Source organism: Butyrivibrio sp. AE3004, from assembly GCF_000703165.1.
GTDB lineage: Bacteria > Bacillota > Clostridia > Lachnospirales > Lachnospiraceae > Butyrivibrio.
Genome location: NZ_JNLQ01000002.1, coordinates 3,388,734 through 3,619,419, shown reverse-complemented (window position 1 = coordinate 3,619,419; position 230,686 = coordinate 3,388,734). Strand labels below are relative to the sequence as shown.

The window sequence follows — 230,686 nt, the reverse complement described above, 5'->3', positions numbered from 1 at the left end:
CTGGCTTTTTCAGTCGATGTGCTTTAGTGTCGGGAAGAGCAACACATCCCTAATTCCCGCACTATTAGTAAGCAGCATACACAATCTGTCGATACCATAACCGATACCGCCCGTCGGAGGCATACCGATTTCAAGCGCATTGAGGAAGTCCTCATCTGTATGCTCAGCCTCTTCATCACCGGCTTCTGCATTGGCATCCTGAGCTGCGAAACGCTCTCTCTGATCGATAGGATCGTTAAGCTCTGAGTATGCGTTGCACATCTCCCATGTGTTGATGAAGAGCTCAAAACGCTCAACCTTCTCAGGATCTGAAGGCTTCTTCTTGGTAAGAGGTGAGATTGCAAGCGGATGATCCATGATGAATGTAGGCTGGATCAGCTTCTCCTCACAGAACTCTTCGAAGAAGAGGTTAATGATGTCGCCCTTAGTGTGACGATCCTCGAATTCAACATGATGTTCCTTAGCGATAGCCTTTGCTTCTTCATCTGTCTTAACAGCGTCGAAGTCAACACCTACATACTTCTTGATAGCATCGTTCATTGTAAGGCGCTCGAATGGCTTACCAAGGTCGATGATGTTGTCACCGTAAGGAATCTGAGTTGTGCCGCAAACCTTCTCAGCGAGGTAACGGAACATGCTCTCTGTGAGCTCCATCATTCCTTCATAATCTGTATATGCCTGGTACAGCTCCATAAGTGTGAACTCAGGATTGTGTCTGGTATCTGTACCTTCGTTTCTGAATACACGACCAATCTCAAATACTCTCTCAAGACCGCCTACGATAAGTCTCTTAAGGTAAAGCTCAAGTGAGATACGAAGCTTTCTCTCCTCATCAAGTGCATTGTAATGTGTAAGGAAAGGTCTTGCTGCAGCACCGCCTGCGTTCTCAACAAGCATAGGTGTCTCGACCTCCATGAAGTCTCTGCCTGCAAGGAAATTACGGATTTCCTGGATGATCTGAGACCTCTTGATGAAAGTCTCCTTAACCTCTTCATTCATGATGAGGTCAACGTAACGCTGTCTGTAACGTATCTCTGTATCTGTAAGTCCGTGGAACTTCTCCGGAAGAGGCTGAAGTGACTTGGATAAAAGTGTCAGGTCCTTAACATGTACAGAAATCTCTCCGGTCTTTGTTCTGAAAGCAAAGCCCTTAACGCCGATGATATCACCGATATCCATCTTCTTGAATGCAGCGTAGCTCTCCTCTCCAAGATCATTTCTTGAAACATAGAGCTGCATGCGTCCGGACTTATCCTGAAGGTTAGCAAAAGATGCCTTACCCATTACACGCTTACTCATCATACGTCCTGCAAGAGATACAACCTTCTCTGCCGGAATATCTGAAAGCTCGGGAGTGATCTGCTTACCCTCTGCATCTGTCTCGGGTACAACCTCCAATGTATCAAAGTTGTCTCTGATCTCCTGTGCATGATGTGTCTGATCATACTTTACGATCTGAAAAGGATCCTTACCCTCAGCCTGAAGGTTAGCGAGCTTCTCACGACGAACCTTCTTAAGCTGGTTAATATCTTCTGTCTTCTGCTGATTCTTCTGCTGATTCTGATTTTCTGCCACTTTTCTCCTCTTTCCAGCCAATCCACTCATCTGACGCTTTTGGCCATTTGTCCTCGCTTCATTTCTCTCATCGATAATGATCACGAACTGATTTTAATTGGTTTGACTTAATAACTATTTCAAAATGTAAAAAAGGGGCAAATTTTCATTACCCCTGCTTTTTTAACTATTGTTATATCAAGAAATGTTCTTAATATCTGAACAGCACTTCTAAGTCTCTGTTCAGGAATTCTTATTTACGAACGATCTCAAGAACCTTATACTTGAAGTCACCCATCTGTGTCTCAACGATGACTTCTTCTCCAACCTTTGCACCGATAAGTGCCTTACCTACAGGTGACTCGTTACTGATTTTACCCTTAAGGCTGTTAGCTTCTGAAGAACCAACAATGCTGTACTGAACTTCCTCATTGGCATCAACGTCAAGAAGCTTTACCTTTGCACCAACGCTTACCTTATCAAGATCAACGTCCTCGTCAACTACGACTTCAGCATTCTTAAGGATTTTCTCAAGCTCCTCGATACGAGCCTCAATGTCACGCTGCTCATCTTTAGCTGCATCGTACTCGGCGTTCTCTGAAAGGTCACCCTGCTCACGTGCTTCCTTGATTCTCTCAGCAACTTCTGCTCTCTTTACAACCTTAAGATCGTGAAGCTCATCCTCGTAAGCTTTAAGTCCTTCATAGGTTAAAATGTTCTTTTTCTCTTCCATTTCTGTACCCTTTCTTATATGAATTTCGCTTGCGAAATTCCAGCGCCGAGCCGGCTGCAGTAAGCAGCACCTTTATTATGCACAAGTGCGCATCCTCGCAGAGCGATTTACCATATAGATACTACTATATGATAAATAATACGGACACTATGTCCGTGTTATACTCACTTACAATCCATAGCATTATATATGAATAATTATATAAAGTCAAAATAACTTTTTATTAATATAATGATGTAGGTGCCAAAAGTCACATTTATACGTGACCTTGACATGTATTTTGAACATTGATAACTGAATAAAACTATGTTTGATGACAGATTTCCTTATTGAGGAGCATATTCATCCCCTTTATTACCGTCATTCCATAACCAATGCCCGGCATTTCGATTTACCTTTAATAAACCGCATCAGTTTGGCGAAATTTTGGGCACCAACTTTAAAGCCAAAGCGGTATTTTGTCTTTAGCTTTCCACGGACAGGCATTTTATCAACGCCATATTTATTTCTGAGGATTGACGGTGAAGTCTCTACACCGTTCCTGATTCTGCCGATTTTATTTCTGGTATCATCATCCAGAATCTCCAAAGATCCTAACAAACGTTTTCTGGAGTTTAAGGATATAACCATTGTGGCAGTCCGCTTCTTCAGCTTCGGATTGCATTCACATCGGTGCGGACAGTTTTCACATGTTTCTCTTGTGAAAGATACTCGTGCGCTGTTTGTCTGTTTTATGTAAGAAGTGCTCTTTGGAACATTTCCAGCAGGACATTTTGATACCGTACCTTCAGTTGTGATCTCAAATTCAGCAAGTATAGGATTTGGTTGTTTACCAATAAGGCCTGTTGAGAAAACTGCAATGCCTTTTTTAGCAGCCTGCATTTTTATCTCATGGCTGTCATAAGCTCCATCGGTTATAAGCGCTATAGCTTCAGGAGATTCTTCCTGGTTGTCGATGTATTCCTTGATGAATGATGCATCACTTCTGGTATTCACATCATACTGGTAGTCTGTGATAATGGATCCATTTTCACCAACAGTTTCTGTGAGATTGGCTACATATCCGCGGTGCTCTTTACCAGCCTTACTTCTGAAGGTTGCCTCCGGATCAGCTGGATTCTGAAGAATAGTGGCATTCATTTCACCTTTATCTTTCGGAATGATATGGCCATTGCCATCATCCTTGGTCTGTTCTGAGATTGCTCTTTCAAGCAGTTGATAGTCAGTGGTTTCTCCATGGGTATCCTTACATGTTGGAAGAAGTTTGACCGCATCATCGATTACTTTTTGAATCCGTTCTGACTGAGGGATATCCTTTTCGTAATATACGACACGATTCCTGTTGTTAGGATCCGCATAAGCTTCCAACCCTTTGATCTTGTCATTGTAACCGCCTCGTTTAAGGCTTGCTACAAGATTTGACAAGCAGGTATACAACAGTTCCAGACGTCCCATCTTCTTGATGTTAGACTCAATCATCATACTGTCCATACGTCTAATGTTAGGGTTTAAGTCCATGAACTTGCAGATATGATCAGAAAGCGAAACCATACAACACTCATGAACAAGGTCGATACCAGTCACAAGTTCATAAGCTGAGACTCTTTCACGGAAACGGCTGAAAGTCCTGTCACTGATTGGCTGCTTCTCAAAGCTGGTAGTATGAAGAGCATACTGATAACGGAAATCAAACTCCATGGTTTCGATCATCTCATCCTCAGAAATGCCATTGAACTCAGCAAGCATCATTGCGCCAACGATAACATTTATTGGAGCGTTTGGTCTTGAGTTGGTACTACTGCTGTATAATGGAGCAAACAGCATCTCATTGATGTTTACAAAGATCTCTTGCGAAAACTGATGAGCCCATGAACTTTCAAGCATCTTCTGTTTTCTTTCTGAGAGAAATGTAAGAGAATCAAAAAGAGACACTTGCTGATGATCATTTAAGATGAATGACATGGCTGAAACCTCGTTAAATACTGGATTTGATACTAATATTTTACCGCAGATCAGCACTAAAACATAGCTTTATTCAGTTATCAATGTGCATTTTTAGGGTGTTTCTATACTTTTGACACCCACATCATATAATAATTATCTATATATAGTCATTAACACCAAATACCACAGCACATGCTTCCTTAAGTGAATCCATATCATTCATCTGGTTTATCATCGCTCTGAATTTAGCTGAACCCGGAAGTCCTGTTGTATACCAGGACATATGCTTTCTCATTTCTCTTATTCCGATATACTCGCCCTTATATTTAAGCTGTAAATCCGCATGACGTATGACCATATCATACATTTCCCGCATAGTGGGTCTTTGAGGAACACTTCCATTTTCAAGATAAGCTATAACCTCACGGAAAATCCAGGGATTCCCTTCAGCTGCTCTTGCAATCATAACTCCGTCGCAGCCTGTCTCTTCAATTAATGCCTTTGCGCTCTCTCCGTCAGTAACATCACCGTTTCCTATTACGGGAACTCTTACCGCTTCCTTTACCTTTTTTATAATCGACCAGTCAGCATTTCCACTGTAGTACTGTTCTCTTGTTCTTCCGTGCACAGCAATTGCTGCTGCTCCGTTCTCCTCTGCGGCAATTGCACATTCCACTGCATTTACACTTGATTCTGTAAAGCCTTTCCTGATTTTTACAGTCACGGGTCTGTCTGTCACTTCCACCATAGCCTTAACTATTTTTCCGATCAGCTCCGGGTTCTTCATAAGTGCTGACCCCTCACCGTTTCCAACCACCTTTGGAACAGGACATCCCATATTTATATCAAGGATGTCGTAATTTTTTTCGGAAATCATTCTTGTAGCCTCTGCCATAACCTCAGGCTCGCTGCCGAAAAGCTGTAAGGAAACCGGTCTCTCAGCAGGATGTATCTCCATCATATTATCCGTGTTTTTGTTTCTGTAAGTAATGGCCTTAGCACTGACCATCTCCATACATACAAGACCTGCTCCCATCTCACTGCAGAGCAGACGAAATGGCAGGTCTGATACCCCTGCCATTGGTCCTAGTATTATATTATTTTTTAATTCCACATCTCCTATCATTAGCGGATGCAGGTAATCATTGTATCTCACTCGTCGTCCTCGCTAAGAATCTCGCTCATATCCTCATGAAGGATCATTGCCTTATAATACATCTGAAGTGCCTCGAACAGATCCTGTCTTTGTCTTCTGACTTCACCTATCAAAAGTCCGGCACTTACTTCATCATATGTGATGTCCTCTTCACTCCTGGTCGTCTCCATTGTGATCATTCCATCATCTTCAAACTCGATAGTGAAAATGCCACCTGCCTCCTGTGTAAAAAGAACACTTATGATATGCAGCTCCTTCTGAATACTCTCCGGAATTTTCTTGAAAAGAGGATTAAAGTAATACTTCATCTCATATGCATTGGCACCGCAAAGAATTATTCTCCCTCCTGCAGATACACTTCCAAGTGAACCATCCTCGGTTACAACCTGAATATCTGATACTTCTTCACCGGTCTCTGCATTGGTAATCTTACCTGTCTCCTTATTAATTATAAGTCGTCTTCCCGTACCCTTGTCCGCATTTAAAGTATCTGAATGGATCCTCTCCTCATCACCCGGACGGGATTCTTCCTTATAAACTTCTCTTGTTTCTTTTTCTTCCTTATTACTCATTATACCCCCGGTTCAAATTCATCATTCTTCGGTTTAGTTTTTTTGTTTTTTTCATAGATAATGCGCAGTCCATGTATAAGCAGATTCGGATCATAAACATCGATTTCATCGCATTCTTCTGAAATAAGTCTTCCAAGTCCGCCTGTGGCAATAACCTTTATATCCTTTAGACCGGATTCACGCTTCATCTCATTGATGATGTACTTGGTCTGTCCGATCTGTCCGTAAACAAGTCCTGCCTGCATTGAACTTATGGTTTCCTGTCCAAGAATACTGTCCGGCTTTTTGATCTCAATTTCAGGAAGTTTTGCTGTATCCTGCCAAAGGGCTTTTGCGGAAATCCTTATTCCGGGGCTTACAACTCCCGCAAGGAAATCACCCTGCTCATTTATAAGTACATATGTCGTTGCTGTTCCAAAATCAATAATTATTGCCGGGCCTCCATAAAGCTCCTGTCCGGCTACAGCTCCTGTCACAAGGTCAGGTCCCACTTCATTGGGATTTTTTATAAGCAGCTTTATTCCCGTTTTGATTCCGGGGCCCACTATGTATGGTTGTTTTCCAAGATATTTCACCATGGAATTTACAAGTGCGTGCATTACCTTTGGAACTACACTTGAAATTATAATTCCATCAATTTCATCCCTGCTTATTCCGTTATTTCTGAGCATTGCGATCAGATTATTGCCATATTCGTCAGAAGTATGCTCTGTCTGCGACATCATACGAAAAGAAGCAACAATCTTCTTTCCTTTTAAAACACCAAATGCGATATTTGTATTTCCAACATCTACTGCTAAAAGCATATTCACCTCCGGCATCCCAGCCCTTTTATACATACCCGTAAAGGCCTCTGACGCTTACTTCTCCGGCATTTATCTCCGTGCGCCTTCCGTCTTTACAGGTTACAACGAGTGCACCTTCATCTGTTATTCCGTCTGCTACTGCTTCATACTCTCCCTTTGGGTCAAGAATTCTTACTTCTTTTCCTATATTGATAAGCCTGCTTTCATAGGTATTCTTCAGCATTCTTAAGTCCTGCGCCTTCACATAATTCTCGTAGTTGCTCTCAAAATGCTTCATACAAGCCCCAATAAGAGCTGCTCTGTCTGTATTGTTGCCTGTCTCTGAAAAAACAGAACCTGCGGTATTTCTTATCTCCTCAGGAAAAAGTTCTATTGGCTGATTTACATTTATTCCGGCTCCTATTACCACGAAATAATCCTTCTGATCAGGTTCCATGTGAAGTTCTGTAAGAATACCACAGATTTTTCGCTTATTCAAAACAATGTCATTTGGCCATTTAATGTTTGTCTTTACTCCGGCAACTTCGTCGATAGCTTCAGCAATCGAAAGTGCCATGATAAGTGTCAGTCCTGCTGCCTTATCCATCGGAATCTTAGGTCTTATCATAAGACTCATGAAAATATTGTACCCAGAAGGACTTATCCATTTCCTGCCCCGGCTTCCTCTTCCGGCATCCTGCCGATCAGCCACTGCAAGAAATCCACTTTGTCTGCCCTCATCGCCTGCTGCCTTCGCTACGTTATTAGTTGAGTCTATTATATCAAAGAATGAAACTTCCTTCGCTACCCATCTGGTATCGATCATTGTCCGGATTTTATCTATATTCATCTTACTGTCATATCTGCCTTAGTGAACCATTTTATAGTCAGGCCATATCTTTCTTTTTTAAATTGTTGCATACATTACAGCCTTGATCGTATGCATACGATTCTCTGCTTCCTGGAACACTATGGACTGAGATGATTCAAATACTTCATCCGTTACTTCCATCTCATTAAGTCCAAACTTTTCCTTTATCGTCTTGCCAATGCCTGTTCCGAGATCATGAAAAGCAGGAAGGCAATGCATAAATACTGCCTGTTCTCCGGCATTGTCCATAATACTCTTAGTTACTACATAGGGCTTAAGGTCGTTTATTCTCTCTTCCCAGATTTCATCGGGCTCACCCATGGAAACCCACACATCTGTAGAAATAACATCTGCTCCTTTGGTTGCCTCCATAGGATCTTCGATAAGATCGATTACTGCTCCTGTCTTTGATGCAACCTCTCTGCAGGTATTAACAAGCTCTTCGCTTTGCCAGTACTTCTTCGGAGCACATGTTGTAAAGTGCATTCCCATTTTCGCACAGGCTACCATAAGTGAATTACCTGTGTTATATCTTGCATCTCCCATGTATACCATATGTATGCCTTTTAATTTTCCGAAATGCTCACGGATTGTTAAAAGATCTGCCAGCATCTGGGTCGGATGGAATTCATTTGTAAGTCCGTTCCATACCGGTACCTTTGAATACTTTGCAAGCTCTTCAACAATTGACTGTCCGAAGCCTCTGTACTCGATTCCGTCGTACATACTTGCAAGTACACGGGCAGTATCTGCTATGCTTTCCTTTTTCCCTATCTGAGAGCCTGTAGGATCAAGGTAGGTAGTTCCCATTCCAAGGTCATGTGCAGCCACTTCAAAAGAACATCTTGTTCGTGTGCTTGTTTTTTCAAAAATAAGCGCTACGTTCTTTCCCCGATATTCGTCATGAAGAACACCGTTCTTTTTCTTTTCTTTTAGTTCTGCCGAAAGGTCAAGTAAATACTCTATTTCCTCAGGTTCAAAATCAAGTAATTTAAGAAAATCTCTTCCGTGCAAATTCACTGCCATGATAACTCCTCCTTCTATATATGCATATTTATATCTGACTTAGTCCGTTCTAATGCCTGTCTATATCTGCCGACTGTTAATCAGATATCCTTTTTTACTATAGTGTAAAAAGTATAAAGCAAAAAGCCTGACCGCAGATATATCCGCAATCAGGCTTTTATTTTACCACAAAACGAAATTTAAAAATACTATTACCAGAATACGTGAGCACCGATAACCTGACCGTCATGGCCTCCGGCACGTCTGAAGTGTGTAGCTGTTCCGCAGGTCGTCTCGCCTGCAAGTGCTGCCTGTGCAGCCTGTATACAACTATCAGGAATATTTCCCGCATATACTCTGTCAACAGATCCGTTAAGAGCCGGTGTAAACTGACCGGATGCATAAATAACTCCGGGAATAGTTCCGGCATAAGCTCCGCTCTTAACACGGTTCATAACAACCGCACCAACAGCAACCTTACCTTCATAGGACTGGTTACCTGCTTCACAATAAATAAGTGCTGCAAGGAGTCTTGCTTCATCTGTAGATGCCGAAACAGCACCTGTATTCTGAGTGAGCTTTGCCTTCTCGGCTTTTTCCTGCTCTTCAGCCTTTTTCCTTGCTTCTTCAGCTTCTCTTGCAGCTATGGCTTCGATAGTCTCGCCTTCGTCAATCCTGAAATCTGTAGCTACAAAATCAGTCTGCACATATCCGGTCTGGTCATTGTAATCAACTGCTATCCAGCCATTACCAAGATCCTCAACCATATCGACGAAGCTGTTATCAGTTATCACACCAAGAACCTCAGCTTCATCATTATCCTCTGCTCTGATACGAAGAGCATCACATTTACTTGTTACAAGCTGTACGCCAACTTCCTGTGCAAGAGCCTCTGCCTCTTCTCCGAAAAGCAGATAATCATCCTTGGCCCAGCCTACCAGATCACCGGACTGGATCTTAGTCCAACCATCCTGCTGTTCTATGATCTTACCGCCGCAATCCTTGTAAAGTACTCCGACCTTTTCAGATTCATCATCAGGTGAAACCCGGATATTCATGGCCAGTGAAACATTTGCCATTACTAATTTGGAAGATTCCTCTTCTTCCTCATACTCTTCTTCGTCCATAGCTTCGTCATTGATGCTCTGGGCAAACTCATGAGCCTTTTCAACTTCTTCATCAGAAATCTCTGCAACCTCTGTAGGATTTAAAAGGTTTCCGACACCTACATCATTACTCGTTAAAATACTTGTTGTTCTAGCCTTTACAATTTGGCTGTTGGAAGTTCCGAACAATATAATCGCCATTGCGAATGCCAGACCTACATGCATTAACGTTCCTGCTTTTTTCATGTTTTTTTGCTTCCTTTTTAAAAATGTTACAAATTGTTAAAATAAAACACTTCGCCATTGTAACAAATATATGTTTTTTTGTCAAATTATAGCCAAAATTATCATAAAAAAGACTCCCTGAATATCAGGGAGCCCTTGAAAATACAAGCATTATTAATTGTTGCAACTTTTATACGCTATAAAAATATACTAAATTTCGTCTGCCATTTTTAGTGTAAATTATAGTTTTTTACAGTTCTTTACTTCTCTCAACAGCGGCCTGAACCGCATCCATTACGATGCCTCTGAATCCGGCTTCTTCCATTACCTTAACAGCTTCAATCGTTGTTCCTGCAGGTGAGCATACCATATCCTTAAGCTCTCCCGGGTGCTTACCTGTCTCAAGCACCATCTTGGCACTTCCAAGTACTGCCTGCGCTGCGAATTCATAAGCCTGCTTTCTGGGCATTCCTCCAAGTACTGCAGCATCTGCCATAGCTTCGATAAAAAGAAAAACATACGCAGGTGATGATCCGCTTACTCCCGTAACCACATCCATCAGATTCTCGGTCACAACATTTGCGGTACCGCAGCTTCTCAAAATCTCAAGCGCAACATTAAGATCCGAATCATTACACAGATTGTTGGGACAAACCGCAGCGCATCCCTCTCCTACAAGTGCGGGAGTATTAGGCATAACTCTTACGATTTTTACAGGCTTTTCAAATTCCTTCGCGATCCACTCAAGACTTTTTCCGGCAGCAATACTTATCACCAGCTTACTGTCATCCACATCATCCATTATGTCTGCAATTGCAACCTTTAAAAACTGAGGTTTTACAGCAAGAAGGATTACATCCGCATCCTTTGCCACGTCTGAATTATTGTCTCTTATCTGAATTCCGAATTTTTTTGCAGTGCTTTCTCTTGCCGCTTCCATCGGGTCTGAACCGATAATATCCTGAGGATCGAAAATCCCCTTGGAAATGATGCCTCCCATAAGTGCCTTCGCCATGTTACCAAGTCCGATAAATCCAATTGTCATACCAAGTCCTCCTCTCTATTTCTGTAAATGCATGTTTTTATCTGGCTAAATGTTGTAGGATATTCTTTACTGTCTTCTCTGTCTTGCCGCTTCAAATGTCAAAATTGCTGCAGATGTAGCTGCATTCATTGACTCTACTTTTCCCAGCATTGGAATTAAAACATAATCAGTTGCTGCATCTGCCGTTACCTTTGTAAGTCCGTTGCCTTCGTTACCTATAATAAAGGCCGTTGCATTCTTGTAATCTATCTGATCGTAATTCTTTTTACCTCGAAGATGAGCAGCATAGCTGGTCACTCCATAACTGTCTTTCAGATTTTTCACCGTGTCCGGTATAGAATCTGCATAAATAAAAGGAACCCTGAAAATCGCTCCCATTGTTGAACGCACAACCTTCGGGTTGTATACGTCAGCCATGTCACTACTCATGATTATTCCGGTGATTCCTGCACCTTCCCCGGTCCTGAACATATTTCCGAGATTACCGGGATCCTGAATATTTTCCAGGATCAAAAGCAGCGGAGCATTACTAACTGCTCCACCATTTATTACGTCCTGCAGAGTCCACTTCTTTTGCTTTACCACAGCAATTACACCTTGAGGAGTCTGGGTATCAGCCATCTTTCGCATAACGTCGTCTGACACTTCTTCAAAGCTTATACCCTCATCCGATTGTATTTCTTCTATTATATTGCTGTCCTCTGCAGATAGATTAGAGAGAAAATGAGATGTTGCATAGACCTCTCTGATATCCTCTAACGGAGCCTCTCTGAGCATACGTATTCCTTCAACCAGGAATACTCCGTCCTCGCGTCTTGCTTTTGCTTTTTTACTATATTCTGCGATTCTTTTTATTCTGGAATTGTTTGTGCTGGTGATCATAAAACCTCATTCCAACTTCCCCTTAGGGAGAAGGTTCGTAATTATTGAAAAAACCTTCCCGCAATGGGGAAGGCTTTCATAACAATTAAAGCCTTTAAGGCTTTTGTTTCTATTATAATATCTTACTGATCTCGTACTGATATTCATTGATAGACTTCTTCATAGCAAGTGCCTCATCAATGTCATAATCAACGAACTGACCGTTTCTGTATGCTACTACACGGTTTGTCTTACCTGCTGTAAGAATATCCGCAGCATAGCATCCCATCATGGAAGCATAAACACGGTCTTTACAGGTCGGGCTACCACCACGCTGCATGTATCCAAGGATAGAAGCTCTGGTCTCAAGACCTGTAGCTGCCTCAATACGGCGAGCCATAGAAGCTGAATGTCCGATGCCCTCAGCATTAAGAATAATATGGTGTGTCTTACCCCTCTTACGGTTATCAATAATGTTATCAATAATACGCTGTTCGTTGTAGTCATATTTCTCAGGAAGGAGAATATCATCAGCTCCGTTAGCGATTGCGCACCAAAGAGCGATATATCCTGCATGACGTCCCATAACCTCAACGATACTTACACGCTCATGTGATGAAGATGTATCTCTGATCTTATCGATAGCATCCATCGCTGTATTTATAGCAGTATCAAATCCGATTGTATAATCAGTACATGCAATATCAAGGTCGATTGTTCCGGGAAGACCTATTGTGTTGATACCCTGAGCTGAAAGCTTCTGAGCACCTCTGTATGAACCGTCACCACCGATAACAACCATTCCGTCGATACCGTGCTTTCTGCAGATCTCAGCGCCCTTCTTCTGGCCTTCCTCAGTTGTGAACTCCATACATCTTGCAGTTCCGAGGATTGTACCGCCTCGCTGAATGATATCAGCAACGCTTCTGCGATCCATGTCATAAATCTCTTCATTAAGAAGTCCCTGGTAGCCCTTCTTAATACCTTTTACCTTAAGTCCGTTTGCAAGAGCCTTACGAACAACAGCACGAATTGCTGCATTCATTCCGGGCGCGTCACCACCGCTGGTAAGAACTCCGATTGTTTTGATTTCTTTTGCCATATCAGGTAATACCTCGTAATTGATAATTCTTTGTCACTTTTTACGCTAATATATTAGCGCAAAATTCTGCAATCTGCAATTGCGTAGTAGAGAAATTTAGCTTTTTTTATTAATTAAACAACTCTTAAATTTTCGGCCCCAAATTTTTCCGCAAGGATTGCAAGGGTCTCGTCATCGGCTTTTACTTTAAGTGAAGATGAGAGTTTCTTGATCTGCTTTGTTTCCTTAAGGTAAATATTTACCTGATCTCTTGCCCCCGGTCCCTTCACTGTTGAAAGCAGTGTCTCTTCAAGAAGCTTTGCATTTTTCTCATATGACTCTTTATTATCGAACTGAACCCACAGGTTTCTCGGCACTTCGTCAAAAAGCTGTATTTTCGATGCTATAAGCTTTGCATCCTTGTCTTCCTCAGCATTTACGCGCCCCTGAATAAACACCTTGGCATCATCATTTAATCTGCCCACATTTGATTCATAGGTCTTGGGGAAAACTATTACCTCGATAGTGCCCACAAGATCCTCAAGTGTAATGAATGCCATAACCTGGTCTGTCTTAGTGTACTTTGTCTTTTTATCTGAGATTATTCCGCCTACAGTCACCGTTGAATTATCCCTGACTACCGTGCTGTTTGTTTCATCGTCAAGATAAAAGTCCGTGGTTTTTGCGGTAATATGCTTTTTCCAGAGTCCTTCATATTCCTCGAGAGGATGTCCCGAAAGATATACATCCAGTACTTCCTTCTCAAATTCGAGGCGCATGTCCTTGGGATATTCCCCGACATCGGGCAGCTTTATCTCAAACTGCTCCTTAACTTCCTTTGGCGCAAAATCAAACAGTGACATCTGTCCCGCTACGCTGTTCTTATTCTTATCGTGAAGCTGATCCATCATCTTGGCATAGACGCACATCATCTGTTTTCTGGTGCCTCCGAGGCTATCGAGCGCACCTGCTTTAATGAAGTTCTCCACTGCCCTCTTATTTATGTCACCGTAAGGCTCCATTCTTGACAGGAATTCATTTATATTTCTGAATTTTCCGCCTGCTTCCCTTTCTCTGACAATAGAGTCAATTATGGGTCTTCCCACTCCTTTGATGGAAGTAAGAGCATATCTTATGGCTTTACCGGAAGTCTTAGGATTAGTATTCTTCCTTCCCTCTCCGGAACCTGAAGCGCTATTTTCCTTTTCATCATATCTTGCAACTGAAAAACCTGCATAGCCTTCATTTATATCAGGAGGAAGAAGTTCTATTCCTGCATTTCTGCAGGTCATTATGTAATAGGACACTTTTCCCTGATTATCTATAACAGATGTCATAAGTGCCGCCATGAACTCTACCGGAAAATAGTATTTAAGCCATGCGGTCTGCATTGATACAACCGCATAACATGCTGCGTGAGATTTGTTAAAGGCATACTTTGCAAAGTCCATCATGGAATCATATATTCCATTTGCAACATCAGCAGACACACCGATTGCCTTACATCCGGGAACGCCCTCTTCCTCGTTTCCGTTAACGAAGTTCTCGCGCTCAACCTCCATGACATGAAGCTTTTTCTTACTCATGGCACGTCTTACTTCATCGGCTCTTCCAAGGGTGTATCCGCCCATCTTCTGAACTATCTGCATAACCTGTTCCTGATAGACAATACATCCATAGGTAGGAGCAAGGATCGACTCAAGCTGCGGAGCAGCATAGGATATGTTCTGCTTATCCTTTTTACCTGCTATATACTTAGGAATGAAGTCCATGGGACCCGGACGATAAAGTGAGATACCTGCTATGATATCCTCCAGTGACTGGGGCTTTAGCTCTTTCATGAAAGACTGCATGCCGGCACTTTCAAGCTGGAATACGCCCTCACAATGTCCGCTTCCTATCGCTGCAAGGACCTCAGGGTCATCATAATCAATTTTATCTATGTCTATGTAGTTGGGATCCCCGGGCTTTGCCCCTATTGATTCGTTGGCAAACCTCGTCGCATCCTTTATTACCGTAAGGGTACGAAGTCCGAGGAAGTCCATCTTCAAAAGTCCGAGCTCTTCTATGGTAGTCATGGTAAACTGGGTGGTCAGGTTTCCTTCAGCAGAACGAGACAAAGGAACCAGGTCTTCCGCAGGCTTCTGGCATATAACAACGCCCGCTGCATGAATTGATGTATGCCTGGGGAGTCCCTCAAGCTTTTTACACATATCTATCAGATGCTTAACCTGCGGATCCGATTCGTACATGGTCCTTAGCTCTGCATTCATCTCAAGTGCTTTTCCCAAAGTCATCCCCAGCTCGCCCGGAATCATCTTGGCAAGGTTATCACCGTAGCTGTAGGGAAGGTCAAGAACTCTTGCCACATCACGGATAACTCCCTTTGCCTGAAGGGTTCCGAAGGTGATGATCTGTACAACCTTATCCGCACCGTATTTTCTTGTGACGTAGTCTATTACTTCCTGTCTGCGTTCATACTCGAAATCCACGTCTATATCAGGCATGGATACACGCTCGGGATTTAAGAATCGCTCGAACAGAAGGTCATACTTAACAGGATCGATATTTGTAATATGTATACAATATGAAACAACGGAACCTGCTGCCGAACCACGCCCCGGTCCTACCGCAATTCCATTCTCACGGCAAAAATTAATGTAGTCCCACACGATAAGGAAATAGTCTACATAGCCCATCCTCTGAATTACGGAAAGCTCGTAGTCAAGCTGCTTCTTGATCGTTCCGTCGTCCTCGGGATAGCGCTCCTTTAATCCATCATTACAAAGCTTATTAAGATATGTCCAGGAGTCATAGCCTTCCGGTACCTCAAAGTGAGGCAGTTTTGTCACGCCGAACTCAATTTCAACGTTACACCTGTCAGCAATCCTCTGTGTATTTTCAATCGCCTCCTGGGCATAAGGGAAAAGAAGCCGCATTTCCTCTTCGCTCTTTACATAATACTGCCCGCCGACATATCTCATTCGATCCTCATCACCAACCTTTTTACCTGTCTGTATGCACAAAAGAAGATCGTGAGGTTCAGCATCCTCAGCATAGGTATAGTGACAGTCATTCGTAACCACAAGAGGAATATCCAGCTCCTTAGACAATGTAAGAAGCGCTGAATTCACAGCATGCTGTTCTGAGATGCCGTGGTCCTGCATTTCAAGGAAAAAGTTGCCATGCCCGAAAATATCATCATATCTTTTGGCGGCAGCCCTTGCCTCATCCAGATCCCCTCTGGTTATTGCCTTGGGCACTTCACCTGCAAGACAAGCGGAAAGACAGATAATACCTTCGTGGAACTCTTTTAAAAGTTCAAGGTCAACTCTGGGTTTATAGTAATAGCCTTCCGTAAAACCACGGCTTACTATATGTGAAAGATTCTCATAGCCCTTATTGTTTTCCGCAAGAAGCACCAGATGGTAGTATCTGTTTTCGTTTACTCCCATCTCCTTCTCAAAGCGAGAACCAGGTGCAACATATACCTCACAGCCGATAATAGGCTTGATACCTTCCTTTTTCGCCAGTTTATAAAATTCTATAACTCCGTACATGACTCCGTGGTCCGTTATGGCACCTGCTGTCATCCCGAGTTCTTTTATTCTTTTTACATAATCGGCAACCTTGTTGGATCCGTCCAACAGGGAATATCCGGTATGTACGTGTAAGTGTGCAAATGACATGTATATTACCTCATCAACAATGAAGTTCCGCTCTCGCGTCGCTCGCCGGAACTAAGTAGTACACTAAGCTCGTAAGGACCTCGCTAAGTGATTACTTATTATGCAATTCCTACCTGCATATAAAAATACTTTGCGTAGATTCCGTCTTTTTCAAGGAGTTGTCTGTGGTTGCCCCTCTCCTGAATTCCGTCGGAGTCCAGAACGATAATCTCGTCTGCATTTCTAATAGTAGAAAGTCTGTGGGCAATTGTGATCGTGGTTCTACCGGCTGCAAGTCTGTCCAGACTTTCCTGTATATATCGCTCGGATTCATTGTCCAGAGCACTGGTTGCCTCATCCAGGATCAATATTGGCGGATTCTTAAGAAATACTCTTGCTATAGCAATGCGCTGCTTCTGTCCACCTGAGAGTCTTGCTCCACGCTCGCCAACCATAGTGTCATATCCGTCAGGAAGAGAAGATATGAACTCATCAAGGTCAGCCTTTTTCGCTGCATCCATTATATCTTCAAGACTGGCTCCCTCCCTGCCGTAGGCGATATTCTCACGAATGGTTCCATTAAAAAGATACACCTCTTGCTGTACGATACCAATGACACTTCTCAAAGATTTCTGTGTAAGGCATCTTACATCCTTGCCATCAATTTTCACAGTGCCCTTGGTAACATCGTAGAATCTCGGAAGCAGGCTGCATATGGTAGATTTTCCTCCGCCTGAGGGACCGACTATCGCAACCTTTTTTCCTGCATCAATATGAAGATCTATGTGGTCCAGAACTCTCTCCTCATCGTCATTGTAAGAAAAGGATACGTCCTCGTAATCCACATCTCCCTTGCAGTCTGTCAGAACTTCCGCATCAGGAGCATCCTCAATCTCAGGCACCACATCCATCACATCGCGAAATCTCTGGAATCCCGCAGCGCCCTTCTGAAGCTGCTCTGTGAACTCGATAAGTATCATGACCGGTCCTATGAACACGTTTATGTACAACGCATAAACCGCAAGATCCTCTACAGACAAGGTTCCCTTCGCAATGAAGAGTCCGCCGAAAACAATTACCGCGATATACATAAGTCCTTCAAAGAAATTGTTTCCCGCAAAGAACATCGCCATTGTCTTATAATTTGCCTTTTTGGATTCAAGAAAGGCCTCATTGCTCTTTTCAAACTTCGCTTTCTCTATGTCTTCACCGGTGAAGGATTTAACCACGCGAATCCCGCCAAGTGTGTCCTGAAGAGAAGAATTGATACCGGCAATCTTTTTCCTGTTATCAAAGAAAGTCCTTCGCATGATTCCGTTTTGTACATATGAGAAAAAGGCCATACACACTACAATCGCTACAAGGATCAGCGTCATCGGTACGTTCATTGTCATAAGAATAATAAAAGAACCCAAGAGCTTAACTGTGGATATGAAGATATTCTCCGGACCATGGTGCGCAAGCTCTGATATATCAAAAAGGTCTGACACAAGCTTACTCATCATCTCGCCGGTGTTGTTCTTATCATAGTAAGAAAAAGAGAATCTCTCGAACTGTTCGAAGAGATCGCTTCTCATCCCCGATTCCATGCGGGCTCCCATCATGTGTCCCTGATAAGTTACATAGTGCTTACACAAAAATCTCACTATGTACATAATAAGCATCACTACTGCCAGCTTCATCACTCCTGCAATAACCTTTTCAGGAGCCTCAAGAAAAAGCGTCTGCCGAAGAACCCTCAGCAGCTGCGGAAAAACCAGATCGATCAGCGACAGAATCGATGCCGCTACTAAGTCCAGCAAAAACACTCCGATATATGGTTTGTAATACGGGATAAATTTTTTCAGTAAGTCCATATATGTCTCTCTCCTATCCAAAAACATCACCTATTCAATATACCATATAAAACACCCTCTATGCTGATTATCTCAGAATAGAGGGTGTCAGAAAAAACACTTTTAGATTAGTGCATTTTTCAGTATAAATGCATTATGCGTTAACTGCCTTCTTAAGCTCCTCAGCCTTGTCTGTCTTCTCCCAAGGAAGGTTAAGATCGTTGCGGCCGAAGTGTCCGTAAGCTGCTGTCTGCTTGTAAATAGGACGACGAAGGTCAAGCATCTTGATGATTCCTGCAGGACGAAGGTCGAATACCTTACGAACAGCCTCTGTAAGCTTCTCATCAGAAACCTTACCTGTGCCAAATGTATCAACAAGAATTGATGTAGGCTGTGCAACACCGATAGCGTATGAAAGCTGAATCTCAGCCTTGTCAGCAAGGCCTGCTGCTACGATGTTCTTTGCAACGTAACGAGCTGCGTAAGCACCTGAACGGTCAACCTTTGTGCAATCCTTACCTGAGAAAGCACCGCCGCCGTGACGAGCAGCTCCGCCGTAAGTATCAACAATGATCTTACGACCTGTAAGACCTGCATCACCCTGAGGTCCGCCGATTACGAAACGGCCTGTGGGATTGATATAAATCTTTGTATTGTCGTCAACCATAGCGCTATCTACTACTGCATCGATAACATACTTTCTGATGTCAGCGTGGATCTGCTCCTGAGTAACCTTATCATCGTGCTGGGTTGAAACAACGATAGCCTCAAGTCTTACGGGCTTACCATTCTCATCATACTCAACAGAAACCTGACTCTTACCGTCTGCTCTAAGATAAGGAAGAGTTCCGTCCTTACGAACATCTGTAAGCTTCTTTGTAAGCTTGTGAGCAAGTGAGATAGCATAAGGCATAAGCTCTTCTGTCTCGTTTGTAGCATAGCCGAACATCATACCCTGATCGCCGGCACCAATTGCTTCGATCTCCTCGTCAGTCATCTTGTTCTCTCTTGCTTCGATAGCCTTATCAACACCCATAGCGATATCAGCTGACTGCTGGTCAAGAGCTACCATAACAGCACATGTGTTACCGTCAAAGCCCTTCTCTGAGCTGTCATAACCGATCTCAACGATTGTATCTCTTGCGATCTTAGCATAATCTACAACAGCCTTGGTTGTGATCTCACCTGTAATAAGAGCAAAACCTGTGCAAGTAGTTGTCTCGCATGCAACACGGCTCATGGGATCCTGTGCGAGGCATGCATCAAGGATAGCATCAGAGATGTTATCACAAATTTTGTCGGGATGGCCCTCTGTAACTGACTCAGAAGTAAAAATAAACTTTTCTGCCATTTTAAGATTCCTTTCTGCGCTCACAGCGCTCAAACAAAAATTAAAGTCCATCTGGTTGCGTAGCCAAATGGACCTGATATCAGATAATCAAATCCTCTTATTGCTCGCAGATCCTATCGGCAAATATGTTGCAAGCCGATACTCGATCACTTACTCACTACGCTCAGGTTGGCACCTTCCGGCTGTCCGGGGTTGCCGTGGCTTCACAGATCCTATGTATCTCCACCACTCTGAATAAGAGAAATGTCACAATATTGAATTGTCATATCTTTTAGATACACTACTATATTAATTTAATTCTTGCAAGATGTTTTTAAAAAAATAATTCCAAACAATATATAGAAAAAGTATTTCTGATATTATAAAATGATAATACATTACATTTTTAACAATTAATTACAAAAACTGTTTTCTTGAACAAAAAATGAAAATGCGTTCAAGAATCCTGCGTTCCGCAGGACCAAATCTATATATGGAGGTAATCATGAAAAGTAAAGATTTGAATCCACGCGAAAAAGAACTAATGGAACTATTATGGAAAAGCTCTGAAGCCATGACAAGCACAGACATGCTCTCAAAACTGGATCCTGAGAAATGGAATAAACTAACAGTTTTCAGAATAATCAATAGTCTTATCAGCAAAGAATTTATCGTCGTAAATGGTTTCGAGCAGTACAACACACAGTACGCAAGGAAATTCACTTCAGCTTTTACCAAGGAAGAATATCTTGCCGGAAAAATGAAAGAGGATGGAATGAGCATTAAATCATTAAGCGCAATAGCGCTTGCTTTCATGGGAAATGAGCTTCCAAAAGGTAAAAAAGAGCGTAAAGAATTAATAGATGACCTTCAAAATGTCATAAATGAATTGAAAGAACAATAATGCGGGATATGTGAGAGGATATAACAGGTATGACAACAATAAATATATTTGTTGATTTTTTTACGGGAATACTGGCTAGCAGTTTATGTATTTTTATCATTTACTTCCTCCGAAAAAACTTTTTTAAAATTGGAGTATTAAGTCTTTCTGGTCTTGTTTTTATATATGGTTTATGCACATTCCGCGCTTTGGTTCCATTAGAGTTTCCTTTTGCAGTTCCTGTAAAATTCCAATTACTAATGCCAATTACTGATATTCTGTTCTCTAAGTCCATACAAATATATGGAGCAGTTTTTTGGGGCTGGCAAATAGCGAGTTTCATTTATTTTATCATTGTTCTATTATTTATAACTCGCCTTATCATCTACTATGGTAAAGCCAACAAAGCCATACAACGCACCCAACGCATAACAAACAAAAATACAACAGCTCTTCTTAGCAAAATAATAAGCGAAGGAAATCATCCAATCCACCCAAGGCTCTTAGCATCGCACTGTATAGATAGTCCCATCAGTATAGGAATATTCAAACCTGCAATTATTTTGCCGTTAAATTACCAAAATATTTATGAGGACATAGAGTTATATTACATACTCAAACACGAGTATATCCACATCCTGAATCGAGATTCGCTAAAAAAACTTTTGATAAATATCGCCTCATGCCTTCTTTTCTGGAATCCATGCATATATTTATTAAAAAAGGACTTCATTCATTCTATAGAGCTCAGATGTGACAAAGCTGTTCTTTCAAATATGTCTTCAAAGGCAAGGGAAGATTATCTAACAACTTTACTGACCGTATTAAAGAATAAAAATTCAGAACATATATGTATTACTTCATGTGAACCAGCTTTAAACTTTGTATCAAATGAATCCATATATATAAAGGAGAGATTCGAAACAATAAAAGATTATTCCGATACACATTTTCAAAAAGCAATCATTTTTATTCCAATCCTGGTAACATCCATTGTTTTTTGTTCTTATATATTTATTCTTCAACCCAATTATAATCCTCCAATAGAAGATATTATTGAAGATTCTGATTGCTATGAAATCGACATGACTACTGACTATATTGCTGTTTCAGAAAGTGGAAATGCCACAATATTCTTAAAAGACGGGACAACGATATCCGCAACAGATGACGATATTGAGTGGTTTATTAAATATGGTGGAAAGGTGATATATAAATGAAAAAAGCAAAAAAATATTTAATTCTTATGGGAATATGCTTCATATTTTGTGGAAATAATCAGGGCATGGTTGCCAAATCGATGTGTCCAAATACAGTAATTGCAGATTCTATTACAAGAGCCAAAGCCATAGTAACTAAAACTAGAGTGTATCATGGAAAAAAGCAACATAGAAGGTGGGATAGCCTAAATCATAAATGGGTGGATCCTCATTGGATTGATGACTAACGAAACGAATATCAATACTGTTATCTTTTATTGATAACAGTATTGATATTTAGATTTTAGATATCTATAATAAATACATGAATCATTCTTCTGATTCAAGAAAAAATAAAGAGAGGTATTTATTATGAAAAAAGTAGTAGCATTATTGATGGCGAGTATTATTACTGTTTCAACTCCGATGGCAACAGTACATGCCGCATCTAGCGGGGAACGGAATCTGGAGGATGAACTAATCTCCTCAGGCAATGAGAATGAACTCAACGGTGAATCATCTGAACAAGCTGGTGAGGATGATTTAATCGGAGCATCTCTGTGGGCAAACAAAGACGCCACTGGAAGGGGACATAGCACTTTCGCACCATATGTCATGGAGTATTTTAGCAATCATTCCAGCAAAAACCAGGCGCTAATCCAGAAATGCTTACTCTTTGGATCTGAAAATGCTGATAATGCATTACTCCATAACAAAGAAGTGGACAAAGTTCAACTGCATGGTTTCAAAAATTATATTCTTAGCCTTAATGCTTTATGGCTATATGCAAGAAAAATATCTATCTCCAACCAGACAGATGCAAATTGCAGAGCACAAATTGTAAATGAGCTACCCATGAAAAACCAGAATGAAAGACGTGATATAGATATCCTGCTTCAAACAATTCCTGAAATATACAAACTTTACAAACAAAAAAACGGAAATAATCCAACAAATTTCGAAAAACAATATTTGGTATTAGGACTTGCCCTTCACCTAATTGGTGATATTTATGCGCACAGAACAGTACTAACTCTCCAACTGTATAAGCAGGCCATAAAAGACGGTACAATGAAAAAAAGCGACTTCAGCAAACGATATGACGAATTTATAACTAAGGTTCGCAATGGCGAAATCCACTGTTCCAACATCGACGTATACATGAATAATCCTGGCAATAATATGTTATATGAAGATAATACAGCGTTTTTACCCAATAGGTATAAGTACAGTAGAGCTAGTGCCAAGAAATTCATTAGTAATTATGTAAGAAATGGGTCTATTTTTCAGGCAGATTATCTGAAAAGAAACGCAGCTGATGGAATCACATTAGACAAATTTGATTCATACAGGTGAATAATATAGGAGCAAACGCATGAAGAATATTAAGAAAAGTCTACCAAAATTACTATTTTTATTATCAGTCGTTATTCTACTTATATTATCCTGTAATACAACTTCCTTAGCAGCTTCAAATTTCAAGTTACGTAAACCTCAGATTACAGATATCACTAAAACAAAGAACTCTATAACAGTTGAATGGTCACAGGTTGAGGATGCAACCGGCTATAAAATCTATATTTCTGATAACAAATCAAAAGATAAATGTATTGCTACTGTTAATGATCCTAATGTAACCAGTTATAAAATCAAAGGCCTTAAAAGTGGTACAAAATACAAACTTAAGGTAAAAGCTTATAAGAAGGGAAAAGAAAAAAATACGTTTAGTGCTTCGAGTCCATCAAAAAATGCTAAAACAGAATTTGGTTTAGTCAAAGGTCATTTTAGTTGTAAAAAATTTAGTATCAGTTGGAATTCATCCCAATGGAAACCCGAAGAAGTATATTCCAATTTAAATCAAATCTCTCTTCACACAAAAGATAGCCGTTATCTCGATAGAGGTTACTTATATATTGATACTGTCGAGCCAGCTTATAATGTAAAAGGAAAAGGCTTAGATAAATATGTTGCATGGTACATTAAATATGATAATTCCAACATACATTCGCACAAATATAAGAGATTAGCAAATAGAAAAATTGATGGAAAAACATTCGCTGTTTTATATGCCACAAACACTAGTTATGGAAAAAACAATACAACACTACTCTATAATGATAATGATGAAATATTAGAGATATGCTATTCTGTACCAGATAACGCAACGCATCCAGAGAGAAAAATGGAGCAAATTAGAGATTTGTTATCAACTATCAAAATTAACAAAAAATAGATTTTTAGTTAAGGGTTGCCGATAGGCAGCCCTTATCTTATATAAAAAGGAACCTAAAGAAACAAATTTTGGTACAACAATATGCCATCCCTTTATGCTACACTTTATATGTATTATGCAATAAACATTATTCTCAGATTTTCAATAATTTAAAGCAGCATTAAGGATATTAAAGATGGCACAGAAAACTACAACAAGAGATATGACAAGCGGTTCCATACTAATGCAGATCATCGCATTTTCCATGCCGCTTATGTTCGGTAATATTTTTCAAATGTTATATAACACCGTGGATTCAATCGTGGTGGGGAATTTTGTAGGGAAAGAGGCCCTTGCGGCAGTCGGCTCCACCACCATGATCGTAAATATGCTGGTGTTCTTTTTTAACGGCTTCTCAATCGGAGCGGGAGTTTTGATCTCCAGATATTTTGGAGGCAAAGACTTAAAAGGCCTACATCTTGCAATCGAAACCACAATAACTACCACCCTTGTATTCTGTGTCCTATTTACAATAATAGGAAGCGCAGGTGTCGTTCCGATGCTGAAATTCATGGCAACTCCCGATGATGTAATGCCCGAAGCCACCACCTACCTTAGAATATACTTCCTTGGTTTTTCAGGGCTTCTCATCTACAACATGGGAAGCGGAATACTTAGAGCTGTAGGAGACACCACAAGGCCTCTTATGTTCCTCATTCTGACAAGCCTTATGAACATCGTGCTTGACCTTGTTTTCGTAATAGGTCTCCACACAGGGATTGCAGGTGTCGCCTATGCGACCATCATTTCTCAGTTTATTTCTGCCATTTTGACACTCATGCTCCTCACAAGGACAAACGATATCTACAAGCTTGTTTGGAAAGATCTGACGCTTGATAAGGCTATCCTGAAAAGTATATTTATGGTAGGCTTACCCGCCGGTATTCAGTCTGTTATCACAGCCTTTTCAAATGTATTCGTTCAATCCTATATAAATCACTTCGGTTCAAGCTGTATGGCTGGCTGGAGTAGCTACAACAAACTCGACACCTTCATCATGCTGCCTATGTCCAGCTTAGCTATGGCTGCCACCACCTTTGTCAGTCAGAACATCGGTGCAGGAAAAGAAAAGAGAGCAGAAAGCGGTACCAGAACCGCCATTCTACTCTCAACCTTTGTTACTTTTGTTATTGCACTTATGCTTTACATTTTTGCAAGACCCGCCATCAGACTCTTTTCATCAGATGAGTCGGTTATTGAATTCGGAGCACTTTTCATTCAGACCAATGTGTTCTTCCTCATCGCAAACTGCGTAAACCACACTCTCGCTGCTGCCCTCCGAGGCCGCGGTGATTCAAGAGGCCCCATGGTCATCATGATCGCGACCTTTGTTGTAATAAGGCAGATATACCTTTTCGTGCTGACACATTACATTGTTAATGACCCCAAATGGGTTGGTTTCGGATATCCGGTGGGCTGGATGTGCTGCTGCGTTGTAGAGCTTCTCTACTACAAGTTGAAGTGGAAAAAGAAGAATGCAGACCATCTACTATCTGAATGATATAGTTCATAAACCACACAATTATACGAATACATGTCACAAAATGACATTGCTGCGCAGGAAACTCTCTGTTAAATTCTTCTCCGGAGGATTTTATCTATGTTAAAAAAGATTGACGCTGAAATGAAAAGACGTCTCGCCATGACCCTTGGCGGTGTTGTGATTGCAGGCTTTTCTGTTGGAATGTTCCAGTTCTCAGTGCTTGGAATGGATCCCTTTCAGGTATTTGCGCATGGAATATGGTCACAGGTACAGCATATTATGACAAGTGGTTCGATCAAGTTGTTTACGGAATTTGATCCCAAGCACCCTGCTATAGGCTACGGCCTTATCTACATGATAATCAACATGGTTCTTCTTATTGCAGACTTTTTTCTTGATAAAAAGAAAATAGGCATCGCCACTTTTATAAACCTGTTCCTTGTAGGATATGTTGTGGACTTCTCCTATGGAATTTGGATAAAGCTCATTCCTGAGCCTACTTTTATTATCAGGATTATTTTCCTCATTGTAGCGATCATCATAATGTGTTTTGCATCAGCGCTGTATTTTACCAGTGATCTTGGTGTATCAACCTATGATGCGATTGCACTTACGCTCTCTGAGAAAAAAGGATGGGATTTTAGATTTGTAAGAATCACAACCGACCTCATCTGCACAGGACTTGGCTTTGTAATGGGAGTTCTTCCGGGAATCGGAACGATTATCACTGCATTTTTCATGGGACCTCTTATTGAGTTCTTCAATGTTCATGTTGCAAGGCCGATAAGATACGGAAAAAAGTAATAAACTCAAAAAAAGAACCGCAAGTGCGGTTCTTTTTTTCCCTCATCCGTCAGCTTCGCTGACACCTTCCCCCAATGGGGGAAGGCTTTCTTATTTCTTAATCTTCATCGTAAGTCCGAGGGGGAAGGCTTTCTTACTTCTTAATCTTCATCGTAAGTCCGAGGGGAAGGCTTTCTTACTTCTTAATCTTCATCGTAAGTCCGAGGGGAAGGCTTTCTTACTTCTTAATCTTCATCGTAAGTCCGATTCTCTGTTTCTTCACATCTACTTCAATAACCTGAACATCAACGATATCACCGACACTTACTGCGTCAAGCGGATGCTTGATATAGCGGTCTGTTATCTGTGAGATATGAACAAGTCCGTCCTGATGAACACCTATATCTACAAAAGCACCGAAGTCTACGATGTTTCTGACAGTTCCTTTAAGAATCATTCCCGGTTTTAAGTCCTTCATATCCATGACATCGCTTCGAAGAATAGGCGCAGGCATGCTCTCTCTGGGGTCACGTGAAGGCTTCTCAAGCTCTGACAGAATGTCTGTAAGAGTTATCTCACCTACGCCAAGCTCCTCAGCAAGTTTCTTTTTATCGCCAACTCTCTTAAGAAGGCTTCCTCCAACTGCTGCCTTTGCGTTATCTGTAGCATCTTTTCCGTTGCCCTTGCTGTCAGCTCCTGATGCGTTTCCTTCATCAGAGCCCCCAAGGCTTGTTCCGTTAAGCGCAGCCGCAAGCGCCGCACCCATAGCTGTATTTGTATTTTTTATGAAAACCTTCTGCTCCTTTTTCTTCTTAGCAGGCTTCTGTTTTCCTTCATTCTCAGACTTCTTTGCAGAATTAATATCCTTAGCTGTCTTCTTCTGCGCTTCTCTTACATCCTCCATTGTGAGGCCAAGCTTGTCCATAAGCTTCTCTGCTGCCTCATATGACTCAGGATGCACACTTGTATCATCAAGAGGATTTTTTCCGTCATGGATTCTTAAAAATCCCGCACACTGCTCAAATGCTTTGGGCCCGAGCTTTGGAACCTTAAGGAGCTGGTCTCTGCTCTCAAACTTACCGTTCTCTTCACGATAATCAACAATATTCTTGGCAATCACCTTGCTGATACCTGATATATAAGTAAGAAGCGGTGCTGAAGCGGTATTAAGGTCAACACCGACCTTGTTAACACAGTCCTCTACAACGCCTGAAAGGGCTTCTCCAAGCTTTTTCTGGTTCATGTCATGCTGATACTGACCTACACCGATACTCTGAGGGTCGATTTTTACAAGCTCTGCAAGAGGATCCTGGAGACGTCTTGCAATGGAAGCAGCACTTCTCTGACCTACATCAAACTGAGGGAATTCCTCTGTTGCAAGCTTACTTGCTGAATAAACAGATGCACCGGCCTCATTAACGATTACATACTGAACCGGCTTATCAAGCTCCTTAATAAGCTCAACAATTACCTGCTCTGATTCACGTGATGCAGTACCGTTACCAACTGAAATAAGGTCAACGTCATATTTCTTTATAAGCTTTTTAAGTTCTGCCTTAGCTTCCTCAACCTTGTTCTGAGGAGCTGTGGGATAGATAACCTTTGTATCAAGAACTTTTCCTGTGGCATCAACTATTGCAAGCTTACAGCCTGTTCTGAAAGCAGGATCCCAGCCAAGAACTGTTTTTCCTGCGATAGGAGGCTGCATAAGGAGCTGCTCAAGGTTCTTACCGAATACTCCGATTGCGCTGTCCTCAGCCTTCTCGGTGAGCTCGTTTCTGATGTCACGCTCAATGGCAGGCGCGATAAGTCTGTCATAGGCATCCTTGCACACAGCCTGAAGCACCGGTGTTGTCTCCGGATTATCCTTAGTAATAGTCTTCTTTTCAAGGAAGCGAAGAATCTGTTCCTCAGGTGCTGTTATCTTAACTGTGAGGAATTTCTCTGCCTCTCCTCTGTTAAGTGCAAGCACTCTGTGTCCGAGAATCTTGTTTACGGGCTCTTCAAAGTTATAGTACATCTCATAAACGCTCTCAGCCTTTTCATCCTTTGCTGTTGAAGCTACAAAGCCCTGATTCCAGGTTTCTTCTCTTATATATGTACGGTAATCGGCATTGTCTGAGATTTCCTCAGCAATGATATCCATCGCGCCCTGAATTGCTTCCTGAATATTCTTTACTTCTTTCTCTTCGTTTACATAAGGAGTAGCTTCCTCAACAAGAGTTTTGGTAGTCTCCTGAGCACGAATTATATCTGCAAGGCCCTCAAGTCCTTTCTCTTTAGCAACCGATGCTCTTGTTTTTCTCTTTGGTCTGTATGGTCTGTAAAGATCCTCAACCGCAACCATTGTCTCAGCTGCGATGATCTTTTCCTTAAGTTCGTCCGTAAGTTTTCCCTGTTCTTCTATGCTGGAAAGAACCTGCTCCTTTTTCTCCTCAAGGCCTCTCAAATATGTAAGGCGCTCCCCGAGAGTTCTGAGCTGCTCATCATTAAGAGAGCCCGTAACCTCTTTACGGTATCTGGAAATAAAAGGAATGGTATTGCCCTCGTCAATCAGCTTGACTGCTGCCTCTACCTGCCATTTCTGTACGCTAAGTTCTTCTGTAATTTTCTGTAAAATATCCATAGTGACTGTAAAACTCCTTGAAAAATGTTAGCTCTGCATTATCATTCTACTTCGCAATAGCATGAAGCGTAAAACTACATGCACATTGTCTATTCTACTATGAATAAATATCTTTTTTCAATCTCATAAAAAAAGGTATTACTACACGCTGTATTTTCACTAAAATTTAATACACTTTCCGCTCGTTTTGCGGTAAACTTAAATTGAAATATTGTCATCTTTTTCTACATAATTCACTATAATGACAGGGGAGGAATTCACAGAGCTGTTTTTACAGTTTCTGCTAAAACTAAATATGAATGAAAGTTTTGAGTATAATCAGACCCACAACCCGCTTAATCCCCGGGTTTCGATGGCAACCATCGCTTCGATAATGGGTTTGATTTCAATAGCGCTGATACTTAGCGTTTATTTCTCCATCATACTTGGAGGAATAGCAATAACACTGGCTTTGCTGTCAAGAGATTCTGCAGGAAAGCTCTATCCGCAGGCAAAACGTGCCATATTCTTTGGTCTCATCGGATTCGTCGGCGGATATGCACTGATGATTACATCCTTCGTGACGGTTTTCACCGATCCCGAAGCGCACAAGATGGTCAATCAGTATTCACAGGCCATAAGCGGTGAAAGCTTTGATGATATGTTAGAAGAATTAACCGGTGGGCTTGGAATAAGCATTGATCTTCCTGAAATGAAATAAGAGGATGTGCTTATGAGTGGAATCAGTGGAATAGGATTTAACAATTCATATGCATCCGGATTTTTTGGTCCCGCCTATAATAACGGCGGCTCCGGGAATGTATCCGAGGCTGCAGCAGGTTCCGTAACAGGTGACACCAAGGTCACACTAAATCCAGGCGAATCTGTTGAAAAGAAGCCCGGCATGCGTTCATCACCAGCCGAATGCGAGACATGTAAGAACCGCAAATATATCGACGGCTCCAATGAAAATGTCTCCTTTAAGAGCGCTGCTCACATTTCACCCGAAGCCGCTCCGTCTAGAGTGCGCGGGCATGAGCAGGAGCATGTTGCCAATGCCTTCAAAAAAGCAGAAGAAGGAAACGGCAAAGTTCTTCAGGCATCTGTCAAAATTCAGACAGCCGTGTGCCCCGAGTGCGGAAGGACTTATGTTTCGGGCGGTCTTACAACCACAAAAATAATGTACAAAAATGAAAACAATCCTTATACGAAAAACCGCAAATCAGCCGATGCTGCAAGCGGACTTATCGGTTCAAGCTTTGACGCTGCTGTCTGATTTGTTTTTCACTTTTTATAAACATTTGATTCTGCATCATGTCTAAGCATAACCGGGATTTCCAATAAAAACCGATTTATTATAAGGTGAGGCCAAGTGCTTCGCCTTATTTTTGGGAAACTATATATTCTTACACGTACAAATACCAGTATATGTAGTTTCAAATAAAATAAACTCAAGGGGAAACCATGAAACAAAATAAGAGAACTTCAAAGATAAAAGCTGTCGCAAGAGAGCGGCTTCTCGGAAACTATGGCACATCAACAATAGCCATTATTCTTTACAGATTCATCACTTTTATAATTATAAATATAGTAGTCGGTGCAATTATACCAAATAACCTTATATCATATTTCGTATATTTTGCTGCCACAATTCTTGTCAATCTTTTCTTTGGCGTATTTGATTCGGGACTTGCTTACCTTTTTATGAATGTTGTCTACGGTCAGTCAGTTTCAATCGCAGATCTCTTTCAAGGATTTAAAAATCATCCGGACAAGGCAATTATACTTCAGATTCCGCTTGCCCTTATTGACACTCTGACTATAATACCATTACAGCTGTTCTCTGTAATCCTTGCTCAGAACAAACAGATTGAAGGAATCATAGATCCAAGAATTACAATTGCTGTTCTTGCCGTATCAGCTGTGATTACCATAGTTAACGTTTACGTCAGATTAATGTTTTCACAGTCCTATTACATACTCCAGGATTTTCCTGATAAAGATGCCTTTTCAATACTAAAGACCAGCATTAAGCTAATGAAGGGCCACAAGCACAGACTGCTTTTGCTTTATCTTAGCTATATTCCGCTGTTCATACTTGGGACACTTGCATGCTTCATCCCGCTTATCTGGGTTGTAACTTATTTATCAGCTGCAGACGCTGCATTTTATCAGGATCTTGTTCAAAATTCGCAAAACAACTAAGGAAGGACTTACAAAATGGATCTACTTGATGCAATAAAAGCTATTGATAAGACACATGAAGATGATGTTCTCCACAGGCTTACCACAGTATGGGGTGATTCTCTTAAAAGCGACAGTGTTCTTCAGGAATACCCTCGTCCCCAGTTCGTCCGCGAAAGCTACATAAACTTAAACGGTATTTGGGAATATGCTTTCACAAAAACCAACACGCATCCTAAAAAGATGGACGGAAACATTCTCGTTCCTTTTTCTCCCGAAGCCATCCTCTCCGGTGTTGAGAGGCAGCTGCAGCCGGACGAATATCTATGGTACAAAAAGAAATTAGAAAACATCACTCTTCCCACCCCTGATTCCAGGGTCCTGCTTCATTTCGGTGCTTGCGATCAGCGTGCCATTGTTTTTATAAACGGCACTCCTGTCGGTGCACATACAGGCGGATATCTTCCCTTTACAATTGATATAACAGATGAATTAAAGGAGTCTTCAGATGCCTCCAATTCCAATTTCTACGATTCATCAGAAGGTAGCTGCAAAAAGCTCTGCGGTACTCTTACAGTTTGTGTTCAGGACGACTCTGATACCTCTTATCACAGCAGAGGCAAACAGACATTAAAGCGCGGAGGCATGTACTACACTGCTCAGAGCGGAATCTGGCAGACCGTATGGATGGAAATCGTTCCAAAAACCCACATAACCGCCTATCGCATTATTCCGGACAGAGACCTGGATGTGATCTATGTAACTGTCCTTACAAATGGTGAATGCCCCGTTTCAATTCAAATTTTTGATTCAAAGAAGGAAGTTCTTATCGCCGAAAACGAAGGCGATACCACTCACAGAGATGACAAGAAGCGTGACAGATTTGAATCGGAAGATTTCCATGATTCTTTCAGTCACTCTTCAGATGAGCTTAGCACCTTCTCTCCCGATATTGAGAGTAAACACTCATCCACATATGTTTATTCCTGCAAGATAACTATTCCCAAAGCGCACCTCTGGTCACCCGAAGACCCTTATCTTTATCAGGTTCTAATTACAGCGGGTGATGATAAGGCTGAAACATATTTTGGCATGCGCTCATTTACCAGACAGCTTGATGCGGACGGTCACCCTCTGTTTTTCTTAAACGGAGAACCATATTTCCTTAACGGTGTCCTCGATCAGGGCTACTGGCCTGATGGACTCTATACTGCACCGAGTGACGAAGCTCTGATTTTCGACATCACCGAGATGAAAAAACTCGGCTTTAACATGCTCAGAAAGCATATAAAAATCGAAGCAGCCAGATGGTATTATCACTGCGACAGGCTCGGAATGATAGTATGGCAGGATATGGTAAGCGGAGGTTCCTCCTACGCAAAGCCTGTTGTCAGTTATCTTCCCACACTTTTCCCCGGTGTATTCGGGCACATGCCGGACGGCCCCATAAATTATCACATGTTCTCACGTGACTCAGCCGACGGACGGAAAGAGTGGATAAATGAAATGGAAGAAACTATCCAACATCTTATAAACGTTCCGAGTATCTCCGTATGGGTACTTTTCAACGAAGGGTGGGGACAGTTCAACGCATCTGCTGCTACAATTCTTGCCAGACAGTTTGCGGATAACAGACTGATCGACCAGGCAAGCGGATGGTTTGATGAAAACGGTGGTGACTTCAGGAGCGTTCACAATTACTTCAGACCGCTCGATGTCATAGCCGATAAAAAAAGACGAGCTTTTGTGATTTCCGAATACGGTGGGTATACCTGCTATATCAAGGGACACAGTAGCGTTGACAGGATCTATGGCTACAAAAAATTTGACACTGTAGGTGACTTCAAGAAGGCATATAATACACTGCTTTCCGAAACCATTGAGAATCTAAAGGCCAAGGGACTTGCCGGTGCTGTCTACACTCAGCTCTCGGATGTCGAAGAAGAAGTTAACGGCATAATGACCTATGACCGCAGACATAATAAACTAGAAATGATATAATTAAGCATCAAAAAAACGGAGGACTACGTTATGGAAAACAAGAAGGCAGTGGTGTCTCTCGGACATGAGGCACTTGGATATACCACAATGGAACAAATGGAAGCCGTAAGAGTTACAGCCAAGGCTCTTGCAGATCTTGTACAAGCCGGCTACCAGCTAAACATCACTCACAGTAACGGTCCTCAGGTCAGCATGATCCACAAAGCCATGACTGAGCTGAGACGAATCTATATTGACTACACTCCCGCTCCCATGAGTGTTTGTAGTGCAATGAGTCAGGGCTACGTTGGCTATGACCTTCAGAACTCCCTTAAGAGCGAACTGACCAGTCGTGGCATTTCAACTCCCGTAAGCACCATTCTCACACAGGTTACGGTTGATCCATATGACGAAGCCTTCTATTCACCGACCAAAGTAATCGGAAGATACATGTCAAAGGAAGATGCCGACAACGAAGTAAAAAAAGGTAACTTTGTTCAGGAGGTTCCCGGAAAAGGCTATCTTCGTATCGTTGCAGCTCCTAAGCCGATTGATATCGTTGAAATAGATGCGATACGTGCTCTTTCCGATGCAGGTCAGATAGTAATCGCATGCGGAGGCGGTGGAATCCCGGTAATCCAGCAGAATCACGTATTAAAGGGTGCATCAGCAGTTATTGAAAAAGACGCAATTGCAGGAAAGCTTGCAGCCGACCTCGGTGTTGACAGACTTATCATCCTTACCTCTGTTCCTTACGTATATACAGATTTCGGAAAAGATACTCAGGCACCCATCGAGCGCATGAACGTTGCTACTGCAGAACAGTACATCAGAGATGGACAGTTTGGCGCAACAGACATGCTTCCCAAGATTGAAGCAGCTATAGAATATTTAAAGAAAAAGCCTTCAGGAAGCGTTCTTATTACTTCACTCGCTGAAGTTTCAGATGCTCTGAAAGGAAAAGCCGGCACATTCATCACAGCCTGAGACTGTGATTTTCACTACGTGCTCTACTCAAACAAGCTCAACTAGGCTCGATAATACCTCGCCAAGTTGACTTGCATGGCTCGCACTAAGCTCGAAAACACCTCGCTAAGTGCTCTGCTCAAATAATAAAGCTGACAGATGAGTTCAACATTCTGTCAGCTTTTTAATGCTTTTATTTATTCTCGGAATCCTTAAGCGGAATCGCCTTTGGAACCTCGGTAGTCCTAAGCTCTATTCTCGGGCCACCCTTTCCTCTGATATAATCTCCTGTTATCGTAACACTTCCGATATTATCATCCTTTGGAATCTCATACATGATATCAAGCATAAATTCCTCTATGATCGCACGAAGAGCTCTGGCGCCTGTCTCTTTCTCCATGGCCTTTTCAGCTATAGCATCAAGAGCGTCATCGTCAAATTCCAGATTAACCTCATCGAAGGCAAGAAGCTTTTGATACTGCTTCAAAATAGCATTCTTAGGCTCCCTAAGGATCTGCACGAGCATTTCCTTTGAAAGGCCTTTAAGCGTGCATACAATCGGAAGTCTTCCTAAAAACTCAGGAATCATTCCGAACTTCTTAAGGTCATCTACAGTAACCTTGGTAATAAGGTCAGGGTCTTTATCCCACTTATCCTTGAGGTCTGCATCAAAACCAATTGATGTCTGCTTATTCAGTCTCTGCTTTATAATCTCTTCAAGATCCGGGAAGGCTCCGCCACAGATAAACAGGATATTTCTGGTATTTACTGTAGCCATCGGAACCATAGCATTTTTACTGCTTGCACCTACAGGAACTTCTACATCTGCACCTTCAAGAAGCTTAAGCATACCCTGCTGTACAGATTCTCCGCTTACATCTCTCGATGTGGTATTCTTCTTCTTTGCAATTTTATCTATCTCATCAATAAAAATGATTCCCTGCTGGGCTCTGTCAATATCATTTCCGGCTGCTGCAAGAAGCTTACTTACAACGCTTTCTATATCATCACCGATGTAACCGGCTTCTGTAAGTGAAGTTGCATCAGCAATCGCAAGCGGAACATCAAGAAGCTTTGCCAGCGTTTTTACAAGATAAGTCTTACCGCTTCCGGTAGGTCCGATCATAAGAATATTTGACTTCTCTATTTCTATGTCATCCATAGTACCTGTTTTTACACGTTTATAGTGGTTGTAAACAGCTACCGAAATTATCTTCTTAGCCTTCTCCTGGCCTATTACAAATTCGTCAAGCTTGCCCTTTATTTTATGGGGTGCAGGCATATTCTCGATATTAAACTCGGGCTTTACCTTAATATCCTCTTCCTTTTTCTTCTTGATCTTCTGAGAATTGGGAATTCCACCTGTATTCATAAAATCACCGAAATCCATAAAACTAAGTCCCGGCATACCGCTATGTTTGTTAAGCTCATTCATCAGATTCGGATTATTCAAAAGATTCTGATAATCGAACTGGCTGACAGTATCCATTGTCTTATGCATACAATCATCACAAACACAAATGCCGTTTGGAAGATGGAACATCTTCCCCGCCTTGCTCTCAGGACGTCTGCACATAAAGCAAACATCCTCATACTCACTTTCTTTTTTATCTGAAGTGTCCTTCTTATCATCATTAGTTGCATCTGATGATACTACGTCACTACTATCTTCGGAATCTTTAACTTCTCTGAAATCAAATTCATCATTTCCGTTATTATCAAATCTATCGCTCATTCTTTATCTCCATCTCGGCTAAAATCTCTTATTTCGCATATAATCTAATTATATTCACACCTGACACCTCTATCAAGTTAAGAAAGAATAAAAAAGACAAAACTGCCATCGGGTGATCCCCGATGGCAGCTAAGCATATCTGACATATTATTGTTGATTATATAAATCAGTTTCCAAAACTAAATCCAAATCCGAAAGGATTTCCAAAAGGATTAATTCCATTCTGCTGTCCTTCATCCTGACCATTTCCACCATTGGCATCAGGTGTTTTCTCTCCCTGATAAGTCTTGCCATCAGTAGCATCTGACTGAACAGTCTGCTTTGATCCAAGTGTTACGGAAATCTCCTGATCCTGATATCCGCCGGAAGCCTGTCTCTTAACAGTTACAGTAACTGTTTCACCTGCTTCATAATATGCAAGCTTGTTCTGAAGATCATCCATTGATGAAATCTCTTTTCCATCAAATGTGGTAATGATATCGCCTTCCTGGATTCCTGCGCTCTTTGCTCCGCCATCAGCAGATACGGCTGCTACATAAACACCAAGAGGAAGACCATACATCTGTGATACATCGGAAGTTACGCTTACACCTGAGATTCCAAGATAGCCTCTCTGCTCCTCTGAAACCTTTGAACGTGTCTTTTCTGTCATAAGCTGCTGGATAATAGGCTTTGCTGTTGAAATCGGGATAGCATAACCCATACCTTCAATTGCTTCTCCACCAATCTTGTTGGAATTGATACCAATGACCTCACCACTGATGTTAAGAAGTGCGCCGCCTGAATTTCCGGGGTTGATTGCAGCACTTGTCTGAATGAATGTACCCTTCCTACTGTCGTCCAGGTCAATAGCACGGTTTACTGCACTGATAACACCTGTAGTTACAGACTGTCCATAACCAAGCGCATTACCTATTGCGATTGCAGGCTCACCAAGTGTAAGCGCATCTGAATCACCAAGTGTTGCAATAGCTATGGCATCTCTTGTTGAAGCGCTAAGGTCAGAAAGCTGTACTGCTATAACTGCAAGATCCATATTTGAATCTGTACCTTTAACCTCTGCCTTTGCAGTATTCTCATCTACAAAAAGTACTTCAAGAGAATCAGCACCTTCAATTACGTGATAGTTGGTAGCAATCAAAAGCTCGCTGTCATTTGTTCCAACAATGATACCTGAACCTGAAGCTGTAAGCTCCTGGCTGTAAGTCTGTCCAAAATATGACGCAGACTGTGTGTAATTATTGTTGATTGAAACCATTGCAGGCATTGCTTCTTCAACAACCTGTGTAACATCAGTAACTACTGTCTTGGAATTCTCTACGGTCTGAGTCTTGGAAATACCTGCCTCAGCGTTTTCTCCGATTACAGCGTCCGAAGTTGTGCTCTTATCTACTTCTGCAGCGCTTGATGAATCAGCCTTTGCAGTGGATTCCTCAATGTTCTTGTCAGCTGCCTTTGCCTTATCTGCCGCATCAGCCTGATCCTTGGATTGTTCAATAGCAGGCATCTGTGTTATCTTTGTCATACTGTAATAGCCTGCACCAAGTCCCAGGCTCAAAACAAGAGCAGCCGCAATAACTGCTGCAACTTTCTTGCCGTTATTCTTTTTCACAGGACCGTTTCCACCATTCATGCCCGGCTGATTATATGTGTATTGATAATTGCCGTAGGTACCCTGGTTATTGTAGTTGTAATTACCATAGGTTCCTCCGTTCTGTGAATAGCCATTATTTGTGTTATTCATCCCGTTATAATTTCCATAGGATCCTGTATTGCTATTCTGGTTATAAGAACCTGTTCCGTAGGTATTGCTGCTGCCATATGTATTATTCTGACTGCCTGTACCATAAGTACTGTTCTGATTACCTGTGCCATATGTGCTGTTCTGACTGCCTGTGCCATATGTAATTCCCTGGTTGCTACCATATGCATTGTTCGGGCTGCCTACAACGTAAGGACTGCTATTTGTTGTCGGAGTTTCATTTTCTCTCTTGATATCCTGACCATTGCCGCTTGTGGAGCTAACTTCAGTTTCTCTTTTTTCTTCAATTTCCATCTTGTTCTGTTCATTATTTTCATTATCAAACATTATCCATTACCTCTTTCCTTGACTTGATTAATATTGATAAATTATTTTTTTATTTCTTTATTTCTTTACTACGTATTCAGTATAGAAAGAGATTGTGACGAAATTGTGATAAAAGTATCAAAAAAATGTTTCCCCTTGCTTAAGCGAAACTAAATATCAGTATCGATCTGCTTGGGGAAATATTTTCAGATTGTATAAAAAACCATACTATGTCTAGTAATAAAAGTCATCCTCTTCTATGACTTGTATTTCCATATAATCAAACGGAATCTCTTCAATAAACGCATCCTTCGTAAATCTGCATTTATTATGAAGCTGAAAATCATGTACTGTAGCCTTTAACCATATCGGTTTGCTAAGATCCAGATCATAGCATGCCTTCTCAATAGCATTCATTACCTTATGTGTTCTGGTATCCATAGAATTATCTTCTATTACAGTATCTTTTAAAAGATGATTATCATTAATAAGTCGTACCCAAAGTTTAAACATAAAACCTCATAAATAAGGGAAGGCCAGAGACCTTCCCTTTATAAAAATCAAATTAATCCTCGTAACCGTTAGGATTCTGGCTCTGCCATCTCCATGAGTCCTCGCACATCTCGCGAATTCCGTTCTGAGCCTTCCATCCAAGCTCCTTCTCAGCTTTATCAGCATTTGAATAGCATGTTGCTATATCACCTGCACGTCTGGGCTGAATCTCATAAGGAATCTTAACACCGTTGGCTTCTTCAAAATTCTTAACAATGTCAAGAACACTGTAACCAACACCTGTTCCAAGGTTGTAGATTGAAAGACCGCAGCCGGGCTCAAGCTTCTTAAGAGCCTTAACATGTCCAACAGCAAGGTCAACGACATGGATATAATCACGTACGCCGGTGCCATCGGGAGTATCATAATCGTTACCGAATACATTAAGCTTAGGAAGTCTTCCTACTGCTACCTGTGTAATATAAGGCATAAGGTTGTTCGGAATACCATTGGGATTCTCGCCAATAGTTCCGCTCTTGTGAGCACCGATAGGATTGAAGTATCTAAGGAGAACTACATTCCATTCAGGATCGGCATACTGTATATCGGAAAGAACCTGCTCAAGCATTGATTTTGTCCAGCCATAAGGATTTGTGCACTGTCCCTTGGGGCATTCCTCTGTGATCGGAATAAAAGCAGGATTGCCATATACTGTAGCGGATGATGAGAAGATGATGTTCTTGCATCCGTGTTTTCTCATAACATCTACAAGAGTAAGTGTTCCGCCTATGTTGTTTTCATAGTATTCCCAAGGCTTCTGAACAGACTCACCAACTGCCTTAAGACCTGCAAAGTGGATAACCGAATCAATCTTCTCTTTATTGAAGATTTCCTCAAGGCCTTCTCTGTCACGAATATCTGCCTTATAAAAAGGAACCTTTTTACCTGTTATTGCTTCAACACGTCCAATAACTTTCTCACTTGCATTAGCAAGGTTGTCCATTACTACTACATCATAGCCGGCATTCTGAAGTTCTACTACTGTGTGGCTCCCAATATATCCTGCACCACCTGTTACCAATATTGCCATATTTTTTCCTCCACTATACTCCTCATTTATAAAAGCAGTTCCAAACATAGGAGCATTTTTTAGTTTACAGTTCTATGCCATTCTTCTTGCAGAGCTCTCTTGCTGACTCTACTGAATCTTTACCTGTCTTATTCTTGATAGGAGCAAACTCATGCTCACGAACAACTTCGTAAGGTACGCAGCTGTCAAGCTCATGGATCATATCAAGAACAAGCTGCTCAAATTTGCATCCGTTAGGTGTCTCAGGTTTTATATACTCACCGTTTTCATTGATATAAGGAATCTTCTTCTCAACAACGTGAAGAGGAAGCTCGTTCTTCGCAATACGCTCAAGAGCCGGTACATTGAAGAGATAGTTCAGAATAACACCATAGTTGTAAGCGGGATCACCTGCTTCATCCTTGGCATCCATCATATCCTGTGTAAGCTCATAGTACTCAACAATAGAAGGCTTGCCATCTTCAAGGCACATAACTCCAACACCTTCATCGGGAGCATTCTTCTTAACAACCTTAGCTCCTACCTCAGCCTTCTGATCTATTGTCGCACCAACAAAGCAGGGATCGCAGATTCTCTGAAGAACATTGTCAACAGCGAAGATATTAACCCACTCAATACCCTCAGCATGAAGAGTCTTATCAAGACCGGCCTTGATCATTGAAGAAAACCATCCTGCATTTCCGTTAGGTGATGTGGAAATACGTCCTTTTCCTTCCATATAAACTTTGCCTTCATAGTCTGAAGCGGGTGCCATATCCTGCTTAAAGAAAGTAACCTTATCAGCTTTATAGCCAAAGAAATTCTTTTCAGTAAGGAAGTTCACTGTCTTCTCATGATTCTTCTCACTTGTCATGATGAAGAGATGAATCCATGATCCTGTAGCGTTAACCACATCAAGAAGGTTCTCGATGATACGCTGGAAAATGAATACTTCCTTTGTAAGACCTATATTGTACATTCCCTTAGGATCATCTGATCCAAGTCTTGTACCCATACCGCCGGCAAGAAGACATGCAGCTACCTTACCTGCCTTAATAGCATCTGTACCGATTTTGTTGAACTCATCTTTTCTCTTTTCAATCTCTGAAAGCTGCATGCATGCAAGAGGTTCAAACTTGCCTCTCTCAGAACCGTGTCCAAGATTCTTTGCATTTTTCAAAACTTCGAAGTCCGTCTCATCTATCTGCTGTATGAGTGCAGCCTTCTCTTCCTCTGAAAGCTCGTCATAATATTTGAGAACGTGCATCTGTCCGTTGGCTTCAAGTTTCTTCTTTGCTTCTTCTAATGTCATAGTAATTCTCCTTCACTATTTCACCTTTAGTTCTTTTTTCAAACCTATTATATGATACTTCACAAAAACCATAAAAACAATCTGAGTTGTAATTTTCTTTATTCCTGTCGATTGTCAAAGTCCTATTCATATAAAGTTTATCCCCGCAGGCCTTCAGATTAGATTCATTTTCGTCAATAATAAAATCAATTTCGCCCAAATCGGAAAATCAATTCAGACAAAGCACCTCATGCTCTCGGTCAGTCCTTCATAAGCTCGTATTCTTCAATAATATCATTTATTTCATTAAGGTTAATGCTAAGCTTTTCTTTAAATGTTCCTATCAGTATCTCTCCCTCAAGGTTATACACTTTTTTCAAATACTTATCGCCGCTGTATATGTAGGATTCCAGCTTCCTGCCTTGAACATCAACTATCCATAACTCCTTAACCTTCGCATCACAATACCTCTCAAATTTGGCATTCATTGCACGCCTTGATGCCTTATCGGTAATTATCTCTATTATGAATTCCGGAGCTCCGCAAATTCCGGCCCTGCCTATAATAACCTTATTAAAAACCGCAAAAAGATCAGGTTTAAATATGTTGTAGTTATCCTGCAGTATCCTGATACCGACCGGTCCCTCATAAACCTTACAATCTATACCCTGCTCCCTGACATAGCCCCCTATCAATATATGAAAATATGATGCTATATCCTGATGAAGCGTCCCCTTCACAGGGACTTCATAAAAAACTCCATCTATCAGTTCAACATTATATTCTCCCGGTAATGCATAATACTCTGATATTGTTCTGGGATTTACTTTTGACATGATGCTGCTCCTTTAAATTTATTTGTATATATACTTATATGCATTTTTATATACTATCACATAATATAATATATATTATTATATCATTTAATATCACTTTGTAAATAACATTTTTACATCAGAAAGAGCGGGCAATATGCCCGCTCCTTCCTTAAGTGATTAGAAAAAGTGATATAACATGAGATAATCCCATGAAATACTCTTACAACATGACAATATCTTAAATTATCATCTAACATATCGCATCTACGTTATAGTTTAGCGCATTTGTGTCATATTGTCTATCGTATTTACGTTTTATAATAATATATATGCAACCATTTCTTATTAGATTATAATGATTGCACAATTAAATTTTACAAAACGGAGGCACCAATAATGTTTGATGCATTAGGTCGAATTGATGACCTCATAATATCGCATAACATGTCAAGGAACCAAGTTGCCAAAAAGGCAAATATTCCCTCATCTACTTTGAATTCTTATTTTAAATTCAATAGATATCCCCCTATTGATAATATTGAAAGAATCTGCGATGTCTTTGGTTTAACACTTATTGAATTTTTCTCTGATTCAGAGCAATTGGAAACAGGTAAGACTACTACCGAGTTAGCCGAATTGAATTCAAAATATGTACTTTTAGCAGATCATCAGAAGAACGCTGTCAATAGTGTTATCGATGCATTTTTAACAGAATAATGGCTTCTTGAACTCAATCTCTAAAATAGGTTCAAGAAGCTATAGTTTATAACATATTAATCACATTCCTGTTTTCGCCCCTTTTAAAAGCGAGAATATTTTCCAATACCTCATGAACGCAGCGGGTCCTGGCTTCGACGCTTGCCCATGCCATATGAGGTGTTATAAACAGCTTTTTGCTGTCCTGTATTTTAAGAAGCGGACTGTCTTTTTTCATAGGCTCAACCACAAGAACATCAAGACCTGCCCCTTGTATTTCATCATTTAACAGGGCCTCTGTCAGGTCCTCTTCATTAACTATCGGTCCTCTGGCTACATTTATGAGGATGGCAGTCTTTTTCATTTTCTTAAGCGCTTCCTTATCAATAAGGTTTCTTGTCTTGTCACTGAGCGGGCAATGAATAGACAAAACATCACTTTTTTCAAGAAGCTCATCAAAGCTTACCATCTCATATGCCTCATCCTCTTTGTTGTGTGCAGTCCTGCCTGATGCGGAATAAAAAATCACTTTTGCGCCAAATGATGTAGCTATCTGAGCAACCTTCCTTCCGATATTACCCATTCCAATAATTCCCCAGGTCATTTTGTCAAGTTCATGAAAAGGTATATCAAGCTTACAAAAATGCTCCTGTGCCGCATAATCACCGCTTTTTACAAATTCGTCATAATCCTTTAAGGATTCCATGATATAAAACAAAAGAGCAAATGTGTGCTGTGCAACCGACATTGTGGAATACCCTGCAACATTAGCAACCTTAATTCCTCTTTTTGCGCATTCATGAATATCAACATTGTCAAAACCTGTCGCAAACTCGCAGATAAGCTTTAAGTCAGGAGTTCTGTCAAGAATCTCAGTTGTGATCTTTGACTTGTTGATGCAAAGAATTTCCACATCCTTGAGTCTCTCCTTTGCGTTTTCAACAGTTATCTTATCCTTATAAAAAGAAACCTCCCCTGCCTTGGAAAGCACACTGTAATCTATATCATTTCCAACACTGTCAATTTCTGCCGCTACTATTTTCATTTGATAAGCCCTCTTTCTTCCCGGTACATTTTTGCAAGCATATAATCGAGTGATCATAAAACAACTGCAATAATTTTTATTAAAAATAATACAACAATTATTAAACATTTCATAGGAATGCGGAGCAATTTCCTCGTATGAAATAAAAAAGCGCCTTCGGGCAAAAACCCGAAAGCGCTAATTTAACCATATCACTCAATTAAGCGAAAGGATTCTCTGTAGGATAAGGAAGTGATGCAGGCTGGTTGTAGCCGATTGTCTCAGCGCCTACATACTTGAATACTTCGTAAAGAGCCTTTCCGAAGTGACCAAATGCAACTGCACCGTGATGAGGGAAGTTGCCCTGGATAAGAACGTGTCTGTAGAAACGTCCCATCTCCGGAATAGCGAATACACCGATACCACCGAATGATCTTGTAGGAACATTGAGAACCTCACCCTGTGCTACATATGCGCGAAGGTGGTTATCAGATGTGCTCTGCAGTCTGTAGAATGTGATTTCGCCGGGAGCGATGTCACCTTCAAGTGTTCCCTGTGTAACTTCTTCAGGAAGGTTTCTGGCCATAATTCTCTGGAACTTCATCTCGCAGCTTGAAAGCTTGCTTGTGCATGTATTACCGCAGTGGAAGCCCATGAATGTATCTGTGTGCTTGTAGTCGAACTTGCCCTTGATGGACTCTTCGTACATATCAGCAGGTACAGAGTTGTTGATATCAAGAAGCGTAACAGCGTCGTTAGAGATGCATGTTCCAAGGAACTCACTGATTGCACCGTAGATATCTACTTCACAGGATACCGGAATTCCACGGCCTGTAAGACGGCTGTTTACATAGCAGGGAACGAAACCAAACTGTGTCTGGAATGCAGGCCAGCACTTACCGGCGATACAAACGAACTTCTTGCCGCCTCTGTGCTCTTCGATCCAGTCAAGAAGTGTAAGCTCGTACTGAGCAAGCTTCTCAAGGATTTCAGGCTTCTTGTTGCCTGCGCCAAGTTCCTTCTCCATGTCTGCAACAACTTCAGCGATTCTTGAATCACCGGCATGCTTGTTGAAGCTCTCGAAAAGATCAAGCTCTGAGTTCTCTTCAATCTCAGCACCCATGTTGTAGATCTGCTGAATAGGAGCGTTACAAGCAAGGAAGTTCATCGGACGAGGGCCGAAGCTGATAACCTTGAGTTCTGAAAGACCATAAAGTGCTCTTGCGATCGGAACGAACTCGTTGATCATCTTAGCGCACTCATCTGCTGTTCCAACAGGATACTCAGGAATATAAGCCTTAACACCTCTAAGGTGAAGGTTGTAGCTTGCGTTAAGCATACCGCAGTAAGCATCACCACGGCCATCGATAAGGTCGTTCTGTGTCTCCTCTGCAGCTGCGCAGAACATTACAGGACCATCAAACTTCTCAGCAAGAAGTGTCTCAGAAATTTCAGGACCAAAGTTACCAAGATATACGCAAAGTGCATTACATCCTGCCTTCTTAACATCCTCAAGAGCCTCAAGTGTCTGAGTCTCTGACTCGATGATGCAGACAGGGCACTCATAAACATCTACGTCGTTGTAAAGCTTCTTGTAGCTATCAACTAATGCCTTTCTACGATTGATTGCAAGTGATGCCGGGAAACAGTCACGGCTGACTGCTACCAGACCAATTTTAACCTGGGGAATGTTGTTCATTCTTTTTTTCCTCCTACCCTTAAATAAATATTATTCTAATTGCTGTTTTTATGCGGTTTTCAGCTTTTCGATACCGCTATAAGCCATCTGATAATGTGAACTTTTTAAAATGTGTGTACGTTCACGCATCTACTAAATCATAAGTTTTGCAGTGTTCTTTGTCAACACGACATATTTCACAGAAATGAATGCGAAAATTTGTTAATTACTCCTCCTGCCTTCCCCCTCTTTGGCGCTCGGCGTCCGGGGAACGTTGGCTTAGCGCGGACCGTAACGAAGTGAAGACAGGTGGCGCGCAGCGCCGGATGAGGGCCTACAAATTCTGTTCAATATGTATGCTAAGCTCCGTATAATTCACCTTCTTGGGAACTGTCCCATAAGCAAGATAGTTAAATAAAATTTCCAAAGAAAGCTTTCCCTGCTTTTCAGGTTCCTGACATATTGTTGCAGTTATCATTCCCTTGTGAAACATCTCATACTGGACAGCCACAAGGTCGTTGGTAATAATCCTCACCTTATGCGATGTATCCTCGGCTGCAATAAGCCTGCAGATGTCATAATCCCTGGGATTTATAACATACACCACATTAGTTTCGGGATACTTTGTCAGCATCTCTCTGACAGCCCGCCTGTTTTCTTCACGATCAAGGGCAATACTCCATTTTCCCAGAAGCTCCATGTCCGGATAACGTGAATTCATCTCATTGGAAAAGCCACGAATTCTCTCCGTCGCACTCTCTTTAATACTGTCATATTCAGTAAAAAAGCATATCCTGGCATTTTCACCGCCTGCCATTGCAGACAGTCCTGCTGCAAGCCTTCCCGAAGCAATATAATCGCATCCGACATAAGCAAGATGTTCAACCCCATCCAGTCTGCTGTTATAAAAAACAAGAGGTAATTCCCTCTTTTTCTGCTCTTCAATTATCAGATCGTTGACCCTGGAATCCGTTCCGGTTATGCAAACACCATCATATTCTCCGAGAGTCTTTTTTAGCGACTGCAAAAGTGCTTTCTCTTCGTCTTCACTATCAGGATATTCAATAATGTCCGTGGTCGCAGCATATGCTTCAAGTGATTTTGCCTTTTTTTCTGCACTTTCCCTTACAGGAATAAAGAACGGACTATACTGCGTCTTGGGTATCATGAAAAGAAATCTCAGCTTCTTTTTCCTTACCGCAAGCCCCTGAGCCACACGATTTGGCTCATAATGAAGCTCTTCACACGCTTTCTCGACACGCTCTCTTGTTTCCGCCTTAACATAACCTCTGTTGTGCAAAACGCGATCTACCGTGCCTATTGAGACTCCGGCTTTCTTCGCTATTTCTGTTATCGTTGCCATTTTCCCCTCATCCGTCAGCTTAGCTGACACCTCCCCTAAGGAAAGGCCAGTAGTTTTATCCGCTTTCCTTCTATCGAAAATGAGTGTCTTAGACTCATTTCTTCTTCCATGAAAGCTATAGCCCATAAGTACTATCTGCCATCAGATGAGTGAAGCAATATCAATGTTCTCTCCTGTGATGCCTTCGTATGCACCGTCAGCAATCTCAGAAGCATCCTTGTGCGCAAGAAGCCACTTGTTTGTTGCAAAAAGTGTTCTGTCATCAAGGTTCTTACCTGCTGTCTTTGTTGTGCCTACATTTGTTCCCTTAGGAAGAGCGATGAGAACCTTAAAGCCCTTTGAAGCATCTGCATGGCAGGGTGCATAATGAAGTGTTGAAGCATATACTTCTACAAGCACTCCCTTAGGGCACTTGAAAGCTACAACCTTTGATGAATCAAGCTTGCCGTCCTCTATGTCGCTAAGCTTAGCAAGAAGTAAAATGAAATCCTCTGTACCAAGATTGAACTCACTGTCTCTGTGGTATTCAAGGCAGTTCATCTTTGTGTTGTGTCCGTTGCAATATCCAAACTGAAAAGGCATTCCGCCGAACAGGCTTGTCCCAAGATCCTTAGTATCGCTTGTTGCCATCAGCTTCTCATCTTCAGCCACATAAACAACGCCCTCCGGACAGGGTGTGTCGTTCTCAAGTGTCTTAAGAATCTCTGATACACTGTATCCCTCAACAATTCTTCCGTATTCTTTAAATTCCTTGTCTGTTACGCTTAATATCTTCATAGCCTTATCTCCTTCTCTTTCTGTGGCTCCGATATCCTCCGGAATAATACTTTTATCCAAAAACATATCAGAAATCCGTGTACGTACACACATTATATGTTAAACCCCTATTTTCCTCAATGGTTAATACTATACAATTTTCATCCGTATATTTTGGGCCTTTTTACATTGTAGCTCATCCCATGCACGTAAGCTTTAGAGAACCTTTAGAGAATGTTTCGAATTATAAATGAGAATATGATGTAACATATAATTACGGATACTTTTCGCATCAGCTTGTTTCTTAGATCGAATGAGGAGGTAATTACATGAGCAAAAAAGCTTTTATCAGATTTAAAACCGCAGCATCCGCTTTCATGGCTGCTGCCCTGGCAATCGGTACACTTGCCGGAGCATCACCTATAGGTGCTATAACTGGGCAGACATCGGTAATAGTCGTACAAGCTGCTAAAAAATACATAACCGAAAAAAAGGCCGAGAGCATCGCCCTCAAAGATGCAAAATTGAAGAAGTCCGCTGTCGAAGAATTTGACGAGGCAGAACTTGAAAAAGGCAAAAAGCCGAAATACAAACTCGCCTTTTCTACTGAAACAAAAGAGTATGAATACGTAATCCACGCAACCTCAGGCCAGATACTTGAGGCAAAATGGGACCTTTCCGATAAAGACTTATATGAGGAACCTGATGATGATGAAGAAGAAGTCGCAAAAAAAGCCGTAACTGTTGATGTGGTAAAGAAGGCTGTTCAGAAAGATGCCCGCTTAAAGAAATCCTTCCTTAAAAACCTCAAGGTTTCCAAGGCCACTGAAGATGATGACGAAGACGTAACCTTCTTCAAGGTGACTTTTAAAAACGGAAAATATAAATATACCTATGAAGTTGAAGCATATACCGGAATTGTTATATCCATGGAGAAAAAATATTCCGGCAAATAAATAGTGCTGTATAAATCAGCCCCCCTTTTGTTATGATGGTCGCATCAAACAACAAGGGGGTTCATTTTGCTACAAACTTCAGAAAAAGCCTTTTATCTTAAGACTACATGTGCTCCCGCAAGGAGTAGCATTAGCACTCCAACCACGGTAAAGCATGCAGATATTCCAAGCCCTGAAACATATGCTGATGCAAAAAGAAATAATACTTCCACAAGACTTACTCCCATATTGTAAGCCGATAGAACTTCCGCCCGCCTATCTCCAAGATGATTTTTATCAACGATTTCATTTTCAATTCCATCAAATATATATGAAGGAACTGAAACTACAAGCGGAAGAAATAGCATGATTGGGATAATAATCAGCTTGGAATTCACACCCCCGAAAACAAGCATACAGATCCCCGAAACGATGAAGCCGATTATGAAAGCCTTGAAATAGTTTTCCTCTCCAATAATGGCAATAATCTTTTCCGATGCCATCTGGAACACAGAATATCCAAGAATAATTGCTGTCATCCATTCTTCGGATATTCCAAGTATTTTGAGCTTATCTACATAAAAGAAGTTGATCAGGATAAAGGATATGCTAACAAGCGCCAGGGTTACCATGATTGCGATATTCTCAGCATTGAATTTTAGAATGAATAACTTATTCTTCTCAGCAACCTGCGTGTCAGTAGTATGGTCTTTTCCGTGATGCTCCCTTTCTACACCAAAGCTTACATAAACTGCTATAACATTCATCGTAACAGTGAGAACCAGTAATCCTTCAATTCCAAAGAAATGATAAATGCCTGCGTACATAATGGTACTGACAATAAAACCGGCAGTACTGAAATTGTTTACCCTGGCGTTTTTCACAACATACTTACCTTCATCATATTTATGATAAAGATATGCGCTGATAGTTCCCGAGGTAAAACTGATTGCAATTCCTTCTATGATGGCTTCTGAAAGGAACAAGTAGTAGTTCTTTGTTATAAAAGCAGCTAACATCAAGCTTCTTGCGATCAAAAACATGAATTGCGACAGAACAATAGTGTTCTTATATCCCACAAAATCAGTAATTTTCCCTGTAGGAATTTCTCCTAAGAAAATCACAAGTGACAAAGTGGCTTGCAAAATAAAGAATTGATCAAGGTCAATTCCTGCCCGCGTCCTAACCAAAAGTGCTACCGGTGCAAAGAAAACAAGGCCACTTAAGAATGACATAATTTCCAGATTGTCTATATTATATTTATTCATCAAACGGATCCTCCAACAAAAAAGTAAAAATTTGTAACGAAAAAACTGCTTTGCATACATTCCTGTACGCAAAGCAGTCATATCCATCACAATAAAACCTTATATAAAATAAACTAAGGCCATCAACGTATATGATAATCTGACTGTAAGCGTACAAAAACAAGCCTGCCAAGCAGGCAAAAATAATTTTTGTTTTACTTTTTTGTCAGACAATCAACGTCTCATCTTTTGCAACCTCTGTTTTATATTTTTAATAAGAAAAATCATATCATGTATCCATACATGGTTCAACACCATTTATTTGTCGCTTACGATATTAAATATATAATTCACATAAAATGAGGCAGGGTTCACTCAAAAAACCTGCCTAAAAAAATGAAAAGCGCCACAGCAAGCCCCCCTCGGCAAGCCACGGCGCCTTTATATTTATTTTTTTACTGTGCGGAACCAATTCTCACAAGTGCACGATAAAGCTTGGCTTCTGCGCGCACTCTTGCTTCCTTGGTAAGCTGTGCATCCCTCAGCCTTTCCTCTGCCCTGGCTTTGGCTGAGCGTGCGCGTTCCACATCTATCTCGTCGCTCCACTCCCAGGTTGTCGGAAGTACTCGGACCTCACCCTCCATGACAGAAAGCATTCCGCCTATACAGGCAGCTTTGCGCTCAGTGCCATTGGCAAGTGTTACGTGAGCTGTTCCCATGCCGATTCCCGTGCAGTAGTTAGTATGTCTCGCCAAAATCTCGACATCACCGTCTATCGTTCGGAGCATGATCTTCTCGACCTCGCCCTCATATTCCAATCCATCCAGGGATACGACCTGTAAATGATATGTAGCCATATATTTTCAACCCTCATCCGTCAGCTTCGCTGACACCTTCCCCCTTTCAAGGGGAAGGCTTTATTTTGCTGACTTCTTCCAACTATTTGAGAATACTCCCTTAGTATTATCAGTTCTTCTTAGCTTTTTCGAACACTTCATCAATTGTTCCGACCAGCAGGAATGCTGATTCCGGAAGGTCGTCACACTCGCCGTTAAGGATCATCTTAAATCCGCGGATGGTTTCCTTCAAAGGAACGTATTTGCCCGGAAGTCCTGTGAACTGCTCAGCAACTGAGAAGCTCTGTGACAGGAAGTTCTGAACCTTACGTGCTCTGAATACTGTCTGTTTATCTTCATCGGAAAGCTCATCCATACCCATGATAGCGATGATATCCTGCAATTCACGATATCTCTGAAGAACCTGCTGCACTCCTTTGGCAACCTCGTAGTGTTCCTTACCAACTACGTCGGGCGAAAGGATACGGCTGGTGGAATCCAGAGGATCAACTGCCGGATAAATACCCTTTGATGCAATATCACGGGAAAGAACGGTGGTTGCATCCAAGTGTGTGAATGTTGTTGCAGGTGCAGGGTCCGTCAAGTCATCGGCAGGCACGTATACGGCCTGAACTGATGTGATTGATCCCTTCTTTGTTGATGTGATACGCTCCTGCAGCGCACCCATCTCTGTTGCCAGTGTAGGCTGATAACCAACGGCTGAAGGCATACGACCAAGCAGCGCTGAAACCTCAGAACCGGCCTGTGTGAAACGGAAGATATTATCAATGAAAAGAAGCACGTCCTGATTCTTAACATCACGATAATACTCAGCCATTGTAAGTCCGGAAAGAGCAACTCTCATACGTGCTCCCGGAGGCTCATTCATCTGTCCGTAAACCAGTGCAGTCTTGTTAATAACTCCACTTTCCTTCATTTCTCCGTAAAGGTCGTTACCCTCACGGGTACGTTCTCCAACACCGGTAAATACTGAAATACCACCGTGTGCCTTAGCAACGTTATTGATAAGCTCCATGATGAGGACGGTTTTACCAACTCCCGCACCACCGAACAAACCGATCTTACCACCCTTTGCATAAGGGCAGATAAGGTCTACTACCTTAATACCTGTTTCAAAAATCTCAGTCGCAGGAACCTGATCCTCGAACGAAGGAGCCGGTCTGTGAATAGGCCATCTCTCCTGTGTTGTCGGTGCAGGCTGATTATCAACCGGCTCACCAAGCAGATTGAAAATTCTTCCAAGACACTCGTCACCTACCGGAACTGAAATCGGTGCTGCCGTGTCAACCGCATCAATTCCACGAACAAGTCCGTCCGTGGAGCTCATTGCAATACAACGAACGACATCATCACCTATCTGTTGTGCAACCTCAGCTATAAGAGTGGCATCACCATTCTTTATTTCAATAGCACTATGCAGATCCGGCAGCTCACCCTCGCCAAAACGAATGTCAAGGACAGGTCCTGTTACCTGAATTACCTTTCCAACATGTTTTTCACTCATTGTGAGTACTCCTTTTTCTCTTTGTCTTCCCCTCATCCGGCACTTCGTGCCACCTTCCCCCTAAAAGGGGGAAGGCAAGAGTTACTTTTGTCTTCCACTTGGAAGTGAAGAACTACTTTTGTCTTCCACTTGGAAGTGAAGAACTACTTTTGTCTTCCACTTGGAAGTGAAGAACTACTTTTGTCTTCCACTTGGTAAGGAAGAACTACTTTTGTCTTCCACTTGGTAAGGAAGAACTACTTTTGTCTTCCACTTGGTAAGAAGCCAAGAGTTACTTTTATCTATTATGAAGACAACTTTTTATGGTTCTTCGGCACCGGCAACAATCTCCGTAATCTCCTGCGTGATGCTTGCCTGTCGTGCTCTGTTATAGTACAGACTTAACGTTTCAATCATTTCTTCTGCGTTGTCGGTAGCTGCTTCCATCGCAGTTCTTCTAGCTGCAAGTTCGCTCGCAACTGAGATATTGATACTGGAATACAGCACTCCCGCCAAATACTCCGGAACGACTGCGTTGAAAACAGTCTCACTGTCCGGCTCGTACAGAATAAGCGATTTCGCCTTTTTATGTGATTCCTCCTCTGATGCCAGATCTGACAACGGAAGGATCGGGCTTGCCTTCGGAACCTGTGACATCATGGATACAAAATCCGTATAACACAGGAAAATATGTCCGAATCTGCCTTCCTTATATGCATCACATAAAATCTTGGCAACCGAGAAGCACTCTGAGATAGTAACCTTTGCAACCTCTGCAAACTCCTCGGTGAAAATCGGAACATTTCTGTGTTTGAAGTACTCCACTGATTTTTTACCAATAGGAAGAACCTCTATATCACGTCCCTTAGTCTCGCTCTCCATGAACTTAAACAGGTTTGAGTTATATCCACCTGCAAGTCCTCTGTCACCTGCGATTACAACGTACAACCACTTATCATTTTTCCCGACCTTAGTATAGGGAGATTGAAAATCATGGTTTTCACTGGCGATGCTCTGCAATGTATCGAGCAAAGTGTTCAGATACGGCTTGGAATTGTCTGCCCTTTCCTTAGCCTTTCGCAGTTTGCTGGCAGCAACCAGCTGCATCGCCTTTGTAATCTGCATTGTGCTCTGCACGCTTTTTATCCGGAGCTTCACAGCCTTCATATTAGCAGCCATGTATCATCCTCCGTTATCATTTCTTTCCTGCAAGGAATTTGTCCGTGTATGCCTTAAGTACGCTCTTCATCTTTTCTTCTGTATCAGACTCAAGCTTTCCTGTCTCGCGAATAGTCTTCATAACGTCGCTGCCATCAGGATTTGTGTCAAGATACTCAAAAAGACCTGCCTCATACTCAGCAATATCGGTAACAGCTACCTCTGTAAGAACGTTATTGATAACTGCGTACAAAATGGCAACCTGCTTTTCAACAGCAACCGGTGAGCTCTTGTCCTGTTTAAGAACTTCCACGATTCTTTCACCCTGTGCAAGACGTGACTTTGTGTCTTCATCTAGGTCTGAACCGAACTGAGCAAAGCTCTGCAGCTCACGATACTGTGAATAAATCAGCTTAAGTGTACCTGCAACCTTCTTCATGGCTTTGATCTGAGCATTACCACCTACTCGCGATACCGAGATACCGGGGTTAACCGCAGGCATGATACCTGAGTGGAAAAGCTCGGTCTCAAGGAATATCTGTCCATCAGTAATGGAGATAACGTTTGTAGGAATGTAAGCAGATACGTCACCCGCCTGTGTCTCGATGATAGGAAGGGCTGTAAGTGATCCTCCTCCGTTTTCATCAGAAAGCTTAGCAGCTCTCTCAAGAAGTCTTGAATGCAGGTAGAATACGTCACCGGGATATGCCTCACGTCCCGGAGGTCTGCGGATAAGTAGTGATAGTGCTCTGTATGCAACTGCGTGCTTTGAAAGGTCATCATAGATAACAAGCACATGCTTACCCTTATTCATGAAGTACTCACCCATGGTGCAGCCTGTGTAAGGCGCAATGTACTGCAGAGGACTGGGCTCTGAAGCCGTTGCAGCTACGACTATGGAATATTCCATAGCGCCTGCATTCTGCAGTTCAGCCACAAGTGATGTAACTGTAGATCTCTTCTGTCCTATTGCAACGTAGATACAAATAACATCCTTACCCTTCTGGTTGATGATGGTATCTATTGCAATTGTGGTTTTACCTGTCTGACGGTCACCGATAATAAGCTCACGCTGTCCACGTCCGATCGGGATCATGGAGTCGATAGCCTTGATACCGGTCTGTAAAGGCTCTTTAACGGGCTGTCTTTCAATGATACCCGGTGCCTTTATCTCAACAGGTCTGTAATCATCTGATTCGATAGGGCCTGCGCCATCAATCGGCTGTCCGATAGCGTTAACTACACGGCCTATCATCGCGTCACCTACCGGAACGGAAACAACGCGTCCGGTACGCTTAACGGTCTGTCCTTCGCTGATACCTACATCTTCTCCGAACAGAACCGCGGATACTACTGTTTCTTCGAGGTTCTGAGCCATTCCGAATGTGCCGTTCTCGAACTCCAACAGCTCACCCGACATACAATTCAAAAGTCCGCTAACTCTGGAAATACCGTCACCAACGGTGAGAACTGTACCGGTCTCATTCTGAATGATCGCATTTTGATAGTTTTTGATCTGGCTTCGAATCACCTCGGATATTTTTTCTGGTTTTAATTCCATTCTAAAAGCCTCCGTGGGTTTTATTCTTTCTTATAGGACTGTCTCGTCAACCTTTTTGCGGAGCTCATCAAGGCGCCCCTGAACTGTTCCGTCATAGAGCTTACCTTCAATCTCCACACGGATTCCACCGAGAACAGCTTCATCGGTTTTCTGAGTCAGAAGAATCTTCTTGCCGCTGATGGATTCAAGCTTTGACTTAAGAGCGCTAACCTGCGACTCGTTAAGTGTTATAGCACTTGTCACAATTGCTTCCGCAATACCGTGATCCTTGTTATAGCTGCTCCTGAACCTCTTTTCACATGCTGAAAACTGTCTTAAAAGACCTCTTTCAATGAGGATTTTTATGAAGTTCAAAAGATATGGCTGCAGCTGCCCGTCAAAGGCTTCATCTACCAGCTTAAGTCTCTCTTTTCTTGGAATCGAGGGCTCTGACAAGAGCGTTATGTAATCGGGATTTTCTTTAAAAATCTCTTTTACCGACTCCATCTGACTTAAGATATCATCCGTAAGGTTTTCCGAAAGCGCCAGATCATACAGACTTTGTCCGTATAAATCTCCAGCCTTGGTCATGACGCCTCCCCTACATTGTTAATGAATTCATCGATAAGTTTCTTATGATCGTTCTCGTTGATTTCCTTCTCCACGACTTTTCCTGCAATATCCATTGCAAGACCGCCGATGGTGTCCTTAGCCTCGTTGATGGCTTTTTTCTTTTCCTGTTCGATATCAGCTTCTGCTCTCTCCATGAGACCCTTGGCCTGCTTCTCAGCTTCCTTAACAATAGTGTCAGCCTTGCCCTGAGCTTCCTTGGTTGCAGATGCAACAATGTCTGCTGCCTGTGCCTGTGCGGAAGAAAGGCTTGTCTCATATTCCTTCTTCATTGCTTCAGCTTTTTCCTTGGCCTCGCGAGCTCCCTTGATCTCATTTTCAGTGAGCTGTCTTCTCTTCTCAATAACCTCGTTTATAGGTTTGAAAAGGAATTTCTTAATGAGCCAGAGCTGAATGAAGAGGTTGCAAATCTGTGCTATGAACGTCCACGGAACGATAGTAACTAGATCCTGTGTGCCCATTCGTGTACCTCCGTATTTTCTAAAAGGCCTGTAACTTAGTTCAGATAGTTCATGAATGTGCCGGGTGCTACGAAGATCAGAAGAAGACCTGTAACGAAACCATAGATACCGGTTGTCTCTGCAATAGCACAACCAAGAAGCATGGTACTTGTTACATCACCCTTACACTCGGGCTGACGTCCGATTGCCTCAAGAGCCTTAGAAACGGCATTTCCTTCACCAATACCGGGTCCGATACCGGCGATCAGCGCACATCCTGCTCCGATACCGCATCCTGCAAGTGCAATACCTTTTGCTAAAATCTGAAAATCACTCATGTTTTAATCCTCCTAGATTATTATTATGATTTTTCTTTATTAAGTTTTCCCCTCATCCGACACTTTGTGCCATCTCCCTCAAAAAGGAAGATCAAGATGGATTAACCCTCTGCTGCATTTGCTATATACATGATTGTCAGCATTGAGAAAATAAACGCCTGCATACATCCTGTGAACCAGTCAAAGTACACACCCAGAATAGCCGGGAGTCCGACGCTCAGGATCGGAATATTTGAAAGTACATCGCCCACAGCGCCCGGGATAAGTCCAAACAATGCGGAAGAAGCAATCGCAAGTGCTGCATAGATAAGTCCGTCAATAACTATACCCGAAAGGATATTACCGAAATGACGGCAAGCCATACTTACAGGCGTTGCCAATTCGGACAGGATATTGAACGGTGTCATTACAGCGATCGGCGTTGTAAAGCTCTTCAGATAACCGAGGAAGCCTCCCGCTTTGATCTTACATGCAGTGATGATAACAAACACTACGATGGCCCATGCTGCTTCTGTTGAAAGATCAGCTGTCGGGCTTCGAAGTCCTACAAGGCAGATCAGGTTTGACACAATACTTGTGGCGAAAATCGCTGAAACCAATGGAATCAGCCAGTCAAATTTTGTTCCGCCCGTATTACTGCGAACCAGATTGTGTGCTGCTTCAACTATCATCTCTGCAACCGCCTGGCGCTTTGAAATATTCTCGACCTGAAGGTTTCTCGTCAGGAAGATACACAGCAGCGTTATGATTGCCATTACAATCCAGCTGACTACCAATGTCTCCGTGATATTGAAATCACCAAGTACAGGTATTCCGGTGTGGATAGTGTAATAGATCTTACTGCCGGCTACTTCAAAGTTCATACTTTAGAATCACCTTCCTTTCCTCGCAGTTAGTATCCCGCGAATTTTTATTAAAATGCTCGGAATAAAAAGAGGAATCACGCCGGTTACAAGATTAATAACCGGAACGAAGATTGACAGGATGACCCATAACAGCTGCATCATTGTACGATATCTCAGACTCACAGCCATGGTGCTTCTCGCCCTGTCCGTCTCCTCTTCACTCATCCCTGTGATCTTCTGCACTGTAAGTCCCATCCAGAAGAAGTTACCCACAGCAACGATAGTTCCGCCTATCGCCCCTATGAAGATCGTATAATCAAAAGGTACCTTATAGCCAAAAGGCGCATCACTCGGTACCACTTGATGCAAAACAAAAAACAGAATTATAACGATAAGGCTTGCCACCGCTGTCCCCACAGCAATATACGTGGTTTCCTTCTTAACTGCGTCCTGTACTACCATTAACTTTTTTCTCCCTTTAACCTCATCCGTCAGCCAAGCTGATGACTTCCTCTTCTCGGAGGAAATTCAGGATATTTATTTGAAATTCAGATGTGCTTATTAAATGACACCTCGTTCTTGTCACGCTTTTTTCCTTCGTTCTTCTTAGTCACTTCAAGGTAAACCTTGTAGGCTGTCATCATGGATCCGCCAAGTCCGAAGAAGAATCCGATTATATATATCCAACCGGGCGCTCCAACCTTAGTTGTCAGCATATAGCACGCAAAAATGCAGATGAGAAGAGGGGTTACCAGAGATAACCCAAGCTGTCCCACCATTGCAAATTGTGTCATTAATTTTGAAAAATCAGTCGTCTTTTTTATCATTTGAGCTTTTCCGATTGATAACTCTTATATTTTTCATTTATATGCTCGCATTTACGTGATTTTTATATATCATTTCAGAGAATTCAAAAAAATCCGAAATACCGCAACATATATCTCAATAATACAAGTATTAGTCAGAAAAAACAATTGTTTATATGTAATTTTACAAACATTTTACTTTTTAAAACCATATACTGTATCTAATTCTCAGCGATATTTCCATGCACAAAAATCCCGGCCTGATTACAAATATCAAACCGGGATTTACTATGGTTTTCTTTATTTTTTTATGAATCTATTTAGTCTTAGTCACCTTTCCGTAACTTACTGACTTTGGTGCGCCTGCTTTCTTTATCTTTTTCTTGTAAGTTTTTAGTTTCTTTCCAGGAACCTTGAAGTCTGCTTTCTTGTATATTCCTTTAAATGCTTTCGAGCCGATCTTTTTAAGCTTCTTGGATAAGATAGTAACCTTCTCCAACTTCTTACAATTAAAGAATGCTTTCTTTCCTATCGTAGTTACTCCCTTTTCCAAAGTAACTTCTTTTAGTAATTTGCATCCGTAAAAGGCTTCATCTCCTATAGTGGTCACCTTATCACCGGTAGTTACTGACTCCAACGCACGACATCCTTTAAATGCGCCTTTTCCTATGGTCTTTACTTCTTCACCGATAGTTACGGTCTTAAGGAGTTTGCAATCCTTGAAAGCATTGTCTCCTATTGCTGTCACGGTGTAGGTTTTCTTTCCGTTTTTAATCGTCTTAGGAACAGTATATGATGTAGCAGATGTTTGATCGATATGTGATAAAGTAACTTCTCCTTTTGTTTCTGTAGTAACATACTGGGCATCATTGGATTCGATAATTGCTCCAACATTTGCACTTCCTATAAATTCAAAATTATTCTTTTGCGCATACTCTTCAGCTTCTGTATCATAATATCCTTGAATCTTAAACTTAGGAATAGAACGTGTTCCCGCCTTACTCTCATAATATCCAAATGCATTTGTTCCAATATTTTCAACCGAATACGGAATCAGTACTATCCTCATAATTGGAATATCATAAAAAGCATTACTATCTATTCTCTTTAACCCCTCATTAAGTATTACAGGTTTTACTTTAATAAATTCATTTGGAACATTAAAATCAAATTCATATTCCAGACCATACACTCTATATGCGAATGCATATGAACCTATACTTGTAACATTTGTGGGAACAACGACATTCTCCAACACGTTACAATGTGCAAATGTTCTACTGCTTATCGTTGTAATCCCAGTCGGAATATGTATAGCTCTAATTGCCGTGCAATATTCAAAAGCACTGGAACCAATACTTGTTATTTTATCCGGCATATTAATGTTAACTAACGATTCGCACTCATAAAAGGCCCTTCCTCCAATTTTGATAACCCCTGACATAAGTTTCACATTTGTTAAACTTATGCAACTCTCAAAGCAACTATCCGGGACTTCCTCTATTCTAGCGGGAATAATCATCGTTCCTGTCCCTGTTGATCCCTCAATTGTCCCACGCAGATTTGTACAACCTTTAAAGCAAGATGATCCCAACACTTTAACACATTCCGGAATTGTAAATTCAACAATTCCTGTACATCCGCAAAATGCAGATGAACCAAAATATAGTAAATCTGAAGTATCAAATCTAACATAGTTGATTTCTGTATTATTCAGAAAAGCGCTATCTCCGATTGTATCTATTTTGGAATTAATCTTTATTTCTTTTATTTTCCAAACATGGTTCATACTTCCCACTATGGTATTTGCCATTCTTTTCTTAGCTTTCGAAAAATTAGCATTACTATTTTGTGAGAACGCACCTGTACCAATTGCTTTTACTTCAAAATAGCGTTCTTCATTAGCCATCTTTACTTTTAGTGGTGTCTCTATTTTATCTTTATCACCTAAATAGGCAATTATTACAGCTTCATTTGCCTTTATTTGAAAAAGCCAATCCCCTGTATACACAAGCGGGAATCCATCCATATCGTATCCCCTGACTTTATCATCTTCTTCCACTACACCATACTCCGCAGAAGCATCCATCCTGAAAGCGCACAAAGAAATAACACACATTGCTGCAATTATAAGAGTTCTAATAATTCCGTTTTGTTTTTTCATCATCCAAACACCCCTCAAATCATCACTTAATTACAGGTCAAAATATCCATATTTTCATGATATCCAATTACTATTAATTGCACATGAAAACAGCATAAAAAGAATATAAATAATACCTTTTTATGCACTTCCACAGCTCTCATAAAAATATAAATCCCCATTCCACTGTCACGTGTATGTTATACTAAAAAGAGGCACTGCAAATTCATTAAGGTGAAATTTATGGAAAAAGAAATATTTGATATAGAACAAAATCATTTAACGGAAACCTATAACAAGCTCCTTGCGATGAAGGAGGATCTGGAGAATCAGATAGCTGCCCTCGATGAGAAGGCGCTTGATGATAAGAACGACATGCGCGACAATATGCGTTTCGACTACGCCGATATCGAGACAACCATGGAGACGCTGGCTGAGTTGGAGGTATGGAATCGATACATTGATACCTACAACGTACAGAGCAGTTCTCTGGGAAACCGCCTGGGCACTGTAAAAAAGCTCCTTGAGTCTCCTTACTTTGCAAAAATCCAGGTACAGTTTGACCCATCGGAAGCACCCGAGAGTTATTACATCGGCCGTGCTGCTGTTTCAGAAAACAAGTTTAAGCAGATGATTCTTGATTGGAGATCTCCTATCGCAGAGCTATATTACAATCAGGAATTCGGGCCGACCCATTACACTGTAGAAGACAGGGAAATCTCAGTAGACCTGCAGCTTCGTCGTCAGTTCGATCTGGAAAAAAGTAAGCTGATTTCTTACTTTGATACACAGATAGCAATTGAGGATCCGCTGCTTTTGCAGTCACTTTCCCACACTCATACAGACAAAATGCAGGCTATAACTGCAACCATTCAAAAAGAACAGAATACAGTAATCCGCTATCCCGATATTCCGGTACTTCTCGTAAACGGAATCGCAGGAAGCGGAAAAACCTCTGTATTATTGCAGAGAATAGCTTATCTGTTTTACCAGAAGAGAGAAACACTACGTCCGGATCAGGTTTGTCTGATGACACTTAACCCTGTATTCCGCGATTATATTGACAACGTTCTGCCTGACATGGGAGAGACAAATCCTCTTACCCTGACCTGGCCGGAATTTTTGGAAATGGTAAGCATTCCGTTTTCATGCGATGAGTTTGATTACACAGCTTCTGACAGTCTGCAAAAGATCAAGGATACACTGCCTACCCTGACACCTGAATTATCAGATTTCCTTGATATTACACAAAAAGGAAATCTCGTACTCTCCAAAAAAGACATCCTGTCTGTTGTAAAGAAATTCAGTAAATTCCCTATGGGCATACGTTTGATTCAGACCGTATCCGACGAGCTTGAACACCGGGCAAAAAATGCTCTTCACAATATCGACAGAGATTCCGACTCCGATTCAGGTAGCGTAGCAAACTCAGATTCAGCTGAAGATAACCGACTCGAAAATGATTTTGGCGGCGCACTGAGCAATATCAGACACTGCGGTTTTGTGAATGTAATGCGCATAGCAAAACGTATACTTGGTAAAAAACGCATAACCGCTGCAGAATGGCTTTATACAAAAATGGAACTTACAGGTGAATGTGACCGCAATATGCGCTATGTCATGATAGATGAAGTGCAGGATTACACCAAGGCTCAGCTTATGATATTTAGAAAGTACTTCCCGAATGCCAGATTCATGCTGCTTGGAGATGAATTCCAGGCTATCCGTGAAGGAACCATAAGCTTTAGCGAAATTGAAGAACTGGCAAAAGAAGACAACAAGAAGTTCGTCACCCTTCCCCTCATGACAAGCTACAGAAGCTCACCTGAGATTACCGATATATTTGCATCCCTTCTTCCGGAAAAGCAAAAGCTGATGATTTCCTCAGTAAAACGTCCGGGGGAAAAGGTATCTGTAAAAGCATGCACTTCAGATACCGAATATATCGAAGAATTAAAGAAACAGATTGAAGAGTCCGCAAAGCGTGAAGGCCTGACTGCAGTAATCTGCAGAAATCAGCATAACCTTGAGTACATCATTACCTCACTTGGAGATGATGCACCTCAAATCGTATCAGGACACGACGCACTTCCAAAAAGCGGAGCATTCCTTATCGAATTAAAGCTTGCAAAGGGCCTTGAATTTGACAATTGTATACTTGCAGATGCAGATCCTGAAAGCTATCCTGATGATACCCTGGGGAGACACTGCCTGTATACCGCAATGTCCCGAGCCACAAGTCATCTTGCAATTTTGGCTAAAGGCACCCTCGCAGCAGGAATTTCCGAGCATTGATGTCAAAGAAATATATTTAAAAGCAGCGCTACCAAGTAACCATAGAAATTGGTGTAATTTCATTTTATAAGATAATGGTATATTGATCGTTATCATCTAAAAAGACTGCCACAGCAAAAAATACACCGGCAAACATAAAAAGACTGCCACACTAAAAATGATATCAAAATCAAAATAAGTGTGGCAGTCTTTATATTTTTCTCATATAGTTTTTCAACTATATTTCTTTGATTAAATCCGGAATTTTTATTCTTCCACTACAGTCTTGATGTGAAGCTCTTCAAGCTGTTTGTCTGTAACTTCCCCGGGAGCACCCATCATTATATCCTGAGCATTCTTGTTCATAGGGAACGGAATAATCTCTCTGATTGTGCTCTCACCTGAAAGGAGCATGATCATACGATCAACACCGGGAGCGATTCCTGCGTGCGGCGGTGCGCCATAGCAGAATGCGTTGTACATAGCAGGGAACTTAGCCTTAACATCCTCTTCACCGAGACGAACCATCTCGAATGCCTTGATCATGATCTCCGGATCATGGTTACGAACGGCACCTGATGAAAGCTCAACGCCGTTACATACAAGGTCATACTGATCAGCCATAATATCAAGAGAATCAATCTCTCCTCGTTCTGCCTTAAGGAGTGTCTCCATTCCGCCGCTGGGCATTGAGAAAGGATTGTGGCAGAATTCAAGCTCGCCAGACTCCTCACCAATCTCATACATCGGGAAATCAACAATCCAGCAGAAAGCATACTGCTCTTTATCCATGTGTCCGGGAACGGCAGCACCGAATGTCTTAACAACAACACCGGCTGTCTTCTGAGCCTGTCCGAGCTTCCCTGAACCGAGAACAACAAGGTCACCGCTCTTAAGTCCGAGTGCTTCGATAACAGCATCCTTCTTTTCCTGAACAAACTTTGCAATACCGCCGACAATTTCGCAGTTCTCATCAAGTCTGAACCAGTAAGGCTTAGCACCTGCCTGAACTTCAACGTCGGAAATTGTCTTATCTATAAACTTACGGCTTTCCTTAAAGTCAGAGATGACTACAGCCTTGATTCTTACATCTGTCGCATCGCCTGCCTTAAGTACAGCGGAATCATCACCTGTCTCTTTTGCCTTCTCAGCACTTGCTGCAGCTGCTTCCTCAGAAACAACACTTGCAAAAGGACCAAAACCGCAATCCTTAAGAACCTCTGTAGCATCCTGAACCGTCAGATCAATTCGAAGGTCAGGCTTATCTGTGCCGTACTTCTCCATAGCTTCACGATAAGGAATACGTGCAAAAGGAGCACCTGAAGCTCTGTCATAAGTACCGTACTTTGCAAAGATAGGAGGAAGAACATCCTCACAGATTTCAAAAACATCTTCCTGTGATGCAAATGCCATCTCCATATCAAGCTGATAGAATTCACCCGGGCTTCTGTCGCCTCTTGCATCCTCATCACGGAAGCAAGGAGCAATCTGGAAATAACGATCGATTCCGGATGTCATAAGAAGCTGCTTGAACTGCTGAGGAGCCTGGGGAAGTGCATAAAACTTTCCGGGATGCTTTCTCGCAGGAACAAGATAGTCTCTTGCACCCTCGGGAGATGACACTGTAAGAATAGGTGTTGTAATCTCCATAAAGTCATGCTCTATCATTGACTTTCTGAGTGCAGCAATAACATTGCTTCTAAGAATTATATTCTTTTTAACCTCAGGATTTCTGAGATCAAGATAACGATACTTAAGACGTGCTGTCTCGTCCGCCTCACGGCTTCTGTTGATCTCAAACGGAAGCTCGTTGTATCTGCAGCGTCCAAGAACGTCAATCTTATCGGGAACAACCTCAATATCACCGGTAGCGAGTTTGGGATTCTTTGAGCTTCTCTCCCTTACGGTACCTTCAACGGAAATAGTTGATTCCTTATTAATTCCCTTAACAACCTTCATCATCTCTTCAGTCTCGATGACGATCTGAGTTGTTCCATAAAAATCTCTTAAAACAACAAAGCCAAGCTCAGCTCCGACTTCACGAAGATTCTCAAGCCAGCCGACAAGCTTAACTTTATTGCCGACGTTCTCAATTCTGAGCTCACCACATGTATGTGTACGTGACTGCATTTTAAATATCTCCTTAAAACCTATAGAATATCAAGAAACATTTTAGCACAATTATCGGGACTTTGTTAAAAAACTTTACATCCCTTCCGTTTCATATGTCAGGCTGTAGCCTTCGTGTCCCTCCAGACTATTCCACTGATTGATGATCCTTTCTATGGGAGTATGTCCGTTTTCCGCATCGATAACAGTAAGGATCAGTATGACCTTGTTTTTGCCGTTCATCGCCATGACATCATTGCTCCTTAGGCTTGCGGTAAGAACCTCAACAAACCTCTCCATTACTTTATCATCGACATCCTCTCCATCATCTCTTGTCATCACAAACTGAACAAGCCATATATTTACTATGGTTCTCTTTGCCATTCTGGAAAACAGTCTATAAGCCATCTGAAGCTTGTCAAAATCCACAAAGTAGGCGCCCTTCTGTATTCCGCGCTCCTCGAGCACCATCTTTATTCCTGCAACTCCTGCTGCCTGAACTTCCTCTCCTGCGTTGATGCTTGAGTTTTTGTACATGAAGTATCCGTGCTTTCCATTCTGCTTAACGCTATACAGCGCTTTATCCGCCTTTCTGAAAAGATTTGCGTATTCATCTCCCTCATCTGTGGTAGCTACGGCACCAATGGAAACACCAAGCGGAATACCCATATCCTGTCCCATGATTTCTTCACCGCTCTTTAGGATTTCCTCGTTTAAAAATCTCTCTTTTTCAGCCACGGCACCTTCTTCGGAAGTTCCCTGAATAAAAGCAACGAACTCATCTCCGCCGATTCTTCCGACAAAATCATCTTCCCTTACGCAGGACCTGACAAGCTCTGCAAATTTTGCCAGAACTTTATCACCGGTCTCATGCCCGAAAACATCATTGACCAGCTTAAAATTATCCAGGTCGATCATCATGAGAATACCCTTCGACTCTTTACAGATTTCCTCTAGCGCAAGTTGTGTATATCCCTTGTTCCAGAATCCGGTCATAGGATCTATCCTGGCTTCCTTCTCCAATTTTTCCATATTTGTAATACCCATCCTGATGTTACCGATGAGCCAGCCGATAAACATTACAAATAAGGTACAAACAAAAATCAGATATGCCTTAAAATACGTCCTCTCAAAAATCTGTGACTCCTTTGTTATATGGAATTTTTCCTCACGGACAATGTCCTTTCCCGCTGAATCATAAACCTGAACCCTCAGGGTATAATCACCGTAAGGAAGATTAATATAACTAAGGGATTTCATCTCTTTTTGTTTGCATGTAATTCCGTCATCTCCTGTTCCCTCAAGGAAGATATGAAGAAGCGGATCCGACAACGTAAAATTAAGCGCAGCAACATCAAAGGTTATTCTTCCTGAAATGGCAGGAATAACATAATTTCCGTTTTCATCAGGCTCTATTATCTCGTTATTTGCAGTCAGCTTGCTGATCGTTATTGTATAATCCGTATCCACAACATTTTCATCAGCTATGGCAATCCTCCTTACACCGTCAGCGCAGCATAAGTAAAGAGAACCATTGTAATAAGAGTTTTCCGAATTGGCAGTAAGCGCCGAATACAATCCGCGCCCCTTGTTTAAAAGCATATAGTTATACTCACCGTTTTCCAGAAGATCACTCTTTTTGACTATGAAAATACCTGCACTGGAGCTGATCCAGGCATAGCCGTCTTCAGTAAAGAAAACATCGTAATTATTGTTATAGGGGAAATTTGTAAGCTTTGTAACCTTCTCATCCTTATAGTGGTAAAGGGCGTTACTTGTTACATAAAGGTACTCGTTGTCTCCGCAAGGCACTATTTTCATGATTACCAGCGATCCCATACCGTCATCCTTGCCATACTGATGAATGATCTCTCCATCCTTGATAATCATTATGCCCTCGCCATCAGTACCAAGCTCTACATATCCATGACCAATGTCAACCATACTAAGAACCTGAGTTGTCAGTCCTTCTTTTTCTCCCATTGTCCCTGTGACAACTCCGCCATTAATAAAATTTATTCCGGTGGTGCTAGCCGCAATTATGGTCCCGTCCTCAAGCTCCATGGTCAGCCTGAACCTGCTGCCATTGGTATTTTTATTTCTTTCATTATAAGTATCTATCGTGCCATCTGCTTTAATCTCGATAAGACCATGCTTACCGTATGTACTTACCCATAAATTCCCCTTTGAGTCTTCCATGAGATATCTTATTCTCACGTCCTTAAAAAGCTCAGGAAAATCAATGGGAACAGCATAAAAGGTCTTAAGATCGATCGTCACAAGGCCATTATTTGTACCGACATACAGCATGCCATCCTTTATCAGCGTACAATTAACAACCTCCGGGTTCACACCTGCTCTTGCAAAAATATCCGTAAACGGATTCCAGGAATATCTGACAATACCCTGTTTGTTTGACGCAAACCAGACATTCCCCTGATAATCCACCATTATATCCTTGACCGCTCCGTTAAAACTGTCGGTGGTCATTTCGGTAAACTTGCCTTCTTTTGTAAGGAAGCCGCAGCTGTTCTCAAGGCCACAGAAAAATCCGTTATTCTGCGGTGAATAATATAGCTTGTTAAAATACTCAGAATGTCCTATGGTGTATTTTTTTCCAAGCTCTATCTTATCATCTGAAACATTAACCTGAATTACATAGTTTGAGGTTGAACCCGCATAAAACTCGTCACGCTCTCCTGCAGCAACTGCTCCAAACTTGGTATTTTCATCATCAAGTCCTATCTTATCCACATACTCATGATTTTTTATAATAAACAGTTCACCCGCCATTGTTACGCCGGCAACAACATCCTTCGAATTGCAGGTAAGTGACGTTACAACTTTTATTCCATCATCATCAAAAGTCTGTATCTTTCCGTCTTTTCCAAACATGCAAAGGGCGGTTGCCGTGCCCACATACATATACCCGTCAGTATCTTCGCAAATAGCCCTTATTGAATCTGAAGGAAGTCCGTCCTCCTCAGTAATAAACCTGATAGTCCTGTCTGTAGGATTAAAGCATGCAAGACCGCTGTCATTGGTTCCTATCCAAAGCATACCTTCAGAATCAACATAAAGTACCATTACACTGCTGATTCTCTCATCAAGTACAATTTCCTCAAACCTGTAACCGTCACACAGGTATAGTCCCGCATAAGTGCCGGCCCAGATATAACCGTCATTCGTCTGAGCAATGGCATTTATTTCCACTGTAGCAAGGCCATCGTCTGTATCATATGTAGTAGCCGCATATTCGGAGCTCATATCTATAGCTTTTGCATTAATTGAAAATGTCATGGACGTCATGACAATTACAGGCACCAAAAGCCACAACAAAGCACTATCTGCCGTACTCTTTTTTCTCCTGTCTATAAAAATGTAATAAAGCTTGATCATTCCCGATGCCAAGAGCACACTAAGAGCCTTATCCGGAATATCCACAAAAGCCTCTCCCAGACACGTGCATAAGACAGGGACATTAACATCCCTTGCTATCATGTCTATAAGACCATCTCCCCAGATGTTTCCTGTTCTTCCACCATATAAATATAAATTCATGGGAGTTGAAACTGCAACAGCAACAATTCCGGTAAGAACGGCAGTTGATGCCACCTTGAAAGCTGTCTGAGTACTTGCCTTTGGATAAAAAAGACCAACTGAAACACCTATACATACAGACACTATCAGATACGCTAGTGTCTTGATGTTTACGGTTATTATTCCCAAAAGAATATTTGAAAAAGCACCGCAAACAGCACCTCCGACAGGACCAAGCTCAATAGCCGTAATAATCGTCCCTATTGAATCAAGCCAGAACGGAAGCTGGAAATGCTCAGCAAAACTTCTTCCTATGAGATTGATAAAAACGCAAACTGCTATCAAAAGGCAGGTTTGCCATTTTTTCATTTTCACAATCATCGCCTCATCAAAGTGCTTCTATTTCATAAGTTACCCTGTAATCATTGTGCCCCGGGATGTTATCCCATTTTTCCATGATACGTCCGATGGGCGCCTTCTCCGAATCATCGTTAATATCCGTAAGGATTACTATCGCCTGATTTTTACCGTTAAGCGCAACTACATCATTTGCCCTAAGGGTATTAACAAGAATATCCAAAAATGTATCTACTATATCTTTCGAAATCTCATTTCCGGAAACAGGGTTTATTACAAATTGGACTATCGAAACCCTTACATCCGTCCTTTTGGACATCCTGACAAAGGTTCTGTAAATAGCCTGAAGTCTGTTGAAATCAACAGTATAGGCTCCCTTGGCGATGTTTCTTTCTCCCAGGATCTTGCGTATTCCGGCAAGTCCCGTTGCCATAGTTGCATCGGAGAAATTAACCTTCGAGTTAGCCTTCCTGTACATTGCATAGCCGTGTTTTCCGTTCTGCTTTACGTTATACAAGGCTTTATCCGCAAGCCCGAAAAGTGCCTCGTAATCAGTGCCCTCATCAGGCGCAATAACCGCACCTATTGAAGCACCAAGCGGGATGTTCATGTCGTCTCCCATGAGCTCTTTAGCCACTTTTACAATCTGCTCATTAATATATCTTGTTTTCTCGGCAACGGCGTTTTCATCATCCGTCCCCTGAAGAAAAGCTATAAACTCATCACCGCCCATACGTCCCGCAAGGTCCGTATCTCTTATACATGACCTTATAATATCGGCAAAGCTGATAAGAACCTTATCTCCCATATCGTGACCGTAAAGATCATTGACCAGTTTAAAGCTGTCAAGATCGATCATCATCAGGATACCCTTCTTTGTTTTGCAAAGCTGGGTGAGTTCCCTCTTAGACGTTGCTTTATTATAAAGTCCCGTCATGGGATCGGTTGTAGCCTCTTTTTTCCAGGTCTGCATATTTGAAAGACTTTTCCTTAGTCTTCCAAGCAGCCATCCAAGGAAAAAGGTAAACATCACGAGAACAAAAATCAGATATACCTTGAAATATGTCCTCTCAAAAAGCTGTGATTCTTTTTCTATATTAAAAATCTCTTCCCTTATTACACCGTCTCCTCCGCTATCAAGCACCTGTACATGAAGCTTGTACTTTCCGTAGGGAAGATTTGTATAGGTAAGACTCTGCATCTCATTTTGATAGCATGTGATACCACTGTCGGAAGTTCCGTCGAGAAATGCATGGATCAAAGGATTCGAAAGCGTAAAATTAAGAACTGCGATATCAAAGCGAACACGCCCTGAAATAGCTGGAATTACATACTTCCCATCCCTTTCCGAAATAAGATCATCCTCTGCCCAGAGTCTTGAAACCCTTATCTGATAATCATTGTCGAAGGAATTGTAGTCCGTGAGAGATATTTTGCGCACACCGTCCGTACAGCAAAGGTAAATGTCAGAATCCATCACCGCATTTGTTGCATTGGCAGTAAGACTCGTATAGAAACCTCTACTCCTGTTTAAAAGAGCATAACTTATATCTTCGTTTCGAATAAGCGCATCCTTATCCACAACAAAAATACCTGCGCTGGAGCTAACCCACGCTTCTCCGTTTTCTCCTATATAGACATCATAGTTGTTACTGTAAGGGAACTTATTTAACTTGGAAGCCTTTGCCCCATCAAAATAGTAAAGCGCATTACTTGTGACAAAAATATAACCTCCGTCACAGGGAACAACCTTCAAAATTACAGGTGACCCAAGCCCCTGCTCCTCACCTATCCTTGAAGTTATTTTTTCATCCTCGATTATGTAAACACCATCACCGTCAGAGCCTGCTATGATTCTTCCGTTCTCATCAACCACAGCAGAAAGAATCTGAGCACCAATACCATCTTCTTCGGAAAGCGTAGCGGTAACCTTTCCATCTTCAATATAATTCAGGCCCGTACTGCTTGCTGCAAATATCCTGCCATCAGGCAGCTCTGTCGCTGACCTGAATCTTCCGCCAACAGTTCCTGCTGTTTCCTCATTGAAAAATACAGTCTCACCTGAAGGCGTAATCTCAATAAGCCCGTTCTGACCATAGGTGCTTACCCAGATATTACCTTTTGAATCAGCCATAAGATGCCTTACCCTGACACCGTCAAATACCTGCTGATCCGGAACCTGTATTACCCTGTCATTTTTTAAGTCGTGCGCCACAAGTCCGTTATCCATTCCTATATATAGAATTGTATCCTTTATCAAAAGTGCATTAACAACGGATCTTTCTATCCCGGCTTTTGCAAATACATCCTCAAAGGGATTCCATGAGTATCTCTCAATTCCCTGCTTGTTGGACGCAAACCAGATATTACCCTGATAATCCATAATGACATCACTGACAGAGCTGTTGAAATCCTCTGCAGACATATCTGTTACAGTACCGTCATCCGATATGAATCCAAGTCCGTTTTCGCAGCAAAAGAAATATCCCGCATTTTCTTTCGAATACATAACTCTGTTAAAATAAGAAATCTCATTCGTAGTAACCCTGGATATTTCCCTGATCGTTCCGTCATCTAAGAGCTTAACCCTGACCGCATAATCGGCACTTGTACCAACAAGAAAAGTATCATCATCCCCTGCTGCCGCAGCACCGTAATAAACTCCCGACTCATCATTCATAACTGAGATGGAAATCAGCTGATTATCCTCTATAAAAAAAAGCTCACCGCCATTAGTAACTCCGACAATCAGATTTTTATCCGACATATTGTCAAAGCTAAGAGTTCTTACCGAATATAATTCCTCCGGAAATTCCGTAACCTGTCCGTCAGTTCCTATGACGCATAAATTTCCTGTTGTTCCTACATATACATTCCCCTTTGCATCCTCGCAGATTGCACGGATTGAGTTGGAAGAAAGCCCATCATCAACCGAGAAAAAATCAATTTTTTCTGTCTCGGTATTATATCTTGCTACTCCGCTGTCATTAGTACCTATCCACAGATTCCCTTCCGAATCCGCAAAAAGCTGCATTACATTTGTAATTCTTTCATCGAGCTGAACCTGCTCAAATTTGTAGCCGTCATATCTGTAAAGTCCCGAATACGCACCTGCCCATATATAGCCATCAGAAGTCTGGGCAACTGCATTAAGTTCCTCAGATACCAGACCATCCTCTGTGTCATAACCTATTGCAGCATAATCAGCCCCAAAATCTGCAGCATTTACTCTTGCTGTTCCAAAAACAAGAAGCTCAATCGGAAGAAGGATCAGCACAAGCAGCTGTATTCCCTGAGATTCTTTATTGATATTTTTACCTGTTAAACCAAGCTTTTTTAGTAACCTCTTAACTAAAGTAGCAGAAGCTACCGCCATAACAACGCTTACCGCCTTGTCAGGAATATCCACAAAGGCCTCGCCCAAAAGAGAGCATATCCACTTAACATTTATACTCTGGGAGAGCATATCTATAAGACTGTCTCCCCAGACATTTCCGGTTTTGCCGTCATAGAATATCATGTTTAAAGGCGTTGATATGATGACAGCCATGAAGCCCGCAAAGACTGCTGCCGAAATTATCATAAAAGCATCAAATTTTTTCTTTGGAAAAATAAGACCTGCAGAAGCACCTATTGCTATGGACACAAGAATATAAGCAAGATTTTTCAGGTCATAAAAAGAAGTGCACACATTGACAAGGGCACCTGTGATAGCACCGCCCACAGGCCCCAGCTCAAATGCTGCAATTAATGTGCCTATTGAATCAAACCAGAAGGGTATCTCAACCCGGCTTGCCAGGTATCTACCACAAAGATTTATCGCAACACAGATAATTATCAGAAGATAACTCTGCCAGTGCTTCATCCTGTTCATTGTTCTCCCTCATTCAACCCAAATAACCATGATTCCGCAATATTACACAATAATTCTATCATTCAGATATTGGGCACTCAATGAAGCATACGGCAAGAAACCATAAAGAAATTATAAACAAATTGCGCCTACAAGAGGGATTGTAAGCACTGATAAGAGCGTGGTCAGAGCCACTCCTCTTGAAGCTGTTTCCTCATCGCCGCCGTAGTACTGGGCAAGCATTGCCGACATGCTGGCAACGGGAGTAGCTATCATTACAAAGCACACTCCCAAAAGAATCTGATCCTTAATAAACAGCTTCATCAGTAATACACTGATAATGGGAATCACTATAAGCTTCAGGGCAGAGAAGATCATAAGCTTATAATCCTCAAACAGACTCTTTAGCTTCATTCCGCCAAGTGAATAACCGATAACCATCATGCTCATCGGCACAGTGAGTCCGCTGAGACTGCTTACTACATCCTCTATCGGCTCCGGAATATGCACATGTGTCATATAAAGAAGTAGTGAAACAAATACGGATATTACTCCCACATTAATTATGTTTTTCCATGAAAAGCTCTCATCAAAATCCACGTCCGTACCGCTCCTCATGGCACGAATACCGTAGGTATAGATAAGCAGGTTAAATGGAAACTGGAAAAATGCCGCATACAAAAGTCCCACATCTCCGTAGGTTGCAGACACAATCGGAAACCCCATAAAACCTATATTTGAAAAAATAGTCATTACCCTGTAGGTTCCGAAATAATTCTTTTTTAACCTCAATATATTTGGTATGAAAATCGAAATCAAAATCAGCCCAAGATATATGACTACTGACGCAATAACACACGCAAGTAGCTGCCTGTTGGTTACGACCTCGTCCTTATTAATTCCTGCGGACAAAATAAAAGCAGGACTTGCAATATTTACAACAATCCCTGACATGCCTTTACTTATCCTGTCATCCATAAGCCCTGTCTTCCTGCAGATAATTCCTACAGTCATGAGCATAAAAAGCATAAACATCTGTGGTAATAAAATCATTTCTTCACCTTGCCTTTTTAATTTAAAGCAAATTATAACAGTACCTCAATTTCCGTACAATGGTTTTTGCCCCGGTTTTAAAAAGAGCGAAGCTGTGATCGCTTCGCTCTTTTACATTTAAGGTTGTGGTTCAAATGCTTCAATTGAGTTTTCCGGACTTGATAACGTCTTGCCGTTTTCGTCGATTGTCAGCTTATAATATTTTCCTGATCCCGCATATCCTAAAGGTGCTGCGCTTTCATACAGATAGTAATATCCGTATGGCAGATCAGCCACGCAGAATCCTCCTGCTGAACCTGATGAGAGATTCTTTTTATAATATGATCTGTCAGGTCTTATTATATCGAAGATAGCTCCGGTAAGAGGTAATCCTGTGGTAGCCTCTTTCCTAAGGACTATTCTCTCAGTCTTTGTTGAAATATTCATTATGCCATACTTCTCGACATCAAGGTCCTCATCAACATTTGTATCATCCTTCATCCTTTGAATCTTGAACTCTTCATTTTCACCGAGTGTCACTCCAGCATCAGTAGCAGCTTCAGTACCAACAACGATTCTGTAGATACACTGAAGTTCATCAGTTCCCTGCGGAAGTGTAACACCATAATCGGAATACTCAGTACTGTCAAAGGTATAATCCTTAGGAGCCTTTACTTCCTTCATGAAGTATGTGCCTGCAGGAATCTCGAACTTAACCTCACCTTCGTCATCCTGAGTAGCATATACCTTCTGCTCCTTAACCTCATTTGCACCTGTGCCTGTGGTAATGGTTACAGTTTCAAGCTTGGTGTCATCCTCATCAAAGGATGTTCCTGCTTCAGTATCTGTGACGGCTGCATTTTGCGCATCAGCAAAGGTCTTGTAAAGTGCAAACCATGCTTCTGAATCAGTACCTTCATTCTTTAAAGGATTTCCGTAGCCATCGATCTTCTTGAAGGAAATATCCGCACCGTTGGAGTTAATGATGTAAACCTTAAACTCCTTCTCTCCGTTAACAATCTCTTCCTTAACCTTTACATGCACCTTGTCATCAGAGGTAATCTTTCCGTTATCCTCTCCGGATATGGTCAGTTTGATTGGATCTTCCAGCTGCATAAATCCGGACTCTACCCAGGTCTCCGTAAGTGTGTACTCTCCAACATACATCTTAGGCTTTGTCGAATTCGGACGAGGATAGAACACACCTGTTGTCTGGTTAGGATAAAGAAGTGTTCCTAATATACTTGCATCCTGTGCCAATGTAAAGAGTGCCTCAACACCGGGTTGTTCTTTACCGTCCACCTTGTAAAGTGTCACCTTATAGGACTTAAGAGTATTCGTAAATTTGACTTTGATATTGTTCTGTTTAGGCACTACAAAGAGGAACGAATTTTCATCCTTATCATAAGTTCCGTCAATTGTGGCCGTGTCTGAGCTCGCTAAAACCTCAGTATCATAGTCATCCTGCTTAATCTCTTTTATCACAAGCTCAACACCTACCGGCACTTTCTCCAGCATATAATAGGAGCCGCTTGTAACATTAAAGCTTTCCAGAAGTTGTTCATCTTCTGTCGGAAGTCCCTTGTCAATTATGTACGATGCTGTAAATCCAAAGTTAGTGGTTACAGGAGTTTCAGTGTCATTTATGAGTTCCTTCTCAACCTTGATATCCACTGTCTGCAATGAGTTTGTGAAGATTGCAGTACCACCGGCGTCTGAATCATGCCATAGGATATTTCTGTCAGACTGCGATGGAACAATAGAACCTTGGGTAAGTTCTGCAGCAACTGCAACATTTGTATCATAAAAATCTGCATTATAATCTGCTTCCTTAACCATATAGTTAATTCCGCCATCATTATAATTTACTTCCACATTGCTATTGTATTCCCAATAAAGAACTTGGGAATTTCCAACCTGAACATCAAGGTCATTATACTTTGTAACCGTTGTTCTTAGATAAGGATGCGCACCCAGTAATCCATATAGACGATACTCTCCTACATATTTCTCTGAATATATTTTTAAATACTCTCCACTTTTTAGCGTCATTGTAGCTGACTTTTTTTCTATAGTAATTCTTGTACTATTATTTGTTGGTTTGCAGCTTCCATCAAATGACACAGTAAAGTCAAAGTATTTATCTCTGTCTCCTGGTAGCGTCACGGATTTATATACATATACTGTAGATGCTTCTGCTCGTGCTTCCCAAACAGCATATAAATCCTTTATAATCGCCGTTCCAAAGAAGTTATTCAAATTGCTAATTGTATAGTTATTTGCTGAAGTATATTCCGCAGATGTGGCATTACTTGTACTAGCCCATCCTTTAAACTGATATCCAAGTCTTGTATTTGTGGTCGGAAGAATTGTACTTTCATCATCATAAGAAAGATAAACCTCATGGGTCTCATCGTCCCCATAGTTATCGTGAAGCACTATCGTCCTGTCATGCTGCTTGGAAGTAAATGTTACTGTAATACCGGTAGCATCCACTATCGGAGTTTCTGTAAACGCATAATCATCTCCATTTTCAGCAAATCCACTTGATGGATTGTTAGTCGCATCACTCTGCCACAAAAGCATTGTTCCGGCACCGAGGTGATTTGTTCCGCTTATGGTTATATTCTTTTCCGCACCATAAGGTATAGCAAGCTTTAATGTCTCCCCATTTGCGACAGTAATATTATTCAGATCCGTAATAGGGGTACGGTCATACATACCGTTCTTTACATTAATAACCTGAAGTGCTGAACTGTCAGTAGAGCTAAGCCCAAATGTAACATCCCCAACATTTGTATTATTTACAAAGTTAAGATATACAAGTGGCTCCCATACAGCATATATGGTCTTATTATCTGTTCTCTGAACAGCGATCATCGCATCTGCAGGATAGGTTGCTATATAATCTCCCTCATCACTACTGTCATCAAATCCTAAAAGAAAATATCCATCTTTATGTGCAAAGTAGTTCTTGGAATCCGTTATAGGATTATTAGCAGCATCTTTATCAAGGGTAGTCGCATATTTATATAGCTCTATTTCTGCACTGGACTGAATATTACCAAATTCAATGCGTTCGGTATCTCCTGTAGAAGTTGTAACCGTTGCTGAAACAGTTCCTATACCATCCCATGTACTTGACAGATCTGTATTAGTTTCAAGCTCAGTACTTCCATCAAGGGTTATGTAACCGGTATTTGCATCGAGTGTAAGATTTGCAATGTTAGGTCTTCTGTATGAAGAATCTCTTTCCTCATAATAGGCTTGCATATAAATCTTACCCTGGCTATCAGCATAATCAGCCTTAACTATAAATTCATCTCCTGGATCATAGTAAACATCATTCTCAAGAGGTGTGTAAATTTCATTCCCACCACCATCTATTGATTTAGTTACAAGTCTCCATCCTCTGAAGATAAACTCATCCGTAGGATTACCATTAGCAGTAATTCCTGTAGGCTGCTGCAGTATTTCTGTTTCGGCACCATCTGCATAATTGGAATCTGTTACAGCAGGATCTCTCCACTGATAGAGGTTACCGTTTATGACGACATTTGTACCGCCATTCTCTACTATGCTTTCAGGTAAATATTCTATTGAATAACCACCATCAAGTCTCCAGTAAGCCCTTATCTTAAATGGTCCTGAAACAGGCTGTGAGAAATCATTTGGCATGTTTTCCGGATTTCCGGAAGCATCAAGTCTATACCATCCCAGGAATTCATAGTTCTCACCCGGATATCTTTCCCTATATTTTTGTGATGAAATATAGATACTCTTCCATGCTTCTTTTCCTAATACAACAGTACCAGTAATATCACCATTATTAATTGCCCCTTGTGTCAAATCGTGATAAAAATTATAATAGTCGTCTATTTCTTCTGGGGTAATATATATAGCATTTCGTAAATCACTTGGCAAACCGCTACCATCATTTTCGTTATACTGAGTATTTAAATAGTAATAAATTTGGCCTGTGTAAGTAGCTGCTGCGGTATCACTTATAGGAACGTAATTCCTATGTATGTCATATTCCCCTAATAGCTTTCCATATTCTATATTAATATAAGTTGCCTGGCTTCTGTTGTAGCCTGTATTATCATTTCTGAAAGGACGAATTCCATCATACCCTTTATAAAAACCATTATAATATTGATGGTCTATATGATCTATTTCTCCCCCATTAGGATCAACCATTACTCTGTGCTTCAATTTTGACCATTTTGCATATATGATTTTATTAGCCGAAGGCATCGTCTGATTGAAATCGAATGGAACTTCACCTGGTTTATCCTCATACCAACCTTCAAATTGATAACTATAAGGAACATTCGGTGAATAATAATCCGTTCCATTGACATTAAATCTGCTAAAGGTATCACCAAATAGTACAGTATACTCTTTATTCGTACTTGCTCCATTAGGGAAACTCAAATTTATATCTTCCGGATAGTTTACATCCAAAGTAAGAGTGTATGAGTTTCTTGTATGATAAACATAAAGTGGCGACGTTAAAGACGAACTACCTCCAGGTGCTACCGCATGTCCCCCACCTGAAGGCCTAAATCCTTCAGTATTTGTTGAATATGATGCAACTGTAAAACCATCGAATTTATTTGAATAATTGAAAGTTGTGGTTTGACCGGCACTATATTTCGCAGTTTCTTTATCATCCTCACTATATGTTCCGTCTAACTGTTGTCTGTAATGATAAATTTCTCTTGTTCCTGCATTTCCTCGACAATAAAGATTATAAGGATTGGCTGTCTCTGTAAATGCAGTCAACATTGTCTGCGTTGTTCCACCTGAAGAACCTGAAGTATCATTCCACTGATATCCTGCAACATCACTCCAATGATAACCATTTTTCTCAAATGTCTGGCCATATAAGCCTGTCCACTGTAGACTTTGAGAACTACTTCTTGTATATCTGTTTCCTTCATAAGTTTGTGGATGTCCCTGATCATCTTCATAAGTCCATCTATACAATGTGGTTGTTTGTGATCGTAGCTCTGCATATCCTCCGTTCGAATCTAGGCCATACTGCGTTCCACCAGTTCCTGTAGTTGAAGTATATACATAATTTGTATAGTTTCCTCCACTGCGCGTATATCTTGTTCCTGAGTAAACATTATTTGTCACATTTCCGTTAGATCTGCTATAGCTTTGGTAATTACCAGAAATATTTAAAGCATATGTTTTAGTCGGTGTATAAAGTTTGTAGTACCCATAATTAGAAGGAGTATAGACATCACTGAAATACCAAACTGTCGCTTGATAAGTACTGCCTCTGGTAAGCTGATAATAATTTCCGTCTACATATCCATATAGAGTACCTGAAGTTGCGTTTGTTTGAGTATAAGTATAGCTAGTTTGTGCTCCGGGTATATTGATAGTATGTCCATTCGGATTAAAAATAATCGTCATAAGATCACGATCGTAATACACATTTACAACCGAAGTTCCGTTACTTTCAAGCTTACTTGTGCTCATAGTACATCTAGCGTAATGGAATCCGGTAAAGTTATATGCTTTATAACTTGCTATATCCAGTTCATCCAAGGTGCTTGATGAACGTCCCGCTATGTTAACATATGAATTCTCATAATCGTAGTCTTTTTGATCTGCAGTAGCATTTTTGTCATCAGTAATCTTCTGTTTCCAAATGATTACCGTGTAGGTAGTATCATCAAACTCACGCCACAAAGCATAGAGAGTAAGGGAATCAAGTTCCTTATAGAGATAAAGTTTTCCTCCCTCTATCTTATAAAGTGGTGTGGTTCCATCCGTATCATATTTTGTATAATCCGAAACAAGCGATCCGTCTGCATTCGCAATCTTTACCGCACCGCTGTTTAAGTTAGTTATATTACCATCCGTATCAAGCGTAGCATCAGCATACCAGCCCATAAATGCATAACCGCTTCTCTTAGCCTCATTTTCTCCCGGCAATGAAGTAACATAATAACTGTTCTCAGAGTCACTGGTAAGGATGTACTGAGAAGGAATGTATGTCGCATTGTTTCCGCTCTTACCTGTATTGTAATTAATCCATCTTGCCTCTGCGAATACAGGATACAGATCAATAGCTTCGTCATTAAAGTCTGCCTGATTGAAAGTTACATAATATCCTGAAGTACTTCCGGGACTGCTAACTTCTTCGCCCGTTGTCGCATCAACCGAGTAATAGCAGTTCACTGTCTGATAATTTGAATCAGCTGTTTCCCAACCTGCGAAAACCTTTCTTGTTGAATCTGTGCTGGATGCCTTGATATCACCGATGCGTACAGTAACACTTCCGTCATTTCCAAGGACAACCATTCTGCGGACAAGGATACTGTTTCTAAGGGTTGTATCTTCCTTAGTTCCCATATGGAAGTTTATGAAATAGTAATCCTCATAAACAGGTGCAAGGTAAACATGGCAGCAGCCATCCTCAGCAAGAGGGCCTGTGCCTGAAGCTCCGTTTACTGTCCAGGTTACGTTTTCTCCAACTCTTCCATTTGTCGGAGGCGTAATTGAAATAGCCTTACCAAATACAACCTGGTCAGGATCATCCGTCCAGGAGTATTTGATCTGACCACCGGTTTCTGAATCGTAATTAACAACATACCAGCCAAAGAAATACTGCTCTACAGCATTCCCTGTTCCGTCATCAATAGTTTTGTTCGGAGGATTCTTAATGGGTTCAAGAGTCTCACCATTCTTAACTATTTCAGTTGTCTGATTGGTTCCTGCCTTATTTTCGAATTGATAAGGAGCCGCACTGAACAAACCTCCTCCGAGATTTGTGTTATCACCGTCTATAAAGTGGAATTCCACACGGGGATTTTTAACTTCATTATCACCTGTATGTCCGATTACTACATAAACAGAGAAACTGTTTGCTTCAAAGGTCACTGCTTCTTCCTGAACCTGGCAGTCTATAACCTCTGTATTGTCTCCGAAGTGGACAACAGACATTTCTCTTTCTTCATTTACATCATCCTGCATCAGTCTTACAGATACAGAAACTTCCTTAGACGGCTGATAGTGATCACCTGTCTCGGGATCGAGGAAATAAATATCAAACGCATGAGCAAACCATACATCATCATCTGAGGAATCAAGTTCACCAATACTTTCATCAAGATAACCCTTGTATTCTTCAGAACCATTTGAAACTTCTTCAACTACAAGCTCTGCTCCTGCGGGAATTCCGGAAGCATTATCGTAATCGACTGTAATGTCATATGTATTTCCATCCGATGCAACCACCTGCTTCTGTAAAAGCGACTGTACAAGCACGTAAACTGAGAATCCATCTGTCTCAAAGCTTACTGTCTCAGCTGCTTCGGTAGTTGCAGGATTTTCCTCTGTCTGTTCTTCTTCGGTTGTTTCGTTTGTTACTGTTGCCTCAATAACCTCAGGCTCTTTTTCCTTCATATGAACTGCAGATATAACATCATCAGCATACAGCTCATTATTTCCATAAAACTTCTCAGCCTTAATCTCAACATGTATAGGTGCAGCCGGCTGGATTTCTTCTCCGTCTTTTACGATGGAAATATCCATAGCCTTAAAGCTTGCAACCTCTTCAGGTGCGATTTCCACAGCTTCTGCTGCATCAGAAGTAAGCTGGGCATAGTCATAATCCTCACTATCCTCAACAATTTCAACAAGCTTTATCTCAGCGCCATCAGGAATCTTTGCATCTGCATTGTAATAAATAGCAATGCCTTTCTCCTCATCGACGATAGAAAACTCACCAAAGTTTTCTGTTTCTTCGATGCTCTCAGCTGTCATTTCCTGAAGCATTTCTTCAGCCTTCTTAGCAGCTTCCTTATCCTTTGCATTCTCTTCACCGGGAGTATTTACTGCTTCTGCCGGTTTCTGTTCGCCATTTTCAGGAGAAGCTGTCTCATTTGTCTGTTCTTCCTTACCGGGCTCAGTCTTAGGCTGTTCTTCTGAAGCCTGACTCTCAGAATTTGTATTTTCAGTAGTATTCTCTGTTCCTTCAGCCTGTTTCTCTGTCTCCTTATTTTCTTCCTGAGTTTTCTCGTTACTTTCGGTTTCCTCAGTTTTTTCTGAAGGCTCTTCGCTTTCTACAGTTTCATTATTAGTGGTTGTTTCGCTTTCCTGAACTGTTTCTTCAGTCTGCTTTGTCTCGTTATTCTCTACTGATTCTGTGTTCTGTGTTGTTTCGGTGTTCTGTGTTGTTTCGGTATTCTGAGTTGTTTCGGTACTTTCTTTTTCTTCTGTCTTTTCACTTGATTCATTATTAGACTCAGCAGTAGTTTCTTTATTTTCTGAAACCTCTTTAAGCTCTGTGGTATCTTCTTTTGGAATTGGCTCAGTAATTACCGCTTCTGCCAAAGCTCTTATTGAATCATCACTTCCAAGTCCGTTAGCCATAACAGTAATAGTAGAGAAAGGATCTACGGTACTAGTGCTGTTCTTTTTATTAAATGCTCCAAGATTATTGCTAAGACTATTAATTATGGTTGTCTCAGGTCTTGGCCAATCACCATGATGTTCGAAAGCAAAGAAGAGATAATCTGTTTCCTGTGTGGGATCAAAGTCCTCCCCTGCAAGTTCATATGAAAACTTCATAGGATATTTATTCGGTAACCCACCATCATATTTCTTTGTCAGAGTCTCTCTGTCCTGGAAAACATCACCTGCTGCCATGACACTGTTGTTATAGGTAAATGCTGTTCCGTTTATAATGCCCTCTGCTTCTTTTATAGTATCAAGAGCTTTTATTCCATCAGGATTTTCATCAGCACCGCCTATTCCGAGCAGATACTTATCATCAACTTTATTAAGGATTTCAAAATAGTAATCGTTAGATGCGGTTGTGGATCCGCTTCCTATAAATCCACCTGCCGAAACAGATGATTCACCATCAAATACCACCTGGCCGGTTGTATAGCAGTTATAAGCACTTCCGCCTGAGGAACTGCCCATAAATCCGCCTCTTGTTGCTCCCTTTGCAGAGCAGGTTGTATAGCTGTTGGATATAGCACTGCCGTTTGATATTCCAATAAATCCGCCAACTGTTCCGCTTGCCACAACATTTATTCTGCCCGGGGTTGTATGATCCTCAGTGCTGCTGTATTTTCCGCCGTCTATTGTATGACCGCCTGCATAGCATTTAGCTATGGTTGTATTGGTAGAACTTCCGATAAATCCGCCTGCTGAAGTACCACCTTCAACATAGAGTGCTGTTCCGCATCCGGTAATTGTTCCGCCATCTGTTAATCCAATGAATCCACCAACATTTCCGGCACCCTGAACAATAACGTTGTTATCCTGTTCTTCCTCGTTGAAGACAAGGACATCCGTTACTGCGGTGTTTTTCATTTTTCCTGCAAATCCGCCGGCTTCTATATTTGAAGTAACTGCAATGTTTTTAACCATACATCCATCTACAGTACCGCCTTCAACATAGCCGAACATGCCTCCGGTAAATCCATTTGTTGCGGCTGCGCCGACAGTTGTAATATAGCCATCAAAGTGCTGTTCTCCATAAGTAAGGACATTTTTTACCTTATGGTTTTTCATGGTTCCTGCAAGTCCACCGGCTTCACCGTTTGACTTAACCAGAACATTTTTAACAACACAGCCGTCAATCACGATGCCATCGGTGTTGCTGCCTTCAACAGTACCGAACAGTCCACCTGTGCTGCCTGCTCCGTTAACGGTTTTTGCTACTGCATCATCTTTCTTATTGTAAGCAAAAACATTTTTTACCGTAGAGTTTGTCAGCTTTCCTGCAAGCATACCTGTCGGCTGATACACAACTGTATTATTGAGCTCGAAATCTCTGAGAACAAGATTTGCGATCACTGCATCAGACTGATCACCAAAAAGTCCCACGTTTCTGTCTGTTCCGACAATGGGATATGTAGTGTTTTCAGTATCTATATGTATGCCTTCTATTACATGGAATTTGTTAGCCTTGGGATCATCTAATTCATTTCCATCCTGGGGATCAACTGCTGTGATTGCATTGGATGCAGTTACAAGGTTAGTGGCATCAATTGCTATTGTTGCAAGCTGATCGATATATGGAGTTGAGGTATTTAATTCTTTCCTCTCACCGGTAAAGGAAATGAGGTTCTCATTTGATATAGGCGTAAAGTTTCTGACAGCACCCTGATACAGATTTGCTGTCTCATTCCAGTCAATGTCCTCAGCAAGAACTGCTGCTATTCCGCTGCTACCTGCAGCCGCTCCGTCTGCTGCTGTTGCTGTTGCCCCTGCGTACTCAAAGTCAAGGTTCTGAAGGTGTCTGGGATAAATAATCTCTGCGACACTTACGTTACCCTTTTTATCAAAGTCGCCAAACAAGCTGTTTTCTATATTAGAAACAGCACTTGCACTTCTTGTCTGCTGCGATAATTCATCCTCAGAAGCAGAATCCCATACTTTGATTGATATACTAATATCGTTTCCGGGATTTATTGTTCCTGTTGAATTGTCTGTTGCAGTACCTGCTGCAAGAAGATCTTTTAAATGATAATCTTTATCAAGTGAATCGAGTTTGATGTAACCAACCAGGCCATAAGTACCGCCGGCACTTGCTGCAGTTCCAAACCATGTCGGTTGCAGTTTTCCATCATTTACTGTGTATCTTTGACCTGCACCTGTTCCTGTACCTGTCATATCAAGGTAGTTATTATCAGGTCCGCCCTCATAGTTCTGCCAGATTATATCCCTTGAAGTAATGTTAAGCTCTGCATAGGTCTCGCTTCCTTCCGCACCGCTCTTAGGACCTCTGACAGTAAGCTTATAGGAAAGGCCTGTCAGCAGTCCCTTTGTTTCTTCATCAACAGTAATCTTCACTATTCCCAGAAGGTCACGTCCGTTTACAATCCAGGCACCTGCTGATAAACCACTATCTACCTTTGCACCAAGGTTACCGAAATCACCCTCTGCATAATATCCAACATAACTTTTATAAGCGCTTATTCTGTCCTGCGCACTTCCTCTGACAGGCGCACCGCTTGGCTGCTGTGTCAAAGCAGAAAGAGAAGTACCTGCTTTTGTAAGATCGTCACACAAAATAACAGCATATACATCAAGACTTATAGGGTCATACTCGATGATACCGGCGCTTCCTCCGAATTCTGCTGCAAGGCTGTTGTCCTTAAAAATGATGCTATCTGTATCATCAGTAGTAACATATGCAAGATCTTTTCCGCCGTAACTAAAAGTATTGCCGTTATATAATTCATCGACTACCGAAACAGTGATGGTCTTTCCATCTCTGGTAATCTCTTCTTCAACCTTTTCCTGAGTTACAAAGAGTTCCATCATTCTGCTTTGAGCAGCATAGTAAACAGCCTCAGCTCTTTTATCAAGGTGAGACTGCCTAGTATTTTTAATTAGTGTGGATGCCGCTATTACACCTACTGCCATCAATATCAGCAGTATTCCTATAGCTATAAGAATTTCTGCGAGAGTAAAACCGGATACAGCCCTTTTGCGGCTGTCCTTAGAATTCCCCTTAGTATTTACTTTTATCATACCCCTCATCTCCCAAAACAATTTATTTCGAATAAAAATATATAAGCTTATTTTTTTACTTCACTTTATCAGGTATTTTAATCTCGTACTTGCCTTTAGTAAGTGAATTTCCTTTTTTATCAAGCACTTCAATAGTAAGTTCAAATTTCCAGTTTGGATCAGCTGTCGTCGGCTTTTGCTTTTTGGTAAATGTTGCATTTACCTTAAGTTTCTCAGCATAATCATGTGAGGTTGCACCCTCAAGTCCCACTATCGGGTAATACTTTTTACCTGGGTCCTTAACATTTTGCAAAAAAACAGTATCCTCATCGCAAACTATCTTACAACGTCCACCGATAAGTCCGCTTCCATCTAAAAACGTAATACCATTCGTATCATCTATCTCACTTGCCGTTGTGATCTCAGATCGTACAAAGTCAGATAACGTGGACATTATCATCTGCGCGTGCGCATGATTTGTATAGTCTATATAGTGTGCCGCAGCAAGTCTCATGGATTCTGCAACAAGCTGTGATGCAAGAAGTAAAATCAGCATCGCCAAAAGCATTTCAGCTATGGAAAATCCTTTATTGCCCTGACACCTTATTTTCTTTTTGATTTTTTTAATCAGATTTTTAATAACTATCACTTCCCCAAAATATTCAGTTACCTATAGTAAATGCAGTAACTTCAACTCCATTATCGTATCCGGTGCCTCCTGCCGGATCATCGTAATATACCGATTCTTTCTTTGCGGTGATATCAGCCTTTGTAGCTGCCGCCATTGCTCCCGGAAGCATTGTGAGCGCGAGTGCTGCTATAAGGAGAGCCACCAAAGTTTCCCCCAGTGATTCTCCGGAGCTGTTATTTAGTTTTCTCCTTACTCTGCTCAATTTCTTTATTTCAATCATAATAATAACCTTATGGATTTGTTTGTGCCTTTTTCTTACTTGTTACATACATTCCGCTCTTAGACCAGGAAATATATTTAATATCCTTTGATGTGTATGCTCCAGTACTTGTTTTTGTTCCAAGTGTATCTTCCTTCACTGTCTCGGCAGAACCAGGTATTGTGAGTGTGAGCGGATAATCCGTATCCCCATCCTCTATCCAGACGTCTATCATGATCGTGTATGTTGGATACATGGTTATTTTCCCTTGTAATGTACCGTGTAATTTATTATTTACACCGGTACTTGTAAAGGTAATGTCCTTACTTATTTTGGCGCCGTTTGCTGCAACTGATTCGGCCATGGTTTTAACAGAAGCGCCGATCTTATCGTCCATCCCTTGTATTTTGGGTTCACCGGCAGGAAGCGGCTGCGTTGCGCTTACACCTGCCTCATATCTGTAAGTTGCATCGTCCTTTATACACGCCTTTATGAGGTTCATAGCCTGCGTTGTAGCTGCATATGCTATCTCTTCCTTCTTCTCTGCGTTTGTCCTTTGTACTGTCAGGATTGAAGAATTGACTATAGCCAGAGAGACAAATGAGCAGATGATAAAAATCACCAAAGCCACAACCAGGGATGCCCCACGGGTATTCAGTTTTTTTCTTAATGATTTAATTAAATCTTTAATCATTAAAGTCATACCCCCTCATCCATTTGAATCCTGCAGTCTCATCTTCAAAGATAAGCTTTGTCCTTTCTATTGAAAAAAATTAAATACATCTTACGGCTCAGTAACATCCTTAAGTGAATCCTCCGGAAGCTCCTGGTCCGGAACTCCGTCATGCATGGTCTCGTAGAAGGTTCCCGTCAGTTTAACCGTAACAGCATCGTTATTGATGTTGGTTCCAAGCTGGAAGGGTGTTACCACCATGTCATCAACAAGGCATCTTATTTCACTGCCCTCAAGCTTCTCGATTATTTTCTCTGCTTCGTAAAAATGAGGTACGGTAAATCCCATCTCCCATTCTCTTCTTATGAGGTCGCCTTCTCTTGTGAGCTTTGTGAACCTTACGTTATAATCCATGGTCCTGTTAAGAGTCTCATGGAGGAAATCAAGCTCCTGCTTTCCTGCGTTATAGCTTGGAAGATAACTAAGCTCAGCTTTTTTGCTGGCATTGATCTCATCTGACATTGACTGCATTCTGCTGATCTTGTTCTGAGTCGCGTCAAGCTCTGTTGAAAGTGCATTCTGTTCCTGCTTTGCGGAATCGATTCCCTGCTCAATCGGCGTTGATACAAACAGGTAGTAGGATGCCGCAATGATAACAATAAGCAGTATCAGGAGTAGTATCTTTTCAGTTTTTGTAAAAGCCCTGTTAATAATATTCACGGTATCACTCCTTTTCAGAAGATTTCGTAATCAAATATATCTTTATCTCAGCGTTTACCCCCGACTCAACTTCTTCCGTTTTTTCATCATCCTCTATGGTCTTGGCAGATACTACAGAACAGCTCTCCACCAGTTCCTGTTCCCTAAGCTTTGTTGTCAGCTTACTTACCGAATCAAGGCTGTCACTCTTTAGATCAATAGTCATGACACCTTTGACCAGATCCATGTAAGTAACCTTCATCCCCTCTTTGCCTATAAGATCTACAAGTTCTGAAGCCTCTCTTCTGCTTACTCTTGTTCGCTCCTCCTCACTCATGGTATCCCAGGTGTAATGGAAATACTCATTTTGAAGGTCCTCGGCGCCGCTTAGAGCTGACGTTATTGAAGATACCTGCTCGTGGAGCTGCGCTGCCTTATATCTCTCACTTACCAGCATTCCCAGTCTGTCCAGGAGAGTGAATTTTCCTACCAGACCTATAACTGCTACTATTGCTGCCACTATCCCGAGAACAAGCCAGACATTTGTCTTTTTCTTTTCACCTGCCTTGGCAAGGTTACTGTTTGTTCCAACTCCTACAGCATCGCTTAGAAGAATTCCCACGGAGCCGTAGGTAACATTTATCTCCTGCTCCTGGCTGTACTTTGGATAAAGCTCATCCATGGTCTGAACATTTTTATCTATACGTTCTTTCAGGATTTCTACAAGCGGTTCTGTCATTGCGCCTGTTCCGCAGAGAACCACATCCTTTAGCCTTGAAGTCATATCTGACAACTCATAGAAATTCAGACCTTTAAGTACTTCAATGGAGATATCTTTGTAAGCATTTATGGAAACCGGCAATCTGTCACACTCGTTGTAGTTGTTTCTAAGGTAAGTTACTGCAAGGTGCGTATCAACATTCAGTTCATCTGCTATAGCCTGAATAACATGGTCCTCGCCTATGTCCATCATATGGGACAGTTTGAATTCTCCATTCTTAAAGATCATCATTCTGATAGCACGCCTGCCGATGTCCATGAAGCATCTTTCTTTTTTTATTTCTTCCTCTTCACCTAAGGCTCCTATAAGAGTCTCGTAAACAAGTGTCTCCGGCAATGCTCTTACAAGCTTTAATCCCGCAAGCTTTAGCGTTTCACGTAAACCTGTTATCAGTTCCAGCGGAACCGCATATGCCAGAAGATTTACAGTATTTGATTCCTCTGCGTCCTTATCGTCATTTCTTTTTATATAATCGAATACGTATTGATTAAGCTCTCCCTGAATGAAATCCTTAAACTCGAAGGGAATGTTATAACGGAGCTGATCATCGGCAAGCTTAGGCATTGTAATCTTACGGATGAAAATATCGCTGTCTGCAATAACATAAGCTACGTTTTTGCACTTTAATCCTTTGTCCTTAAGCTGTTCCTTTAAGAAAACCGAAAACAGATTTTGGGACAAAATCCTATTACCTTCAACAATATTTGTCGGTATCTCTTCCCAATAAGATTTACGTACCACCCCGCCTTTCATCATGGTAAGCGCAAGTCTTCCGTGCGATACACTTATTCCTAATATGCCCTGATTACCAGCCATCAGTTCTCCCCTCTCACAACAAACTCAAATACCAGTCTGTTATGGCATCTCCGAAAATAAGTATTACATAAGCTCCTGCTGCAATCGCCGGCCCAAAGGGAAACTCCTCTGATGCCTTCGAGTCAAACTTCTTTCTTAAAAATGCAAATATAAGTCCAAATATGCAGGACAATATTATAAGTTCATAGGAACCTGCAAAACCCAGGTACAATCCAAGAAGTGCAAATAGCTTGATATCACCGCCTCCGAGGCTGTCCTTTTTAAAAATCCTGTCCATAAGAAGACTAATAAGAAGCATACCCGCTCCAAAAATCAGTCCCGTCAGGACTCTGATACCTATGAATTTTATGCTCTGTCCGAAAAATATTACTTCTATTACCGAAAAGCCTGCCCATCCGATAAGTGCTGTTATAAGCAGATTGTCAGGAATCTCAAAGCTTTCAAGATCCACCAGTGCTATCGCAAACAGGCATCCTGTAAGTAACCAGTTTTTGTAAAATGTAATCCAGTCGGTTCCCGTATGTAAAAACAAAACCACCGACAAAAGCATAAAAGTTAGTTCCGCAAGCGGATATCTTACAGATATTTTCTTTCCGCAGTATCTGCATTTCCCGCCGTGTATGGCATAGCTGAAAACCGGTATGAGGTCCGCAGCCGTAAGCTCATGCCCACAGTCCATGCAGTGACTTCTTCCCTTTACAAAATCCTCTTTTCTGACAATCCTCATTGCCATACAGTTTAAAAAGGAACCAAATATCAATCCAAATAAGGATATGCATACGATGTAATAAATTTGTTCTGCCAACTCACATCCCCTGATACATAGTAAACATTGCCATATAAATCGCTATAACTACAAAGCCCGCAATAGCTGCTATAAATATAAGGAGCGCAGGCTCAAGCATTGCTATTGCCTTGGCAACTGCCTGTTCAAGCTCATTGTCGTAGTACTTTGCTATTACGTCCATGGTGTGCTTCATTTCACCTGTCTCTTCACCGACACCTACCATGTCTGTCAGAATATCCGGCATTACATGAGTGTCACGCATGGAGTCTACTACTGTTCTTCCTTCCTCTATTTTTCCGACCATGCCGGCTATCTCTTCCTTGTAAACTTCGTTGGTCATAACCCTTGATGTTATATTTACTGCCTTTGTCATCGGAAGTCCTGAGCCTATCATTGTAGCCATGGTATTTGCAAAAAGACTTGCCGCATTAAGCTCTGCAATATTTCCCAGGATTGGAAGCTTAAGCTGTATTTCGGAAAGCTTTCTTGCACCCTTTGGATTTCTTTTTATCAAAATGAATGCCACTATCAAAACTGCGATGACAAGTACTATTACAAGAATATATTTACTAAAGAAGTTTGATATTCCTATAAGCATCCTTGTAGGCAGAGGAAGCTCTCCTCCGATCTCTTCAAATATAGCCGTAAATGTAGGTACAACCTTTACCATCATGACCATAACAACAACTACAGCTATGAACAAAACGAACATGGGGTAGCTCATTGCGCTTCTAACCTTTGCTCCCATCTTGGTCTGCTTATCAAAGTGCCTGTATATTGAATCAAAAGAACCTGCAAGGTCACCTGCCTCCTCACCAGCACGAAGAGTCTCGCAAAAGGTTGCGGGAAGAAAGCTACCGCCGTGTTCATTAAAAGCTGCCGAAAGAGCACGTCCCGCTTCAACATCCTCAAATACCTTTGTCAGCATATTTTTCAAAGCCTTGTTGGTCGTCTTATCACGAATAAGCTTAACCGCTCTTGAGATAGGTATTCCTGCTGCAAGAATAGTCGCAAACTGGCTGCACATAAGAGTAAATGCTTTGGGATCAAGTTTTTTACCGCCAATATCAGCCCCCAAAAATTCCGAGAACTCTATACTCTTTCCCTTAATCTCTTTGACAGAAAGAACTACATTATACTGTTGTCTGATTTTTGCTGTTGCTTCGAGCTGGTCGATTGCTTCAAGCATTCCGTTGACCTTATCTCCTGAAGCTGTAAGCGCTGTATACTTGTAGTTATTCATAAGCCCCTCATCTAAAAAACTAATTTTCTATACATTTCATTCCCGAATAATTCCGGGCTCTGATCTCAGTTCATATTTCTTGTTACGAAATCCTTGTTAACTGCATAGTGCAGGGCATTTTCTCTTGTGATAAGCCCCTTTCTCACAAGCATACAAATTGACTGATCCATTGTCTGTCCGCCAAGCTCCGCACTTGTCGCAACTGCATTTGCTATCTGAGGTGTATTACCTGTTCTTATAAGATTTCTTATAGCATCGGTAACTATCATGTATTCTGAAGCAAGTGCTCTGCCGCCGCCTTTTTTCTGGATAAGCTGCTGGGTAAGTACCGCCTGCAAAACCATTGAAAGCTGAAGTCTTATCTGCTGCTGAGCTGCCTCAGGGAATACCTGAACCATACGGTCTATGGAATCCGCTGCACTACCTGTATGCAGTGTTCCGAAAACAAGGTGTCCTGTTTCCGCTGCTGTTATGGCCGTCTCGATTGTATCCCTGTCACGCATTTCACCGATGAGGATTACGTTGGGATCTTCTCGAAGTGAAGCCCTAAGTCCCATTGCAAAGCTCTGTGTATCCTTTCCGACTTCTCTCTGGTTTATTGCACAGAGGTCAGGCTTGTACATGTACTCTACAGGATCTTCAAGGGTTACTATGTGCCTTTTATAGTTATGGTTAATGTTATCCAAAATAGCGGCAAGGGTTGTTGATTTACCGGAACCCGTTTCACCTGTTACAAGCACGATTCCTTTATGGAGTTTTGGAAGGTCAAGCACTGCCATGGGAAGTCCAAGCGTTGACAGCTCCGGGATATGCTCTGAAAGTATTCTTAAGGCTAGTGACGGTATTCCCTGCTGTTTGAACAAATGGATACGACATCTGTTATCAGCAAAGGTATCGGCTGCATCAAGCTCGCCAGTTGTCATAAGCTCATCAAAAGCTTTTTCCGACCCTGCAAGCTTTCTTGCAAGGTTTAAGCATTCTTCCTCAGTTACCGGAGTCTCCTCCATGTTTTCAAGCTCGCCGCTTTTTCTGTACTTCGGAGGAAGTCCGCATATGATATGAATATCGGATGCGCCATCTGCCTTTGCCTTTGCTACCAGTTCATCTATCGTCATCATAGTATTGCCCTCATTACCTGCCTTCAGGTCAAATCAGTCGCTTTCGTTGGTTACTCTCATTACTTCATAGGTCGTTGTTATTCCGTCGAGTATAAGTCTTATCCCTGCTTCCTTAAGGGATACAAAGCCTGTTCCCTCTTTTTTCAGGGCTTTTTCAATTTCCGTTCGTCCTGCTCTCTTGTAAATAAGGTCACGAACTTCCGGAGTTACCATCATGATCTCAAATATTCCGATTCGTCCGGAATACCCTGTATTGAAACAGTGCTGACAGCCTTTTCCGAATTTGAACTTCGTGCCGGGTTCAATCTTTATTCCAAGTTTTTCAAGCTCATCTCTTTGCGGCTCGTATTCCTCAGCACAATAAGGACATACTCGTCTTACCAGTCTCTGTGATATAACTCCCCTCAGGGTAGCCGATATCAGATAAGGTTCAACGCCGATGTCCTCCAATCTGTCTATTGCACCTACCGCATCATTGGTGTGGATGGTGCTCATAACAAAACGTCCCGTAAGAGCTGCTCTGAGGCATATCTCTGCAGTTTCACCGTCACGGATCTCACCTACGGAGACAATGTCAGGGTCCTGACGAAGTATTGCTCTTAGGCCGTTTGCAAAGGTCATATTTGTTTTGGGATTAACCTGCACCTGATTAAGTCCATCAAGGTTATACTCGATAGGATCTTCAAGGGTTACAAGGTTAACGTCTCTGGTATTAAGCTCATTAAGCATTGCATACATGGTTGTTGTCTTACCTGAACCGGTAGGTCCAACAAGCAGCATTACGCCGTTTTTATAGTGTATGAGCTTTTCATACTTAGCCATATCATCAGGGTTAAGCCCAAGCATTTCTTTATCAATGTTTGTGTTGGATTTATCAAGAAGACGGCACACGATTTTTTCACCCCACGCAATCGGAAGCGTGGAGACACGCATATCAATGCTTGTGCCAAGAACACTTACAGCAAATCTGCCGTCCTGTGGAATTCTTTTTTCTGCAACGTCCATTCCGGACATGGTTTTAACACGGGCGATAACTGCAGCAGTTACGTCCTTCGGAACTTTTAATATATCTCTTAGCACACCGTCAATACGCATGCGGACATCCATGTCATGCTCTCTTGGCTCAAAATGGATATCTGATGCATGCTCTGAAACAGCACGCTCTATGATCGAGTTTACCAAACGGATAGTGGGCGCACCCTCACTGTCTCCGCTGATTGAATTGGATGTGATTACAAAGTCGAAATTTGAAAGCGACTGTTCAGCTTCTGTTCCATGACTTCCAAGTTCTCTCTTGTAATCGGCAATAGCCTTCTTGGCATTTTCATTACCGTACAGGGTATTTATCGCTCTCTCAACCGCAACATGCGTCGCAATAAGAGGCACAATCTTTAGATTTGCCGCCTTTCGCACTTCATCGAGAGCGTAGTAATTCAAGGGGTCATCCATTGCTACATAAAGAGTGTCCCCCTGTTTTTGTACCGGAACAAGATGATTTTGCTTTGCAGTATTTCTCTGCACAAGCTTCGCCATTTCCTGCGGAATGCTCACCTTACCCAGGTCTATGTAGTCTACCTCCAGCTGAACTGCCAGAGTCTGTGCCATGTTCTCCGGAGTTACTATTTTGTTGTTGATCAGAACTTCACCGAGCTTCTCATGAGTCTGCTTCTGCATATCCAGTGCAAACTGAAGCTCTTTCTCATTAATTAGGCCTCGCTCAATAAGCAGGTCACCTATCCTCTTCTTTGGCATATTTCCCCCTGATAAAATGTCAAACTTAAGTAATTACGGTGCCACCCATTTAGAAGAGATGCTATGGTCTTCTTCAAATGTTATTAACAGATATTTCCCCTGATGCTCCTTAGAATTCCCATAGGGTTTAACTGTCTGCTTAGCTTTTGCCGGTTCTATGAACTTTTTTGTTTCAATGTCAAATACCGCCACAGTGTCGTATAAGGAATCATCCTGCAGATAATTGACCTGTGCTTCACGTTCTGCCGAAGCAACTATCGTCTCATCCATATCCTCAAATTTTTTTTCGGCCTGAATACGGATAATCCTTATAGCAATTATCGCTACCAGCACAAATGCAATTAGTGCGAACAAAGCCACTGTACGGGCTATTCCTCTGCTATCCTTTATCTTGTCCATAGGTCATATCCTGTGTGCGATAAATAACGAAAAAGTGAATATATTTATTAGATTATTATATCACTTTTTATGGTTGTGTATCAATGTACACAAACTCTTTTCCTAATATGTTCAGTCCACATTTTATATTCCGTATAAATGAGAATATCGGATAAAAATTGTTTTTCTCTGGCACCAGTAGGTCATTGCGCCATATTCTTAACTTCAAACCAGGCAGGATCAATCTCATCAAAAAGATTAGCATATTGAATATACTGATATTTCTGAATTAATGGATCATCCAAAATTTCGGCTACGCCTGTATAAATATTTCCGTTTTTGTCCATTACTCCCTGCGAAGAAATAATCGGATATTCTTCATGTAGTTCTTCAAGCATCTGTACATAAGGCGGAAGAGGAAAATTCCCACGATCCAGTATCAACCATGGTAGGTAATTTGCACTTATTTGCACATCATGTTTTTCCTCTGTATCATAGTTTGTCCAAATAAAGAATTTAGACTTATATTGATCAAGTTGAGATTCCATCCCTGTATATAATTCATCAATTGCTACCCAAGGAAGTCCCGGTTGATGATCGCCAAAGAAGATAATCATCGTCGGCTCACTGCTATTTTTATATGTTTCCACTAGCTGTTTTACAGATTCATCGGATGCTTTTATAAGTGACAAATATACCTGCGTATCAACATAAAGATTACTTCCGTTCTCAGCTACTGTTTCTGCCTTATCAACATCAAGCCATCTTTCATACCCCGAATGATTTTGCATAGTAACATCAAATAAAAATCTAGGTTCTGTACTCTTTTCACTATCAACAGCTTCAATATAACTGTAATCTGTTATATCTGCAGGAAGGTCATGCAGATATTTAACTTCTCCAAATGACTTGAAATCCGAAATGCTATGAAATAAATCAAATCCCAAATTTGGGTATACCATATTTCTGTTCCAGTTATTTGCTTCATTTGGGTGAAAAGCTTCTGTATCATATCCAATACTTTTAAAATATGACGCCAAAGAAAACATTGTATCTGTTACATTTTCCGTATATGGATATGCACCTACTCCAAGAAATGCCAGTGTATTTCCAGTTAATGCTTCAAACTCGGTATTACATGTACCTCCACCAAAAACGCCTACAGAAAGATTTCCTTCTATAGTGTTCTCTTTAAGGCTATCAATAAATGGCATAACATCAATATTATTATCCATCCCCACAGTTCGTAGGTCAGAAAAAGCCTCATTCATAACCATAATAATGTTAGTAGGCCTAACATCATTTTCATCAACTTTTTTCTCATTATTATATTCTGAAAGGTACTGATTTACTTTTTCTCTTGAATACCCTTCAGGTTTTTTTACTTTTGAATTAATTGCACTCTTAAGATATGTTGTAACCATACCTTCTTCATGAAAGCTCTTCAGTAATACAACATCCCATGCGAAAGAATTGAGATTTTTAAAAACTTTTGTATTAATGCCTATCAGCATTAATAATATTGCTATACCCGCTGTAATAATCCTTCTGACAAATCTTCGTTTCGCTCCCTCTTCTTGGTCTTGTGATTCATTTTTCTTCCATACATAAATCAATAGTAAAATATACAGAATAACTACAGCAATCCCCAATATCATCTTCCAAGTAGGAATAAAGGTATAACCTCCCATTACCTCTTTGGCTGTACCAATTGCTTTAAGATCCGCAGGCATTATAGGTTTATTCCGAAGGGTAATTACAAAATAATTAGCAATATACCAGCAAGTCGTAAAAATCATTGTAAGCACAGTACCAAGAAAGGGCAATGTTATAGCATTCAATAACAAACTGATTGAAAATAAGAAAAGCCAATTAAGAAGAAAATTATTATAGGATACGTAAGGGAGACTTCCACAAAAAAAGATACCTGCAAGTAACGTTACTGAAATACAAGTTGCATGCATTACAAACAGCTGACCATGATAAAACCGTTCAAATATCATCGTAAACAAAAATGCAAATAATATAGAAAGTAGCACGATACAAGATAAATAAACAGTCCAAAACCATATTGGGATAAAAGGAAGCGAAAGAGATATAGTAGCCCCAACGTCAGGATCTTTTACATCTACATGCAATATCCCTTCATGAGAATTCATAATAGCTTTCTTTCCCTCAACACTTTCCCCATCAGCCAAAATATCTGTCGGATTAAAATGTCCCAGATGTATTCCCTTAATATACGAATCCACTCCTGTTACTTCAAATTCCGAGACATCAGAAACAACTAAGTATATAGTTTCAACATCGTAATGATATCCCTTAATTGTAGCCTTCTTCAATTCGCTTCCGAAATAGAAAACCACTTTATAAAAAGCAGCTATTCCTGAATCAGGACAAATATAGCTTTGACAAATGCCTTCACCTTGCACGTTGTCAGTATGCAATATAACATCATAATGTAACGGACAATAGCCAAAAAAAATCAAAACAAACATAAGTGGTAATGTAGTAGCAAGTGCTATTAACATATTCTTTAACTTAATACTCATCTGTTTATCTCCAGATAATAAGAAATATAAAAGCGCCACCTGTACAGCATACATTGGCAGCGCTTTTCATGCCTATTTTTCAAAATAGATGATTATTATATTTTTAAAAAATTAGTTAACAGTGACTGTACCTCCTGAACTAATTGCTACTTTATACTTATTCGGTTTAATCTTCGCAGCAAAGCTTACTTTACCCTCTGTTCCGTTAATTTGGGTAGTAATAGCTCCAGCCGGGCCTTGCCAACTTGCCTGTGTCTGATTTGCAGTAACACTCATACTTTTTCCAGAACCATTACCTGTCAAATATTGTGCCATTACTTCAGCATATGCTGCACGAACATTAGCCAAATCAGTTGCCTCTCGGCTCTTCTCCAGCTGAGTACTAAAAATTGGAATCGCAATTGCAACCAGCACGGCTATAATAGCAACTACAATCAGGAGCTCAGCTAATGTAAATCCTTTTTTTTCTGTTAATCTCGCCCTCATTTTCTTAATCATATTTCATATCTCCTTTTCTTTTGCTTGAAAACCACAATGAAATTATGCTTATAAGTTTATGCTATATCAAATATCGGAATAATTCAAGAAATCTTTAGCTATTTTTTCTAAAAATCCTATTAATTTATATTATTATTATGCAATTCAGCTATTTTAAAGCAAAATTAAGGTCAATATATAATAATACGTGCAAAATCTCCCGATATTCAAACACTTCAAAAAGTTTAGTGAAATTTCTAAAATTTTTATAAATACTACAAGTCTTCCTCATGCTTTAGAAGTGCAACGCAGGCCTTATATCTCATTCTGAAGCCATGGGATAATGAGATACGATGAAGGGCTTCTTCTGTCATATTTGGATTTTTAACTATAAGCCTTGCAACTCTCCAGTCATCATCATCCTTCATTTTCATAAGGGCTTCTATGGGAGCCTTTGGATTATTTGCTACATTCTCACGAACAATCCACTCATCATCTTCTGCAAGGCGTATGAGCACATCATCAGGAGTGCTCACGTTACTGGCAACAGCTTTTCTAACATATCGGTCTCTGTCATTTGAAAGGAATTCAAGGACAGCAGCAGGTGAACTGGGATTAGTGGCAACACCTTCGCAGACGCGCCAGTCATCATCTTTTGAAAGCCTTGTAAGGACTGTTTCAGGTGTATTCTTATTTCTTGCAACTGCTTTTCTTACGTATGCATCTCCGTCATCTGACAGCTTTCTTAAGATGTCCTCGGAGGAATTCTTGTTTCTCGCAACTCCGGAGCGCACGGACTGCTTCTGATCATTTGCAAGAACATTCAGGATTTCAACTGTAGAACTTTCATTTCTTGCAACACCTTCTCTTACTACGATCTCTCCGTCATTTATAAGTCCCTGAAGCGCAGCTATTGGTGTATTAGGATTCCTTGATGTCTTGTCCCTTACTACTGTTCTCCTGTCTCCTGCGAGCTTTGTCAATGTCTGCTCGGAAGTATTTTTATTTTCAGCTACGGCAGCCCTTACGTTTCTATCGATATCATCTGAAAGGACAGTTAAGATATCAGCGCTTGTACTATTATTTTCCGCAACCGCAAGACGAACGATTTCCTCTTTATCATTTGCAAAATGCTCCAGGATGCCGTGTTCGGTATGTGCGTTTAAAGCAACGCCACTTCTTACGATCTTGCTCTCCTCTTTTGAAAGTCCCGCAAGTACAGCCTCGGGAGCGTGAGGATTGTGAGCAACCCTGTATCTTATGACATCACTGCTATCCTTTGACAGCTTTAAAAGCGCATCATCAGGTGTATTATTGTTTTCAGCAACGCCCCATCTTACTGCATCATTTTCATCAGCTGAGAGTATCTTTAACAATTCAGGAGATGCTTTTGGATGTACAGATATGCCTCTAAGAACTCTCATGTCCGCCTTATTTGCGTCATACAACATATCAAGAATAAGTGACGGCGTATCCGGATCCTTTAATATATCTTCATTAATCAAGTCCCAGTCAGCAAATTGGTATTCATATAAATACGCCTCAATCAAATCATTTTTTAGTTTATCTTTCATAGTCTGTCTTCTCCGTAAGCATTTTATTTTCATATATCAAAAGATAACTCTATATATAAATTATACCACGAATTGTCAAAATTATACCAATTTATAAACGCAAACATGTAAAGCAAAAGAAAAGGGCGCCGCCCGGATGATCAATCATCCGAAGCGATGCCCCATTTTTTAAGCTATATTACTGAGCCGCTTTTCTTGCATCAAGCATAGGCTGATACTTCTCTGTATCGAATGCTACGAGATCCTGGAAGCCAAGGCCTTCAAGCTGAGTTGTCATTTCATCCCACTGAGCATCGAAGTCTGCATCATCCTTAGCAAATACCATTCTCCATGAAGAATCCTTTATAACATCGCCGCACTGCTTACGGATAAGGCTGATGTCTGTAGAATCGATTGCAAGTGCGATGTTGATTGAAGGAACAACTGTCATCATGTTGTTCTTCTTGAGGTATTCAACGTCATCAGCTGCACCAAACTTCTCGGACCATTCCTTTGTTGTCTTTGTCTGGTTCATCTCGATTGTTGTTGACCACATATCTGAAGCATAAGGCTCACCTGTCTCAGGGTTAACATCACATGATGCTACGATCCACTGGTTGATCTGGTTGTTACCATCATTCCAGTTACCGCCGCCCATTTCCTCAGGAACGAGAACTTCTGCAGAGAATCTGTTAAGTCCATCCTCTGTAAGTGTGTACTTGCCATCTTCGATTGTGTATGTAAGGCCTTCTGTACCTGCATGCTGGATCTGAACACCCTCAGGTGAAGCATACCAGTCAAGGAACTCCATAAGTCTGTCAAAGTTTGCGTCGTCAACCTGTGAACCTACGCAAAGAACACGGCCATCACCATAGTAGGTGTCTGATGCCTGGTAAAGGTTTGTATCAGCTACAGGAATCTCAACATAGTTGGTTCCCTCTTCTCCCTTAGCAGGGCTGTTCCAGAAGCCATACTGCCAGCTGTACCAGTAGAGGTAAACTCTCTTATCCTGCATCTTGGAAACGATTGAGTTCCAGTCCTGAGTTGCAGAGTCGGGATCAACAAGTCCCATCTGGTTAGCTTTGTAGAAGAACTTAAGCATCTTGTAGTAAGCGCCATCCTTATCTGTGATAGGAGCGATTGAGTTGTCTGTGCCGATAAGTACGGAGCCGTTAACTTCCTGGCCATACCACTTTGTAACCTGAGCTACGTTCTCCATGTACTGTGAATCCCAATCCTTCCACATGCTGATAGCATATGCGGGATCACCGTTTTCGTTTGTAGGATGTGCATCCTGGATAGCCTTAAGGCAATCAAGAAGGTCATCAACATTCTTAAGCTCGGGAGCACCAACTTCGTTGTACATATCCCATCCCATACGAGGATAAGAATAAACGTGGAGCTGCTTGTAATCTGTAGGTCCGTTGTTGTTCATTTCAAGCGGTATGCAATAGATCTTGGAGCCGTCACCGATCTGTGAGTTGAACTCTTTGATCTGCTTTTCATACTTCATAAGGTTAGGATACTTTGAAAGTGCATCTGTAAGGTCATGAATAAGTCCTGACTCTACGCACTCTGCAGCATCGGCATTATCAAGGATGATAAGATCACCGAGTGCGCCTGCTGCACATCTTGTCTGATAAAGAGCTGCGCCATCGCCTGATACCTGAGGAGCGATGATGTTAAGGTCCATGTTGAACTTGTCCTTAACGATCTTGCCATACCATCCGGGCTGAATACCCTGGAAGTTAGCTGCTACGTTGTAGAAATCCACAGTATAGGTCTCGTCGTGGTTTGCTGCGGGAGCTGCCTCTGCTGAATCACTGCTCTCAGTAGCATCTGTGCTCTCAGACGCCTCAGTGGATTCTGTTTTTGTCTCCGTACTGCCACCATCTGTGGTTGTGCTCTCTGCACTTCCCCCGCCACATCCGGCAAGCATACTTACTGTAAGCATTGCAGTAAGTGCCAGAGATGAAAGTTTTTTGAGTTTCATTTTCATTCCTCCTTTTTTCCATACATATATCTCAACCCTTTAGCCGGGTAAGATTTTTTTATTATTCCAAACATATATCTCAACCCTTTAGCCGGGTAAGATTTTTTATTATTCCAAACATATATCTCAACCCTAAAGCTGGTTGAGATTTTTTAATACTTCCAATTAAAGCCTTCCCCTTAGAAAGTGACAGCCTTGAACATTCAACGCCTTCCCCCTCCCAGGGGGAAGGTGGCAGCGCAGCTGCCGGATGAGGGTCCTGGAAGTTCCTCTCTGGGATTCTCACTAGGCTCGTGAAAAACCTCGCCAAGTGTTCACCCATGGCTCGCACTAAGCTCAAAAGGACTTCGCTAAGTGCTCTGCTCAACCTTTTACCGCCCCGATCATAATTCCCTTTACAAAGTACTTCTGGAAGATGGGGTAAACGAGCATGATCGGAAGTACTACGATAACTGTTATTGTCATACGTACACTTGTGGTTGTCTGAGCTGTAGCTGCCGCAGCTGCAAGTGATGCCGTACTTGAGGTACTCTGTGCAAGTGATGCAAGTGAGCTTGCCTGATTCAGATACTGATAAAGCACGAACTGCAAAGGATAAAGCTTTGTATCAGTCATGAGAAGCAAGGTATCCTGGAATGCGTTCCACTGGCTGACAGCTGAGAAAATAGCAACTGTTGCCATGATAGGCTTGATTACCGGGATGATAACTCTGAAGAATACTGTAAGTACTCCTGCACCATCCATTTCAGCTGCTTCCTGAAGCTCCTTCGGAACCGATTCAACGAAGGTCTTTGTCAGGATCAGGTTGAAGGGTGAAACGATAGCGGGAAGTATGTACCCCCAGAAGTTGTTTGTAAGGTGCATGGATTTCATAACCAGGTACCAGGGAATAATTCCTGCGTTGAAGTACATGGTTGCAACCACTACTCTGTACCAGAACTTTCTCTTCCACATTTTTTCCTGAGTAAACATGAATCCAAGAAAAGCGGATGCAAAAACCGTAAGCGCTGTTCCGAGAATTGTTCTCATAAGAGAAATCTTGAATGCCTGAGGAAGTCCCTCAATCCTGAATGCGGAAATATAGTTGTGGAAATGTATATTCTGCGGAAGGAAAAGGATATCTCCTCTTGCGCTTATATCATTTGCACTAATAGTGTTTATTATGATGTAGTAGAACGGATACAGGCACAGGAACGCTGCTATTGTAAAGATTATGTAGCAGACAATTTCCACAGCTCTGTCACCGGCACTTACATGCATCTTGGTCTTTTTATTTGCCTTAGTGTTGTTTGAACCTGTCATAGTATTCACCGTATCTGTCATAGAATGTGTTATAGCCATTGTCTCTACCTCCCTTTACAGAATGCTCTCGCCGCGAATTGACTTGGAGGCTCTGTTAACTACAAATAGAAGAACAAGGCTGACAAGGCTCTTCAGCATACTGATCGCAACAGATACAGAGTAACCGCCGCTACCCATAGCCATGTTGTAAACGTACAGGTCAAGTACCTGAATATAATCCTTATTAAATGCGTTCTGGAATACGTAATACTGTTCCATACCATTATTAAGGAAGTTAGCAACATTAAGTACAAGAAGAACAAAGTAGGTAGGAAGAAGGCTGGGAATTGTTATATGCCATATAACCTGCATTCTTGTTGCTCCGTCAACTCTCGCTGCCTGAATAAGCTCATCATCGATACTGGAAATTGCAGCTATGTACATGATTGCTGCCCATCCGAGGTTTTTCCAGGTAAGCCATAACCACTGTGTGAACCATACATGTGAAGATGACTGAAGGAAAAGAATAGGTGTGCTTATAAGTCCTGCTTTTGTAAGGAGGGAGTTCATCATACCTGTGCTGTTGAACAGCGAGAATGCTATTGAATAAACCATAACCCAGCTTACGAAGTTCGGCAGTGTTGTTACTGTCTGCACGAATTTTCTGAACTTTACTCCCTTTATCTCATTGAGAAATACCGCAAAGAGCATAGGCAGCCAGCTCGTTCCGAGTGTAAGTCCGCTCATTGCAAATGTGTTTTTAAGTACCTGGATAAGCTGCTTGATCTTAACATCGCTGCTGACAAGTGACGCAAACCATTTGAAACCTACAAATGCACTGTTCGCCAGTGTTTTCGGTGGTTTGTAATCATAGAACGCATACATCCATCCATAAAGCGGGTAATAGCTAAACAGCAGCACCAGCACTATAAACGGAAGCACCAATAGGAAAAGTTGAAACGAATAAGCTTTTTTCTTTGTCAAGTTGCACCTCCTCTATAAACGCAAATCTATATCAGATTAAATATTGTCGGATATCCGTTTTTGTAATGTCGTGCAAAATACGCACGACAACAAAAAAGGCTCCCAGTCCATCTGTTGTGAGAGATGAACAAAATTTATTACGTTTTAATAATAGGCTTTATGCAATCTGATGGTCTATGCACATATTGTCATTTTGTATATAATTATTGCTTTTCCGTTTATTATTTTATGCATATTATTGACATACTGATTTTATGCGCTTAATATATACCATAATTTGTACGTTTTGCAGTATAAATTATGGTATTTTTGGCAATTGTGCCAGATTTGTATAGTCCACTTTTAATAGTTTTGGAGGGAGAAAGATATGATTTATTATGTAGACTCAAATGCCTTCCGTGATGGCGACGGCAGTATAAATGCGCCTTTTAAAAACATAAATGACGCAGCAAAGATTGCTCTTCCCGGAGATGAGGTTATCGTTAAGCCCGGTGTATACCGCGAGCGTGTTGTTCCTGTAAATTCGGGAACAGAATGCGCAAGAATTACATATCGTTCCGAGAAACCGCTTGAAGCTGTAATTACCGGCGCAGAGCTTTTAACAAACTGGAAAAAGGAAAAGAATAACGTTTGGAGCGCAAGAATCAACAACGCAATATTCGGTGATTTTAATCCCTATAAAGAGAGAGTATACGGCGACTGGTATTTTTCACCAAAGATCCGTCATACAGGTGCTGTTTTCATAAATGACCTTATGATGTACGAAACCGACTCTCTTGAAGAATGTGAAAAGGGTGAGCCGGATCCCTTTGCATGGCATCCTAAGGAAGCAAAGTATCTGTGGTACACAGAGCAGGATGGTGACGAAACTGTTATCTATGCCAACTTCCATAAGCTCGATCCCAATAAGGAAAAGACTGAGATCAGTGTCAGAAGGAACTGCTTTATGCCTGACAAAAACGGCGTTGATTATATTACGGTAAGCGGTTTTGATATCAACAAAGCTGCAACTACCTGGGCTCCGCCTGCTGCCTATCAGGACGGTATGATCGGTCCTCACTGGAGTAAAGGCTGGATCATCGAGGATTGCGAAATCTCCAACAGCAGATGCTGCGGTATTTCCCTCGGCAAATACCTTGATCCCGAAAACGATATGTACTTTACAAAACATCATGTAAAGAGTCCTACCCAGATGGAGCGCGACGCTGTTTGCCGCGGTCAGTACCACGGCTGGTTAAAGGAGAACATCGGTCATCATCTTATAAGAAGATGTAATATCCATCACTGCGAGCAGACAGGTATCGTCGGCAGAATGGGCGGTGTTTTCTCTACCATTGAGGACTGCCACATTCATCATATTTGTAATTCACAGCAGCTTGGCGGCGCTGAGACTGCAGGCATCAAGCTCCATGCAGCTATCGACGTAACCATAAGAAGAAATCACATCCACAACTGCATCATGGGTGTATGGCTTGACTGGCAGGCTCAAGGCGCAAGAGTTTCTCAGAACTTCATGCATGACAACTGCAGACCTGATGGTATAGAGCAAGCTCCCGGTGCCATGTTCAACACTGATGTTTTCGTTGAAGTCGGACACGGTCCTACCCTTATCGACAACAACCTGCTGCTCTCACCTGTATCAATAACAATTCCCAGTGAAGGTATTGCTGTTATCCACAACCTTATACTCGGAAGCTTCAGCCTCATAAACTCCGGCGTAGACAGCGTTATTAACGGACAAAGAGAGCCCAGATACACTCCTTATCACATCCGTCACCGCACCGAGGTTGCAGGCTTTATGACAATCCTTCACGGTGACGACAGAATTTACAACAACGTCTTTGCACAAAAATTCGAGATTAAAAACAAAGAAAAAACTGCGCAGGATGCGGATTATGAGGTTGTAGGAACAGCTCCATTTGATATCTTCCCTACCTACGAAGAGTGGTCAGACCAGTTCGATTTCAATAAGAACCCGGATATGGGCAAACTTGCCGAGGCACACTTTGGTCATCTTCCCGTATGGATTGACGGCAACGCATATTTTGGCGGTGCAACTGTTTACAAAAAGGAAGAAAACAAGCTGATCGATACCAAGACCAAGGTTTCTCTTTCCGTAAAGGAAAAGGATGGCAGCTGGTTCATTAAGACAAACCTGTTCGAAAAACTATCTGATTTTACCTGCAACATCCTTAGTACGGAATCTCTCGGAAAAGCCTTTGAGCCCGAACAATATTTTGAGAATCCTGATGGAACTCCCATCACCTTCGACAAGGATTACTTCGGAGCCCACAGAGCTCCCGCACCCATCCCCGGCCCCTTCCTTGCAGGAATCTCTGACAAAGAAGTACTCGTATACAAAGATTGATTTATTCAAAGCCTTCCCCCTTCCAGGGGGAAGATGGCAGCGTTCAACATCCAAAGCCTTCCCCCTTCTAGGGGGGGGGGAAGATGGCAGCGTTCAACATCCAAAGCCTTCCCCCTTCTAGGGGGAAGGTGGCAGCGCAGCTGCCGGATGAGGGTATTACAACTACCGTTTGAAGGTAAAAGAGGCTACAGCACTAAGAATTACCAATCTTTAGTGCTATAGCCTCTTATCTCTTACTTATCTCTTATTTTTTTCTTATTATTTATCTCTTATTATTTATCTCTTATCTTTTCCCTTATTCAATTATCCCCAAATGTCTTGCTATATCTTCACATACAGCATCCCAGTGCATATTTATCTCATAATTTGAATATCTCAGAACCATTATCCCCTTTTCCTGAAGGTACTTATCCCTCTCACTATCACTCTCTTTCCCCTCTTTGGAATAATGTTGAGATCCATCCAATTCTATAGCAACCTTCTTACTGGCACAGTAAAAATCAAGAATATAATTACCAACAATCTTTTGGCGTTTTATAGTAATGTTCAGCCCTTTAAGAAAGTCATACCACAAATGTCTCTCTTCTTTTGTCATTTCTTTGCGTAAGATCTGTGAATTTTTCTTTAATGGATTGGTACTTCTAGACATAGAAAGCTTTCTAATTTTTTTAATAAAACAGTTTTTTTGCAGCTATACTTAATAAAGAATAACAGTCTTAAATTATGCTGTTATTTTTTTATTAAGCAGGCAGACATTGTTAAATAGGCAATCCCTCATCCGGCGCTTCGCGCCACCTTCCCCCTTAAAAAGGGGAAGGCTTTATTTTTCACAGCCTGTCCTTGCTAAAATAGGCAATCCCTCATCCGGTGCTTCGCGCCACCTTCCCCCTTAAAAAGGGGAAGGCTTTATTTTTCACAGCCTGTCCTTGCTAAAATAGGCAATCCCTCATCCGGCGCTTCGCGCCACCTTCCCCCTTAAAAAGGGGAAGGCTTTATTTTTCACAGCCTGTCCTTGCTAAAATAGGCAATCCCTCATCCGGCGCTTCGCGCCACCTTCCCCCTTTAAAAGGGGGAAGGCTTTAATATAGATTTACACCATCAATTCTTTCTACACTGCCAAATGCAGCAGCTGAGTCGCAATTGTAAAGTATGCAAGAAGCGAAATTGCATCTACGATTGTTGTGATCATAGGCGATGCCATTACTGCAGGGTCAAAACCAAGCTTATCTGCGCACATGGGAAGAAGGCATCCTATGCTCTTTGCAATAATAACAACTATTACCAGTGTCAGGCATACAACAGCAGCCACCTGAATTTGAAGTTTGTCTATAATAAGGAGTTTTACAAAGTTTGCTACTGAAAGAGTTACTCCACAAAGTACCGCTACCCTTGCTTCCTTCCACCATACTTTGAACAGATCGCCAAATTCGATCTCTCCAAGGGACAGGCTACGGATAATTGAAACACTGGCTTGTGATCCGGCATTACCACCCGTATCCATAAGCATAGGAATATATGCTGTCAGCACAACATATGCGGACAAAGCATCAGAGAACTTCGTAATTATCGCTCCGGTAAAGGTCGCACTTATCATCAAAAACAAAAGCCATGGCATACGGTTTTTATATACATCCAGGATTCCGATTTTTGAATACGGCTTATCGGAAGGGATGATAGCTGCCATCTTCTCGATATCCTCGGTAGCCTCTTCTTCAATGATGTCGACAACGTCATCGATGGTGATGATACCGATCATTCGATTCTCGTTATCAACTACAGGCATCACGGTGAAGTCGTATTTTTTGAACATGTTGGCGGCTTCTTCCTGGTCAGTCATAGTGTTAATACTTATGACATGAGTATTCATGATGTCGCCGATTTTTTCATCGCCATCTTTAATAAGCAGATAGCGAAGTGCTACTGTACCCACCAGTATTCTCTGGTTCGTCACAACGTAACAGGTATTTACCGTTTCAGAATCAAGGCCCATTTTCCTTATTCTGGCTATGGCCTGTTCAACTGTCATGTATTCCTTGAGGTCTATATACTCCACAGTCATGATGGAACCTGCGGAATCCTCAGGATATCTAAGCAGATGATTTATATCCGCTCTGGTATCAGGCCTTGCATTCGCGAGAATCTTTTTTACTATACTTGCCGGCATCTCTTCCAAAAGGTCAGTAGCATCATCGGCCATCAGGTTGTCGATGATGTTGCCTGCTTCTTTATCGGACAGAGATTGAATAATGTACTGCTGATCCTCAATTTCGAGGTTGGCAAATACGTCCGCAGCCATGTCCTTTGGCAGGATGCGGAACATCTTTAATGAGTCTTCATTTTCCATGTCGTCCATGATAGCAGCGATATCCGCAGTATTCATATCCGCAAAAGTCTGGCGGAGTTTTGTATACTGCTTGCTCTCAAGGAGTTCACGGATTACGTCCATGATTGTATTTTCTTCCATGGGAATCTCCTTTCGGTGTGGTTTTTTATTAAGTTGGTACTTCGAGGCAGAGGATTATCGCTACTTACATGTTTAATCTTCTTCATAAAACCACCACCTTTCCTTTGGAGATTTCCCGATATGCGGGATATTTTTGAAATAGACTGTTCCGGATTCGGTAAAACAAAAATATAGATTTTTGAACTCATTTTCATTTTTACGTTCAAGAATTCATAGTTTAGAGAAACTTTGGAACACATTTTAGTGTAGCACATTTGAAGATAAAATGGCATGGGTTGTAGAAAAATATAAGAAAGAATTAAGGAGTGTGTTTTATATTTTAGTAATTGTGGAGTTCTTTAGATTAAAAAAAGAGCAGCTTCGCTGCTCTTTTTACCCTCATCCGGCGCTTTGCGCCACCTTCCCCCTTGAAAGGGGGAAGGCTTTTTAAGATACCCCCTTCAAAAGGAATGCTTTTTGAAGGGGAAGGCTTTTCAAAATAATTACATGCTCTCGTGGCAAGTACGGTTGATTACGTCAAGCTGCTGCTCTTTTGTAAGATCAATGAACTTAACAGCGTAACCTGATACACGAATTGTGAAGTTAGCATACTCAGGCTTTTCAGGATGCTCCATAGCGTCCTTAAGCTTCTCTACACCGAATACATTTACGTTAAGGTGATGAGCGCCCTGATCAAAGTATCCGTCCATTACGCTTACAAGCTTATCTGCACGCTCATCGTCATCATGTCCAAGAGCGCCGGGATTGATTGTCTGTGTATTGGAAATTCCATCAAGTGCATACTCGTAAGGAAGCTTTGCAACTGAATTAAGTGATGCAAGAAGTCCTGACTGCTCAGCGCCGTAAGCCGGGTTAGCACCGGGAGCGAAAGGAGCAAATGCAGGTCTTCCATCCGGAAGTGCACCTGTAGCCTTACCGTATACTACGTTTGATGTGATAGTAAGGATTGATGTTGTAGGCTCTGAATTTCTGTAAGTGTGGTTCTTCTTAACCTTCTTAAGGAATGTCTTGAGAAGCCATACAGCTATCTCATCAGCTCTCTCATCATCATTACCGTATTTAGGGAAGTCTCCCTCAATCTTGTAATCTACAACAAGTCCGGATTCATCACGAACTGTCTTAACCTTTGCATACTTAATAGCGCAAAGTGAATCTACAACGTGTGAGAAGCCTGCGATACCTGTAGCGAATGTACGACGTACATCTGTATCGATAAGAGCCATCTCAGCTGCTTCGTAGTAGTACTTATCATGCATGTACTGGATAAGATTCAGGATATTAACATAGAGGCTTGCAAGCCAATCCATCATCTTGTCATATTTGTGCATAACCTCATCAAAGTCAAGGTACTCTGACGTAATAGGTGCATATTCAGGACCTACCTGCATGTGGTTACCCTGCTTATCAAGGAACTTCTCATCCTTACCGCCGTTGATAGCGTAAAGAAGACACTTAGCAAGGTTAGCTCTTGCTCCGAAGAACTGCATTTCCTTACCTGTCTGGGTAGCTGATACACAGCAGCAAATGCTGTAATCATCGCCCCATACAGGACGCATAACGTCGTCATTCTCATACTGGATAGAAGATGTTGTAACAGAAATCTTAGCAGCATACTTCTTGAAGGTCTTGGGAAGTCTTGAAGAATAGAGCACTGTAAGGTTAGGCTCAGGTGAAGGTCCCATGTTCTCAAGAGTATGAAGGAAACGATAGTCATTCTTTGTAACCATATGACGCCCGTCCATACCAAGTCCACCGACCTCAAGTGTAGCCCAAACCGGGTCACCGGAGAACAGCTGATTGTAGCTGGGGATACGTGCAAATTTAACCATACGGCACTTCATAACGAGATGATCGATAAGCTCCTGTGCCTCTGACTCAGTAAGAGTACCCTCTTTGAGATCTCTTTCAATATAAATATCAAGGAATGTAGAAACACGACCAACTGACATAGCCGCACCGTTCTGTGTCTTGATAGCAGCAAGATAACCGAAGTACAGCCACTGAACAGCCTCTCTTGCATTGTTTGCAGGCTGTGAAATATCAAAGCCGTAAACTGCTGCCATTTCTTTCATTCCGCGAAGTGCACGCATCTGCTCTGCAATCTCTTCACGCTGACGGATAATATCATCTGTCATAACGCCACAGCCGCAAAGAGCAAGGTCTTCCTTCTTCTGCTCGATAAGGAAGTCAATACCGTAAAGAGCTACTCTTCTGTAGTCGCCTACGATACGTCCGCGTCCGTATGTATCCGGAAGTCCTGTAACGATGTGACTGTGACGTGCAGCCATCATCTCAGGTGTATAAGCATCAAAAACTGCCTGGTTGTGTGTTTTGTGATATTCAGTAAAAATCTTGTGGAATTTCTCATTTACTTTATAGCCGTAAGTATCAGCAGCCTGCTCAGCCATCTTGATACCGCCGTAAGGCATGAATGCTCTCTTAAGAGGCTTATCTGTCTGAAGACCTACAACCTGCTCAAGATCCTTCATTGACTCATCGATGTAACCGGGGCCATAAGCTGTAAGACTTGATACAACCTCTGTCTCACACTCAAGAACGCCACCGTTCTCACGCTCCTTCTTCTGAAGCTCCTGAAGTTTGCCCCAGAGCTTATCTGTAGCTTCTGTAGCATCAGCAAGGAAACTCTCGTCTCCGTCATACATGGTGTAATTGTTCTGGATAAATTCTCTTAAGTTAACTTCGTCAGTCCACTTATTTCCTTTGAAACCTCTCCATTGTTCTTTCATAATTTTCGCTCCTCTCTTTCGCGCCTATGATACCACCCTCAGAGTCTATAAAAAGTTGCTATTGCAACAAAAAAAATGAATAATCCGGCACGCATAATCCATACCACTATATATAGTATAGCACATCATATAAACCACAAGATATATATTTCATTATGGCACCAATTGGTATTCTTACATATACGAGCGTACTTTTCAACCAAAAACCCTCAAAAAAAGCCAAAGTTGATAACTTTTGTCAACTTTGGCACTTTTTTAACAATTTTTTTAATTTTCTTGTATGATTTTAAACTATGTTAACCCGCTCCGAGAATTTTCTTTGCGTTTGCTATTCTTTCAGCTGTCGGAGCTTCAACTCCTTCTAGCTGATAAGGAATTCCGAGCTGCTCCCACTTAAACTGTCCAAGTGAATGGTAGGGAAGAACATCAACTCTTTGAACATTTGAAAGCGTATCAAGGAAGGCTCTCGTCTCCTTAAGATACTCATCATTATCGGTTATTCCCGGAACAAGTACATGTCTTATCCACACCGGCTTCCCGATTTCAGAAAGATATCTAAGACAATCTTTTATATTGTCGTTTGGCTTTCCTGTGAGCTTTATATGCTCCTCGTTATTTATATGCTTTATATCAACCAGAAGAATATCCGTGTTCTTCATCAGTTCATTAAACTTTGAAAAGAAGGGTTCCTGTCTTGTAAAAGGTTCTGCAGCTGTATCAATGCAGGTATTTATCCCTCTCCTTTTTGCTTCTTCAAACAGTTCTGCAAGAAAATCCAATTGAAGAAGGGGTTCTCCTCCGCTGACGGTTATACCGCCTTCATCTCCCCAGTAGCTTCTGTAACGCTCGGCTTTATCAAGAAGCTCATCCACAGTTCTGATGTCATCTGATTCCGGGTTCCAGGTGTCTGCATTATGACAGTATTTACATCTGAGATTACAGCCTTTTAAAAATATGATAAAACGAACTCCCGGACCGTCTACAGATCCGAAGGTTTCTATTGAATGTATTTTTCCCGTTGTCATTTATTCCTCAATTTTTCTGCCGCTATCAGGCGTTTTTCCAATCCTCGACCTGAGCACTGAGCCATTTTGCAAATTCATCAACACCCTCACCTGTCTTTGCGCAGATTGGAATTATCTCCGCCTTAGGATTTCTCATGTGAATATATTCCTTGCATTTCTCAAGGTCAAAGTCAAAATAAGGAGCTACATCCATCTTGTTAATAAGAACAACATCGCAGATGCTGAACATAAGAGGATATTTAAGAGGCTTATCATGACCTTCCGGAACAGAAAGGATCATTGCATTCTTTGAAGCACCTGTATCAAATTCCGCAGGGCAAACCAGGTTACCGACATTCTCCAAAATAGCCAGATCAACATCGCCTTCAACAAGTGCGTCAAGTCCCTGTCTTGTCATATCAGCATCAAGATGGCACATTCCGCCTGTATGTAGCTGGATTGCTTTAACACCTGTCTCTGCTATCTTCTTTGCATCAACATCTGAGTCAATGTCTGCTTCCATAACTCCAATCTTATACTTGTCCTTAAGGGCTGCTATTGTTGCCTTAAGAGTTGTGGTCTTTCCCGATCCGGGTGATGACATGAGATTAAGAAGGAAAATCCCTTTTTCCTTAAGCTCTTTTCTAAGGAGCTCAGCTCTTTCGTCATTACTCTCAAATACGCTTCTTTTTAATTCAATAATTCTGGTACTCATATATATCCTTTCATCTGCCTTTAATTGCTTTTAATCTTCTATGTTCTTATCTTTCTTAGCCTTGTCTTTCTTCTTATCTTTTTTATCCTTGGATTTCTCTTTTGATTTATCTTTAGTCTTTCCTGTGAGCTTATCCTTAACTTTTTCAGACAGCTTATCTGCTCTGGTAACGCCGGCAGCTGCAACTGCTTCGTCAAGGATTTCTTCCTCCTCGGCATTCATAATATCAACAAGCACTGAATGTTCCTCAGCAAAAGAAGGATCAATCTCGTCTTCCTCAGACTTCTTCATGTTGGGAAGGCGATATTTTCTCTCATACATATCTACCGCATGCTCAAATTCCTGATTCTTTTCTTCCTTGAGATGCTCGATATATTCATGCGTATCAAAAAGTCCTTCGCTGACTTCAAGCAGGCAAACAGCTATATTGCTGCAGTGGTCTGCGATTCTCTCATAGTCTGTTCCAAGCTCCGATAAACTAAAGCCCATATCTATGGTACATTTACCTTTTCTGAGTCTTCTTACGTGTCTGCGCTTAACCTCCATATTGAGGCCATCTATTACTTCCTCAAGAGGTTCAACCGATTTTGCAAGCTCTAAGTCCTGATTAAGGAAGGACTGGAATGCAAGATCAAATATCTCCTTAACCGCATTTGAGAATATGCGAAGCTCTTCACTGGCCTTAGCTGAAAAATGCTCATCCTTATCATGCATGTTGCGGGCTATCTGAGCTATGTTTAATGTGTGATCGCTAATTCTCTCAAAATCCGTAATGCAGTGAAGAATTATTGAAAGGGTTCTTGAATCTGTCTCAGCAAGATGATGATTGTTTATCTGCATAAGATAGGTTCCGAGCTGATCTTCGTAGCGGTCAACCTTCTCTTCGAGACGTCTGACTTCATCAGCAACCGCAGCATCGTAATTTTCAAGAAGCGGTATAGCTTTTTCAAGGCCTTCTCTTGCAAAGTTTGCCATATCAACTGCAACCTGTTTACTCTGTTCAAGAGCAAAAGGCGGGTTTGTAAGGAATCTGGGATCCAGCTTTGTAATGCCCTGCATCTCTTCCTGCTCTTCTCTTTCCTTTTCATCAATCGGAATAGTAGCAAGTGCCATATTAACAAGGAGTCCCGAGAATGGCACCATAAGAGGTGTTGCCACAAGGTTTATAAGTGTATGAATGGAAGCTATTCCAACCATTCCTGCTGTCTCATGCATAAAAGCAAAATTAAGTGTCATATGTAATGCATAGAAAATTATCATAAAGGAAACAGCCTTTATAATATTGAAATACAAATGCATGAGAGCTGTTCTCTTACCGTTCTTATTGGCACCGAGTGAAGAAAGAATTGCTGTTATACATGTTCCAACCTCTGCGCCTACTACAACCGGCAGCGCAACGCTGTATGTTATATGGACAGATGCCGCCAGAGCCTGCATGATACCGATGGTACCGGCAGAGCTTTGAATTACCATTGTAAAAAGAACGCCCACCAAAAAACCAATTATCGGATTACTGAAGGTCATCAGTATGTTCTGGAATCCCTTGTTATTCTCAAGAGGTGATACAGCATCCGACATCATGCTCATTCCAAACATAAGCACTGAAAAACCGATAAGTATCAAACCAATGTTGTTCTTTTTGTCGCTCTTTGAGAACATGTAAAGAACTATACCGATGATTGCCAGAAACGGCGTAAATGATGTGGGTTTTAAAAGATTGATAAGAAAGTTATCACTGCTGATAGCATTCAAGCTGAGCAGCCATGCCGTAAATGTTGTACCAAGGTTTGCACCGAGGATTACATTGACAGCTTCCTTAAGAGTCATAATTCCTGAATTAACAAGACCTACAACCATTACGGTTGAAGCTGAAGACGACTGAACCAGTGCAGTAACTCCTACACCGAACAGATATGCAATGATTGGATGCGCCGTAACCTTACTCAGCGCCGATTCCAGCTTTCCTCCGGCGGTCTTGGTAAGACCTCCGCTCATTACATTCATGCCATACATAAACAGAGCTAATCCTCCGAGAAGCCCTGCAATTAACGAAAACAAATCCATTGAACTCATCCATACCTCCTACACTAATGGGTACTACGTAATTTTTTGCCTCTTTCTTCAAATGTATGGTAACTGAAAAAAATTCAAATATCAAGCACCATTCTTATATATTTGCCAAATTGTGCCTTTGAAGGCTCAACTTTAAGCCCGTCATGATACTCTTCACCGTAGATATTTTCCTCTATATCCACTTCCTCTGATACAGTAAATCCCAATTTCTCACACAGATGTATAGATACAAGATTTTCTTTTTTTACAAAAGTCTGGATACGCTCAAATTGAAGAACCTGTTTTCCATATTCCAAAATAGCACTGCATACTTCATATGCATATCCCCGGCGCTGATAATCGGTCCCTATCAAAAATCCGAGTTCAATATCGTCAAAACCGTTTCTTACACTAAAGCCGGCTCTTCCGATAACCTCGTTGTCTTTTTTCCTTACAACAGTCCAGGTACCGAATCCCAAAAGCCCATAGACTTTCTCAATGTAGTCGCGCGTATACTTCTTTTCATCCTCAGGATTTTTAAAGAGCCCTTCCATATATCTGGTCATCTCGGGGTCTGCATATATCTCGTAGAAAACATCCACATCCTCAACTGTGGTTTCCCTGATTATGCATCTTTCGGTCTCCAGAATTTTCCACGGAAGATGTGCATATCTCTGGTATGCCTTTTCATAGGAATCAGTCCCAACCTCTTCTATGTCCGTGAAAACATATTTTAATCCCGGGAAATTCTCATTTCGATTCTCCTCGTGCTGTATCCCGACAACATATGCGCCGCTGCACAAAAGGATCTCCGATAGCTCCGAGGAATCCGTCATAAAAAGAATATCGCCAAGATTTTTCTCCTGCGTATTCTCCATAATGCCCAGCAAAAGTTTTTCTTTAGTCTGTATTTCCTTATCAGGATAAACTACGCGGCTAAAGAATCCCTCCTCCGACAGATATTCGGAAGCACTGTAAATTTTTGAGCTGATGCCAACATCAGTCTGATATTTTAAGACAAAAATGATTTCCCTAAGCAACTTTTCTATACCTCATGTATATTGTATAATTAATCGCGGTTTTCTACCATGAAAACCACAAATAATCGTAAAGTGTTTACACTTTTTTTCGAAAAAAGGAGAACAAAATGGCAGACACAAAAAATCCTATTGTAACAATCACCATGAAGGGTGGAGACGTTATAAAAGCAGAGCTCTATCCTGAAATTGCACCAAACACTGTTAACAACTTTATTTCTCTGATCAACCACAACTTCTATGACGGTGTTATTTTCCATCGTGTTATCAAAGGTTTCATGCTTCAGGGCGGCGATCCCGAAGGTACCGGAATGGGTGGCCCTGGCTATTCAATAAAGGGAGAGTTTTCACAGAATGGTTTCAAGAATGATCTTCTTCATACAGAGGGCGTTCTTTCCATGGCTCGTACTCAGATTCCCGATTCCGCAGGCTCTCAGTTCTTTATCATGCATAAAAATGCTCCTCATCTTGATGGCGCTTACGCTGCATTCGGTAAAGTAATTGAAGGAATGGATGTGGTAAACAAGATTGCCGAGACAGAAACAGACTGGCGTGACAGACCCACAACAGATCAGGTTATGGAAACTGTTACTGTAGAAACATTTGGTGTAGATTATCCGGAACCGGAAACAGTATAAATAAAAAAAGCCCTATAAAGGGAGGATGCCAAGGAAACTATTGTTTCCTTGGCATATTATGAAAAAGTTATTTTTTTATTGGTATTGCCTTTCTTCATCTGACATCTTTAGTATAGCGAAAATAAATGTCCTAGAAATAATCTGGCGTTAATAGTCTTTTAACGTTCTATGAACAAAAAATGAACGGACAGCAATCCGCTGTCCGCCCTGTATTTTTCATTATTTCTTATCCGGCACCATAATATTCAGTGCTTTATTCTCGTTTTTAATTTCCACAAATTTATGATCCCCGCCATATTCGCCGTCTCTTGTCCAGGCTATATTTTCTCTGGATTCGAATGAAATATGACTTGTCTTAAAACAGTACATAAGATCGGTATTTATATCCCTGTTTAAAAAGGCCGCCAACAGATTACTCATATCAAGCATATTATCCGGCATCTTTACAAGTGTCACCTCGAAAACTCCGTCATCAAGCCCTATATGTTTGCCTGTTATGTCTTTGAAGCCACCTACCGAGATGGAATTTGTTACCATACCGAAAATAAAATCATCCTCTATCACCTGATCGTCAGTAGTAACCTTTACGTGGTAGGACCTTATCTCAGAAATTCGCCTTGCCCCCTCAATAATGTATGCCATATGTCCCAGAACATTTTTAATGTCCTGCTTTGTCAGATACGACACATCAGTAAACAGCCCAAATGCCGCAATATATACGAAAATCTCATCGTTCATAACACCGATATCACAGGCATATTCTTTGCCGCTTACAAGCGCTTCTGCGGAAGCATGCATTTCTGAGGGTATCCCCAGACTCATGGCAAAATCATTTGTCGAGCCGGCAGGAACATAGCCTATCGGTATACGCTTTTTGGACTGCCACATTCCGTTTACTACTTCATCAAGAGTGCCGTCTCCTCCGCTACAGGTAACAATGTCATAAATATTTTCTCTGTTTTTTACTGCTTTAGTGGCATCCCCGCTCTCCTGTGTGGGATGAACGGTAACCTCATAACCTGCTCTGGAAAAGATGTCAATTATATCGAGCAGATTACTTTTTATACGTTCTTTACCTGCTTTGGGATTATAAACAAAAAGCATTTTCTTTTTTTTCATACTTCCTCCGAATCAGCAACATATTTCTTTTGCGCCGATGCGCATCCATAACGGAAATTTTTTATTAACTATTAACTACAAATTAATTATCTTTTTAATAAAAAACCGGTTACATTCATTATATAGAATGTAACCGGGGCTTTCCACCTATTTATAATTTAAGAAAGCTGTAAGTTTCCCATAAGAAAACTTTCCATACCTGCTACGGCATCTCTCTCATCTGAACCATCAGCGATTACAGTAACTTCTTCGCCACTGCTAAGGCTTAATGTCATCATTCCCATGATGCTCTTAGCATTCACCTTCTTGGACTGTGCTTCAATATGCACTGTGCTGTCAAAACGACTGGCAAGCTGAACCAGCTCGGCAACCGGACGTGCCTCAAGTCCACCTGGAAGCTTAATCTCGATAGATTTTGTGATCATAATTTCCTCCTCTTACTGCAGAAATCGCAGCTTTACTCAGCCTCGTATCTTATCGGCGAGTTCACTGAGTTTTCTGAGCCTATGGTTAACACCTGACTTGCCAACCGGCGGATCAAGATATTTACCAAGCTCCAACAATGTTGCATCCGGATATTGCAGCCTGACCCTTGCCATATCTTCAAGCCCCTTCGGAAGATTCTCAAATCCGTAGTGATCCTTCAAGTATAGTATATCATTGGTCTGTCTCGATGCTGCATTGACTGTTTTTGTGATATTAGCTGTTTCGCAGTTGACCCTTCTGTTTATGGAATTGCGCATCTCTTTAACTATACGCTCATTCTCCATATTCATAAGACTCACCGGTGCTTCCATTACATTAAGCATGTCCACGATTGCCGTGCTCTCCTTAATGTAGACCACATAATACTTTTTTCGTATTACGATCCTGGCCTCAATATCAAAGCTCTCTATCATCTGCTTTAAATCATTTGCAAACCTCTCTGAGGTACAGGCAAATTCAAGATGATATGACTTGCTCGGGTCACTTACCGAACCAATACACAAAAATGTGTCTCTCAAAAATGCTCTCTTGCAGCAGGACTGCCTTACCAGTCTGTGGCTTATACCATCCTCAGCTGTCCTGATATTCCCATCCTCATCTGTTAAATGAATGGACTTTAATATAGAAGAAATCTCTTCTCCTCCTTGAAGAACCGGCAGATAAACCTTACCTCCAAGGTGCTTCTCCGGCACTTTATCAAGCACACTAGTCTCTATATTATATGCTTTTTTTAGTATTGTAAAGAACTTTCTCGATTGGCTCTCCGCATCGGACTGCAAATATACAGTATACAAGCCGCTTTCCGACCGTTCTGCCATTCCGCAGGAAAGCAAAAGTGCTGCCAGTTCCGACATCTTGCAGTGACGCGGTGTGGAAATCTGTTTTGAAAGCTCATTTTTTACATCGCTTGAAAATGACATGGCGCTCACCTTGCATGTTTTAAATCTCTGTGATAAATCTTTACACCAACATCATTTGCAGCTTTCAGTCTGTCATATATCTCGTTGGCGATAGTTACAGATCTGTGCTGTCCGCCGGTACATCCGATTGCAACAACAAGCTGGTATTTTCCTTCATTAATGTAACCGGGCATAAGGAATTTCAGCATATCCTCCAGCTTGTCCAGAAACTGTCCGCACTCAGGAAAACTCTTTACATAATCCTGAACCGGCTTGTCATTTCCTGTGAGGTGTTTCAAGTCATCAATATAAAAAGGATTGGGCAAAAATCTCACATCAAAAACAAGATCTGCATCCGAAGGAATACCATGCTTGAATCCAAAGGAGAGCACTGTGACCATAAGGTTATTATGCTTTTCGTTTGCTACAAATATCCTCTCCATCTCAAGCTTAAATTCACGGGTGAGAAGCTGTGAAGTATCGATTATGTAGTCGGCCTGGGTTCTTAGCTTTGCAAGAAGCTCTCTCTCCCTGTTAATACCATCCTCAATTCTTCCCTCAGGAGATAGCGGATGTCTTCTTCTGGTCTCCTTATATCTCTTTACCAGGACAGCATCCGAGCACTCCAAAAACAGCACTTCAACAGGAAGTCCTCTTTTTCTTAGATCATCTATAACTCTCGGTGCATCCTCAAATTTCTGTCCGGATCTTGCATCAAATCCTACAGCGACCTTTGTTACCTCACTGTCAGGAAGCGTTATAATTTCCGCAAATTTTTCAAACAGGCTCGGCGGCAGATTGTCCACACAGTAAAAGCCTGCATCCTCTAGCATATGAATAGCTGTGGATTTTCCACCACCACTCATTCCGGTAACAATTACAATCCTCATGCTTTAAAATCTCCCAAAAGAATTACTTCCGGAGTAAGTCTGACCCCGGATTGTTCAAATACCCTGTCCTGTATATAGGTAATAAGCCTATATACTTCATCGGAGGTCGCATTGCCTTTATTAATTACAAACCCGCAATGTTTTTCCGAAACCTGTGCGTCACCGACGCAGTACCCCCTAAGTCCTGCATCTTCTATCAGTTTACCCGCAAAATAACCCTCGGGTCTTTTAAATGTTGAACCGGCGCTTGGAAAGTTCAGTGGTTGTTTTGAAACCCTCTTTTCCTTAAGCTCATTCATAGTACTCTCTATTACTTCCCTGTCGCCCTTTTTGAGCCTGATATCACAGCCGGTTATAACACATTTCATTCTCTTAAAAATACTGGTTCTGTATCCAAATTCAAGAGCATCCCCGCTAATATTTTTAATACTTCCGTCCTCGAGAATTGCGGTTACACTCTGTACTACCTGCTTCATCTCGCCGCCGTAGGCACCTGCGTTCATAACGAGGGCACCACCGACAGAACCGGGAATGCCGTGCGCAAACTCAAGACCTGTAAGTTCATTATCCCTTGCAAAGTTTGCAACATTTACATTAAGTGCTGCCGCTCCGGCCCTGATAACTTCGTCTTCTACAAGTAAAACCTGCGCAAAGTCTCCGCAAAGATATATGATAACGCCATCAAAACCTTTATCTGAAACAAGGAGGTTACTTCCGTTTCCAAGGATGTAGTAGTCCTCCTGCATTTTCATTTTCTCTTCTCTGAAAAGAGACAGCACCTCTTTCAGCTCTTTTTCATTACTTATCTTTACAAAATAATCGGCAGGCCCACCCGTACGAAACGTGGTGTGCCTGCTCATTTCTTCATTTTTTATGATATTTGCTTCCGGAAGTATACCGGATAGCTTCTTATCTAAATCAAATCTCATAATTTATGAAACCGAATCCAAAACTAATTTAGCTGCTCCGTAGATTCCTGCATCATTACCAAGCTTTGCAAGAGCGAATTTTGTTCTCTTTGCACCCGGGAATACGTATTTTTCAAAGGAAGGACGAACAAGGTCAAAGAGGATATCTCCTGCCTTTGATACGCCGCCGCCGAATACGATGACCTCAGGATTTACTGTGGATGCGATCATAGCAAGTCCTTTTCCGAGGTATTCGCCGTAACGGTTAAGAGCTTCTTTTGCAAGAGCATCGCCGTTTTTAGCTGCATCAAAAATGTCCTTACATACAAAATCTTTTCCGCGAAGAACACATTCTTCATTACTCTCCTCAAGAAGTCTGTTCATAAGAAGAACTGCTCCCGTAGCACTTGCGTACTGCTCAAGACATCCCTTGTTGCCGCATCCGCAGGTAACTGTCTCATCATCATTGATGTGGATATGTCCGATCTCACCGGCTGCGCCGTTAGCACCGTTGAAAATCTTACCCTTATGGATAATTCCGCCGCCGACACCGGTTCCCAATGTTACCATAAGCATATCCTTATAGCCCTGGCCGCCGCCCATCCAGTACTCACCAAGGGCTGCCACGTTAGCATCGTTACCGCACTTAACCGGAATCTTAACAAGGTCGTGAAGCTCATGCTTCATGTTAAACTCACTCCATCCAAGATTAACTGCCTTGAAAATAGTACCGTCATCACCGAAAGGACCCGGAGCACCTGCGCCTACACCTACAACCTGTGAATCCTTGATACCTCTCTCTTCCATCTTTTTTCTGATGGCTTCAGCTATATCGGGAAGGACATTTTTTCCTTCATTCTCAATTCTTGTAGGGATCTCCCATACTTCAATCTTGTGTCCATCCATATCAAGGAGTCCGATCTTAACGGTAGTTCCGCCTATATCCACTCCAAAAACGTAGTTTTCCAATAAATTTGTTGCCTGATGTTCCATTACTTAAATTACCCCTATCTAAAAAATATTTTTATCAGTCTTCATCCTCGCGGCCCTTAGCCAGCGAATTCTGCACTCTGTTATAAAGCTCCTGAGCTGCATTATAGCCCATCATCTTCTGTCTGTGGTTAACTGCGGCAGACTCACAGATAATAGCAAGATTTCTGCCGGGACGAATCGGAATTCTGTGGCAGACTATCTTATTTCCAAGATACTCTGTGTACTCTTCCTCTAATCCGAGTCTGTCGTATTCCTTGTCCTTGTCCCACTCTTCAAGCTTTATAGCAAGATCTATAGTCTGTGTATCTCTGACGCTTGAAACACCAAACAGTGTTTTTACATCAACAATACCGATTCCTCGAAGTTCAATAAAGTGTCTTGTAATGTCCGGTGCAGTTCCTATAAGTGTAACATCACTTACCTTCCTGATCTCAACAACATCATCAGACACCAGTCTGTGTCCTCTCTTTATCAGCTCCAGCGCTGCTTCTGATTTTCCGATTCCGCTCTCACCTGTGATAAGAACACCGACACCGTAAACGTCGACCAGTACGCCGTGAATTGAAATACATGGTGCAAGCTCAACATTTAACCAGCGGATGATCTCCGCCATGAATGATGATGTAGGTTTCTTGGTTACCATTATCGGAACCTTCTCTTCGATTGCAATCTTTACAAAAGTAGGATCCGGAATCAGGTTTCTGCAAAATACAACGCAGGGAATATCAAAAGAAAGAAACTCTCTGTAAACCCTCTCTTTATCCTCAGCAGGAATGGATTCCATATATGTGTACTCAACGAATCCGATTACCTGGAGTCTTGTTGCTTCGAAATGTTCAAAATAGCCTGCCAGCTGAAGTGCCGGTCTGTTTATATCAGGCTGATGAATACGGATTCTGGAAACATCAAGTTCAGGTGTGAGATTTTCCAGCTCCATTTTTTTAATGACTGTTTTAAGCTTTACCGTTGCCATTCGATACCTCCCTCTAACTTACCACAGTTTAGCACAACAACTGGGCATTTACAATTCAGACGAGTGAAAGAATTCGTAGATTTGCTTAGCCTGATTCTCCGGAATTTCCGGAACCTGTTTCAGGGTTTCGATATCTGCATTTCTTATATCCTCTATGGATTTAAAATGCCTCATCAGAGCCTTTCTTCTTGCCGGTCCGATTCCGGGAATCTCATCAAGAGAGCTCTTTACCTGCGCTTTTCCTCTGAGGGATCTGTGGTATTCAATCGCAAATCTGTGGGCTTCGTCCTGAATCCTGGTTATCAGCTTGAAGCCCTCTGACCTTCTGTCTATTGGGAGTTCTTCATTATTGAAATAAAGCCCTCTGGTCCTGTGATTATCATCCTTTACCATACCGCAAACCGGAATATTTATTCCAAGCTCTTCAAGCACCTGCAGACATATATTTACCTGACCTCTTCCACCATCCATCAGGATAAGGTCCGGAAATTTTGTAAAGCTTCCATACCTTGCGTCTATTTCCCGTACCTCCAGCTCGTGCTTTTCTTCAAGTCCGTGCATCAGACGTCTTGTAAGGACTTCCTTCATGCAGGCATAGTCATCAGGCCCCGATACGGATTTTATCCTGAATTTTCTGTAATCGCTTCTCTTTGGCTTCCCCTTTTCATAGACAACCATTGATCCTACATTGGCAAAACCGCTTATGTTTGAAATATCATAGGCCTCCATCCTGACAAGTCCCCGGAGTCCTAAGAGCTTTTCTATCTCTTTTACGGCGCCTATGGTTCTTCCCTCTTCGCGCTTTAATCTCTCCTTGTCCTTACTCAAAATAAGCTCAGCGTTCTGGGCAGCAAGCTCCATAAGCTTTTCCTTCTGTCCTCTCTCCGGAACCTTAAGGTACACCCTGCTGCCCTTACGCTGCGTAAGCCACTTCTCGATTATGTCCATATCCTCTATTGCTTCGGGAAGCATGAGCTCTCTTGGGATAAAAGGTGTTCCGGCATAGAACTGCTTTACAAAATTAAGGAGTATTTCCTCCTGAGGATTTTCCGATACATGTGTCATATAAAAATGTTCACGTCCGATAAGCCTTCCGTCTCTCACAAAGAATACCTGCACAACCGCATCATTTTCGTCGGATGCAATTGCAAGTATATCCTTATCCTCCATAGCCTGATCGGTCATCTTCTGCTTCTGTGCAACCTGTCTGACACTTGAAAGAAGGTCCCTGTAGGTAGCCGCTTTCTCAAAATTGAGTTCCTCGGATGCTGCCTCCATCTTATCTGTTAAATCCTTTATTATAGGGGCATAATTTCCTTCGAGGAAATCCAAAGCACCATGAATTCTCTCTGCATATTCTTCTTTGGTTATCTTGCCGTCACAAGGCGCAGAGCATCTGTTCATGTGGTAATTAAGGCACGGTCTGTCAACGCCTATATCCCTTGGCAAAACTCGGTTACAGGTCCTTAGGCCATAGATTTTGTTGATCAGCTCTATAGTGTCCTTAACCGCAGCTGCACTTGTAAAAGGACCAAAATACTTGGATTTGTCCTTCTTCATAAGGCGTGAAAACAGAATACGTGGATATTCCTCAAAAACCGTCACCTTGATATAAGGGTAGGTCTTATCGTCCTTAAGCATAGTGTTGTAACGAGGATTGTTCTCTTTTATAAGATTATTCTCCAGTACCAATGCTTCAAGCTCTGAGTCGGTGACTATATATTCAAACCTTGCTATCTGCTGAACCATACGATCAATCTGAGGTCCTCTTCCCACTATTTTACGAAAATAAGACCTTACACGGTTGTGAAGGTTCACAGCCTTTCCCACATACATGATAGTGTCATTTTCATCACGCATGATGTAAACACCGGGCTGATTCGGTAATTTTTTTAGTTCTTCCTGTACGTTAAATTTATCTTCCATATATCAAATATTATCAGAAAGGCTGCCGCATAGCGACAGCCCTTCTTAGAATCTTTTATTGTTTACTTATCAAAATTATCCGGAACATGTGAAAATCTTCCGCCTGACGGCTGTCCCTCATTTATGTCTTCATAAGAATCGTTTTGGTTTTCTTCTGAAGAGTTATTCTGAACACCCTTGTCATTAACCTCAGCTTCAAAAATGCTTCCTGTAGCACCCTGCTGATAATCATAATATGAACCCTGCTGCGGTACTGTCTGTCCGTAAGAAGCATCCTGCTGTTCATATGAAGTGCTCTGTGCAGGTGCCGGTTCGTCTGAAGGAGTGGTAATAGCTTCCTCCTTTGGCTTATTCTCCTTTATCGGAACATTTTCACCAACAGCTGCTGACTCGGGACGGGTTGCATAAATTCTTCCGTGCTTGGAAGCTTCAATCTCTTCCTCGGTAGGCTCCGGAATATTTTCAACCTCACGGTAAATCTTCATGAATTCCTTACCTGTAATTGTTTCTTTTTCGATAAGGAACTGAGCAATCTTATCCATGGTGTCAATGTGATCACGGATGATCTGCTTTGCCTTTTCATAACAATCGGCAAGTAATTTCTTTACTTCCTCATCAACAAGGTATTCTGTCTGAGGGCTGCAATTGAGCACCCTGTTTCCGTCAAGGTATCTGTTCTGGATTGATTCAAGCTGCATGAGTCCGAACTTATCGCTCATACCAAACATGGTGATCATGCTTCTGGCCATGGATGTTGCCTTCTCAATATCATTCTCCGCACCTGTTGTAACAGTGTTGAAAATAACCTCTTCAGCAGCACGTCCGCCGAGAGCTACGATGATATCATCTAAGATCTCATCCTTGGTCTCAAGGTATTTTTCATCCTCGGGAACCTGCATTACATAACCAAGTGCACCCATAGTCCTTGGAACAATTGTTATCTTCTGCACAGGCTCAGTGTTTTTCTGAACCGCACTTATAAGAGCATGTCCCACTTCATGGTAAGAAACAATCTTTCTCTCTTCCTTGCTGAGAATTCTGTCTTTCTTTTCTTTTCCGACAAGAACCTGCTCAACCGCTTCCATAAGATCCTGCTGGCATACATATTCTCTGTGAGCCTTAACAGCATTGATAGCTGCTTCGTTTATCATGTTTGCAAGATCAGAACCTACTGCACCGCTGGTTGCAAGTGCAATCGCCTTAAGATCAACGGTCTCATCCATCTTAACATCTTTGGAGTGAACCTTCAGTATTTCTTCACGACCCTTAAGATCGGGTTTATCAACTATAATTCTTCTGTCGAAACGTCCGGGACGAAGAAGAGCTTTATCAAGGATTTCAGGTCTGTTTGTCGCACCAAGAACAAGTACCCCCTTTGAAGAATCAAAACCGTCCATCTCTGAAAGCAGCTGGTTAAGAGTCTGCTCACGTTCTTCATTACCGCCGCCGTACTTATTGTCACGGCTTCTTCCTATGGCATCAATCTCATCGATAAAAATAATGCAGGGAGCGTTTTTGCTGGCCTCTGAAAAGAGTTCACGCACACGGCTTGCTCCGACACCGACATAAAGTTCAATAAAGTCTGAACCTGCAAGTGAATAAAAAGGAACATGTGCCTCACCGGCAACAGCCTTGGCAAGAAGTGTCTTACCTGTTCCGGGAGGTCCTACAAGAAGTGCACCTTTAGGAAGCTTTGCACCGATTTTTACATATCTTCCGGGATTGTGGAGGAAGTCAACGACCTCAACCAGAGATTCCTTTGCCTCATCCTCACCTGCAACATCCTTAAATGTCACACCGGTTTCACGCTGCATATAAACCTTAGCATTATTCTTTCCTATTCCAAGAGGACCGCCACCCTTTGACATACGTCTGAAAACAAATGACAGTATAAGCCACATCAGAAGAATGGGAAGTACATAATAAACCGCAAAGGAAATGATGGCACTTGAAGAATCAGGCACCTCGCTGCTTACCGGAATTCCCGCATCGAGAAGTCTTTTGGTAAGAGTCGAATCATCCTCTGCCTTACCGGTGTAATAGTTCATTACAGTGGTTGACCCATAGAAAGGATTATATTTGAGCTCGTCCGAGCTCACCTTCGGAATGATAGTTATTCTGTCATTCTCAATTACTACGCTTTCGACCTTTTTTTCAGCGATCATCTGAATGAATTCGGAATATGTAACTTCTTTATTACTTGTTGAGGTTACTGCTCGCATGAAATATGTCATAAAGAGGACTGTCACAAGCGCTGCCACCACAAGAAGAAGTATATTTTGCTTCTTGGGGCCGTTGTCGCCTCCCTGGCCATTATTGTTGTTATAATTGTTATCCATATTTACCTCATTTTAACTATATATTATCGTTCTATTATAAGTATAACAAAAATATAAATCAATTGTGCACATGTGAAATCGAGGACACAAATATAAAATTTTTATAAACTTTCAGAAATTCATAGCTTCAATAAAGGCTTCGCTGAATGTATCAGTTTCCGCAAGCGGAATATATTCAGCCTTATCAGTTATAACTTTAAGCCTTTTAACAGGATCGTCAGCTTTTCGGGTTTCTTCATTTTTCTCATACTCTCCCGCAAGCCTTATTCCACCTTTCAGTGATGTATTTCCTTTGCATAGGGTCACGCCTTCCTTTAAAAACTCTTCAGGAAGCATGTTAAGATACTTTATTTTATGTGCATTTAAATGTTCGGAAAAACCTCCGGCCAAAAAAACAGTGTCTATATCCTCCGCTCTTAAACCGTGCGCCTTAAGCAGAGTGTCTATACCGCTTCTGATAGCAGCCTTTGCAAGCTGAACTTTCCGAATATCATTTTGTGAAAAAAAGATTTCCCTGTCATCGCCTCTAAACAGCGTTATTCCGGATTCAAAAAGCTCATCCCGAAGAAGCCCTGTCTCATCAACAAGCTTTGTCCTTACAAGCTCTGATGTAATTTCAAGAACGCCGCTTCCGCATATACCAAGGGGCTCTCTTTTTCCTATGGTTTCTACTTTAATACTATCCTTATTGTCTTCTTTTGAAAAAAACTCAGCTGCATTTGTTATTGAGACATGCTCTATCGCACCTGTGATTCCGGCCATTCCGCAGGTTATTCCACCGCCCTCAAAAACAGGTCCTGCCGCAGTGGAGCAAACACTTATTTTTTCGGAATCCGCAACCGCCATCTCCCCATTGGTGCCAAGGTCTATCAGCATATATTTTTTTCCTTCGGGGATATTATCAAAAGACAGCGCATACATTCCCGAAACTATATCCGCACCTACAAATGCCGAAATCCCGGGAAATATGATGACTTTTCCGAATTCCTCAGGTATTGAAGAAATTCTTTCTTCGGTATATTCAAGTCTTACCGGTTTATAAGGCGCATTTCCCAGTCCCTCGCAGGAATCCCCCGTAAGAAGATGTAGCATCGTGGTGTTGCCTGCAATTATGGTTCTCTTTACAGATATAAATTTCTCTTTGCCATCATCCGCAGATTGCCCCTTCGATAATAAATGACCGCTTATCACCTGCTCTGCTGCCCTTTTTATATCATTAATGACACAGCCTTTAAGAGGCTCTGCTTTACCGTCACATGCAGCCTTAATACGGCTTATAACATCTGCCCCAAATACTGCCTGACTGTTCATAACGGTCACTTCATTAATTACTATTTCCCCACAGAGCAGAGCAGCAGCTATTGTTGTTGTTCCAATGTCTATTACTAAGCTGTATTCTTTTCCCTGTTCCTCTAAAATACCTGCTTTGTCATCTGACAGCCGGTCTGATAAAGCCTCGGCCTTACCTTTAGTATTTTCTTCATGATGAATCAGTGTCTCAACTGCATAGCTAAGCTCACAGTCATTACTTATTACAGCTCTGCACGCAAGTCTGTAGCCTTCCTTCAGCTCTTTTTCCGTAAAAAACCTCCTGTCGGCTGCAGATATTCCCGGCGTTCCGCTTTTAAACCTCACCCGGCATTTTCCGCATGTCCCCATCCCTCCACATGGCATGGAAACACTAAAGCCTTCTTTTATCATAAACTCTGACAGAAGTGTTCCCGGAAGAATGTCATATTCTATATCCTTATATTTTAATTTACATTTTTTAATCAAATGTCTTCCCCAACTCTTGTAATTTTTTATCTTTTCAACTGATTATACTATAGATTTCTTAATTTCTTCAGAAATTCGGAAATCGTATTGGACATGCTCCTTTCTGCTTTTCCGCTATTTGGTGTAAATCTTGTAATCTGATTTTTACCTATCCGCCAAAAACCTCAGCCAATATTTGCAAAAAAGCGCAAGATAGGCTCATTTTGTATTATTTTTTCAGAAATCAGCAGTCAATTGTGATATAATTTTTTCAGTGTCCGGCAATGGTCTGACAACAAACAAAAATAAAAAACATGTATAAATAAAGGAGGGTATTGTTATATGGGTATTTTACAGGCTGGAATTGGTGCTGCTTCAAGTGTTCTTGCTGATTCCTGGAGAGAGTATTTCTACTGTGATGCTATGCCTGCTGACACACTTGCTGTTAAAGCTTCTAAGCGCACAGGTAAAGGAAGCTCAAACACAAAGGGTAACGATAACATCATCTCAAACGGTTCTATCTTAGCTGTTGCTGACGGACAGTGCATGATCATTGTAGATCAGGGCAAGGTTACAGAAATTTGCGCAGAGCCCGGAGAGTTCGTATATGATGTGAGCACCGAGCCCTCTCTTTTCTACGGAAGTCTTTCCGAAAACATCAAGGAAACTTTCAAGAAAATCGGCAAAAGAATAAGCTTTGGCGGAGATACAGGAAATGACCAGCGTGTTTACTACATCAACACAAAGGATATCATCGGTAACAAGTATGGTACCGCTAATCCTGTTCCGTTCCGTGTAATCGACAAAAACATCGGTCTCGACGTTGATATTTCAATCAGATGCCACGGTGAATACAGCTACAAGATTGTAGACCCTATTCTTTTCTATACAAACCTCTGCGGTAATTTCCAGGGAGTATACAAGAGAGAAAACATCGAATCTCAGCTTAAGAGTGAACTTTTAACCGCTCTTCAGCCTGCATTTGCAAAGCTTTCCGAGACAGGCGTTCGTTACAGTGCTCTCCCCGGACATACCAACGAAATTGCTGATGCTCTCAATGAAGTATTATCTGCTAAATGGGGTAACACCTATGGTATAAAAATTTCAACCTTCGGTATTAATTCAGTAAATGCTTCCGAAGAAGATGAAAAGATGATCAAGGATCTCCAGAAGAGTGCTGTATATACAAATCCCAACATGGCAGCAGCCACTCTTGTCGGAGCTCAGGCTCAGGCTATGCAGGATGCTGCAAAGAATACATCTGCAGGTCCTATGATGGCATTTGCCGGAATGAATATGGCACAGCAGGCAGGTGGCGCCAACGCTGGCAATCTGTTTGCAATGGGTCAGCAGGCTCAGGCAGCTCCTCAGAACGCTCCTCAGATGCAGCCTCAGAGTCAGGGCGGCTGGACATGCTCCTGTGGAACAGCAAATAATGGTAACTTCTGCTCCAATTGCGGCCAGCCAAGGCCCAGCAGTGACTGGACATGCTCCTGCGGATCAGTAAACAACGGCAAATTCTGCTCTAACTGTGGAAAGCCAAGACCATAATTTTTAGGATATATAGTTTATGGGATTAACCGAATATGAATGCCCCGCCTGTGGTGGGGTAATGAATTTTGACACTAAAAATCAGATGCTCTCCTGTCCCTTTTGCGACACCAAGATAAAAGTCCAGGATTATGTCGCACCAAGACAGGAGGAGCAGGATAAGGATGCAAAGGCAGACAGCAATGAATGGCTTTCCGAAGGCACTGAGTGGAAGCCCGGTGAAACCGATGGTATGGTCGTTTATTCCTGTCAGTCCTGCGGGGGCGAAATTGTAGCTTCGGAAAACGAGGGCTCTCTTACATGTCCCTTCTGCAGCAACAACGTAGTCGTAAAAGAAAAGTTCTCAGGTGATCTGCGTCCCGATTATGTCATTCCCTTTAAGAAAGACAAACAGGATGCAATGGATGCCTACTCCGGCTATGTCAAAGGAAAGTTTCTTTTACCCAAGGTTTTCTTTGAACAGAATCATATAGACAAAATAAGAGGAATTTATATCCCTTACTGGCTGTATGACGGCAAAATCAATGCAAGCTACAGATATAATGCCACAAAAGTAAGAACCTGGAGTGACAGTGACTACAATTACACGGAAACAAGCTTTTTCGAGGTTGACAGGGCAGGAAGTGAATCCTTCTCTCACGTTCCGCACGATGCATCCAAGGAGATGCCTGATGATCTTATGGAATCCATCGAACCCTTCGATTTTAAGGAAGCGGTTCCGTTTAACAGTGGATATCTGGCAGGTTTTCTTGCAAACAGATACGACATCAATGCTGAAGAAACCAAGACTCACATTCTTGATAGAATGAAGCATACTGTCGAAAATGACATCAGAAATACCGTAACAGGATATTCAACAGTCAACATTGCTTCCAAGGATCAGACGATAGGCTCTCTGTCACATCAATACGCACTTTATCCGGTATGGCTTCTGAACACCAGCTGGAATGGCAATAACTATTTATTTGCCATGAATGGTCAAAACGGAAAATTTGTCGGTAATCTGCCTGTAGACAAGGTTAAAGCATTTTTCCTTTATATTTTGTCCGCACTTGGCTTTACCGCTCTGGCAGTAATAGTTTGCCTGATAATTATTTCCATGTAACCCGGAAGGATCAGTTTATGAATAAGAAACAAATTAATATTTTTACCTGCCTGCTTATCTGTATGATACTGTCTTTGCCGGTATTATCCTCTTTTCAGGTAAAAGCTGACGGTTCCGGCATGGTGGATCCTGTTTATTGTACAGACGGATCGCTTTATCCTATCGTTGACAGCGCAGATCTTCTTACAGATGAGGAAGAACAGTCGCTAGCAGACCATATTTATGAGGTTGAGAATCAGTACGAATCCGCAATTGTCATAGTTACCATAAACGATCTTGGTAACAGAGATGTTACAGCATATGCTGATGATTTCTACGATTATAACGGATACGGCTACAATGGAACTAATAACGGCATTTTATTCCTGATTGATATAACATCCAGGCAATGGCATATCACGACAACCGGAACAGCAATCGGTGTCTTCACCGATTCCGCTCAGGCGGATCTGATAGATGTCTGCAAAAGTGATCTTTCAGCAGGGTACTATTACCGTTCCTTTGATAAGTTCATTTCCGCATGTGCCAAAAGACAACAAAACGTAATTGACAGTAAGACCTTTACACCGGGTAAACTGTTTATTTGTATAGTAGCAGGTTTCCTCCTTGCCCTCCTTCCACTGTTTTACTTTATAGGACAGCTTCACACAGTACATCGGGAGACAGGTGCATCCAATTACTCACAAGACGGACTATCTCTTTCCAACAGGAGTGATCGTTTCCTCAGGGTAGCTGTCACAAAGACCGCAAGGCCAAAGGAAAGCTCGGGATCTTCAACGCACTCCGGATCGTCCGGAACCTCGCACGGCGGAAGCAGTGGTTCATTCTAATATCAGATATTATAGAGACCTTACCAAATTTTTCGGTAAGGTCTTTTATTATATAAAATTCACAAACGTCACTCTTTTTTAATAAAATGGTCTCCCGTTTGTTGCTATACTTAAAGCTAGGAGACTATTATGCGGTTACGTGATTATCTACACATAAATGTGTGGCTGCTGCCTATTCTGATAATATTAGTTCCTGTAATACTTGTCTTGTTCGGCAGTTCCTTTTTGACCACACCAAGCACTTACTATAAGACTGTCCTTGATACCGGATGGTCTGTTAGTTATGACCAGACACATCTTGATGATGCAAAACTAACCGACATCAATCTTGGTGCCTCCCACAAGGGTGATATCGTTGTCTTAAGCAACAAAATTCCTTCTTATTATGTGCCCTCTGCCTGCATTATGTTCAGATCCATGCTGGCGGTTGTTACCGTCACAGTGGATGATAAGGTCATCTACACCTATGGCAACGATTATAAAGAAGCAGGACGAATGGTTCCAAAACATTATAATTTTGTACCGCTTAACAAAATCGAACATCCGGAAGGAAAGACTTTTACAATAAAACTCGAAGCTACGGAAGAAGATTCTTTTTCAGGCTTAGCCTCTGTACAATACGGGAACCGATTTGACCTGGAACATGGTTTTTTGCAAAGCAGAAGACTCCCTTTTTTTATCGGAGGATTCCTTACTCTATTTGCATTTCTTTTGCTTACTCTTTCATCATATCTTTATATGTATCACAGCCATGACCTGTCACTTATATTCAGTTCAGTGATTTCCTTCGTCCTTGGTGCCTATAATCTTGCGTTTAACGATATATTCTGTTTTATTTCCGATGCTGACTCTTATTTCTGCGTGCTTGAATATGTATCACTTTATTCCGTTCCCTTTGCTATCATATCTTTTCTTATTTCATCACATCCGGAGCTTAATTCTAATCTGAATAAAGTAATAAGTGCCATAAACATATTGTTCCCTGTTATCACGCTGATCCTGCATCTGACTTCAATAATTCATATCAATATATTTGTTTTTCTTCTGCACTTAATAGCTCTGACGGAAGCTGTAATAATACTTCCTCAGCTGGTTCTTAATTTGGTAAAGCATTATAAGGAAAGAACAAGCACTCCTGAATACACGGGTATGACATCAGACAGTATCCTGGTTATAGGACTTGCCATCTTCATCCTGTGTTCCGTAGTGGATATAATAAAATACAATATCCTTAAATTCTTTTTTGGCGGCGGAGAAGCTTATGTAGATATTAATTTTATGACAATAGGCGCTCTATGCTTCGTGCTCACACTTTTTGTATTCTATTTCTATCACGGAATAGAGCATATTAATGCTGTTTATATGAAAGAACATCTTGAAGGTCTTGCCTATACCGATTCTCTCACAGGACTTATGAACAGAGCAAAATGCATGCAGTATATGGCTGCGGTTCATGGAAGATTTGCCATCATCAGTCTTGACCTTGACAACTTAAAAACAGTAAATGACAGTCTTGGCCATCAGGAAGGCGATCGAATGATCAAGTCCTTTGCCGACATTATGAAGCAGGCCTTTGTAGGTGCACAGCTGATAGGAAGAACCGGAGGCGATGAATTCCTCGTTGCTATCGAGCAGCCAAGGCCACACGTCTGCGAGGACATGATATATGACTTAAAATCACGTATGGAAATCTTTAACAAGAGCGAAAAAACCATAAATCTTTCTGCCTCATGCGGCTTTGCCTACAGTAATGAAGCCAATGAAAACGATGCCAACAGCGTATTTGTTCTCGCTGATAATCGTATGTATAAGGAAAAAGAAGCCCACCACGCTGCAAAACTTGATCGTTTTGTAAATGATATCATGAGCACTACTTCCGAACCGAAGGGAGGTGAAGCAGATCATGTATAAACGCATAAATTTCCTTATAATCGCACTACTTACTTTTATTGTCCTAATTTCAATATGCCATTTTTTATTTCTTCCCAAGTATACGCAGTCTGTGAAGACTTTGGATAATGGCTGGACCGTGGAGCATAATGAGAAAACATATGAAAATATGTCCTCTGAATCAATAGGCAAGCTTTTCTCTTCCATAAAAAAAGGGGAAGTTGTAAAGCTTTCAAATACTCTGCCCCAAAGCTCAGACTACACATTTCCGACACTCATGTTTCTCTCAAGATACTCCGCTGTCGAGGTATATATTGATAAAGAATTGTTTCTTTCCAAGTATACCGATTATTTAAATGAAGATCGTTTTATCGGATGCACTTACAATGTTGTGACCATCCCTTTAAAAGATAAAGATACACAGCTTGATATTTATCTGTATATCTCAGAAGACAGTGCATACAGCTACTTTAACTCTCCGACCTACGGAGAATATCATGATGTTGTAAGAGCCTTTATTTTCAAGAATATGTTTCCTCTTGCAACCTCAATATTCCTCATTATTTTCGGTATAGCCTTTTTGATCATCACTCTCAGTTTTTACAAAACATTGCCAAGCATCCTTTCTCAGTTGTTTTCATCCATACTGTTTATTTTTCTTGGAATATGGATGCTTAGCTACTTTAGGTTAATAGATTTCTTTATCAACACCTATGGCAAGGCAACCGAAATCGAATATTTGTCACTCTACATAATGGTCCCTCTGACATACCTGATAATAGGCTGTATTGAGGAGCACTACAAAGACTGGATTTTCCTTGTCATTGCAAGCACGAGTTCCATTATTTGCATTTTTCTGATTTTGCTTCATTTTACAGGCATAGCACGCATGAATCAGACTCTTCGCTATTTCCAGTGTATCTCTCTTATGTGTTCCGTTTTCCTTATTGTTATAATAATTAAGGATATAAAACAGAAAAAGCTGCTGCCATCTGAGATCATACAGCTTATAGGTCTGGTATTTTTTTCGTTCTCATACATAATTAATTTTATTGCTTTCACATTGGAGATTTTACATATAGTCCCCGCATCTCTCGTAACTGTAAGACTTATACCAATGGGCGGCCTTATTTTCGTGTTTGCAAACCTGATAAACTACTTTATCTATATTTCAGAGTCCTTTGCCATGCGAAAAGAATATGCATCCCTCACTCACCTTGCTTATGCAGACGGTCTTACAGATCTTCCGAACAGATCCAGATACGATAAGTATATGGCAGATCTTGATTCCGGCTCTGATGATTACTGTATAATAAGCCTGGATTTAAACGGCCTTAAGGAAATTAATGATAAATCCGGCCATGCCGCAGGTGATAAATATCTTCTTGAATTTTCATCTGTTCTAAAACAGTGCTTTGAGGATAAGGGATTTATCGCCAGAATTGGCGGAGATGAATTTGTTGCTATATTAAAAGAGCCATATTTCGAAGAGGTTGATAACATCCTTACAAGGCTTAAGGATGCCCTGGAAGTCAAAAATATTCTTTATCCCGGCTTTAGAAGAAGTGTAGCTTCAGGATATGCTTTCAGCACTGAGGTTCCACAGAAAGACTCCCACAGCGTTTACCTTCTCGCCGACAAACGAATGTATGAAAATAAAAAGATAATGCATGCAAAGCTTGGAATTGCAGCAAGATTATAAGACCTTCCCAATATTTCCTGGAAGGTCTTTTAATATGCTTATCGTTTATTCCTTTCTGTTCAGCATTTCTTCCAATTCTGCCTGGGCCTCATTTAGCCCCTCATCAATTCCTTTTTCTCCGTTTATGATGAGCTCCATCTTATTACCCAGAATAGTATAAAAATCCGGCCACTCTTCCATTACCGGTCTGTACACGCCATTCTCAAGTGCCTTGAAAACCGCCTTGAAAGGTGGATTTTCCTTAATAACCTCTTCATCAGTAAGACTTGAATATCTGCAGGGCACTCCGCCGTATTCGATAGTGCCCTTTTGAACCTCGGGATCCATCAGATATTTAAGGAGTAAAATAGCCAGATCTTTCTTTGTACTGTTCTTAGGAATACCTACCGTCCATATACCATACACATTTGCGTTGTATTCCTCGCTGTCATTTGTAACTTTTCCAGTTATGGCAATGTAGTCAGATGATGATCTGGCTGTCGGTGTATACCACCCGGGCCATCCTACCGCCATGGCTGCTGCACCATTGGCTATAGCCATTATGAGGGAATCCCTGCTTTCGGCTTTTCCTGTATCAATCAGATCCATGTAAAAAATCAGGGCATTCTTAAATTCCTTAGTATTGATCGTCGGATTATTATTTTCATCCACAACCCATCCGCCATAGGAGCGGAGAATGGGAAGAAAATCAACAACATAGTTGTTCGGAGAATCCCCTCTGTACATAAATCCAAGATTTCCCTTATTTTTAGCAGCTGTGCAGATCTTTTTGATATCCTCAAGTGATGTAATCTGTTCCGGACTAAAGCCTGCCTGATCAATCACCTTTTTATTAAAAAGCAGCACTGTCACATTCCCGTAATAAGGAGCAAGATAAACATTCCCATCTTTATAGCATATGGCCTTGGTAGCTTTGATTATGTCATCGTCCAGCTCATATCCCTCTTCTGAGAGATTGAGAAGAACATCTCTTCCTGTCATTTCTGCCATCCATGATCCGTCCACCATGCAAAGATCGTACTGCCCCTCTGCATTCTCCGAATCATCCAATATTGCACTGTGAAGTTCATCCTCACCAAGCTCAAGAACATCACAGATTACCTGGTTATTGGTTTCAAATTTGACAATGCATGACTTTATGGCATCGGAATATACACCTGATCTTAGTGCCACCGTAATATGCGGTGCCGTATCCGGGTCAACTCCGCTGACATCCTTATTCATATTTTTTTGTCCGCATGACAAAACTCCGGTCATAAGGGCCACTATCAGCATGACGGAAAATAATCTTTTCACCTTCATTCTCAGGTATTCCCCCTTCTGTCATCCGAAAACCTCTCCATTTTATTTCTTACGTCTTCCATACAGGCATCAATTTTTTTCATCGGTATATTGCAAAAGTAATTCACAATCTCTTCATCAAGCTGTGTTCCTGCAGCCATACGCAGCTCGGAGATTGCTTCTGCATAGGATAGTGAAGGCCTGTATGATCGATTCATCGTTATAGCCGAATAGGTATCTGTTACAGCTATCATCCTTGCTCCAAAGGGTATCTGCTCACCGCTAAGCTGATGATATCCTTTGCCGTCCATCCTCTCATGATGATAGAGGATGTAAGAAAACACCTTCTCAAATCCCGGAACATCCTTCATCATTTCAAGGGCTATTTCAGGGTGTTTCTTTATTATGTCCCAATCCGTCTGTCCAAGCTTACCTGCTCTGTCCATTATCTGACAGGGAATCCCTCTTTTTCCGATATCCAGCAGTAAAGATGCATAGTGAAGATCCATCTCATTTACTTTGAGCTTGGTAAAATAAGGCATAAACTCGTATAACAGCATCGTCAGATTATGAACATGTAATGAATGACCGTCAAGATTCGGATTGTCCGCTTCTACAATCCCTATCAGTAGCTCAAGCAGCATGACTGTTCGTCTTTTGCTCTTGTAATGCTTATACCCGGTGATAAGCGCAAGCACTACGAATACAATTATAAAAAAGATGAGCAGATTGAAATCTCTTTTTCTCATTAAAATCATAGTAAAGCGTCTCCTCTTATCCAGGTGCATCCTTGAATCGAATTTGGTTCTTTCCCGCTCTCTTAGATTCGTATAATGCTTCATCAGCACGTTTATAAGCAACATCTATATCATTATCCTCAGGAGTAATCTCAGTGACTCCAAAGGAAGCATGAATTCCGTGCAGTTCTCCGACCTCCACCTGATTTAGTGACTTCAATATATTCTGCAGTATCTCTGTAATTTCCTCCCGACCCTTTTTACCTCTTATAAAAATAATAAACTCGTCTCCTCCAAGCCTGCCGGGAAAGCTTCCTCTCTGCTTTAAAACCTTTTCCTGGAATGACCATTTTTCAGACAAGTCCATACCAAGAATATCTATTATAGTCTGTCCCGCAATCTGGATAGCCTTATCTCCCATCTGATGACCAAGCTTATCATTTATCTGCTTGAACTCATCAAGGTCGATCAGACATATTGCCATGAATTCATTATGTGGATTTACCAGAATATTCGCAGCTATAGAAAAGAATCTTCCGCGATTTAGAAGAGAGGTCAGCGCATCAAAGCTGGACTTTATTTCCAGTTCTCTCTGAATCTGAATATTTTTCTGAAAGGTAACAAACTGTTGAACTCTTGCTCTCTGAAAGGCGAAATGAAGTCCCAGTGAAAGCATCATAATGATGATCGAATTATAGATATCCTGACTTGCAATTGCCGCAGTTTTTACCTGATATGAAGACATCGCAAAAATTGTCGTACACACCACAAGGCACGCGGTCGCTCTGAACATTGTTGCAATAAATGAGAGTGCCAGAACTACCATCATTACCATAAATAATGTAGCAGCCATGTAAGGCTGATCCACTGAAATCAGTATGCCATAGGTAGTCCATATCAGGATAATAGTCAGCACTATAACCGATACTCTCAAAGTTGTTTCTTTTTTTACACAAAATTTGGATATAATAAAAAAGACAATAGATATGGCAGCATAGACTGCGTATAATCCAAGTTCACTCTGATTAACGCTAAAAAGACCAAAAGCCGAAAAAAATACGCACAAAGCATTAACAATAAAAAACCACAGATTCAAAATCTCTGCATGTTTTTTATTTGTACTGTTGATAAGCTCTGTGCATTCATTTAGAGTTTCTTTGTCGTAGCCGTAATAATTCGTACTTCGTGCAGTCATGCCAGCCCCTCATAAAAAATGCGATAACATGCCAATATACTTATATTATTACTTTAACAAATAAATCTTATATGATTCTAAACTTGATATTATTTTTGTATATAATTCTCTGTATTTTTATCGTTAATTCATCATACTCATCAATGTTTTTACGGAACCTTTCAGTTCTTTTTCCGTCAAAATTCCTTGTGTGCCAAATTCATCTTCTGCTTTTGCCTCCAATATTCCATTTTCATACATTTGGGCAATGGCATTGGCGCAAACTCTGCATTCATAGATATCCTTAAGGTTTTTGGCCCTGTTCCAGTCTACATCAGGCATTTTAAGGACTTCCCTGTAGAATATATACAGTATTCTCGCCGCGTCTTTTCTTGTAACAGGCAAAGCAAACATCTTATCTGAATATATTGACATTACCTGTTTCCAAAAAAAGCCTGTAGTCTCACTTTCAAAATCTCTGCAGGAATTATGCGCCTGCAGAGATTTTTTGGTATCTGAGAATACTTCATATTCATTTATCAGGTAATCAACAAATTCTTCTATACTCATTTTCACTTATTTGATGTTCTATAGATTCTTGAACGCATTTTCATTTTTAGATTTAAGAAGTCATAACTTGGTCTACACGCTTTTTTACTTTGTAAATCCCCGGTTATTTCACAGGCAAAACCCTTAAAGTAACGTTGTCACAGGCCTTTAATCCCTGCACCTTAAATACTCCTGTACTATTTTCAGATACGTCTTTAGTCCAAAGGTCTTTAACTGTATACTTATCAGCCCTTACGATTTGTTCTCCCAGAAATTTTGCAATTTCATCGGTCGTAATGCTTATTTCTCCGTTCTTATCCTTATCACTTACATTGATAAAGCTTATCGCAAATTCATCATTTACAAGAGGCTTAACCAGAATATCAACACGGTCTATGTCCCTTATATATTCCTTATCCGGCTCTCCTTTAGCTGCAGTTGAGAACACTCGCTTAGCCTGTATACCTTTAGGATCCTGGTTCAGTGCTATCATATCCTCATTTGCGATAATGTTATATATACTATCTCCTTTAGTGACTCTTCTAAGGTCTAAGCCAAGCATGAGTGGTGAGTTCATCATACACCACATGGTCATATGGGTTTTACACTGAACTTCATCTAGACCATCCATTCCTATCATAAGCATATCCGGATCGTTCCATCCTTTTGAAAGACCGGCAAACCCGTCCATAATAACAGCCTTGCTATACTGTGTTGTCACGCTCGTGGTATAGTCTTGAACCCATGCTCCATGTCCCGGATCTCCGTCACTTCCGACACGGAAAGTAATATCATTTAAAATGCGCCACGAATCACATACCTTATAAGCCCAGTTCTGAGGATGTGTCTTTCCCCATTCACAAGCTGAATAAATTATGTCGTTATCAGGACTTATCTCATTTAGTTCCTTCAAAAGTCTGGCATAAGAATTAAGCGTATTTTCCTGCCTTCTGTGATTCATCAGTCTTATATGATTCATTCCCTTTTTGAGCTTTATTGCAAAAGGTTTGCTCCATTCAAACGTAATTTTAGGGCTTTCTTCTTTTTCTTCATTTACCTCAGCTTTTTTCTCTGAAGGGCGTCCCTCTTCGGAAATAAAATCATCAAATATCAGTTCATCATTAACCGCAATTTGAACCCAGTTGCCTATCCCCTCCGTTTTTCCAAGACCATATTCAATTAAAAGCTCAAAGTCCGCTTCGTCAGCATCTGCCAAAACATCAAACACAAGCTCGCTGCATCTTGTTCCGACAGGAGAAGCTTCAGGTCCTGTTCCGTCATAGGTCCCTATTCCTGTCGCATAGTCATCCTCTATCTTTGCACGTGTTCCCGTTATTCTGCCGTCAGCTGCTTTCAGGATCTGGCCTTTAGAATTATCACCCTCATCAGCTTTGTTTATTAATCTGATTTTCTTGATCGCAGGTGCAAATGTGTAAGCGGCATTCTCCGGATTTGAAAAAGTAGCATTGTCAAAGGGATAATAACAGTTATCAACCTTCAGAAAATCAACGCCCCATTCTATGTAGCTTCCTGCATCTTCCTTCTCGTGACCACAGGTTCCCACTGCAGCCCCTGCGCAAAGGTTGGTTCCTATGTCATTGTACATTCCGAATTTTAATCCCTTTGAATGTATGTAGTCGGACAATGCCTTAAAGCCATTTGGAAATTTGTTTTCTTCATTTGATAGCTTTCCGTCTACTCTTTCAGGTTTATAGCATCCGTCATCCAGAATTACATATTCATAACCAAGTTTATCAAGCCCAAGAAGGACCATCCTGTCTGCCATTATCCTGGTTAATTCCTCTGTATTTCCGCTTCCAAAAGCGTTCCAACTGTTCCATCCCATTGCAGGTAAATGATTCTTCTTTTTCTTATGTAAAACATGTCCGTTTTCAAAGCTGTCAAAACGTCCATCTTTGCTAATTCTGTCGGGTGTAAGCATCTTTTCCTCCATTCTTGGTTTTTCCTTTTTATATAAGATTCCGGAATAGTTCTTTATCATCTTATAGACAGTTCTGAGATAGTTCCTTACCGTCTTATAAAAATTCTGAGATAGTTCTTTACCGTCCTATAAAAATTCTGAGATAGTTCTTTACCGTCCTATAAAAAGTTCCGGGAAAGAACTATCCCGGAACTCTTTTTTCCATATAAACTTAACTTAAATCAATCTAAAACTCTTATCAGAATTTGCCATAATTTCTTCAATTACTGCTCATTTACCAAAGTGCTTGTTTTCGTGCTCTTATGAACATTTCACAGCCCATCCTTTGGGCTTTTTTCAACTATATGACTTCTTGTGGGCAAAATAAGGAAAATCAAAAACCTCTTCTATACCGAAAAAGGTACTCCGACTTCATATGCCAAGGCCTTCTGGTCCGGATACTTTATTTCAACGTAGTCTACAAATTCCTTAGGATCCGCACCGTTAAATTCAAACATATCATAGTGCCCCGGAACAGCAAGCGCAGGCTTAAGAACTCCCGCAAGATCCGCAGCTTCCTGATAAGTCATATTTCCGATGCAATTGTCACGTAGTCTTTTTGCATCACGTCCGTTTATGGGCAAAAACATTACGTCAAAAGGTCCTTTTTCCCTTAGCTTTTGATAAACTCCCTCATATAGGCAGGTATCTCCCATGTGACATATCTTTTTTCCCTTAAAAGAAACTATATACATAAGATATGGATGAAGCCCGTCCTCCCGGGTATCAAGAAATTCATGCGCAGCAGGAACAGCCTCAATATGAATGTCCCCCTCATCCGCACTTATCCCTTCATCCACAAAAATAAAGCTATCCTCAGCTATCCCTGTTTCCTTTGGAAGTGTATCTTCAAAATATTTGGGGGCAACAAATTTGATATGCGAATGTACCTTTGCGATTTTCACCCATGCATCTCTATCTATATGGTCCACATGATCATGAGTTCCAAACAAAAGAGATACGTCACTTAAATCCTCGATATTTACAGGGTTCTTAATCTGCCTTCCTTCCATGTCGGATAAAAACAGATCTATTCCTATTTTTTCTCCTGTAGCCTCATCCCACATGAGAATTCCCTGTTGTCCGGTGCGCATAAACTTTACTGCCATAACTACTTCCTCCTCTTTGGACCGGAAACCTTACCACTCTTCTTTCCTGATTTATCATCCTTTTCTTTTTTATTTATCTTATCCGCTTTATTCTTTTTTTCGGAAGGATGCTTTCCCTTTTTCTTTGCGACACTGTAGCCGAATTTTCCGACTTTTTTTCCGAGCTTAAAATATTCACCGTGGGAATACGCTATAAGATCAGCAGCGTTTAAATCAAACCTTCCCTTTTCGTCAAGATACTCTTTATCAACCGTGACACAAAGAACCTCTGCCACAAACATGTCATGGCTGCCCAGCTCAAGTATCTGCTTTACCTTGCATTCAATATTAACAGGGCTCTCAGCAATTCCGGGAGCACTTATCTTCTGCGATGCCTGTGGTGTAAGCTTCATTTCTTTAAATTTGTCATAATCCCTGCCGGAACGTACTCCGCACCAGTCGGTTGCTCTTGCAAGTTCGCTGCTCGTGAGATTAACGACAAATTCTCCCGTTTCTTTAATTATGCTGTGTGAATATCTGTCTTTTCTGACAGATATGGAAAGCATTGCAGGTGAGCTGCATACATTACCGGCCCATGCTACTGTGATAATGTTAGGCTTTTCACCTTCTCTGCCACAGCTGACCATTACTGCCGGTATAGGATATAGCATATTTCCTGGTTGCCATACTTCTTTTTCCATAAAAAACCTCTATAAACACATATTTTTTACTAACTGTAAATATAAATCATAACGGGATATTTGCAAAACTAATTTCCGGGTGCAACTTAGCAATACTAAACTGGTATTTAAGTTTCTAATTCAGCTGACTATTATTATCTAATGTCTGTTTTTGTAAAATCGTGAGAACTACTCATGACAGCAAAAATCACCTTAATCTACAGTTATATCAGCCATGGAATATCTGATTACCTTTTCGATATCTTTAACAGGAACTTCTACCTGGTATCCGACTTTTCCTGCCGAAAAGAATATCTCCTCATAGTTTTTTGCACTTTCATGGATTATCGTAGGAAATGCTTTTTTCATACCTATAGGAGAACATCCGCCATGTACGTAGCCTGTGAGAGGCAAAAGCTCCTTTTGGGGAATCATCGCTATGGATTTTTCTGATACGGCTTTAGCAGCCTTTTTTAAATCAAGTTCAGATTTTACCGGAATTACAAACACATAATACTGTTTGGTTTTTCCCTGTGTTACCAGTGTCTTAAATACTCTCTCCGCATCCTCATTCAAAATCTCTGCTATTTCTTCACCGCTCATTGAAGCGTCCGGTTCATACATATAGCTCTTATACGAAATCTTCTTTCCGTCAAGAACTCTCATTACATTTGTCTTATCTTCTTTTGCCATGTTTTCAATTCCTTAAAAATATTTCTTTATCTATAAGCATATCATTTATCACGGATTATAATCCATGATTTCACAAGCGCAAAGATGAAATGCGTTCAGAACTCTGATAAATTCACCATATAAAGGGAATAACTTTGTATTTTACGCGTTTTTTATATTCCGCATATCCTTCAAGTCCCTCTTCAAGAACTTTTTCTTCGTTCCTTATGCGTTTTCCTATTATCGGAATATATATAAGTGTTATCAAAAAAGATATGATCGATCCCAGAACAATCGGCATCGATAAAAAAAGCAAAAAGGTTGTCATATACATAGGATGACGGACAATGCCGTAAAGTCCCGTATCAATCACCTTCTGATTTTCCTGCACCTCCACCGTTCTTGAAAGATAGGCATTTTCTCTAAGAACTTCAGCATACAGAATATATGCGAACAAAAAAACAGCAGCAGCTGCATATGACACCCATAAGGGCATTACAATCCATCCAAATCTGTAATTTAATCCTGCAATCACAAATGCGGCAATAAACATGATAGCGCTCATGATTATAACCATTTTCTGCTCATTTTGTTCTTCCTTTACATTCAGTCTTTTTTCCAGGAGTTCGGGACATTTTATCAGCATAAACAGCCCTGCAAAAAACATAGGAACAAACAGTATCCCCATAAGCAGCCATCCCCTGAAAAAGAAAAAGGTCCCGGCAGGAATAAATATAAGCGCTCCTATGATCAATACTCCAACAACAAATTTTGTTATAGCCTTGGTAAACAACCTCATATTCATACAATCCCCTATCTTTTAAGTTGAATATTTCCTTATCCTTCTACATGAGTGGTATTGCTTAGAGTAAAACCCATATTTTTTTAACCGTTTTTCATCTATTTTAGACTATTAATTCATTTTCTGATTTATTCACGTATAACCTTAGCCGCATATGAACAGGTCGCAGCTATCTGAGCATGATTTCGTTCTGCTTCTTCAATGACCTTATATACCAGGCGCTTAGCTATCCCTTTCCCCGTATAATCATCCTGCACTCCAGTATGATAGATATTCCATCCTTCTTCAGATACCCGGTAATTACATTCTCCTATTTCTTTATCACCGTCAAAAGCTATGCTCCGGCAATTTTCTACGTCAATAACAACGTCTATTTCATGTCTGTACAGGCAGCTAAGCGCTCCGGACGGGCACTCCGAAATCGCCTGCCAGATCTGTTTTGTCTCAGCACGATTTAAATCAATCCATGGTTTCCTTGAAGGATCAAAGCATCCGGGGCTCCCATGTACACATCTTTTTGCGTGAAAACACTTATCGGAATTCCAAAAAACTACAATGTCATCATTTTCATATAGTCTATGCATTTTCACCTCCACAATTATTGATTTTTCTGTGTCCTCTTGATGATACAATATTTAAATGCATAAAAAAAGAGAGTTCACGCATGAACTCTCCTCATGAACAACAGCTTTTCCGTCGCTTATCAGCTATATGTCATCACATATCCCCTCAAGATCTGTTAATATATGCGATGTTATTAGAATGGAACAGTTCTCATTTTCCGCAAGATACTGCCTTGTACTATGTAAATATTCCTTTTTTGCGGAACTTCGGACTAACCACCAGACAGCAGATCATGTTTTTTGAATCAACCTCACCTGTCGCATTTAGAGAAGCCTCATCACTCTCTTCCACAAATTGCTCTATAACAAATCCAGCCTTTGCCAGTGCATTTATGTATGTGGATATCTTTCGATTACATAGAATGATTTCACTATCATGGACCGGCATCTCAAAATATGACTCGTCAAAATAACTTTTCGACATCACTAGCTTATCGTCAACAAAGACTTCTTTTCTCTCGTCGCAAGACCATGCAATACAGTAATTTAGTGTATGATGCCAACTAAAGATGAATATCCCGTCCTTCTTCAAGTATGAAGCAATCTTATCAAATGTTCCCTGTAGATCTGTCGTCCAGCCAATCCCATAGATAGAATAGACATAGTCAAAATACAACTTGGGAACATCTAATTCATCTTCCATCCTGGCGCACTGTAAGTGAGCTGAGTATCCGTTTTCTTTAAGTAGTCTAGAGGCATTGTCCAGCTGCTTCTGCGAAAGATCAATCCCCCACAATTCTGCTGCCCCTATTCGTGCGTTGTAAAGTAAAGAATGCCCACTCCCGCAACATACTTCCAGCAACTTCTTTCCAGCGACATCCCCAAATAAATGTAAATCATCTTCTGTCGGAAACCGAACGCCGTATTCAGGAAGAGCAGTCGTTCCAAACCAAAGGTCGGCATGCTCATTCCAATAATTCCTGTTTGTTTCAATTATTTCTTCGTTATTCATTTTCCACTTTTATCCAAAATCTTTTCATATTACAGCCATCTACTTCTATTATATTTTCGAGCTGTCCTCTGTTTGCAAGTATCATCCTTTCGCTGGCAGCGTTATCCTCATCACATACTACAAGCATTTTCCCAATTCCCATTTTACCTGCATTTATCACATTTAACTTGAGCATTTCCGCTCCATATCCCTTACCTCTTTCAGAAGGTCTGACTGAATACCCACAGTGACCACCCCAAGATTCAAGAATAGGGTGATTTATATGATGACGCAGATCTATGACTCCCACCAACCTATGATTGCTTTCTCTTATAGCAAAATATGTCGTTGAAGGCACTTTTGTGCCAACCTGCTCACATGTCTCAGCGTTTTTTCTCAAATTACAAATATCAATCCATTCCTTTGCTGTAGCACAATCTCTTAATCCCATACAGCCTGCAAACTGATCGTCGTTGTCCTTATCTACTTCAAGTACTTCCTCTTTGAACCTTTGCAGTTCATCTGCATACAAATCATTTGCTTCAGCAAGAAAAATAGAATCTGTCTCTACATCCAATTTCTTTTCCATCAGAAGAAATCTGCCCATACGCCAATCTGCATAACGGTGCTTTCTCCAGCGCTGCCTCTTTTGATTTCTTGATCAGCAGGAGTTCGTTGTACCGTCTCTTTGCCTCATAATATAGATTTGTGTAATTCAGTGAATTTGTTATTAATGCTTTATTTTTTAAGGATTTAGTATGTTCTGATCTATTAGTTGCTGAATATGTTGTTAATGTCTTTGTCTGTTTATTCGTGATGATACCTCCTAAAATTAACCTCAATACAGCGGAATGTTTCTCTATTACATCCTCGCCGCCTATTTGTGTACTGATTTCGCTACAAAAGCAGCGAGATTGCAAAATCTTAGTATTCCGCTGTCGCCTATGGCCCACAAGCTTATTAAAAAACAGCAAAATTTGAAAAAATGGGATTTTTGATGTCCGGAAGTGTCAACTGCTTCCAAAAAGGACATCGGAATTTGAAAAAAGATAGATTCCGATGCCCCGCGATGGGGGCACAGGCTATAAAACAAGGCAAGTACTAGTCAAACCAAGACAAGTACGGGCTAATACATATCAAGAACTAAAAAACAAATGTGTAAACCACCCGGTATCATTCCAGTTCGCAAATGTATTTTTTGCGCTACGTGTTTATGCTGGCCTTAGGTTTGTTTAACAGTTTATTTCTGAACGGTTTGAATGTATCTACTATACTTTTTGAAGTTTATATTGTCATTTTATTGTCACGGTGACAAGATGATTCTAGCATTGTCTCGCTCATTCGTCACCCACGTTTTCAAAAAATGCTTACCGCATTTCCATCCATTTCTTTCACCGTGCTGAAGTATTTGAAACTATTATCAGCTTCCTGCCTGTCAAAGATGAAATTGCCATGTTCTGCCACCCATTTTGAAGCATCTATGAACAGCCGGCACATAGATTCCACGGCGCTCCACATGTCGTTTACATCAGTGCCGCAATAAGTGTCCAGATACTTCTGCCACTCTTCTTCAGAGAGCCATTTCTTCATATACTTTCCGGATTTACCGACGCTGACAGAATAATCGGTCAGTTCTCCTATTTTCCAGGAAAGCATCTTTTCAAGCTGCTTTCTGACCACGAAGTTCAGCATATCCTGTGCATATGTCACTTCTTTTCTCCAAAGACCCTTTGCGATATTGTTAAGGCACCACCAGAATTCGTTGCAGACGGCCGCATACTGTTCCTTTGACGGCCGATGGACTAAATACGTTTCTTCCGATGCCTCTGGAATCTCAGGAAGAATTCCGTCTTTATCCAGCAGGATCTTGCATAAACTGTCTTCCTTAACGTTTTCCTTTGCATGTGGAACCGATTTAACTGTAAGATCCAGCCTGTTTCCGTCCGTAAATATCATCAGCCAGCCATAGGAGTTTTCTTTGTCACTCGGATAATCCGGATGTTCGTCAGGATACTGCATAAACAGTATATCCCCGAACCGCCGGATCCACTCCTTGTCCCGGATAAAAGATCCGGTTTCTTCCACAACATAAACAATGTCATAATCCTGAAAAATATCCTTTGGAGCATTGGGATTGGTTCTTGATCCGTTCATATAAACAGCTCGGATTCTGGCATCTTCCTCAGCTGTACGCAGGATCAGTTCCATCATCTCTTTCTCTGTACGCATTTATCATTTACCCCACATTTTTGATTTTCTAAATCATTTTCCTCTCTGAAACTGCTTACCAAAGTTATTAAAATAGTAGCTATACTCCTTGTGGCCTACAATAATAAAAGCCCAGTGTGCGTTCTTCTTTTCCTTTCTCAAAAAAGCAAGATATTCTTCTCCACAGAAGCTTCTGAATTTGTGATCCTCGAACATAATGATCAAAGGTTTATCTGTGTACGCATCAGATTCTTCTTTTGCCTCCACACCTGTACCATCCTCTATAAGGCGAAGAGGGATCTTTACAAGTTCAGAAAGGAAAAACTCCGACCCATCAGGTGTATCCATACCTTCATTGTCCAGATATATCCTTACCCATTCTTCACCTATACCGGCATCCGAATACTGCTTTGCGGAGTATATGGTGGGGGAATACTCGGGGAGTTTTATCTTCTTACCGTACACTATTTTCTTGATCGATTCCGGAGAGAGAAAAAACTCCTCCGCCAGTTCCATAATACCGGCACCTGCGCCATACCTGCTGCAGATGAGAGCATTTCTCTTATTCAGTTTTTCACGATAACCAGATGCTTCTCCCCAGCCCTTTGATCTTTCGCGCTTAGGTATATAGATGGCTTTTCCTTCTGCATACTTTTGCACTTCTCTCAAAAGGCTTGCGGGGAGAATATCCTTTGCATTTTCATATTTCATCTGTTCAGACCAGCCTGTTCATGCGCTCTTCCAGTTCATTTAAAGATGCGGTAATGGATTCGCAGGACTCAAGATCGTCTATGGATGCATGCCACATGAGTGTGTGCAGTCCCTTAAAATACGCCATGCATAAAAATCGTTCCTTAAAGTTCTTTATTTCAATCTTCTTTTTCTGGACATACTCATATAGTTTTTCCGGAACTAGAAGATAGGGCTTGTTAAGATCAAGGATTGCAAAATCCATCAAATAATCCATGATACCGGCACGGCCCCAGTCTGCACAGTAGGTTTTTCCCGAATCATCCACGATCATGTTGACAAAAAAGGTATTGTTATTTGCAAGGAATCTCTGCCCTTCGCAGTAGGGAGCATACTGCATGATCTTTGCATATATCTTGTCGAAATAATCTTTCCTTAAGAATGTTGTTTCAAACATCTGCGTCCAGTTATGCCAGTAGCCTTCCTGATCCTCGTTAAAAGTCTCGCGAACGAACTCTTCGAAAGTGGCAAAGGGGGCTTTATTGTCTTCGTTGAATTCCCCGTATCCGGTTATGGAGGAAACATCCGTATCGGCGATCTCAAAGACCATTTCGAAAAACTTCTCATATCCTTTTTCAAATTCTTCAACGGAAAGCTCGTTTGCACATCTGCCCTTGGGACTCATCTCTATCCGGTCTCCGGTCAGGTTTTTTATAAAAATATCTCTATTCATTTTTATCATCCTTTCGTATCTGCTTATTTCCTGTTACTTGTATCGGCGTCTTACAAAAAGAATGATAACAGCCACCCCGGCAGCTTCATATAGAAAGAACGGTTATAACAAAACTTTACTCACCGCTTTATTGCTATCGCTGTAAACTCACCCGGGAGTTTTTCATTTTCCCATGAAGGATGTTCATCAAAACGCTCCAAAGTAAATCCGCTCCCGATGATAGAATTGATGATCTCGCTGATGGTGTACTTCCTGTAATGGCATTTCGGGATCTGCTTACGGATCTCCTCATCGTAAAATCTTGCGTGCGCCATCTCACCTTCAAAGATATCTGTTGAGAAATAACTCATGGTAGGCTGCTGTAACCCTAATATATCCGAGATTTTGGTAAAAGGATGAAAGTCGCTGCAGATCATCTTTCCACCCGGCTTTAAGAGTCCGTTCATAACGGTCATAAAAGCATTTATATCGTGGAAATAATGAAGGATTCCACCTTCCATGAATACGACATCAAAGAAACCGGCATACTTTTCCATATCGATTTCCATGATATCACAAACTTCATAGCCAATGTTTACGCCTGCAGCCTCAGCTGTTTCCATGGCATATTTCTTATTGGCTTCGGATATATCAAATACTGTAACCTCTGCTCCCAAAAGAGCCAGCGGAATTGCTTTCTTGCCGCAGGATCCGCAGATATTAGCTACCTTGACGCCTTCAAAAGAATCAAAGTAGTTCGCATACTGCTTTAGCATCTTCCTAGAGTTTTCTTTATCCTTTGATGCTCTTTCCTCCGGAGTCCCGGCGGTTCTTACCCAAAAATCATATGCATCAAACTCCCAGGCTTTCTTATGTTGTTTACTGTAATCTTCCAAAACTGCTATCCTCCCGGCATTTTATATGGACATTTATCCCTCAAGTTGAATTGCGCCATAACCTGCTAAACTAGATATTCTTTAATCATAGCCTTTATTATATTAGAACTGATGGCATGTTGAGAAGTCTCAAATGTCATGATCATATTTTTCCCCAGAAAATATCCACTTTGCTCATATGCCTCTATCTTAACTAATCAATTTGGGTTATTAGAGCATCTATCTCCTGTATTTGTTTTTCCAATTTTTCCTTGTAATCCTGCATCACCAAACTCCTTTTTTCAGATCTACGTGACTCTACTTTATCTTTTGACTATTATCACGTAGTGCTGCACTGATATTCAGGCATTCTACGTGATACACTCTTGTTGACCAGCCCTTCCTCACGTAAATTTTCCAAATATCTACTGGATTCCCATACATTTATGCCTTAAGGATAAGACTCTGACGAATTCAGCCAGTATAACAACAAAGCCCCAGAAGCGCATAGGCGCTTCTGGGGCTTTGTTCAATAACGCATGTTATTTCATTCTAGTTCAATTGTTCCCGGTGGTTTGGAAGTAAGATCATACATTACACGGTTTACTCCCTTAACCTCATTTATAATCCTATTCATAACTGTCTGCAAAATCTCCCAAGGAAGGTCTGTTGCATCCGCTGTCATGAAATCAGAAGTATTTACTGCACGGAGTGCCACAGCATAATCATAAGTTCTGAAGTCGCCCATGACACCAACAGAGCGCATATTTGTAAGTGCTGCAAAGTATTGAGCAGGAAGCCATGCCGGATTTTTGCCAAATTCTTTTTTATATGAAGAAGCAGCCCTGGCAATTTCCTCACGATAAATTGCATCTGCATCTTGAACAATGCGTACCTTCTCAGCTGTAACTTCACCGATTATCCTGATACCAAGTCCGGGTCCGGGGAAAGGCTGCCTGTAAACAAGGTGTTCCGGTATTCCAAGCTCTAAGCCTGATGCTCTGACTTCATCTTTGAAAAGCATTCTTAAAGGTTCTATTATTTCCTTAAAATCAACATAATCCGGAAGTCCGCCTACGTTGTGATGAGACTTGATAACAGCACCTTCTCCGATACCACTCTCTACAACATCGGGATAAATTGTTCCCTGAACAAGGAAATCAACTGCTCCGATTTTCTTGGCTTCTTCCTCAAATACACGAATAAACATCTCTCCGATTATTTTTCGTTTCTTCTCGGGTTCCTCAACTCCCTTAAGAGCTTCATAAAATCTATCCTGTGCATTTACTCTGATGAAATTCAGGTCATACGCACCATTTGGTCCAAATACTTCCTCAACCTCATCACCTTCATCTTTTCTAAGAAGACCATGATCAACAAAAACACAAGTAAGCTGCTTGCCAATTGCTTTACTCATAAGAACGGCTGCCACAGATGAATCAACACCGCCTGACAAAGCACACAACGCTCTTCCATTTCCAACCTTATCACGAATTTCCTTAATGCTGCGCTCTACAAAATCAGACATCTGCCAGTCACAGGCGCATCCACATATGTTCATTACAAAATTCCTTAGCATAATGGTTCCACACTCAGTGTGCATAACTTCAGGATGGAACTGAACCGCATAAATTTTTTTCTGCGAATTCTCCATAGCTGCTACGGGGCAGTTATCTGTATTTGCGGTTATTTTAAATCCCTCCGGAGCCTTTGCTATGTAGTCTGTGTGGCTCATCCATGTCGTAACCACGGCTTTTGCACCACCTACCATTCCACCGTTAAGAGGACTCTCAAAGGAATTATCCGAATATCGAACAGGTATCCCGTCCTCATTTTCAGTCATATCTTTAAACAACTCTGAAGCTGAATCAAGAAACGTTTCTGTCTTACCATACTCACTTACGGGAGCAGTCTTTACTTCTCCACCATTTAAAAATGCTGTTAACTGAGCTCCATAGCAGATGCCAAGAACCGGAACTCCCAGATCAAAAAGCTCCTTGTCACATAAAACAGCCTTATCTCCATAGACACTGTTTGGTCCACCGGTCAAAATAATGCCTTTGAGATTCATTTCCCGAAGCTTATCAAGTCCGATATTATACGGATGTATCTCGCAATACACGTTGCATTCACGTACACGTCTTGCGATCAGCTGCTTATACTGTCCACCGAAGTCAAGAACTACAACCATTTCTCTTGCCATATTATCCTCTTTCATAATGTTTATTCGAATAACAAAACAACTTATTGCTCCACTTACAATAAATGCAATACCACAAAAATGCAAGCACAAATCAAAGTAAGCACCAAGCAACGTCTTCTATGTAAGTCCATTTAATTCCTGATACAGTCTCTTAGCATAACTGTCAGTCATACCGCAGACATAATCCGTGACAAGAAGCAATCTCAGGTATAGCTTCTCATCCTCCGTCCTGCCTTCTGAATAGATATGATATATTTTTTTATAATTGTCGGATATAAATGAGATCATCCTTGAATCAATAGGTCTTGCCTTTTTATCCGTATCATAATAAATAGCTGCGGGAACAAGTCTGTCTAAAAGATATGTCAAAATCTGGTTGGCACTTACTTCAATCTTAAGTATAGGTTCCGAATTAAATGCATATTTAACAGCAATATCACCAAGTGTATCAACTATATGCTTTCCTTCAGTTCCTTCAAGCAGCTCCTGCCCAAAAGAGCCATCCATTATGGCCTCATAATTCTTTGCAAAGCTTTCTGTAGCAAAATATATAAGCTTTCCCTGTACGGCAATAATCCAATTCTGAACAGCATATTCTCCGGGATCGCTGACCTTATGCTCAATTCCTTTCTCATATCTGTATTTAAGAGTGTCTATCAGTGCTCTGTATTCCGTATCCGATCCGTCATCATAGCATCTGTTTTCCAACTCTCTTAGTAATACATCAAAACTAATTCTTCTCTTTTTGTATGAGTCCTCTATATCCGCTGTTCTGTATGCAATATCATCAGCAGCCTCAAGGATATATGTAAGAGGATGTCGCCTGCCGTTTAATCCGCAGGAGTACTCTATATCCCGGAAAATTTCTCTGTCTGCAAAATAATAGCCCATTTTATGGCAGCAGATGTCTTTACTTTTCTTATCAACATTTAACGATGAAACAGGATATTTAATAATTGTGGCAAGAAGTGCCTTTGTAAGATTCATGCCATGCTCATCCACAAGATAGTGGAGCTTAGTCACTACTCTAAGAGCCTGAGTATTGCCCTCGAAATTATAAAAGTCATTTTGCATCTGAGGATTAAGAACATCTCTTACAGTTTTTCTCTTAACATTTCCGGATTCTTCAAGATTAAATTCCAGCTTAGAAAGATTATCCTTGAACCATTCTCTTATGACAGTTTCACCAAAATGTCCAAAGGGCGGATTCCCTATATCATGAAGAAGCCCCGCACACTGAAGAATGTCGCAAATATCCTGCTGATAGCCTACTTCAAAGCTTTCATCCCCGATTTCGGAAATTATTTTTCTTGCTATGTTCTGCCCAAGAGATTTACAAAAAGATGATACCTCCAGAGAATGTGTTAATCTTGTCCTGACAAAATCAGACTGATCAAGCGGAAAAACCTGTGTTTTATCCTGAAGTCTTCTAAAAGAAGCGCTTCCTATTATTCTGTGATAGTCTTTCTCGAATTCGCTTCGAAGATCCTTGGAACCTTCATGTTTATATATGGGACGAATTCTATCGCTGCATAAAAGTTTTCTCCACTCCAAAATCTGCTCTCCTCATCTATAACACATTTATCCGACAAATCTGCGAATAGTCAATATGGTTCTGTAAGTAGCGTTTTCGTATTTTATTCCCGTTCTTGCAGTACTTGCATGTACAATTCTGCCTCCGCCAAGATAAATAGCTACATGGCCTCCGTAATAGATAATGTCTCCCGCTGCCGCATTCTGATAGGAGACTTCTCTTCCGTATGTAGCCTGAGCGTATGATGATCTTGGCACGCTGATTCCGAACTGCTTGTATACAGCATAGACAAAACCTGAACAGTCAGCACCATTGGTAAGACTGGTGCCTCCGGCAACATAAGGATTTCCAACAAACTGACATGCATAATTAGCAATATTCTGCCCTGTTGCTGACCCCAAAGGAGCAGGAGCAGTTTTAGCCGGAGTTGATGAAGCTTCGCTTGAAGCATTTGATGAACTCGGTGAATCAGAAGTATCATCCTGGTCATCTGAATCATCCTCGACCGGATCATCATCTGTATTTGCCTGCGCAAGCTTATCTTCTTCTTTTTTCTTAGCTTCTTCTGCTTTTTTCTTGGCTTCTTCTGCTTCCTTTTTCTTCTTCGCTTCTTCCGCTTCCTTCTTTGCAGCCGCATCCGCTGCCTTCTTTGTCTTTTTTACTTCTGCCTCCTTGGCATCGATCTTTGCCTGAAGGTCTCTTATCTGTGAAGTCTGCTGTTGAAGCTGTGCGGTATAAACTGCCGCATTCTGACGTGCCTTGGCAAGCTGAACATCAAAATTTGCATACTGCTTTTTATATTTATCTATGATCTGCTCAACATGAACCTGTTCCTCTTTAAGCTCATACTGAGATGTTTCAAGCTCTGACTTTGCTTCCTCAAGTTCTTCACCATATTGTTCAGCAGCTTCCTTTGCTGCCACAAATTCATAAAGCTTGTTTCTGTCATAGTCATACAGCTCTTCAGCATAACCTGCCTTATTCAGCATATCTCCGACACTCTGAGCCTGCAGAAGAAGTTCGGCATATGAAAACTCACCCTTTTCATACATGAATTTGATTCGTTTTTTCATCGCAGTATATAAAGTTTCTTCCTGGTTCTTGGCCTCTTCATATTCCTGCTGAGTCTTTTCGATCTTAATCTGAGTGTCCTCGATATCAGCCTGAATCAGATCGATACTCGTAAGAAGTCCCGTCAATTCTTCCTTGGCTTCATCAATTCCTTCCTGAATTTCCGCCTGCTCTCCCTGTATCTCGCTAATATTCTGGTTTGCATTGTTAAGCCCGCTCTGACTCTTCTGTTTTTGGGATTCGATGGCATTTTGCTCCTTTTCCAGCTCTTTTTGCTGTTTCTCCAGCTCCTTCTGCTGTTTCTTGAGCTCCTCGCTACTCGTTGCCATCGCAGGACTTCCTGAAACAGTGAGCATAGCAACTGCCAAACCTGCGCAAATATATCTGTTTAATAATCTTATATTAAATCTTTTCATTTATTCCCCATTTTTGAAAAACAAAACTTTTATCAATTCAATTATATCAAAACAAAGTGTCGTTTGCGACTCCCTGGAGTCTTGCATGGAAAAGCCTCCTTGAGCAAATCTTCTATCTGCACAAGGAGGCATTTTCGCTTATTTAATAAATACACCAATATGCTGTATTTTTGTCAATTACCAGCTGCTTATCCACATCAAATTTATCCCAGTTCTTATCTTTAAAATATTTTTTTCTTATTTTTCCTGCCTTCATCTGACTTTTTTTGAATCTTCTGCCGGTATCTGATTTAATGCCATTTAGTTCATCTTTTTTCTCAAGACTGCCTGCATACTCCAAAAGGCTGTATGCTACATTTCTTGCAGTACGCTCGTTTATCTGGTCTAGTTTATAATATACATTATCATAATAATTTAAAGACTCATCATCCACACATACACCAATTTCGGTAACGGTTACTCCGGTATCAGCTTCATAGTTATCAATCTTATTAAGCACCGCCTGTGCACATGCTAAATCCTGAACATTTGAAATATAGTGATTAAGCGCTATCTGCTGGCAGGAAAAAAGCTGAACAATAGCACAAATTCCTATAAGAGCCTTCATATATTTTTTCGTCTTTATATCAAGCTGGATATACGCCAAAAAACATGTGCATCCCAAAGCTGCATATAAGGTATAAATAACTCTGGGAGCGCTTGATTGGATAATAGGAATCGCAAGTGATAGCGCAAACATCACAAATCCGCCAAAAACAAACGTTAAAATTCTTTCTTTCTCTGTTTTACGGGATATTAAAAGCATCAATGTCACTATTATCAGGATGCATAAATTAATATACGGAACCGGCAACAGTCCAATACCATTTTTCAAAAAGTTCCAAAAAAGTCTGATTACCCCAGTAACACTATCAAAAACACTCCCGGATGTTATCGGCTTTGGATTATCAGACATTACTCCTGTGACCAGCATCAGCTTGGTTGATTCATAATTAAGAAAGCCGGACAAAAGACAGCTAACAGAAACTATCAGCCCTCTGAAAAACATCTTCTTATTTAGAACACAATCACCCTCAACTAAAATATAGAGAAGAGTATAAATTGCACACAATATCACCGAAACCTGATATGTGCATCCACCCATCAGCATAAAAAACACTGCCGCTACGTACTTATTTTTAGAATAAAAATATAAAGCAAGTGCTGTAAACAACACATAGAAGCAGTAAACAAAGCACTCCGGGAACATAAGATATTCCGAAAAAAGTGTGCTGATAAACGGCAAAAGCAGCAATACTCTTCCAAAGTATTCTTCAAAAATATCAGAAAAAACTTTTTTCTTGTTTAGTAGCGATATTATTACCTGCTGGTAAATAAATGCTCCAAGCGAAACCACAAAAATATGCAGAATAAAAAAATACCTGTATTTCTCAGGAAGTATGATTCCAAGCTTATAAAACAGCATCTCCATAAGATATGGAATATATCTCCCGTAAGTAAATTCAGATTCGATGTTTATAAGAGGATTGAGATAATGAATCATCGTATCTGATCCAAATCCAAATCTGTAAAATCCCTGGTACGCGAAAATGACAATTACCAGGGTTAGTATATAGTCAATTATTATATTTTTATCTAATTTAGATTTCCCCATAAGTATTATTTAATATCTCTCAATCTAAAAAAATATATGACTTCTTGAACGCATTTTCATCTTTGCATTCAAGAAGTCACTTAATTATAATTCGCAATTACCTACAGTTCTGGGGAATGATTCAACATCACGAATATTTCCCATACCTGTGAGATACATTACACAACGCTCAAAACCAAGTCCGAATCCGGCATGTCGTACTGAACCATAACGGCGAAGATCAAGATAGAACTGATAATCTTCTTTCTTAAGTCCAAGTTCATCCATTCTCTTTTCAAGAGTCTCAAGGTCATCTTCTCTCTGGCTTCCACCAACTATTTCACCGATTCCGGGTACAAGACAGTCAGCAGCTGCTACAGTCTTGCCATCCTCATTCAGCTTCATATAGAATGCCTTTATTTCCTTCGGATAATCTGTTACAAATACAGGCTTTTTAAAGATCTGCTCTGTAAGGAATCTTTCATGCTCTGTCTGAAGATCTGAGCCCCATTCAACTTTATAGTCAAACTGGTCATTGTGCTCTTTAAGAATTTCAACAGCTTCTGTATATGTAATTCTTCCAAACTCACTGTTTGCTACATTCTTAAGTCTCTCGATAAGACCCTTATCTACAAATGAATTGAAGAATTCCATTTCTGCAGGAGCATTCTCAAGTACATAGTTAATTACATACTTAAGCATAGCCTCTGCGCAGTCGCAGTCATCCTTAAGATCCGCAAAACACATCTCAGGCTCAATCATCCAGAACTCAGCTGCATGTCTTGTGGTATTGGAGTTCTCAGCTCTGAATGTAGGTCCAAAGGTATAAACATTCTTAAATGCAAAAGCGTATGTCTCAACATTGAGCTGCCCGGAAACGGTAAGATTAACCGGTTTTCCGAAAAAGTCCTGTGAATAATCAACCTGACCATCTTCAGTCTTAGGCACATTATTGAGATCCATTGTAGTTACCTGGAACATCTCTCCTGCACCTTCACAATCACTACCTGTGATAAGAGGAGTATGAACATATACGAATCCTCTCTCCTGGAAGAATGAATGAATAGCATATGCAGCAAGTGAACGAACTCTGAAAACGGCCTCAAAAGTATTGGTACGTGCGCGGAGATGAGGTATTGTTCTTAAGAATTCGAGTGAATGACGTTTTTTCTGAAGCGGGAAATCAGGCGTTGAGGGTCCCTCAATAGTAACTGTCTCCGCCTGCATCTCAAAGGGCTGCTTTGCACCGGGGGTAAGTACGATTGTACCCTCAGCTATAATAGCAGATCCGACATTCAGCTTGCTTACCTCTGCAAAATTGCCAAGGCTGTCAGAATATACAATCTGAAGTGGTGTAAAATATGTTCCGTCGTTTAATACAATAAAACCTATAGCCTTTGAATCTCTTATGCTTCTGATCCATCCGCCTACAGTAACTTTTTTATCAGCAAATTTTTCCGGAGCCTGAAAAAGCTCTCTGATATCTGTCAGTTCCATAATATAAATATGCCTCCTCTATAATCTATAATCACTCAGCGCTGTCTGCTTCATCAGCTCCGGCTGCTTCATCTGTACTGTCTGAATTTTCTGTGCTGTCTGTATTCTCTGTAGTTCCTGCATCCTCAGTACTTTCAACCGCTTCAGCACTGCCTGCTTCAGCATTTTCTGCAGGTTCAGTCACACTTGCATTTTCTGCAAGGAACTCAATTACCTTGTTTGTAAGAAGGTTTTCCTTTATGTTCTCTACATCTACTGTCTTTTTATAGTCTTCGATGTTGTCTACTTTCTTGTCCTCTTCGGCAGTTGAATTGGCATTTGTCATATCATTCTGAAGCTTCTCATTAAGTTCATCCTCAGTAACCTCTATGCCCTCTGTCTTAGCTATAGCTCCAAGCATAATAAACTGTTCAGCAAGCTCTACGGATTTATTATCAAGATACTCTGTCTGTTCACCGGAAAAGCCTTCCTGTGCCATCATCATTGAAAGAACCTGGTCTGTTGTATAGCTTGTGCCATAGTTTGCTGAATAATAAGAAGCAACCATGTCAGCCTGCTCACTGTAAAGGCCTTTAAAGCGTTCAAGAGCAGCCTTCGGAGGCTCCTCAAACTTGCAGTTATTTGTAACAGCCTCAAGTATCTTTGAATTTATTTCATTCTTATAGTCTGTCTGCTTTTCCTCAAGAAGTCTTTCCCCAAGGTATGTCTTAAGCCCATCTATGGTTGATACATTTTCTATGCCGAGTGATGCTGCATACGCATCGTCAAGTTCGGGCTTAACCTTGATGCTGTTAACCTTTACCGTAAAAATAACATCAGCACCTGCAAGTTCTGTTGCACTGTAGTTATCAGGGAATTTAAGATTAAGATCTCTTGTTTCTCCTACCTGTGCACCTACAAGTCCGTCTTCAAAACCATCGATAAAAGTATGTGAGCCTATTGCAAGGTCATATCCCTCAGCTGTACCGCCATCAAATACCTCACCTGTATCTGCTCTTTTTCCTGAATAATCGATATTAACCGTATCGCCTTCCTGAACGGCTCTGTCGGTAACTTCAACCGTAGCCTTCATGGAAGAACTGATATACTGCATATACTGTTCAACTTCTTCGTCGGAAACTTCGGGAGATTTTACTTCTATGGTAACCCCCTTATAATCTCCAAGTGTTACATACTTATCAAGATCAATGTCCTTAAGATATGCAGCATCTGTAGTATTCTCTGTCTTTGAACATCCGGCAAGCATACCTGCTGCAACTACTACAGCCGCCATGGCTGCCACAAATTTTTTCATAAATATTTACTCCTTAGTATAACTTCTATTTAAAAAAATAAACTTTTTTTATACTAGCACAGTTTCTACTTATGTTAAAGTATTTTGTTGCCTCTATCTCAATTCAATGTTAAAATACATTCTGCACGGCAATTTTTATGGAGTAGTAAATCTTTAGTTTTAGAATTTGGAGGAATGTTTTGAATCCGGTATTAATCGTATTTTTAGTAATCTTAGTTATACTGATAATTGCACTTGTCGTATTGACAATCCTTGGAAAAAAAGCACAAAAACGCCAGGAAGAACAGCAGGCTCAGATGGAAGCCATGAAGCAGAGCGTATCAATGCTTATCATTGACAAAAAGAGGATGAAGATCAATGAAGCAGGTCTCCCTTCCGCCGTATTGGAGAATACACCTAAGCTTCTTCGTCGTTCCAAACTTCCTATCCTCAAGGTTAAGGTTGGTCCTCAGATCATGAATCTTGTTTGTGATGAGAAAATTTTTGATTCCGTTCCTGTTAAAAAGGAAGTAAAAGCTGAAGTCAGCGGCATTTATGTTCTTTCCGTAAGAGGAATCCGCGGCGGCAATGCAGTTGTTGAAGAAAAGAAAGGCTTCTGGAAAAATCTTGTTTCCAAAGCTCAGGAAAAAGCAGGAGCAAAGCCTGTTAAATAATTTAAATTATAAATAACATTTAAAAGACCTCCTTCTCTGGTCTGTACATCACCAGAGAAAGAGGTTTTATTTTTTGTCTTAATACTGAAAAATCATTTTCAGCCTTCCGGAATTTCCTCTGCAGCAGTAGTATTATTGTTCTTCTGCGCCATATCATCAAAGCCTTTCATAACAGCATCATAGGTCTGTTTTGAAATATCGGGAAGTTCCTTTCCCCATGTCTTTGTGGCTTCCTTAAACCCTTTCTCAAAAGCTGAACGCATTTTTTCAATCTGATCGGGATCTCCGTCTGTAAGCGCATTAGCAAAATCCAGAATACGTTGTGAAGTCTGCTTAACTCCCCAATATCCGTCCTCAGAAATTTCTTCCTGCGCTTTTTTCTTAGCTGCCTCATCAATAGTAAAGTCGCCTTTTGCAAGGAATGACCAGATATCATCAGCCTTTCCTATTGCTACCCCCTGCTTTGACATCATCTGGGATACAATATCCTTCAGCTGATTCTGTCTATCCTCCAGATCTCTCTTTAGCATATTTACAACAGCTTCATTCTTCTTGTAGGTCTTGTTTGTAGATCCTAAAGCACCGATATTATCCGACTTTTCATATACCGCAGCCTTCTCAGTCTTCGCTGTTTCAGCGGTTTTTGCCGTCTTATCTTCAGATGTAGCTTCTGTGGCTTTTGCGGTCGTTGTCGGCTCGTAATACGTGGTGGTCTGGTCTAAACCTGTAACTCCGTTTACGCCCATATGAACTCCTTTTCTACGCCAAATTATCTGACGCCGATACGACTTGGTATGCCATGGCATACTTACAGTATTACTCATCTTATTTATCGACTGTTTTCAATTTAACATTAAGTATTTTTCTTATTCTTTTCAATTAAAATTATATTAAATTTATTCTTGCTTTAAGCCTTTGACAGGTAGTTATAAATAATTTATAAAGCGAACCTTTTTTATTCATTTCACTTATTTTGTGCTATTATACAAACAGCGAAAAACACCGCATAAAGGAACTTTTTGTATCCTGTTTTTAATTTCACTTTTCGGAGGATATATTTTTGATAACTAGAAAAGCATATGCAAAAATCAACCTTGGGCTTGACGTGATCGGAAGAAGAGATGATGGTTATCATCTTGTAAGAATGATCATGCAGAGCATTGATCTGTACGATGAACTTAGCTTTACCGAAAGAGATGATAATAATATCGTAATTACAGCTACAGATCCCAGAATTCCTACTGACGAGCATAATCTTATATGGAAGGCTGCCGATCAGCTAAAAACTCACTGCAACATTCCTCAAAAGGGAGTTACGATTCATTTGGAAAAGCATATTCCCATGGCTGCCGGAATGGCAGGTGGAAGTACTGACGCAGCAGCTACATATATTGCTTTGAACGAATTATGGAATCTCAATCTGAGTACAGAGGAGCTATGCAGTCTTGCTGTAAAAAAAGGTGCTGATATCCCTTATTGTATCAAGGGCGGAACTGCTCTTTCCGAAGGCATTGGAGAAGAGCTGACACCCTTACGCGATATGCCCTCATGCCATATTGTAATAGCTAAGCCGCAGCTTGATGTTTCCACAGCCTGGGCATACACAACTCTTGATTCGGCTCCTATTGAAGACCACCCGGATATAGATGGAATTCAAAAGGCCATAGAAGCACATGATCTCAAGGGAATCACTGACAGACTTGGTAATGTACTTGAGCCGATAACAGCAGGCAGATATCCTGTGATTGAGGAAATTCGCCAAATTCTTCTGGCAAATGGTGCTATGGGAGCACGCATGAGCGGTAGCGGCCCCACAGTTTTCGGTATATTTGAAAACAAGGCTCTGACAAATGCTGAAAACGCAGTAAAGGAACTTAGAAGCAGAGGTATAAGCCCCGAGCTCTTCATTACCAAACCCTTGTGATCAAAACATAAAAATACAACATTGAGGACATATATGAACGGAACAGTAAAAATTATCGGAGCTCATGATCACGGAGACGGAAAACCACAAATTATAAAGAATTTACAAAACGCTTTCTGTGAGCAGGATGGGTTAAATTACATAATCACATACACTGACAGGATGGATAGTGAAGACGATCACAGATCCGGTTCACCAAAAGCATCTTCCGTAACTACCCACAGACTTGAAATAGGTGAAGGGTATCTTCGAATGGTACAAACAGGTGACATAAATTCTGATCTTCTTTTCAGGTTAGGTGAAGCCTGGGACACCGATTACCAAACTCCCTATGGTCTTATGAAAATGACAGCTATAACACGTAATCTCATGGTAGAAATATCTCCAAAAAAAATAACCGCCCATGTACAGTATGAACTGCAAATGGACGGCGATAAAATTTCGGATTCAAAAGTAAGGATATCGTTTACTTTCGAGTAATATTATTTTACTGCTCCTATAATATCATTGATATCCTCTATTCCCTGTTCACTTAAGTAACGCTCTATTCCTTCTATTGTATTTATTGTTGCATAGGGGTCATGGAAGTTCATGGCACCCACTGCAACAGCAGTAGCACCTGCAAGCATAAATTCTATTGCATCCTCTGCGCCACAAATGCCTCCCATGCCTATTATCGGAATCTTGACAGCGCGAGATGCTTCATAAACCATTCTGACTGCAACAGGCTTTATGGCAGGACCTGAAAGTCCCCCTGTCTTATTTGCTATAGCAAAGGTCTTCTTATAAATATCTATTTTCATTCCGGTTATTGTATTGATCAGAGAAATGGCATCTGATCCCGCTGCTTCTGCCGCTTTTGCCATCTCTGATATACTGGTAACATTCGGACTTAATTTCATTATTATTGGTTGTTTTGCATGTTTCTTAATTTCTTTTGTAATATCATAAAGGGCATCCGGATTTTGTCCGAAAGCAATCCCTCCCTCCTTAACGTTAGGGCATGATACATTGATTTCAAGCATATGAACAGAATCTTCATCTGAAAGGCGCTCTACAACATCAACATAATCCTGTGTGCTTTTTCCGCAAACATTTACAATTACCTTTGTGTCATAATCCTTTAAAAAAGGCAAATCCCTCTCTATCATCACATCAATTCCGGGATTTTGCAGACCTATGGCATTTAGCATTCCCCCGTAAACTTCAGCTACTCTTGGTGTTGGGTTTCCCGGCCACGGAACATTGGCAACGCCCTTTGTAACTACCGCTCCAAGCCTGTTTAAATCAACGAATTCCGAATATTCCATTCCCGATCCAAAGGTGCCCGATGCAGTCATTACCGGATTCTTGAACTCAACTCCTGCTATATTTACTGATGTATTCATTATACTTTTCTCACCTCATCTATATATTGCAACTGTACTTTTTTATTTTTCAGAATTAATTCAAGCTCAGATTTCAAGGTCATCTGCATCAAAAACAGGACCGTCCGTGCAGATACGGGCATTATTTACATGTGAGTGCTCATCAATGTTTTTTGTCTTACATACACATCCAAGACAAGCTCCCACTCCGCAAGCCATACGTTCTTCAAGGCTGATATATGCTTTAGCTGAAATCTCTTTTGCATATGAAGCTACTCCTCTAAGCATCGGCATGGGTCCGCAGGCATAAATCACATCTGCTTTAATCCCGTTTTCCCTACAGGCATCAATTACATTGCCTTTGGTTCCCACACTGCCGTCCTCGGTTGCAATATAAAGATCCCCGTATTTACTAAACTCATCCGCAAGGAAAGTATCTGCATTTCGATATCCCATGACCATTTTAACGGACTTTGCTGCCTTTTTATCAAAAAGTTCCTTTGATAATCCCAAAAGCGGAGGTACACCAATTCCTCCACCGATAATAAGAACATCTTTTGCATCCGCTTTATCAGTAGGAAATCCGTTTCCCAGGATTCCAAGGATATCCACCATAGTGTTATCATCGTAAAGCGCAAACTCTGCAGTTCCGCTTCCGGCAATCCTGTAAACTATTCTCAGTGTCTGTTCAGATTTATCAAATTCACATATGCTAATTGGTCTTGGCAATAAAGTAGACTTATTCTTAGGATAAATTCCTATAAACTGACCGGGATTTGCATCCTCTGCAAGAACTGTTTTAAGCTTGAGATCCATTATCCCTTCTGCCAGCACTTTTTGTGAAATTACCTCTGCTGCTATTTTTTTCTTTTTTGGCATCTTCCGTTTTTCCTTTCAAATGAGTCGCTATAAATTCGGTTATTATTCTGTCATCCCTGATATACTATATTCCCACCGCAGATTGTAAAGTGTATTTTCCCGGGGAGTTCCTGCCCTGTAAAAGGGGTATTAGATGCTTTAGAGGCAAAATTTTCCGCCTTCCAGGTCTCTTCCTCCTTGAAAATAACAAAGTCTGCCGGGCCACCTTCATATATTCTACCTACAGGAAGCTCATTGTAAACAGTTTTATCAGAATTTCCTATTTCATTATCAGGTACTAATGCCATTAAGTCGTAAATGTCTGCCGGCTGGCAGGACATACGAGATAATAATGTCATCAAATCCATATATCCCTTATGCACAAGTTCTCTTATGCCCAGTCCAAGCGAAGTCTCAAGGCCAATTATTCCGCTGGGTGCTTTTGTAATCTCTCTTGATTTTTCTTCCTTTGTATGAGGAGCGTGATCTGTGGCAATGGTTTCAATCGTTCCGTCAGCAAGCCCTTCAATAATAGCAAGTCGGTCGCTCTCTTTTCTAAGCGGAGGATTCATCTTTGCCATGGCGCCAAACTCTGCTACAGCACTATCTGTAAGTGTGAAATGATGAGGAGTTGCCTCTGCGTGAATCCCGGTGCAGGTCTTTCTTGCCTCCCTTATCATGTCCACCGCTTCCTTTGTACTTATATGCTGTATAGTAATCCCGGCTCCTGTTTCCTCTGCAATCTTTATATCTCTCTTTACCATTGCGATCTCTGCATCTCTGCAAGAGCCCTTAATTCCCAAAGCCTCAGCAACTGTTCCCGCATTAATTCCGTTTTCCGAAATAAAAGAAGGATCCTCCTCATGAAGGCTTAACACTTTACCAAGCTTTGCAGCCTCATTACAGGCTGTTCTCATCAGGCTTTCATCAGTAATAGGCTTACCGTCATCTGTAAATAACACAACACCTTCCTTAAGGAGTGCTTCCATATCAGTAAGCTCTTTTCCGGCCATTTTCTTAGTTATGTTTGCACATGAAAAAACTCTTATTCCGGTTTTCTCCCCTTTTCTCAGGGCATATCTTATAGTTTCCGCATTATCCAAAGGCGGATTTGTATTTCCCATCATGACCACAGATGTAAAACCGCCTTTTTTTGCAGCCTCTGCACCTGTCATGATATCTTCTTTTTCTGTAAATCCGGGATCCCTGAAATGTACATGTGCATCAACAAGTCCCGGTGCAACGATCATTCCTCCCGCATCGATTTCATCTATTCTTAAACTTCCTTCAGTATCCGGTCTGCCGGTCTCATCTCCAATAATTGTCATGCTAAGGTAAGACAGAGCTTCAGTCGCCATATCGTCAAGAGTCCCGCAAAAGCCAATTTTTACTATTCTTCCGTTATTGACCAAAATATCTCTGAAGCCATCCAATCCGCTTGCCGGATCCATAACTCTTCCATTCTTTATCAGGAGCATATTGTTTTCCTTTTCTAAATTCTTTTAAATTTTCGTATTGTGGTATAATATAACATCATACTATATGTTAGTCGGAGATTCATTCATGATACGTCTTATTTTTGTTTTTTTATTTTTATTTGTATTCCTATTCTGCAGCATCTTTATACAGCTTGCGTTATGTGTTGTAGGTAAGTTCAATATGGAAGCCAAAAAAAGTATTTCGCTGAAAATTGTAAGTTGGGCTTTCAGATGCGTGGCATTCCTATCGGGTGCAAAACTCACTGTCATAGGAGAGGAAAATGTCCCAACCGACAGACCGGTCTTGTATGTCGGCAACCACAGAAGCTATTTTGATATAGTATTAAGTTATTCAAGAGTTCCGAGATTAACCGGGTATATAGCCAAAAAAGAAATCCTGAAAGTACCGGTTCTTTCGCAGTGGATGAAAAATATGGATTGTCTGTTCCTTGACAGATCCGATATCCGGCAGGGCCTTGAAGTCATTTTAAGTGCAATAGACAAAGTAAAAAACGGTATTTCAATCACCATATATCCTGAAGGAACAAGAAACAGGTCAGATGAAATGCTTCCGTTCCATAAAGGAAGCTTTAAAATAGCACAGAAGACCGGATGCCCCATTGTTCCTATGACAATCAATAATTCAAATGCGATTTTTGAGGATCATCTTCCTTTTATAAGAAGATCAAAGGTTGTTCTCGAGTACGGAAAACCCATTTATATGAACGAGCTTTCACCAGAAGATAAGAAAAACATTGAAACCTATTGTCACAATATAATTCAGGAAACATATCAAAAAAATAAGGCGTTAATTTAACGCCTTATTTTTTTGAGCTTAATTTGGCTGGCAATCAGCCTTTGCTGCCCTTGGAGCCTCCACCCAGCTTAACTCCTTCAAGAACGTTGGTCTCAAAAGAGAATACCAGCTTGTGGTTCTCTCGATCCTGTTTAATTGCAATTTCTATCATATCATCAAGAAGTTGTGAATACTTCTTTCCAAGAGGTTCCCACAGATAGAATGAAAGTGAGCCGGGTATTGTGTTTATCTCATTGAGATAAATTTTTCCGGTTTCCTCATCCAGCATAAAATCTATTCTGGATACGCCACTGCATCCAAGACACTTAAACGCATCCACAGCCATTCTGCGAACTTCAGATCTCTGTTCATCCGTTATGTTTGCAGGAATTTTTCTCTTAAGACTTGCCATACCCTTAGAGCCACCGGTCTTTGCACCACTCTTTGCTCCCTTGGCTCCGGAACCGCCTATATACTTATCCTCAAAAGAAAGAATTTCATCTGAGTTTATAGGTTCCTCACACTCGGAAGCCTCTGCTTCTTCATAGTCTCCAAGAACTGAACAGTTAATTTCCTTTAATTTAACAATAGCAGGCTCAACAAGGATTTTTCTTGAAAATTCAAAAGCAAGCTCTAATGCCTCAGAGAGTTCTTCCCTGTTTCCGGCTTTTGATATTCCAATACTGGATCCAAGATTTATGGGTTTTATAATAACAGGATATTTAAACGCTTCCTCGATTCTTCCCATAAGTGCGTCTGCATCCTCATAATCGGTCCAGGTATAGCACTTACAGTCAAGAACAGAAATACCATTATCCTTAAGTACGGTTTTCATAACGTACTTATTCATTCCTACTGCTGAAGAAAGCACGTCACATCCAACTACAGGAAGTCCCAGCGTCTGCAAAAATCCTGTAAGAACACCATCCTCTACATTTGTTCCGTGAACGATGGGAAATGCGATATCTACAGTTGTAACTACATTATTTCCGAATTTTTTCATGGGATAGCGGACAAGATTAACCTTATTTCCATCTTTTATCCAAACTACCTTTGTGCTCTTTTTAAGAAGTTCGGGAATATGTGTATACTCCTCGATCTTATCCATATCTTCACCAATATAAAAATCGTTCTCTTTGGTCATGTAAACAGGAATCACATCATATTTATCCTTGTTGATGTAACCTATAGCCTGTATGGCAGAGATAATTGAAATCTCATGCTCTGTGCTTTTTCCACCGAAGAGAACTGCCAGCTTTAATTTCAAAATTAACACTTCCTTTCAAATAACATCAGTTAAAAGTCATACATCAAAAGTATAGACTTATCTGTAAAAATTTCAACTTTTTTTATTTTCCGTACAAAGCAGAGCGATTGCAATAGGTGACGCAAATATTAAACAAAGTGCGTATCTGCTATAGTTCATGGGACTTACAATCAAAAACAGTGCGGATACAAACAAAGGAACAAGAATTATCATCTCCGGTCTGGACTCATATGTCCCAAGCATTTTCTTTCTGATTACTAAAACATAAAGCAAGTACACCGGTATCCAGAAAGCATAAATAACTGTCTGGAAAATAAGTCTGATAAACGGCGTTATTGTAACATTATAATAAAGAGAAAATGCTTTATCACCAAAAACTCTTGGTGTTATGGCATGGATTTTACCAAACATCCCCTCTGACTGAGGTATATCTCCAAAAATCTGTATCCCGGCTCCGGGAGCAAAGAAATTTCCGCAGATAGAAAATGTTGCTCTTAAGTAAACAATAGGATGTTTTATCCCCATTCTGAGCCAAAGCCCCAGATATTTCCTCATATCTTCATCAGTTGAATGGAGCCTAAAAGTATCCTTTACAGGATCTGTAGCGTCAAAGGAAAAATTTTCTTTTATTTTTTCGTAGTCAAGAACAGCATCTATTATTTGTTTATCTTCTTTTGTAAATTCTTCTTCATTGTCCCTGATAAGTCTTGCCGTCTGATGAAACAATGTTCCATACAGCTCCTGTTTCCCTCCGGGAAAAACATTGAGTGCAGGATATAAAAGCTTTGGGAAAACAATAAACCAGATGACTGCGCATAGTACTGATATCAAAAGAATCCTGCTGTCCTTTTTACGAATAAAAAGAGAAGCAATTCCGGTAAATAATGTTACAAAGACACCTGTATTAAGTGTTGTGCAAAGAAGCAAAACAATTATAAAGAAAACTATCCATGATTTTGCAGGTTTATCATCTTTACCCAAATAGTATCTGTATAGCACAAATATATATAGGATAAACAAAAGACTATGCATAGTGTTTTTCAGCATGCATATCATGTACATCGGAACAAAAGGCATAAACATAAAAAATACCCTTACAGACTTTATAATCAGTCTGCTCCTTGAATCCGCAGCATTTTCATGCAGAAAACACAATATTTCCGAGATTAAAAATGCTCCAAGGAGCATCTGGCATAATATGTACAATAAAAACCCGAGTGTCTCACTACCAAGAAGGGCCCCTGCCGCCACAAAAAAAGAAAAGATAAAGGTCGGAACAATAGGATGATGAGCATTTAAAAATACATTAACAGTTTCCTGACCTTTCACAAAACCAAAAGGTACAGGTGATACTCCGTCAAAAAAATCATTAACCTGATTCACGGTATCATAATTTGCCACCCCGGGAAGAAAACCCAAAAGATAAGGAATCCATGCGGCAAACATTGCTAATGCCGCCATGAAATGCGGGCTTTTCCTTTCATTACTTACTACATCTTTTTTAGCTTCATGCAAAAAGCACATAGCAATAATTCTCGTTGCAATAAAAAACAAAGCCATATACAACAAAAACAAAAATGCATATCTCGGAACATCATATCTGTTAAAAAAAAGATGATCTACAATAGCATTTTTATTGAACACTGCGATGAATGACATAATAACAGAAAAGGCAGCATCCATCGCTACCGCCTTTTCTCCTCCACCACAGATAGTCTCTTTTAAGTTAAGACCTCTTCTATGTTTCATATTTATTCCCTAATCTTCTTCCGGGATTATCAGAGATAATTATCCGGAAGATCATTTTCAAGCAGGATTACTTTTTGCTTTCCTGCATCTATTTCATACATCAGATCAGTCGCTTCCTTAAGGGCTTCCTTTACAAAGAGTCTGTCCTCTGAAAAGCCTGCTTCAAGTGCACCCTCTTTGATAGGCTTTGTATGATCTGTACCAACAAGGATTATATAATCAGCAACCTCAGCAGCCTGCTTTCCGAATTCCTTGTTATACTCAGCTTCCTTATCACCAAGCTCCACCATTCCCGGCGTTACCAGAATTTTCACACTATCCTCAAATTTAGCCAATGTATCAAGAGCACGCTTTGCACCCATGGGATTTGAGTTATAGGCATCATCAATTATGGATATGTTTCCATGCTTTTTGAGCTCTTGTCTGTGAGGTGCAGGCGTAATTCTTCTGACAGCCATCTTCAGTTTGCTCATGGGAATTCCCATTGTATGTGCCATTGCAATAGCCCCAACCACATTGGTCACATTATGTTCTCCAAGAAGCTTCATGGAAAAATCTGCCGTTTCTCCGTTTGGCGCAGTGACAGTAAATGATGCACCGTCTGAGGTGAATTTCACATTTGATGCACGATAATCACAGGCAGGGCTTGACCCGTATAATATAACATTTTTATGTCTTATATTATTTCTTATAAGTTCATTATCACCATTCGCAAATTTAAGACCCTGACTACTTTTCTCCTGAACGGCGTCAAACAACTCAAGCTTGGTATCCACAATATTTTCAATTGAATGGAAGGTCTCAAGATGCTGCGGTCCTATGGATGTAAGCATTCCGTCATCAGGATGAACTATATCAGTTATCTCTTTTATATCATGTACATGTCTTGCGCCCATCTCACAGATAAATATCTCGTGCATGGGAGTCAGCTGTTCACGGATTGTACGGACAACCCCCATAGGTGTATTGAAGCTCTCAGGTGTCATAAGTACTCTGAACCCTTCTGAAAGGAGCGTCCACAAATAGTACTTCACACTTGTTTTTCCGTAACTTCCTGTTATTCCGATTATTCTAAGCCCCGGATGCTCCTTAAGCATTCTCTGTGCATCATGGATAAACCAGTCATTTACCCTCTTTTCAACAGGCTTATTAATAAGGTTTGCAAGAGCAGTTATAAGCGGCATAAATCCAACAAAAATGCCCAGCAGTGAATAGGCTGCTATTCTTTTTCCGTTTGTCTCAACAGTAAAATTGGATACATTGTTTTTTGTTGCCAGAAAAATCCCGGCTGCTGCCTCCTTTGATGTCACAAAGAAGAATACTGATAATCCGACAAAAATCAAAAACAAGATCAGGTAGGTAACAAAAAGCCTCTGTATTCTTTTTGTTACAACAAACTTCTTTTTGGCTTTCTTCGGAATATACTGAAAAATCAGAAATACCAAAAATACCAGAGACAAGAGTCTTAATCCTCTTGCAAGCCTGTTGCTTCCTAGAAATGCCGTTATTAATGTAAGGCATAAATATCCTACGTGCAGACCGTATCTTTGCGGTTTTGCTTTAAGATACCTGAAGTATCCCTGAAACTGATAAGATGACAGCTGAAGCATATGTGTATAGTGTCTTAGTCCTAGAATCACTACTGCTATATATGCGATTAAATATACTATAGAAATAATTGTATTCATTACTTACCCTCGTCTGTAAACATAAGTATGCATTACATTTCAATATTTAAAAAGCTTCCCAAAATCTTATTATACATATATTGATTATCAAGGAACGAATAGTGGCCGGCTCCCGGTATAACTGCCAGTCCTGCCTCAGGCATAAGCTTTTCCATCTGCTGTCCGTCAGAAAGTGGTGTCGCAGTATCCTGATCTCCCCAAATGAGGAGCGCAGGCATCTTAACACTTGGCATGAAAGGCGCAAGATCCTCATTTACCACCTTAACAAGACTGTCTCGCATTATCGGAGATGCTGCCGCATAGTCTGCTGAACCAAACTTTTTCTTTAAATTCTCAAGAGTCTGCGGAAAAGCTTTGGCTATTCCTGTATTTACAAGTACACCCTTATAAAACTTATATCTCTTTGTTTTTCCGGATTGCTTTCCTGAAGGCACCGGTTTTATACCTGCGCTATCAGTCAGAATTACCCTTGGAATTTTAAATCCGAGTTCTTCTTCCGTTTTAGTGCCTATCATTTTAATTATTACTCTTCCACCCATTGAGTGTCCAAGAAACATTATCTCCTTTTCCTCAGGAAAGAGCTTCTTTATAAAATGTATAACAAAGTCAACGAAATCACTTACTTCCCATGGCTTATCGGGTTCGGCGCTTTTACCAAATCCCGGCATATCCATTCCTACTACATGATATTTTTTCGATGCAAACCTAAAAATACCATCGAACAGATCAACATTCGATCCCCAGCCATGCAGCAATATTAAAAGCGGCCCTATTCCTTCATCTCTGTAATTAATCTTTATACCATCAATTTCCGTATTCATATCTGTCCTCGTTTGTCATTAAGGATTATTCCTTTATCACACTGAGCATAAAAATAAACTTGGCATTTAAGAGGGGCTGGTTCATTATTCCTGTTCCCTCATCCGTATCCTTAAATGTCCGCTCGGTAGAATCCGTCACATAATTAATAGCTTCAGGATTTCTGCCCATCAGATAATGTGCGTGATTTTCAATAATAGTAGTATATTCATAATTATATATTATATGGTCTGTAATTGTTATCGTTCTCATATCATCAAGGAGTTTTTCATGATTTTCATCAGTCACCATATAAGCTGAACTCCTTGCAGCATTCACAATTGCTGTTGTTTTTTTCATCAAAAGCTTCATTATCCTGGAGCAAACATCAACATTAACCTTCTGACTTGTAGAAATATAAGTTATGCTCCCGAGAAAAACGTCCTCATTATCATTGAATAATGATTCAAACTTATCCGATTCAAAGTGGGTAGTCAGTACCTGCTCATAATTTGAAGCACCTGTAGCTCTGTACAGCTGTGCAGCCGCATAAAAAGCTTCCGCACTTTCCTTTACATTCTCTGTTCCTGCATAAAGACTATATGCCCTGTCTGCACATTTAAGACATGTGGTGGCAAAATCAGGATCATAGCTCTGATACAGATAACTAAAGTCAGAAAGTAGTGTTGCAAACCTGATGGTAGCTTCCATGGTTATAGGTGTAACCTCCACGTCAGCCTGCATAAGATCTGCGCCTTCATCTCTTACCGTAAGAGCAGCACCATATACTCCCCCTGTTCTCTCATCCTGCATCTTTATAAGCCAGTCAACTTCATACTTTACTTCATCAAGTATATCAGGTATTCCGTTACCGCTTTCAGGTATCCCTGAATCATCTGAAATCGCATCCGGATTCATCTCATATGCAAGTAAAAGATTCTGCGCTATTTTACAGCCCGTTACCGAATCTCTGTCTGCCCCGGCACTCAGGTGCCATCCTCCCGATACATCTATTGTCTTGGAGGGATCCTCCTGAAGATGTGCTTTTCCTAGATGGCATGATGCATGAGCATCCTCACCCGCCAGTTCCTCTGAAAGTGCCATGCCGCATCTGTTTTTATAGTATGTCTTACAAGCTTCATTAAAAATTCCATCATACAGATTGTTCTGAATTCGGAATGCGTAAGAGCTTCCTATCTTATCGGCATATATATAATATTCTCCGTCTTCGATAAGATCTGTAAAATACCCTTCCTTTATCTCATCACCATCATCAGTATGATTTGTCGTACGCATCTGCCCCGTATATTCAAGTTCATTATCCAGATTAAATATGTAAAAAACATCCGGAAGATCCTTGCCTTTAAAGATTACCGACTTTTCAGCACCTGTCCTGTATCCGTTCTGATCCACAAGAGCACTTGGTATACTTAAAGGAACGTCATATACGACATTTAGAGCAGGCTCGCCTCCTTGCGCATCCTGCTCTGTTGTCACATTATCATTTCCTGCGGTTTTAGCACATCCACATGCCAGAACTGCCATAGTCGACGCTGCAAAGAGCGCCGTAAATCTTTTAAGCCTTGTATCTATCATTTCTTGCCTGCGCGATTATAATTTATCAGACATCCATCCAAAATGATCTCGCGTTCATTATCGGTAAGATCTCCAAGAGTCATTGTAAACTCTGTCATCTTTCCGTCTGAAACTGCAACAGCCTTTATCTCATCTGCCTTCTGTTCCACAGCATTCCTGATTTCCGGAAGGAAGATATAATCAAGATTTTTAAATGGAAGCTCACCTTCTTTGATCACAAGCGGAAGCATTCCCCAGTTAATAAGATTTGAACGATATCTCTTTGTTGCATATTCATTTGCAACGTTTGCCCAACCGCCAAGTACCTTCTGACATGAAGCTGCCTGCTCTCTTGCCGATCCATCGCCCGGCTTAACAGCAAATATGGTAGAGCCTATACCTGTGTTTTCTGCAGTAATGCCCTCGTACTTAGTCAAAAGAACCTTGACTGTATCGGAGATTTCTTCAGTCATCTCTGTAAATGACTTACTCTCGCGTCTCTTGAGTTCTTCGCCATAAACCGCTTTTGCACGTCCTACATACTCAGGATCCTTTCTTGAAAGAGTAAACTCTGCAAGGCCGAGAGGATTTGATCTGTAGGAAGATGTTTCTCCCGAAGGAATAAGCTCATCTGTAGTTGTTACCGGATCATGTATCTCCGAAACAACCTTAAGGAGAAGGTTATCAGTAAGCGCTACCATCTTAGGCCAGTCCTTAATGTTGGGACCAAACTGAAGCTCAGCGCAAGGGTCAGCCACTCCGTGAGAATCAAATACGCGATTAGCATATATTTCCTTATCAAAGTGATATGTATATTTATTGAATTTGCCATCGAAATCAGTAGCAGGTGTAAGCACGCCCTGATTAGCAGCTGTAGCAGCAATTGATCTTGCGTCCATAAGCGCAACGGATGCAATCTGTCCACTCTGTACCTTTGAGCCTTCACGGTTAGGGAAGTTTCTGGTTGAATGACGGATACTGAACGCATTATTAGCAGGAGTATCTCCGGCACCAAAGCAGGGTCCGCAGAACGCTGTCTTAAGAATAGCGCCTGTCTCAAGGATCTTTGCTGCAACACCGTTTTTCACAATTTCCATGAAAATAGGTGTGGATGCGGGATATACGCTAAGAGTAAATCTGTCATTTCCTGTAAATCTGCCCTCAAGGATATCAGCTGCAGCGCAGATATTTTCAAATCCACCGCCGGCACATCCTGCGATAACACCCTGATCAACCATGAATTTACCATCTTTTATCTTACTCTGAAGAGAATACTCAATCTTATCGCCAAAGCTTACCTTCGCACGTTTCTCAACATCTGCGATAATATCCTCAAGATTAGCATTAACCTCCTCAATCTCATATGTATTGCTGGGATGGAAAGGCATAGCTATCATAGGCTTTATTGTAGAAAGATCTACCTCAACAACACCATCGTAATAAGCAACATCACCGGGCTTAAGCTCCTTATAATCACCGCTTCTACCATGAATATCATAGAAATTCTTTATCTCATCATCAGTCTGCCAGATTGAGGACAGGCAGGTTGTCTCAGTAGTCATAACGTCGATTCCGATACGGAAATCGGCACTAAGATTCTTAACACCGGGTCCAACAAATTCCATTACTTTATTTTTTACATATCCATCACCAAATACCTTACCGATGATCGCAAGTGCAACGTCCTGAGGACCTACGCCATGCATGGGTTCACCTGTCAGGTAAATAGCCACAACGCCGGGCATACTAATATCGTAAGTCTGATTAAGAAGCTGTTTAACGAGCTCCGGACCACCTTCACCCATTGCCATTGTTCCAAGGGCTCCGTATCTTGTGTGTGAATCCGATCCAAGAATCATTCCGCCTCCGGTTGCAAGCATCTCTCTTGCAAACTGATGGATAACTGCCTGATGAGGCGGTACATAAATTCCGCCGTATTTCTGAGCAGCTGTAAGACCATACATATGATCATCTTCATTTATGGTACCACCTACTGCACAAAGTGAATTGTGGCAGTTTGTAAGTACATAAGGAATAGGAAATTTCTCAAGTCCTGACGCACGTGCAGTCTGAATAATTCCAACATAAGTGATATCATGGCTGGTAAGCTTGTCAAATTTTATCTCAAGTTTGTCCATATTGCCGGAAGTGTTGTGACTACTTAAAATCCCATAAGCTATCGTGTTCTTCCTGGCTTCTGCCTTGTCAACCTGTTTGCCGCTCTTTGCCTGGACTGCTTCACCGGCACCGGCTGTGTCGGGTATAAGTTCTGTTCCGTTAACTAAATATGCACCACTATCGTACGTTTTAACCATTGAATTCCTACCTTTCCTGCTAAAATAATCTACTCCCACGTATTATACTTTAATATACTAAATTTGTGTATCTTTTTTAAATGCAGATATTTCTAAAAATACAGTTAATATTTCTGCATCTTTTATGAAAAAATAAATAATTAAGCCGGTTGGTTTTTTGCACCAACCGGCTTAAGTTTTATTTGGTCATATCAAGTTTATCGATGTGCCATATCTCATCAACATATTCTTTAATTGTTCTGTCAGATGAGAACTTACCACAGGAAGCTGTATTAAGGATAGCCATCTTGGCCCATTTCTTTCCATCCCTGTATGCTTCCGATATTGCTCTTTGAGCCTCAATATATGACTCGAAATCCTTCAGAATAAAGTACTGGTCAGCTTTATTTGAGTTAACCGTATTAAGAAGAGAATTGAACAGCGGTCTGAAAAGCTCTCTATCCTGTGAATACGTTCCGTCAACAAGGTGATCCAGTGTCTTCTTTACATTAGGGTCCTTATTGTAAATATCTCCGGGATTGTATCCTCCGTTCTTTTCATATGCGATAACTTCTTCTGAGGTGAGTCCGAAGATAAACATATTATCCTCTCCTACCTCTTCAAGCATCTCAACATTTGCACCGTCCAGTGTGCCAAGTGTAATTGCTCCGTTGAGCATCATCTTCATGTTTCCTGTTCCGGATGCCTCTTTACTTGCGGTTGATATCTGTTCTGAGATATCTGCTGCAGCAAAGATAAGCTCAGCATTGGATACCTTGTAATCTTCAATGAAAACAACCTTTAGTTTACCCTTTATATCAGGATCATTATTTACAACATCCGCTACGGAATTTATCAGCTTTATTGTAAGCTTTGCAGTCTGGTAACCAGCTGCTGCCTTTGCGCCAAATATATATGTCTTTGGTGTATAATCCATATCCGGATGAGCTTTCAAAGTGTCATAAACATACATTACATGAAGTATGTTAAGGAGCTGTCTCTTATACTCATGAAGTCGTTTTACCTGAACATCAAATATGGAAGTAGGATCAACTTTAATTCCATTGTGCTCCAGGATATAAGCAGCCAGACGTTTCTTGTTTTCCAGCTTGATCTCCATGAATTCTTTTTGTGCCTTCTTGTCGTCAGCAAGCTTCTTTAAACCTGCTATAAGGGAGAGATCCGTTATCCAGTCTTCTCCGACCTTTTCGGTTACCCAGTCTGCCAGAAGCGGATTAGCATGCATAAGGAAACGTCTCTGTGTAATTCCGTTTGTCTTGTTGTTGAACTTTGCAGGATACATTTCATAGAAGTCCTTAAGTTCTCTCTTCTTAAGAATTTCCGTATGAAGTCTTGCAACACCATTTACGGAATGTCCTCCAACGATGGCAAGATGCGCCATTTTTACCTGGTTATCATAGAGAATTGCCATGCTTCGGATCTTGCTCTGTACATCGATGCTTGGAAGATTTGAATACTGCCTCATGATCTGATCTACAAATCTTCTATTAATCTCATCCACAATCTGATAAATTCTGGGAAGCAGTCTCTGGAAAAGGTCGATAGGCCATTTTTCAAGAGCTTCAGCCATGATTGTGTGATTAGTATAGCAGCAGGTCTTCATAGTTACATCCCATGCAGTATCCCACGGGAGATAATATTCGTCCATAAGAAGTCGCATAAGTTCTGCCACTGCAACTGTAGGATGAGTATCATTTAACTGAAAAACAGCTTTTTCATAAAACTTGCTGATATCATCATGGTGTCTTAAATATCTCTTAAGTGCAGTCTGAACAGAAGCAGAGATAAAGAAATACTGCTGTTTTAACCTCAGTTCCTTACCTGCTATATGATTATCATTCGGATAAAGCACCTCACAAAGCTGACTTGCAAGATTTTCCTGCTCAACAGCTTTCTGATAGTCGCCCTTGTCAAATGAGTCAAGCTCAAAACAGTTAATAGGCTCAGCATCCCAAATTCTAAGAGTATCTACCACTCCGTTACCGTATCCTACAATCGGAAGATCATAAGGAACAGCTCTGACAGACTGATATCCCTCCTGACGGAATATGTTTCTGCCTCTGTCATCCACAAATACGTTTACATATCCGCCAAACTTAACCTCTTTTGTATATTCGGGGCGTCTAAGTTCAAAGGGATTACCATATTCAAGCCAGTTATCCGGTGCTTCAACCTGATAGCCATCCTTAATCTTCTGTTTAAACATTCCATATTTATAGCGTATACCACAGCCATATGCCATATACCCGAGGGAAGCCAGAGAGTCAAGGAAGCATGCTGCAAGTCTTCCAAGGCCACCATTACCAAGGGCGGGATCCGGCTCCTGATCCTCTATTACATTAATATCCACCCCAAGTTCATCCAGCGCTTCTTTTACAGGTTTATATGCCTGCAGATTGATAAGGTTGTTTCCCAATGCTCTTCCCATGAGAAATTCCATTGACATGTAGTAAACAATCTTGGGATCCTGTTCGTTGGCAGCCTTCTGGGTTGTCATCCAGTGATCAACGATTGCATCCTTTATGGCATAAGCAGATGCCTGGAATATTTCCTGTGGATTAGCTTCTTCAATTGTCTTGCGATACAACGTTTTTACATTATATAAAACGCTTCTTTTAAAAAGTTCCTTATCAAACGGTAATGATTTTTTCTTCATATTTTCCTCCTCTAAGAAACAGTCGAATACATTCTCATTATAACGTAATATCGCTCATAAAACTAGCAAAAGCGACAAAAAAACATAATCTAACTTGTGAAAAATAGAATATTTGATTATAATGCGAAGTGTAATGTATGATTAATTTCATACAGTAATTCTAATGTTTAAATTTTTATTTAAGAAAGGGAGAAAAACATTATGAAGAAGTTACTTGCAATGATGCTTACAGCATCACTCACATTCAGCCTTGTTGCTTGTGGCGGATCATCTGCAACAACTGACACTGCTGACACAGCTGTAGAGGAAACATCTACAGAAGAGACTTCAGAAGCTGCTGACACAACAGAAGCTACTGAGGAGACAACCGAGGCTGCTGACACAACTGCTACATCTGACAAAAAAATCGCAATGATCACAGACTCAGGAGACATCACAGATATGTCTTTCAACCAGACAACATACGAAGCTTCAAAGGCATTTGCTGAAGCTAACAGTGTTGACTATCAGTACTACAAGCCCACAGAAGACTCTGATGAGGCTCGTATCGCAGCTTTCAACAACGCTGTTGCTGATGGCTTTAATGTAATCATCGTTCCCGGCTATCTTTTCGCTGGCATGATCGCTAACGTTGCTGAAGCTAACCCCGATGTTACAATCATCGCTCTTGACTGCTCAGAGGGTGACTTCGAAGGTGCTGGTATGCCTACACTTCCTGAGAACGTTTGCTCATTCACATATCAGGAAGAGCTTGCCGGTTACATGGCTGGCTACGCTGTAGTTAAGGAAGGCTACAAGAAGCTTGGTTTCCTTGGCGGTATGGCTGTTCCTGCTGTTATCCGTTATGGTTTTGGTTTCGTTCAGGGCGCTAACGATGCTGCAAAGGATCTTGGCAATGCCGGTGACGTTGAAGTTAACTATGTATACGGCGGACAGTTCTACGGTGATGAATCCATCACAGCTACTATGGATACATGGTATCAGGGTGGCACAGAAATCGTATTCGCTTGCGGCGGTGGTATCTTCTCATCAGCTTGCGAAGCTGCTATCAAAGAAGGCGTTAATGGTAAGGTTGTTGGTGTTGACGTTGACCAGTCAGGCACAATCGATGGTCAGTATGGTGTTGAAGGTCTTTGCGTAACATCTGCAATGAAGGGTCTTGCTGCAACAGTTAATTCAACTCTTACAGATCTCTTCGCCGGTGATTGGTCAAAGCACGCTGGCAAGATTGAGAACCTTGGTCTTGTATCAGGCGATGATGTATCACTTAACTATGTACAGCTTCCTACAGATACATGGACAATGACAAACTTCACAATTGATGATTACAAGACACTTGTTGCTTCTATGTATTCAGGTGACATCACAGTTTCAAGCGATATCGAGGCTATGCCTGCTACAGATATCAAGGTTACTGAGTTTGATAACATCCACTAATTTATAACTTACCAAACTCTATTATTTAATAACCGACTGATTTTTTAAGGAGTTGACACACAAAAGCGTGTCAACTCCTTTTATTTTGTTTATATTCTTCATTAAATAATGTGATTGTACTAAATTAATGTCTTTTATGATAAAATTATTCTATAAATCACTTAATATAGAAAGGTGTGCCCTATGGAAGATTATGTAATTGAAATGTTGCATATCACTAAGAAATTCCCCGGCATAATTGCAAATGATGATATTACTTTGCAGTTAAAGCGCGGAGAGATCCATGCACTGCTTGGTGAGAACGGTGCTGGAAAATCCACTCTGATGAGCGTGCTTTTTGGCCACTATACCCCTGAGATGGGTGTTATAAAAAAAGATGGCAAAGAAGTAAAAATCAATAATCCGAATGATGCTACAGCACTTGGCATAGGAATGGTCCATCAGCATTTCATGCTCGTTGATATTTTTTCAGTACTTGATAACATTATTCTTGGTTCGGAACCAAGCAAATTTGGTTTCCTCACCAAGGCAGATGCAAGAAAAAAAGTTATTGATCTGTCGAACAAATACAATCTCAAGGTAGATCCCGATGCACTGATCGAGGATATTACCGTCGGAATGCAGCAGCGTGTTGAGATTCTCAAGATGCTTTACAGGGATAATGAGATTCTTATTTTCGATGAGCCTACTGCTGTCCTCACCCCTCAGGAAATTGATGAGCTCATGAAAATCATGAAGGATCTTGCAGCTGAGGGAAAATCTATTCTATTTATAACCCATAAGCTAAATGAAATTATGGCAGTAGCTGACAGATGTTCTATCCTTAGAAAGGGTAAATACATCGGAACCGTTGATGTAAAGAACACCACAAAGGAAGAATTGTCTTCAATGATGGTAGGACGTAACGTTAAATTTGCGGTTGATAAAGCACCTGCTCAGCCAAAAGAAGAAGTTCTTAAAGTTGAAAACGTATGTGTAAAGAGTAAGCTCCACAACAAAGACTCTGTTCACAATGTTTCCTTTAATGTGCGTGCTGGAGAAATAGTATGTATCGCAGGTATTGATGGTAACGGTCAAACAGAATTTGTCGGTGCCCTTACTGGCCTTGACGACATAGAAAGCGGTAAGATAACTCTATGCGGAGATGATATTACCAAAAAGTCCATCAGATACAAGAGTACCCATGGAATCAGCCACATTCCCGAAGACAGGCATAAGCACGGTCTGGTTCTTGACTACACACTTGAAGAAAACATGATTCTTCAAAGATATTTCGAGCCTCAGTTTTCCAGCAACGGAATTCTTAAAAAAGCTGAAATGAGAAAATACTCTGACACGCTTGCTGCCAGGTTCGATGTCCGCTCCGGTCAGGGTGCCACTACAATTGTACGTGCTATGTCCGGTGGTAATCAGCAGAAGGCAATCGCCGCAAGAGAAATAGACAGAGAGCATAAACTCCTTATTGCTGTACAGCCCACAAGAGGTCTTGATGTAGGTGCTATAGAAAATATCCACGAGGCTATCGTTAAAGAACGTGATTCCGGCAGCGCTATTCTCCTTGTTTCTCTGGAACTTGATGAGGTTATGAATCTCTCAGACAGAATACTGGTAATGTATGAAGGTGAAATAGTCGGTGAAGTAGATCCCAAGACAACCACTCTTCAGGAACTTGGTCTTTACATGTCAGGCGCAAAACGTGATACGAGAAAGGAGGCATAACCGTGGAAGAGAAAAAAAGTTTTTTTCAAAACCCTGGATTTCAGACACTTTTAGCTTCCGTTCTCTGTGCTGTATTAGGTATTATCCTCGGCTATATCATCTTACTTATGATGAACCCCGAACACGCAGCTGAAGGTATGTTTGCGATTCTGAAAAACTTCTTCAAATATGCAAATAACAAAACCAATCTTATGTATTACTTTGGATCCACACTTGTTAAATCGGTTCCGGTAATACTTTGTGCAGAAGCAATTCTGTTCGCTTACAAAACCGGTCTTTTCAACATCGGATGCGCAGGTCAGTATACAGTTGGAATTATCGCAAGTCTTTATACTGCTCTGGCACTTCAGTGGAACTGGTTTTTCTGCCTGCTTGCAGCTATAGCTGCAGGGGCTGTTTGGGGTGCTATATGCGGATTCTTCAAAGCATATTGCAACGTAAACGAAGTTATTGCAGGAATCATGCTTAACTGGATATCTCTCTATATCTGCAACATCATTCTTGGCAATAAAATTTGTATGAACACTACAAAATCAGAGACCTACGATATAGGAGGAAAAAATCCGGCCGGTCTTCTTCCTACATTCATTGCAGATTTCTTCGGTAAAAATAAGTATGTTACAATTGCTGTTCCTCTTACAGTTATTGTTGCTATCGTAATACTTTTTGTACTTAATAAAACAACCTTTGGTTACGAATTAAAAGCAACCGGTCACAGTAAAGATGCTGCAAAGTATGCAGGAATGAATGCAAAAAGAAATGTCATTCTAAGTCTTGTCATTTCCGGTGCTATTGCAGGTCTTGCAGCAGGTCTTTACTACCTTACAGGAATTGAGCATTATAAGATTGCTTCCTCAGTACCCGGCATGGGCTTCTCCGGAATAGCTGTAGCATTCCTCGGAGGACTCAATCCTATAGGTTCAATCTTTGCAGGTTTCTTTGTTGAGTACATAACCCTTGGAGGTCAGTATCTTAATACAAATTATTACAATCCTCAGGTTGCGGATCTGATGATTGCCATCATTATTTATCTTTGCGGTTTTGTTCTTTTCTTCAAGACAATTATAACAAAGCCTGTCAGCACCCCAGGAACAACATCTGTTCCTCCCAAATCTGACGATAAAACCGATGCCGCTGACAATACGGCTGACAAGAAGGAGGTGTGAGTATGGGATTATTAATTCAGTACACACTTATTTTCTCCGCTGTATTGATCCTTGTCGCTCTTGGCGGTATGTTTTCTGAGCGAAGCGGAATTATCAACCTTGGTCTTGAAGGAATCATGGTTTTCGGAGCAATGTCAGGAGCCATGGTAATGGTTCTTCTTCCTGCAGGCACACCCAAGGCTACTCTCATTTGCCTGACACTCCTTGCTGCCGCTGCAGCAGGCATGGTTTCATCATTACTTATTGCTGTTGCATGTATAAACTTTAACGCTGATCAGACTCTTATCGGTACGGCTCTTAACATGCTGGCTACCGCAGCTGCTACTGTTATTGTAAAAGCATTTAACACTGCCCGTTCAAACGGAACTGATTTCTCTGCTAAGCTTGATTACGTAAAAGGTCACGATGCTTTCGTATTCAATCTTTTCGGGATTCAACTTAGCTGGTTTGTAGTCGTAGCTGCTATTCTTCTGATAGTCGCAATCATTATGTTCTACAAAACAAAGTTTGCGCTCAGACTTCGTGCATGCGGTGAACATCCTCAGGCTGCCGAATCAGTAGGTATCAGCGTGTATGCCATGAGATATTCGGGAGTTCTTATTTCCGGTTTTCTTGCAGGAATCGGAGGCATTATTTATATTGCTGCCGCAAACTCAACCTGGCACTTTGATTATGGTGTTGCAGGCGCCGGCTTCCTATCACTTGCTGTTATGATCTTTGGTCAGTGGAAACCTGAAAGAATTGCATGGTCAGCTATATTGTTTGCAGTCTTCAGATCACTGTCAAACGTTTATATGGGAATTGGTTTCCTGCACGCACTTCCGATTTCCGGAACCGTATATAATATTATGCCTTATGTGATTTCACTACTCGTACTTGCATTTACTTCCAAGAATTCACGAGCACCTAAAGCAGAAGGTATCCCTTATGATAAGGGCCAAAGATAACAATACTTATGGTTATCCCGGTTTTTAGCAAATAGCTGACCGGGATATCATTTTCAAAAAAAGGAGATAAATATGGATATAAAAGAAATACTTAACCACTGTGATCATACACTTTTAAAACAGGAAGCAACCTGGGATCAGATAAAGGAAATCGCCGATGATGCTATCAAATATAATACTGCATCAATCTGCATTCCTCCCTGCTATATCAAAAGAGCGAAAGATTATGTGGGTGATAAGGTTCAGCTTTGCACAGTAATAGGCTTTCCTAACGGTAACATGACAACCGCTACAAAGGTTTTTGAAACAAAAGATGCTCTTGAAAACGGAGCAGATGAAATAGATATGGTTATCAATATTGGTGAACTCAAAGCTAAAAATTACGATTATGTGCTTAATGAAATTAAGGAAATCAAAGCAGCCTGTGGAAATAACATCCTCAAAGTAATCATTGAAACATGCCTTCTTACCGATGATGAAAAGATTAAAATGTGTGAACTTGTAACAGAAGCCAAAGCTGATTATATAAAGACTTCTACCGGTTTCTCAACCGCAGGTGCCACATTCGATGATATTGCTCTTTTTGCTAAGCACATCGGTCCTGACGTAAAGATGAAAGCTGCAGGTGGAATCGGAAGCATAGCTGATGCTGAAAAATTCATGGAGCTTGGCGCCGACAGACTTGGAACTAGCAGAATCGTAAAAATCGTCAAAGAAGAAAACTTACTTTAAAGCATAACAAAATCCCCGAAGCATCTGCTTCGGGGATTATTAACATGCTTATTTAATTAACAAATCCGGGTTTTCTATACCTTCTTCACGGTTAATTCCTAATTCATCAACCTTTTTTATAATCTGCTTTACAGTGTAATTCCACAGATCAACAGTTGGATTCGGTACATAGTGAACACCATTATTATCTCTTGCTCTGACATGCTTTTTTGTATAAGAGTAAAGATTTATGGTTTCCACATCATTCTTTTTGGCCCATTTATTTAAACCCTTATTAAATCTCTGCATGATTCCATCATTATAATAAAGGCAATCACCCAAATCTCCAAGTTTTCCGTTATCCGAAAAACCAATGGTGCATAGAACCAGATTCAGGTCTTTCTTCTTATTCAGCTTTTTGTACAAAGAAGAATACTTATCAAAATTACCATGGTCATTTGCTCCCATCCAGGAAACTACGACATCATATTTTTTTAAATCTACCTTTTTCAGAGTCTTTTTAAGGTATCCGCAAGTAGCACCATCCTGTGCATAAACAGTGATATTGTTATATACCTTCCCATTTATTTCAGATTTTTCGGCGCTAAACATATCCACAGTTCTCGAGTCTCCGATAAATAGCACCTTCACATTTTCGTCAATGCATGCTTTCACATACTTCTTCTGTGATGCAGCTTTTGAGGAAATCGCAAAATCCGTGCTTGAAGCAGCTAAAAAGCTTGCACATAAAATAATCGATAGAAAAATAGTGACTTGTTCTTTGACTTTTCGAAATACCTTGTTCCTCATCATATATCTTCTCCCAACACTCAGAAACCAGCAAATTAGAATATCTGCTATTAAAGAATCCCTACATATAAAGTGTAAAATACAAAAGTGAAGATATACTTTAGTCGGACTTAAGGATAAATAAAAAACTATAAAATTTTTGAACTCAATAATAAAGAATTTGATTTATAAATTACGTGATTCATAAATTCATTGATATTTTCTTAATAAATACATATATGCAGAATATTGCCGTCAAATATAAGCTGTTCATCCGAATATGTATCCCAGTTTATGCCTTTAAAATAATCTAAGAGCTTAGGATCCGGCTCGCCCTCCTTATATTGTGTTCCAAGGTAATAATTAAGCGAATATGTCCTGCTCCAGCCCGTAGCCTGCGCCCTGACGCTGGTGGTTGTTTTTTCATATCCGGAATCCTGCCAGCATCTTGCCATATCACTGTAGTAGCAAAGTGTATCAATGGTATTACCCGTCTCATGCTCGTATTCTTTTATTTTTTCACCGATTATATTACACAGATAAAGGTCCGCCTGATTACATCTGTATCGCTCGATGAAACACTTCTGAAATACCGTATATTCCGTCAATAATAATGATGCAATAAGAAGATATGAAAAAATCTTTATGGCATTTGATGCCCTTCCCCTACTAATATCATTTTGTGATTGGCCAAGGACATAGACAAGAATCATGCCAAAAAGCGAACCATAGCTGTAAATAACTCTAGGAGAAACATCCGAATTATTAAAAAAAATCACTGCAAAGCTTATTACTACGCATCCTAAAGTCATATATCCTATACACAAAAAATGCTTTAGACGGCACTTTTCACATAGCGCAAGGAAAAGAATTACAATGATAGCCAGAATCAATAGCCATACACCGAAGCTTCCTTTACCAAGATAGGAAAACTCCTCCATGCTTATACCTTCTATAGAATCAAATACAGCCAAGGCCGCTTCCTTAAGGCTTTCTCTTTGTGATAGCCTTTCCACAGGATACACAAATCTGGCAAGTAAAAATGCCACTAACATTGGAATGGCATACATAAAGCCTATATAAATATTTTTCTGTATGAATTTTTCTGTATTTAAAGCTATGACAACAATACAGAGAACTACATACAGCGAAATCAGAGTCTGATACATAAGTACTGAAATCAAAAGACTGACAAGGACAATTACCGATAAAATAGCTTTCTTTTTAGCCGTATATGTCTTCTGCCTGCTATCTTCATTAGTAAAAAGTTCTGCAGTAAGTGAAAAAGCAAATACATTTAAAAATATAACAAAGCAGAACATTCCTTTTTCAATAAACAAGAAAAAATCTACAAAGAAAGGATTTACTATAGTAATAAACGCGATAAAAACCGAAAGAGTATCGCCTTTTACATATTTTTTTATAACAGATGAGAGAAAATATACAGATAGTCCCAAAAACAAAAATGCGGTCAAATATGAGATCTGATATTTAAGCCCTGCTGAAAGATGAAATTGTTCTATAACGTAATACAATAACCCCTGAAGAACCCTCCCGTTATCATATACCTTAACTTTCCAGTTATCATCCATCATAAGCGCAGCATAAGAGTCAGTGGCATATTCTATAGTTCTGTCTATACCAAAATAAACAAGCACAAATATATATGCACATATGATCCTTTCTTTATTTTGCTTAAGTGTTTTCAGAAATTCCATAAACTCCTCCGGCCCATCTAACATTAAAAGAATTATTATGATGTAGGTGCCAAAAGTCACATTTATACGTGACCTTGACATGTATTTTGAACATTGATAACTGAATAAAACTATGTTTGATGACAGATTTCCTTATTGAGGAGCATATTCATCCCCTTTATTACCGTCATTCCATAACCAATGCCCGGCATTTCGATTTACCTTTAATAAACCGCATCAGTTTGGCGAAATTTTGGGCACCAACTTTAAAGCCAAAGCGGTATTTTGTCTTTAGCTTTCCACGGACAGGCATTTTATCAACGCCATATTTATTTCTGAGGATTGACGGTGAAGTCTCTACACCGTTCCTGATTCTGCCGATTTTATTTCTGGTATCATCATCCAGAATCTCCAAAGATCCTAACAAACGTTTTCTGGAGTTTAAGGATATAACCATTGTGGCAGTCCGCTTCTTCAGCTTCGGATTGCATTCACATCGGTGCGGACAGTTTTCACATGTTTCTCTTGTGAAAGATACTCGTGCGCTGTTTGTCTGTTTTATGTAAGAAGTGCTCTTTGGAACATTTCCAGCAGGACATTTTGATACCGTACCTTCAGTTGTGATCTCAAATTCAGCAAGTATAGGATTTGGTTGTTTACCAATAAGGCCTGTTGAGAAAACTGCAATGCCTTTTTTAGCAGCCTGCATTTTTATCTCATGGCTGTCATAAGCTCCATCGGTTATAAGCGCTATAGCTTCAGGAGATTCTTCCTGGTTGTCGATGTATTCCTTGATGAATGATGCATCACTTCTGGTATTCACATCATACTGGTAGTCTGTGATAATGGATCCATTTTCACCAACAGTTTCTGTGAGATTGGCTACATATCCGCGGTGCTCTTTACCAGCCTTACTTCTGAAGGTTGCCTCCGGATCAGCTGGATTCTGAAGAATAGTGGCATTCATTTCACCTTTATCTTTCGGAATGATATGGCCATTGCCATCATCCTTGGTCTGTTCTGAGATTGCTCTTTCAAGCAGTTGATAGTCAGTGGTTTCTCCATGGGTATCCTTACATGTTGGAAGAAGTTTGACCGCATCATCGATTACTTTTTGAATCCGTTCTGACTGAGGGATATCCTTTTCGTAATATACGACACGATTCCTGTTGTTAGGATCCGCATAAGCTTCCAACCCTTTGATCTTGTCATTGTAACCGCCTCGTTTAAGGCTTGCTACAAGATTTGACAAGCAGGTATACAACAGTTCCAGACGTCCCATCTTCTTGATGTTAGACTCAATCATCATACTGTCCATACGTCTAATGTTAGGGTTTAAGTCCATGAACTTGCAGATATGATCAGAAAGCGAAACCATACACTCATGAACAAGGTCGATACCAGTCACAAGTTCATAAGCTGAGACTCTTTCACGGAAACGGCTGAAAGTCCTGTCACTGATTGGCTGCTTCTCAAAGCTGGTAGTATGAAGAGCATACTGATAACGGAAATCAAACTCCATGGTTTCGATCATCTCATCCTCAGAAATGCCATTGAACTCAGCAAGCATCATTGCGCCAACGATAACATTTATTGGAGCGTTTGGTCTTGAGTTGGTACTACTGCTGTATAATGGAGCAAACAGCATCTCATTGATGTTTACAAAGATCTCTTGCGAAAACTGATGAGCCCATGAACTTTCAAGCATCTTCTGTTTTCTTTCTGAGAGAAATGTAAGAGAATCAAAAAGAGACACTTGCTGATGATCATTTAAGATGAATGACATGGCTGAAACCTCGTTAAATACTGGATTTGATACTAATATTTTACCGCAGATCAGCACTAAAACATAGCTTTATTCAGTTATCAATGTGCATTTTTAGGGTGTTTCTATACTTTTGACACCCACATCATTATTATAAAAAATAAACAAATGACCCCTTTTCGTATTAATCATTAGTTTATACAAAAAGAGATCATTTGTCTTTTATTATATGTTATTTTCCGGCAAGTCCCGCATTCTACAACAAGTTTTCGGGAACCTTTCTATTTTGTAGACATTCAGATTTTCTCAACGCCAATTGTTACCTTCTCGCCGTTGATATCCCATTCCTTGGCATTAGCTACATTACTGTCGTAAATAAGCTCTGTTGCAAGTACCTTTGTTGAAATTGTTTCAGCATTATCCTTAACAATCTGCGCAATCTTATCGTTACCGTTTACAGATAACTTGATGTGATCCATAACCTCGAAGCCTGAATCCTTACGCATTGTCTGAACCTTACTGATTACTTCATACATAAAGCCTTCGTTAAGAAGCTCCTCAGAGAGATTTGTATCAAGAACAACGGTTATTCCGTGATCCTCTGTACTCTCAAAGCCTTCCTTTTGAGCCATATCAATAAGCAGGTCATCCTCTGTAAGCTCAACTGCTGTACCGTTAACTTCAAATTTAAGAGCACCGTTAGCTTTAAGCTCATCCATAGCATTATTTCCATCAAGTGAACCCAAGTATTCTTTAATTCCGCCGAGTACCTTACCGTACTTAGGTCCTACTGTCTTAAGCTGAGGCTTAAAGGTGTAGGTAGTGAAATCTCTTACATCGTCAGCAAAGATAACCTTCTTAACATTAAGCTCGTCCTCAATAATCTCCTGATAGAACTCAGAAACTGACTTCTCAGCCTTAACATACATCTGTCCGATAGGCTGACGATTCTTGATTGCTGCTGCATTACGGCAGGCGCGTCCAAGAACAACAATCTGAAGTACTTCATCCATGTTCTCCTCAAGGTCCTTGTCGATGAAGCTCTCATCAACTGTAGGGAAGTCACAGAGATGAATTGACTCAGGTGCTGAAGCATCGCTTGTTCTTACCAGGTTCTGATAAATAGACTCTGTCATGAAAGGCACCATAGGAGCTGCTGCCTTACATACATTTACAAGTGCTGTGTAAAGTGTCATGTATGCAGAAATCTTATCCTGCTCCATTCCCTTAGCCCAGAAACGCTCACGGCTTCTTCTTACATACCAGTTTGAAAGATCATCAACAAAAGCATCAAGTGCTTTTCCTGCTTCAGGAATTCTATAATTTTCAAGGTTCTTATCAACTTCGCCAATCATCGTATTCATCTTGGAAAGAATCCACTTATCCATTACTGTAAGCTTGTCCTTCTCAAGTGTGTACTTGGATGCATCAAATCCATCAATGTTTGCATAAAGTACGAAGAATGCGTAGGTATTCCAAAGTGTTCCAAGGAACTTTCTCTGACCCTCCTGTACTGTCTTACCTGCAAATCTGGAAGGCAGCCAAGGCGCAGAATTTGTATAAAAATACCATCTGATGGCATCTGCACCGTATTTCTCAAGAGCCTCAAAAGGATCAACAGCGTTGCCCTTTGACTTACTCATCTTCTGTCCATTCTCATCCTGCACAAGGCCGAGTACTATAACATTTTTAAATGCAGGCTTATTGAAAAGAAGAGTTGCTTCAGCGTGAAGTGAGTAGAACCAACCTCTTGTCTGGTCTACAGCTTCTGAAATAAACTGAGCGGGGAACTGCTTCTCAAAGAGCTCCTTATTTTCAAAAGGATAGTGGAGCTGAGCGAAAGGCATTGCTCCGGAATCAAACCAGCAGTCGATAACTTCCTTTACTCTGTGCATCTTCTTTCCGCACTTAGGACATGTGATCTCAAATTTATCAATATAAGGTCTGTGAAGCTCTGTAGTCTCAGCAGAAGGATCACCTGAAAGTTCAGCAAGCTCTTTTCTTGATCCTACTGAAAGCTGGTGACCGCAGTCATCGCACTCCCAGATATTAAGAGGTGTACCCCAGTATCTGTCACGTGAGATGCCCCAGTCCTGAATATTTTCAAGCCAGTCACCAAAACGTCCCTTACCAATAGATTCCGGAACCCAGTTAATCTCCTGGTTGTTTCTGATAAGGTCATCCTTAACCTCTGTAACCTTGATGAACCATGATGAACGCGCATAGTAAAGAAGCGGTGTACCACATCTCCAGCAGTGCGGATAATCATGCTCCATTTTAGGTGCTGAGAAAAGAAGGTTTCTGCCATCAAGGTCTTTTAATACCTCGGGATCAGCACTGATAGCACCCTCATCCATTTCCTTCTGAGTAGGTTTGCAACGCATACCTGCAAAAGGAGTCTCAGGCTTTAATCTACCTTCACCATCAACCATCTGTACAAGGGGAGCGTCATATTTTCTACCTACACGAGCATCATCTTCACCGAATGCAGGAGCTATATGAACAATACCTGTACCATCTGACATGGTTACATAGTTATCACAATAAATAAAGAATGCCTTCTTATGCTGTTTCTCTGTTTCGTCAGCAGCACACTGATAAAGAGGCTCATATTCTTTATATTCAAGATCTGTTCCTACATAAGACTCAAGTACTTCATAAGCTTTCTCGCCTTCTTCCTTGGCAAGGCTTCCGAGTACATTATCAGCAAGTGCTTCTGCAAGATAATAGGTAAAGCCGTCTGCTGCCTTAACCTTCACATACTTTTCATCAGGGTTTACACAAAGACCGATGTTTGAAGGAAGTGTCCAGGGAGTTGTTGTCCATGCAAGGAAGTATGCATCCTCTCCCTTAACCTTGAAACGTACTACAGCTGTGCGCTCTTTAAGAGTCTTGTATCCCTGCGCAACCTCGTGAGATGAAAGAGGTGTGCCACAACGAGGGCAGTAGGGAACTACCTTGAAGCCCTTGTAAAGAAGACCTTTTTTCCAGATTTCGTTAAGAGCCCACCACTCAGACTCGATAAAATTATCATCATAAGTGATGTAAGGATGATCCATGTCAGCCCAAAATCCTACTGTACCTGAGAAATCTTCCCACATTCCCTTATATTTCCATACAGATTCCTTACACTTTTTGATGAAAGGTTCCATTCCGTATTCTTCAATCTGCTCTTTTCCATCAAGTCCAAGAAGCTTTTCTACCTCAAGCTCAACGGGAAGACCATGTGTGTCCCAACCTGCTTTACGGGGAACTGTATACCCCTTCATTGTGCGGTATCTCGGAATCATATCCTTGATCGCACGAGTAAGAACATGTCCGATATGTGGCTTACCGTTTGCGGTCGGCGGTCCGTCATAGAACATATACATATCGCCCTTGCTTCTGGTATCTACGCTCTTCTGGAAAATGTCCTGATCTTTCCAGAATTTCTCGATCTCTTTTTCACGAGCGACAAAATTCATATCAGTGTCAACCTTCTTATACATTTGAAACTCCTTTCAGAATTATAAAAGGCCCGTCCTTGTAAAAAGGACGAGCCTGAACTCGCTGTACCACCTGTTTACGCATACTCCGCACTAAGCTTTTATATGTTTCTCCGTAACGGGGAGATTCCGTCATAACCTACTTAATATGGCAGTTCTTATCCTGTACTAAACAATTACCTTTCAGTTATGCAGCTCGGAAGTGATTTTCTGCATTCTGTACTTGCACCTGCTCGCACCACCCGCAGGCTCTCTGCAGCTTTCCATATATACATACTGTCTTCGTCATAGCTTTTTCTTTTCAATTAAGCATTATTTTATTTAGAAGAAGAAAAAAAGTCAAGAGTATACATACACATTTTATTTTGTATCATTCTTAAATTTTTTGTGCCAGTCTACTTTTCTCAAAAACCTTAAATAGCACGGGATACACGCCCATCATTACAAATGATACTATCATATATCGGATGAACCTTACCATGAAAGATCCCATAGTGTCCGATTGAAGAAAATATTTTGAAAAAGGAAGTTTTAAAAGTGTATTCAGTACCAGATATACAGCAAAACCTCCTACTATTCTAAGCACAATTTCGACAGGTCTTCTGGTTTCTTCAAAATTCACAAACCGTTTTTCAAATTCTATGGCAAGAAAGAATCCTCCCATAAGTCCCATTGCGGTAAAATAGTCTGTCGTCCTGCAGTAGAAAAATCCTACCGCCGAAACGGCAAATACTATCAGATTAAGCAGAGGTCTTTTTTCTTCACCTGCTTTTTCATATATAAAAGGAATAAAAAACACAACAAGCACACCTGAAAGCCATCCGCATATTACATCTGTAGGATAATGAACTCCCACCGCAACCCTGGAAATTCCTACAAGTAATGGCAACACAAAAGCCAGAATGGTAAGTACTTTATTTCTAAGAAACTTAGCGACAGACCCATATACTACAACTGAATTCGTGGAATGCCCACTCGGAAATGAATACCCCTGCGCTGCTATATCATAAATATCTGCCGATTTATCTACCGGTCTGAAGCACTTTACACCATCATGTACCATATATGGACGACGCCTTAGGAAAACATTTTTTATCATAGGATTTAATGTAGTACCTATCAATGCATTAGTAGCTACATATATTCCAATTTTTTTATCGTAGCACCAATACAAAAATCCCATGACAAGTAGTATTATAAATTCTTCTCCTAACGCGGAAAATTGGGATAAAACCAAGGCACCTTTCTCTCCAAGGACACCCTGGAACCATTGCATCAATATCGGTTCAAACTCGAAATAAAACGTATTACCCATATAAGCCCCCTTATTAAAGAAAATATTAGTTATATATCATTTTACCATATCGATTTTTATTTTTTTACCATGCTATCACTCCGTCAAAGGTCCACCTAATCTCAATTATGCTATACTGTTGTAAATATTTTGAAAATAACAAGCAGATAATAAAGCGGCCTAATAAAATCAATCACAAAGTAACTTTCTTACGTCGAAGCTTTTAGAAAAGTGCTCTCGGGTGAAAAACAAGGATTTCTTTTATAGAAACGATGCATTAGGTCGTATGGAGAAAAATATGATAACCTTCCAAAAAACAGATTCCCTGGATTCTCCGGGACTCGCTGTCTATAACGAAAGATCAGAGGTGCAGCTATACCATATAAACGAACCTTTACCGGGCATTTTCATCGCAGAGAGCCCAAAAGTAATTGAACGCGCTATAAACGCAGGGTATGAACCTGTATCTCTGCTCATTGAAGAAAATCAGATAAAGGGTGAGGGAGCTTCATTACTTGAAAAGATAAATTCTCTCCCTAATGACGTTCCCGTTTATTGTGCAGATGACAGTGTATTAACAAAAATAACAGGCTTCCACCTTACAAGAGGCGTTTTATGTGCCATGAAAAGGAAGGCGCTCCCCTCTGTTCATGATATTTGCGCAGGTGCAAGAAGAATTGCTGTCCTTGAAAATATAACAAATCCTACCAATGCAGGAGCCATTGTGAGAAGCGCAGCTGCTCTTTCTGTTGACGCTGTTCTGTTTTCACACGGCTGCACCGATCCTCTTTACAGAAGAGCAATCCGTGTCAGCATGGGAACCATTTTCCAGGTGCCATGGACCTTTCTTCCTGAAAATTTCACACCGGAAAATCTTAATTCCCTCGGTTTTACCACCGTTGCCATGGCACTAAGAGATAATTCCCATTCAATAGATGATCCCAAAATCACAAATGTACCAAAACTTGCTATCTATCTTGGGGCTGAAGGTGACGGTCTTTTACCCGAAACAATTGAAAGCTGTGATTACTGTGTTAAAATCCCCATGTCTCATGAGGTTGATTCCCTGAATGTAGCCGCCGCAAGCGCTGTCGCATTCTGGGCTATTTCACACTAAACAAGTCACCGGTTTTTCTGTTTATAGTATTTAAGACATTCTTCTTATCAAGACTCCAAAGCGGCTTGGCCAGAAGCCGCCTTGGTCCGTCTCCGGTCATCCTGTGCACAACCGTGTTTTCCGGCAGGATAATTAAGCTCTCCCGCAACAATTCTGAATATTCTTCAAGATCAAGAATATGAAAATGTGTTTTTTCATACTCTTCATACATTCTTGTCCCTTTTAATATCTGGAGATTTTGTATTTTAATTCCATCTATTGAAGGCTTAAGGTCAGATAAATACTTTATTGTTGAAATCATATCCTCCTTGGATTCTCCCGGAAGACCAAATATCACATGAACTATAACCTCTACTCCAATTTCTTTAAGCCTATGGTAGGCATCCTCAAAAACACTAAGCTCATATCCTCTGTGAAAACTCTTTGCCGTAGCTTCATGAATTGTCTGAAGTCCCAGCTCTATCCAAACCGGCTTTACCTTTCTAAGTTCACAAAGCATTTCCATCACATCGCTTCCAAGACAATCAGGTCTTGTCCCAAGCGACAAAATCTCTATATCTTCCCTCCTGATTGTTTCCATATACAGTTTTGTTAATCTGTCGATATCCCCATACGTATTTGTAAACGACTGGAAGTAAGCGATGAATTTTTGAGCGTTAGTCTTTTTCCTTATCCTTTCTTTTGCATCCTCAATCTGAATGTCTATCGGCGCAACATCGGCCGCAAATTCACCGGAACCTCCCTCCGAGCAAAATGTACAGCCTCCGTAAAGAGCTGTTCCATCAGAAAGTTTTATACTACCGTCCCGGTTTGGACAGCTGCATCCCGATGATAAAGATAACCTGTAAACCTTCTCTCCATATTTATTTTTTAAATATTCCGATAATCTGATCGCCATGCTTTTCTCATCTATAAATATGATATTTTCTTGATTTTCATTTTTGCACTTTCCATAATATCACTTAAGCCATACAAAAAAATAAAAAAAAGACACTTATTTCTGTTGACATCATCATTTATTTGTTGTATCATTCTTTTTGCGTTGCGAAAGCAACTTCACATATAAGCGATAGTAGCTTAGTTGGTAAAGCGCCACCTTGCCAAGGTGGAGACCGCGGGTTCGAGCCCCGTCTATCGCTCTTAAAAATCAATATTGTGGTAATCGAGCTTAGCTCGTTTACATATATGCGATAGTAGCTTAGTTGGTAAAGCGCCACCTTGCCAAGGTGGAGACCGCGGGTTCGAGCCCCGTCTATCGCTCTTTTCATGCAAAAAACCTCAGACTGTGTCTGGGGTTTTTCTGTACCATGGATTTACTTAGTGGTCTTGAAGTGGTATTTTCTAGTCTTTAGTGTGAGCGTAGGGACGGCGATGAATTTGGAGTGTCTGTTAGTTTTTCATAAGCTATCCTTTTATTGATTCGAGCCGTATTGATTCAATCTCATAACGTATAACCAGAGCTCCTCCCATTCTCTTTCTTTAAGTGTGGCATAACTTCTCACAAATTCTTTGCTGTACCTCAGCATTAATTCCTATAGAAGAAAAATAATCCTGAACGCTCCCATGATTTTCTTCTATCATTTCCATAAACCTGGTCATGTTATTCTCATTGGGAATAACGATATTCATGTCCAAATCCGGGAAGTTATGATGTATCTGTTCGAAGCGCTTTCTTTGATCACAGCTATGTCTTTCACGGTCTCATTATGAGGTCTTCCATTAACTACCTGCCTTACAGGGATTGCACCGCCATGTGTTCTCTTCAATAGCCCTTTTTCTTCCAGTATTCTTAAATCTCTTTTAGCAGAATCATAGCTTACACCAAAGCTATTCTGTATATCTGCATTGGTAATACTGCCATTTTCTTGAAGATACTTAAGTATTGCCTGATGTCTTTCTTCGATAAACACAACGATTTCCTCCATACAAATACATTCTTTTTTGCTGACTGATATGAGATCAACATTAACGCTAGTGTTAACAAGCGTCAATATATGAGAATAATATGCAAAACTCCCGTTAATATTCGTTAATTCCTATATAGAAAAAAGTGACTATGCCATTTGGCATAGCCACAATGTAGCAACTCCATTAGTACAATTCATCAATCAGAGTTACACGTTCATACACGGGATAATCCTTATAATTACGAGTGATAAGCTTGGTATTAAGACATTTTGCTACATCAAAGAATACCCTATCCTTTTCATCACGCATTTCCACGTAATCATTTGTTGATGGTCTTGGTTCAATGTAATAACCATGCTTCTCAACAAGAGCTCTTACAGCATCTGCATCTTCAGGATCGATATTCAAATGCGGTCTGTGCAAAACATCCCGGTATTCCTTTACTATCTCAGATGACAAACCAATTTCATACTTTCCTCTGAAAACATCTTCCAAAAGTTGAACCGATTTAGCATCATCGTTTTGGGATTTCAAGGCATTAACAAGTATATTAGTATCAATTACGATTTGTTACATAAAGCTCCTTCCTGGCTTCAGCAACTTCTGTCTCGACTTCTTCCTCCGTCATTGGATTTTTAGATGTCCTCTTCCTAATCTGTCTGAACGTCTCGAGATCATTATTGGTATCCTGTGATACGCTTAGTCTATCTATCAGGCTTACTATCATGTTAAAGTCTTGTTCATTAAGTGAATCCAGTTTGCGGAGTGTTTCAGCTGTAACTGTCATATCGCTCACCTCCTCAATACGTATATCGGTTATTACTTCTAATTGTATTATGAAATATCACTCCAGCCTTTTACAAGCCACTTCACAGAAGTGAAAATATGTGGTCTTTGAAGTGGTCTTTTTTCGAATTCTCAAAATGAGAAGTGGTCTTGAAGTGGTCTTTTCTAGTTTATAGGGTGTGCTTACGGCGAAAGACACTCCATAACATATTGTCTTTATTATCAAGCGTCACATAAGAACTGCTATTTCGGTAGCAAACACTTCTAATAAAGTAACCAGTTAAGGAAGTGATTGACTGGAATTCATGTCTTACATACAATGAATTTATCAGAACCCGACACGCCTCTCAATATGATGCGGAACACGTCGGGTCATTTTTTAGGTATGAAAATATGGCAATAACAAAATTTTTTTATTGCCAGGACATTTTCTGCTCTATATTGTTCAAAAATTGACATATACAACTTTAGAGGATACTAATGAAATGAGTGTGAAACTGAAAAAAGCAAAAAAAGAAGACATGCACATTCTTTGGAAAATGCAAGTGGCTGCATTTCAAGGTCTTTTGGATAAATACCATGATTATGACATGAGTCCGGCCGCTGAAAGCTATGAAAGAATCCTTCAGAAGTACGATTTTGAAGGAACTGCATACTATTTTATTATAGCTGACGGAGTTCATGTTGGCGGAATCAAAATCGTTGACAAAAAAGACGGTAGCAGAAAACGCATTTCTCCTATATGGATCATGCCCGAGTATCGCAGCAAGGGATATGCTCAGCAAGCAATTATTGCAGCCGAACAGATTTACGGCAGCGATAACTGGGCACTTGACACTATCCTTCAGGAACCGGGTAATATCCATCTCTATGAGAAACTTGGCTATAAACGAACCGGAAAAACAGATAAGATAAGTGCCATTATGGATATTATTTACTTTGAAAAGAATTAGTATTATCAGCTTCCTGTTGATCTGTAATGTCTTAATGCCAGATGAAACAAAATAGTCATAATCCCAAATACTATTGCCCCTGAAAGGGGTGTAACCAGTGCTGCCCACCAGGGCCATCCGTAAAGAGTTTTACCAAGAATCCATGAAGCAGGTACATGAAGAGTAAGTGCAAAAGGAGCCACAATAGTGAACAATGCCCGCAGCGGTAACGGATATACATCAATCGGATATTGACATGCACTTCTTCCACCGTAGGTAATCGCATTTACGAGTTCTACTGATTTTACACTAAATATGCAAAAAATAGCCTCTATCATAAAAAGTCCCAGTATAAGAAGACAACTCATAGCAATAGACTCTATGAGAACAAATACCTTAAGAGGGCTCCATACTATCCCGGAAAGACTACTACCCATAATAAGTGCCACTATTCCAACAGCAATACATGTTATCCTTCTTGGGTCTGTTCCGGAGCACATAATCTGAGTGAGCACTCCTCTTGGTCTTACAAGGAAAGTATCAAGACGTCCCGACCTTACCATAGACGGAAAATCTCCTGTTATTCCTCTTCCAAACATCTCTGTAAGATAAAAAGATACAGACATCATTCCAAAAAAGAAATAAAGATTGCCGCCGGACCAATCCTTTAGATTTTGAAATCTGTCAACAATAAGGATGACCGCCATCATCTCACCGCCCTCCATAACCAGCTGAGCAAGAGTCTGCATGAAAAACGAACTGGTATATTGCAGATGACTTCTAAGAAGCATCCCCATCGATTTAATATATAATCGTAGTGTATTCATTACCTTATTCCTTGTTTTTATAGTCCGATACTTATGGTGTCATTTTATATTACCCCAACCACTTCCTTTAGCCACCTTGTACGATCATTCGTTTCTTGTTTTGGTTCCACAAATATATTCCAAATGCTACAAGTAAGATTGTCCATGTACCCTGAATTGCATATACTGTGAGTACGCTTTTTAGTCCATAATCACCTGTGTATATCCTTATAGGCGCATCCAGTAGCTGAGCATATGGAAAAAGAGTTATAACCTTCTGCCAACTCTCCGGAAAAAGAGTAAGCGGAAGTATATTTCCTGAAAGTGTCATCATCAAAAGATTAAGTAGTCCCTGGATTCCCCTGGGATCCAAAGTAATCATGGTAAAAGCAACAGTTATATTTTCAAGGGCGCACACACATAAGAGACCAAGAATAAGTGCAGGAATTGCAGCAAGAAATGAAAAGATTGATGTAGGAGAACTCATGCCCCATCCCTTTGGAAGAAGAGATGCCAAAACGAACATAGGCACCGCACGCATAATACTTCCCATCATCTTTAATGCCATGATCCTGGCATAGTAAAAGCCATACATATTTACCGGGCGGCTCATATCATAAATGATATCTCCTGTCCTTATTTTGTCTAAAAGCTCTGAATCGGATGCCAGCATCATTCTGAAAAATCCCTGCTGAAGCCATACGTATGTTGCAACATTTTCAATCGGAACAGACTGTGGATTCCCTTCATAAAGTGCCCTGTAAAGCGCAACAAGAACAAGCCCAAAGAACATCTGACACAAAATTCCGCCAATCATGGCCCCCCGATATTGAAGCTCCATCCGAAGCCGCATTTTAAAAACAGAGACATAAGATTTCATAGGTCAAGCTCCTTGTACATAGCAGCAATCAGGTGATCTGTGTTCTCAGGCTGAAGTGTAATCTCTCTTATGTTACCTGCTTCCTGCAATACAGAAAGTAGCTTTGCAGTGGGAAATTTTGAAGGTTGATAGCTTAGCTCGAATCCATCTTCTGTTCTTTTACACATAATTCCTTCCGGAAGTTTAAGATCAGGTTCTTCGGATCCATATTTTACACTAACATTACGTACAGTATCGAAACGCTCAAGAAGATAAGAAAGCTTTCCATCAAATAGCTTTTGACCATGTCCAAGTACCATAACCCTTGAACACAGAGCAGCGATATCTTCCATATCATGAGTTGTAAGCATGATAGTCGTGCCATACTCCTTATTTTCCCACTTGAGAAAATCACGAAGAGCAAGCTTGCTCACAGCATCAAGTCCAATCGTAGGCTCATCAAGAAAAAGAAGCTTTGGTCTGTGAAGGAGTGATCCACAAAGCTCAGCCCTCATTCTCTGCCCAAGGCTCAGAAGGCGAAGCGGAGTTCTCATAAGAGGTTCAAGGTCAAGTGCCTTCGCCAGTTCACCACGCCTTGCTTCATAATCTCCCTGAGGAATCCTGTATATATCTTTCAAAAGGTTATAGCTGTCTATAATTGGAACATCCCACCAGAGCTGACTACGCTGGCCAAATACAACCCCGATATCCTTAACATGCTGTTTGCGTTCTTTCCACGGAACAATACCGCCAACCAGAACTTCTCCATCATCAGGTGTAAGGATTCCCGAAAGGATTTTGACAGTAGTTGATTTACCGGCTCCGTTTGGACCTATATAACCTACCAGCTCTCCTTCTTCAACTGAAAAGGATACTTCTTTAAGAGCATTTACAGTTTCCTTTTCTCTAAATAGTTTTCCTTTTTCTCTTTTCTTTTTGACTACAAAATTTTTCTTCAGATTTGTTACTTCGATATAACTCATAGTTACCTTACCTTTGAAAGCCTGTTTTTATTTCTCTTCTTGCAAAATTCACTTTTCAAATAACTTCCAATCAGTATTACAACCGCAATTAGTGATATCAAAGAAGATAACAGCCATAAAAGCTGCGGCTTATATTTTAACTTCACTTTACCCTTAACACCTGAAGGAACCAAGACTCTCACTTTACCATTTTCTGATGATCTGACAATAAGTTTGTCATCCCCAATAAGAGCTACATATCCCTGATAATATGCTCTTGGCATTACTACTTCCGCATCTGTGTCGGATGGATTAAAAACATCGCCTTCAATTGTTGTACCCTTTTGGTTTGTTATTTCAAAATATCCGCCGCTACTTTCAAGCTCACTGCAATCCACATTTTCCGAAATATCATTGGCATCAAAATCATGAGGCAGGTATTCCCCTGTATAAAGCGCGCTTACATCAAGATTTCTGTATGATTCCGAGTATTCGAACGGAACCATTTCATCTGTGTAATCATCCAGCACGTCTATCCCCTGCAGCATAAAAGCAGCTACTATAGCAGCCATAAAAATCTTTTTTATATTCTTATCCCTTATTATTTCCTCACATGTAACAGTAGCAATAACGGCGGCGGCTAAACTCGCTACAGCCAGGAACCTGTATGCAAATTGGAATTTGGTCAAAAATCCGTAAATGCTCTTCATGTGAAAGCTCATCCATTTATAAGGGAATAATGTTGATGACATCCATATTGCAATAACAAAAATCACTCCCGTCTTTTTCAGAATACTGTTTTTATAATTTACGTAATCTAAAACTGCAAGAGCTATTATAAATACAATCATTATAAGAGTTGCCACACCCAGGCTCATAGGCATGTCATTTAGCATCCCCACCGGATCTTCCCATACATCACCGATAATATTAAATCCATTGGAAAAAATCTGCGCAGAAAATGCCGCATAATCAGCAATTGTTGTTGCATTCGCCTTCGAATCGATATCATTCTGAAGCATTCCCGATAAAAAAGGAACAATAAAAGAAGCCGATATTAACGCTGTAGCAAGAATCGATTTTAAAACATTTAAAATAATATTTTTCTTGAAGAATTGTTTTGAATTAATAAGTGCAAATATCACGGAAAAAAACACTGCCATGATACTTCCCAGCAAATGAGAAGAAATAATCCCACTCATGCCGAGAGTTACATGAATCCATGAAAACCTTTCTTCTTTATCATTGCCTCTTATCATTTCAATAAGCCCAAGAGCCAGCAGAGGCGCAAATACATATGCCATTGCAGCACCAAGCGCTCCTCTTGTATATAGCGCTACAAGTCTCGGCAATGCCATAGTGTAAATTACCATTCCAACGATACCGCTGTTTGTTGTTTTTCCAATTTTTTTGAAAGAATAATATGAGATAAATACCGTAAAAATATTGATAAAAAACATAAAAAACATATAGGCAACTTCCATCCGAACTCCAATCAGATATAAAATTGCCGGAATATATAAGAAAGTATCCGGATAAAAAATCCCCACAGCATAGCCATAACCATTTGCATATTCAGGATAAACGTAAACCGGAAACTGTCCACTTCTAAGCCCTTCCGCTAGAGCGTAGACCCTGTAAAAGTGGAATCTCATATCATATCCTTTGAGAAGGCTTCCTGCGCAAAGCGGTATTGATGATAGCAAAGCTGTTACTACAACTGAGAAAATTACTAGCTTGTGCTTTCTGATCTCATCCCCTCTATACAAAAAGCAATAGTAGATTCCATCAATTAACCCGAACACAACAAGCATATAAAAAAGGGTAGGTAATACAGATTTAAGCGGCTGTCTTGAAACCATAATCTGATTCACACTTATATTTGCCGTATTTTCATCATCCATTATAAGTCGAATAACTATATCCGCTTCATCATAAACATATATATAAAATCTTGCGTTATTGTCCTTAGCAGATAAAAATACTGATTCTGACTTAATCCTTGAATTTTCCGCTTTATCATATGCTGATATGTTTGCCCCTATGGTAGAACCGATAGGTATATCAGTATCATAAGCTGTATCCACTTGATATAATCCCGGAAAAAGATGTATATCTCCCACTACCAATCTTCTGTTTGTACCGGTATCCTGTGCACCAAGAATATTTGCACCTTCAGAAACTCTGACACTTTCTCCGTTTTGATCTGATTCAGCAGCATAGCTGATTTCATCCGAAGCAATAATGATATTCTTATCATCATTATGTTTTATCAGAGTGCTGCAATAAAAAAATAATAAGACAATTTCTACAACGACCAGGCAAATGCCAAATTTAGAATTCTTCCCCAAATGATATTCCCCCTTGTGTATTTATTTTTTCAAAAAACAATACAACTACATAGGCATTCTAAATCCAAAATGTCTTAATTACAATATAATGATGTAGGTGCCAAAAGTCACATTTATACGTGACCTTGACATGTATTTTGAACATTGATAACTGAATAAAACTATGTTTGATGACAGATTTCCTTATTGAGGAGCATATTCATCCCCTTTATTACCGTCATTCCATAACCAATGCCCGGCATTTCGATTTACCTTTAATAAACCGCATCAGTTTGGCGAAATTTTGGGCACCAACTTTAAAGCCAAAGCGGTATTTTGTCTTTAGCTTTCCACGGACAGGCATTTTATCAACGCCATATTTATTTCTGAGGATTGACGGTGAAGTCTCTACACCGTTCCTGATTCTGCCGATTTTATTTCTGGTATCATCATCCAGAATCTCCAAAGATCCTAACAAACGTTTTCTGGAGTTTAAGGATATAACCATTGTGGCAGTCCGCTTCTTCAGCTTCGGATTGCATTCACATCGGTGCGGACAGTTTTCACATGTTTCTCTTGTGAAAGATACTCGTGCGCTGTTTGTCTGTTTTATGTAAGAAGTGCTCTTTGGAACATTTCCAGCAGGACATTTTGATACCGTACCTTCAGTTGTGATCTCAAATTCAGCAAGTATAGGATTTGGTTGTTTACCAATAAGGCCTGTTGAGAAAACTGCAATGCCTTTTTTAGCAGCCTGCATTTTTATCTCATGGCTGTCATAAGCTCCATCGGTTATAAGCGCTATAGCTTCAGGAGATTCTTCCTGGTTGTCGATGTATTCCTTGATGAATGATGCATCACTTCTGGTATTCACATCATACTGGTAGTCTGTGATAATGGATCCATTTTCACCAACAGTTTCTGTGAGATTGGCTACATATCCGCGGTGCTCTTTACCAGCCTTACTTCTGAAGGTTGCCTCCGGATCAGCTGGATTCTGAAGAATAGTGGCATTCATTTCACCTTTATCTTTCGGAATGATATGGCCATTGCCATCATCCTTGGTCTGTTCTGAGATTGCTCTTTCAAGCAGTTGATAGTCAGTGGTTTCTCCATGGGTATCCTTACATGTTGGAAGAAGTTTGACCGCATCATCGATTACTTTTTGAATCCGTTCTGACTGAGGGATATCCTTTTCGTAATATACGACACGATTCCTGTTGTTAGGATCCGCATAAGCTTCCAACCCTTTGATCTTGTCATTGTAACCGCCTCGTTTAAGGCTTGCTACAAGATTTGACAAGCAGGTATACAACAGTTCCAGACGTCCCATCTTCTTGATGTTAGACTCAATCATCATACTGTCCATACGTCTAATGTTAGGGTTTAAGTCCATGAACTTGCAGATATGATCAGAAAGCGAAACCATACACTCATGAACAAGGTCGATACCAGTCACAAGTTCATAAGCTGAGACTCTTTCACGGAAACGGCTGAAAGTCCTGTCACTGATTGGCTGCTTCTCAAAGCTGGTAGTATGAAGAGCATACTGATAACGGAAATCAAACTCCATGGTTTCGATCATCTCATCCTCAGAAATGCCATTGAACTCAGCAAGCATCATTGCGCCAACGATAACATTTATTGGAGCGTTTGGTCTTGAGTTGGTACTACTGCTGTATAATGGAGCAAACAGCATCTCATTGATGTTTACAAAGATCTCTTGCGAAAACTGATGAGCCCATGAACTTTCAAGCATCTTCTGTTTTCTTTCTGAGAGAAATGTAAGAGAATCAAAAAGAGACACTTGCTGATGATCATTTAAGATGAATGACATGGCTGAAACCTCGTTAAATACTGGATTTGATACTAATATTTTACCGCAGATCAGCACTAAAACATAGCTTTATTCAGTTATCAATGTGCATTTTTAGGGTGTTTCTATACTTTTGACACCCACATCATATAATAGTATTATATTATTTTATCTATTGTTTATATTGTTTCAAATATTTCTAATTTTAACATTTTATTACGTTATGGATTTTGTGTATAAAGAAATTGGCTGCGAAACATGACGCTTCTTTGCGCCTGTTTCGCAGCCAACCCATCTTAGGAATGATGTTTCACCAAATGATTATGTTTTAATGACATACACCAAAGTGTACGTGTGCCCCATTTTTTTGCCGTGCAAATATAGTATCTGTTCCCTCTTTTATTTTGATTACACGTCATTCCTCTGTATAGTTCCCTTACGATTTTCCATTATACATCGTTATTTACAAAAATCAATACCTTTTTATTATTTTTGTAACTATCAGAAATATTTGTGTAACAATTATATCTTGATGAAAATACCTGTTTTAGTAAATTTCGATATATTTTATAATAATATTTAATCGTACACGAATAATATCAGGAGGATTATGGCTATGAATGAAATGGTAACAAAGAGAAACGAACTTCTTTCAAAAAAAGTAATAAGTGGATTAGAGTCTCGAAACATGAGCGGGTATTACGCTGCTACAAAAGAAGATGCTTTAAAAATCGCTTTAGAGCTCATTCCAAAGGGAAGTTCCATCGCAATGGGCGGAGCAATGAGTGCTCACGAAATAGGTCTTGTTGATTCCTTAAAGACTTCAGATTATAACTTTATTGACCGTGATGCAGCAACAGACAAACGTGCTGCAATGCTTGCAGCTTATGATGCAGATTACTTTTTATCAAGTGCTAACGCCATGACTGAAGACGGCATTCTGATAAATATCGACGGTAACTCTAACAGAGTTTCTGCTATAGCACAGGGTCCTAAAAAAGTTTTATTTATAATCGGAATGAATAAGATCTGTCCTGATGTAGACAGTGCCATGAAAAGAGCAAGAAACGTCGCTGCTCCAATAAATGCTCAGCGTTTTGGACTTTCTACTCCATGTGCCAAAACAGGAAGCTGCATGGATTGTAAATCTCCTGACACAATTTGCTGCCAGTTTCTCATGACGAGATTTTCAAGACATGAAGGAAGAATACATGTAATTCTTGTAAATGACAATCTTGGTTTTTAAATCTTTCATACGTAAAAGCCCACCCTTTTTTCATATAAAGGCGGGCTTTTTTGTTGGACTGGCTTCCTATTTTTTTAAAGAACGGATCCTGCAAAACGCAGGATTATTGAAAGCATTTTCATTTAAATTAAAATCACACTAAATCATTTTTCTTCATTAGATGTTTTAGTATCATCGGCATAAAAATAAAAATAAGAATAAATGCTGCAACAAAGCAGATGATCAAAGAACTAAAAAACATAGGTAAAAACCGGATTTCTGCCATTCCTCCACTCTGTTTCATTGCCATATTATAAGCAAGTGCAACCATCGCCAGAGTTATTATGGGTGTATATATCAGGTCTGAAATCAATGTCTCAACTAATCTTGCTCCTATTTTCCCCCTCTCAAGCCTGAGCTTTCTGCAAACATCCCCTGAGATTTTCCCCACCGGAATAAAAAAACCTATTAGCAAGCTGATAACAGAACTGAGAATGAAACTGATTATAAACCCGAAAACAGTGAAGTGCCCTGATGTAAGTGTTCCTACAAGTGCCAGACAAAAACTCATAAGAATTCCCATCCTTATACCCATTTGTCTTCCGATCTTCCTCATTTTCTCTTCCATAGTTATCCCCCTTTGCTTCAATAATCAATGCAAAAACAACTCGGGATGCTCTTTAAAATGCATCATCATAGTAGCTGTAAGGCTTAGGTTTTTTGCTTCTTCACCTATTTCACTCCTATCAACCCATTCTGCTTTTGCAAGTTCATTTTCATCAATATGAATATCCCCTTTTCCATCAAGCTCACAGAAAAAACCAAGCAACAGGTTTGAGTCAAATCCCCAGGGTTGACTGGCAAAATATCTGATATTCTTAACCTGTAATCCTACTTCCTCAAATACTTCACGTCTTACGGTATCCTCTGCAGTTTCTCCGATTTCACAAAATCCCGCTATCAAAGCATTTCCCTTATAAGCTCTGCCGGCATATCTTGTCATCATTATCTTATTCTTGTCAGTCACTCCTACTATTACTGCAGGGCAAATCTTAGGGTATATAATATTGCCGCAGTTTGGGCATTTTAGTGCTCTTTCTTTATCATAAATGACTGTTTTAGTGCCACATCTACCGCAAAACCTGTTATCACGATACCAGACATACAAATGATATGCCGTCATCCCCGCAAAGCACAGATATCCCGGATCAGCACGTCTAAGAATCCTTATATCCTCATAATGATACTGCCTTTCGAAATCTAATTCATTTAAAAGCTCAGATATGTAAAAACCGTATTCTCTTTTAGGCAAAAAGAATTTTGTATCATCAATTTTGAAAAGATATATAAGATCCTCAGACTCAATTCCGGTCTCACAAAATTTAGGACACCTGAACTCACCATTATCTCCCAAAACGCACAAAAGCTCCCTGCCCCTGAATGAAAATATATAATCATCAGAGTTTGGAAGCTCGTTTTTAAATTCATTGTGAAAAACTTTCGGTAATATTTCCTGTATCATAATTTTATATTATACAGTACCCACCTTGTTTACAATGCTTGTTTTTATTAAAAATCGGATTTATAATATATTTTACACAATCTATTCTAAAGGAGGCATACAATGCAGGAAGTTTACGAATTTTTGAAAAAATGCGGTACCTATTATCTGGCTACAGTTGATGGAGACCAGCCAAGAGTTCGTCCTTTTGGAACGGTTGATATCTTTGAAGATAAGCTCTATATTCAGACCGGAAAAGTTAAGGACGTGTCCAAACAAATTCAGGCTAATCCCAAAGTAGAAATATGTGCCTTTATGGAAGGCAAATGGCTTCGTGTTGCCGGAGAACTTGTTCGTGATGACAGAATAGAAGCAAAAAAACATATGCTGGATGCATATCCTTCTCTTCAGGGTATGTACTCTGCAGAGGATGATAATACCGAAGTACTGTATCTCAAGAATGCAACAGCAACTTTTTCTTCATTTACAGAAGCACCAAAAACAATAACATTCTAATAATTTAGCTCCGCCGGTTTTAATAAAACCCGGTGGAGCTTGTTTTTTACATTTCCTCCGTAACCTGGAAAATATAGAATTTTAAATAATATGAAGCATCATTAGACCACAGGATAGGATGATCTGCTGCCTGTTGCCTGAATTCAACCTGCCTTAGCTGTTTATGCGCACTACGGGCCGCCTCTTTTATGGTTTTTGCAAAAAGCTCTTCATCCATAAAATGAGAACATGAGCAGGTTGCTAAAAGTCCACCATTTTTAACAAGCTTCATTCCTCTGATATTGATTTCTCTGTATCCGGTAACGGCCTTCTTTATTGATGCTCTTGACTTCGTAAATGCAGGCGGGTCAAGGATAACTACATCATATTGTTCTCCCTGTTTCTCCAAGTCAGGCAAAAGATCAAATACATCAGCACATTTAAACTTTATTATATCTTCAAGCCCATTCAATCGTGCATTTTCCTCTGCCTGAGCACAACCAAGATCTGATGCATCAACAGCCAGAACCGATTTTGCGCCTGCCTTGGCACAGTTAAGTCCGAATGACCCCGTATGTGTAAAGCAATCCAGAACCTTTTTTCCTTTGCACAATGACGCTATAGCTCTTCTGTTGTTCTTCTGGTCAAGGAAAAATCCAGTTTTCTGTCCATTCTCAACATCAACATAATACTTAACACCATTTTCCTCAATCAGTACTTTTGTATCAAAGGGCTCTCCGATAAAGCCTTTTATTCTCTGTAATCCCTCCTGTTCGCGAACCTTTGCATCGCTTCTCTCAAAAATGCCCCTTATTATGACATTGTCCTTAGCAAGTACCTCCCTGCATTTATCGAGAATCAAAGATTTCATACGATCAGTTCCAAGCGCCAAAGACTCAATAACAAGTACGTCCGAAAACTTATCTATAGTAATACCCGGTAAAAAATCAGCCTCACCAAATACCAGTCTGCAAGACAGCTTTGAAAGTACATCACTATCAGCCTCTTTTGTTTCAAAGCCTGTTCCGTATATGGAAGGGATCATTACTGCTTTTCTGTATTCCCACGCATTTCGTATTCTCTTTTCAATGAGCTCCTCATTTACAGGATTCTCTTTTCTACGTGACATCATTCGAACCCTGATCTTCGAATTTGTATTTATAAAACCATACCCCATAAAATACCCATCATGGTCGTGTACAGTGATAATATCACCATTTTCAAAATCACCATCCACTCTGTTTATCTCATTATCGAAAATCCAGGCTCCGCCTGCTTTGATAGTACGTCCTTCTCCTTTTTTCAGAATTACCTTTGCATCTGAAATTATTATTTGCTCCATAATATGCTCCTAAATCTTTAATTGCTCTGCACTTTATCAAGGCACCATAATACCCCTTTTGCACAGCGAATTTCAATATCCCTGAAATGATTTCCTTCATTCCATTCCAAAACAACGTTTTTACTATTATCCATCTCAAGAATATCTTTTTGTCTTCGTATACAGTCACCCACACTTTTCATAACTGCGTTACGGGTTTTCTCTTCCTTATCTCCGAGGCTCATATAGATATTTTTTGTAATAGCTTCATGATTACCTGCGTAATCAATCCACCCCGGAAACCATACTGAAGGTGATACTGCTGCCGCAGCCTCAAATATACCTTTCTGATAGACACTCCATAGTGTAAAAAGTCCTGCCAGTGAATACCCCGCCAAAATAAAATGACAGCCTTTACTTAATCCGTACGAAGAAATGATTTTTGGAATAAGATCATTTTCAAGAAATTCCAATGTTTCTTCAGCTCCGCTGCCAAACGGCTCATCCCCAAAAACAGGCTTAGCATTCCAGGGAGAAAGCTCCCTATTCCAATCATCGATTTTACAAAATACAAAAGCCAAAGATATATCCGACCGTTTCTTGATATACTTTATCTCTTCTAACAAGGAATCACTTTTTATTTCACCGATTAGCTGTATAATAACACATTCAGGATTACTTTCCACATACGAAACACACTCTTTGCTACCCACATTAAAACTTACCAGGTTCATTTTTCTCTACCTTTTCTATAAGCTATTGACAAAACACACATTTTCATTGTATCATACTTTGTGCTGCGAAAGTTTTATTACAACTTCCGCTTTACATATATCGAAGTGTGGCTCAGTTTGGTAGAGCGCTGCGTTCGGGACGCAGAGGTCGCAGGTTCAAATCCTGTCACTTCGACTCAGTATTTACAAGGGTTTGCAGATTTGCAAGTCCTTATTTTTTTGTCCGAATTCTACCATTTTTCTACCAAATCCCTTTTATTCTTAGATTTATTATTTCATCGCAGAATAAGCTCTCTATAAACCTTATTAAGTTGTCATGTTACTGGTTGGAATAATCCTTAAGAGGAATAATTCCAGTCATAGCCTGCGAGATCTCTCGCTTAGCTTCTTTGTCTTTAACCTTTGCGTAAATCCTTAATGTTGTATCAATGTCTTTATGGCCAACCCATTTCTGAATACTCTTAACATCCATACCCTGGTGAACAAGGATGGAAACACAGGAACTCCTAAGACCATGAAAGGTAATATTCTGTGGTAGCTCCGGCATCTTCTTAATAAGTTTGCCAAACAGTTTTGTAGGATAATCCGGATAAAAAAGCGACCCATCAACATGTTTGAAGATGTAGTCGCTTTCGTGGTATCCGTTACCGCATAGTATTCTGTTTTTATTTTCCTTCTCCTTAAGCCTTTTGAACATTTCCACCTGCTCATCTGTCAGAGGATATTCTCTGGCACTTGAAGCTGTCTTGGTAGCATTAACACGATTCACTTTCGTTCCTCGGGTTACTGTGTGATTAATGTTCATGGTTTTAGCCTTGAAGTCTATAGCAGACCACCTTAGCCCAAGCATTTCTTCTCTTCTCATTCCAAAGAATAAGGCCACATAGAATAGTTCATATAATTCATGATCCTTTATGTTGTTCAGAAAGAGCTGCGCTTCCTCGTAAGAAAAGAATTTGTCGTCAGTACTTTGTTCCTTGGTGTATTTGACTGCGAGATTCTTGTTGATCTCTACCTCTTTGACTGGATTGCACGGGATAATTCCATCCTTTACAGCCTGATCCATAATACTCCCAAATAACACTTTTGTATCCTTAACTGTTCGTGGTTGTGCATGATCTGTTTCAAACATATTGTCCAGGAAGTTCTCGACCATAAGCACATTTACATCTTTGATTTTAGTATCACCAAAATACTTCGTTATCCTGTTAACTCTATAAAAATAAGAAGAAAGGGTTGTATCTGAAACCTCTCTCTTCTTTTTCTCTAGAAAACAATCTGAATATTCTTTTAGCGATACATTTCTGTCAACAGCAATCGTGGCCCTTTTACTAAGAAGATTTTGTCTCATTTCCGAGGCCTTCTTAATGTTATCCGGCGTATCCTTCAAACCTGTAGAAATCCACTTTTTCTCACTTTTCTTGACTCCATCCTTCACAAAATACTGATGAGTAATTATATAAAGATAACCATTTTTCCCCTGAATGCCGGTTGCTCTTTTTCCGTTTTTCTTCGGTCTTGCCATACTTTTTAACTTGCCTCCTTAACAAATTTCCTATCGGGGTACATAAATTCCAAGAGGTAAAGCTTTGGAATTCTGTATTTTCCCGCTATCATCATGGATTTAATAGTTCCGTCCCTCAGATAGTCGTACACCTTGTTACGGCCTATCTTAAGAATGTTTTTGACATCATTGATGCTTAATACATCGTCATACTCTGCTAACAAATTCGTGTATTCCATGTCTGCTCCTTTCTTTGTTTTTCTTCATCTCGTTTACTATTTTCTTTACTGCTTCGTAAGGTGTTGGATCCTTAACTCCGCATACATCCCTGAAATCTAAAAGCTCTTCTTTTAATTTTCGATTTGCTCGTTGTCTGGCTCTGTTTCTCATTTTCCTCCTTTCTCAGAGCATAATTCCTCTGTTTTTTATTTTGTATCGGCAACATCTGAATCAGGAAATGCCGGGGATTTCGGCGACATCCGGGTTTTCCGGGAAACGCTTGGTTCTTTTTAACCACCCTTTGTTATTCTTTTATAGCTTATTATGATTTATATTATCTTAAGCTATTTTTATATTATCAATATTATTTTTATATGTCAATATTAGTATATGCTATATTTATTACAGATAATACATTTCTTTCACTGAATGTGATAGAATATAGTACATACAAGAAAGGAGCATGACCATGGGTGATAAAGAAAACTTATTTGGCGAACGTCTTAAGATGTTACGATCTATGCAGGGGAATAAATCTCAGAAGGATTTTGCTGCGGAACTAGGTATTCCCCAGCCCACATTGTCATCCTACGAAAGTGGCAAAATAAAACCGACTGTAGACGCTATCATCAATATTGCTGATAAGTGTGGAGTATCAATAGACTGGTTATGCGGTCGAGACGAAACATTCCACCTTGGAAGTCTAGGCGATGTTCTATCATGCTTCCTGGAGTTATATGAAACCAATGAGTTTTCCATAAAGACTTCTATACATGACCGTGTAGACCTGGAATCAAAAGATGCTACTGAGGATGAAGATCGCAACTGGATAGAATTGAAGATTTATCACAACGAAGTTTTCCATAATCCAGAGGCTACACTTAATCAGGATTTATGCTCAGCTATTGAAAAAGCATATAAGCTTACAAATGAGCTGCGTCACTTTGAACGTTCACAAGAAAGCTATGAGCGTGAGAAGCTATATTTTATTGATAATATGAGAAGTGTTCCTATTACCAAAATTGATCATTCTGATATACCGGAAGAAGAGCAGAGAAAGCGCATGCTGGAGCTTATGAAGGCAGAATGGGAAGCGATGGAGAATGGTGATAAATAACTTTTCTTGATTAGACATCAGTTTGTGCTTTTTTTGCACATACTGAAATTACATACCAATGGAGGTAATAGATTTGGCTTTACCTGTAAGTATACATAGCCTTCTCTCAGGTCGAGAGGTTGAATGGGCTCGAATAGAATTTAAAACAACATGGGATCCTGCCGCTTCCCTTAAGACAATCTGCGCTTTTGCCAACGATTTGGACAATTGGGGAGGCGGATATATTGTTTTAGGAGTCGCTGAAGAGAATGGTATTCCTGTAAGACCATTAGTTGGAGTTCCTTTGGATAAAGTTGATGAGTGGCAGAAGAGTATATTCAAAAAATGTAAGCTTATTAGCCCTGACTATATGCCAATAATCGCAAAAGAAGAATATGAAGATAAAACATTCATCATTATCTGGTGTCCGGGAGGATATGGCAGACCATATTCTTCCCCGAAGACTATGGACAAAAACAACCACGAAAAAATAAGCTATATACGAAAAGGTTCAATTACAGCGGAACCTTCACCCGACGAGCAGAAAGAATTATATACCTTATCTAACAGAACCCCTTACGATGATCAGGTTAATCATAGAGCAGAGTTGTCAGATCTTAATTTCACACTGATTAAATCCTATCTTCGTGAGATAGACAGTGATCTATATAGTCTGGCAGACAGCATGGATTTTACCGAATTATGCAAAAATATGCATCTCATCAGCGAATTACCGGAATATGTAAAGCCCAGAAATGTTGCTTTGATGTTTTTCAATTCTGAGCCTGACAAGTTCTTTCCATATGCTCAGATCGATGTTGTGCAGTTTCCTGAAGGCGAAGGCGGAGACAAAATCATTGAGCAGACCTTTAAAGGGCCATTGCATGAGCAATTACGTGCAGCTCTTCGATATATTCAAAATATGATAATTACAGAAAAAGTTATTAAGTATCCAGATCGTGCAGAAGCTGATCGTTTCTTCAATTATCCGTATGCAGCCATCGAAGAGGCTCTTGCAAATGCCGTATATCATAAAGCTTATGATGAACGTGAACCAATTGAAGTTCGTGTTACCCATGACAAGATTGAAATCATATCTCATCCAGGACCGGATAGATCGGTAACACTTCAAGGTTTAAAGGAATACAAAGTATACAGTAGACGATATCGTAATCGCCGTATTGGTGAATTTCTTAAGGATCTTCATCTAACTGAGGGTAGAAATACCGGATTCAAGAAGATATTAAAAGCACTTAGCGCAAATGGATCTCCATTACCTGAGTTCGAGACTGATGAAGCCCATGATTACTTTGTAACAAGACTCTTTATTCATGAGAAGTTTTATGATGAGGGTGAAGATGGGGGTAGTACTACCCCCAAACTACCCCCAAATAATATTCATGATTCAATCCTCAATATGATGCGTATGAATCCTCAAATTACCAAGAAGGAAATAGCAGCAAATCTTGGATTAACAGTTGATGGAACAAGATATCACATAAAGAAAATGACGGATTCTGGTATGGTTAAATATATTGGAACTAGCAGAAATGGATATTGGAATATTCCACCTAAATAACATATTGTAAATACAAAAACCGGCAAGCCTCATACACATGAGATGCCGGTCTTTCCTTATTTACTATTCAATCTTTTCCCTTTTTTCTATTTAGAAAAAATCGAATTGCCATCACTATCAGAAGCACACAATATATTGTCGCTGTATATCTGAGAAAAAACCCCATGAATGCTTCTACTACGCCCATTATCGGTTCGTGAAGCAGCGCTTCATAGATCATCTCCAGGTTAAGTACTATGAGCGAAACATATGCAGTGACTGAAAAGCCCACCCCATCCTTTATGCTCCTGAAAAGCTCTACAGCAAAAATCAGCAGATTTAGCAGATATACCACAACAAACTGATTGGATATAAATGGCCCAACCTGCACAGGCTCCATACCAAAAGGCATCACACCATGCATGATCTTTAAGATGCACCAGCCAAACATAAGAGAGCTATATACTCCACTTATTAGGGAAGCTGCAAATCTTGCAAGATCTGGCCTGGATAGAATCCTCATTGAGGGCTTCCCTCTCGAAGAAATCATCATAAATATGACCATAGCAGCCATGATAGCAAGGATTAATGGATAAAAATCTGCATAAAGTGGGAAAATCGACGGTCCATGGAATATGCCATATCCTGCCACGATGATAATAACTCCATAAATGGTACAAACAAGTGCCCTAAGAAGTCTTTTTCTAACACTCAAAAACATAAAAATACCAATAAGTATCAAAGCAATACCTGGTAAAAGTTCCAAGAATATATATGAATAGCTTATTTTGCTTGCAATAAAGTATGCTGTTGGTCCATCAGGACTACTCTCCGCCAAAACTGTTTGCATAGGCTGTACTGTTTGTGGCCAATAAAATACGTCATACACTATTCCAATCATCTTAAATGCAAAAAGTATTATTCCTATTATGATTAACAAGGTTGGTATGGCTTTCTTCATACAGTATCTTCCTCAACGTTCCTATCTTTCTTAATTGCAAAAACACCCAAGCTGCTCTAAACAAGTGCAATCATCATGCAAATCAAGAATGCACTTGTATTTCATTTATCATAATTAACGTTTACTTCATCTCCACAATATACTTTTACATTACTATCAATAAAGGACAGACATTTTAAACATTTGGAGACAACCAATCAATTCAGACTGTTTTTTACTATTATCCTACATTTCAGTCTTTTTAAGTAACATATCTAAAACTTTTGCACTATTTCCACAGTTCTTGATATCCTGGCCCAGAAATTCAGTGGCTATTGATGCGTCAAAAGTTATTGTGCGATTTTTACCTGCAACCTTATATTTAAAAGTGACATGATCAAGGTTGCCTATAAGTCCAAGAAGCAGATACGAAGTGTATTCCATTTTTTGAGTTAAAAGATCTTCGTTTTCAGGGGGAATTTCTTTATCAAGGCAAAGTATCCAACCATAGGGTTCATTGCTAGTTTCAAGCTGGCTTTGCATCTTTCCAAACTCTCCAAGCATTCCGCATACATCCCTCATCGCACAAAGTGTTTTTCCATTCGCAGATGCATCACCGACGTAGCTGTGTCTGGTTTCATAGAGCTTACCTGTACGGTATGAAATCAAGCTTCCATCTTCCCACACAACGACTCCACCAATCTTTACCTGCCTAAAATTCTCGGGATTCTTTAACGAATATGTAAATTCTTTTCCTGGACGGTTGATAAAGCTAACCGGAACTTCCCTCACCACCGCAGTTACAACGCCATCATCTTCTTTAAATCTTATTCTTGAGATTACATTTATGCTATCTTCGGTACTGACTTGTATATGCAAAACACTATCTTCCACATCCAGCTTTTCAATTGCATAATAGCCCTCTTCATAATCCGTTCCCACAATGAAAATCTTGATAAATACAATAAGAATACTGAGAATGATAGCCGCTGTGCTACCAATGATTATTCTTTTTCTGAGTCTATTTTCTTTTTTCAAAAACTGAATTGCTTTTGTATCGTTATTGCCAGGAAAAAACTCTTTTTCTGTATCTCCGTTCATGCTTTCCAATATATTTTGACAATCCGGGCATTTCTCAAGATGGTCTTTTATGAGTTCATTGGTTCTCTCACTGGTAAGTCCATCTATATATGATGGAAAAAGATCCTGAATCATCTCACATGGAATCTTATTCATTCTCGTAAACTTCCTTTCTAAGTTTTTCTTTACTTCGTTAAAATGTTACTCTTGCCCAGTTCTCTGTTTTCCCAAGTACTTCTCCAATCTCAGCAAAGGACAGACCGCCTAGCCCACGAAGGTAAGCTACTTCACGATATGGCTCTGGTAGATTATGTATGTGTTTCATCAATTCTGACTTTTTTATTGACTGCAGTGCCGTACTCTCAGCCGATTCCACAGGAATGTTAAGATCATCGATATAATCATGCTGTGGATTTTTGCGTAGGTAGCTAAGATATGTATTCTTTGCGATCGCGCAAAGCCATGTGGATAATTTGCAGCTACCATTAAATCGATTGATGCTTTTAATTGCCTGGCAAAAGGTTTCCTGTGTCAGTTCCTCCGCAAGGTCATCGTTCTGTGCAACCGACCTCAGGTATCCGTAAACCATGCGGGCATACTTTTGGTATATTTCATCCATTGGTTGCAAGTTTCTGTCTCCTTCATTGTCTTTTAAGATGTTTCTATATAGTTAATGCAGATAAACAAGAATTCGTTACAAAAAAGATTTCTTCTTTTAAAAATAAAGCTATAAAAAAGCCCCTCCCCGTATTGACGGAAAGGGAGCTAAGCATAAGTGCCCTACCATTGTGTTTCATTTAAATCATAAATATCCTAAATTCCTGTCAATTGTGCAAATATCCCTTTTGCAAGAGTTCATATATATCCTCTGCCACATCACAATACCCCTCATGTGTAAGTGTGTGACAGATTATTTCGCCATTTTTGATGAAAAGTGGATCTTCGAGTTTTATTCCCATAGACTCATCTTCCTTAAAATCAAAGATATTTTTCAGCCCCATGAAAAATTCATATAATGTATAATCATTTTTCAGGAAGATTCTGGAATAACAGCCAGCAGAGTTGGGAACACCCTCCTCATTCGTCATCTCAATAACATTCTCACTCAGTTTCCCCCATTTACTCCGACTTAGCTCGTCCAGATCATCCAGCCAGGAATCTACCTTAAAACAAACTATATCTGTATTTTTAAGAACCAGCTTTATAAACCTTTGATACTCATTATGGTCTAAAACGTTGTAAGCTTCATATGAATCCTTTAGTTTAGCATTACATATAAATCTTTCTGTTCTTGCAATCTCTATTGAATTCATTTTTTTCCAAAAACGTTCAACTGCTTTTTGTTTTGCTTTTCCCATCCAAAATCCTTTTAATAGTTTTCACTAAAATACGGATACCCTGTTCTGAATTATATTTGCACATTAGAAATTGAAATATGGAACTCCCTTGTATTCATCCGGCAAATCTTCACCCAAATCTGTCCATCCAAGCATCTTTACTAATTCAGATTTTTCCATAGGAAAAATATATTGATTCAAATAATAAATGAAATCTGCTTCGCTATAGCAAAAACCACCCTGAACCTTATACTTTTTCCTCGCGGATCGGCTATGATACATCCAGTTAGTAAACTCCAAACAATACTTTTCCAAGTTTTCAGCAACAATATCCGGGACAGAATATACTACACTATCACCATCAGCGCTTAAAATGACATATTTCATACCATCATTACCTTATCCAGTGCCATTCTTGAGATTTGTCAATGTTTCTGAAAAATTAACAATCATGAATTACCTATCAACTCTACGCAAACAATCTCAGGTCTATTATTTAGTCGTAATGTGATAATACTGTTTCCTATCCCCCTGCTAACTATCATGGTGGTGCTTTTTTCACAATACATTCCAGCATCATACTTGGGAAAAAAGCCTTGATTTGGAGCAATCAATCCTCCAATGATTGGAATTCGAAACTGTCCTCCATGGGCATGACCACTCAGAACCAAATCAATATTCTTTGCTACATAAGCATCAAAAGTCTCCGGTCTGTGTGAAAGTAAAACAATATAATCATTTGTCAGGTCCATATCTGATAACTTAGTTTGCAATATACCTCTCTGAACGTAAGGAACTCTATCTACAAAATCAGGATCATTTAATCCTGCAATCTGAATTTGATCACTGCCATTAGCAAGCATTACAACCTCATCATTGAGAATAGTGACCTCTTTTTCAATCAGAATACTCTCCAACTTTTTATATTCTTCTCCAAGCCAAGCCTCATGATTTCCTGTCACATAATAACAGGGAGCAATTTTCATAAGATTTTCCACAAGTTTTCCAGCGATTTCTATATTAGTTCTATTAGAGTCAACTAAATCTCCAGTAATCGCTATCAAATCCGGTTTCTCCTTTTCAACCAAGTTAATTATTGACTCATTGTCTTCACCAAACAGAGCATTATGCATATCCGAAATTACAATTATTTTAAAATGGTTAAATGAAGGCGGAATCCTATCGCTCTCAACTGAGTAATATGTAGTTCCTACCGTAGTGTTACCCCAAATAATCCATGCTATCAGTGCTATTACAAGAATTCCTAATAACGCTGCTTTTCTTTTGTTCAATGATCTAATCCCCATTTTCTTTTTCAAAAACCTCATAACACCGTAACCCATCCGGCTTCAGGCAAGGAGACACTCTCTACGTTTTCCATTTTTGTTCCTTCTCTTGACAGCTCTTCTTCGGCGCTGCCGCACGCCCCACAGAAAAGCATTATTCCGATAAGCATAATTGTCATATTTATTTTTTCCAATACTTTTTTCATCCCCAAACTACCTCCATAGTTTTGTGGTATTATCATGCTGTTACAAATTAATAACGAACTGCCTACCAATTTCGGGACACAAAAAGAAAAATTTTTTTACAAAAACTTCAGCATGAATATTTCTCCATGCTTAAGCATCCCTTTCCCAGGTTTATCGTTGAATTCCATATGCAATTTTCATAATTTCTTCTTTAGTAACAGGTCCGGTGATATACAGAGCATATCCGTCAATAGTTGTAACCAACAGAGAATAGTTTCCCTTATAATAGTACCTTGCCTCTGCTCCATTAAAATCCAAAAGCTCCATAGTGGTATTTTCCGTATCAACATAATCATTTTCACCTGGCTGTTCTATGTCTATTGAAAGGTAATTCCCTTCAGCGTCTTCGCAGGTAAATGTAATAATTTCATCGTACTTTTCAACTCCTGTATAGGTAAACCTGTCAGGAATATAACCTAAGGTATACTCATAAAGAATCGTATTTGTAGTTTTGTCATTTTCAAGCCTGAAAATACTGTACTCAGAAAAAGTTTCTATAAACCACTTTGAAACTGCATCTCTGAATTCTGCGTTGACACCCATAGCTGTTCCAAATGACAAAAGCCCAACAATAAATATTGCAGCTGCTGTCTTTGCAAATATCCAGATGATATTCTTCTGTTTTTTTTGCTCTGAATTATCTTCTGTTAAACTGTGCATTGCCATTCTGCATGCTTTGTATAGAGAGCTTTCCGCAATACGTTCTCCTGCTCCAAGCCCCATCTCATATGCAAGCTGCCTTTCAAAAAATTCCCTACGTAGATCCGCCTCAGAGATTCCGTAGATTATTTCAACATTTTCGGGAGTCAGATCAAAGGCATACCTTCCAAGAAGTATCTCCTGCCCCTTTTGTGGAAGGTTCAGGATAATGTCCGCAAGCTTTTTTATTTCTGCTCTTCTTAGAACTTTTTCATGCACAGAACCTGTCCATTTTTCGATATCCGGTGCAAGTATGGATATCATCTCTTCACGTACAGTATATGAAAGTATTTCTTCAAACGTTGTATTCATCTGATTTATCCTCATATATCTTTCTCAGTTTCTGGATTACTCGTTGTCCTCGTTTCTTTGCTGCTTCTTCCGTAATAGATAATCTTCTGGCAATTTCAGAGTACTGCATTTCATATGTATAGCGCATTTCCAGCAGTTCCTTTTCTTCAAGGGACAATGTCTCAAGCAGTTTCCTTATAGAAGCCTTTTCTTCAGCCTGTATCACTGTTTCCTCCGGTGTAGGCTCATGAGATTTTACATCCTGCATACTTTCATCAGGCGCTGGTACCAAGTGACTTCCTTTTCTAAGCAGGTCATAGGCACAGTTTTTTACTATGGTCACACAGAATGCTGTCAGCTCATTTCTCTGTAATTCTGATATTCTCTGTATATTCAGCGAAATCTTTAATAGCGCCTCGCTTAAAGCTTCTTCAGCACTTCTTTCAGAACCGGTTATTCTATTGGCTATTTTCAGGAAAAGCTGATGATTATCCCTATAGATTTTTTCGACTAATCTCCGCTGATCGTCTTCAAGAACAGATAGAACCAGGAAAAGCATATCGTATAATATCCCCTGCTTTTTTGATTTATCATAACATAATTAAGCTTATGTAAACCATGTTTCAGAAGCATGTCCTTTCGCATTTTTTCAGTCCTCCAAGCCATTTTCTGCTTTGAAAATTATCATTACAACTATATAACGTTTGAAGGATGCATTTGGGGACATGATTTTAGAAAAAAATTTTTTACATATTGATAAGATTTCTATTATTGAAAATGGATTACGTCTGAAACAAAGTCATCATGTGCAAATTCTTCATTGTTTAATGACAACAATAAAAAACCTCCGCAAAACTTAGATTTTTGCGGAGGTTTAGTCTTACAAATACTATCTTTATCACTTTTTCTGCATTTTATCCCAATACCTGGATTTCCCTTGGTTTTCAAAGTATATATCCAAATAAATTATGACACCAAGATAAATTCCCTGCAAAAGTATTAACAGAACAACAAGATTAATGTTCATGATCTTATGGATTCCTTCTCCAAACAATATTACGGCTCCCAGAGATATCAGAAGTACTCTCAACCATAAGCTGCACCAGCGTTCCCTGTAATATCTGACAGTGATCCATGTACCGTAGCATATCCCTGCAATGAGTGCAGCTGTAAAAATAGTACTTGCGATCCTGAGAAACCATGCCATCCCAAAGGAATAAGCATAAAGCTTTTCAACTCCATTTATATATTTGGAATAGCAAGGTCTTTCAAGCCACTTCACAAATAAAATTAATCTATTCCATGCCCACACAAAAGGAACCATCAATGCATCTCCAATATCATTCAAAAATGCCGGATATGCCATCAGACAGCAGAAGAGGGTCGCGGCAAGAGATTCCCATGCGATTCGTTCTCTCTTTCTGGAAATATCTACTCTGTATTGGGCCTTTTTATTTGCCTCTATCTTGGCCTGGATGGCTTCTGTAATCTTCCCATCTGCAAGCTTCTTATAGTCAGATATATCCTTTTGAGCCTTGAGCTCGGCAGCCTCCTGGGCTGCCAAAGCTTCTTCAACGGCACTTACATTGGACATATCGACTTTCTTTTGCGTATCAGAGAGAAGGGCCTGTGTATCCGCGAGATCTTTTTCTAGTTTCTCTTGCTCTTTCCTGCTCTTTAGCCCTGCGTTGTTCCTCAAGTCTTCGTTCTCTTTCACGAGTTCTTGACTCTGTTTCTGCCATTCCGATATCTCCCCTGTTGCTTCGGCTAGTGCTGATATCAGATCTGACTTCTCTGATGAGAGCGTCAGTATCGTCCGTTCGTTCTCCTTCAGCTTCTCGTCCTGCCTGGATATCACTTCTGCCTGAGTCTTCACCAGAGATTCTAGCGATTGCTGATTCGACCTCTGCATAATATCGCTCGAAGTATTCTGATTCACATTCTTCTGTTCCTGCTCCGAATTCATCAGCTCTTGGGTGACTGAGTCTGCTTTCATTCTGTCTTTCAAATTCATTGATTAAATCCTCCTTGTTAACCTTTAGACCTGCAAAGGTCTTTTCTATTTTGCTGTCACGGACTTTGTCTCCGTTTTCATTTTCAAATACTATATGCTTTCGCTTATCCTCCCACTTCACAGACCAGCCTTTTTCTGCCATTCCAGAAATAAATTCCTCTTTACTGGCTGACCTTGGTATTACTTCCATAAGGGCAATTCCGCAATCTGCCAAAAAGCTCTTTTTTGAATCATTGGTAAGAAGCTTGTAAGTATTCTTGTTCCATGAAATAATCTCACCCGCCTCTATTGGCGAGCCATCAAAGTGGCGTCCCTTTTCAGCAACATGAAGACCTTTTTCACGGCATAAATTATTAGTAAACACTTTCTGCTTCTCTAAGTCTTTACTTGACTGATGAAGCTTTCTGCCATCCATATAGGAAACAGTGTTGGTTACGATATGGCAGTGAAGATGATTCCTATCCTGATGGACAGCGATAAGGCTCTGATGATCAGGAAAAAACCTGTCTACAAATATTCTTCCTATCTCAAGAACTTCAGCAGGCGTCACAGGTTCATCTTTATGAAAACTGATCACATTATGGGCACACATCCTACCGGAATCCTTATCCCATATCTTCTTTTCTTCAAGCCATGTCCTGTATACTGAATCATAGGTTATATCCTGTTCAGAAAATGGTCCCGTAATTTCCAGATAACCCTCCTTCACTTTCTCATCCTTGAGGACATACTCTATGGTATTCCTCAAGCCCCCGTGACTTTTAGGTGGCTTACTGACTGCCTTATTAATCGCCATCTGTTATCATCCTCCTTTCGAACATCAATAATCTTATCCGAGAGTTCTTCCAGTTTTTCTGCTGTTGCTAAAAGTCCCTTCCCATTGGCAACATGTGCCATCTGATTCACATTAGTAGCCATTCCTCTAAGCAGCCTGTCATGTTCAGCAAATTCTTTGTTGATTTCCTTTATTTCTGCAAGCTCCTCAGCAGAGGTAATGCTTGATCCACGGATTGCACTTATAATATATGACTGCTGTGTCAATCCGGATTCTTTTACTTTATCCTGCAATGCATCATATTCTGCATCATTCATGCGTATGGTGACTGCCTTATTTCTTTTGCGTTTAGCCATGCTTTTTACGCTCCTTTCATGATTTTTTCGCTGGTTTCCAAAGGGAGCGAGGGCCTTTGGCGTGGTGCAGGAGCAGAGCTCCTAGACTATTGGACAGAGGAAAAAGAAATTATCCAGTGGATGATTTCCTTTTTCTGAAGTCAGGTAGTCGGCTCCGGTGTGCAGAGGTCTGATAGACCTCGCCGGGGGTTCCAAGGGGGCGAAGCCCATCTGGCAAGTTTAGGAAGAGCCGAAAGGCTCCTTCCGGTGCAAATGTGGCTTGCCACTTTGCGAAACTTGCCATATTTTTCCATCGCCGATATGGCATTCAGTGTAGGGTCGGCTCGGCGGGCGATGGGGAAATATGTGGTCTTGCGATTTGCCCGGGCGAGAGATACCGATGCAGGGATGGAGAATGCTGCTATAGCTTCCGGCAGGAAGTAATAGTAGTATTCTTCATCTCTGTAAACAAAGAAGGAGCAAACAGTCCAGTGAACTATTTGCCCCTTCGAAGTGATCAGGTATCGAACGAACCGGGAAGAAATGAAATCGGTGCGAACTGCGCCGATTTCATTTCTGGTAAATCGCCTTGCTCCCATGAGCAAGAAATGTTTGGCATCAATCTGATGCCATATGAATTTTATGGGTGGCACCAAAGTGATGCCATCTTAAAATTCATCAAGAAAGCTAAGAGCATCTTCACTGACAGCCCTATATTCATCTGTGAGTGATGAATCCTTGGAGATTGCTGTTGTAATGTCTCTGGTTTCACAGGCAGGTATTTCTTTGATTTGCCTTATACCTGCTTCCAGTTTATTGGTGACCAGATCAGCAATTCTTTCAGCAATCATATTCCATGAACTGGTTTCAATGCTCCCGGCACTTACTGCTCCCTTGCATATGAGCCTGAGTGCAACTGCATTCTTGGAAATATTTTCCTCCTCAGAAATCCTTTGGAGTAATTCCCAGGCTTCTTTATCCTGAGGATTATCCATGCGGAATCTGATGCTTAATCTCTTTTCTGACATACAATCACCTCCGGGAAGAGAGCTTACGCGCCCTTCCTCAGTATGTGCTGTGCGTTGTAGATTTCTTCGTAGCCCTTGGCTGTAGCGCAGATGTCTTCAATGATCTCTACGCTTGAGGTATCATACTTTCCAAAATTTCTGATCAGGCATCCTCCGCCTCCAATGATATGGAGCTTAACAAGCTCCGAATCATACTCGTATTCACTGAGCTTATCGAAGATCATTTCAGTATATTTGACCGCCTCCCTGTGCATGACAGCCTGAATCCTTTCTGACACTTCAGACGTTCCACTTATTAGAAAGTCTTCAATAACGCTCTCATCAGGAATCTTTCCACATTCAGCCTGTACTTCATTCATGATTTTTTTTACACACTCATGAACACCAATCTTATCGGTATATTTTTTGTCAGAGACTGGTCGGCCATTAGTGATGACCAGTGTGTTCATTGTTCCATTTCCGATATCTGCCAGCATGTGGACTCCTTTATAATCCTGGAGCGAAGCTGCTATAGCCGCATAGCCCTGAGGATAGATCGCCACATCGCAGATTCTGATGTGATAATACTGCCCGCAGTATCTGTAACTAACTTCCCTGCTTCTCATCAGGTAATCCCTGAAGGAATCTTTCTGTTTTGACATCCAGTGAAGCGGAAGCCCAACTGCAAGTATCACATCTGCCGATCTTAAGCCTCTGAGTTCCAGTTCTTTTGCCACAGCAGCCAGAGTAAGGATATAGTAGTCATCGTCTGCATTCTTATTGGCTATGAATACCTTGTGACTTTCACCGATAACGTAATACATACCGTCAAGCTGCAACACATTTGTTGCTATAGCCGGATCCTCACTGTACTTCTTAACTCCACTCTTAAATACCGTATTTCTCGTCTTCATGTTTCCATATCCGTGATCAACTCCGATCACTAACTTTCCATCAATATATAAATCTTTCATACCTTTCAATCCTCCATTTTTTCTGAAATTTGTTTTTAGTTACATAAGAGCAGTCTTTCCAGCTCTTCATAGTCATACTCATTCTGCTGAAAATTGCAGAAGGCATTCTTTTTGGGCGAGGCTCCCGGCATTGTCACGGGACGGTTCAGCCTTTCCCTGCACCAGGCCCTGATGGTATCGTGGTTAAGGCATCCCTTATAACCATGATCCCTGATACGCTGTATCTGATAGTCAACACTTGCTTTGCCAAACTCCTTTATCAGATCTTCATATTCATCATCTGTGAGTGTGTCCTCCTTACTACACACTTCTTTAGTATTAGGTTTATAGTTATTAGATATATTATTAATATATTGTGGCGGATTCTCCGGCTGCGGTTTTTCCGCATACGGGTTTACCGCATCCGGATTTTCAGGACACGGTGAAGTCTCTGGTTTTCTCGGGAATTCTTTGATCACTTTCCTTGACCGATCAACTGGATCAGTGGGATCGGTGGGCTGTGTTGGCTCAGTAGGCTTTACCGGTGTCTCATGGACCTCAAGAATAGTAGAGTCAAACTTGCCTCCACCATCCCTGCTCTGTTCTCTTGTGATATACCCTTTATCAATAAGACTGTTCAGGGTCTTGGATACCTTGTCTTTTCCATCCGGAAGAATCTGGCAGAGCCCCTTGATTGTGAGCTGCCAGCTGTCCGGTAATGATAGAAGAGTCAGAAGCATACCTCGCTCCGTAAGCGATAAGTTTTTGTCTCTCATAATATTCTGAGAAACCAATGTGTAGTTCCCCTGGGTTTTGTTTTTTAATACTGCCATAAACTGCTCCTTTACTTGCATTAAAAAAGAGCTAAAAAAGCTCTCCATAAACCTTGTGTGAAAGTTTATAGAGAGCTGACAATTCTACCTTTTGTTCTACCAAAAAAAGCTCTATTCATCATTTTATTCTGTGTTATATGGTGTTATCATATAATCGTTGGATTGGAAAAGCCCTTGAAATAACAGACTTTGGAACGAAATAATACAGAACGGGAAATCCGTATCTATATTCGGGACGCAGAGGTCGCAGGTTCAAATCCTGTCACTTCGACTAAAAATGGCTCGGTACTTTTTGTACCGAGCTTTTTTTGTTGAAATTTCAGAATTGGTTGTGCGACTTATAGCGTTCTGATCTCCCGTTCGGGGCGCAGAGGGCCCACAACGTCCGGGGGGACGTCGGCTTTGGTCCGACCGAAGCGAAACGGATACCGCAGGTTCAAATACATGTATTACACCTTTATCCTTATACGGTTTCTGTACTTACAAAAAATCAAAACTAAGCTGCCCGTCAATCCAGCTCTTTTGCTCTGCTATATGTATTTCATCCTCAGGTCTTATATCCCCTATAAGAAGTGGAGAAAGCGGGTCATGATTCGCATGATTCACACGAACGGTCTCTTCATCATAGTTAGCATAACAATATTTGCACATATGCATACAGGTATTATACATGCCTATATCATTTCCCAAATAACATGCACAGGATGATCTGGCATTTTTACCTTTGGGAAATTCCATAGAAATATGAACAGCCTTCTCATAAAGTGCCTTGGTCATGCAGCCGCTGCAATCTGCTCCAAATATTTCAAGCTCGTTTCCTTCACTGCAAGGTCGAAGAACCATATTATGTTCACCCGCAATCTTTGCCATATGCTCCCCAAGATAAAGTCTGTCTGCTTTATCAACAGTCCTTACATTTGAAAAATTTTTCCTGACCTTCTGATATAGATCAATAAAGCTGATTACTGCAGTATTGGTGTAACCATCAAGATCACTCGCTATCTCAGAAAATTTATCTATGTGATAATCCCTGGTATATTTCTCATCAATAAAAATTGGGTCATACCTCCATCCCATAGAGTCAATTCCTGCGAATTCCGAAATAATCTTAAATGACTCGATAACATCTTTGATTTTGGGAACATTTGGCTCTATATCCCTGCCGTATCCTGTAATTGTTACATACCAGTACATTCCGTAGTCCTTAAGGAGATCTAAGTACTGTATCATAGGCCTTGGATTTTTTGAGCAAAAGCTTATAAGATCCACTACAGAAGGATGAAGCAGAAACTTAGTAACATACGTCATATTAAAGGGATTCCTGGTATAAACATACCCTTCCTTTAATCTATTCGCAAACCAGTCAGCATAAAATGCCGGTATATCAGTTCTTGAGCCTGTCTGTATTATCATAGTTATTACCCATATGCTGCAATCTTCACATAAATACCAATCTTTGGTAGTTTAATCTGCAACAATACTTAAATTCTTGTTGTCCACTTAGTACAATCAACAATATCTGTTGCCAGGTCCGTATAAAAATCAGGCTCATGGCAAACCATAAGTACTGTGCCTTTATACTCCTTAAGCGCTCTGTGCAATTCTTCCTTTGCATCCACATCCAAATGGTTTGTAGGCTCATCGAGCACAAGAATATTTGACTCTCTGTTAATCAGCTTGCAAAGTCTTACCTTTGCCTGCTCTCCGCCTGATAAAACCTTGCATTTACTCTCAATATGCTTTGTTGTAAGACCGCATTTAGCCAGAGCAGATCTTACTTCATATTGAGAAAATGAGGGGAATTCATTCCATATCTCTTCAAGACAGGTAGTCTCTATATTAGGAGACATTTCCTGTTCAAAGTAACCTATCTCCACATTTTCACCACGTTTTACAGACCCTGACAGAGCCGGGATTATCCCCAGAATACTCTTTAAGAGAGTCGTCTTTCCTATACCGTTTGCACCTGTCAATACAGTGAAGGTATTTCTCTCTATAAACATATTTAAGGGCTTTGAAAGAGGTTCATCATATCCGATTACAAGATCCTCTATTTCAAATAAAAATTTGCTAGGCGTTTTTGCAGTTTTAAAGTTAAATTCCGGCTTTGGCTTTTCCTGAATCTTCTCAATCAGTTCCATACTGTCCAGTTTCTTCTGTCTTGCCATAGCCATATTTCTTGTCGCAACTCTTGCTTTATTTCTTGCTACAAAGTCCTTAAGATCCGCTATTTCCTGCTGCTGTCTGTTATAAGCAGCCTCTCGCTGAGCCTTCTTCATCTCGTAGACTTCCATAAATTTGTCATAGTCGCCCACATAACGATCAAGACTGTGTGTCTGCCCATCCATGTGATAAATGATATTAACAACATTATTAAGAAAAGGTATATCGTGAGAAATCAGGATAAATGCATTTTCATAATCCTGCAAATACCTTGTAAGCCATACTATATGCTCAGCGTCAAGATAGTTAGTAGGCTCATCCAATAGCAAAATATCAGGTTTTTCCAAAAGAAGTTTTGCCAGAAGAATTTTGGTTCTCTGACCGCCCGAAAGCTCTGTAACATCTCTGTCGAGTCCAAGTTCCAAAAATCCCAATGCTCTTGAAACCTCCTCGATTTTGGAATCAATAAGGTAAAAATCGTGAGTTGTAAGAAGATCCTGAATGGTTCCAAGTTCTTCCATGTATTCCTCCAGCTGCTTCTCATCAGCTTCGGCCATAGCGTCACAGATCTCGTTCATTCTCTTTTCCATATCAAAAAGAGATTCATAAGCAGATGACAACACATCCTTAATGGTCATACCTTCCTTAAGAACTGCATGCTGATCAAGATAACCGACCTTTACATTTTTAGCCCATTCAATATTACCGGAATCAGGCATAAGCTTGCCTATTATAATATTCATAAATGTGGACTTACCTTCACCGTTTGCTCCGACAAGACCTATATGTTCTCCCTTAAGCAGTCTGAAGGAAACATCGTCAAAAATTGCCCTGTCTCCAAATCCGTGTGTAAGGTGTTCTACATTTAAAATACTCATCTATCTGTTTCCTCTTCTTTCATAATAAAATGCCAAATTATTATATTACGCTTCACATTTAAAATCTATATTTGAATAATCTTACGATCAGCAAGTAGATTTGTATACAGGCGTACATCCGATTGTCACTCTTTAGCTGCAAAAAGGCTGCCGCACTTTAATCAAAAATCAGTACGACAGCCTCTTAATCATCAGTTAAAAAAATTACATCATTTTAAGAATATCATCTCTTACAGCATCCATATATGGATCAACAAGACCAAAATCCATTTCCTTATAGCTCCATGCTGCACGTCCGATATTGTATTTATTAAAGCATGCTCCTATTGCCTGATACCACTTAAGTGCATCCTCAGGAGTAGCAAGATTGATAACACCATATTCGCCGCAATAAAGAGCTACATTTCTCTCCTCTGCAACTCTGACAGCCTCTTCCATGTACTGTTCAAAGTACTCGATACCAAGCTTCTTATCAGGATCCGCAACCTTAAGCTCCTCAGGTCTGTTTCCAAGCTGGGCAAAAGCATTTTCATCGTACTGACGATAGGTTGAATCAAAAGGCATACGGAATGAGTTGTCCATTGTGTCAATCCATGCCGCACCCTGATGTGTGAAAATGAGAGGCTCATAGCAATGGAAATTGTAAACTACATTTTCATCGTAAGGTGCACAGATATCCTTAAGCGCAACAATACTGTTATTGTAATAGCCACCAAGAAGAATCTTTATTGTAGGCGCATACTTTCTTATTCTCTTTATGCACTCCGTAGAAACTCTGTTCCAGATGTCGCAATATTCCTTTTTGGTAACCTCATTTAAAAGCTCAAAAGCAAGGCGGTCCTCATATTTGCCAAAGCGCTCTGCAAATTGCTCCCAAAGCTTATAAAATCTTTCCTGATATTTCTCATTTTCGAAAAAGCCGGCTTCCTGTTCTCCATTGTCAAAACTGTAGCCAAATGTCTTATGAAGGTCAAGAACCATATTAAGACCATATTTTCCTGCCCAGTCAATAGCTTTCTGGATATATGAAAATCCGTCCTCCTTATATGTTCCGTCCTTCTCTTCTACAAGGTCATAGTCAACGGGAACTCTGATATGATCAAGGCCCCAGCTCTTTATCTTCTCGATATCACTTTCCTTGATGAAATTATCGTAACGTTCTTTTGTGTGGTCACACTGTGACAGCCATCCTCCAAGGTTTATTCCATGTGAAAATCCCGGAAACTGCTTCATTTTTCTTTCCTCCTCTTCTATAAACACATGTTTATAGTTTACTCGCAGGGTTAAACATCTGCAGCTTATAAGTTTAATACTCAAAAAGCAATAAA

At 40.6% G+C, this 230,686-nt stretch carries 189 protein-coding genes, 3 tRNA genes, 1 riboswitch and 1 other annotated feature; of the genes, 41 read left to right on the top strand and 151 right to left on the bottom strand.

Going from position 1 to position 230,686, the window contains the following annotated elements; genetic code table 11:
* Positions 1-9: 9 nt before the first annotated feature.
* From lysS to metK, 15 genes are all read right to left on the bottom strand, one after another.
* Complete coding sequence (lysS, locus tag BV60_RS0118520; protein WP_029324111.1) at positions 10-1,575, bottom strand: lysine--tRNA ligase; 1,566 nt, start codon at positions 1,573-1,575, stop codon at positions 10-12.
* 232 nt (positions 1,576-1,807) lie between these two features.
* Complete coding sequence (gene greA, locus BV60_RS0118515) at positions 1,808-2,287, bottom strand: transcription elongation factor GreA (protein ID WP_029324110.1); 480 nt, start codon at positions 2,285-2,287, stop codon at positions 1,808-1,810.
* 360 nt (positions 2,288-2,647) lie between these two features.
* Entirely contained in the window at positions 2,648-4,249 is a 1,602-nt protein-coding gene (locus tag BV60_RS0118510) for a transposase (protein ID WP_029324109.1), read from the bottom strand.
* A gap of 139 nt (positions 4,250-4,388) precedes the next feature.
* Positions 4,389-5,357 (bottom strand): tRNA dihydrouridine synthase DusB, encoded by a 969-nt coding sequence (gene dusB / locus BV60_RS0118505; protein ID WP_035777888.1) that lies wholly within the window; start codon positions 5,355-5,357, stop codon positions 4,389-4,391.
* 26 nt (positions 5,358-5,383) lie between these two features.
* Complete coding sequence (locus BV60_RS23895) at positions 5,384-5,959, bottom strand: DUF6145 family protein (RefSeq protein ID WP_242841005.1); 576 nt, start codon at positions 5,957-5,959, stop codon at positions 5,384-5,386.
* Positions 5,959-6,765 (bottom strand): type III pantothenate kinase, encoded by an 807-nt coding sequence (locus tag BV60_RS0118495; protein WP_029324104.1) that lies wholly within the window; start codon positions 6,763-6,765, stop codon positions 5,959-5,961. The genes BV60_RS23895 and BV60_RS0118495 overlap by 1 nt, the downstream gene beginning before the upstream one ends.
* A gap of 25 nt (positions 6,766-6,790) precedes the next feature.
* Complete coding sequence (locus tag BV60_RS0118490) at positions 6,791-7,594, bottom strand: biotin--[acetyl-CoA-carboxylase] ligase (RefSeq protein WP_029324102.1); 804 nt, start codon at positions 7,592-7,594, stop codon at positions 6,791-6,793.
* Between the two features lie 57 nt (positions 7,595-7,651).
* Positions 7,652-8,635 carry an ornithine carbamoyltransferase gene (argF, locus tag BV60_RS0118485; protein ID WP_029324101.1) on the bottom strand — a complete coding sequence of 328 codons (984 nt, stop codon included), beginning with the start codon at positions 8,633-8,635 and terminating at the stop codon, positions 7,652-7,654.
* A gap of 197 nt (positions 8,636-8,832) precedes the next feature.
* A complete protein-coding gene (locus BV60_RS0118480) occupies positions 8,833-9,972 on the bottom strand; it encodes a cell wall hydrolase (RefSeq protein ID WP_029324099.1) in 1,140 nt (379 codons plus the stop codon).
* Positions 9,973-10,201: 229 nt separating this feature from the next.
* A complete protein-coding gene (gene proC, locus BV60_RS0118475; RefSeq protein ID WP_029324097.1) occupies positions 10,202-10,996 on the bottom strand; it encodes a pyrroline-5-carboxylate reductase in 795 nt (264 codons plus the stop codon).
* A 66-nt stretch (positions 10,997-11,062) separates the two neighbouring features.
* Positions 11,063-11,878: a TrmH family RNA methyltransferase gene (locus BV60_RS0118470; protein ID WP_029324096.1), complete on the bottom strand. Its 816-nt coding sequence runs from the start codon at positions 11,876-11,878 to the stop codon at positions 11,063-11,065.
* Positions 11,879-11,990: 112 nt separating this feature from the next.
* Positions 11,991-12,959, bottom strand: coding sequence for a 6-phosphofructokinase (pfkA, locus tag BV60_RS0118465; protein ID WP_029324094.1), 969 nt, complete (start codon positions 12,957-12,959; stop codon positions 11,991-11,993).
* Between the two features lie 113 nt (positions 12,960-13,072).
* A complete protein-coding gene (locus tag BV60_RS0118460) occupies positions 13,073-16,627 on the bottom strand; it encodes a DNA polymerase III subunit alpha (protein ID WP_029324092.1) in 3,555 nt (1,184 codons plus the stop codon).
* A gap of 98 nt (positions 16,628-16,725) precedes the next feature.
* Positions 16,726-18,462 (bottom strand): ABC transporter ATP-binding protein, encoded by a 1,737-nt coding sequence (locus tag BV60_RS0118455; RefSeq protein ID WP_029324090.1) that lies wholly within the window; start codon positions 18,460-18,462, stop codon positions 16,726-16,728.
* Between the two features lie 133 nt (positions 18,463-18,595).
* Positions 18,596-19,792: a methionine adenosyltransferase gene (metK, locus tag BV60_RS0118450; protein WP_029324088.1), complete on the bottom strand. Its 1,197-nt coding sequence runs from the start codon at positions 19,790-19,792 to the stop codon at positions 18,596-18,598.
* A gap of 147 nt (positions 19,793-19,939) precedes the next feature.
* Positions 19,940-20,033, bottom strand: a riboswitch (SAM riboswitch).
* Positions 20,034-20,276: 243 nt separating this feature from the next.
* Between metK and BV60_RS0118445 the strand changes: the two genes are divergently transcribed.
* From BV60_RS0118445 to BV60_RS0118415, 7 genes are all read left to right on the top strand, one after another.
* On the top strand, positions 20,277-20,675 hold the full coding sequence (locus BV60_RS0118445) for a BlaI/MecI/CopY family transcriptional regulator (RefSeq protein WP_029324086.1): 399 nt from the start codon (positions 20,277-20,279) through the stop codon (positions 20,673-20,675).
* Positions 20,676-20,704: 29 nt separating this feature from the next.
* Positions 20,705-21,874 (top strand): M56 family metallopeptidase, encoded by a 1,170-nt coding sequence (locus BV60_RS0118440; protein WP_029324084.1) that lies wholly within the window; start codon positions 20,705-20,707, stop codon positions 21,872-21,874.
* The gene (locus tag BV60_RS0118435) at positions 21,871-22,101 is read left to right on the top strand and encodes a hypothetical protein (protein WP_029324082.1); all 231 of its coding nucleotides are present in this window, start codon (positions 21,871-21,873) and stop codon (positions 22,099-22,101) included. The genes BV60_RS0118440 and BV60_RS0118435 overlap by 4 nt, the downstream gene beginning before the upstream one ends.
* 124 nt (positions 22,102-22,225) lie before the next feature.
* Complete coding sequence (locus BV60_RS0118430; RefSeq protein ID WP_029324080.1) at positions 22,226-23,209, top strand: hypothetical protein; 984 nt, start codon at positions 22,226-22,228, stop codon at positions 23,207-23,209.
* A gap of 19 nt (positions 23,210-23,228) precedes the next feature.
* Entirely contained in the window at positions 23,229-24,086 is an 858-nt protein-coding gene (locus BV60_RS0118425; protein WP_029324078.1) for a fibronectin type III domain-containing protein, read from the top strand.
* A gap of 175 nt (positions 24,087-24,261) precedes the next feature.
* Positions 24,262-25,626, top strand: coding sequence for an MATE family efflux transporter (locus tag BV60_RS0118420; protein ID WP_029324077.1), 1,365 nt, complete (start codon positions 24,262-24,264; stop codon positions 25,624-25,626).
* Between the two features lie 99 nt (positions 25,627-25,725).
* The gene (locus BV60_RS0118415; RefSeq protein ID WP_029324075.1) at positions 25,726-26,412 is read left to right on the top strand and encodes a YczE/YyaS/YitT family protein; all 687 of its coding nucleotides are present in this window, start codon (positions 25,726-25,728) and stop codon (positions 26,410-26,412) included.
* A 217-nt stretch (positions 26,413-26,629) separates the two neighbouring features.
* On the opposite strand, the gene BV60_RS21320 is transcribed toward BV60_RS0118415, so the two are convergent.
* Positions 26,630-29,017, bottom strand: coding sequence for a Tex family protein (locus BV60_RS21320; RefSeq protein ID WP_035777324.1), 2,388 nt, complete (start codon positions 29,015-29,017; stop codon positions 26,630-26,632).
* A gap of 295 nt (positions 29,018-29,312) precedes the next feature.
* Between BV60_RS21320 and BV60_RS0118405 the strand changes: the two genes are divergently transcribed.
* From BV60_RS0118405 to arcC, 5 genes are all read left to right on the top strand, one after another.
* The gene (locus BV60_RS0118405; RefSeq protein ID WP_156036162.1) at positions 29,313-29,717 is read left to right on the top strand and encodes a hypothetical protein; all 405 of its coding nucleotides are present in this window, start codon (positions 29,313-29,315) and stop codon (positions 29,715-29,717) included.
* 12 nt (positions 29,718-29,729) lie between these two features.
* Entirely contained in the window at positions 29,730-30,272 is a 543-nt protein-coding gene (locus BV60_RS0118400) for a hypothetical protein (protein ID WP_051656845.1), read from the top strand.
* 188 nt (positions 30,273-30,460) lie between these two features.
* A complete protein-coding gene (locus BV60_RS22335; protein WP_029324068.1) occupies positions 30,461-31,201 on the top strand; it encodes a DUF975 family protein in 741 nt (246 codons plus the stop codon).
* A 15-nt stretch (positions 31,202-31,216) separates the two neighbouring features.
* Positions 31,217-33,181, top strand: coding sequence for a glycoside hydrolase family 2 protein (locus tag BV60_RS0118390; RefSeq protein ID WP_029324066.1), 1,965 nt, complete (start codon positions 31,217-31,219; stop codon positions 33,179-33,181).
* 30 nt (positions 33,182-33,211) lie between these two features.
* Positions 33,212-34,147: a carbamate kinase gene (gene arcC / locus BV60_RS0118385; protein ID WP_029324064.1), complete on the top strand. Its 936-nt coding sequence runs from the start codon at positions 33,212-33,214 to the stop codon at positions 34,145-34,147.
* Between the two features lie 172 nt (positions 34,148-34,319).
* Here the strand turns inward: arcC and clpX are convergent, their stop codons facing one another.
* From clpX to BV60_RS0118350, 7 genes are all read right to left on the bottom strand, one after another.
* Entirely contained in the window at positions 34,320-35,861 is a 1,542-nt protein-coding gene (clpX, locus tag BV60_RS0118380) for an ATP-dependent Clp protease ATP-binding subunit ClpX (protein ID WP_029324062.1), read from the bottom strand.
* A 166-nt stretch (positions 35,862-36,027) separates the two neighbouring features.
* On the bottom strand, positions 36,028-37,950 hold the full coding sequence (locus BV60_RS22330) for a S1C family serine protease (protein ID WP_051656844.1): 1,923 nt from the start codon (positions 37,948-37,950) through the stop codon (positions 36,028-36,030).
* Between the two features lie 213 nt (positions 37,951-38,163).
* A complete protein-coding gene (locus tag BV60_RS0118370; RefSeq protein ID WP_029324059.1) occupies positions 38,164-38,442 on the bottom strand; it encodes a hypothetical protein in 279 nt (92 codons plus the stop codon).
* 52 nt (positions 38,443-38,494) lie between these two features.
* Entirely contained in the window at positions 38,495-39,511 is a 1,017-nt protein-coding gene (gene galE, locus BV60_RS0118365) for a UDP-glucose 4-epimerase GalE (RefSeq protein ID WP_029324057.1), read from the bottom strand.
* A gap of 64 nt (positions 39,512-39,575) precedes the next feature.
* Positions 39,576-40,802: a UTP--glucose-1-phosphate uridylyltransferase gene (locus BV60_RS0118360; RefSeq protein WP_029324056.1), complete on the bottom strand. Its 1,227-nt coding sequence runs from the start codon at positions 40,800-40,802 to the stop codon at positions 39,576-39,578.
* A complete protein-coding gene (locus BV60_RS0118355) occupies positions 40,771-41,001 on the bottom strand; it encodes a hypothetical protein (protein WP_029324054.1) in 231 nt (76 codons plus the stop codon). The genes BV60_RS0118360 and BV60_RS0118355 overlap by 32 nt, the downstream gene beginning before the upstream one ends.
* 40 nt (positions 41,002-41,041) lie before the next feature.
* Positions 41,042-41,617: a Uma2 family endonuclease gene (locus BV60_RS0118350; RefSeq protein ID WP_029324052.1), complete on the bottom strand. Its 576-nt coding sequence runs from the start codon at positions 41,615-41,617 to the stop codon at positions 41,042-41,044.
* A 378-nt stretch (positions 41,618-41,995) separates the two neighbouring features.
* Here BV60_RS0118350 and BV60_RS0118345 point away from each other — a divergent pair, with 378 nt between their 5' ends.
* Positions 41,996-42,316, top strand: coding sequence for a helix-turn-helix domain-containing protein (locus BV60_RS0118345; RefSeq protein ID WP_051656843.1), 321 nt, complete (start codon positions 41,996-41,998; stop codon positions 42,314-42,316).
* Between the two features lie 46 nt (positions 42,317-42,362).
* On the opposite strand, the gene BV60_RS0118340 is transcribed toward BV60_RS0118345, so the two are convergent.
* The 4 genes from BV60_RS0118340 to BV60_RS0118325 form a co-directional block, all read right to left on the bottom strand.
* On the bottom strand, positions 42,363-43,340 hold the full coding sequence (locus tag BV60_RS0118340) for a D-2-hydroxyacid dehydrogenase (RefSeq protein ID WP_029324048.1): 978 nt from the start codon (positions 43,338-43,340) through the stop codon (positions 42,363-42,365).
* Between the two features lie 199 nt (positions 43,341-43,539).
* On the bottom strand, positions 43,540-45,018 hold the full coding sequence (locus BV60_RS0118335; RefSeq protein ID WP_029324046.1) for an L-fucose/L-arabinose isomerase family protein: 1,479 nt from the start codon (positions 45,016-45,018) through the stop codon (positions 43,540-43,542).
* Positions 45,019-45,331: 313 nt separating this feature from the next.
* Positions 45,332-46,360 (bottom strand): LacI family DNA-binding transcriptional regulator, encoded by a 1,029-nt coding sequence (locus BV60_RS0118330; RefSeq protein WP_197029595.1) that lies wholly within the window; start codon positions 46,358-46,360, stop codon positions 45,332-45,334.
* A gap of 141 nt (positions 46,361-46,501) precedes the next feature.
* Entirely contained in the window at positions 46,502-47,230 is a 729-nt protein-coding gene (locus BV60_RS0118325) for a DUF4867 family protein (protein ID WP_330376328.1), read from the bottom strand.
* A 215-nt stretch (positions 47,231-47,445) separates the two neighbouring features.
* Here BV60_RS0118325 and BV60_RS0118320 point away from each other — a divergent pair, with 215 nt between their 5' ends.
* Positions 47,446-48,072, top strand: coding sequence for a PepSY domain-containing protein (locus tag BV60_RS0118320; protein ID WP_029324039.1), 627 nt, complete (start codon positions 47,446-47,448; stop codon positions 48,070-48,072).
* A 92-nt stretch (positions 48,073-48,164) separates the two neighbouring features.
* Here the strand turns inward: BV60_RS0118320 and BV60_RS0118315 are convergent, their stop codons facing one another.
* The 12 genes from BV60_RS0118315 to BV60_RS0118260 form a co-directional block, all read right to left on the bottom strand.
* Complete coding sequence (locus BV60_RS0118315) at positions 48,165-49,319, bottom strand: MFS transporter (protein WP_029324037.1); 1,155 nt, start codon at positions 49,317-49,319, stop codon at positions 48,165-48,167.
* Between the two features lie 434 nt (positions 49,320-49,753).
* A complete protein-coding gene (gene atpC / locus BV60_RS0118310; protein ID WP_029324035.1) occupies positions 49,754-50,155 on the bottom strand; it encodes an ATP synthase F1 subunit epsilon in 402 nt (133 codons plus the stop codon).
* Positions 50,156-50,264: 109 nt separating this feature from the next.
* Positions 50,265-51,659, bottom strand: coding sequence for a F0F1 ATP synthase subunit beta (gene atpD, locus BV60_RS0118305; protein WP_029324034.1), 1,395 nt, complete (start codon positions 51,657-51,659; stop codon positions 50,265-50,267).
* Between the two features lie 300 nt (positions 51,660-51,959).
* Complete coding sequence (atpG, locus tag BV60_RS0118300; protein ID WP_029324032.1) at positions 51,960-52,817, bottom strand: ATP synthase F1 subunit gamma; 858 nt, start codon at positions 52,815-52,817, stop codon at positions 51,960-51,962.
* Between the two features lie 16 nt (positions 52,818-52,833).
* Entirely contained in the window at positions 52,834-54,357 is a 1,524-nt protein-coding gene (gene atpA / locus BV60_RS0118295; protein ID WP_029324030.1) for a F0F1 ATP synthase subunit alpha, read from the bottom strand.
* Positions 54,358-54,387: 30 nt separating this feature from the next.
* Positions 54,388-54,927, bottom strand: coding sequence for an ATP synthase F1 subunit delta (gene atpH, locus BV60_RS0118290; RefSeq protein WP_029324029.1), 540 nt, complete (start codon positions 54,925-54,927; stop codon positions 54,388-54,390).
* Entirely contained in the window at positions 54,924-55,427 is a 504-nt protein-coding gene (gene atpF / locus BV60_RS0118285) for a F0F1 ATP synthase subunit B (RefSeq protein ID WP_029324028.1), read from the bottom strand. Before atpF ends, atpH begins: the two co-directional genes overlap by 4 nt.
* 35 nt (positions 55,428-55,462) lie before the next feature.
* A complete protein-coding gene (gene atpE, locus BV60_RS0118280; protein WP_026495813.1) occupies positions 55,463-55,744 on the bottom strand; it encodes an ATP synthase F0 subunit C in 282 nt (93 codons plus the stop codon).
* A 101-nt stretch (positions 55,745-55,845) separates the two neighbouring features.
* Positions 55,846-56,607 (bottom strand): F0F1 ATP synthase subunit A, encoded by a 762-nt coding sequence (locus tag BV60_RS0118275; protein ID WP_029324027.1) that lies wholly within the window; start codon positions 56,605-56,607, stop codon positions 55,846-55,848.
* Positions 56,608-56,616: 9 nt separating this feature from the next.
* The gene (locus BV60_RS0118270) at positions 56,617-57,051 is read right to left on the bottom strand and encodes an ATP synthase subunit I (RefSeq protein WP_029324026.1); all 435 of its coding nucleotides are present in this window, start codon (positions 57,049-57,051) and stop codon (positions 56,617-56,619) included.
* Positions 57,052-57,137: 86 nt separating this feature from the next.
* Complete coding sequence (locus BV60_RS0118265; RefSeq protein ID WP_029324025.1) at positions 57,138-57,416, bottom strand: AtpZ/AtpI family protein; 279 nt, start codon at positions 57,414-57,416, stop codon at positions 57,138-57,140.
* A 295-nt stretch (positions 57,417-57,711) separates the two neighbouring features.
* The gene (locus BV60_RS0118260) at positions 57,712-59,562 is read right to left on the bottom strand and encodes a leucine-rich repeat domain-containing protein (protein WP_029324024.1); all 1,851 of its coding nucleotides are present in this window, start codon (positions 59,560-59,562) and stop codon (positions 57,712-57,714) included.
* A gap of 219 nt (positions 59,563-59,781) precedes the next feature.
* Between BV60_RS0118260 and BV60_RS0118255 the strand changes: the two genes are divergently transcribed.
* Entirely contained in the window at positions 59,782-61,833 is a 2,052-nt protein-coding gene (locus tag BV60_RS0118255; RefSeq protein WP_035777322.1) for a HelD family protein, read from the top strand.
* A gap of 246 nt (positions 61,834-62,079) precedes the next feature.
* Here the strand turns inward: BV60_RS0118255 and aspS are convergent, their stop codons facing one another.
* The 22 genes from aspS to BV60_RS0118145 all read right to left on the bottom strand — a co-directional run bounded on the left by aspS (position 62,080) and on the right by BV60_RS0118145 (position 102,176).
* Positions 62,080-63,942, bottom strand: coding sequence for an aspartate--tRNA ligase (gene aspS / locus BV60_RS0118250; RefSeq protein ID WP_029324022.1), 1,863 nt, complete (start codon positions 63,940-63,942; stop codon positions 62,080-62,082).
* Positions 63,943-64,017: 75 nt separating this feature from the next.
* Positions 64,018-67,830, bottom strand: a complete 3,813-nt coding sequence (locus tag BV60_RS0118245) for a ligand-binding sensor domain-containing diguanylate cyclase (RefSeq protein ID WP_197029594.1) — start codon at positions 67,828-67,830, stop codon at positions 64,018-64,020.
* A gap of 19 nt (positions 67,831-67,849) precedes the next feature.
* Positions 67,850-71,692 carry a diguanylate cyclase domain-containing protein gene (locus BV60_RS0118240; RefSeq protein ID WP_029324020.1) on the bottom strand — a complete coding sequence of 1,281 codons (3,843 nt, stop codon included), beginning with the start codon at positions 71,690-71,692 and terminating at the stop codon, positions 67,850-67,852.
* 111 nt (positions 71,693-71,803) lie between these two features.
* The gene (locus tag BV60_RS0118235) at positions 71,804-72,724 is read right to left on the bottom strand and encodes an AEC family transporter (RefSeq protein ID WP_029324019.1); all 921 of its coding nucleotides are present in this window, start codon (positions 72,722-72,724) and stop codon (positions 71,804-71,806) included.
* Positions 72,725-72,841: 117 nt separating this feature from the next.
* A complete protein-coding gene (locus tag BV60_RS0118230) occupies positions 72,842-84,220 on the bottom strand; it encodes a SpaA isopeptide-forming pilin-related protein (protein ID WP_029324018.1) in 11,379 nt (3,792 codons plus the stop codon).
* A gap of 55 nt (positions 84,221-84,275) precedes the next feature.
* Positions 84,276-84,848 (bottom strand): hypothetical protein, encoded by a 573-nt coding sequence (locus BV60_RS0118225; RefSeq protein ID WP_029324017.1) that lies wholly within the window; start codon positions 84,846-84,848, stop codon positions 84,276-84,278.
* A gap of 13 nt (positions 84,849-84,861) precedes the next feature.
* Positions 84,862-85,110 carry a hypothetical protein gene (locus BV60_RS0118220; protein WP_029324016.1) on the bottom strand — a complete coding sequence of 83 codons (249 nt, stop codon included), beginning with the start codon at positions 85,108-85,110 and terminating at the stop codon, positions 84,862-84,864.
* A 10-nt stretch (positions 85,111-85,120) separates the two neighbouring features.
* Entirely contained in the window at positions 85,121-85,783 is a 663-nt protein-coding gene (locus tag BV60_RS0118215; protein WP_029324015.1) for a hypothetical protein, read from the bottom strand.
* 90 nt (positions 85,784-85,873) lie between these two features.
* Positions 85,874-86,482: a hypothetical protein gene (locus BV60_RS0118210; protein ID WP_029324014.1), complete on the bottom strand. Its 609-nt coding sequence runs from the start codon at positions 86,480-86,482 to the stop codon at positions 85,874-85,876.
* Positions 86,483-86,486: 4 nt separating this feature from the next.
* Positions 86,487-88,058 carry a pilus assembly protein PilM gene (gene pilM, locus BV60_RS0118205; protein ID WP_029324013.1) on the bottom strand — a complete coding sequence of 524 codons (1,572 nt, stop codon included), beginning with the start codon at positions 88,056-88,058 and terminating at the stop codon, positions 86,487-86,489.
* Between the two features lie 13 nt (positions 88,059-88,071).
* Positions 88,072-88,863 (bottom strand): prepilin peptidase, encoded by a 792-nt coding sequence (locus tag BV60_RS0118200; RefSeq protein WP_029324012.1) that lies wholly within the window; start codon positions 88,861-88,863, stop codon positions 88,072-88,074.
* Position 88,864: 1 nt separating this feature from the next.
* Complete coding sequence (locus BV60_RS0118195) at positions 88,865-90,088, bottom strand: type II secretion system F family protein (protein ID WP_029324011.1); 1,224 nt, start codon at positions 90,086-90,088, stop codon at positions 88,865-88,867.
* A 65-nt stretch (positions 90,089-90,153) separates the two neighbouring features.
* Entirely contained in the window at positions 90,154-91,206 is a 1,053-nt protein-coding gene (locus BV60_RS0118190; RefSeq protein ID WP_029324010.1) for a type IV pilus twitching motility protein PilT, read from the bottom strand.
* 33 nt (positions 91,207-91,239) lie between these two features.
* Positions 91,240-92,958, bottom strand: coding sequence for a GspE/PulE family protein (locus BV60_RS0118185; RefSeq protein ID WP_029324009.1), 1,719 nt, complete (start codon positions 92,956-92,958; stop codon positions 91,240-91,242).
* A 33-nt stretch (positions 92,959-92,991) separates the two neighbouring features.
* Positions 92,992-93,357, bottom strand: coding sequence for a hypothetical protein (locus tag BV60_RS0118180; protein ID WP_029324008.1), 366 nt, complete (start codon positions 93,355-93,357; stop codon positions 92,992-92,994).
* Between the two features lie 182 nt (positions 93,358-93,539).
* A complete protein-coding gene (locus tag BV60_RS0118175) occupies positions 93,540-95,888 on the bottom strand; it encodes an LTA synthase family protein (RefSeq protein ID WP_029324007.1) in 2,349 nt (782 codons plus the stop codon).
* A gap of 111 nt (positions 95,889-95,999) precedes the next feature.
* Positions 96,000-96,386, bottom strand: coding sequence for a type IV pilin protein (locus tag BV60_RS0118170; RefSeq protein WP_051656842.1), 387 nt, complete (start codon positions 96,384-96,386; stop codon positions 96,000-96,002).
* Positions 96,387-96,640: 254 nt separating this feature from the next.
* Complete coding sequence (locus BV60_RS0118165) at positions 96,641-97,939, bottom strand: HEAT repeat domain-containing protein (protein WP_029324005.1); 1,299 nt, start codon at positions 97,937-97,939, stop codon at positions 96,641-96,643.
* Between the two features lie 178 nt (positions 97,940-98,117).
* A complete protein-coding gene (locus BV60_RS0118160; protein WP_029324004.1) occupies positions 98,118-99,911 on the bottom strand; it encodes a sugar ABC transporter substrate-binding protein in 1,794 nt (597 codons plus the stop codon).
* A 79-nt stretch (positions 99,912-99,990) separates the two neighbouring features.
* The gene (locus tag BV60_RS0118155; RefSeq protein WP_197029593.1) at positions 99,991-100,233 is read right to left on the bottom strand and encodes a hypothetical protein; all 243 of its coding nucleotides are present in this window, start codon (positions 100,231-100,233) and stop codon (positions 99,991-99,993) included.
* A gap of 41 nt (positions 100,234-100,274) precedes the next feature.
* Complete coding sequence (locus BV60_RS0118150) at positions 100,275-101,213, bottom strand: carbohydrate ABC transporter permease (protein ID WP_029324002.1); 939 nt, start codon at positions 101,211-101,213, stop codon at positions 100,275-100,277.
* Positions 101,214-101,267: 54 nt separating this feature from the next.
* A complete protein-coding gene (locus BV60_RS0118145; RefSeq protein WP_029324001.1) occupies positions 101,268-102,176 on the bottom strand; it encodes an ABC transporter permease subunit in 909 nt (302 codons plus the stop codon).
* 367 nt (positions 102,177-102,543) lie between these two features.
* Between BV60_RS0118145 and BV60_RS0118140 the strand changes: the two genes are divergently transcribed.
* A complete protein-coding gene (locus tag BV60_RS0118140; protein ID WP_029324000.1) occupies positions 102,544-104,544 on the top strand; it encodes a right-handed parallel beta-helix repeat-containing protein in 2,001 nt (666 codons plus the stop codon).
* A 295-nt stretch (positions 104,545-104,839) separates the two neighbouring features.
* Here BV60_RS0118140 and BV60_RS0118130 read toward each other — a convergent pair whose 3' ends face one another.
* Together BV60_RS0118130 and mgtE are read right to left on the bottom strand one after the other, a co-directional pair.
* Entirely contained in the window at positions 104,840-105,193 is a 354-nt protein-coding gene (locus BV60_RS0118130) for an endonuclease domain-containing protein (protein ID WP_035777317.1), read from the bottom strand.
* Positions 105,194-105,652: 459 nt separating this feature from the next.
* Entirely contained in the window at positions 105,653-107,008 is a 1,356-nt protein-coding gene (gene mgtE / locus BV60_RS0118125) for a magnesium transporter (RefSeq protein WP_029323998.1), read from the bottom strand.
* A 265-nt stretch (positions 107,009-107,273) separates the two neighbouring features.
* Between mgtE and BV60_RS23270 the strand changes: the two genes are divergently transcribed.
* Complete coding sequence (locus tag BV60_RS23270; RefSeq protein ID WP_156036154.1) at positions 107,274-107,438, top strand: hypothetical protein; 165 nt, start codon at positions 107,274-107,276, stop codon at positions 107,436-107,438.
* 52 nt (positions 107,439-107,490) lie between these two features.
* On the opposite strand, the gene pflB is transcribed toward BV60_RS23270, so the two are convergent.
* From pflB to BV60_RS22325, 5 genes are all read right to left on the bottom strand, one after another.
* The gene (gene pflB / locus BV60_RS0118120) at positions 107,491-109,755 is read right to left on the bottom strand and encodes a formate C-acetyltransferase (protein WP_029323997.1); all 2,265 of its coding nucleotides are present in this window, start codon (positions 109,753-109,755) and stop codon (positions 107,491-107,493) included.
* Between the two features lie 296 nt (positions 109,756-110,051).
* A complete protein-coding gene (pflA, locus tag BV60_RS0118115) occupies positions 110,052-110,780 on the bottom strand; it encodes a pyruvate formate-lyase-activating protein (RefSeq protein WP_029323996.1) in 729 nt (242 codons plus the stop codon).
* 25 nt (positions 110,781-110,805) lie between these two features.
* Positions 110,806-111,474, bottom strand: coding sequence for a hydrogenase nickel incorporation protein HypB (hypB, locus tag BV60_RS0118110; protein ID WP_029323995.1), 669 nt, complete (start codon positions 111,472-111,474; stop codon positions 110,806-110,808).
* A 30-nt stretch (positions 111,475-111,504) separates the two neighbouring features.
* Entirely contained in the window at positions 111,505-113,547 is a 2,043-nt protein-coding gene (locus BV60_RS0118105) for a Na/Pi cotransporter family protein (protein ID WP_330376326.1), read from the bottom strand.
* A 74-nt stretch (positions 113,548-113,621) separates the two neighbouring features.
* Positions 113,622-114,566, bottom strand: a complete 945-nt coding sequence (locus tag BV60_RS22325; protein ID WP_051656841.1) for a GNAT family N-acetyltransferase — start codon at positions 114,564-114,566, stop codon at positions 113,622-113,624.
* A gap of 107 nt (positions 114,567-114,673) precedes the next feature.
* On the opposite strand from BV60_RS22325, the gene BV60_RS0118095 reads away from it, so the two are divergent.
* Positions 114,674-115,201 (top strand): peptidylprolyl isomerase, encoded by a 528-nt coding sequence (locus tag BV60_RS0118095; protein ID WP_029323992.1) that lies wholly within the window; start codon positions 114,674-114,676, stop codon positions 115,199-115,201.
* Positions 115,202-115,420: 219 nt separating this feature from the next.
* On the opposite strand, the gene BV60_RS0118090 is transcribed toward BV60_RS0118095, so the two are convergent.
* The 10 genes from BV60_RS0118090 to BV60_RS0118045 all read right to left on the bottom strand — a co-directional run bounded on the left by BV60_RS0118090 (position 115,421) and on the right by BV60_RS0118045 (position 127,510).
* Complete coding sequence (locus BV60_RS0118090) at positions 115,421-116,320, bottom strand: diacylglycerol/lipid kinase family protein (protein WP_029323991.1); 900 nt, start codon at positions 116,318-116,320, stop codon at positions 115,421-115,423.
* A 158-nt stretch (positions 116,321-116,478) separates the two neighbouring features.
* On the bottom strand, positions 116,479-116,745 hold the full coding sequence (locus BV60_RS0118085) for an HPr family phosphocarrier protein (protein WP_029323990.1): 267 nt from the start codon (positions 116,743-116,745) through the stop codon (positions 116,479-116,481).
* A gap of 36 nt (positions 116,746-116,781) precedes the next feature.
* Positions 116,782-117,726: a DNA-binding protein WhiA gene (whiA, locus tag BV60_RS0118080; RefSeq protein ID WP_029323989.1), complete on the bottom strand. Its 945-nt coding sequence runs from the start codon at positions 117,724-117,726 to the stop codon at positions 116,782-116,784.
* Positions 117,727-117,731: 5 nt separating this feature from the next.
* On the bottom strand, positions 117,732-118,595 hold the full coding sequence (gene rapZ, locus BV60_RS0118075; RefSeq protein WP_029323988.1) for an RNase adapter RapZ: 864 nt from the start codon (positions 118,593-118,595) through the stop codon (positions 117,732-117,734).
* Positions 118,592-119,524: a UDP-N-acetylmuramate dehydrogenase gene (murB, locus tag BV60_RS0118070; RefSeq protein WP_029323987.1), complete on the bottom strand. Its 933-nt coding sequence runs from the start codon at positions 119,522-119,524 to the stop codon at positions 118,592-118,594. Before murB ends, rapZ begins: the two co-directional genes overlap by 4 nt.
* Before the next feature lie 3 nt (positions 119,525-119,527).
* Positions 119,528-120,496 carry an ROK family glucokinase gene (locus tag BV60_RS0118065; protein ID WP_242841004.1) on the bottom strand — a complete coding sequence of 323 codons (969 nt, stop codon included), beginning with the start codon at positions 120,494-120,496 and terminating at the stop codon, positions 119,528-119,530.
* Positions 120,497-120,530: 34 nt separating this feature from the next.
* On the bottom strand, positions 120,531-121,469 hold the full coding sequence (hprK, locus tag BV60_RS0118060) for an HPr(Ser) kinase/phosphatase (RefSeq protein ID WP_029323985.1): 939 nt from the start codon (positions 121,467-121,469) through the stop codon (positions 120,531-120,533).
* A gap of 48 nt (positions 121,470-121,517) precedes the next feature.
* Positions 121,518-123,395, bottom strand: coding sequence for an excinuclease ABC subunit UvrC (uvrC, locus tag BV60_RS0118055; RefSeq protein ID WP_029323984.1), 1,878 nt, complete (start codon positions 123,393-123,395; stop codon positions 121,518-121,520).
* A 62-nt stretch (positions 123,396-123,457) separates the two neighbouring features.
* Positions 123,458-125,734, bottom strand: coding sequence for an ATP-dependent zinc metalloprotease FtsH (gene ftsH, locus BV60_RS0118050; RefSeq protein ID WP_035777316.1), 2,277 nt, complete (start codon positions 125,732-125,734; stop codon positions 123,458-123,460).
* Between the two features lie 111 nt (positions 125,735-125,845).
* A complete protein-coding gene (locus BV60_RS0118045; protein ID WP_029323982.1) occupies positions 125,846-127,510 on the bottom strand; it encodes an ASKHA domain-containing protein in 1,665 nt (554 codons plus the stop codon).
* A 321-nt stretch (positions 127,511-127,831) separates the two neighbouring features.
* Between BV60_RS0118045 and BV60_RS0118040 the strand changes: the two genes are divergently transcribed.
* The 5 genes from BV60_RS0118040 to BV60_RS0118020 all read left to right on the top strand — a co-directional run bounded on the left by BV60_RS0118040 (position 127,832) and on the right by BV60_RS0118020 (position 134,567).
* Positions 127,832-129,040 carry an SPFH domain-containing protein gene (locus BV60_RS0118040; protein ID WP_029323981.1) on the top strand — a complete coding sequence of 403 codons (1,209 nt, stop codon included), beginning with the start codon at positions 127,832-127,834 and terminating at the stop codon, positions 129,038-129,040.
* A gap of 19 nt (positions 129,041-129,059) precedes the next feature.
* Positions 129,060-130,145: a hypothetical protein gene (locus tag BV60_RS0118035; protein WP_029323980.1), complete on the top strand. Its 1,086-nt coding sequence runs from the start codon at positions 129,060-129,062 to the stop codon at positions 130,143-130,145.
* A 17-nt stretch (positions 130,146-130,162) separates the two neighbouring features.
* Positions 130,163-130,975, top strand: coding sequence for a TPM domain-containing protein (locus tag BV60_RS0118030; RefSeq protein ID WP_051656840.1), 813 nt, complete (start codon positions 130,163-130,165; stop codon positions 130,973-130,975).
* Positions 130,976-131,104: 129 nt separating this feature from the next.
* Positions 131,105-132,886: a GGDEF domain-containing protein gene (locus BV60_RS0118025; protein WP_029323978.1), complete on the top strand. Its 1,782-nt coding sequence runs from the start codon at positions 131,105-131,107 to the stop codon at positions 132,884-132,886.
* Positions 132,879-134,567 carry a GGDEF domain-containing protein gene (locus BV60_RS0118020; RefSeq protein ID WP_029323977.1) on the top strand — a complete coding sequence of 563 codons (1,689 nt, stop codon included), beginning with the start codon at positions 132,879-132,881 and terminating at the stop codon, positions 134,565-134,567. Before BV60_RS0118025 ends, BV60_RS0118020 begins: the two co-directional genes overlap by 8 nt.
* A 45-nt stretch (positions 134,568-134,612) precedes the next feature.
* Here the strand turns inward: BV60_RS0118020 and BV60_RS0118015 are convergent, their stop codons facing one another.
* The 22 genes from BV60_RS0118015 to tig all read right to left on the bottom strand — a co-directional run bounded on the left by BV60_RS0118015 (position 134,613) and on the right by tig (position 159,218).
* Positions 134,613-135,869 carry an extracellular solute-binding protein gene (locus tag BV60_RS0118015; protein WP_029323976.1) on the bottom strand — a complete coding sequence of 419 codons (1,257 nt, stop codon included), beginning with the start codon at positions 135,867-135,869 and terminating at the stop codon, positions 134,613-134,615.
* 2 nt (positions 135,870-135,871) lie between these two features.
* Positions 135,872-136,606, bottom strand: coding sequence for an HD-GYP domain-containing protein (locus BV60_RS0118010; RefSeq protein ID WP_051656839.1), 735 nt, complete (start codon positions 136,604-136,606; stop codon positions 135,872-135,874).
* Between the two features lie 16 nt (positions 136,607-136,622).
* Complete coding sequence (locus BV60_RS0118005; RefSeq protein ID WP_029323974.1) at positions 136,623-137,780, bottom strand: GGDEF domain-containing protein; 1,158 nt, start codon at positions 137,778-137,780, stop codon at positions 136,623-136,625.
* Between the two features lie 123 nt (positions 137,781-137,903).
* Complete coding sequence (locus tag BV60_RS0118000; protein ID WP_029323973.1) at positions 137,904-138,329, bottom strand: hypothetical protein; 426 nt, start codon at positions 138,327-138,329, stop codon at positions 137,904-137,906.
* A 103-nt stretch (positions 138,330-138,432) separates the two neighbouring features.
* Positions 138,433-140,262: a glycoside hydrolase family 27 protein gene (locus tag BV60_RS0117995; protein WP_029323971.1), complete on the bottom strand. Its 1,830-nt coding sequence runs from the start codon at positions 140,260-140,262 to the stop codon at positions 138,433-138,435.
* A 374-nt stretch (positions 140,263-140,636) separates the two neighbouring features.
* Positions 140,637-141,398 (bottom strand): MBL fold metallo-hydrolase, encoded by a 762-nt coding sequence (locus tag BV60_RS0117990; RefSeq protein WP_051656838.1) that lies wholly within the window; start codon positions 141,396-141,398, stop codon positions 140,637-140,639.
* Positions 141,399-141,400: 2 nt separating this feature from the next.
* A complete protein-coding gene (locus tag BV60_RS0117985) occupies positions 141,401-142,078 on the bottom strand; it encodes a flavin reductase family protein (protein ID WP_051656837.1) in 678 nt (225 codons plus the stop codon).
* 192 nt (positions 142,079-142,270) lie between these two features.
* On the bottom strand, positions 142,271-142,750 hold the full coding sequence (gene ybaK, locus BV60_RS0117980) for a Cys-tRNA(Pro) deacylase (protein WP_029323965.1): 480 nt from the start codon (positions 142,748-142,750) through the stop codon (positions 142,271-142,273).
* A 112-nt stretch (positions 142,751-142,862) separates the two neighbouring features.
* Complete coding sequence (locus tag BV60_RS0117975; RefSeq protein WP_029323963.1) at positions 142,863-143,534, bottom strand: methyltransferase family protein; 672 nt, start codon at positions 143,532-143,534, stop codon at positions 142,863-142,865.
* 125 nt (positions 143,535-143,659) lie between these two features.
* Positions 143,660-144,115, bottom strand: a complete 456-nt coding sequence (locus tag BV60_RS23550) for a GNAT family N-acetyltransferase (protein ID WP_197029592.1) — start codon at positions 144,113-144,115, stop codon at positions 143,660-143,662.
* Positions 144,116-144,332: 217 nt separating this feature from the next.
* Positions 144,333-145,106 carry a class I SAM-dependent methyltransferase gene (locus tag BV60_RS0117955; protein ID WP_081846746.1) on the bottom strand — a complete coding sequence of 258 codons (774 nt, stop codon included), beginning with the start codon at positions 145,104-145,106 and terminating at the stop codon, positions 144,333-144,335.
* Positions 145,099-145,692, bottom strand: a complete 594-nt coding sequence (locus BV60_RS0117950) for a GNAT family N-acetyltransferase (protein ID WP_242841003.1) — start codon at positions 145,690-145,692, stop codon at positions 145,099-145,101. Before BV60_RS0117950 ends, BV60_RS0117955 begins: the two co-directional genes overlap by 8 nt.
* A gap of 749 nt (positions 145,693-146,441) precedes the next feature.
* Positions 146,442-147,314, bottom strand: coding sequence for an aminoglycoside 6-adenylyltransferase (locus BV60_RS0117945; protein WP_029323956.1), 873 nt, complete (start codon positions 147,312-147,314; stop codon positions 146,442-146,444).
* A gap of 33 nt (positions 147,315-147,347) precedes the next feature.
* On the bottom strand, positions 147,348-148,004 hold the full coding sequence (locus tag BV60_RS24245; RefSeq protein WP_330376324.1) for a CD3324 family protein: 657 nt from the start codon (positions 148,002-148,004) through the stop codon (positions 147,348-147,350).
* Between the two features lie 4 nt (positions 148,005-148,008).
* Complete coding sequence (locus tag BV60_RS0117935) at positions 148,009-148,716, bottom strand: hypothetical protein (RefSeq protein ID WP_029323952.1); 708 nt, start codon at positions 148,714-148,716, stop codon at positions 148,009-148,011.
* Between the two features lie 119 nt (positions 148,717-148,835).
* Positions 148,836-149,591, bottom strand: a complete 756-nt coding sequence (locus BV60_RS0117930; RefSeq protein ID WP_029323950.1) for a class I SAM-dependent methyltransferase — start codon at positions 149,589-149,591, stop codon at positions 148,836-148,838.
* Between the two features lie 526 nt (positions 149,592-150,117).
* Positions 150,118-151,773: a glutamine-hydrolyzing GMP synthase gene (gene guaA / locus BV60_RS0117925; protein ID WP_029323949.1), complete on the bottom strand. Its 1,656-nt coding sequence runs from the start codon at positions 151,771-151,773 to the stop codon at positions 150,118-150,120.
* A gap of 117 nt (positions 151,774-151,890) precedes the next feature.
* Positions 151,891-153,327: a deoxyguanosinetriphosphate triphosphohydrolase gene (locus BV60_RS0117920; protein WP_029323947.1), complete on the bottom strand. Its 1,437-nt coding sequence runs from the start codon at positions 153,325-153,327 to the stop codon at positions 151,891-151,893.
* A 27-nt stretch (positions 153,328-153,354) separates the two neighbouring features.
* Complete coding sequence (locus tag BV60_RS0117915) at positions 153,355-154,794, bottom strand: C40 family peptidase (protein WP_029323945.1); 1,440 nt, start codon at positions 154,792-154,794, stop codon at positions 153,355-153,357.
* A 142-nt stretch (positions 154,795-154,936) separates the two neighbouring features.
* On the bottom strand, positions 154,937-156,448 hold the full coding sequence (locus BV60_RS0117905) for a glucosyltransferase domain-containing protein (protein WP_029323943.1): 1,512 nt from the start codon (positions 156,446-156,448) through the stop codon (positions 154,937-154,939).
* Positions 156,449-156,532: 84 nt separating this feature from the next.
* Positions 156,533-157,924, bottom strand: a complete 1,392-nt coding sequence (gene asnS, locus BV60_RS0117900; RefSeq protein ID WP_029323941.1) for an asparagine--tRNA ligase — start codon at positions 157,922-157,924, stop codon at positions 156,533-156,535.
* 31 nt (positions 157,925-157,955) lie between these two features.
* Positions 157,956-159,218 (bottom strand): trigger factor, encoded by a 1,263-nt coding sequence (gene tig / locus BV60_RS0117895; protein WP_029323940.1) that lies wholly within the window; start codon positions 159,216-159,218, stop codon positions 157,956-157,958.
* Positions 159,219-159,397: 179 nt separating this feature from the next.
* On the opposite strand from tig, the gene BV60_RS0117890 reads away from it, so the two are divergent.
* The gene (locus BV60_RS0117890; RefSeq protein WP_029323938.1) at positions 159,398-159,871 is read left to right on the top strand and encodes a hypothetical protein; all 474 of its coding nucleotides are present in this window, start codon (positions 159,398-159,400) and stop codon (positions 159,869-159,871) included.
* A gap of 98 nt (positions 159,872-159,969) precedes the next feature.
* Here the strand turns inward: BV60_RS0117890 and BV60_RS0117885 are convergent, their stop codons facing one another.
* On the bottom strand, positions 159,970-160,617 hold the full coding sequence (locus tag BV60_RS0117885; protein ID WP_051656836.1) for a hypothetical protein: 648 nt from the start codon (positions 160,615-160,617) through the stop codon (positions 159,970-159,972).
* A 314-nt stretch (positions 160,618-160,931) separates the two neighbouring features.
* Between BV60_RS0117885 and ispE the strand changes: the two genes are divergently transcribed.
* Both ispE and BV60_RS0117875 read left to right on the top strand, forming a co-directional pair.
* Entirely contained in the window at positions 160,932-161,795 is an 864-nt protein-coding gene (ispE, locus tag BV60_RS0117880) for a 4-(cytidine 5'-diphospho)-2-C-methyl-D-erythritol kinase (protein ID WP_330376323.1), read from the top strand.
* A 33-nt stretch (positions 161,796-161,828) separates the two neighbouring features.
* Complete coding sequence (locus BV60_RS0117875; RefSeq protein ID WP_029323934.1) at positions 161,829-162,275, top strand: DUF1934 domain-containing protein; 447 nt, start codon at positions 161,829-161,831, stop codon at positions 162,273-162,275.
* Between the two features lie 2 nt (positions 162,276-162,277).
* On the opposite strand, the gene BV60_RS0117870 is transcribed toward BV60_RS0117875, so the two are convergent.
* The 3 genes from BV60_RS0117870 to BV60_RS0117860 form a co-directional block, all read right to left on the bottom strand.
* Positions 162,278-163,183: a dihydroorotate dehydrogenase gene (locus BV60_RS0117870; RefSeq protein ID WP_029323932.1), complete on the bottom strand. Its 906-nt coding sequence runs from the start codon at positions 163,181-163,183 to the stop codon at positions 162,278-162,280.
* A gap of 66 nt (positions 163,184-163,249) precedes the next feature.
* Positions 163,250-164,041 (bottom strand): dihydroorotate dehydrogenase electron transfer subunit, encoded by a 792-nt coding sequence (locus BV60_RS0117865; RefSeq protein ID WP_029323931.1) that lies wholly within the window; start codon positions 164,039-164,041, stop codon positions 163,250-163,252.
* 50 nt (positions 164,042-164,091) lie between these two features.
* Entirely contained in the window at positions 164,092-165,498 is a 1,407-nt protein-coding gene (locus BV60_RS0117860) for a dihydroorotase (protein ID WP_029323929.1), read from the bottom strand.
* Between the two features lie 85 nt (positions 165,499-165,583).
* Here BV60_RS0117860 and BV60_RS0117855 point away from each other — a divergent pair, with 85 nt between their 5' ends.
* Positions 165,584-166,315: a lysophospholipid acyltransferase family protein gene (locus BV60_RS0117855; RefSeq protein ID WP_029323928.1), complete on the top strand. Its 732-nt coding sequence runs from the start codon at positions 165,584-165,586 to the stop codon at positions 166,313-166,315.
* 34 nt (positions 166,316-166,349) lie between these two features.
* On the opposite strand, the gene BV60_RS0117850 is transcribed toward BV60_RS0117855, so the two are convergent.
* From BV60_RS0117850 to BV60_RS0117820, 7 genes are all read right to left on the bottom strand, one after another.
* A complete protein-coding gene (locus BV60_RS0117850; protein ID WP_334291191.1) occupies positions 166,350-167,570 on the bottom strand; it encodes a D-alanine--D-alanine ligase family protein in 1,221 nt (406 codons plus the stop codon).
* Positions 167,571-167,633: 63 nt separating this feature from the next.
* Positions 167,634-169,310, bottom strand: a complete 1,677-nt coding sequence (locus BV60_RS0117845; protein ID WP_029323924.1) for a DUF6020 family protein — start codon at positions 169,308-169,310, stop codon at positions 167,634-167,636.
* Between the two features lie 29 nt (positions 169,311-169,339).
* On the bottom strand, positions 169,340-170,998 hold the full coding sequence (locus BV60_RS0117840) for a Mur ligase family protein (protein WP_029323922.1): 1,659 nt from the start codon (positions 170,996-170,998) through the stop codon (positions 169,340-169,342).
* Between the two features lie 32 nt (positions 170,999-171,030).
* The gene (locus tag BV60_RS0117835) at positions 171,031-171,819 is read right to left on the bottom strand and encodes an alpha/beta fold hydrolase (RefSeq protein ID WP_029323920.1); all 789 of its coding nucleotides are present in this window, start codon (positions 171,817-171,819) and stop codon (positions 171,031-171,033) included.
* A gap of 25 nt (positions 171,820-171,844) precedes the next feature.
* Entirely contained in the window at positions 171,845-173,392 is a 1,548-nt protein-coding gene (locus BV60_RS0117830) for a glycoside hydrolase family 9 protein (RefSeq protein ID WP_029323919.1), read from the bottom strand.
* Positions 173,389-175,686 carry a hydratase gene (locus BV60_RS0117825; RefSeq protein WP_029323917.1) on the bottom strand — a complete coding sequence of 766 codons (2,298 nt, stop codon included), beginning with the start codon at positions 175,684-175,686 and terminating at the stop codon, positions 173,389-173,391. Before BV60_RS0117825 ends, BV60_RS0117830 begins: the two co-directional genes overlap by 4 nt.
* Positions 175,687-175,864: 178 nt before the next feature.
* Positions 175,865-178,342, bottom strand: a complete 2,478-nt coding sequence (locus tag BV60_RS0117820) for a glycogen/starch/alpha-glucan phosphorylase (protein ID WP_029323916.1) — start codon at positions 178,340-178,342, stop codon at positions 175,865-175,867.
* A 201-nt stretch (positions 178,343-178,543) separates the two neighbouring features.
* On the opposite strand from BV60_RS0117820, the gene BV60_RS0117815 reads away from it, so the two are divergent.
* The 5 genes from BV60_RS0117815 to deoC all read left to right on the top strand — a co-directional run bounded on the left by BV60_RS0117815 (position 178,544) and on the right by deoC (position 184,343).
* Positions 178,544-179,779 (top strand): BMP family lipoprotein, encoded by a 1,236-nt coding sequence (locus BV60_RS0117815; protein WP_035777313.1) that lies wholly within the window; start codon positions 178,544-178,546, stop codon positions 179,777-179,779.
* A 183-nt stretch (positions 179,780-179,962) separates the two neighbouring features.
* Positions 179,963-181,498: an ABC transporter ATP-binding protein gene (locus BV60_RS0117810; protein ID WP_029323911.1), complete on the top strand. Its 1,536-nt coding sequence runs from the start codon at positions 179,963-179,965 to the stop codon at positions 181,496-181,498.
* A gap of 2 nt (positions 181,499-181,500) precedes the next feature.
* The gene (locus BV60_RS0117805; RefSeq protein WP_081846745.1) at positions 181,501-182,664 is read left to right on the top strand and encodes an ABC transporter permease; all 1,164 of its coding nucleotides are present in this window, start codon (positions 181,501-181,503) and stop codon (positions 182,662-182,664) included.
* Between the two features lie 2 nt (positions 182,665-182,666).
* Positions 182,667-183,611 carry an ABC transporter permease gene (locus BV60_RS0117800; RefSeq protein WP_029323907.1) on the top strand — a complete coding sequence of 315 codons (945 nt, stop codon included), beginning with the start codon at positions 182,667-182,669 and terminating at the stop codon, positions 183,609-183,611.
* Positions 183,612-183,683: 72 nt separating this feature from the next.
* Positions 183,684-184,343: a deoxyribose-phosphate aldolase gene (gene deoC / locus BV60_RS0117795; protein WP_029323906.1), complete on the top strand. Its 660-nt coding sequence runs from the start codon at positions 183,684-183,686 to the stop codon at positions 184,341-184,343.
* A 48-nt stretch (positions 184,344-184,391) separates the two neighbouring features.
* Here the strand turns inward: deoC and BV60_RS0117790 are convergent, their stop codons facing one another.
* The 5 genes from BV60_RS0117790 to BV60_RS0117770 all read right to left on the bottom strand — a co-directional run bounded on the left by BV60_RS0117790 (position 184,392) and on the right by BV60_RS0117770 (position 193,373).
* Positions 184,392-185,135 carry an SGNH/GDSL hydrolase family protein gene (locus BV60_RS0117790; RefSeq protein WP_029323903.1) on the bottom strand — a complete coding sequence of 248 codons (744 nt, stop codon included), beginning with the start codon at positions 185,133-185,135 and terminating at the stop codon, positions 184,392-184,394.
* A gap of 200 nt (positions 185,136-185,335) precedes the next feature.
* The gene (locus BV60_RS0117785) at positions 185,336-186,829 is read right to left on the bottom strand and encodes a glucosyltransferase domain-containing protein (protein ID WP_029323902.1); all 1,494 of its coding nucleotides are present in this window, start codon (positions 186,827-186,829) and stop codon (positions 185,336-185,338) included.
* Between the two features lie 166 nt (positions 186,830-186,995).
* Positions 186,996-188,594, bottom strand: coding sequence for a transposase (locus BV60_RS0117780; RefSeq protein ID WP_029318998.1), 1,599 nt, complete (start codon positions 188,592-188,594; stop codon positions 186,996-186,998).
* 275 nt (positions 188,595-188,869) lie between these two features.
* Positions 188,870-192,061: an isoleucine--tRNA ligase gene (gene ileS / locus BV60_RS0117775; RefSeq protein WP_029323901.1), complete on the bottom strand. Its 3,192-nt coding sequence runs from the start codon at positions 192,059-192,061 to the stop codon at positions 188,870-188,872.
* 39 nt (positions 192,062-192,100) lie between these two features.
* Positions 192,101-192,356 (bottom strand) — a binding site (T-box leader).
* Between the two features lie 78 nt (positions 192,357-192,434).
* Positions 192,435-193,373, bottom strand: coding sequence for a phosphatase PAP2 family protein (locus BV60_RS0117770; protein WP_029323900.1), 939 nt, complete (start codon positions 193,371-193,373; stop codon positions 192,435-192,437).
* Between the two features lie 277 nt (positions 193,374-193,650).
* Between BV60_RS0117770 and BV60_RS0117765 the strand changes: the two genes are divergently transcribed.
* Positions 193,651-194,469, top strand: a complete 819-nt coding sequence (locus BV60_RS0117765) for a TrmH family RNA methyltransferase (protein WP_029323898.1) — start codon at positions 193,651-193,653, stop codon at positions 194,467-194,469.
* Here the strand turns inward: BV60_RS0117765 and BV60_RS0117760 are convergent.
* Positions 194,456-195,367, bottom strand: coding sequence for a TIGR01212 family radical SAM protein (locus BV60_RS0117760; RefSeq protein WP_029323897.1), 912 nt, complete (start codon positions 195,365-195,367; stop codon positions 194,456-194,458). The genes BV60_RS0117765 and BV60_RS0117760 overlap by 14 nt on opposite strands.
* A 168-nt stretch (positions 195,368-195,535) precedes the next feature.
* Here BV60_RS0117760 and BV60_RS0117755 point away from each other — a divergent pair.
* Positions 195,536-195,608, top strand: a tRNA-Gly gene (locus BV60_RS0117755).
* Positions 195,609-195,656: 48 nt separating this feature from the next.
* Positions 195,657-195,729 (top strand) — tRNA-Gly (locus BV60_RS0117750).
* A 219-nt stretch (positions 195,730-195,948) separates the two neighbouring features.
* Here BV60_RS0117750 and BV60_RS23265 read toward each other — a convergent pair.
* The 4 genes from BV60_RS23265 to BV60_RS0117730 all read right to left on the bottom strand — a co-directional run bounded on the left by BV60_RS23265 (position 195,949) and on the right by BV60_RS0117730 (position 197,164).
* Positions 195,949-196,098, bottom strand: a complete 150-nt coding sequence (locus tag BV60_RS23265) for a hypothetical protein (RefSeq protein ID WP_156036152.1) — start codon at positions 196,096-196,098, stop codon at positions 195,949-195,951.
* On the bottom strand, positions 196,095-196,379 hold the full coding sequence (locus BV60_RS0117740) for a DeoR family transcriptional regulator (protein ID WP_029323895.1): 285 nt from the start codon (positions 196,377-196,379) through the stop codon (positions 196,095-196,097). Before BV60_RS0117740 ends, BV60_RS23265 begins: the two co-directional genes overlap by 4 nt.
* Before the next feature lie 181 nt (positions 196,380-196,560).
* On the bottom strand, positions 196,561-196,911 hold the full coding sequence (locus tag BV60_RS0117735; RefSeq protein ID WP_197029590.1) for a PIN domain-containing protein: 351 nt from the start codon (positions 196,909-196,911) through the stop codon (positions 196,561-196,563).
* A 22-nt stretch (positions 196,912-196,933) separates the two neighbouring features.
* Positions 196,934-197,164: a hypothetical protein gene (locus BV60_RS0117730; RefSeq protein WP_029323891.1), complete on the bottom strand. Its 231-nt coding sequence runs from the start codon at positions 197,162-197,164 to the stop codon at positions 196,934-196,936.
* Positions 197,165-197,648: 484 nt separating this feature from the next.
* On the opposite strand from BV60_RS0117730, the gene BV60_RS0117725 reads away from it, so the two are divergent.
* Positions 197,649-198,116 (top strand): GNAT family N-acetyltransferase, encoded by a 468-nt coding sequence (locus tag BV60_RS0117725; RefSeq protein WP_029323890.1) that lies wholly within the window; start codon positions 197,649-197,651, stop codon positions 198,114-198,116.
* A gap of 5 nt (positions 198,117-198,121) precedes the next feature.
* Here the strand turns inward: BV60_RS0117725 and BV60_RS0117720 are convergent, their stop codons facing one another.
* The 5 genes from BV60_RS0117720 to BV60_RS0117700 all read right to left on the bottom strand — a co-directional run bounded on the left by BV60_RS0117720 (position 198,122) and on the right by BV60_RS0117700 (position 204,889).
* A complete protein-coding gene (locus BV60_RS0117720; RefSeq protein WP_081846741.1) occupies positions 198,122-198,922 on the bottom strand; it encodes an ABC transporter permease in 801 nt (266 codons plus the stop codon).
* Positions 198,923-198,989: 67 nt separating this feature from the next.
* Complete coding sequence (locus BV60_RS0117715; RefSeq protein ID WP_029323885.1) at positions 198,990-199,781, bottom strand: ABC transporter permease; 792 nt, start codon at positions 199,779-199,781, stop codon at positions 198,990-198,992.
* Entirely contained in the window at positions 199,778-200,743 is a 966-nt protein-coding gene (locus BV60_RS0117710) for an ABC transporter ATP-binding protein (protein ID WP_029323883.1), read from the bottom strand. The genes BV60_RS0117715 and BV60_RS0117710 overlap by 4 nt, the downstream gene beginning before the upstream one ends.
* Positions 200,744-200,745: 2 nt before the next feature.
* The gene (locus BV60_RS0117705) at positions 200,746-203,073 is read right to left on the bottom strand and encodes a hypothetical protein (RefSeq protein ID WP_029323881.1); all 2,328 of its coding nucleotides are present in this window, start codon (positions 203,071-203,073) and stop codon (positions 200,746-200,748) included.
* Positions 203,074-203,290: 217 nt separating this feature from the next.
* Positions 203,291-204,889, bottom strand: a complete 1,599-nt coding sequence (locus tag BV60_RS0117700; RefSeq protein WP_029318998.1) for a transposase — start codon at positions 204,887-204,889, stop codon at positions 203,291-203,293.
* A 595-nt stretch (positions 204,890-205,484) separates the two neighbouring features.
* Between BV60_RS0117700 and BV60_RS0117695 the strand changes: the two genes are divergently transcribed.
* The gene (locus BV60_RS0117695) at positions 205,485-206,114 is read left to right on the top strand and encodes a lactate utilization protein (protein ID WP_029323879.1); all 630 of its coding nucleotides are present in this window, start codon (positions 205,485-205,487) and stop codon (positions 206,112-206,114) included.
* Between the two features lie 133 nt (positions 206,115-206,247).
* On the opposite strand, the gene BV60_RS0117690 is transcribed toward BV60_RS0117695, so the two are convergent.
* Entirely contained in the window at positions 206,248-206,721 is a 474-nt protein-coding gene (locus BV60_RS0117690) for a hypothetical protein (RefSeq protein WP_051656835.1), read from the bottom strand.
* Between the two features lie 24 nt (positions 206,722-206,745).
* The gene (gene nudC, locus BV60_RS0117685) at positions 206,746-207,615 is read right to left on the bottom strand and encodes an NAD(+) diphosphatase (protein ID WP_029323875.1); all 870 of its coding nucleotides are present in this window, start codon (positions 207,613-207,615) and stop codon (positions 206,746-206,748) included.
* Positions 207,616-207,717: 102 nt separating this feature from the next.
* Here nudC and BV60_RS0117680 point away from each other — a divergent pair, with 102 nt between their 5' ends.
* Entirely contained in the window at positions 207,718-208,110 is a 393-nt protein-coding gene (locus BV60_RS0117680; protein ID WP_029323873.1) for a pyridoxamine 5'-phosphate oxidase family protein, read from the top strand.
* Positions 208,111-208,156: 46 nt separating this feature from the next.
* On the opposite strand, the gene BV60_RS0117675 is transcribed toward BV60_RS0117680, so the two are convergent.
* Together BV60_RS0117675 and BV60_RS0117670 are read right to left on the bottom strand one after the other, a co-directional pair.
* Positions 208,157-209,431: a class I SAM-dependent rRNA methyltransferase gene (locus BV60_RS0117675; protein WP_029323871.1), complete on the bottom strand. Its 1,275-nt coding sequence runs from the start codon at positions 209,429-209,431 to the stop codon at positions 208,157-208,159.
* 17 nt (positions 209,432-209,448) lie between these two features.
* Positions 209,449-210,144, bottom strand: a complete 696-nt coding sequence (locus BV60_RS0117670; protein ID WP_029323870.1) for an alpha/beta hydrolase — start codon at positions 210,142-210,144, stop codon at positions 209,449-209,451.
* Positions 210,145-210,245: 101 nt separating this feature from the next.
* On the opposite strand from BV60_RS0117670, the gene BV60_RS0117665 reads away from it, so the two are divergent.
* Positions 210,246-210,319: transfer RNA gene (locus tag BV60_RS0117665), tRNA-Pro, on the top strand.
* 144 nt (positions 210,320-210,463) lie between these two features.
* Here BV60_RS0117665 and BV60_RS22320 read toward each other — a convergent pair.
* Genes BV60_RS22320 through BV60_RS0117650 form a run of 3 tightly spaced genes read right to left on the bottom strand, consistent with a single transcriptional unit; the run spans position 210,464 to position 212,038 of the window.
* Positions 210,464-211,669, bottom strand: a complete 1,206-nt coding sequence (locus BV60_RS22320) for a tyrosine-type recombinase/integrase (RefSeq protein ID WP_051656834.1) — start codon at positions 211,667-211,669, stop codon at positions 210,464-210,466.
* Between the two features lie 5 nt (positions 211,670-211,674).
* A complete protein-coding gene (locus tag BV60_RS0117655) occupies positions 211,675-211,887 on the bottom strand; it encodes a helix-turn-helix domain-containing protein (RefSeq protein WP_051656833.1) in 213 nt (70 codons plus the stop codon).
* Positions 211,856-212,038 (bottom strand): hypothetical protein, encoded by a 183-nt coding sequence (locus tag BV60_RS0117650; RefSeq protein WP_029323864.1) that lies wholly within the window; start codon positions 212,036-212,038, stop codon positions 211,856-211,858. The genes BV60_RS0117655 and BV60_RS0117650 overlap by 32 nt, the downstream gene beginning before the upstream one ends.
* A gap of 298 nt (positions 212,039-212,336) precedes the next feature.
* On the opposite strand from BV60_RS0117650, the gene BV60_RS0117645 reads away from it, so the two are divergent.
* The gene (locus tag BV60_RS0117645; RefSeq protein WP_051200968.1) at positions 212,337-212,984 is read left to right on the top strand and encodes a helix-turn-helix domain-containing protein; all 648 of its coding nucleotides are present in this window, start codon (positions 212,337-212,339) and stop codon (positions 212,982-212,984) included.
* A gap of 73 nt (positions 212,985-213,057) precedes the next feature.
* A complete protein-coding gene (locus BV60_RS0117640; RefSeq protein ID WP_029323861.1) occupies positions 213,058-214,542 on the top strand; it encodes an RNA-binding domain-containing protein in 1,485 nt (494 codons plus the stop codon).
* 67 nt (positions 214,543-214,609) lie between these two features.
* On the opposite strand, the gene BV60_RS0117635 is transcribed toward BV60_RS0117640, so the two are convergent.
* From BV60_RS0117635 to BV60_RS0117545, 18 genes are all read right to left on the bottom strand, one after another.
* Positions 214,610-215,482: a hypothetical protein gene (locus BV60_RS0117635; protein WP_029323860.1), complete on the bottom strand. Its 873-nt coding sequence runs from the start codon at positions 215,480-215,482 to the stop codon at positions 214,610-214,612.
* 225 nt (positions 215,483-215,707) lie between these two features.
* Complete coding sequence (locus BV60_RS0117630; RefSeq protein ID WP_029323859.1) at positions 215,708-216,697, bottom strand: DUF4825 domain-containing protein; 990 nt, start codon at positions 216,695-216,697, stop codon at positions 215,708-215,710.
* 37 nt (positions 216,698-216,734) lie between these two features.
* The gene (locus BV60_RS0117625) at positions 216,735-217,160 is read right to left on the bottom strand and encodes an RNA polymerase sigma factor (protein WP_029323857.1); all 426 of its coding nucleotides are present in this window, start codon (positions 217,158-217,160) and stop codon (positions 216,735-216,737) included.
* Between the two features lie 205 nt (positions 217,161-217,365).
* Entirely contained in the window at positions 217,366-217,899 is a 534-nt protein-coding gene (locus BV60_RS0117620) for a hypothetical protein (protein WP_029323855.1), read from the bottom strand.
* 63 nt (positions 217,900-217,962) lie between these two features.
* Positions 217,963-218,265 carry a hypothetical protein gene (locus BV60_RS0117615; protein ID WP_029323854.1) on the bottom strand — a complete coding sequence of 101 codons (303 nt, stop codon included), beginning with the start codon at positions 218,263-218,265 and terminating at the stop codon, positions 217,963-217,965.
* A gap of 62 nt (positions 218,266-218,327) precedes the next feature.
* Complete coding sequence (locus BV60_RS0117610; protein WP_242841002.1) at positions 218,328-219,197, bottom strand: metallophosphoesterase; 870 nt, start codon at positions 219,195-219,197, stop codon at positions 218,328-218,330.
* Between the two features lie 5 nt (positions 219,198-219,202).
* Positions 219,203-219,370 carry a hypothetical protein gene (locus BV60_RS23260; protein ID WP_156036148.1) on the bottom strand — a complete coding sequence of 56 codons (168 nt, stop codon included), beginning with the start codon at positions 219,368-219,370 and terminating at the stop codon, positions 219,203-219,205.
* A gap of 151 nt (positions 219,371-219,521) precedes the next feature.
* A complete protein-coding gene (locus BV60_RS0117600) occupies positions 219,522-220,421 on the bottom strand; it encodes a DUF4367 domain-containing protein (RefSeq protein ID WP_029323850.1) in 900 nt (299 codons plus the stop codon).
* Positions 220,405-220,959, bottom strand: a complete 555-nt coding sequence (locus tag BV60_RS0117595) for an RNA polymerase sigma factor (protein ID WP_029323848.1) — start codon at positions 220,957-220,959, stop codon at positions 220,405-220,407. Before BV60_RS0117595 ends, BV60_RS0117600 begins: the two co-directional genes overlap by 17 nt.
* Positions 220,960-221,298: 339 nt before the next feature.
* Entirely contained in the window at positions 221,299-221,994 is a 696-nt protein-coding gene (locus tag BV60_RS0117590; RefSeq protein ID WP_029323847.1) for a DUF6040 family protein, read from the bottom strand.
* Positions 221,995-222,013: 19 nt separating this feature from the next.
* Positions 222,014-223,210: a relaxase/mobilization nuclease domain-containing protein gene (locus tag BV60_RS0117585; protein WP_029323845.1), complete on the bottom strand. Its 1,197-nt coding sequence runs from the start codon at positions 223,208-223,210 to the stop codon at positions 222,014-222,016.
* Positions 223,159-223,545, bottom strand: a complete 387-nt coding sequence (locus BV60_RS0117580) for a plasmid mobilization protein (protein WP_051200972.1) — start codon at positions 223,543-223,545, stop codon at positions 223,159-223,161. The genes BV60_RS0117585 and BV60_RS0117580 overlap by 52 nt, the downstream gene beginning before the upstream one ends.
* Before the next feature lie 647 nt (positions 223,546-224,192).
* Positions 224,193-224,552 carry a hypothetical protein gene (locus BV60_RS0117570; protein ID WP_029323843.1) on the bottom strand — a complete coding sequence of 120 codons (360 nt, stop codon included), beginning with the start codon at positions 224,550-224,552 and terminating at the stop codon, positions 224,193-224,195.
* Positions 224,553-224,575: 23 nt separating this feature from the next.
* Complete coding sequence (locus BV60_RS0117565; protein ID WP_029323841.1) at positions 224,576-225,505, bottom strand: ParM/StbA family protein; 930 nt, start codon at positions 225,503-225,505, stop codon at positions 224,576-224,578.
* Between the two features lie 35 nt (positions 225,506-225,540).
* Positions 225,541-226,317: a helix-turn-helix domain-containing protein gene (locus tag BV60_RS22315; protein WP_029323839.1), complete on the bottom strand. Its 777-nt coding sequence runs from the start codon at positions 226,315-226,317 to the stop codon at positions 225,541-225,543.
* Between the two features lie 480 nt (positions 226,318-226,797).
* Positions 226,798-227,730 carry a DUF1848 domain-containing protein gene (locus BV60_RS0117555; protein WP_029323838.1) on the bottom strand — a complete coding sequence of 311 codons (933 nt, stop codon included), beginning with the start codon at positions 227,728-227,730 and terminating at the stop codon, positions 226,798-226,800.
* A 68-nt stretch (positions 227,731-227,798) separates the two neighbouring features.
* Positions 227,799-229,358, bottom strand: coding sequence for an ABC-F family ATP-binding cassette domain-containing protein (locus tag BV60_RS0117550; RefSeq protein ID WP_029323836.1), 1,560 nt, complete (start codon positions 229,356-229,358; stop codon positions 227,799-227,801).
* 204 nt (positions 229,359-229,562) lie between these two features.
* Positions 229,563-230,591: a glycoside hydrolase family 5 protein gene (locus BV60_RS0117545; RefSeq protein WP_029323834.1), complete on the bottom strand. Its 1,029-nt coding sequence runs from the start codon at positions 230,589-230,591 to the stop codon at positions 229,563-229,565.
* Positions 230,592-230,686: the final 95 nt, after the last annotated feature.

Bases quoted from the DNA above. Each gene is read 5' to 3' on its own strand.
- greA (WP_029324110.1), bottom strand. From the start codon at position 2,287: ATGGAAGAGAAAAAGAACATTTTAACCTATGAAGGACTTAAAGCTTAC.
- BV60_RS0118510 (WP_029324109.1), bottom strand. From the start codon at position 4,249: ATGTCATTCATCTTAAATGATCATCAGCAAGTGTCTCTTTTTGATTCT.
- dusB (WP_035777888.1), bottom strand. From the start codon at position 5,357: ATGATAGGAGATGTGGAATTAAAAAATAATATAATACTAGGACCAATG.
- BV60_RS23895 (WP_242841005.1), bottom strand. From the start codon at position 5,959: ATGAGTAATAAGGAAGAAAAAGAAACAAGAGAAGTTTATAAGGAAGAA.
- BV60_RS0118495 (WP_029324104.1), bottom strand. From the start codon at position 6,765: ATGCTTTTAGCAGTAGATGTTGGAAATACAAATATCGCATTTGGTGTT.
- BV60_RS0118490 (WP_029324102.1), bottom strand. From the start codon at position 7,594: ATGAATATAGATAAAATCCGGACAATGATCGATACCAGATGGGTAGCG.
- BV60_RS0118480 (WP_029324099.1), bottom strand. From the start codon at position 9,972: ATGAAAAAAGCAGGAACGTTAATGCATGTAGGTCTGGCATTCGCAATG.
- proC (WP_029324097.1), bottom strand. From the start codon at position 10,996: ATGACAATTGGATTTATCGGACTTGGTAACATGGCGAAGGCACTTATG.
- BV60_RS0118470 (WP_029324096.1), bottom strand. From the start codon at position 11,878: ATGATCACCAGCACAAACAATTCCAGAATAAAAAGAATCGCAGAATAT.
- pfkA (WP_029324094.1), bottom strand. From the start codon at position 12,959: ATGGCAAAAGAAATCAAAACAATCGGAGTTCTTACCAGCGGTGGTGAC.
- BV60_RS0118460 (WP_029324092.1), bottom strand. From the start codon at position 16,627: ATGTCATTTGCACACTTACACGTACATACCGGATATTCCCTGTTGGAC.
- BV60_RS0118455 (WP_029324090.1), bottom strand. From the start codon at position 18,462: ATGGACTTACTGAAAAAATTTATCCCGTATTACAAACCATATATCGGA.
- metK (WP_029324088.1), bottom strand. From the start codon at position 19,792: ATGGCAGAAAAGTTTATTTTTACTTCTGAGTCAGTTACAGAGGGCCAT.
- BV60_RS0118445 (WP_029324086.1), top strand. From the start codon at position 20,277: ATGAAAAGTAAAGATTTGAATCCACGCGAAAAAGAACTAATGGAACTA.
- BV60_RS0118440 (WP_029324084.1), top strand. From the start codon at position 20,705: ATGACAACAATAAATATATTTGTTGATTTTTTTACGGGAATACTGGCT.
- BV60_RS0118435 (WP_029324082.1), top strand. From the start codon at position 21,871: ATGAAAAAAGCAAAAAAATATTTAATTCTTATGGGAATATGCTTCATA.
- BV60_RS0118430 (WP_029324080.1), top strand. From the start codon at position 22,226: ATGAAAAAAGTAGTAGCATTATTGATGGCGAGTATTATTACTGTTTCA.
- BV60_RS0118425 (WP_029324078.1), top strand. From the start codon at position 23,229: ATGAAGAATATTAAGAAAAGTCTACCAAAATTACTATTTTTATTATCA.
- BV60_RS0118420 (WP_029324077.1), top strand. From the start codon at position 24,262: ATGGCACAGAAAACTACAACAAGAGATATGACAAGCGGTTCCATACTA.
- BV60_RS0118415 (WP_029324075.1), top strand. From the start codon at position 25,726: ATGTTAAAAAAGATTGACGCTGAAATGAAAAGACGTCTCGCCATGACC.
- BV60_RS21320 (WP_035777324.1), bottom strand. From the start codon at position 29,017: ATGGATATTTTACAGAAAATTACAGAAGAACTTAGCGTACAGAAATGG.
- BV60_RS0118405 (WP_156036162.1), top strand. From the start codon at position 29,313: ATGAATGAAAGTTTTGAGTATAATCAGACCCACAACCCGCTTAATCCC.
- BV60_RS0118400 (WP_051656845.1), top strand. From the start codon at position 29,730: ATGAGTGGAATCAGTGGAATAGGATTTAACAATTCATATGCATCCGGA.
- BV60_RS22335 (WP_029324068.1), top strand. From the start codon at position 30,461: ATGAAACAAAATAAGAGAACTTCAAAGATAAAAGCTGTCGCAAGAGAG.
- BV60_RS0118390 (WP_029324066.1), top strand. From the start codon at position 31,217: ATGGATCTACTTGATGCAATAAAAGCTATTGATAAGACACATGAAGAT.
- arcC (WP_029324064.1), top strand. From the start codon at position 33,212: ATGGAAAACAAGAAGGCAGTGGTGTCTCTCGGACATGAGGCACTTGGA.
- clpX (WP_029324062.1), bottom strand. From the start codon at position 35,861: ATGAGCGATAGATTTGATAATAACGGAAATGATGAATTTGATTTCAGA.
- BV60_RS22330 (WP_051656844.1), bottom strand. From the start codon at position 37,950: ATGTTTGATAATGAAAATAATGAACAGAACAAGATGGAAATTGAAGAA.
- BV60_RS0118370 (WP_029324059.1), bottom strand. From the start codon at position 38,442: ATGTTTAAACTTTGGGTACGACTTATTAATGATAATCATCTTTTAAAA.
- galE (WP_029324057.1), bottom strand. From the start codon at position 39,511: ATGGCAATATTGGTAACAGGTGGTGCAGGATATATTGGGAGCCACACA.
- BV60_RS0118360 (WP_029324056.1), bottom strand. From the start codon at position 40,802: ATGACATTAGAAGAAGCAAAGAAGAAACTTGAAGCCAACGGACAGATG.
- BV60_RS0118350 (WP_029324052.1), bottom strand. From the start codon at position 41,617: ATGTCAAAAGTAAATCCCAGAACAATATCAGAGTATTATGCATTACCG.
- BV60_RS0118345 (WP_051656843.1), top strand. From the start codon at position 41,996: ATGTTTGATGCATTAGGTCGAATTGATGACCTCATAATATCGCATAAC.
- BV60_RS0118340 (WP_029324048.1), bottom strand. From the start codon at position 43,340: ATGAAAATAGTAGCGGCAGAAATTGACAGTGTTGGAAATGATATAGAT.
- BV60_RS0118335 (WP_029324046.1), bottom strand. From the start codon at position 45,018: ATGAACAACATTCCCCAGGTTAAAATTGGTCTGGTAGCAGTCAGCCGT.
- BV60_RS0118330 (WP_197029595.1), bottom strand. From the start codon at position 46,360: ATGGCAACGATAACAGAAATAGCGAAGAAAGCCGGAGTCTCAATAGGC.
- BV60_RS0118325 (WP_330376328.1), bottom strand. From the start codon at position 47,230: ATGTGTGTACGTACACGGATTTCTGATATGTTTTTGGATAAAAGTATT.
- BV60_RS0118320 (WP_029324039.1), top strand. From the start codon at position 47,446: ATGAGCAAAAAAGCTTTTATCAGATTTAAAACCGCAGCATCCGCTTTC.
- BV60_RS0118315 (WP_029324037.1), bottom strand. From the start codon at position 49,319: ATGAATAAATATAATATAGACAATCTGGAAATTATGTCATTCTTAAGT.
- atpC (WP_029324035.1), bottom strand. From the start codon at position 50,155: ATGGCTACATATCATTTACAGGTCGTATCCCTGGATGGATTGGAATAT.
- atpD (WP_029324034.1), bottom strand. From the start codon at position 51,659: ATGAGTGAAAAACATGTTGGAAAGGTAATTCAGGTAACAGGACCTGTC.
- atpG (WP_029324032.1), bottom strand. From the start codon at position 52,817: ATGGCTGCTAATATGAAGGCTGTGAAGCTCCGGATAAAAAGCGTGCAG.
- atpA (WP_029324030.1), bottom strand. From the start codon at position 54,357: ATGGAATTAAAACCAGAAAAAATATCCGAGGTGATTCGAAGCCAGATC.
- atpH (WP_029324029.1), bottom strand. From the start codon at position 54,927: ATGACCAAGGCTGGAGATTTATACGGACAAAGTCTGTATGATCTGGCG.
- atpF (WP_029324028.1), bottom strand. From the start codon at position 55,427: ATGGGCACACAGGATCTAGTTACTATCGTTCCGTGGACGTTCATAGCA.
- atpE (WP_026495813.1), bottom strand. From the start codon at position 55,744: ATGAGTGATTTTCAGATTTTAGCAAAAGGTATTGCACTTGCAGGATGC.
- BV60_RS0118275 (WP_029324027.1), bottom strand. From the start codon at position 56,607: ATGAACTTTGAAGTAGCCGGCAGTAAGATCTATTACACTATCCACACC.
- BV60_RS0118270 (WP_029324026.1), bottom strand. From the start codon at position 57,051: ATGGTAGTACAGGACGCAGTTAAGAAGGAAACCACGTATATTGCTGTG.
- BV60_RS0118265 (WP_029324025.1), bottom strand. From the start codon at position 57,416: ATGATAAAAAAGACGACTGATTTTTCAAAATTAATGACACAATTTGCA.
- BV60_RS0118260 (WP_029324024.1), bottom strand. From the start codon at position 59,562: ATGATGAAAAAACAAAACGGAATTATTAGAACTCTTATAATTGCAGCA.
- BV60_RS0118255 (WP_035777322.1), top strand. From the start codon at position 59,782: ATGGAAAAAGAAATATTTGATATAGAACAAAATCATTTAACGGAAACC.
- aspS (WP_029324022.1), bottom strand. From the start codon at position 63,942: ATGCAGTCACGTACACATACATGTGGTGAGCTCAGAATTGAGAACGTC.
- BV60_RS0118245 (WP_197029594.1), bottom strand. From the start codon at position 67,830: ATGAAAAAATGGCAAACCTGCCTTTTGATAGCAGTTTGCGTTTTTATC.
- BV60_RS0118240 (WP_029324020.1), bottom strand. From the start codon at position 71,692: ATGAACAGGATGAAGCACTGGCAGAGTTATCTTCTGATAATTATCTGT.
- BV60_RS0118235 (WP_029324019.1), bottom strand. From the start codon at position 72,724: ATGATTTTATTACCACAGATGTTTATGCTTTTTATGCTCATGACTGTA.
- BV60_RS0118230 (WP_029324018.1), bottom strand. From the start codon at position 84,220: ATGATAAAAGTAAATACTAAGGGGAATTCTAAGGACAGCCGCAAAAGG.
- BV60_RS0118220 (WP_029324016.1), bottom strand. From the start codon at position 85,110: ATGATTGAAATAAAGAAATTGAGCAGAGTAAGGAGAAAACTAAATAAC.
- BV60_RS0118215 (WP_029324015.1), bottom strand. From the start codon at position 85,783: ATGATTAAAGATTTAATTAAATCATTAAGAAAAAAACTGAATACCCGT.
- pilM (WP_029324013.1), bottom strand. From the start codon at position 88,058: ATGGCTGGTAATCAGGGCATATTAGGAATAAGTGTATCGCACGGAAGA.
- BV60_RS0118195 (WP_029324011.1), bottom strand. From the start codon at position 90,088: ATGAATAACTACAAGTATACAGCGCTTACAGCTTCAGGAGATAAGGTC.
- BV60_RS0118190 (WP_029324010.1), bottom strand. From the start codon at position 91,206: ATGATGACGATAGATGAACTGGTAGCAAAGGCAAAGGCAGATGGCGCA.
- BV60_RS0118185 (WP_029324009.1), bottom strand. From the start codon at position 92,958: ATGCCAAAGAAGAGGATAGGTGACCTGCTTATTGAGCGAGGCCTAATT.
- BV60_RS0118180 (WP_029324008.1), bottom strand. From the start codon at position 93,357: ATGGACAAGATAAAGGATAGCAGAGGAATAGCCCGTACAGTGGCTTTG.
- BV60_RS0118175 (WP_029324007.1), bottom strand. From the start codon at position 95,888: ATGAGTATTAAGTTAAAGAATATGTTAATAGCACTTGCTACTACATTA.
- BV60_RS0118170 (WP_051656842.1), bottom strand. From the start codon at position 96,386: ATGATTAAGAAAATGAGGGCGAGATTAACAGAAAAAAAAGGATTTACA.
- BV60_RS0118165 (WP_029324005.1), bottom strand. From the start codon at position 97,939: ATGAAAGATAAACTAAAAAATGATTTGATTGAGGCGTATTTATATGAA.
- BV60_RS0118160 (WP_029324004.1), bottom strand. From the start codon at position 99,911: ATGAAACTCAAAAAACTTTCATCTCTGGCACTTACTGCAATGCTTACA.
- BV60_RS0118155 (WP_197029593.1), bottom strand. From the start codon at position 100,233: ATGGGTGAACACTTGGCGAGGTTTTTCACGAGCCTAGTGAGAATCCCA.
- BV60_RS0118150 (WP_029324002.1), bottom strand. From the start codon at position 101,213: ATGACAGGTTCAAACAACACTAAGGCAAATAAAAAGACCAAGATGCAT.
- BV60_RS0118140 (WP_029324000.1), top strand. From the start codon at position 102,544: ATGATTTATTATGTAGACTCAAATGCCTTCCGTGATGGCGACGGCAGT.
- BV60_RS0118130 (WP_035777317.1), bottom strand. From the start codon at position 105,193: ATGTCTAGAAGTACCAATCCATTAAAGAAAAATTCACAGATCTTACGC.
- mgtE (WP_029323998.1), bottom strand. From the start codon at position 107,008: ATGGAAGAAAATACAATCATGGACGTAATCCGTGAACTCCTTGAGAGC.
- BV60_RS23270 (WP_156036154.1), top strand. From the start codon at position 107,274: ATGGCATGGGTTGTAGAAAAATATAAGAAAGAATTAAGGAGTGTGTTT.
- pflB (WP_029323997.1), bottom strand. From the start codon at position 109,755: ATGAAAGAACAATGGAGAGGTTTCAAAGGAAATAAGTGGACTGACGAA.
- pflA (WP_029323996.1), bottom strand. From the start codon at position 110,780: ATGACAACGGGAAAAATACATTCAATAGAAACCTTCGGATCTGTAGAC.
- hypB (WP_029323995.1), bottom strand. From the start codon at position 111,474: ATGAGTACCAGAATTATTGAATTAAAAAGAAGCGTATTTGAGAGTAAT.
- BV60_RS0118105 (WP_330376326.1), bottom strand. From the start codon at position 113,547: ATGAGTTCAATGGATTTGTTTTCGTTAATTGCAGGGCTTCTCGGAGGA.
- BV60_RS0118095 (WP_029323992.1), top strand. From the start codon at position 114,674: ATGGCAGACACAAAAAATCCTATTGTAACAATCACCATGAAGGGTGGA.
- BV60_RS0118090 (WP_029323991.1), bottom strand. From the start codon at position 116,320: ATGAAAAAAAAGAAAATGCTTTTTGTTTATAATCCCAAAGCAGGTAAA.
- BV60_RS0118085 (WP_029323990.1), bottom strand. From the start codon at position 116,745: ATGATCACAAAATCTATCGAGATTAAGCTTCCAGGTGGACTTGAGGCA.
- whiA (WP_029323989.1), bottom strand. From the start codon at position 117,726: ATGTCATTTTCAAGCGATGTAAAAAATGAGCTTTCAAAACAGATTTCC.
- rapZ (WP_029323988.1), bottom strand. From the start codon at position 118,595: ATGAGGATTGTAATTGTTACCGGAATGAGTGGTGGTGGAAAATCCACA.
- murB (WP_029323987.1), bottom strand. From the start codon at position 119,524: ATGAGATTTGATTTAGATAAGAAGCTATCCGGTATACTTCCGGAAGCA.
- BV60_RS0118065 (WP_242841004.1), bottom strand. From the start codon at position 120,496: ATGGAACATCAGGCAACAAATTTATTGGAAAACTACGTTTTTGGAGTG.
- hprK (WP_029323985.1), bottom strand. From the start codon at position 121,469: ATGGCAACGGTAAAGCTTAAAACAGTCATTAAAAAAATGGAGCTGGAA.
- uvrC (WP_029323984.1), bottom strand. From the start codon at position 123,395: ATGGAAGATAAATTTAACGTACAGGAAGAACTAAAAAAATTACCGAAT.
- ftsH (WP_035777316.1), bottom strand. From the start codon at position 125,734: ATGGATAACAATTATAACAACAATAATGGCCAGGGAGGCGACAACGGC.
- BV60_RS0118040 (WP_029323981.1), top strand. From the start codon at position 127,832: ATGGGTATTTTACAGGCTGGAATTGGTGCTGCTTCAAGTGTTCTTGCT.
- BV60_RS0118035 (WP_029323980.1), top strand. From the start codon at position 129,060: ATGGGATTAACCGAATATGAATGCCCCGCCTGTGGTGGGGTAATGAAT.
- BV60_RS0118030 (WP_051656840.1), top strand. From the start codon at position 130,163: ATGAATAAGAAACAAATTAATATTTTTACCTGCCTGCTTATCTGTATG.
- BV60_RS0118025 (WP_029323978.1), top strand. From the start codon at position 131,105: ATGCGGTTACGTGATTATCTACACATAAATGTGTGGCTGCTGCCTATT.
- BV60_RS0118020 (WP_029323977.1), top strand. From the start codon at position 132,879: ATGTATAAACGCATAAATTTCCTTATAATCGCACTACTTACTTTTATT.
- BV60_RS0118015 (WP_029323976.1), bottom strand. From the start codon at position 135,869: ATGAAGGTGAAAAGATTATTTTCCGTCATGCTGATAGTGGCCCTTATG.
- BV60_RS0118010 (WP_051656839.1), bottom strand. From the start codon at position 136,606: ATGATTTTAATGAGAAAAAGAGATTTCAATCTGCTCATCTTTTTTATA.
- BV60_RS0118005 (WP_029323974.1), bottom strand. From the start codon at position 137,780: ATGACTGCACGAAGTACGAATTATTACGGCTACGACAAAGAAACTCTA.
- BV60_RS0118000 (WP_029323973.1), bottom strand. From the start codon at position 138,329: ATGAGTATAGAAGAATTTGTTGATTACCTGATAAATGAATATGAAGTA.
- BV60_RS0117995 (WP_029323971.1), bottom strand. From the start codon at position 140,262: ATGGAGGAAAAGATGCTTACACCCGACAGAATTAGCAAAGATGGACGT.
- BV60_RS0117990 (WP_051656838.1), bottom strand. From the start codon at position 141,398: ATGGCAGTAAAGTTTATGCGCACCGGACAACAGGGAATTCTCATGTGG.
- BV60_RS0117985 (WP_051656837.1), bottom strand. From the start codon at position 142,078: ATGGAAAAAGAAGTATGGCAACCAGGAAATATGCTATATCCTATACCG.
- ybaK (WP_029323965.1), bottom strand. From the start codon at position 142,750: ATGGCAAAAGAAGATAAGACAAATGTAATGAGAGTTCTTGACGGAAAG.
- BV60_RS0117975 (WP_029323963.1), bottom strand. From the start codon at position 143,534: ATGAATATGAGGTTGTTTACCAAGGCTATAACAAAATTTGTTGTTGGA.
- BV60_RS23550 (WP_197029592.1), bottom strand. From the start codon at position 144,115: ATGCATAGACTATATGAAAATGATGACATTGTAGTTTTTTGGAATTCC.
- BV60_RS0117955 (WP_081846746.1), bottom strand. From the start codon at position 145,106: ATGAATAACGAAGAAATAATTGAAACAAACAGGAATTATTGGAATGAG.
- BV60_RS0117950 (WP_242841003.1), bottom strand. From the start codon at position 145,692: ATGGGCAGATTTCTTCTGATGGAAAAGAAATTGGATGTAGAGACAGAT.
- BV60_RS0117945 (WP_029323956.1), bottom strand. From the start codon at position 147,314: ATGCGTACAGAGAAAGAGATGATGGAACTGATCCTGCGTACAGCTGAG.
- BV60_RS24245 (WP_330376324.1), bottom strand. From the start codon at position 148,004: ATGAAATATGAAAATGCAAAGGATATTCTCCCCGCAAGCCTTTTGAGA.
- BV60_RS0117935 (WP_029323952.1), bottom strand. From the start codon at position 148,716: ATGAATAGAGATATTTTTATAAAAAACCTGACCGGAGACCGGATAGAG.
- guaA (WP_029323949.1), bottom strand. From the start codon at position 151,773: ATGGCAAGAGAAATGGTTGTAGTTCTTGACTTCGGTGGACAGTATAAG.
- BV60_RS0117915 (WP_029323945.1), bottom strand. From the start codon at position 154,794: ATGAAAAGATTTAATATAAGATTATTAAACAGATATATTTGCGCAGGT.
- BV60_RS0117905 (WP_029323943.1), bottom strand. From the start codon at position 156,448: ATGGGGAAATCTAAATTAGATAAAAATATAATAATTGACTATATACTA.
- asnS (WP_029323941.1), bottom strand. From the start codon at position 157,924: ATGGAACTGACAGATATCAGAGAGCTTTTTCAGGCTCCGGAAAAATTT.
- tig (WP_029323940.1), bottom strand. From the start codon at position 159,218: ATGAAAAAATTTGTGGCAGCCATGGCGGCTGTAGTAGTTGCAGCAGGT.
- BV60_RS0117885 (WP_051656836.1), bottom strand. From the start codon at position 160,617: ATGGGCGTAAACGGAGTTACAGGTTTAGACCAGACCACCACGTATTAC.
- BV60_RS0117875 (WP_029323934.1), top strand. From the start codon at position 161,829: ATGAACGGAACAGTAAAAATTATCGGAGCTCATGATCACGGAGACGGA.
- BV60_RS0117870 (WP_029323932.1), bottom strand. From the start codon at position 163,183: ATGAATACATCAGTAAATATAGCAGGAGTTGAGTTCAAGAATCCGGTA.
- BV60_RS0117865 (WP_029323931.1), bottom strand. From the start codon at position 164,041: ATGCCAAAAAAGAAAAAAATAGCAGCAGAGGTAATTTCACAAAAAGTG.
- BV60_RS0117860 (WP_029323929.1), bottom strand. From the start codon at position 165,498: ATGCTCCTGATAAAGAATGGAAGAGTTATGGATCCGGCAAGCGGATTG.
- BV60_RS0117855 (WP_029323928.1), top strand. From the start codon at position 165,584: ATGATACGTCTTATTTTTGTTTTTTTATTTTTATTTGTATTCCTATTC.
- BV60_RS0117845 (WP_029323924.1), bottom strand. From the start codon at position 169,310: ATGAAACATAGAAGAGGTCTTAACTTAAAAGAGACTATCTGTGGTGGA.
- BV60_RS0117840 (WP_029323922.1), bottom strand. From the start codon at position 170,998: ATGAATACAATTATTTCTATAGTATATTTAATCGCATATATAGCAGTA.
- BV60_RS0117835 (WP_029323920.1), bottom strand. From the start codon at position 171,819: ATGAATACGGAAATTGATGGTATAAAGATTAATTACAGAGATGAAGGA.
- BV60_RS0117830 (WP_029323919.1), bottom strand. From the start codon at position 173,392: ATGATAGATACAAGGCTTAAAAGATTTACGGCGCTCTTTGCAGCGTCG.
- BV60_RS0117825 (WP_029323917.1), bottom strand. From the start codon at position 175,686: ATGGTTAAAACGTACGATAGTGGTGCATATTTAGTTAACGGAACAGAA.
- BV60_RS0117820 (WP_029323916.1), bottom strand. From the start codon at position 178,342: ATGAAGAAAAAATCATTACCGTTTGATAAGGAACTTTTTAAAAGAAGC.
- BV60_RS0117815 (WP_035777313.1), top strand. From the start codon at position 178,544: ATGAAGAAGTTACTTGCAATGATGCTTACAGCATCACTCACATTCAGC.
- BV60_RS0117810 (WP_029323911.1), top strand. From the start codon at position 179,963: ATGGAAGATTATGTAATTGAAATGTTGCATATCACTAAGAAATTCCCC.
- BV60_RS0117800 (WP_029323907.1), top strand. From the start codon at position 182,667: ATGGGATTATTAATTCAGTACACACTTATTTTCTCCGCTGTATTGATC.
- deoC (WP_029323906.1), top strand. From the start codon at position 183,684: ATGGATATAAAAGAAATACTTAACCACTGTGATCATACACTTTTAAAA.
- BV60_RS0117790 (WP_029323903.1), bottom strand. From the start codon at position 185,135: ATGATGAGGAACAAGGTATTTCGAAAAGTCAAAGAACAAGTCACTATT.
- BV60_RS0117785 (WP_029323902.1), bottom strand. From the start codon at position 186,829: ATGGAATTTCTGAAAACACTTAAGCAAAATAAAGAAAGGATCATATGT.
- BV60_RS0117780 (WP_029318998.1), bottom strand. From the start codon at position 188,594: ATGTCATTCATCTTAAATGATCATCAGCAAGTGTCTCTTTTTGATTCT.
- ileS (WP_029323901.1), bottom strand. From the start codon at position 192,061: ATGTATAAGAAGGTTGACACTGATATGAATTTTGTCGCTCGTGAAAAA.
- BV60_RS0117770 (WP_029323900.1), bottom strand. From the start codon at position 193,373: ATGGGTAATACGTTTTATTTCGAGTTTGAACCGATATTGATGCAATGG.
- BV60_RS0117765 (WP_029323898.1), top strand. From the start codon at position 193,651: ATGATAACCTTCCAAAAAACAGATTCCCTGGATTCTCCGGGACTCGCT.
- BV60_RS0117760 (WP_029323897.1), bottom strand. From the start codon at position 195,367: ATGGCGATCAGATTATCGGAATATTTAAAAAATAAATATGGAGAGAAG.
- BV60_RS23265 (WP_156036152.1), bottom strand. From the start codon at position 196,098: ATGAATATCGTTATTCCCAATGAGAATAACATGACCAGGTTTATGGAA.
- BV60_RS0117730 (WP_029323891.1), bottom strand. From the start codon at position 197,164: ATGACAGTTACAGCTGAAACACTCCGCAAACTGGATTCACTTAATGAA.
- BV60_RS0117725 (WP_029323890.1), top strand. From the start codon at position 197,649: ATGAGTGTGAAACTGAAAAAAGCAAAAAAAGAAGACATGCACATTCTT.
- BV60_RS0117720 (WP_081846741.1), bottom strand. From the start codon at position 198,922: ATGAATACACTACGATTATATATTAAATCGATGGGGATGCTTCTTAGA.
- BV60_RS0117715 (WP_029323885.1), bottom strand. From the start codon at position 199,781: ATGAAATCTTATGTCTCTGTTTTTAAAATGCGGCTTCGGATGGAGCTT.
- BV60_RS0117710 (WP_029323883.1), bottom strand. From the start codon at position 200,743: ATGAGTTATATCGAAGTAACAAATCTGAAGAAAAATTTTGTAGTCAAA.
- BV60_RS0117700 (WP_029318998.1), bottom strand. From the start codon at position 204,889: ATGTCATTCATCTTAAATGATCATCAGCAAGTGTCTCTTTTTGATTCT.
- BV60_RS0117695 (WP_029323879.1), top strand. From the start codon at position 205,485: ATGAATGAAATGGTAACAAAGAGAAACGAACTTCTTTCAAAAAAAGTA.
- BV60_RS0117690 (WP_051656835.1), bottom strand. From the start codon at position 206,721: ATGGAAGAGAAAATGAGGAAGATCGGAAGACAAATGGGTATAAGGATG.
- nudC (WP_029323875.1), bottom strand. From the start codon at position 207,615: ATGATACAGGAAATATTACCGAAAGTTTTTCACAATGAATTTAAAAAC.
- BV60_RS0117680 (WP_029323873.1), top strand. From the start codon at position 207,718: ATGCAGGAAGTTTACGAATTTTTGAAAAAATGCGGTACCTATTATCTG.
- BV60_RS0117675 (WP_029323871.1), bottom strand. From the start codon at position 209,431: ATGGAGCAAATAATAATTTCAGATGCAAAGGTAATTCTGAAAAAAGGA.
- BV60_RS0117670 (WP_029323870.1), bottom strand. From the start codon at position 210,144: ATGAACCTGGTAAGTTTTAATGTGGGTAGCAAAGAGTGTGTTTCGTAT.
- BV60_RS22320 (WP_051656834.1), bottom strand. From the start codon at position 211,669: ATGGCAAGACCGAAGAAAAACGGAAAAAGAGCAACCGGCATTCAGGGG.
- BV60_RS0117655 (WP_051656833.1), bottom strand. From the start codon at position 211,887: ATGGAATACACGAATTTGTTAGCAGAGTATGACGATGTATTAAGCATC.
- BV60_RS0117650 (WP_029323864.1), bottom strand. From the start codon at position 212,038: ATGAGAAACAGAGCCAGACAACGAGCAAATCGAAAATTAAAAGAAGAG.
- BV60_RS0117645 (WP_051200968.1), top strand. From the start codon at position 212,337: ATGGGTGATAAAGAAAACTTATTTGGCGAACGTCTTAAGATGTTACGA.
- BV60_RS0117635 (WP_029323860.1), bottom strand. From the start codon at position 215,482: ATGAAGAAAGCCATACCAACCTTGTTAATCATAATAGGAATAATACTT.
- BV60_RS0117630 (WP_029323859.1), bottom strand. From the start codon at position 216,697: ATGAATAAGATTCCATGTGAGATGATTCAGGATCTTTTTCCATCATAT.
- BV60_RS0117625 (WP_029323857.1), bottom strand. From the start codon at position 217,160: ATGGATGAAATATACCAAAAGTATGCCCGCATGGTTTACGGATACCTG.
- BV60_RS0117620 (WP_029323855.1), bottom strand. From the start codon at position 217,899: ATGGGAAAAGCAAAACAAAAAGCAGTTGAACGTTTTTGGAAAAAAATG.
- BV60_RS0117615 (WP_029323854.1), bottom strand. From the start codon at position 218,265: ATGAAATATGTCATTTTAAGCGCTGATGGTGATAGTGTAGTATATTCT.
- BV60_RS23260 (WP_156036148.1), bottom strand. From the start codon at position 219,370: ATGAAAAAAGTATTGGAAAAAATAAATATGACAATTATGCTTATCGGA.
- BV60_RS0117600 (WP_029323850.1), bottom strand. From the start codon at position 220,421: ATGAATACAACGTTTGAAGAAATACTTTCATATACTGTACGTGAAGAG.
- BV60_RS0117595 (WP_029323848.1), bottom strand. From the start codon at position 220,959: ATGCTTTTCCTGGTTCTATCTGTTCTTGAAGACGATCAGCGGAGATTA.
- BV60_RS0117590 (WP_029323847.1), bottom strand. From the start codon at position 221,994: ATGTCCAATGTAAGTGCCGTTGAAGAAGCTTTGGCAGCCCAGGAGGCT.
- BV60_RS0117585 (WP_029323845.1), bottom strand. From the start codon at position 223,210: ATGGCGATTAATAAGGCAGTCAGTAAGCCACCTAAAAGTCACGGGGGC.
- BV60_RS0117580 (WP_051200972.1), bottom strand. From the start codon at position 223,545: ATGGCTAAACGCAAAAGAAATAAGGCAGTCACCATACGCATGAATGAT.
- BV60_RS0117570 (WP_029323843.1), bottom strand. From the start codon at position 224,552: ATGTCAGAAAAGAGATTAAGCATCAGATTCCGCATGGATAATCCTCAG.
- BV60_RS0117565 (WP_029323841.1), bottom strand. From the start codon at position 225,505: ATGAAAGATTTATATATTGATGGAAAGTTAGTGATCGGAGTTGATCAC.
- BV60_RS22315 (WP_029323839.1), bottom strand. From the start codon at position 226,317: ATGGCAGTATTAAAAAACAAAACCCAGGGGAACTACACATTGGTTTCT.
- BV60_RS0117555 (WP_029323838.1), bottom strand. From the start codon at position 227,730: ATGATAATACAGACAGGCTCAAGAACTGATATACCGGCATTTTATGCT.
- BV60_RS0117550 (WP_029323836.1), bottom strand. From the start codon at position 229,358: ATGAGTATTTTAAATGTAGAACACCTTACACACGGATTTGGAGACAGG.
- BV60_RS0117545 (WP_029323834.1), bottom strand. From the start codon at position 230,591: ATGAAGCAGTTTCCGGGATTTTCACATGGAATAAACCTTGGAGGATGG.